The sequence below is a fragment of the Gramella jeungdoensis genome, from assembly GCF_023805255.1.
GTDB lineage: Bacteria > Bacteroidota > Bacteroidia > Flavobacteriales > Flavobacteriaceae > Christiangramia > Christiangramia jeungdoensis.
The window spans coordinates 172,367-403,052 of the sequence record NZ_JAMSCK010000002.1; the positions used below are offsets into that span (position 1 = coordinate 172,367).

Sequence of the window (230,686 nt, forward strand, 5' to 3'; positions counted from 1 at the left end):
TTCATGGTATGACGAAAACCAGGTGTCGTTCCAGGACGGAACTTATCTTATTGATGAGAACAGGGATAATACTGTAGATTATACAATTAACAATCCCGATTTCGCTTTTGTTCAATTCCGGTCTAACCTGGTGGCTCGCTGGGAATATATCCCAGGGAGTGAGATCTTTTTTGTATGGTCTCAGGGTATTAATGGCTTCGGCGATGTAAATGATGATTTCAGCGGAATCGTGGATAATCAACTTTTAAGTCAAAAACCGCAAAACACCTTTCTTATTAAAGCTACCTACAGGTTTATTTTATAATTGAAAAAAATAGAGATGTCTGCTTTCAAACTCCCATTAATTACAGGGAGTTTTTATTAAATCCATATTTGGTAGAAGGACTTTCTTATCCTAGAAGTTTGAATCAGTGTATTTCAAAATCAATTTTTTTTTAAATAAAAAAACAGTAAAAAATTGAATGTCAATTTGTTAGGTGTTATTTTTAAGGTGATAACATGGAGGAGATGAGTAGGTGTTTTGTTTTTACGTTAATAGGTTTCTTGATTATTTTCTCTTATGCCTGCGATGAACAACAGGCGTATTCTTTAAGTGATGATGATTGGGAAACTATCATACATACTAGAATTAATCCCTCAGATTTATATGGTAGCTGGGAACTCACGGCTATCTACACTGAAGATGTTATAGATATTAATGGTGATGGGACTCATACTAATGACCTGTTACTGGAAACTAATTGTTTTGATGGAATGAGTATCGAATTAAAAGATGATGGAGGTTTTTTCGCAGTAAATGCTCAAATGGATTTCTCAGCAAGGCCAGGCGATTTAGAATATGAATGCGTTAGTAAACCGGGTGAAACAGGCACCTGGGAGATCAACAACAATGCACTCGTTTTAAATTTAGTTGTGGGCAATATTCTTATTAGCGATGCAAAAAAAATTAGTCTTTACGCAAATAGCTTTTCTTTAAGTGTTAATGAAAACCAGTCGAAAGACTATGTAGATCATCCACAAAATGACCGAATCCAGGTTATTGAACTCGAATTTTCCAGACTGAATTAATCCTGTTTTGCAGAATGGTATTTAGTTTTTCTGCTTAGTATAAATAGATAATTTTAATGCGCTTCCAGCCAGTTTTCACCAAGGCCAAGATCTACATCTAAAGGAACTTCCAGTTTATAGGCATTTTCCATTTCAGATTTGATCATGGACTTAACCTTATCCAGTTCGTCTTTATGGGCATCGAACACAAGTTCATCATGCACCTGGAGCAGCATTTTGGTCTTGTAATTCTCTTCCTTGAGCTTCTTGTGAATATTGATCATTGCTAGTTTAATGATGTCGGCCGCGCTTCCCTGGATAGGTGCATTCACCGCGTTCCTTTCTGCAGCTCCTCTCACCACGGCATTTCTTGAATTGATGTCTTTCAGATATCTTCTTCGCCCGAGTACGGTGGAAACGTAGCCATGTTCCCTTGCAAATTCCACCTGATCACCAATAAAATTGCTCAGTTTTGGATAGGTCTTGTAATAAGTGTCTATCAGTTCTTTTGCCTCACTTCTTGAAAGGCTTGTCTGGTTACTCAATCCGAAAGCAGACACTCCGTAAATTATACCAAAATTGACGGTTTTTGCATTACTTCGTTGCTCTCTTGTGACCTCTTCGATGGGTACATTGAATACTTTTGCGGCTGTTGAAGCATGAATATCTTCACCTTCCTGGAAGGCTCTGATCATATTTTCTTCCTTGCTCAATGCAGCAATGATCCTTAATTCTATCTGGGAATAATCTGCTGCAAGCAACACATAATTCTCATCTCTTGGAACAAAAGCTTTTCTAACCTGTCTTCCACGTTCTGTTCGAATAGGAATATTCTGAAGGTTTGGATTGTTTGAGCTTAATCTTCCTGTTGCAGCAATAGTCTGTACATAATCTGTATGCACTCTGCCGGTAGTCTTTTCAACCTGGCCGGGAAGGGCATCTACATAAGTGTTCTGAAGTTTTACAAGTCCGCGGTAGTCCAATACGTTCTGAATAATAGGATTATCCTTGGCGTGTGCCGAAAGCACGTCCTCGCTGGTAGAATATTGCCCGGTCTTCGTCTTCTTCGGCTTTTTCGCGATAGCCATCTTTTCGAAGAGTATTACTCCAAGCTGCTTAGGAGAGCTTATCAGGAATTCTTCACCTGCAGCTTCATAGATCTTGGCTTCAAGCTCTTTAATATCTGTGGAAAGAGCTTCGGAAAGAGATTTTAAATATTCTTCATCGAGCTTTATTCCCTCGATTTCCATATCGGCAAGCACTTCAACTAACGGAATTTCTATCTCATCGAATAACTTGCGGGTTCGAGCCTCCTCCAGCTCTTTTTCAAAAAAGTTCTTCAGCTGAAAGGTGATATCGGCATCTTCTGCCGCGTACTCAGTTTGTTTGGCAAGGGGAACGTCCCGCATATTTCCCTGGTTCTTACCTTTTTTACCGATTAATTCTGAAATAGGTTGCGGAGTATAATTGAGATAGGTCTCGGCCAGCACATCCATATTATGACGCATGTCCGGATTTATAAGATAGTGGGCAATCATGGTGTCAAATAACGGGCCTTTGATCTCCACCCTGTATTTGTGTAGCACCTCAATATCATATTTGAGGTTCTGACCTATCTTTTCAATTTTATCATTTTCAAAGAATTCACGTAATTCTTCTATAAGGTCCTGAGCCTTTTCTCTTTCCTCGGGAAATGGAAGATAAAATCCTTTTCCGGCTTCCCATGAAAAAGCGATCCCGACTAATTCAGCTTCCAGGGGATTGAGGCTTGTGGTTTCGGTATCAAAACAAACACTTTTTTGTTTTAGCAATTTCTCCAAAAAGATCTCACAGGCCATATTAGTGTTCAGTGACTGATACATATGGGCCGTATCCTTCAGGCTTTTTCTCGAAGAAGTGCGTTCTATGGCTTCACCCTCGTCTCCAAATAAAGAGAACTGGCCGGCGCCAGCTACCTGGGCATTCTTCTTTGCTGAAGGTGAATTGGTCACCTGCGTTTGAGGTGTGTCTTCTTCGCCGCTGAACAATTTAATGAACTGATCCTTCAGCCTTCTGAATTCCAGTTCGTCAAAGATGTTCTGAACCTTCTCAGCATCTGGCATGGAAAGCTCGTAGTCTTCAGCATGGAACTGAACATCACAGTCGGTAAAGATTCTCGCTAATTTTTTTGAAAGCCTACCTAGTTCCGCATTCTCTATCACCTTCTCCTTCATCTTGCCTTTAAGCTGATCGGTGTTTTCCAGGAGGCCTTCCATGCTGCCAAACTGCTTGATGAATTTCTTTGCAGTTTTTTCTCCAACTCCCGGCAAACCTGGAATATTATCTGCCGAGTCTCCCATCATTCCGAGAAAATCAACAACCTGCTCCGGCCGTTCCACTTCAAATTTCTTCTGAACTTCCGGGATTCCCCATATCTCTATTCCATTCCCCATTCTTGCCGGCCTGTACATAAAGATATTATCGGAAACCAACTGGGCGAAATCCTTGTCAGGAGTCACCATATAAACCTTGTAGCCTTCTTTTTCTGCCTGTTTGGCAAGGGTTCCTATAATGTCATCGGCCTCCATTCCGGAGCATTCCACAACCGGTATGTGCATGGCTCTTAAAATGTCCTGGATAATAGGAATGGCATCACGTATGGGTTCCGGAGTTTCATCCCTATGAGCCTTGTAATCTTCGAACATTTCGGTCCTGGCCTCACTTCCATCCTTATCAAAACATACGGCCAGGTGATCTGGTTTTTCCCTTCGAATTACATCAAATAGCGAATTAGTGAAACCCATGATCGCCGAGGTGTTGAAACCTTTAGAGTTGATCCTTGGGTTCTTTATAAAAGCGTAATATCCACGAAAAATAAGGGCGTATGCGTCAAGTAAAAAAAGGCGTTTTTGCTCGGCCATGTGTATTGTTTAAAAATGAATTTGAGAATATTTCAAAACTACAAAGATAAAATCACTCTTCCTTGTTAATCGAATTAATTAAGACTGAAATCCTGGTGGTGGAAAAGTTACTCAATCATATAAGAAGGGCTGGTGTTATTTGAGCTTTCTCCTTCTTGATATTTAGCATAAGTAAATCCTTTATGAATACAATAGGAGCCAATTTCTCCAGCCTTGTTCAGCGCAACAAATGCAACCTGGAATTCCTTATGATTTTTATTCTGTTTTACAATTCGGTTAATTGCTTCTTCGCAGGCTTCCTGGGGCGAATTTCCCTGCCTCATAAGCTCCACGATCAAAAAACTTCCCACGCTTTTCATCACAGCTTCGCCCATTCCAGTGGCTACGGCTCCACCAACTTCATTGTCCAGATACAATCCAGCACCGATTATTGGGGAGTCACCAACCCTGCCGTTCATTTTATAAGCCAGGCCTGAAGTGGTGCAGGCTCCGGCAATATCACCTTTCTCATCGATACACAGCATCCCAATGGTGTCGTGGTTTTCAATATTAATAATAGGCCTGTATTCTTTTTCTTTAAGCCATTCTTTCCAGGCTTTTTCAGAGTTTTCGGTAAGCAGGTTCTTTCTTTTGAATCCCTGCTGAATCGCAAATTGAAGGGCGCCTTCCCCGGCGAGCATCACATGAGGAGTTTCTTCCATGACCTTGCGAGCCACTGAGACCGGATGTTCAATTTCTTTTAGGTATACTACAGATCCGGCGTTGCCATCAGGAGACATGATACAGGCATCCAGGGTGACATTCCCATCGCGATCGGGTGCGCCTCCGTTTCCAACCGTGGTGTTCTTTAGGTTTCCTTCTTCAACCATCACCCCTTTTTCAACGGCATCCAGTGCACTTGCGCCTTCATACAGCATGCTTCCGGCCATCTTTGTCGCGTTTTGGAAGTTCCAGGTCGCGACAGCAATTGGGGAGGGCTTTGCCATTTTTATATCGTTTAATGCAGACTGGGAAAAGACAGATGGGGCCGTACTTAGTGCCATTCCGGCCATTCCGGCATTCTTGAGGAAGTTTCTTCGTTTCATTTCTGGAAAAAAATTTCTTAAAGATAGGATTTTGGAAAATGAAAGACCAAATCTTTATACACTATCAAAATTGTTTGAAAACCTATCAGATTAAATTATCGTTAAGGCGTATATAATGGGGTGTATTAAACTTATATTCGTGAAAAAATATTGCTAATGCGTTGGATTATCTTACTGGTCTTTTACTTTGGGGTTGATTTATACGGGTACCAGGTAGTACGCAGTTTTTCGAAGAATATCTGGATAGGTGTAATCTATTTTCTTGTTTCGGCTATAGTAATAGGAAACCTCATATTTCAATTCAACCAGCCAAACCCGGGAGGTACATTTTCCGGTAGTCGCGGTTATGCGATCGGGATCTTTTTAGCCTTTGTTGTTGCAAAAATAGTACTGGCTTTAATCATGCTGGGAGAGGATGTTGTAAGGGTTCCTGTTGCTGTGGTCCAGAGACTATTCGGCGATTCTGAAAATCTTTCTATCCCCTCAAGAAGAAAGTTCCTGAGCACCATTGCTCTGGGGCTTGCTGCAATTCCCTTTGCTTCCTTGTTGTACGGGATGTATAAAGGCAGGTATGATTTCAGGGTGCTGAAGTACACGCTGTATTTTGAAGATCTTCCCGATGCATTCGATGGATACAGGATAAGCCAGATAAGTGATATCCATTGCGGAAGCTTCGATAATAAGAACAAGATAGAGTACGGGGTAGAACTTCTGAAAGAACAGGATAGCGACCTTGTGGTTTTTACCGGTGATCTGGTGAATAATATGGCGTCTGAAATGGAAGATTGGAAGGATCTGTTTTCCCGTGTAAATGCACGTGATGGAGTTTATTCGATCCTTGGGAACCACGATTATGGAGATTACCATAACTGGGAAAGCGCAGAGGCAAAAAAGCAGAATCTTGAAAGGCTGAAGCAAACTCATTCTGAAATGGGATGGGATCTTATGCTAAACGAGAACCGGTTCATTGAAAAAAATGGTGAAAGGATAGCTTTGGTAGGAGTGGAGAACTGGGGTGCTGGTGGATTCAAAAAAGCCGGTGACCTTAGAAAGGCAGAAGAGGGAGTAGATGAAGGTGATTTCAAGATTTTACTAAGTCATGATCCTTCACACTGGGAACAGGAAGTAAAAACCCATGAAAAACACTATCATTTAACGCTGAGCGGACATACTCACGGAATGCAGTTTGGAATCGAAATACCGGGCTGGTTCAGGTGGAGTCCTGTGCAGTATCGTTATAAACATTGGGCAGGTATATATGAAGAAGCCGGGCGTTATATCAACGTGAACCGTGGATTCGGATTTCTGGCTTATCCTGGCCGGGTTGGTATATGGCCTGAAATTAGTGTAATTGAACTGAAAAAAGGCTCGAAACCCGCTTAATTAGAAGAATTTGCTATATTTGATTTAAGCTGGCATTATTGTGGCTGCCACTGGCTGAAATTAAATCCTGAATTATGTCAAAATTTGGTGAATTAGTAGATTTGAAAGTCCCTGTTTTGTTGGATTTCTATACCGAATGGAATGAGGCTTCCGTTGCCATGCATCCGGTTTTAAGAGATGTCGCTGCAGCGATGGGAGACAAGGCTAAGGTGATTAAGATAGATGTGGATAAAAATTCGCAATTAGCCGAGGCATTAAGGGTAAAAGGGCTTCCTACACTAATGATCTACAAATCTGGAGAGATGAAATGGCGGCACAGCGGTGAGCAGGACGCTAATACTCTCATTGGCCTGCTGAAGGAATATCTTTAAGGCTCCTGAATTCAAATCCTTTTTCTTTATAATTATTTAATAATCTGGGTAGAACAACCTCAAGATTACCAAAAGCCTTTTTGCTGTCGTGAAGTACAATCGTGCTTCCGTCTCCTGCATTTTCAATAATATTCCTGTAGCATTTTTCTGGAGAAAATTCCTTTTCGTAATCCCCGCTTATTACATCCCACATTATTATCCTGTAACCAGCTTTACTTAGTTTTCTGGCCTGTGAGTTTTTAATTTTTCCATATGGGGGTCTAAAAAGGGGGGTGGTCTTTCGTTCTATATTCTCTTTTCTCTTTTCTTTTATTACACCTGAATTATTATGCAATTGAGCTGAAAATATCTTTTCTGCAATCTCTATATTTTCCAGGTAATCTGATGTGGAAGTTTTCCACCCGTTAAGATGATTATGGGTATGATTCCCCACAGCATGTCCTTCCTGGAGGATCCTTTTAAAAATATCCGGATGTTTTTCGACATTTTCTCCAATACAAAAAAAAGTGGCTTTTGCATGAAATTCCTGAAGCTTATCAAGCACCCACGGGGTAACTTCAGGAACCGGCCCATCGTCGAAAGTGAGGTAAATAGAGCCGGGTGTGTCAATTCTGGTAATCCTTTCAGGATAGAGCAATTTCAGCAATGCCGGATATTTTGGCCAGAAGAATTTCATGACGGCTTAATGTTGATATTAGTCATTCCGAGCCGAAGGCGAAGGAATCTCTAGTGTTTTATAAAGATCTCTTTGCTTAGTTCATATGATCTGTTTTCCTTTAATCCTCAACTGAATCCAAAGCCATGGAATCGATATTGCTTGGCGCCGGCGAGGCACCATCTATCCCTTCCCCTTCATCCAGGACTTCCTGCTGGGGAGACTGTACTTCAGTATCGAGTTCTTCATCTTCCCTGTAGAAGTGTTTGAATAACCTTAAGTAGCTGTTGAATTCCTCGGCTTTCTCTCGTACTGTGTCCCTGTCTTCATAGACTGACAGCAGATCAACAAGACCGCGGTAACGTTCCATATCGGTTATGATCTCATCGGCATACATATATTGGCGGTCCACATCCCAGTTACTGTAAAAAGTAAGGTTCTCCTGATATTTTTCTGCAACTTTCTCCCACAGCTTTCTGGCTTTTTCAGGCCTGTTCACTTCGTAATACCCACTGATAAAGGGTTCAAGAAGCGTGTAATAGTCGTAATATTCAACCGGCATATGCTCCATGCCCAGATCCAGTACCTCTTCCGCATGAATAGTGTCTCCTTCATTCAGGAGGTTTTCAGTTAGTCTTGCAAGGTTACTTCGATACGTGATACTGTTCTTCCTAGTTTCAGGGTCATGGTAAATATCCGATGAGCCCATATTACCCCAGTCCCAGTTCTTGACGATGTTGTACATCTTTTCAGTATTCACCCTTCCCATATCGAAAGGATTTCTTGGATCTAGTGGGGTTCTTATAGGAACCAGTTTATAGGTCACTCCTTCAAGCTGAAGGTAATCCTTCATCCAAAGGTAATCATCATCTCCAAAGCTTCCTCCTGTAAAATAAATTGGTCTTTCCCAGTTATTGTTAGCCAGGATATCCAGCATCAATAATCGGTTCTTGTAAAGGATTTGGCTGTCTATCGTGATGTCTATATGATCAACGATCTGATCGGCTTCAGATTCATCTACAATTCCATTTTCAAGAACGGTTTGCTTGTCTACTGGTATTCTCACATATCTTGAAGGGAATGTATTGATCATGGATCCGCTTTGAAGCTCCGCTTTTGTACGTGGATCTTCATTTTCAATGTAATTCATCCATGTACCGATTGGCACTGTGTCCTGAGTTACTTCCCTTAAGAATATAGCATCGTTCTTCCCGTTATAGAAATCATTTTCCAGCTGGGAAGGAACAGGATCGCTTTCAAAAGCTTTTCTCTTCATCTGGTCAATATACCAGTCGGTGGCGAGGAGGCTGGTGTTCACAATACGCACATCTGTTCTGTATTTTTCAACCTGTTGAACATACCAGAGCGCAAAGGTATCGTTGTCACCAATGGTAAATAATATTCCATTTTCATCAACCGAGTCGAGATACATTTTCGCCATGGTGAATGCGGTATCCCTGCCTGAACGATCGTGATCGTCCCAGTTCTCTGATGCCAGCAGTCCAGGAACGCAAAGTAAGCTTACCACTATCACTGCAGGGGCCACTATTTTTGGGCTGATTGATCTTTTGAGTTTGTCAAATAGGGCATAGACTCCAAAGCCTATCCAGATGGCGAAAACATAAAATGAACCAACCAGGGCGTAATCCCTTTCCCTTGGTTCGAAGGGTCTTTCATTAAGATATATTTTCAGGGCTATACCGGTAAAAAGGAAAAATACCATGAGTACCCAGAAGTTCTTTTTATCACGTTTTAGCTGAAATACAAAACCTATGAGTCCAAGGATCAGTGGAAGGAAATAATAGGTATTCCTGGCTTTATTGTTTTTAACGTCTGAAGGCAGGTCTTCCTGGGAACCGATATGCCATTCATCAATGAATTTTATTCCGCTCAGCCAGTTGCCATGGAGGTCATTATATTTTCCCTGGATATCATCCTGGCGACCGGTAAAGTTCCACATAAAGTAACGCCAGTACATGTAACCAATCTGGTACTCCAGTAAATAAGCTATATTTTCAGCAAATGTGGGTTTTTGAACGTCAAGATAATCGCTAAACTGACTAAGGAACTTATGGTAATCTTCCATATCCCTTTCTCCCCGTGAATACTGGTTCTTGAATTCATTTACAGCAGAGATCAATCTTTCTTCACCCTGGTATTCCGGTTTGACCTTAAAGTCGAGTGGACCGGTAAATTCCATATAGTTCACGGCATGTTCTGTACTCCACATCCTGGGAAGAATCGCTTTGTGGTCATCGTCCAGGTTCTGTTTGGCATTCTTGTAATCGTTAACGATCACATATTTGCCAAGTTCTTCATCCTTTTCATATTTAGGTTTCGCATCCTCGTAAGGATTTTCAGCATCCAGCCCCGAATACATTTCAGACCATTGCGGGCCATAGAAGAGGTGGGTTTCTCCATATTGTTCACGGTTATAGTAAGCCAGCAATTCCCTGGCATTATCGGGACTATTTTCATTGATCACCGTAGGGGCGTTACTTCTAATTGGAAGCATTACCCAGCTGGAAAATCCTATAAGAACGAAAAGAATACAAAGAAGCAACGTGTTGTATTTATAAAGATTCTTTTTTCGGGTATAGTTAATACCGAAATAGAAAACTCCTACGATCACCAGTAATGCTACTATCGTTCCGGTATTAAACGGAAGGCCCAGGCTATTGGTGAAGAACAATTCTGAAGCTGAGAAGAAAGTAAGAGTATAGGGTAACAGAAGTTTGAAAATGAACATAAGTACCGCAACCACTACAATATTTGCGATAATGAAATTCTTAACCGTTACCTCCTTATAATTCTTGAAAAAATAAAGGAAGCCTATTGCCGGCAGTGTAAGAAGTCCCATAAAGTGAACTCCAAATGACAGGCCTATAACAAGGGATATTAAGATGATCCACCGGTTTCCTCTTGGTGTGAACATATCTCTTTCCCATAATAGTCCAAGATAGAACATAACCGACATAAAGCAGGCGGCCATTGCATAAACTTCAGCTTCAACAGCATTGAACCAGAAACTATCGGTAAAAGTGAAGGCAAGAGAGCCCACAAGGGAACTCCCAAGTATGGCCATTTTTCTTGAAGGGCTGAGTTCCTTGACCGGCCCCGCAACTTTCAGTACCAGGATAGTGATAGACCAGAACATGAACATGATGGCCACGGCACTGGCGAAACCCGACATAAAATTGATCATGAGGGCTACAGATCCATTATCTGGAGCAAAGGTGGCAAAAAAGGCACCCATCATCTGGTAGAAAGGGGCTCCGGGAGGGTGTCCCACTTCAAGGTTTGCAGAGGTTGCAATATATTCACCGGCATCCCAGAAACTTGCCGTTGGTTCCAGCGTAAGCGTATATGTGGTCAAAGCGATAACAAAAACCAGCCATCCCAGAATTTTGTTCCACTTACCAAAGTTAAAATCAGTCATAAATAGTAGTGTAGTTGTACTAAAGTGGCGAATTTAATAATAAAATGCTGAATGCTTTCAAAACGAAGGATAAAAGCGTTTATTTTGGAAAAAGCTGAAAATGAAGCAGCCAGGAAAAAAGCCGGTCTCAAGGCATATTTTTTGAGTAAAATTCTTAGAAAAAGTTTGTGTAAAATAAACTTTGTTTTAAATTTGCATCCGCATTTAAGCATTGGCCTATGGTGTAACTGGCAACACGTCTGGTTTTGGTCCAGAAGAGTCTAGGTTCGAGCCCTAGTAGGCCAACAAAGTGCTAAAACCCGATCTGAAAAGATCGGGTTTTTTTATTGTGAATTATTCAAGGGCGAGAAGTTTATCCCGATTCGAGCGATAGCGAAATATCGGGGAGCCCTAGTAGGCCAACAAAAAGCCCAAACTGAAAAGTTTGGGCTTTTTTAGTTAGTAGTTAGTAGTTGATAGTTAGCCAATTCTGCATTCAGAATTCAAAATTCAGCATTCAAAATAGTCCTGACTCTCACTCGGCAGGCTTCGGACAGGCTGCTCGGGCTGACTTGTAGATAAAAAAAAGATCACCTCTCCAAAAAAATCACCGCAATGAATTTATGAAGAGGCAATCAGGAAATTTAGCTTTGATCTTATTTTAAATATGTGCAGCTAAATTGAATTTACTACGATTAATATCGTACTTACGGCTAGGCTAATTATCAAACTATTAAAGACAATTTTCGTTTTTAACTGGGCTATCACAGATGCGTTGAATCCCATACATACTGCAACCACCAGGAACAGCTGGATCATATTCGATATTCCGTGGCCATTCATAAGGATAAACATTGCTGCTATAGATCCCCAGCAACTGGATGCTATTATCGCCAGGGCTGCATAACCCAGATACATTTCTTCAAAATCCTGGTATAATCTGGCGTATAATTTCATAACTACTGGTTCTTTAATTACACTGTAAAAATAGTTACAGGTGTTTTTATAAAATATGACCAATCTCAGGTTTAGTGTGCTTTCCGGGAAATTTTGTTTATGAATTGAGGCGTTCAAAAGCCTGCTTTGAAAGTTCTTCTCTATGATCCGGATGAGCGATCGAAATCAGTGCTTTTGCTCTTTGTTTGAGGTTCTTTCCAAACAGGTCTACAACTCCATATTCTGTGGCAATATAATGCACATGGGCCCGGGTTGTGGTTACGCCTGCTCCTTCCTTAAGGTATGGGACGATCTTTGAAATTCCTTTATTAGTAACCGACGGCATTGCAATGATGGCTTTTCCTCCTTCAGATAGGGCTGCACCTCTTATAAAATCCATCTGTCCGCCAACACCAGAATACTGGTATTTTCCAATGGTGTCTGCACATACCTGTCCGGTAAGGTCAATTTCGATTGCTGAATTAATAGCTGTTACCTTAGGGTTCTGCCTGATTATCGCGGTATCGTTGGTATAGGCGGCTTCCTTGAAATGCACCAGGGGGTTATCATCAATAAAGTCATATAGTTTAGGTGAACCTATGGCAAAACAGGTTACCAGTTTTCCGGTTTTGATCTTTTTCTCTTCTCCGGTGATCACTCCTTTTTCTATCAGGGGAAGCACGCCGTCTGAAAACATTTCGGTGTGTACCCCGAGTCTTTTGTGGTTGGTAAGGTTGTTAAGGACAACATTTGGAATTCCGCCAATTCCCATCTGTAAAGTGGCGCCATCTTCAATTAACTCAGCGATATGCTTCCCAATGAGTTTCTCAACTTTAGTAGGTTCTGTAAGATGTGTGGAGTGAATAGGATTTTCTACTTCAATTACTGAATGGATTTGGTCTATATGTATAATTCCGTCGCCATGGGTTCTAGGGACATTGGGATTGATTTGCGCGATCACTGTTTTTGCATTCTGAATAGCCGGTAATGCGACATCTACAGATACACCAAGAGAGCAATAGCCATGTTTATCGGGAGGAGACACCTGGATAAAGGCAAAATCCAGCGGAAGAATATTCCGTCTGAAAAGCACATGGATCTCACTTAAAAATATCGGGATATACGCTCCGAAATTTGAATTCACCGCCTTTCTCGTATTTGAGCCCGCAAAGCAACTATTCGTCCAGAAAGATTCATTATATGGTGGTTCGGTGTAAAGAGCCTTTCCTTCGGTATGTATCTGGATAAGTTCTACGTTTTTAAGTTCACTGTATCTTTCGCAAAGAGCATCTACGAGGATATTAGGAGTCATGGCAGCACCTTGTATAAAGATTCTCTGATTGGACTTAACCTCTTTTACAGCCTCCTGTGCCGATACTATTTTCAGGTTTTTCATGAAGAATATTTTAAAAATTAGATGCTCAAGGAATTGAATACCTCAAGAAAATTTAAGAAAAATAACGGGAAGGTGTGATCTTATCTCTGGATCAAAAGATTGAACTGAACCTCGATCTCTTCATCTACCTCGATAAGTCCAAGAGCTTTTGTTGGTGGTTCAAGTCCGAAATCTCGAATATTCATTCTGAATTTTCCCTTAAACCTGTCATTCTCAATTTGAACCGGTAGGTTGTAGATGTTTTCCTTACCGGCGAGCCTTACTGTAATAAAGGCTTTAACGTACTGCTTTGAAATGAGCTGCACCTGATTAATATTGATCTTTATTTCAGGGTACTGATCAGATTTCAGAAGATCCTGAAAATCTTCATTCATCCTTTTGTTGCCACAATCAAAGCCATTCGTGGTTAATTTGAGGTTAAGATCCGGGAATCTAAGGCAGCTTTCCTCGATGGAATATTTTATGGTTCTGATGTCGGTGATCAGGCCTATATCAAATCGGCAGTCAAACTTATTTACATTGGTACTTCCGGCTATTATCAGCTCACTTTGTGGAAGTATTCTCATGGTTTCCTTTTCAAAATCTTTCTGTGCCATAAGGCTGGCGCAGAAAAGCAAACCACATATGCACATTAAAAGATTTTTCATGGTAACGAATTTAAGTTTTTCCTGATAAGATTTCGGGCGGAGTCTAAATAAGTTGGGGGATCTTATTTCAACTCTGCCCGAAAATCATCAATCAGATTTTAATATTTAGAAACTAATCGCAGCTTCCAGAGTGAATCCTTTGAAGTTACCTTCGTAGTGGAGGTCACTGGCTGGGTAGTCGTTATAGTCTTGGTTAACATATTCAGCTTTCATCAGGATGTTTTTGGTCATGAACCATCCTGCTCCAAGCTGGAATCTGTTCACTGTAATTTCATTAGAATCTGTAAGATCTCCTTTTACGGTATTATAACGAGTTCCTATATAAAGATCTTCATTTGCTCCGAATCTGTAGATAAGTTCTCCAGAAAGTTGGGTGTAATTTCTGTCTGAAGACTCTCCTTTGTCTTTGCCACTTGAAGTTTCGTAGATTCCGAAGAACTCAAGTCCGCCATACTTCAGAAATGGGTTGATCATGAAAGATGTTACCTCATTTTTGAAAGAAGGGATAATTCGTCCTGCTCTAAATTTATCACCAATTTCATCTCCGTCAGGATTGCGTCCAGTCATAACATTGTAGTAGCGTGATCCTGCACGGTCACCTTGATAAAGGTAATTTCCTCTTCCATAGTTTTCTCCACTGTGGAATAGAGATCCTGTTAATCTGAATCTAAGTCCTTCAGTGGCCTGGTTGTCATATCCAAATTTGGCAAGTAGTGAAGGTTTGGTTTCACCATTTCCTTTTGTAGTCTGGTTAAGTTTACCATTAGTGAATCCAAGCATACCTAACCATGGACCGTCGAAATAGTATACTTCAGCACCAACTTCAGTGGTAAAGCTATCCATCAGGTAGTTTCCAACAAATGGGTTGTAAGTTGCCATCGCGTTGTCAGTTCTTCTGAAGTGAGCGTCACCATAGTTGTTTTCCATGTGACCTATCTTGATCCTTAAGTGATCCATAAGACCCTCTGCAAAACCTTCGCTCACGAAGTCAAGTTTGTCTATCTGGATGTATCCACCTTTTACATAAGATTCAGTGTGGTGCTGAGAAGAGAGATAGGTTCTCAAGTGCATTCTTACACCATCGTAAAGAGCCACATCCAGATCAAGGTTGGCAGTCGCGAGGTTGAAATTTCCTTCAAGGTCATAAACAGAAATATCTGAATAAGAGCTCTCTTGAGAAAGATCCTGGAACTGGATGGTAGAAGCTCCACCAACTCTTACGTGTAATCCGTCGAATGTTGTAGTTGTATCCTTAGGAGCTTCGAACATGTTAATTCCTCTTTGATCGGGATAACGGTAATTATCCAGATCTCTTTGCGTTTGGGCCATTGCTGGCATCGCTAACAGTGCAATAAGCACTAAACTTAAATATTGGATAGTAGTTTTCATCTTGTTAAATGTTTAGATTGAAGTTTATTTATTAAAGTGTGTTTCAAATTTGATTGTTACGGTTTCGCCGGTAGTGATAGTACCGAACATTGCAGTTGGGGGTTCTACGCCATAGTCTGTCATGTTTAAGTTATGTTCTCCTTTTAATATGATATTGCTGGGGTTTATTGATAAATTGAAATTTAATGCGATATCTTTTTTAACACCTGCTATCTCAAGGCTTCCGGTGGTTTTGACTTTATAGTTTCCGTTAGATCCTGCAGAGATATCTTTTACACTCTTTAGCTGATAAGTGATCTTTTTGTGTTTATCGGTGTTTAGCGCCTTATAAGTGTTTTTGTCCATTCCGCTTTTTCCGCTCTTAAGAGCTTCAGCTTCTACCGTAAAGCGAAGAGCATTAATTTCTTCCAGTTTTCCTTCATCCAGTTCAACTGAAATGGTTCCGCTGGTACTTTCAGCTTCCAGGGTCCAGTCATGGATATTGGAAGTTCCATCTACTACCAGGCTGGAAGATTTATTATTAAGATTATACGATTGGGCGTTAAGGTTAATGTTCATCCCGAAGCTTACAACAAGGGCTGCGATCAAAACTTTAAGTGTGCAGTAACTTTTCATGATAATTGCGTTTTAAAATCAATACAAAGTTGCGGCAGGAGTGTTTCGTAAAATATGACAAGGGTCAGGTTTTGGATTAGTTTTCCGAATAGCCCATAAAAACTGACATTTATCAGGTTTCTTGGTGGTGGGGAGTTCGGAGTTCGTAGTTCGGGGTTGTGAGTTGTTTGTTTTGTGTTGTGGGTTGTAAGTTGTGTGCTTAAGTCATTTCGACCGTAGGGAGAAATCTTTTAGTTGGTTTGTAGTTCGTGGTTCGTAGTTCGGGGTTGTCAGTTGTATATTGTGGGCGTACGTCATTCCGAGCGAAGCGAAGGAAACTTTGTAGTTCGGAGTTGTGAGTTGTGTGTTGTGGGTTGTGTGTTTAAGTCATTCCGAGTGAAGCGAAGGAATCTTTTGTTGGTTTGTGGTCTTTAGTTTGAAGTCGTGGGCAAATCTAATCTCTCTTTTCTGTTTTAGATCAGTCCAAAATTCAACATTCGAAATTTATCTTTTAAAAAAGAGCTTAAAACTTACTGCTTATAGCTATAAGCTATTTCAAAATTCAACATTTATTACTCAATACTGAATTGCCCATTGTCAATAAAAATATTAGTTTTGCGACCGAAATTTCTCCACTCATTGAGATACCCTACTGCGAGAAATTGAAAGATTAACTATAATAAAATAGAGATCGCAGTATGCCCTGGTATGTAGTACGCACCAAGCCACAACATGAGATAAAATCATCCCAGATCCTTGAAGATCTTGGGGTGGAGGTCTATTGTCCGGTAGTAACTGAAATCAGGCAGTGGAGTGACCGGAAAAAAAAGGTGACCGTCCCGCTTTTTAAATCTTATTTGTTTGTAAATCTGGAAACTAGTAGTCGAAACCGTGTCTTTGAGGCCCCGGGGGTTGTTAATTTTGTACACTGGCTTAAAAAACCGGCAGTAGCACGACCTGAGGAAATAGAAGCAATCAAATCATGGATGAACAATGATTCTTTGGATGATTTTGAAGTAGGCAGTCTCCAGCCTGGGGATGAGGTGGAGATTAAAACCGGAAAGTTCGCGAATAAAAAGGCGGTAATTAAGGAGGTTGGGAATAAAAAACTCAAACTTATTTTACCGGGGATAGGCTGGACCTTGAGTGCTCGTATTAAGGATGTTGTGTAATTTATTATGATAACATTAACTGAATATTCTCAGTTTATTATATTAAAATCTGGATTTTCTACACCCAATTAATGAAATATATCCACTCTAGTTAATAATTCATAATTTAAAGTTAAAATTTTAACACTTGTTGGTTGACTAGGTGGTTTAATAATCATAATTTTGCTGCCTGAAAAAGCAACCTGATCCTTAACCCTACTTATGCATGATCTTGACCAACCCCGGTTAAGATCTTTTCCATCAGGTTTATCAAAATTTTTTACGGGAATTCCTCTCTGGGACTCACGGCGGCGAAGCCTTGTTTTCAATTTAAAATTATGTCTGAAATTATACATGTTCTACTTACCGGTGGAGTAGGTAGCAGGCTCTGGCCTTTATCAAGAAAATCAAGGCCTAAGCAGTATATAGATTTATTTGGCGGCTATTCCCTTTTTGAATTGTCGGTTAAAAGAAACTCTTCTATTTCTACAAAATTAAATGTGGTAGGGAATGTTGATAATAATGAATTGTCTCAAAAGTCCCTTTCGAAGTTAGGAAAGGTTGATTATATGAATATCGTGGAGGCTACTCCAAGGAATACAGCCCCGGCTATTGCATTTTCAGCATTTGCTGCACATCCGGAAGATATTTTACTGGTAACCCCTGCTGACCATATCATTAAAGAAGGTACGGAATATACAGAATCTGTGAAGAGAGCTATCGAACTGGCCGGTGAAGGTTATATCGCAACTTTCGGTATTAAACCGGAAAAGCCAGAAACCGGCTATGGTTATATAGAGCAAAAAGGAGAAGATGTTGTCGCATTCAGGGAGAAGCCTAACCTGGAAACAGCCAAGCAATTCCTGGCTGCAGGCAATTTCCTTTGGAACAGCGGAATGTTCTGTTTTAAAGCCGGGGTGTTCTTAGAAGAATTAAAGAAATATGAACCTGAGGTCTTTGCCAGATCCATGGAGGGCTGGTTCAACAATAAAGAAGGAAAATTGGATCTTGAAGATTCTTTAAAGATCCCTTCCATAAGTGTGGATTATGCGGTTATGGAGCGGAGCGATAAAATGAAGGTGGTGGCTTCTGAATTCGAATGGAGTGACATGGGTAGTTTTGAAGCGATCTATGAGTATCTATACTCTCAGGGACATCCTATAGATGATAACGGGAATATGGTTATCGGCTCAGAGAATTATACAGCTTTTGTTGGGTTTAAGAATTCAATTCTTGTTTGTACTCCCGATGCCAATCTTGTTCTTTCAAGAGAGCAGTCGCAGGAGGTGAAGAAGGTTTATTCGAATCTTGAATCTTCTAATTCAGTACTCGTTTAAAAAATATCAATAAAATAGCTTATCGCTTACAGCTTTAAGCTTAAAGCTAATAATAATGAAAGTAGCATTAATTACCGGGGTGACCGGACAGGACGGTGCTTATCTAAGTGAGTTCCTTTTAAAGAAGGGGTATATAGTTCATGGATTAAAAAGACGGTCTTCTCAGTTTAATACGGACAGGATAGACCATCTTTACCAGGATCCGCATGAAGAGAACAGGAATTTCATTCTTCATTACGGGGACATGACAGATAGTACGAACCTTATCCGTCTTATTCAGGAAATTCAGCCGGATGAGATTTATAACCTGGCTGCAATGAGTCATGTCCATGTTTCTTTTGAAACTCCTGAATATACCGGTAATGCTGATGGGCTTGGGACATTGCGAATTCTTGATGCAGTTCGTCTTTTAGGACTTGAAAAGAAAACAAGAATATATCAAGCATCTACTTCAGAACTTTATGGAAAAGTTCAGGAAGTTCCTCAATCTGAAACTACTCCTTTCTATCCTCGTTCACCTTATGCAGTGGCAAAAATGTATGCTTACTGGATCACGGTAAATTATCGCGAGGCTTACGGGATGTATGCCTGCAACGGGATACTTTTTAATCATGAGTCTCCGCTAAGAGGAGAAACTTTTGTTACCAGGAAGATTACTCGTGCAGCCGCAAGGATCGCTCTTGGACTGCAGGATAAGTTCTATTTAGGTAACCTGGATGCCCAAAGAGACTGGGGACACGCCAAGGATTATGTTCGCATGATGTGGATGATCCTCCAGGCCGAAGAGGCGGAGGACTGGGTAATTGCTACAGGCAAAACCACTCCGGTTCGAGAATTCGTTCGTATGGCCTTTGCTGAAGTTGGAATTGAATTGGAATTCAAAGGCACAGGGGTAAATGAGAAAGCTTATGTGTCTTTCTGCTCTAATCCAGATTTCCAGTTAGAAATTGGTAAAGAAGTTCTGGCTGTTGATCCTAAATACTTCCGTCCTACAGAAGTAGATCTTCTTATCGGTGATGCTAGCAAGGCGAAGAACAAGCTTGGTTGGGTACCCGAATATGATCTTCAAGACCTGGTAAAGGATATGATGCAGAGTGATGTTGAATTGATGCGAAAAGATCAGCATTTAAAGGAAGGCGGTTACCAGGTCCTAAACTATTTTGAGTAACCGACAACCGACAACCGACAACCGACAACCGACAACCGACAACCGAGAACTGACAACTGATTTCATGAATAAACAAACAAAAATATATATAGCCGGCCACCGCGGTATGGTAGGCTCGGCCATCTGGCGAAAACTGGAAGCTGAAGGCTATGCCAACCTTATTGGTAAAACCTCTAAGGAATTAGACTTGCGTGATCAAAAAGCTGTAACCGAATTTTTTGAATCAGAAAAACCAGAAGTGGTTATCGATGCAGCAGCACGAGTAGGAGGTATCTTAGCTAATAATGATTATCCGTACCAGTTCCTGATGGAGAACCTGCAGATCCAGAACAACCTAATAGACCTTTCTCATATAAATGATGTGGAGAAATTCATCTTTTTAGGTAGCTCTTGTATCTATCCAAAACATGCTCCTCAACCGTTAAAGGAAGAATATTTATTGACGGATAGCCTGGAGCCGACTAATGAATGGTATGCAATTGCCAAGATCGCCGGGGTAAAGGCCTGTGAAGCGATCAGAAAGCAATTTGGTAAAGATTATATAAGCTTAATGCCTACCAATCTTTATGGTACACATGATAATTTTGACCTAAAAACTTCTCATGTTCTTCCAGCAATGATCAGAAAATTCCATGAAGCTAAAATTAAAATGGAAAAAACCGGCCACAAGGAGCCTGTTGAACTCTGGGGGAGTGGATCTCCTATGAGAGAATTCCTTTTTGTAGATGATCTGGCAGATGCGGCTTATTTTGCTTTGCAAAATAAACTACCTGAAAACCTTTATAATATAGGAACTGGCAAAGACCTTACCATTAAAGAGCTGGCAGAACTGATTCAAAAAATTGTAGGTCATGAAGGAGAAATTATCTGGGATAGTTCTAAACCGGATGGTACTCCGAGAAAGTTGATGGATGTGGATAAGATGAAGAATGCCGGTTGGGAAGCTAATACATATCTCAAAGAAGGAATTAAAAAAACTTATCAATGGTTTTCAGAGAATCAGGATAAGTTCAAAGAAGTTAAACTCTAACTAAATCTGCTTAGAGCTTAATGCTTTAAGCGTAATGCTATTTAATGAAGATTAAAAATATTTGTTGTATTGGTGCCGGTTATGTGGGAGGACCCACCATGGCAGTGATCGCTCAAAAGTGTCCGGAAATAAATGTAACAGTTGTCGATATAAACGAAAAAAGAATTGCAGCCTGGAATGATAAGGATGTGGAAAATATCCCGATTTATGAACCAGGATTGTCGAAAGTTGTTGATGAGGCCAGAGGTCGAAACCTTTTCTTTTCTGCTGATGTTGATAAAGCTATCGATCAGGCTGAGATGATTTTTATATCTGTAAATACACCTACCAAGGCTTATGGAATGGGTAAGGGTATGGCGGCAGATTTGAAGTTTATCGAGTTGTGTGCCCGTCAAATAGCAAGAGTATCCACTTCAGATAAAATAGTTATTGAAAAATCCACTCTGCCAGTTCGTACGGCAGAAGCATTAAAGAATATCCTCGAAAATACAGGAAATGGGGTGAACTATCAGATTTTATCCAATCCTGAATTTCTTGCAGAGGGGACAGCTGTTGAAGATCTAATGGATCCAGATCGGGTTTTGATCGGTGGAGATATTGATACAGAAAAAGGAAAAGAAGCAGTAGAAGCTCTTGTCAATGTTTACGCACATTGGGTTCCAAAGGAACGAATCCTTACCACTAATGTCTGGTCTTCAGAACTTTCCAAATTAACAGCAAATGCGTTTCTAGCACAACGGGTATCCAGTATCAATGCCATGAGTGAACTATGTGAGAAGACTGGCGCAGACGTCAATGAAGTTGCCAAAGCGGTTGGAATGGACTCCCGCATAGGATCAAAATTTCTGAAATCTTCAGTCGGTTTTGGAGGTAGTTGTTTCCAAAAGGATATCCTAAACCTTGTTTATATAGCTAAATCTTTTGGACTGAATGAAGTTGCCGACTACTGGGAACAGGTGATCATAATGAATGATCACCAGAAACGCAGGTTTGCAGCAAATATAGTACGAACCCTTTTCAATACGGTAGCAGGTAAGAAAATAGGATTTCTTGGATGGGCATTTAAAAAAGATACTAATGATACGAGGGAGTCAGCTGCAATTTATGTTGCCGATTATCTGTTGAATGAACAGGCTGAGATCGTGGTCTATGATCCAAAAGTTAAAGAAGAACAGATCAATGCAGATTTGGATTATCTAAATACGCGATCAGAAAAAGAAAACAGACAAAGGATAAAGGCTGTTAATGACCCTTACCAGGTTTCAAAAGAAGCTCATGCAGTAGCAATTCTTACCGAATGGGATGAATTCAAGGAGTTGGACAGGAAAAGGATCTATGATGAAATGTTGAAACCGGCATTTCTGTTTGATGGCAGGAATATACTTCACCAATCTTCTCAAAAAGCAATTGGATTTAAAACATATATAATTGGCGAAAACTGTGATTTATTGTAGACGTTTTTTAATCCGTGGAATTTAACCAAATCAAAAATTATATAGCAAAGAATGTTTATAGTGGCGTAGTTAAGACAGCTATTTCATTTATACTTTCTTTAGTAGTTGTTCCGATCACCATAAAGAATATTGGTTTGGAAACTTATGGCTTAATTTCCATTGTGACAGTTTTTTCAAGTTTTACAGGAGTTTTAGATCTAGGTTTGTCTAAAGCCCTTATTACTTTCCAAGGAGAGAAGCGCGATACGACTAAAGAATTATCAAGTATTTATTTAATTAATTTAATCATCTTTTTACTGATAACCTTTTTGGCATTGATAATTTTCTTTGCTAATATCAATTTATTAGGGTCCAAAATTGAATTAGGTTCGGAAACATTAAGTTATGCAAATTTCATCTCCATTTTTCTCCTTGCTTTAGGGGTTTTAAATAATTTATTAAGGGCTTCATTAGAAGCTAATTTTAAATTGCAAATAGTGAATTGGGGATTCTTAATACAATCAATAATTATAAATATAGGGTTTCTTATTCTATCGTTTACCGATTTAAGTTTGATGTATTTTTTTCTAGTCCCGTTAATTACTTCTGTAACTGCTATCATTTATCACTTATCTTTTTTGCCACCCATATACTCAACAATTAGTATCCCTAGTAAAAACCATTTAATAAATGTGTTCAAAATAACTTCAGATTTTTTTAAAATTGGGGCTTTAAACTCCATACATCTCCCTTTGATAAAATATGCTATAATATTTCTGATTGGCGATGGAAGTGCTATAGGAATATTTGAATTGTCAACGAAATTATCAGTCCTTGCAAACAATTTACTTGCCTATGTATCTAATCCTTTTTTTAGCTTATCAGCCAAATTCAAGGACACTAATCTAAAAAATTTATGGACGATCATTAGGAAGGTGTCTTTAGGTTTAATAACCATAACTATATTAGGTTATTTTATATTCTATGTTCTAGAAAAATTTATCATAAATTATTTTTTCGGGGAATACTCAAATGAAATTTTCTTAGTACTAAACTTTACATTGATTGGATATCTTTTTATTGCTGCTAGTGAAAGTATTCAAAAGTTCTTTTTAGGAATAGGAGAAATTTCTAGGGTTACAAAAATCAAATTCTGTGGAATGATACTTAATGGTTTATTGTTACTCGGTATCTATTATTCTAAAAATATCTCCGTGTTAAGCTTGAGTGTGTCTTTCGCTATAAGTTTAATTTTTATAGGATCATATTGGTTGTTTATGGCTTTGAGTAATAACTTACAAGTATTGAAAGAGAAATAATGTTACTTGGAATTATTTTTTTACTGATACAGACTTTTTTTGCAATTACAAAGCCTAAGTATTTTGTATTTCTCTATTTTTTATTTCTAACCTCTTTTTTTGGTTTTCTGTCAAAAGAAATATTGATCGCAGGAAACGAAATAGGATTTTTCTACCAACATATGTTAATGTTGATATCTTGGTTAAAAATTAAGAATAGAAATACTTACCCAAGTCATGTAAAATTTTTTCTAAACGTAACTTCACTACTTTATTTATTTGGGATAATCTATCCGGTTATAGGTGGAAGCTCTTCCATAATTCAAAGTATTATTGCCTCAAAAGAGTTTTCAGGAATCTTTTTGGCACATTATTTATTTTCTTATCAATTTAAATTTTCACTAGAATTCTTGAAAAAGTTGCTGAATTTTGTTGGATATGGGCTTTCTATAATTTTAGCTCTGGTAATATTATGGAACTTTATACCGCCAGAATATGTAAAAGCAGGCTCATATATCGAATATGACTATCCTACTATACTTTCACTATTTTTATTTGTAAAGGTGAATAACTCTTTCACGTTTAAACAAAAGCTTTTATCTGCACTTTTAATAATAGTATGGGTATTGGGGATGATGAGAGAGGGGCATAGTGCCATAATGTTAACTACATTATTAGGATTAACGGTTCTATTATTCAATATACCGCTAGTGAGATTAGCCGGTAAATTTAAATGGATAATCTTATCCATTATATGCGCTCTGTTTACACTGTTATTTTTTTCGGTTGATAGCCAGTTGAATGAGATACTTGAAACTCCCTCATTTAAAGCAAGGAGTGTTTATAATATTGAAAGGTTGGAGTTGATTAAAGAGCAACCTGTTCAGGGCTACGGATTTCTTCATAAAAGTGCGTTGGATTTGGAAGGCGATAATCCCTATATGGAATCTTTAGCCTTTATTGATAGTGGGTATATTGACCTGCTTGGTAAATTTGGGTTCTTGGGAATGCTTATTTATTTTACAGCGATACTTTTACCTATTTATAAGGGATACAATGACTATAAGGTGATAGGATTGAAGTTATTTATTTTGCAGTATTTTATAGTTAGTATTACCTGGTCCGTCTTTACATTCTCTATAGGAATAATCGCTATTGCCTTAGCAATTTTTCTTGACTATCAATATAAGAACGAACTCGAAAACAAGGATCCACAGGGTATCAAATAATATGAATTTAGAACCAAAAATTCTCTATATAATGTCTTCCTACAATTTGTATGGAGGAACTCCTAAAAAAACATTGGATTTAATGAAATACTTCAAAGGTAATTCATCTATATATGTGTATGAAGACGCTTTTCCAGAGTTTAAATCAAAATTTGAAGCTACCGGAGGATCGGTATATGAAGGATTTTATGGAAGGAACCTTTTTGCACATCTAAAAAGACTCTTAGTAATAGTTGATAAGGAAGGGATTAATGTTATTCAGACTCAATTTAGCATGGGAGAAATTCTTGGCTCTCTAGTCAAACTATTCAGGCCTAATGTTAAATTATTGATCGCTTTTGTGGGGCCATTTAAGCCAGGGTGGTTTAAAACCATTCTGGCATCTATTTATTATAAATGGACTGATTCTTTCATTTATATCACAGAATACGTAAAAGGAGAAAAATTCAGCCAATTTCCAGAATTGAAAAAAAGAAGAGGAAACGTGATTTTCAATGGTTCGGATAGAAGAATTAGTGAGGATGATAATATGGTTAAATTAAAAGCTAACTCTTTATTCGATATTGCTGGATTAACTGAATGGAAGAATATTCAGATATTAATTGAGGCCATTAACATTTTAGTGAATGAGAGAAATTTGAAAGAAGTTTTTTTGTATGTGGCAGGTGATGGAGATATGAAAGCAACTCTTAATCAGCTTACAAAAAAATATCAATTAGAGGATCATATATTCCTATTAGGATATCAGTCAAACGTTGGACAGTACTTGGACAGTTGTGATATCTTTGTCCATCCAGCCTATGCTGAAGGCTTTGGAATAGTTATTCCTGAAGCAATGTTCGCTAAAAGACCTATAATAGTTTCTAATGCCGGGGCACTTCCTGAGTTGATAGAAAATGATGTTACCGGTCTTGTTGTGGATCCTCATGATAAAATCGCCTGGGCCGATGCCATCCAGAATTTGATCAGCGATAAAGATAAGCGAATATGTTTAGCAGAAAATGCTCATGCATTTGCCATTAAAAATTTTACGGTAGAGAGATTTATTAAAGATTACGAGGAAACTTATCACTCAATATTAGATGAAAAATAAGGTAGTTTGGTTTCAACCGCCTATGTATCCAGTAAATCACTATTTCTTCAATTCTCTTTCAATTTACATAGATTTAGTGGTTTATCAAATTGGAGATCATCCCAATTTCCATATTGAAAATATAATTTTCAGTGACAGGCATTATGAATTAAGGGTTTTAAACGATTTCACATATCATAATCGGAAAAATTATTCTTTAAACTTTTTAAAATACTTAAAGAAAGATAATCCTGATATAGTAGTAAGTGTCGCTTTCTGGGTGCCTAGTTTTTACCTCTCATTAGCCAAATGCTTTTTAAAATTTAAGTTGGTGATAACTACCGATGCAACAAATTTCACAGAGACGAACCTGGGAACATTTAGAAAGTATTTTAGAAGATTTATTTCAAAAAGGACTGATCATTTTATTGGTGCTTCCCAGTTAACAAAATTCTATCTAAGTCAATTTAAAGAAGAAGAGTATATCAGTATTTCTAGGCAAACAGTACATACTGCCAAGTGGATGGAGGAATCTATTAATAGTTCGTCCAAGGAAGTTTTAAGGGAGAATTTAGGTTTTCCTCAAAATAAAAAGATTATTCTTGGTGTAGGTAGATTTGAGAAGAGAAAAAACTGGGAACATGTTTTTAGGAACTTAGAATACCTCTCTGAAGAATATTATTTCATCCTTGTTGGAGAGGGGGGACTCAAGAACACCTACGAAGAAATGATCAATAATAAAGATCTCGCGAGCAAAGTTTCCTTATTGCCTTGGATAGATAATTCTCAAATGATTTCACTTTACCTGGCAGCAGATTTTTTTGTGTTTCCAACCCTTAGTGATCATTTCGGATTTGTGGTGCCGGAAGCTCTGAGCTGTGGTTTGCCAGTTATCTGTAGTTCGAATGCAGGAGCATCAGAGTTTATAATCGATGGATTTAACGGATATGTGATTCACCCAGATGAAGACTTTCAAGATTTAATCTATAAAATCAGTCAGAATTATGAATTCTTCACAGAGAATGCAAAAAAAATGGCTGCTGAAAACACTTTGGAAAAGAGGGCTGAGCAACACATGTCAATAATCGAGAAAATCCTAAGCCAGTGAAACGCATAGGTCATTTTATACCTCAATATGGTACAAATACCGGAACTGGAAAAGTAATTGAACAAACAGTTAAATTCTTAGACGGACTCGGGACATTTGAAGTGTTTATTTTTAAATGTGGTAATGAAAATAAATATTATAAATTAAATAATATAACCTTTATTGAATATAAAACTAGGTCTAAGCTATTTCCAATTCCTTTTCGAATATTAAAAGATTTATTTTTTAATAAATACAAGCTAAATAGCATTGGAATCCATCAGCCGTTCACAATGAATAATCTGTTGGTTTCACTTTTAGCGAGAATACCACTAGATTATTATCCTCACGGATGTTTTGCCCCTAAAACTCTGAATGCTCCGGGAAAAAAGTTCAAGAAAAAAGTTTATATAAAATTTATTGAAAAACACCTTATTACAAAAAGTAGAAAAGTGGTATGTGCTACGGAGAGTGAAGAAACTCACTTAAAAGAAATTTCTAAAGAGTTCAATACTACCTCGGTACATTACCCTTTTGATGTAGACTTTTTTTTCAATTCTGGAATTACTTATTCAGAGTTTAGAAAGGAAAACAATTTTAAGGAAGATGATATCATATTCTTATTTGTTGGTCGATGGGACATTTACACAAAAGGTTTAGATATATTGATTTCAGCTACAAAAGAAGCAAATAGGCAAAACGCAAAAATTAAAACGGCCCTTGTAGGGTATTCTAAGGATGAGAAGAAACTGAGGGGATTAATTGAAAGATCAGGAACCAAAAATTGTGTTTTTACACTAGGCCCAATGTTTGGAGAATCAAAATTAGCGGCTTTAAATTCTGTGGATTACTATGTACAGCCTTCAAGATATGAATCATTTGGGGTTTCTGTCATCGAAGCTTTATCGGTTGGGGTGCCTGCTATTCTATCAAAAGGATGCAATATATCAAGGGAAATCTTGGCGTCTAAAGGCTGTTATACTTTTAATTCTGACCCTATGGAATTAGCCGATCAGATGTTAGAAGTTACCTTAGATAAGAATGCAAAAAATATTGGAGCTAATGGGCGTAAATGGGTTCAAGCTAATTTGAATAAAACTAATCTAGAGTCTAAATGGACTAATATCTATAAGTAAGCATGCCAAATTATATTTTATCGAACTTTTTTTCAGAATTAAATAATCTAGGGATTTTATATTTGGTCTTAAGGAATTACAAAAAATTACCTGAGTCAACTAATGGTAGTGATTTGGATATTCTTATTCATGAAGACCACTTGATGAAATTTAGCGATTTCTTTTTAAGTTTTATTAGAACATATAACCTTGAATTGGTATCAACAATTCAAGATGGCAAATGTCCTAAGTTTTGTATTTCAAAAAATGACTGGGGTTTGCAAATCGACCTCTTTAAAGGATCGGTTAATTTTGGAAATAAAGAGATAATCCCAGCCAATGTATTATTTGAAAATACTAGAAGTCATGAAGAAGTTAACGTCCTTGATCCAAAAATTTCAGCGGTTTTATCTTTTTTAAAAGAATTACTTAATAATAAGGAATGTACAGAAAAGTATAAAAATTCCCTTTGCGAACAGTTTGAAAATGAAAGCATTCCTGCTGAGATTTTACAAAACTTTCCAACCGAATTTTTTATACTTCTAAATGAACGTTTAGAAAACTTGACCGAAGAGACTTGTCGCTCTCTTTATGAGATCGCTTCACAAAACTTTAAGCGATCTAGGTTTACAGGTTTGAGAAGTAAAATTTCTCGGTTATTAAATCATCCGGGATTTACGATTGCTTTTCTTGGAGTCGACGGTGCAGGCAAGAGCACCGTGATAAACAAAATTACTCCTGTGATAAATATGTCCTTTCACAATGCTGTGTATTACGAGCATATGAGACCAAATAAGTTTCCCAGTTTAGCAGAAGCTATGGGAAAAAGCATAAACTTTGAAGGACCAGTAACAAATCCTCACGCTAGTAAAAGTTCGGGCTTCTTAGGTTCTCTCATGAGATGGGGATACTATTTGTTAGATTATACTATGGGATATTATTTAAAGATCTGGCCAAAAAAAACTCTTAAATCGTGCGTGTGGATTTTCGATAGATATTACTACGACTATCTGGTTGATCCTAAAAGAAGCAGAATAGCTCTTCCAAAATCATTAATAAATTTTGGAAGATATCTTATAAAGTCACCCGATTTAATCGTTTGCCTGGGAACGGATGCTGAAATTATTTATAATCGTAAACCTGAGTTGTCTATCGATGAAATTAATAGACAACTTGGAATTCTGAAAGAATTCTGTGCTAATAATAACAAGGCTGTCTGGATTGATACAGGAAGCAGTATTGATATGTCGGCTCGCGAGACTTTAGATCATATACTTGAGGTGATGAGCAAGAGATTTAAAACATATAGGTTCGAATTATAATGAGGTACTCCTACATTCATCCATTTAAACCGCAATACTTTTTTCCTCAAGGCTTTCAGAAACATCCTTTCTTAAGCTCATTTTATCGACCTTACTCAAAACTAGGAAACCTTTCATGGTGGATGTTTAGAAAAATTGGTCTATTTAGATTGTTATTGGCTAAGGATAATATTGAAGCTTACATTCCTGATAAAAGAATCAGATCTGTGATTGGCAAGAATGTTCTTATTGCCTTTAACCGAGGAACAATTGGGCCTGAACGTAAGGTGACTGGACTTTGCATGGAGAAAAAGCGAAAGTTTTTCATAAAATATGCCGATTCAAAAATAGCAATCGACAATGTTAGGAATGAGCATTTCGTTCTTAAGCAACTTAATGATTTCCATTTTGTGCCGAAAGTTATTGCTTACGATGAAGGGGATGATTTCGCTTTGCTACAAACTACAGTTTTATCAGGTGAAAAGATCAATACATCAAGGCTCACAAAAGAGATTTTGAACAGGCTAATTGAAATAAATAATTTAAAGGTAATCACTTCTGATAAAACCAATAATAATAATGAATATTACTGTTTCGCTCATGGAGATTTTTGCCCATGGAACCTCATGATTAATGAAGGAGAAATCTTAATTTATGATTGGGAGTTGGCAGGTAACTATCCGGTTGGTTATGATTTTTTTACCTATTTGTTTCAAACCAATTTTTTATTAAACCCAAAAAAAGATATAGGGTCTATACTTAGTGAGGGCAGAGAGAATTTGGAATATTACTTTGATAAAATAAAAGTTGCTAATTGGAAAGATCAACTAATAGAATTTGCAGAAATCAAGATTGATAAAGAATCGAAAAAAGCTAATTCTTTACTAAAAAAGCATTTTGAAAATCTGCTGGATTATGCAAAAGAAGCTTAAAATTCTAGTGTCAGCGTACGCTTGCTCACCAGATAGAGGTTCCGAACCGGGTATGGGTTGGAATTTTGTATTGGGTTTAAGTAAATACCATGAAGTTCATGTCATTTCAGAAAAAAAGAAATGGAAAAAACCTGTAGAGGATTTTTTGTCGAAAAATCCTGAAATTTCGAAAAATCTGAATTTCTATTTTATCCACAAAAAAAGAAACAAGAAATTAAGAAAGATATGGCCGCCGTCTTACTATTGGTTTTATAGAGAATGGCAAAAAAGGGCATTTAAACTGGCACAAAACCTTGAAGAAGTAGAGAAATTTGATCTTATCCATCAATTGAATATGGTAGGATATAGAGAGCCAGGTTATCTCTGGAAAATAAATAAGCCCTTTGTTTGGGGACCTATAGGGGGTATGGAGAATTCGCCTTGGAATTTTTTGCCCTCTTTAGGTTTGAAAGGAATGTGTTTTTATGCAGGCAGGAATCTAATCAACCTATGGCAGCGTAATAATGCTATTAGGCCAAAAAAAGCTGCAAAGAGAGAATCTGTAAAACTTATAGCAGCAACCCAGTCCAATAAAACCTTAATCGGTAAAATTTGGAAAAAAAATTCTATTGTAATACCTGAAGTGGGTAAAATGGAAGATGATCTTTTTCAGCCACATTTTCGTTCAACTTCTGATGAAACATTAGAAATTGTGTGGAGTGGGCAACATACTGCTGGTAAAAATTTGCCACTCTTGCTTAATGCATTAAAAAACTCTTCATTGAATTATCGTTTACATGTTCTAGGGACCGGAGAGATGACAAAGAGGTGGAAGGTTTTGGCTGGTAATTTGAATATTAAAAGTAAGTGGTACGGTTGGTTAGAAAAAAGTAAAGCTATTGATATCATGAAAACTGGTCATGTATTTTGTATAACAAGTATCAGCGATTTGACATCGACAGTTACACTTGAAGCTTTATCGTACGCTTTGCCTGTTGTGGCATTAGATCACTGCGGATTTTCAAATATTATTGATGAAAGTTGCGGTATTAAAATTCCAGTTAAAAAACCACGGGAAAGTAGATTGTATTTAAAAGAGGCCTTGGAGACTCTTGGGAAAGATGAAAATTTAAGACAAAAATTGTCTTTGGGAGCTTCAAGGAGGGCCCAAGATTTTAAATGGGATAATAAAATTGAAAAGTTGAATTCTATTTATTCAGAACTAATTTAGAGTTTGAAAAAGAAAATACTATTTATTTTACATTATCCTCCTCCTGTTCATGGAGCAGCAATGGTTGGAGACTATATCCGGAAAAGTGATTTAATTAATGAAGGTTTCAATACCCGATATATTAATCTTGGGACATCCAGGGATATAAATGAAATCGGTGATGTGGGAATCTTGAAATGGTTGAGGTATTTTAAAATTCTTTTTAAAACTTTTTACCAGACGATTTTTTTTAGACCCGATCTCACATACTTTACTTTGAATTCTAATGGAGTTGGTTTTTATAAGGATGCTCTAGTGGCTATTGTCGCTAAACTGGGAGAAGGAAAATTGGTTTATCATTTTCATAATAAAGGAATTCAAAAAAGAGAAGCCAAGTCCTTTGATAACTTTCTATACAGAAAAGTTTTTAAGGATGCGGAAATAATTCTGCTTTCAGAGAATCTCTATCCGGATATTCAAAAATATGTTGATAGACGAAAGGTGCATATTTGTCCTAATGGAATACCGCAGTATGGTAAGAAAGTTTCATTAAATGGAATTGATAAGGAAATCAAAAAGGTTCAACTACTTTTCCTTTCAAATTTAATAGAATCTAAAGGTGTGTTTGTGCTATTGGAAGCCCTTAAAAAGTTGAAGGATCGCGGCATCCATTTTCACTGTTCATACATTGGCGGAGAAGGAGATGTTTCAGCTGAGTTTTTTAATAGTAAAATAAATGACTTTGGGTTAAAAAATTTCGTGTTTTATGAGGGTAAAAAGTATGGAAATGAGAAACTAGAGTATTTATTAAAATCTCACGTATTTGTACTTCCTACTTTAAATGATTGTTTTCCGTTAGTAATATTAGAAGCTCTTCAGTTTTCTTTACCAGTAGTTTCTACCATAGAAGGTGGAATTTCCGAGATGGTTGAGAATGAAAAAAATGGATTTTTAGTTCAAAAGAATGATGCTTTTGAAATTGCTGATAAATTAGAGATTCTAATTAAAGATAGAGAATTAAGGGAGAAAATGGGGGCATATGGGAATTTAAAATATACTGAGGAATTTACCCTCGAGGCTTTTGAATATAGACTTAATGAAATTTTAGAAAATTTGGTTTCATGGAATTATTAGGTTATACAATCAGCTCAAAATTACCTTTAATTAATTATGATAAACAGTTAATTGTGAATACCATAAATCCGCATTCATACTGTGTTGCAAAGTCTGATGCTACATTCCGTGAAGCTTTATTGGGAAGCGATTTTTTACTGCCAGATGGTATAGGAATCGTTCTTGCGGCAAGAATTTTAAAGAAAAAGAGAATTTTAAAAATAGCTGGGTATGATTTATTTGTCTCACTAATGAAACAATTGAATGAGTCTAGTGGAACAGCATTCTTTTTGGGTGCAGCACCAAATACTTTAAGTTTAATCAAGAACAGAGCATCAAAAGAATATCCAAATGTCAAGATAGAGTGCTATTCACCACCTTATAAATCATTTTTTAATCATATTGATAATTCCGAGATGTTTTCAGAGGTGAATAAGGTTTCTCCTGATGTGCTATTTGTAGGAATGACTGCGCCAAAACAAGAAAAGTGGGTTTTTGAAAACAGGGATAATCTTAATGCAAGAGTGATTTGCTCCATAGGTGCAGTATTTGATTTTTATGCAGGAACAGTTAAAAGGCCATCTAAATTTTGGATAGGATTAGGTCTGGAATGGTTACCACGATTTTTAAAGGAACCCAGGAGATTAGCAAAGAGGAATTTGATTTCTACTCCAAAATTTCTATTTGAACTTGTAAAAGCAAAATTTTTAAAAATATAATTATTGCCCTACCAATAGGTCTATTTCATATTAACCTAATCTATATCTTACAAATGAATATTCTTGATCACGAGGTAATCCTTGGATTATTTCGTACTAATTATCTGTTCTTTGTTTTTTGTGTTTTTACAATTGCCTTTAGTGCTACCTGGTACTTTATACCCAAAGTTCTTTGGGTTACCAAAAAAAAGGATCTAATGAAAACAATTAATGAAAGAAGCTCCCATGACAAGATGGTGCCTAATTTTGGAGGGGTAGCCTTTTTTATGGTTTTAGTGCTGATCATTTCAATCCTTCAAAGCGTGAAAACCACCTATACAGGAAACCATCTTATTGTAGCAGCCACTTTATTATTCATGGTGGGACTGAAGGACGATCTGGTCATTTCAACAGCTCGAGTCAAACTTTTCGGTCAGTTATGTGCGGCCTTCTTTCTGGTGTTTTCTCCTGAATTGCAGATCACCAGTCTACATGGTTTTCTCGGGATCTATGATATTCATGAGGCGTATGGATACTTTTTAAGTGCTTTTATAGTAGTAGCCGTTATAAATGCCTATAATCTTATAGATGGAATTGACGGGCTGGCTTCCATGGCGGGAATCGTTATTAGTCTGGCTTATGCAGCTGCATTTTATGCATCGGGGAATCCATATTTCGTATTGGTAAGCGTATGTGTCGCCGGAATTCTTTTTGCTTACCTTCGGTTCAATTTTTCCCGGGGTAGGAATAAGATCTTTATGGGAGATTCAGGATCTCTTATCATCGGCCTTGTAATAGCATGTCTTACACTTAAGATTCTCGCATTAGCATTTGATTCAAAAGTCCAGTATCTAAACAATGCAAGGCTGGTTTATGTTGCCTCAGTGCTTTTTCTACCTTTATTTGATACCTTGAGGGTGATGATTTTGAGGATCCTATCAGGGAAAAGTCCTTTCGTTGCAGATCGTAATCATATCCACCATATCTTACTTGACCTTGGTTTATCTCATTTTAAAGCCAGTTTTAGCCTGGCAATTTTAAATATCCTGGTAATTTTAAGTTTTATTTTATTGAGCAAATATTTGGGTCATGATATGCTGGTTCTGGCTATGATCGGCATAGGCGCTAGTATAGCTTTACTTTTCCAGATCCTTAAAAAGAGAGCCAGGGAGATAAAACGTATCAACTCATTTGCATAATTGAGTTCCACACCTTATAAAGATTTAATAATTCTATATTCGCAAAAATTTTATGGAAATGCAATCCCCTCAATTTTTTAGACCGGTGATCACTATGTTTCTGATCACTATACTTACTACTTCCTGTGTTTCCCGTAAGGAAATAGTATATTTCCAGGGACTGGAAAAAGCAGACGAAGTATTGGATGAAAATATTAATACCAGTCTTGAAATTAAACCAAATGACCTTCTAACAATAAGCGTTTCGGCTCCAGAGCAGGAAGCCGCATTACCTTTTAATCTTCCGGTGATCGGGGTGCCACAGGGAGGAATGCAGGGTGAACTTACTGTTGGTGGTAGACAGCAGATGCAAACTTATTTAGTGGATTCCGATGGCAATATTGAATTCCCTGTATTGGGAACAGTATCAGTGGAAGGACTGAGCCGACAAGAATTATCCGGTAAATTAAAGGAACAGATTAGTGAATATGTTCAGGATCCTATAGTGAATATAAGGATCGTGAACTTCCAGGTAAGTGTTTTAGGTGAGGTAAACCGTCCCGGTACCTTTGATGTCAAAGATGAATATCTCAGTTTGCCCAAAGCTCTTGGTCTGGCCGGTGATCTAAGTATATATGGAAGAAGGGATAATGTGCTTGTGATGCGGGAAGAGAATGACAAGAAGATCCATGCCTACCTAGATCTTACAGACCCAAGTGTAATAAACTCTCCTTTTTATTATTTACAGCAGAATGATGTGCTCTATGTAGAGCCTAATGGTGCTCAAATGCAGTCAGCCAGTTATAACCGTAATGCAGGAGTGTATATTTCCATAGCCTCTGTTCTAATCTCATTAGCAGTCTTAATTACCAATTAATATGTCACAGCAAAATCATAATTCCCGTCCACAGGAAGAAGAGATCGATCTTAGGGAAGAACTAGAGAAATATAGTAAGCACTGGCCATGGTTTGTTCTTGGTGTTCTAATTTGTGTATTCATTGCTTTTGCATACTTAAGAGTTACCACCCCAAGTTACCATACCATTGCGAGTATTATTATAAAAGATGAGGAGAGTAAATCTCCTTCTTCGGAAATGGCGGCCTTTGCCGATCTTGGCCTTTTAGGAGGAATGGGAACTAATTCCATTGAGAATGAAATTGGGATCCTCAAATCGAAACGAATGATGACCAGTGTGGTAAAGGCTTTAAACCTGAATATTACCTATTATGATGATGATGCTATAAAGAGTTCAGAGTTATACAGGGATTCCCCTTATTTCGTTCAGGTGTTAAAGCCTGATGAAAAGAAGCTCTCTGAATTTTCCAGTGAAGGAGCAAACCAGTTTCTTCTAACCAATGTTTCGGAAGAAGGCTTTGAACTGGTCAATAAAGAAACCGGGGAAGTTTTTAAGGGCAAATTTGGCCAGCCTCTGGAAATTCCTTTTGCCGATATAATTGTGGTAGAGAATAGCGATTTTATTCCTTTAGAAGAAGGAGTTCCCAATGTGGGACTTCGCTTTTCCAATATTGAACCAGTAGTATTAAAATACAGAGAAAAGCTTCAGTTGAATCTAACCGATAAAAATTCAAGTCTTATAGAGCTGGGAATGGATGATGAAGTTAAAGCGAAGGCTCAGGATATCCTTAACCAGTTGATCTTTGAATACAATCGTGAAGCTATTGAAGATAAAAATCTTGTTGCAAGAAATACCGCTGATTTCATTGATGAACGTCTGCAAATCATCAACCAGGAACTGGATTCGGTGGAGACCGGAAAAGAGAATTTCAAGGAAGCCAACCGCCTTACCGATATTGAAGCCGAAGCCGAGATGTTCATTGAAAATGCCAGCGATTATAATAAACGTGAACAGGAAATTGCTACTCAACTGGAACTGGCCAATACCATGATCGATTATCTGAAATCAGGCTCACAGTCTGATCTGCTTCCGGCTAACCTTGGAATTGAAGAACAGTCAGTAAACGCCAGTATAGAGGAATATAATAATCTGGTACTTGAACGTAACAGGATCCTTGCCGGTTCTACTGAAAAGAATCCTGTAGTGGTTAGACTTAACAGTCAGATCGACCAGATACGGGATAATGTATTGCATAGTTTTGAAAGGTTAAGGGCTAATCTAAGAGTTTCTCAACAGGAACTGGAAAGACAGGGCTCGGTTATAAATTCTAAAATTTCTGCTGTTCCGGCAAAGGAAAGACAGTACAGAGGGATCGAAAGGCAGCAGAATATAAAGGAATCCCTTTATCTATTTCTGCTTCAGAAAAGGGAGGAAAATTCCTTAAGCCTGGCAGTGACTGCGCCCAAAGCAAAGATCGTAGACAGGGCATACAGTTCGGTTGCACCGGTGTCTCCAAAACCGAAAATCATTTTACTTGCAGCGCTTATACTTGGATTGTTAATTCCATTCCTGGTGATCTATCTGAAGAATCTTCTCAGCAATACAGTTAAAAGCAGGGAGGATATGGAAAAAGTGACTAAAGAAATTCCAATTGTTGGGGAGATCCCTAGTGTGGCAAGAAAAGAAAATGAAATGATCCTGCATAATGACCGGAGTGTCCTGGCAGAAGCATTCAGGATACTACATACCAATTTGCAATATCTTATTGTGAACACTGCAGAAAAGGAAAGAGGCAATACTATTTTTGTCACTTCTACAGTAAAGGGAGAAGGTAAGACCCTGGTTTCTTTCAATCTGGCTCTTACCCTGGCAAATACGAATAAAAAAGTGCTCATCATTGGAGCAGATCTAAGGAATCCGCAGTTACAACGATTTGAGGAAGACGCAAGACTTTATAACGGAGTGAGCGATTACCTGGCAAATGATGATCTTAGGCTTGGTGATCTAATTCGTCAATCGAAACATCATAAAAATCTTAATTTGCTTCCGTCAGGAAACATTCCGCCTAACCCATCAGAACTTTGGAGGAGAACCAAGACGGGTGAGATGTTTAAGGAACTTGAAGCGATGTATGACTATATAATTGTTGATACTGCTCCCTCACTGGTAGTAACCGATACCTTCCTGATCAATAAATGGGCAGATATCACCCTTTACGTGGTGAGAGCTGGTTATACGGAGAAGAAGCTATTGAACTTTGCTGCAGATGCGAAGAATGATGGGAAGTTACATGATGTAAGTTTTGTACTTAATGATGTAAAATGGGCAAACTTTGGTTACGGTAATAAATATGGTTATGCTTATGGCGAGGAAAAGAAGTCCTTTTTGCAAAAATTAAGAAACAAAGCTGCTTTTTGGTAGGACTTCGACCCTTCGTCAGGCTCAGTGTTCAGTCCTTCCAATGATCAATTAACAATATCTATAACCAATTAGTTTGATGCCCTGAGCTTGTCGAAAGGCTCTTAATTATTGTAATAAAATAAATTTAAATTTTAAGACCAGCTTAAAGTACTAAATCGCTTTAAGCTTTTCTTTTTTATAAACGATTACAAGGTGAAAATAAGAATAAGCTTATTATATATCCTCTTAATGTCTGGTTTCCAGGTATTCTCTCAAGTCGATTTTTCAGGAAGTCTAAATCTTCAGGGATATTATTCGAATAAAGAAAAATTGCCATTCTGGTTCTATAGTAATCAGAGAGGCAGAATATCTGAAGAAACTACTATGGCAGGCTGGATAAGTGGGAAGATGGATTATACTATTTCTGAAAAATCCAGCTTGGAGATAGGTGGAGGACTTTTATACCAGGATGATTACCTGAACGATGATTTTATTGATGAACTATATATTGATTTTAAATATTCGAAGTTCAGTTTAATTGCCGGGAGGAAACATTACGAGGAGTTATACAATGGATTAAGTGCTGCCAATGAGAATTTTGCCTGGTCCTTGAACGCAAGTCCAATGCCGGGGATACAGATAAAAACTGATGAAACTATTTATTTTAATCAAAATGAAAAGCTGGGATTCGAATTTTCATGGGCGGAATATTTAATGGGGAACGATCGTTTTGTAAAGGGAACTAGATTACATTCCAAAAGTTTATACCTCGTCTATAATTTAAATCAAGACTGGATATTAAAAGGAGGGATCAGGCATTTTGCTCAGTGGGGAGGTAAATCTCCAGTCGGAGGTTCTCAACCTACTGGGCTTAAGGATTATTTTATGATCATTACTGGGAGAGAAGGAGGTGAAAATGCGTTAGTTCAAGATCAGCAAAATGTATTAGGTAGCCATTTAGGAACTTATGAACTTTATTTAAGTCGAGAATTAGGAAATCTTAGATTCAGGTTTATATATAATCATTATTTTGAAGACGGTACAGGCAGTCGTTATGCCAATTTTCCTGACGGAAGGTATGGATTCTATTTTGAGAATAAAGAGGAGAACAGTCTTTTCCAGAGCTGGATCTATGAATTCTACTATACCCGTAACCAGAGTATGAACAGTTCTGCACCCCATAAGTATGATTACTATTTTTGGAACGGAATTTATAGATCGGGTTGGACCTATCAGGATCAAATTATAGGAGTGCCATTTTTTGATTTTGATGAGGAGACTCCAATTATCACTGGCAATAAATTCCTCGCTCACCATATTGGTTTAGCAGGTAATTTCAATAATTATTTTTTGAGCTATCCATTTAAATTACTGGCCACTTATGTTCGTAAGGATGGAACCTTGTCTAAACGATACACGCCAAACCGGGATGAAATCTATCTGAGTTATGAAATGGGACTGCTTAAAGAACCTTTTAAGCTTTGCATAATGCTGGGAGCAGAATATTCCAATGTTGCCAAGCCTGTATACGGCGCCGGCCTTAGCCTTTCAAAGCAGTTTTGAGTATTCGGTAGTTTGTAGTTCGGGGTTGTGTGTTGTGCGTTCTCTTTTGTGAGTTGAGAGTTGTGTGTTGTATGTTGTGTGTTGTGGGTGTAAGTCATTTCGAGCAAAGCGAAGGAATCTCCTTATTAGTTGGTAGTCTTTAGTCTTTAGTCTTTAGTCGGGAGTAAGTCTATCCTCTATGTTATCTTCTCTATTTTCAATAATTCAACATTCAAAATTTATCTTTTAAAAAAGAGCTTAAAACTTACTGCTTAAAGCTATAAGCTATTCTATAAGAGTTTGCCACGGCTTCGCCTCGCAAAGACCTTAAGGTTTTTTAGTTGGTAGTCTCTAGTCGTCAGTCCGTAGTAAGTCTATACTCTATTTTCTCTTTTCAATAATTCAACATCCCAGAGAAAGGCACCGCTCCTTCGACAAGCTCAGGACGCTCAGCCTGACATTAGTCATTCGACATTTAAAACCTAACACATCTCTTCTCTATTCTCTACTCTCCGTTAACAACAATTCAAAATTCAACATTTAAAATTCCTTTATTTAACTTCTCAATACTCAATACTCAATACTCAATACTCCGAACTCCGAACTCCGAACTCAAAATTAATCTTCATATTTACAGCTAATTACCTATATTTGACAACCCTAAAATTTAAGCCCTAAACCAGCCTTTAACCTCGTTGAATGGCCCAAACCATTAAAAACCCTAACACCATCTCTAAAAGGAAGCCATTCCTTATAGGCTTGCTTGCATTCCTGTTTCTGCTGCTTATCGGTTTTTTCATGTTATGGCAGCGCTACCAGATCCTGGAGGAATCCCGTCAGAGTGAAATGGAGGGAATCATTGATGTGGTGGAGCAGAATATAGATCAGTCCCTTAAATACAGCTATTCGGCAGCTCTTTCACTTGCTCTGCAAATCGACAATGATGGTAAGATCGATAACTTTGACGAAGTAGCACCCCAACTGGTTGACAATAATCCTAATATAGACGCGATTGAAATAGTTCCCGATGGGATTATAACAAAAGTGTATCCTTACGAGGAGAATAAAGCCGCTATAAATTATAACATCCTACAGGATAGTACACGTAACGAGGAAGCTTTTAAGGCAATTGAAAGAAGACGGATGTTCTTTGGAGGGCCTTTTGAACTGAAGCAGGGTGGAGTGGCTATAGTGGGAAGACTTCCCGTATTTATAAAGAATGAATTCTGGGGATTTGTTGCTGTTCTTATAGATTTTGACAATCTGATCCATCAGTCGGGGATTAGGGAACTGTCGGGAGAAAGGTATAAGTTCCAGTTCTCCAAAGTGAATCCGGTAACAAACAAAGAGGAATTCTTCCTTAAAGGAGTTTCTGGAGTAGATGGATCCTATTCTGAACACATTACCCTGCCCGATGGGGACTGGAAGATTTATATTATTCCACTGGATCCATATCAGCCTCTGTATGCCGTAGTGCCCGTTGCCTTTCTGATTCTTATCCTTTCAGGTGCATTTGGCTGGATCATTTACAATGCGATGAAACAGCCTTTAATTCTTGAAGCGAGGGTAAAAGAGCAGGCGGGAGAGCTTGCTAAAAGTGAACTGCGCTTCCGAACTATTTTTAACCAGGCTGCTATTGGAATGGCGAGGGTGAATTCCAAAACAGGAATGATCCAGCAAACCAATAAACGTTTTCAGGAATTGCTGGGATATTCTGAAGAAGAATTGAAGACAATGGATTATAAGGATGTTTCCCATCCTGATGATCTTGTGGAGAATACTGAGCTCATGAGGAAACTCAGAAATAACAGTATTAGGGAGTACAGTCTTGAAAAACGTCTTGAAAGAAAAAATGGAACCAATGTATGGGTAAGACTCAATGTTTCTGCATTATGGGAAGAAGGTCAGCCAGCAACATCCCATATTGCTCTGGTAGAGGATATATCGGCAAGGGTAAAAGCCAAACAGGAATTAATAGAGAATGAAAAAAGATTTAGGTCCCTTGTAGAAAATTCTAATGAGGTCATTCTTATTATAAACAAAGAGGGAGAAGCGGTTTACTGCTCCCCTTCTCTGAAACGAATTACGGGTTACGATGAACTCCTGTGCTCCGGAAATGATATTTTTTCTTTGATACATGCCGAGGAACGTAACCTTTTACTTGAGAAACTCAAATGTGCTAATGCCAATCCGGGAAAAGCATATGCAGAAATTGTTATGAGGGTTAAAACAAGTAATTCTCACTGGATCTGGGTGAATGCAACACTTACAAATCTTCTGAATGAAAAGAACGTAGAAGGATATGTGGTGAATTTAAGAGATGTGACCGCAAAGAAGGAAGCCGAGCTCAACCTTGTGAAATCCTATGAGTTGGTGATGGAGCAAAACAAGAGGCTATTGAACTTTGCCTATATTGTTTCTCATAATTTGCGTTCCCATTCCAGTAACCTCGAATCTATCTTAGATCTTTATGATACTGAAGACTCTGAAGAGGAAAAGCAGAACTATATGAGACTTCTGAAAAATGTATCAGAGAATCTCAATCAGTCCCTTCATGATCTTAACGAAGTGGTTTCTATAAATACAAATTTAGATATTAGTCTTGAGCCGATCAGTGTTTCAGACTATGTGGATAAGACAATTGAACTTCTTGGGTTGCAGATTAAATCAAAAGAGGCAAAGGTTTGTAAGAAAGTTCCGGCTGAGATGGTTGTGTCATTTAATTCTGCTTACATGGAAAGCGTGCTTCTTAATTTTCTTACCAATGCGTTAAGATATAGTCATCCTGAAAGGCAGCCTTATATCAAAATAAGAGGATATAAAGAAGGATTTAACTGGATACTGGAGGTAGAAGATAATGGGATAGGCATAGACCTGGAAAAACATGGGGACAAGGTTTTTGGGCTGTATAAGACTTTTTCTGGCAGGCAGGATGCCCGTGGAGTAGGTTTGTTCATTACCAAAAATCAGGTAAATGCCATGGGTGGATCTGTTGAGGTGACTAGTGAGCCTGATGTTGGCACAACTTTTAAAGTGGTCTTCAAATGAAAAAGGATATTTGTGTCATAGACGATGATGAGATCTATCAGAAGATTATTAGAAAGTTAATCACCCGAGCCGGTGTATTTGAAAAGGCCTTCTTTTATATGAATGCTGTAGATGCGCTGGAAGATCTTAAAAATCCGGAAACCAGTTTGCCAAGCGTAATCTTGCTGGACATCAATATGCCGGCCATGGATGGGTGGCAGTTTATAGAACTACTTCAGGATTCATATCCTTCCCTGTTCAGTAAATGTGATATTTATATAGTGACTTCATCTATAGCATATTCCGATAAAGAAAAAATGGAAGACCTCCCGGGTTTGGCAGGTTTCTTATCAAAGCCAATAAATGTAGATAAGCTGGTCGAAATTGGAGAGGCTGTAAAATAAAAAAGCCCGGTGTAGGGACCGAAGCTTTATACTAATAATTATTGGGGCTGAATTGTAACTCTATGCAGCCGATATCACGTTGTAGTGTGTTAAAAGGCTTTGATAGAAGAAAAGACTTTTTTCGTCTTTCTTAAGACAGGATTTAAGGAATCTTTCAATATCCTGACATTCAAAAGTGATATTGGTATATCTTCTACCGCCTACAGGCAGTTGCATATCGATTGTTTGATTTTCATAATCGATATTTACATGCTTTGCCTCGAAGTACTTTTTGATGATGGCGCGATGCATAGTCTGGAAATTTGAATTTTCCAGGTTCCTATTATTAATACTGTAAGAAATGAGATTTTTGACTTCATCAATTATCTCGGGTGTAGTAAATGTGCTCATAGGTGTCGTTTTCATCATTTTCTTCTCGGCTAAAATACTACTACACAGGATAAAAGCTGTTAAAAAAAATGTAATACTTTCCTCGTTAATAAATTTTTAACTTCGCGAGAACCGAATTAAGAAAGTATTTACTTTAAAGATCCAGAACCACCGGAGAGTTCATGATTCTAAAGCGTTCATCGAGAATGGATAGATTAAAATATTGCGATTTTGATCGCTTTAGGCTACCTGATGAATGATGTATATGTCCAAACAAATGATATTTTGGTTGGACAACCTCTAAAGTTTGGCTTAATTCTTCACATCCTAAATTCAAACCACTTCCAATTTGGTCCAGAATTCCGTGTGGAGGCGTATGAGTAATTAGGATATCTGTGGTTTTAGGGATAAGGTCCCAGTGTTTTTTTATGTCTGCTCCTCTTTCACGATTAAAGGCCCAGGTGCCTATGCCCGGGGTAAAAGGTGACCCCCAGAAGTGCAATCCTTCAATTTCAACTCCTCGGTCAATTAGTAAGTGAATATCTTTTGGGAGGTTCTTTAAATTTTCTGGTTTTTGAAAATAAAAGTCGTGATTTCCCGGAACCAGGATTTTATGTTCGTGAGGCTGATTAGTTAACCATTCCAGGAAATCTGAAGTTTCATTTTTGGTCCCTCCATCGGTACAGTCACCAGCATGAATAAGAATATCACCTTCTGGTATAGCTATATCATGATGTTGGTTATGGGTATCGGCCAGGCAAATAAGCCTCATGTATTTTTGATTAAAATGAAATGTCAATGTAAATAAAAAAATCCGTCGTGTTCAACAACGGATCATATATCTCCTTTAATTTTCAATGAAATTAAATTTCTTCCTCTTTATCTAATTGAAAATTATCCCTGTTATTAGGTAGTACTTTGTTAAGTGTTTTAAGCATTCCGAAGGCTATGATCGCAGCGGTGACGGCAAAAAATATAAACTTTAGCAACAAACTGTCACTAATAAGCAGGCTGTAGAACCCAAGGAAGATCTCAGTAACTACAAACACTATTTTTATGCCGACTTTAAAAAACATTTTTTCTCTTTTTGAATCTGTCCAAATATAGCACCCAATTATCGTACCGGGAAAGGAAAGAATTAAGTTTGACGAAAATTTAACTTGGGGATCGCCTGTCTCACAATCTTTTAAGTTAAAAACTCTTAAACATTATCTCTAAATTACCGCGAATTGTAAATTGGTTCTAACAAATCAATACCCGTAATTGAAAAGATCTACAAAATTTGCAATCGGAATTCTGATAGGTATAGGCCTTTTGGCTTTGTCGTTATTATTTCTGAACACTTACCTTGAAAAGAATATCAAAACTGCTTTAGAGTCTAATCTGGAAAGGGTCAACGCAAAATTCAAAAAGGTTGACGTAAAACTTTTAGACAGGAAAGCTGAAGTAATTCAGCCGATTTTTAAAATAAAAGGTAAAACTCTTGAAGTAGATACTATTCTTCTCAATAATATAAAACTCTGGAAATATATTACCAGAAAAGATATTGTCGCGGGAGATCTCAATATTTCCAATCCTGTGGTAAGGGTCTATAATCTCCCTGAAAATAAAAAGGATACTACTTCAACTAAGAAGTCCCGGGATTTCAAACCTAAGATATTTCTTGAAAAGGTGAAGATAAGTGGCGGGACATTAAAGATATTTGAAAAGGATAGTTCTGAGCACAGATTTTATACAGGTTTTAGTAATATTAGCTTGAGGAATGTTCGTATTAATGAAAAAACACTAAAGGAGTCTGTTCCTTTTAATTATGATTTGCTTCTCCTTAAAGCCGATAGTATTTTCTATGATCTGGATGCTCAACATGAAATGTCTGCTCGTGACTTTGAGATCGATAATAATAAGGTGTTGGTAAAGGATTTCAGGATCATTCCAAAATATTCCAAATCTGGTCATCAAAAGACCATTTCGGTTGAAAAAGACCGTTATGATCTGAGGGTCGACTCCATCACCATGAATAATTTTAGCTGGTCTGTTGAAAAGGATTCTTTAAAAATCCGTAATTCTTTTACCGGTATATCAGGAGCTAACTTTAATATTTACAGGGATAAACTGCAGCCCGATGACACTACCTATAAGCCAATGTATAGTTCCATGATCCGGAAACTTCCTGTGAAACTTGATCTGGATAGTATAGAGGTGTATCGCACCTATATAAGATATGAAGAGAAGATGCATAAAGACAGGGAGCCTGGTGTTGTTGAGTTCTCCAATTTGTATGCAAATATTCAGAACCTTACTAATGCAGGTATGGGGATGGAAGACTTTCCAAAGACCAGCATAGATGTGAATGCTGATTTTATGAAGGTTGCTCCTTTAAAAGTGAACATACAATTTGATGTGAGTAATATTTATGACAGGTTCCAGGTCTCGGGTGAGATGGGCAGACTACCGGCTGAACCAATGAACAAGTTTCTGAAACCGGCTATGAATATACTTGCTGAGGGTGAAATTTTAAGCATGTATTTCAATTTTTCCGGAAACAATAACAAAGCTAACGGAGATATGAGATTGGAGTATAATGACTTTAAGGTAGAGGTATTGAGAAAAGATGGCGAACGGAAGAACAAGATCGTATCAGCTGTGGCCAATCTTTTTGTAAAGAACAATGCTCTTAATGAAAAAGCCGAATATAAAGACATAAGTTTTACCCGGGATAAGACCAGGTCATTCTGGAATTATTTCTGGAACCTTATAAAAAGAGGTGCTTTAAAGACCTTTCTCTAGATTTTGAAGGTGACAACAGGTCGGTTAGCATGATTTACAAGATCTTCACTAATACTTCCATTAAAGAAGTGTGCCAGTCCTTTGCGGCCATGTGTACTTATGCCTATGAGTCCGGCATTCATATTTTCGGCAAAGTGTAAAATCCCTTTTTCCACACTTATGTCATTATATATATGTATCTCGTAATTTTCGGGATTTGATTCGTTTATGAATTTAGCCATTCTTTCGCTGGCTTCTTCACTGGTCATAAAATTATTAGGAGTATTAACAAACAGTAAGTGAAGTTTGGCTCCAATGGTATTGGCAAATTTTATCGCTTTCCTTAAGGTATGCTTATGTTCAATATTTGCATCGGTGGCAAAAATGAAATTGTCAATTTCAAAATTCGGAATTTCGTTCTTAATAACCAGCACGGGAATCTCTGAATGTCTTACCACTTTTTCCGTATTGGAACCGATGAACATTTCCTGAAAACCGCTTGTGCCGTGGGAGCCCATAACAATAAGGTCGCATTTTTTTTCACGGCCAATTTCCATGATTCCATCGAAAGCCCTGTGAAACTCCACGGTCTCGTGTACTTTTATTCCTTCCAGATAAGGTTTTTTCATCAGGTTGGAGAAACGCTGGTGCGCCAGTTTCATGAAAAATATGGCTTCAGGTAAATTGTGGCTGCTTCCCTGTACCGGGTCTATTAACTGAAGCGGTAACTCCAGCATATGCAGTAAATAGATCTCTCCATCGAACTTTCTGGCAAGTTGTGCGGCTACTTTAAGCGCTCTTTCGGCCTGGTCGCTGAAGTCTGTCGGAACAAGGATGTTTTTCATGAGTTTGAGTAATAGCTTGTAAATGAATGTGTAATTAAAATTACAAAGAATATTTCATTTATTATCACGTTTTTATACTTGGAAATAATTGCTATATTTGCAGCGTTGAAACTAAAAAAAGTGCAGCGAGGGGACATAAGTCCCCTCTTTTTATAAACATATGCTGAAGGAGAAGGTAGAAAAGTTAGCACAGAAGGTCTTTGAAGAAAATAATTCCTTATTTTTAATAAGCCTTGAAGTGAACTCCGCGAACCATATAAAGGTTGTAATAGACGGGGATGAAGGAGTTTCAGTAAATGACTGTATAAAGGTAAGTCGTGCTATAGAGCATAACCTCGACAGGGATGAAGAAGACTTTTCCCTGGAGGTAACTTCGGCGGGAGTCTCAGAACCTCTTTTAATGCCGAGACAATACAAAAAAAACTTAGGCAGGAAGTTGAAGGTGAAAACCGCGGATGACAAGTTCGAAGGAGATCTTGTGGCTGCCGATGAAAACGAAATAAAGCTTTCCTGGAAGGCAAGAGAACCAAAACCGGTAGGTAAAGGAAAAGTTACAGTGCAGAAAGAGGTGGTTTTGCCTTATTCTGATATTGTGGAAGCAAAAGTTAAAATAACATTTTAATCACAAATTGATATGGAAAATATCGCGTTGATTGAGTCATTCTCAGAGTTTAAAGATGATAAGCTCATAGATCGTGTAACCTTAATGGCGATTTTGGAGGATGTTTTTAGAAATGCTTTAAAGAAAAAGTATGGAGAAGACGATAATTTTGATATTATTGTAAACCCTGATAAAGGGGATCTTGAAATTTGGAGAAACAGAGTGGTGGTAGCCGATGGTGAAGTAGAAGATCCTAACAGGGAGATATCTCTTACTCAGGCCAGAAAGATCGAGCCTGATTTTGAGGTTGGAGAGGATGTTTCTGAAGAAGTGAAGCTTGCCGATCTTGGACGAAGAGCGATTCTGGCGTTGCGTCAAAATCTGATCTCCAAGATCCATGAGCATGACAACACGAATATTTACAAGCAGTTCAAAGATCTTGAAGGAGAGATATATACTGCAGAAGTTCATCATATAAGGCACAGAGCCATTATTCTTCTTGATGATGAAGGAAATGAGATAGTGCTTCCTAAAGACCGCCAGATTCCATCAGATTTCTTCCGTAAGGGAGAGAATGTAAGAGGAATCATCGAAAGCGTGGAACTAAAAGGTAATAAGCCTACGATCATTATGTCCAGGACTGCTCCAGGTTTCCTTGAGAAATTATTTGAACAGGAAATCCCGGAAGTATTTGATGGATTGATCACGATTAAGAAAGTTGTACGTGTTCCTGGCGAAAAAGCCAAGGTAGCTGTTGATTCTTATGACGACAGGATAGATCCGGTTGGAGCATGTGTTGGTATGAAAGGTTCCAGGATTCACAGTATTGTACGTGAATTAGGGAATGAAAATATCGATGTGATAAACTTCACCAATAATGATCAGTTATTCATCACAAGGGCATTGAGTCCTGCTAAGATAACTTCCATCAAGATGGATGAAGAAAATAAAACCGCCGAGGTTATGCTGAAGCCTGAAGAGGTTTCAAAAGCGATTGGTCGTGGCGGCCACAATATTCGACTTGCAGGTCAGTTGACCGGTTATGAGATCGATGTGTATCGTGAAGGGGTAGAGGAAGATGTTGAATTGAAAGAGTTTACAGACGAAATTGAAGATTGGGTGATCGCCGAATTTTCAAAGATTGGTCTGGATACCGCTAAGGCAGTACTGGAGCAGGATGTTGATGATCTTGTTCGCCGTACAGACCTGGAGGAGGAAACCATCAAAGATGTGATGGCTGTTCTCCGTTCAGAATTTGAAGAATAATATTTTTTTATAACGAAGAATACATTAAAAGAGGTAATTTAGAGGGCAATTTATGGCAGAAGCGAAAACAATGCGATTAAATAAAGTTCTACGTGAGTTTAATATCTCGTTAGACAGGGCTGTGGAATATCTTAATTCCAAGGGCTACGAGATAGACGCACGTCCAACTACCAAAATCTCGGGAGAAATCTACGAGGTGCTTTCTGACGAGTTCCAAACCGACAAGAGTAAAAAGGTAGCTTCCAAAGAAGTAGGGGAAGAAAGGAAGAAAGAGAAGGAGGAGCTACGTAAGGAAATTGAGGAAAAGCGTAAGGCTGAAGAGGAGAAAAAAGAGAAGGATGAAGAAGTTGTTTCCAGCCGGGCTAAACTCGAAGGTCCTAAGACTGTGGGTAAAATAGACCTGGATAAAAAGCCGGGTGAAGAGCCTAAAAAAGAGGAAGAAGAAGCCCCTAAAGAGGAATCTAAAGCTCCAGCTGAAGAACCTGTCAAAGAAGCTGAAGCCCCTAAAGAGCCTGAAAAACCAGCTGCAAAAGCAGAGAAAGAAGAAGTAAAAGAAGAGAAGAAGTCTGAGCCTAAGAAGGAAGAAGCTAAAGAGGAGCCTAAAGAAGAGGAATCCAGTACGATTGAAACAAAGTACACTAAGCTTAGCGGTCCTAACTTCACTGGTAAAAAAATTGATCTTTCACAATTCAAGAAACCTGTTAAGAAGAAGGATGAGAAGAAGTCCTCTTCAGATGATGATAAGAAAGATAAGCGTAAAAAACGCCGTCGTCGCATCAGTAAAGATGTAAAAGGCGGAGGAGGTCAAGGACCTGGTAAAAGAGGTGGACGCAAAAGAGGTAAGCCGATCGCTAAAGAAGAGCCTACCGAAGAAGAAGTACAAAAGCAGGTTCGCGAGACTCTTGAAAAACTTCAGGGTAAATCAAGTAAAGGTAAAGGAGCTAAATACCGTAGAGAGAAAAGAGACCAGCACCGTCAGAAATCTGAGCAGGATCTTGCGCAGCAGGAATCTGAAGAAAAGGTATTGAAGGTAACCGAATTCGTTACCGTAAGTGAGGTGGCGACCATGATGGATGTTTCGGTAACCAAAGTTATATCCGCATGTATGTCACTTGGAATGATGGTGACCATGAATCAGCGTCTTGATGCTGAGACATTAAGTATAGTTGCTGAAGAATTTGGATACGAAGTAGAATTTACAACCGCCGATGTTGAAGAAACGGTTGAAGAGGTAGAAGAGGATCCGGAGGATCTTGAGCCAAGAGCTCCAATCGTAACTGTAATGGGTCACGTTGACCATGGTAAGACATCCTTGCTGGATTATATCCGTCAGGAAAATGTGATCGCCGGTGAAAGTGGTGGTATTACCCAGCACATCGGCGCTTACGGAGTTAAGCTTGAGAACGGACAAAAAATTACATTCCTGGATACGCCGGGTCACGAGGCCTTTACGGCGATGCGTGCTCGTGGTGCTCAGGTTACCGATATTGCGATCATTGTGATTGCGGCAGATGATGATGTGATGCCTCAAACAAAAGAGGCGATCTCTCACGCACAGGCTGCAGGTGTTCCTATCGTATTTGCGATCAATAAATCTGATCTTCCTACAGCAAATCCTGAAAAGATCAAGGAAAAACTGGCCAATATGAATTTACTGGTTGAAGATTGGGGTGGTAAGATACAGTCTCACGATATTTCGGCCAAGACAGGCCAGGGTGTGAAGGAATTGCTGGAGAAAGTTCTTCTGGAAGCAGAGATCCTTGAACTACAGGCTAATCCTGATAAACTTTCTAAAGGTACAGTAGTGGAGGCCTTCCTTGATAAGGGGCGTGGTTATGTAGCTACAATCCTTGTTCAGTCGGGTACTTTAAAAGTTGGGGACTATGTTCTTGCTGGTCGTCATAGTGGTAAGGTTAAAGCCATGCATGATGAACGCGGTAATGAAGTTAAAGAAGCTGGTCCTTCAACTCCTGTTTCGATACTTGGCCTTGATGGTGCACCACAGGCTGGTGATACTTTCAAAGTAATGGAAGATGAACGTGAAGCCAAGGAAATTGCTGCCAGACGTACTCAATTGCAACGTGAACAGAATGTAAGGACTCAGCGCCATATTACTCTTGATGAAATTGGTAGACGTATCGCCCTTGGAGACTTTAAAGAGTTGAACATTATTCTTAAAGGTGATGTGGATGGTTCTGTGGAGGCGCTTACCGATAGTTTCCAGAAACTTTCTACTGAAGAGATCCAGGTGAATATTATACACAAAGGTGTGGGTGCTATTACTGAAAGTGATGTGTTGCTTGCTTCAGCTTCCGATGCGATCATTATAGGATTTAATGTTCGTCCTGCGGGTAACGCAAGATCGGTAGCCGATAAAGAAGAGATAGATATCAGAACATACTCTATTATCTACGATGCTATTAATGATCTTAAAGATGCGATGGAAGGAATGCTTTCTCCGGAGCTTAAGGAAGAGATTACCGGTACTGCGGAGATCAGAGAGACATTCAAGATATCTAAGATTGGGACCATCGCTGGATGTATGGTAACTTCAGGAACAATTTATAGAAATGCTGGAGTTCGTTTGATTAGAGATGGTGTCGTAATATATACTGGAGAACTTGCTTCATTGAAACGTTTTAAAGATGATGTGAAAGAGGTGAAGAAAGGTTACGATTGCGGTATGCAGATCAAGAACTACAATGATATCAAAGAAGGAGATGTTATTGAAGCCTTTAGAGAGGTAGAGGTTAAAAAGACTCTTAAGTAATAGAGTTGAAAATATCATAAAAAAAAGCGGCTGGAATCAGCCGCTTTTTTGGTTTTTAGGCTAAACCTCACAGGTTTTCAAAACCTTTGAGGTTTTTTGTTTACTTGTGAGGTCTGTTTTATTTACGTTGAGGTTTTGGAATAAAGGCAGCAGGAAAATTGTCTTTTATTTTCAATAGTGCCCTGTCTGCTTCCAGGCGATTCCTGAAATTGCCCACCCATACCTTATAATTAGGGGCTTCATAGGTGATCTGAGAAGGGTAAGAATATAGGCTTCTGTACTTTTGTATCACTTCATTCGCTTCTCCATTATCACCATAAAATAACTGAATTACATAACGATCACCTATGCGGTTATTTTTATTGAGTTCTTTCTTGACTTCCATCAGCTTGTCTATTTTTTCACTTTGCTGTATGTTCACCGATGCCTGCTGGGCTTCTGATTCTGTAGTGAAAAAGAAAGCAATTGCTGTGAGTATAATTAGATGCGAAAATTTCAGGTTTCTCATGTGTTTCAGCTTTTTGACAAATGTAAAATTAAATAACTTAAACGTGTGCTAATTTATTATTTAGAACTAATATAAATTATGGATTAACACTTATGTAACATTCCTAAAATCCACCAGAAGTATTACTTTTGTGCACGAATTTAAAGGTACCTTTTTAGGTTTTTAGCCCTAAAATACTGAGTGTAAAAACCGTACCAAAGTTTAGACGTTAATCGAACTTACAATATGAAAAAGGTGATTTACCGCCATTCAACTTCGCGACAACTACTCTTTAGCGTAGCATTTTTATTTTCATTTACATTCTTTGGCTTTGCTCAGAATGATGCTTCTCAGGATACCACTGCTGCCGATCAGTCGGGAGTCGAGGCGTCTGCTGAACAGTCTTCTGCAGGTTCCGATTTAGGGGATCCTGCTGCTGGTAAGGAATTGTTTAATTCTTTGTGTGCGGCATGTCATAAGCCATACTCAGAATCTATCGGGCCGGCTTTGCACGGTGTGACAGATAGGCGGGATATGGAGTGGATCCAGTCCTGGATTTCTAATTCGGCTGCTATGATCTCCTCTGGTGATCAGGAGGCAGTAGCTATCTATGAAGAATATAATCAAACTGCGATGCCTGCATTTCCGCAGCTTAGCAATGAGGATATAGGAAATATTCTTGCCTATGTTGAGCAGCCTAAGCCTGAGCCAAAAGCTGCGGCTACTGGAGCTGCTGGTGATGCTGGTTCTCAAGGTGGAGGTGGAGGAATTTCAGTGAATGTGATTCTTGGAATTCTGCTTTTCGTGCTTGTGGTGTTGTTGATTGTATTGTTCCTTGTGAATAAGACACTGAGGAATTTTGCTGATGCTTCAGGAATAGTTATTCCTGAAAAACCAAAGAGAAAACCTATCTGGAAATCATTTGTAGAAAACCAATTCCTTTTGCTTGTTAGTTCTATTATAGTGCTGCTTGCTGTTGGTTACTTTGCCTATGGGTGGATGATGCAGGTTGGTGTAGATCAGGGGTATCAGCCAATCCAGCCAATCCATTATTCTCACAGGATACATGCGGGTGATAATCAGATAGAGTGTAAATACTGTCACTCTTCTGCCAGAACCTCCAAGCATTCGGGTATACCGTCGCTTAACGTTTGTATGAACTGTCATAAGGCTATTTCTGAAGTAGCTCCTGAAACAGCTACCGAAGAATACTCTAAAGAATTTTATGATAAGGAAATTGCCAAGCTGTATGATGCGGCTGGGTGGGATCCTGCTACCAGAACCTATTCAGGTGAAGAGAAACCTGTAAAGTGGGTTCGTATTCATAATCTTCCGGATCTTGCTTATTTTAATCACTCTCAGCACGTAAGTGTTGCGGGTATCCAGTGTCAGGAATGTCATGGGCCTATCCAGGAGATGGAGATAGTGTATCAAAATGCTCCGCTAACAATGGGTTGGTGTATTAACTGTCACCGTGAAACCAATATCAGGATCGAGGGTAATGAGTATTACGAGAAGATCCACGAAGAGTTGTCTAAAAAATATGGTGTAGAAGAGCTTACTGCCGCTCAGATGGGTGGAATTGAATGTGGTAAGTGTCACTACTAAAATCCTGAAATTCAGGTTTAATTTAAGAAGCTAATATCTAGATATAATATGTCATCAAACAAGAAATACTGGAAAAGTGTTGAAGAGCTAAAAGAAAACAGCTCTGTTGTTGAGACGCTCCAACAAAAGGAATTTACCGAGGAGATCCCGGTGGATGAGTTTCTTGGGGATAAATCTTCTCTTGAGTCTTCAAAGACTTCCAGAAGGGATTTTCTTAAGTATGTTGGATTCAGTACAGCAGCGGCATCACTGGCTGCCTGCGAAGGCCCCGTGACAAAGTCTATCCCTTACGTGGTACAGCCCGAGAGGATTGTTCCTGGAGTTGCTAACTTTTATGCATCTACAATTGCTGATGGATTTGACTTTGCAAGCGTTTTAGTAAAAACTCGTGAGGGTCGACCAATTAAAATTGAGAATAATGATCTTTCGAAGTTCAAGGGCGGTGTTAATGCACGTGTTCATGCTTCGGTTCTTTCATTATATGATACAAAAAGGGTGAAACGCCCAATGATTGAAGGAAGGAATGTTTCCTGGGAAGAATTCGATCGCGAGGTAAGAGCTGCTCTTGAGAATGCAAACGGAGAGATCGTTCTTCTTACTCAAACTTTCGCCAGTCCTTCAACTTCTAAACTTATTCAGGAGTTTTCTTCTAAATATGGCAATGTTCGTCACGTGGTATATGATTCAGTTTCTGAAGATGCCGCGCTAAATGCATTTCAGTCAAAATATGGCAGACGTGCATTACCAAACTACGATTTTTCAAAAGCCAAAACCATTGTTGGTGTAGGTGCTGATTTCCTTGCAGACTGGCAGGGAGGTGGATATGACTCTGCTTATGCAAAGACAAGGATTCCTGAGAATGGACAGATGTCTCGTCATATTCAGTTTGAATCTAATATGTCTCTTACTGGTGCGAACGCAGATAAGCGTGTTCCGGTTAAGCCTTCTCAGCAAAAAGCTGTTCTTGCGGCATTGAGAGGATATATTGTTGGAGGTTCTTCTACAAGTGATCTTCCTTCAAATATCGATGACGCGGTTGTGAAAGCTGCTAGTCAACTTAGAGAAGCTGGTAGTGGAGCTGTAGTTGCCTGCGGTATTCCTGATGACGAGGCTCAAACCTGGGCTCTTGAGATCAATGAGGCTCTTGGAAGTCAGGTAATGGATACTTCAAATGCGAGAGTGATTCGTCAGGGTAATTCTGGTGAGGTTGCTCAACTTGTTGAAGATATGAATAATGGAAGTGTTGGCGCTTTGTTGATCGCTGGTCTTAATCCTGTTCATACACTGCCAAACTCAAAAGATTTTGTAGAAGGTCTTAAGCAGGTTGAAACTGTGGTTGATTTCACTACAAGAACCGATGAGACTTCAAAATTAAGTAAATATGTAGCTGCTACTCCGCATTACCTGGAGAGCTGGGGGGATATTCAGTTTAGCGAGAAATCTTTCAGCTTAATGCAGCCAACGATAAGACCTTTGTTTGATACAAGACAATTCCAGGATACACTCCTGAAATGGTCTGATAACAGCAAATCTTATTATGAATATATCAAAGAGACCTGGTCAGGTGGATTAGGTGATAGAAACTGGAGTGAAGTTCTTCACGATGGTGTGTTTGAAGCTTCATCTCCTGTGGAGGTTGCTTCATCTTCAAGCTCTTCGTCTGTTTCATTTAATATGGATGAAATGGAAGGCGATGGCTTTGAACTTACTCTTTATACAAATACTGCTCTGGGTGATGGTCAGCAGGCCAATAACCCATGGCTTCAGGAATTACCTGATCCATTGACGAGAGCCAGTTGGGACAACTATATCACGGTTTCTAAGGCGGATGCCGAAGAGCTTGAACTGGAAAATGAGCACGTTGCCAATGGAGGGCTTAACGGTAGTTATGTGAATCTTACTGTTGGTGATGCTGTTGTTCAAAACGTACCTGTTTATATTATGCCGGGTCAGGCAAAAGGATCTGTTGGTCTTGCGCTTGGGTATGGTAGAAAAGCGGGCATCCAGGAAGAAATGCAAACAGGGGTGAATGCTTATCCTTTGTATAAGAACTTTAGTTCTGTGCAAAAGGTTAAGATTGAAAAAGCTCCAGGAATGCATGAGTTTGCATGTGTGCAGTTGCACAATACTTTAATGGGTAGGGGTGATATCATCAAGGAAACCACTCTGGAGATTTTTAATACTAAAGATGCTCATGTGTGGAATGAAACTCCTGAAGTTTCCCTTAACCATGTTGAGACTCCTGTGACTTCGCCAGAAGTTGATATTTGGGAGAGCTTTGACAGGTCTACAGGGCCTCACTTCAACCTGAGTATAGATCTTAATGCCTGTACTGGTTGTGGTGCCTGTGTGATCGCATGTCATTCTGAAAATAACGTTCCTGTTGTAGGTAGAGAAGAGGTGAGAAAGTCAAGAGATATGCACTGGTTGCGTATAGACCGTTATTTCTCTTCTGAAGATACCTTTACAGGAGACCTTGAGAAAAAAGAAAATATTGGTGGCCTTGGAAGTTCGCTTTCAGAATTTGGTGAGCTTGAGCAGCCAGCAGATAATCCTCAGGTTGTGTTTCAGCCTGTAATGTGTCAGCATTGTAACCATGCTCCTTGTGAGACTGTCTGTCCTGTTGCTGCAACTTCTCATGGTAGACAGGGTCAGAACCAAATGATCTATAACCGTTGTGTAGGTACAAGATATTGTGCTAACAACTGTCCTTATAAAGTTCGTCGTTTCAACTGGTTCACTTATGCCAGAAATGATGAATTCGATTACCATATGAACAATGACCTTGGTAGAATGGTACTTAATCCTGATGTTACGGTACGTGCGAGAGGGGTTATGGAGAAATGTTCAATGTGTATCCAGAAAACTCAGAAGACCATCCTTGATGCGAAGCGTGAAGGCAGGACAATTAAAGATGGAGAATTCCATACTGCATGTTCTGCGGCTTGTGATAAGGGAGCAATGGTATTTGGAGATGTGAACGATGAGGACGCAAAAATTGTAGAAAAGAAAAATGATGACAGGATGTATCATCTGCTTGAGTATGTAGGTACAAAACCTAATGTGATGTACCAGACAAAAGTTAGAAATACAACCGAAGCTTAAATAAACGAATAACTAAGAATCAATCAGATAAGGATATGTCTCATTACGAAGCACCTATACGAAAGCCTTTAGTTACCGGGAGCAAAAGCTATCACGATGTGACAGTTGATGTTGCTGCTCCGGTTGAGGGAAGGGCAAATAAATCATGGTGGATAGTCTTTGGTATCTCCCTTGTTGCCTTCCTTTGGGGTGTAGGATGTATAGTTTACACGATTTCTACAGGTATTGGTACCTGGGGATTAAATAAAACAGTAGGCTGGGCCTGGGATATCACCAACTTTGTGTGGTGGGTAGGTATTGGTCACGCCGGTACACTTATTTCGGCGGTATTATTGCTGTTCCGTCAAAAATGGAGAATGGCCATTAACAGGTCTGCAGAGGCGATGACGATCTTCTCGGTTATGCAGGCGGGTCTGTTCCCTTTAATTCACATGGGGCGTCCATGGTTGGCTTACTGGGTACTGCCTATTCCAAACCAGTTTGGATCACTTTGGGTGAACTTTAACTCACCACTTCTATGGGATGTATTTGCGATCTCTACTTATCTTTCGGTTTCACTGGTATTCTGGTGGACGGGGTTGCTTCCGGATTTCGCGATGATCCGTGACAGGGCGATTACACCTTTTACAAAAAGAGTTTATAGCATACTTTCATTTGGATGGAGTGGACGTGCCAAAGACTGGCAGCGTTTTGAAGAAGTTTCACTGGTATTGGCCGGTTTGGCGACACCACTGGTACTTTCTGTACACACCATCGTATCTTTTGACTTCGCAACTTCGGTAATTCCGGGATGGCATACTACCATTTTCCCTCCTTACTTCGTTGCGGGAGCTATCTTCTCTGGATTTGCAATGGTAAACACACTGCTTATCATTATGAGAAAGGTTTCAAATCTTGAAGATTATATCACTATTCAGCATATAGAATTGATGAACATCGTTATCATGATCACCGGTTCTATTGTTGGTACAGCATATATTACCGAGCTTGTTATCGCATGGTATTCTGGTGTTGAATACGAGCAGTACGCTTTCCTTAACAGGGCTACAGGGCCTTACTGGTGGGCATACTGGAGTATGATGACCTGTAATGTATTCTCTCCACAGTTCATGTGGTTCAAGAAACTGCGTACAAGTATCATGTTCTCTTTCTTTATTTCGATTGTTGTAAACATCGGGATGTGGTTTGAGCGTTTCGTAATTATCGTGACTTCTTTGCACCGTGATTACCTTCCGTCTTCTTGGACCATGTTCTCTCCAACTTTCGTGGATATAGGTATCTTTATTGGAACCATCGGATTCTTCTTTGTATTGTTCCTTTTATATGCCCGCTCTTTCCCGGTGATCGCTCAGGCAGAGGTTAAAACAATATTGAAGTCTTCTGGAGAGAAGTATAAGAAGCTTAGGGAGAAGCATGGTGATGAAGTAGTGTATCATGAGCACGAGACCTATGGTAAAAATCCTGCTAGAAATGTAGAGGAAGGTATCCATAATAAGATTGAAGACACCGAGCATGAGAAAACGGTAGAAGCCGATCATAAGCATGAAGATACAGTGAATGTGGATGGAGTCGTGATTTCTGAAGTTATGAAAGACCGTATAGATGAAATGCTTGAGCGAATTGGTACTTACGATCCTAAAACACAGGAAGCAGATGATCTTACCAAACTTAAGAACGTTGGGCCGTTGCTTCAGCAACACCTTCACCAGGTTGGAATTTATCTGTACGATCAGGTTAGCAAACTAAAAGAAGAGGATTTTGAATTGCTTGATGAAGTTATCGAGAACTTCCCTATCCAAGAGAACAGGGAAGGCTGGGTTGCGCAGGCAAACAAACTAAAAAATAAATAATCAGGATGGCATCTAAAGTTTTACACGCTATTTACAGAGATGACGATCTGCTTTTACAGGCTGTAAAGCAGATTCGTGAAGCACGCTATCATATTGGTGAGATCTATTGTCCATTCCCGGTTCATGGGCTGGATAAGGCCATGGGACTTGCGCCAACAAGAATTGCCATCACCTCCTTTCTGTACGGATTGGTTGGATTAGCTGTAGCGATTGCTATGATGAATTTTATCATGATTGAAGACTGGCCACAGGATATTGGTGGTAAGCCGAGTTTCAGTTTCTTTCAGAACATGCCGGCGTTTGTGCCAATTATGTTCGAATTAACCGTTTTCTTTGCGGCTCACCTTATGGTAATTACCTTCTATATGAGAAGTAAGCTTTGGCCTTTTAAAAAAGCTGAGAACCCTGATGTAAGAACTACAGACGATATGTTCCTTATGGAAGTGGATGCTGCCAATCATGATGTTGATGACCTTACAAAGTTCCTTTACGATACAGGTGCATCTGAAATTAAATTAATAGATAATAAATAGTGATAATGAGAAGTTTGTTCCATAAAACTATAGCATTGTTTCTTTTGGGATTTACCGTTTTGTCCTGTCAGGACAAGGATGATCCAAACTACCAGTATATGCCTGATATGTATGAACCTATAAGTTATGAGACGTATGGTGAATACAAGGTTTTCGAAAACGGGCAGGAAGCCAAACTTCCGGTAGAAGGAACAATTCCGAGAGGCTGGATGCCTTACGAGTATCAAAATAACGTAGAAAGTGCCGCCGATGCAAAGGCCAATCTCAAGAACCCTTTAGCATACACAGAAGATAACCTCGCCGAAGGAAAAGAACTTTACACTATTTATTGTGCGGTTTGTCACGGTGATAAAGGAGATGGTAAAGGAACACTGGTAGAACGAGAAAAGATACTGGGGGTACCATCATATGATGATGCAGGGAGAGCGATTACTGAAGGTAGTGTATATCACGTAATGTATTATGGTCTTAACAATATGGGGTCGTATGCTGCACAAACCTCCATTGAGGAGCGCTGGCAGATCACTCATTATGTGATGAGTCTGAAGGATGAATTGGAAGGAAAGCCTGCAAGAGAATTCGAGGATGCAGAGACAGCACCATCTAATAAATCAAGGTTGTTGCCTTCCAGAGCAGATGCTGATATCTATCAGGAAAACGATAACGATCAGGAAGAGGATACTCCTGAGACACAGAACCAAAACGAAACTCAAGAATAAAGATTTAGATCTATCGATATGTATACGTTATCCAGTAAATTAAAATTAACGGCGATCATTTTTATGATCGTTGGCGCTATAGGTCTCATTTACGGATTTATCGCTGCACCCGAAACCATAGAAGATGTCAAGGAGATGATGGCTTCTGAGCATCATGGGGAGGAGCATGCAGCAGTAGAACCTTCTGAAATTAATGTTGAACAGCTACCTGGTGAAGGAGTATCAAGGGAACATGCTCAGGAGATACAGGAAGAGCATGCGGCAGAAACCGCCCATGGCGAAGAAGCTTCTCATGAGGATGAGCATTACGAGCATGTTTTGCATCAGCTTCAAAATAAGCCATGGTCTGCTTTATATGTAGCCGCTTTCTTTTTCTTTATGATATCCCTTGGGGTACTTGCGTTCTACGCTATACAGTATGCTGCGCAGGCCGGATGGTCTCCTGTATTGTTCAGGGTAATGGAAGCGATTACCGCTTACCTGTTGCCTGGAGGTATTATAGTATTTGTTCTTTTAATGCTATCAGGATTCCATATTAATCATCTTTTTATATGGATGGATCCTGAGGTTGTTGCTCATGACGAGATAATTCAGGCAAAAACATCTTATCTAAATGTTCCTTTCTTCTTAATAAGAGCAGCTATCTATCTTGGAGGTTGGATCTTATTCAGGCACCTGCTTAGAAAGAACTCTCTAAAGATGGATGATGCTACCGATAATACTTACTTTAAAAAGAACTTTAAGCTTGCTGCGGGATTCCTGGTATTCTTTATTGTAACAGAATCCATGATGTCCTGGGACTGGATCATGAGTTTAGATCCGCACTGGTTCAGTACGCTGTTCGGATGGTTCGTTTTTGCCAGTCTTTTTGTTTCTGGAATTACTACTATAGCGATTATAAGCATATATCTTAAGTCACGGGGATACCTGGAATTCGTGAATGACAGTCACATACATGATCTGGCTAAGTTCATGTTCGGGATAAGCATTTTCTGGACATACCTTTGGTTCTCTCAGTTCATGCTTATCTGGTATTCTAATATTCCTGAAGAAGTTGTGTACTTTATTTCAAGAATGGAAGATTATCCGGTACTTTTCTGGGGTATGCTGGTTACCAATTTTATTTTCCCTGTTCTTCTTTTAATGAACAGCGATTATAAGCGTGTAAACTGGTTTGTGATCATGACAGGGATTGTGATTCTTTGTGGACATTATATAAATGTATTTGTACTTGTAATGCCGGCTACTGTTGGGGAATCATGGTTTATAGGTATTCCTGAGATCAGTGCCGTACTTTTGTTTGCAGGTTTGTTCTTATTCGTAGTTTTCAACGCCCTTACAAAGGCGCCTTTGCTGGTAAAAGGAAACCCTTTTATCAAAGAGAGCAAGCATTACCATTATTAATAAGATTGATTGTTTAAAGAAGATTTTATAAAATGACCGTATTTTTAGTAATAATAGTATTAGCACTTCTGGCCGTAACGGGCTGGCAGATCTCTAAGATCTTTGAATTGTCGAAGAGACCTGATGCTGATACCTCACAGGTAGCTAATGACAAGGATAACAAGTTGAATGGTATCCTCATGTTAGCCTTTGTTATTTTTATTTATGTGATCAGTATTTTCTGCTTCTGGGAATATGGTAGATTCTATCTACCTGAGGCAGCTTCTGAACATGGGTCTGAATATGACACTTTGATGTTCGTTTCTATTGCCCTAATTATGGTAGTTCAGGTGATCACTCAGGGACTTTTGCACTTCTTTGCCTATAAATACAAGGGAGAGAAAACCAAGAAAGCCCTTTTCTATGCCGATAATGATAAACTTGAATTTATCTGGACCATTATTCCTGTTATCGTTCTTGCCGGTCTTATCATCTATGGTCTTTTCACATGGAGTGATATCATGAATGTGAATACTGAAGAAGATCCTATGGTGGTTGAGGTTTATGCATACCAGTTCGCATGGAGAGCGAGATATGCCGGAGAGGATAACACTTTAGGAAAAGCGAATGTTCGTTTCATTGAAGGTGTTAACCAGTTAGGTGTAGATGAATCTGATTCTTACGGGAAAGATGATAAAATTGTGACAGAACTGCACTTGCCGGTAAATAAACCAGTCTTATTTAAGTTCCGTTCTCAGGATGTGCTTCACTCTGCTTATTTCCCATTCTTCAGGGCCCAGATGAACGTGGTGCCTGGAATGATAACTCAATTCAGCTTTACTCCAACCATTACTTCTGAGGAAATGCGTCAGAGTGAATATATGGTAGATAAAGTTAAGAGTGTAAATGAAGTTAGAAATGAAAGAAATCAAGAGCTAGCGGCTCAGGGAGAACCAACCCTGGATTCTTATGAATTCGATTATTTCCTTCTTTGTAATAAAATTTGTGGTCAGGCCCATTACAATATGCAGATGAAGATTGTTGTGGAATCTGAAGAAGACTTTAATGCATGGCTTGAAGAGCAACCTACCTTTGGTAGTGTAATGGCTGATCAGAATAAGGATGCCGGTCAGACTGAAGATAAAGGTGGAAGTGAAGACCCGGCTTCAAAAGAAGAAGGAGAAGATAGTACTAACGAGCAGTCACAGGAGAGTGAAGCGGTGGCTGTAGTAGAAAATAATAATTAAGATTAAGATAAAGAATTAGAGATATGTCAGCAATTGCAAACGCACCGGCACACGATCATCACGACGATCACGGACATCATCATAAAGAGACTTTCATAACGAAGTATATTTTTAGTCAGGATCATAAGATGATTGCCAAGCAATATCTTATTACCGGGCTTATTATGGGGATTATTGGTATCGCGATGTCGGTACTGTTCCGTATACAGCTTGCCTGGCCTGAACAGTCTTTCTGGATCTTTGAAGCCTTATTAGGAAAATGGGCGCCAGATGGTGTAATGACACCAAGTATTTATCTTGCACTTGTTACCATTCACGGTACCATTATGGTATTCTTTGTACTTACTGCAGGTTTAAGTGGTACGTTCAGTAACCTTCTTATTCCACTTCAGATCGGTGCACGTGATATGGCCTCAGGCTTCCTTAACATGGTGTCTTACTGGTTGTTCTTCCTTTCCAGTGTGATCATGTTAAGCTCATTATTTGTTGAAGCTGGTCCGGCATCTGCGGGATGGACAATTTATCCACCGCTTAGTGCATTACCACAGGCTATTGGAGGTTCTGGTACAGGGATGACACTTTGGTTGGTCTCTATGGCTATTTTCATTGCTTCGTCACTATTAGGTTCACTTAACTATATTGTTACTGTAATAAACCTTAGAACAAAGGGAATGTCTATGACGAGACTTCCTCTTACTATCTGGGCATTTTTTGTAACCGCGATTATAGGTGTTGTTTCTTTCCCGGTATTACTTTCTGCTGCGTTACTCCTAATAATGGATCGTAGCTTTGGAACTTCATTCTTCCTTAGTGATATTTTTATCCAGGGAGAGGTATTAAGTCATCAAGGAGGTTCACCGGTATTGTTTGAACACCTTTTCTGGTTCCTTGGTCACCCTGAGGTATATATCGTAATCTTACCTGCTTTGGGTATTACATCAGAGATTATTGCAACTAATTCACGTAAACCTATTTTTGGTTACCGTGCGATGGTAGCTTCGATACTTGCAATTGCGTTCCTTTCAACTATCGTTTGGGGTCACCATATGTTCGTTTCTGGTATGAACCCATTCCTTGGATCGGTATTTACCTTTACAACATTATTGATTGCGATACCTTCAGCAGTAAAAGCATTTAACTATATCACCACTTTGTGGAAGGGTAATCTCCAGATGAACCCGGGGATGTTGTTCTCTATAGGGCTGGTTTCGACTTTTATCACTGGTGGGTTAACGGGTATTATTCTTGGTGATTCAACGCTGGATATTAACGTTCACGATACTTATTTTGTGGTTGCTCACTTCCACCTTGTAATGGGTATCTCTGCACTTTATGGATTATTCGCAGGAGTTTATCACTGGTTCCCGAAAATGTTCGGTAGAATGATGAATAAGAACCTTGGTTATGTTCACTTCTGGGTTACTGCCGTAGGTGCTTACGGAGTTTTCTTCCCAATGCACTTTATCGGGATAGCGGGGCTTCCAAGACGTTATTATACTAATACAAATTTCCCATATTTTGATGATTATGCTGATGTAAATGTGATCATCACCGTGGCTGCAATCATTACCGCAGGCGTTCAGCTGGTTTTCCTATATAACTTCTTTAGCTCTATTTTCTACGGTAAAAAAGCTGTTCAGAATCCATGGAAATCAAATACTCTTGAGTGGACTACTCCTGTTGAACACATGCATGGAAACTGGCCTGGAGCGATTCCTTCAGTTTATCGTTGGGCTTATGATTACTCCAAAACCGATGAGAATGGGGATTATGTGATAAAAGGTCAGGATTTTGTTCCTCAAACCGTTCCTTTACAGGACAAGGAGGAAGAGCTAAATCATTAAGCAAGACCTTAAAATAACAGATATATCTAAAGCCTTTTCCAAACCGGAAGAGGCTTTTTTCATTCTATAAATAGAGCCAGTAATTAAGTTTTAAATTGATACTTCTGTAACGGGGGGCAAAGGAATTATTAGAAAAATAATTGTCATTATATACCAGATAAATATCTGATAATGGCGCAAATCTCCATTGCAGCCTCGAATTGATACCAAAATTGTTCTCTATGTTGCTATACTGTATCAGGGTCGCCCAGAATAGGCTTTTACTGAAGGTAATATCAAATTTGCTTCCTATTAACCAGATATCATTATCTGAATAAGGTTCCGGAAGGTCTACGTGATCATAACGAACTTCCATAGACATAAGGTAATTGGGTTGAAGTCTTAGGTTTAATCTTGCTTCCTGAGTGAATTTTTTACCATTATAGAATTCGCCATAATTGCTTTCCAGTTCATAAAAGAAAATCTTCCGACTATCGCTACCATATTCTAATTCGCCACTGGTATAATGATAATCGGTAGAGGCGGGTAAGGCTATGTCTCCTACTCTGGATGGATCAAATTCAGAAAACAGATAGGTGTATCTGTTAAATGCTCTCGCAGATAGTTTGCTTGTATTGGTAAATTCTGTATCCCAGGCCCCAATAAAATTATAGTCGGTCATCTTATAATCCAGATTTGGTTTCCATATTACCATCGGGATAAAACTAATATTATGCTGTACCATCTTTTCGTTCGTTGGAAAAATCAGGTGTTCTATTTTTGGGTCAATACGAAGAATTCCCTTTCTGGGAATAAAACCGAGATCAGAATTGAAATTTTCTCCTACATAGAATCCGCTCCCCCTAACTCGCCAATTGAAGGAATTGTAATTAAGCCTTAAACCGGTAGAAAAATCATCTTCGGTTAGTCCAGGGCTAAATGATTTATGAAGATACGCGTTCCCTGCCCAGGTATTATCAAGAGTCCCAAGATTATAATCCAGGCCAATAACGCGGTTATATTCATCTTCAGGATTCATTAGATCACTTGAGGTGTTCTGACGGTTAAGAAAGATGGCGCTAATGTTAGAACGTTCGAAAAGGCGATGTTGTAAGGCTATAACCGTATTATTGTTTGCCCCTATATTGAACTCCTCTTTTTCCTTGGTTTGAATATTGAGCAGACCAATCCTGAAATCATTGTTGAGTTTTCCACTTAACCTTGCACCAGCTACTATGTCTATTTGCCTGTTAATTCCAGAGGAATCTCTGGCTATTCCAATTCGCCTTGAAAAGAAAGGGTTAGCCTCTTCCGGATTGCCGAAATCACCAAATAAATCACTGTTTTCAATAAAAAACTGACGTCTTTCCGGTAGATTAACTTCAAAACGTGTAAGATTAGTAACAAGATTATCAGCTTCTACCTGTGAGAAATCAGGATTAAAGGTTAGATCAAGATTCAAACTATTGCCTATACTTAGCTTTGCATCTCCTCCGGCTTTAAAATCATCCAGATCCTTTTCCGTTTCAAAATCCCGACCCAGGGAGCCTGTAACATAAGGAATTAATGAAATAGGAGTTTTAGACCTGCTAAGTGGTTTTTCAAAGATCATATCTCCCATATAAGAGAGGTTGAAAATAAACTGGTTCCTGGGAATCCTGATCCAGGTATTTCTTTCATTACCCTGAGTGTCGAACTGGTAAGAATTGAATCTCCATTTCTTAGTTCCCTCTGTGAACTTAAAAGAACTCATAGGGATGGCCCATTCGCTTATGTAATACTCATCATAAACCTTTGTCTCAGCGGTCCATTTAACATCCCAGCTGGTTGTGAATCCACGTAAACTGGTGCCTCCACCAGATACCAAAGCCTCTCTTCTTACCCCGGCCGGATTTACACCAAAAAGAAACGCATTGGCTCCATCATTGAACGTATCGAACATTAAAGTGATATTGTCACTTCCACCAGCCCGAAAGTCCCTTCTCAGGGAAGGGATCACAAAATCCTGACCTTCGATATAAACCTTAATGCCCACGTATAAATAATTTTCATTATACAACATCTTTATTTCAGACTGGTTTTTAGCCTGCACACTATCTGAAGGGAAATATTGCCAGAAATCCTTAGCTGGTTGTGCTTCATCCCATCCGGGCTCATCCAGAATTCCATCTATTGAAACAGGAGACTTAACATATTTAACTTCAAATTCTTTGTGCTGGGAAAATAAATTCAGAGTGGTAAGAAAAAGGATGCTTGTAATTACAAATCGGTTCATTCGGGGGGTTATCTTATGTCTTAGGTTTTCTAAAAATACTAATTCCTTTTTTCAGTTAGAACATAATTGTTTTTGTTTAAAGCTTATTGGTCAATTTGTATATTTACGAAATGAACGAGAACCTAGATCCATCCGGAGAAAATTTTTCATCTGAGGAGTTTGATATTGAAAGAGCCTTGCGTCCGCTTAGTTTTGATGATTTTGCGGGGCAGGAACAGGTTTTGGAAAATCTACAGGTATTTGTTCAGGCAGCCAATCTAAGAGGAGATGCTCTTGATCATACGCTTTTTCATGGTCCTCCCGGACTGGGGAAGACGACTCTTGCTCATATCCTGGCTAATGAACTTAACGTTGGAATTAAAGTGACCTCCGGCCCTGTCCTGGACAAACCGGGAGATCTTGCAGGTTTGCTTACGAACCTTGAAGAAAGAGATATACTTTTTATTGATGAGATTCATCGCCTGAGTCCTATAGTGGAAGAATATCTTTACTCAGCGATGGAAGATTACCGGATCGATATTATGATCGAAACCGGCCCGAATGCCAGGACAGTTCAGATCAATCTGAATCCTTTTACCCTTATTGGAGCAACCACAAGATCAGGACTGCTTACTTCTCCTATGAGAGCCCGGTTTGGGATCTCCAGCCGCCTGCAGTATTATTCCACAGAGCTGCTTTCAGGCATTGTTGAACGAAGTGCAGATATCTTAAAAGTGCCAATTACCAACGAGGCGGCTATCGAAATTGCCGGGAGGAGTAGGGGAACTCCCAGAATTGCAAACGCTCTTCTAAGAAGGGTTAGGGATTTTGCTCAGATCAAGGGTAATGGAAAGATAGATATGGAAATCGCTAAATTCGGTTTGAAAGCTTTGAATGTTGATGCTCACGGTCTCGATGAAATGGACAATAAGATTCTGGCAACTATCATAGATAAGTTCAAAGGCGGACCCGTTGGGATAACTACCCTGGCTACTGCTGTTAGTGAAAGTGCAGAAACTATAGAAGAAGTATATGAGCCTTTTCTTATCCAACAGGGTTTTATCTATCGCACTCCCAGAGGAAGAGAGGTAACCGAACATGCATACAGACATCTGGGACGTATTAAAGGAAGTTCTCAGGGAGGCCTGTTTGATCAATAAAGTATAAAGACCTCACAGGTTTCTGAAACCTGTACGGTCTCCGTTGCATCAAATATTAAATATAATTGAACCAAGCTAGCCGAAATATACCTACAGTATCCTTACTCAAATTCCTGAGACATTCTACTAATATTGTAAAGAACCCGTTACCTTTTCACCATCGTAATTTTGAAGAAAAAGGGGATACTTTTCGGTTGAATATCGGAATTTCCAGGTCGGTTATTTTTTCGAGAGATGCCGGTATGCTTGAATATGTGCTTCAGAAAAATCAGAAGAATTATATAAAGTCTGAGATCCAGACCAAAGACCTGGCGAAATATGTTGGTAAAGGTCTACTCACCTCAGATGGGGAGCACTGGAGGAAACAGAGAAAGCTTATTCAGCCGGCATTTCATAAAAAGCAACTTGCGAATCTACTCGAAACGATCCGGCAGGCTATACTGACTGAATTTGATAGGATCCAAACCGGTAAGGAAATTGATGTTTTTCCTGTATTCAATGACCTGGCATTTCAAACAGTGGTTAAGTCTCTGTTCAGTAGTGCTGCGAATCAGGAGGAGATAAACCGGCTTCAGTTCATTACCGAGTCTGCGCAAAAAATGCTGGTAAGGGAACTGCGACAGCCTTATTTAAGATGGTGGTTCAGAGTGAGTGGGAAACTTGATAAGTATCTACGCCTGACGGCCGAGTCCAGAGAAATTCTGAAACGTATAGTCAATGAGCGGCGGACATCGCAAAAAAAATATGGAGACCTTTTAGATATGTTGCTGGAGGCTAAATATGATGATGGTAGTTTTATGGATGACGAGCAACTTATCGATGAAATTCTTATTCTTTTTGTAGCTGGTCATGAAACAACTTCCAATGCTCTTACTTTTACCTGTGAACTGCTTGCACTGCATCCGGAATGGCAGGAAAAGATATATAAGGAGGCTATTGAATTATCTGGGAGAGAACTGGGCCTTATGGAGATAGTAACTAATGCCTTTATAACCCAACAGGTCCTTGAAGAAGCCATGAGGCTTTATCCGCCCGCCTATTTCATAGACAGAGTGAATATTGAAGCAGATCAATTTGAAGGGAAGAGATTTGAACCAGGCTCAAGCCTTTTATTCTCCGTCTATGAAGTTCATCGGCATCCTAATCTGTGGGAAAAGCCCGACGAATTCAATCCTGATCGATTCCGGGACGGTGGTAAAAAATTTTCTTCCCAGTATTTTCCTTTTGGCGCTGGACCACGAAAATGCATTGGAAATAATTTTGCCATGTTTGAGATGGTCATAGCCCTCCAGGAACTAATTCTCCGTTACGAGATCCTTCCCATATCCTCCCAAATAGAAATTAAACCCCTGATTACCTTAAAACCTAAGAATGCCATTTTAAAATTAACTGAAAGAGGATAATATTTTTGAGAGGAGGTCTCTGTTATAAATCTGGTTATGATTAAACAAGTGTTAAGTTAATTCTGTAAGTGCTTAACAATCAAATTTTTATATAAATTAGGGTTTCCATGTATTCTTAAATGCAAGGATTTAAAACGGTTAATATGAAAGATCATATCGAACCACCAGGATTAGAAAACCTTAAAGTAACCTATGATTTTGGGCTTCATAAAGTCAACGATCACACTATTCCATATTGCCTTTTGGATATAAAATTTTCTGGCAAGGTCGTTACTCCATTCCCAAGGATAGGTCATCTTGTGGTGAATTTCTATTGTGGGGAGACCTATAAAAACAAATTTCTTAATTATTCAATGTCTCGGGCTGGCTCCAATAGATTGTATATTGCCGGTTTATTCACAGAAGGTTCGCTTCTTATAGAACAGGAAGGTGATTGTAAAGGATACGCCATTAGAATGCATCCTGTGATAGGTTATTATTTTCTCAGGATCCCCATGTGGGAGATTACAAACAGGCAGATAGAGATCACCGGTATTTTAAATGGTAGCATGTGTAGGGATCTTAGAAGTGCACAAAGAAATGAAAGGATCGACACTTTGGAGCATCAGATTCTCGATGAATTTCTAGGGCATTACCTTCCCGAAAAAAAGATGTATATGAATGACCCGATTTATCATGCAGTCAATAAAATAATTCAGTGTAATGGAATTGTTAAAATAAAAGATCTTGCCCGGGAGTATTGTATGAGCCACCGTAATTTCAACAGGAATTTCCTTTTAAAGGTCGGGATTTCAGCGCAAGCATACGCGAAGATATGGCAGATGGAAAATGCCATTAAGCTTATTATGCAAAACCCCGAAGCCAGTTTGACTGAAATAGCTTTTCGGGCCGGTTATTACGACGTTTCTCACCTGGCTCACGATTTTAAGGAGAAAACAGGAGCTTTGCCCACTTCTTTTAGAAGGAATGACAATTCGCTAATAGAAACCTATCTCACTGCCGAAAGTAAAAATCAATAATGGCGAATTCTTACAGGGATAGATTTTTAACATAATTGTAAATTAACCCTTCAATTTTTCGATAAGGCAAAAAACTTATTAAAGCTTATCAAAAAACGTTCGGTAATTAGTCATCAGTAGGGTGTGAATCTGTAATGAACGTCAGCAAGCACTTTAATTTTAAACTTTTATGATAACCTTAATGATCTATGGGTATCCGAGTGGAGGGATCGGATAGTCAGTCATTAAGGTTGTTATTTATTTAATTAAAGCGTCATTATTTTTCTAAGCTCTGTTTAGATGTGATTGATCCCTGTTTATAAGAAAAGCTATTCATTAGGATTTTAAAGAAATACCGGATTTCAGGTATTTTTTAATAATTAGATAATTAAGTAATTAAAACCTTTACTTTCCCATTTCTTCCGGGCTGATTTCTTATTGCTCTGGTAATTAATCAACCAAAATTTTATATTATGAAATCAAAAAAAATTAAGCCGTTTTCCCTTATGGGGATTTCTAGAAATGCCCTGAACTTTACCCTTTTTATTGTATTTCTCGCATCGGTTCTTATTTCCTGTTCAAAGGAAAATCTGGATACTTCGCTGCAGGATGTAGAATCGGCCGATTTGAAAATTGGTGTTGAACTAGAAACTACCCAGGAGCAACTTGACCGACTTACACAAAAAATGCGTCGTTTTCACAATATTCAGGTAGCCATGGCCCAGGGCTGGGATTTTGATCTTACAGGCAATATTCCCAATATGGGGCATCATTATGTCAATGAGGATCTACTCGATGGAACTTTTGAGCTTTTGAAACCTGAAGCACTTTTATACATTGAAGATGAAAATGACAACTGGATGTTTGTTGGTGTGGAGTATCTCGTTCTAATGGAGGAAATGGAAGATCCATCTACTCCTCCTGAAGGATTTATAGGGGACGAAGATGAATGGACCATCGTAGGACCATTCTGGACTTTACATGCCTGGGTTGGTGTTGAAAATCCGGATGGTGTTTTTAATCCGACCAATTCTAATGTTCCAGAATAAGTTTTGGAAAGGTTAAGCTTAGTGTTGAGGAAATCAATAGGTACTATATGAACCTGATAAAAGCCGAAGCTCCAAGTTTCGGCTTTTTAATACAAAATATTCCTGGGTAATTTCTAAACTGAAATTGTCTTAAAAAAACTGATTTACTTGTAAATGGTTGAATTTCAGATTTTTGTTTAAATTTAATCGTAATTAACCAACCAAAAATTTATTTATTATGAAAAGTTTACAAGCATTAATTCTGGTCCTGCTATTTTGCGTTCAGTTTGGAATGGCTCAGGAGAAAAAGTCAAAAGATCACGAAGGCGATAAGGCATTAACCACCTATGTAATTGAACGGGAGATTCCTGATATAGGAGAATCAACACCGGCTGACCTTACAGGGATTTCTCAGAAATCCTGTAGTGTCCTGAAAGAAATGGATGCAGATAAAATTCAATGGATTCACAGTTATGTTGCTGAAAATAAGATCTATTGTATTTATAAGGCAGAAAATGAAGATTTACTGAGAGAACATGCCAGTAAAGGAGGATTTCCAATAAATTCGATAAGCGTTGTTTCTGATGTAATAAGCCCTAAAACGGCTGAAGGTCAGAAATGATCAATATATTGATCGGTAGAGAGCCCTGTTTATCAGACAGGGCTTTTTTATTTCTCTGAAATTATCTCGAACATTAAATTTTATTAGTATCAGCTTTTATACTTTTACAATTCATCTGGGTAGAAGTGAAGCCCTAATGTAAGTCTAATTTTATGGATCTTAAGCGAAAGCATTCTGAACTTATAAAATCTGAGGCTAAACGCCTGGGCTTTCTTTCCTGTGGGATTTCCAAAGCTGAATTTATGGAGGAAGAGGCACCACGGCTGGAAAACTGGCTCGAGCAGAATATGCATGGAGAAATGCGTTATATGGAAAACTACTTCGATAAACGTCTCGATCCAACGAAACTAGTCCCGGGCTCCAGGAGTGTGATCTCTCTTTTGCTTAATTATTATCCTCGTGAATTCCAGAATAAGGATTCTTATAAGATCAGTAAGTACGCTTACGGCCGGGATTATCATTTTGTGATTAAAGACAAATTGAAGCAATTGCTGGCTTCTCTTCAGGAAGAAATCGGCGATTTTCATGGTCGTGCTTTTGTAGATTCTGCCCCGGTTCTCGATAAGGCCTGGGCGGCTAAAAGCGGATTGGGATGGATTGGCAAGCATTCAAATCTGCTTTCTAAGAAAACGGGCTCGTTTTATTTTATAGCGGAATTAATCGTGGATCTGGAACTTGAATACGATACCCCGGTTACCGATCACTGCGGTAGCTGTACTGCTTGCATCGATGCCTGCCCAACAAATGCTATTGTTGAGCCTTATAAGGTTGATGGGAGCAAATGCATCTCCTATTTTACGATAGAATTAAAGGATGAACTGCCTTTGTCTTACAAAGATCAGTTTGAGGACTGGATGTTTGGTTGTGATATTTGCCAGGATGTTTGTCCCTGGAATCGTTTTTCAAAGCCACACAATGAGCCTTTATTTGACCCGCATCCACATCTTTTAGATTATGAAAAAAAGGACTGGGAAGAGATCACCAGGGAAACTTTTAATGAAATATTCAGAAAATCTGCCGTTAAAAGAACCAAATTTGAAGGCCTGAAAAGAAATATCAGCTTTTTAAAGGAATAGATTTCTATTTAACTTCAGCCTTACTACCTTTGTTAGTCAGCCAAACAATTGAATTATGAGTAATACTTCCAGAAAGAGAAGAGAGGCTTTGGTTTACCACGCTAAACCGAAACCAGGAAAGATCCAGATAGTACCCACCAAGAAATATGCAACCCAAAGAGATCTCTCCCTGGCATATTCCCCAGGAGTGGCAGAACCATGTCTGGAGATCGAAAAGGATAAGGAGAATGCCTATAAATATACAACCAAGGGAAATCTTGTAGCGGTAATTTCCAATGGTACTGCGGTACTTGGATTAGGTGATATTGGACCCGAGGCTTCCAAGCCCGTAATGGAAGGGAAAGGTCTTTTGTTTAAAATATTCGCGGATATCGATGTTTTTGATATCGAGGTAGATACAAAGGATGTTGACAAATTCATAGAGACCGTTAAAAATATCGCACCGACCTTTGGAGGTATCAACCTTGAAGATATTAAAGCTCCCGAGGCTTTCGAGATCGAACAGCGATTAAAGGCTGAGCTGGATATTCCGGTGATGCATGACGACCAGCATGGTACAGCGATAATTTCTGCTGCTGCCTTACTTAATGCGCTGGAACTGGCAAAAAAGAAGATTGAAAAAGTGAAGATCGTGGTCAGTGGTGCAGGTGCAGCAGCTGTCTCCTGTACAAAGTTGTATAAGGCTTTTGGCGCGAAGGCTGAGAATATCGTGATGCTCGATAGTAAAGGAGTGATTCGTAAAGACAGGGATAATCTTTCAGAAGAAAAAGCTGAATTCGCCACGGCCCGAAAAATAGATACCCTGGAAGAGGCTATGAAGAATGCCGATGTCTTCGTGGGACTTTCTATTGCCAACATCGTTTCCCCAGAGATGCTGAAAAGCATGTCTAAAAGACCTATTGTTTTTGCCATGGCCAATCCAAACCCGGAGATAGATTATGACCTGGCTATGAAAACCAGGAAAGATATCATCATGGCTACGGGCCGAAGTGACCATCCTAACCAGGTGAATAATGTACTTGGTTTTCCGTTCATATTCCGCGGAGCTTTAGATGTACGCGCCACTAAGATAAATGAAGAGATGAAAATGGCTGCGGTAGAGGCTTTGGCAGAGCTTGCCAAAGAGGCCGTTCCGGAACAAGTGAATATAGCTTATGGCGAGACCCGCCTTAATTTTGGACCTGATTATATCATACCAAAACCTTTTGACCCAAGGCTAATAGCTAAAGTACCGCCGGCAGTGGCTAAAGCAGCTATGGAGAGTGGGGTGGCACGTCAGGATATTCAGGACTGGGATAAGTATGAAGAGGAGCTTCTCGAAAGAATGGGTAACGACAATAAGATCACCCGTTTGCTAATAAACCGTGCCAAGACCAATCCAAAAAGAATTGTATTTGCTGAAGCCGATCATCTGGATGTTCTTAAGGCAGCCCAGATCGTAAGGGATGAGGGGATAGGTATTCCTATCCTTCTGGGTAGAAGAGAAGTGATAAAGGAACTGATGGCCGAGATCGATTTTGAAGAAGATGGCATTTCAATCATAGATTCAAAATCTGATGAGGAAGAGGAACATCGAAAACTTTATGCTCATAAATACTGGCAAACCCGACACAGAAACGGGGTGACGAAATACGATGCCGAGAAACTGATGCGGGAGCGCAACTATTTCGCAGCTATGATGGTTAATGAAGGTGATGCCGATGCACTTCTTTCTGGCTACTCCAGGGCTTATCCTACGGTTGTGAAACCAATGCTGGAGCTTATCGGGATGGCAAAAGGCGTATCACGAGTAGCGGCTACCAACGTGATGAACACCTCACGTGGACCTTTATTTATTAGTGATACCTCGATAAATATTGATCCTCCGGCGAAGGATCTTGCAAAGATCGCTCAAATGACGGCCCGTACCGTTCAGCTATTCGGCATGGAGCCTGTGATCGCTATGATTTCCTATGCGAACTTCGGATCTTCAAAAGATCCGAAAGCCAAAAAAGTGAAGGAAGCCGTGGCGTATTTACATAGATTCCATCCGGAATTGAAGGTGGACGGGGAACTTCAGACAGATTTTGCATTGAACCGTGAGATGCTTCAAAGCAAATTTCCATTTTCAAAACTGGCTGGTAAAAAAGTGAACACCCTTATTTATCCAGATCTTGATTCGGCAAATAGCACCTACAAACTCATCAAGGAATTAAATAATGTAGATTCCATAGGACCTATTATGATGGGGATGAAAAGGCCCGTGCATATTTTACAGCTTGGAGCCAGTGTGGAAGAAATGGTGAATATGGCTGCTGTGGCTGTGGTGGATGCTCAGGAAAAGGAGAAAAGAATGAAAAAATAGGCCTGATGGCAGAATTAAAAGGCCGGGAGCTCATTTCGGCCTTTGGTTTATTTTACTACATTTGAATTGAACACAAGTTTTTTTCATGATTCATCATCTTAAGGGGCAATTAATTGAAAAAAATCCAACTTATGTTGTTATAGATTGCAATGGAGTTGGATACTTAGTAAATATTTCACTTCATACTTATTCGCTAATTCCAGATTCTGAAGCCATTAGTTTATATACTTATCTTCAGGTAAAGGAAGATGCACATACTTTATATGGTTTTGCTGAAAAGTCTGAAAGGGAAATATTCAAATTACTCATTTCCGTTTCTGGAGTTGGTACCAGCACAGCCCGCACCATGCTTTCTTCACTTCATCCGAAAGAGGTGTCTGAAGCTATCGCTACGGGAGATGTGCCTACCATTCAAAGCGTAAAAGGAATTGGAGCAAAAACTGCTCAGAGGGTGATTTTAGACCTCAAGGATAAAGTTCTGAAAGTGCTTGGAGACGATGAAGTTTTCGTGTCTCAAAACAATACTAACAAAGAAGAAGCGTTATCAGCTTTAGAGATCTTAGGTTATAACCGGCGCCAGGCAGGCAAGGTTGTAGACAAGATCCTTAAAGAGGATCCCGAATCTACCGTAGAATCTATTATAAAACTGGCTCTTAAAAAGCTGTAAGTAAATTGAGGAACAACTACCTTAAATTGTCTGTACCGGTACGCCTTACTTTCCTGATATTACTGGTATTTTCGCTGGATTCTGTGGCTCAGGAAACGCCGCAGGATACCACCGCGACTGGCTATGTACTGGGTGATATCAGCCTTCCAGATCCAGAAAGTATCGTTTCTAAATACGAGTACGACCCTATTCTTGACCGTTATTTCTATAAAGAAAGCCTTGGAGATATAAATCTGGGCCTGCCTCTTGTACTTACTCCTGAAGAATTCGAAGATCTTGTACTGGATGAGGAAATGCGTAACTACTTCAAACTTAAGAATGACGCGCTTACAGGTAGGAAAGAGGGATCGGAAGATATTCAACGCGATCTGTTGCCAGATTTTTATGTGAACAATAACTTTTTTGAGACCATTTTTGGCGGAACCGAAATTGATATAGTCCCCCAGGGTTCGGTGGAAATGGATCTTGGCTTGCTATTTACTAAACAGGATAATCCCGCATTTTCACCCAGAAACAGAAGAAACCTTTCCTTTGATTTTGATCAGCGTATAAGCCTGAGTCTTCTTGGACAAATTGGAGAGAGGCTGCAAGTGACCGCGAATTATGATACCGAGTCCACCTTTGATTTTCAGAATCAGTTGAAGCTGGAATATACGCCCAATGAAGATGATATTGTACAGAAGATCGAGGTTGGTAATGTAAACATGCCACTCAATAATGCCCTGATCCAGGGTGCCCAGAGCCTTTTTGGTTTCAAGACCGAACTTCAGTTCGGGAAGACCAGGATCACCGGTGTGTTTTCTGAACAAAAGTCTGAAAGAAGAACCGTGAACGTTGAAGGCGGCGCAACGGTGGAAGAATTCGAAAAGTTCGCTTTGGATTACGATCAGGACCGGCACTTTTTCCTTTCGCATTATTTCCGGGATAATTATGATGAGGCCTTAAGGAATTATCCCTTTATAAATTCCAATATTCAGATTAAAAGGATTCAGGTCTGGATAACCAACAGGACCAATAATATTCAGAACCTTACCGATACAAGGAATATTGTTGCCATTCAGGATCTTGGAGAAACGAATGTTCCGGGAAATATTGGTCTCGATAACCCACCAGGAGGATTCTTTAATCAGCCGACAGGGGCATTCCCGGATAACCGAAACAATGATTTTAACCCTTTCGGAATTACAGGTCCGCAGGAATCTGTGCTTACTCCTGCCATTCGAGATATAGCAACTGTTGAAAGCGGTTTTGGCGGAGTGACGGTTTCAGAAGGAACCGATTATGCAAAACTGGAAAATGCCCGCCAGCTTAAACCAAATGAATATACCGTAAACACTCAGTTAGGTTATATTTCACTTAACCAGAGGCTGAGTAATGATGAGGTGCTCGCGGTTGCATTTCAATATACCATTAACGGTGAGGTTTATCAGGTGGGTGAATTTGCGAATGACGGGGTGAATTCAACATCCAATAATCCTGAGCAGCAACCCGATACAGGTTCCAATCCAAGGGCAAATCAGAACCTTGTGGTAAAATTACTAAAAAGTACTATTACCAATGTGAATGAGCCTATCTGGGACCTGATGATGAAGAACATATACAGCCTCGGGGCATACCAGCTGGAAAGGGAAGATTTCAGGATGAATATTCTTTATACAGATCCACAACCTTTAAACTATATAAAACCGGCCGAAGGAACCACCCTGCCGCCAGATGTTGCCGAGACACCATTGCTTAGGGTTTTCAGATTAGACCAGTTAAATACTAATAATGATCCCATCAATGGGGGCGACGGTTTCTTTGATTATGTGCCACAGATAACCATAGATCCACAGAATGGTAATATCATATTTACCACGGTAGAACCATTCGGAAAACACCTGTTTGATAAACTGGACGAAACACCCAATACAGGAACTGAAGATTATACCATTCCCGAAACCTGGAATGAGAACCAGCAGAAATATGTGTTCCGTGCGATGTATCGCACTACAAAAACCCAGGCAGAGCAGGAGGAGGCCGATAAGAACAAATTCCAGTTAAAGGGTAGGTACAAATCGGCGGAGGTGGAAGGTATCCCTATTGGTTTCAATTTACCACCGGGATCTGTTACGGTTACTGCCGGTGGAAGAATACTTCAGGAAGGAGTGGATTATGTGGTGAACTATGAGCTGGGAAGGGTGCAGATACTTGACGAGGCCTTATTGGCTTCAGATATCCCCATCCAGGTGAATACTGAAAACAATGCCTTATTCGGTCAGCAGACCAAACGATTTACAGGGATAAACGTGGAGCACCAGTTCAATGAGAACTTTCTTATTGGCGGTACTTTTATCAATCTTAAAGAGCGACCGCTAACACAAAAGGCAAATTATAGTTACGAACCGATAAATAATACCATCCTCGGGCTGAATTTAAATTACAGTACCGAAGTTCCTTTTCTTACAAGACTGGTAAATAAATTACCGAATATCGATACCGATGTGAAATCGAACGTTTCTGTGCGGGGTGAATTTGCTTATTTGATCCCCGGGGCACCAGCAACCAACGATTTTGATGGTAAGGCTACGACCTATATTGATGATTTCGAAGCTTCACAAACCTCTATTGATATAAGCAATCCTTTGAGCTGGGAGCTTTCCAGTACTCCTATCGGTTACGGAGGTGAGCTTCCCAACGGTGATCTGGGAGTTGGATACAAAAGGGCAAAACTGGCCTGGTATACCATAGACCCTATCTTTTACAGCAATAGAAGGCCTTCCGGAATCAGTGATTCTGATATATCGACTTATGCTGCCAGAAGGGTGGCTTTAAACGAGATTTTCCCGAATACGGATGTGGTTCAGGGACAGCCACAGGTTGTTTATACAATGGATGTGGCATACAACCCAACAGAAAGGGGACCATACAACTATAATCCCGCTGCTGCAGGTACAAACAATCTTCCAAATCCGGGGAGTAATTTTGGTGGGATCATGCGGTCTATCAATACCACCAATTTTGAGCAGTCAAATGTTGAGTATATACAGTTCTGGGTGATGGATCCGTATATCTATCCTGAAAATTCAGGTAGCCAGGGAGGGAGCATTAATTTTAACCTCGGTAATATTTCGGAAGACGTCCTGAAGGATGGGCGTAAGCAATATGAGAATGGCTTGCCTGAAGGGGAAGGAGAAGCTAATATTATTAGTACGTCAGTTGCGGATGTTCCGGCCGATCAGTCACTGGTTTATGCATTTGATACCGAAGGTGATGCGAGAACCCGTCAGGATGCCGGTTACGATGGTATCCTTGATGCGGAAGAGGCTACAAGATTTAGTGATTTTGCAGGTCTTCCCGATCCGTCTGCGGATAACTATGAATATTTTCTCAATACAGAAGGGAATATCCTGGAGCGTTACCGAAACTATAATGGAACACAGGGCAACTCACCTACGCAGGTGACCGATACCAACCGTGGGAATACCACCCTGCCTACTACCGAAGATATCAACCGGGACAATACGATGAACACCATTAACAGCTATTTTGAGTATGAGGTGCCTTTCTTCCCGGGGATGAATATCGATAATAACCAGTATATAACTGATGTTAAGGAAATAACGACTACTCTTAGAAACGGACAGGAACTTCCCGTTAGATGGCTTCAGTTCAAGGTGCCGATCTTTGAACCAACGGAAGCTGTAGGTGGAATTGCCGACTTCAGATCTATTCGTTTTATAAGGATGTACCTTTCCGACTTTCAGGATCCCACCTTGTTGAGATTCGGAACCATGGATCTGGTGCGAGGAGATTACCGAAGATATACTCAGAGTCTTTTTGAGGACGAAGGCCGACCGGAAAACCCCAATACGCTTTTTGAAGTAAACGCGGTTAATATTGAAGAGAACGAAAATCGTCAGCCTATCCCTTATGTGCTTCCCCCGGGAGTTGTTCGGGAAGAGCTTTATGAGAACAATACCAATATCAGGCAGAATGAGCAGTCTCTTTCACTAAGAACCTGCGGCCTGGAGCCTCAGGATGCCAGGGCCGTTTATAAGAACTTTCAGGTGGATATGCGTCAGTATGAAAACCTGGAAATGTTCCTTCATGCTGAATCCCTTGTGAACAGGCAACCACTTAAGGATGGACAGCTGGTGGCTTTCATTAGAATGGGAACCGATTTTAGCGACAACTTCTACCAGATAGAAATTCCGTTATCTCCAACCTTATTCGGGGCTTCCACGCCTGAAGAGATCTGGCCTGAAGTGAACCGACTAAACCTCCAACTCGACTTGCTTCAACAGATTAAAACAGCGGTACTGGGAGATCCATCTCTTATTTCTACCGAGCTGAATTTCTTTACCGAAGATCTTGCCCAGATAGATGCCGAAGCTCCATATGATATGGGGCAGTTAAGACTCGGGGTAAAAGGGAATCCGAGTTTTGGAAATATCAGGCTGTTGATGCTAGGGGTTAAGAATGGTACCCGTGTAGATGGGGTTACCGATCTTTGCGGGGAAGTATGGTTCAATGAGTTAAGGCTTTCGGATCTCAAGAATGAAGGCGGCTGGGCTGGAGTTGTGAGCATGGATAGCAATCTTGCCGATTTTGCCAATATTTCGGCTACCGGAAGAAGAAGTACTGTTGGTTTCGGAAGTATTGAGCAGGGACCAAATCAGCGTAGCAGGGAAGACCTTCAGCAGTACGATATGGTCACCAATGTGAATATGGGGCAATTGCTTCCGAAGAAATGGGGGGTGAAGATCCCGGTGAACTACAGCAGGGGTGAAGAGCTTATCACTCCTAAATATGATCAGGAATTCCTTGATGTGGAACTGGATACGAGGCTGGAGAATATTTTTGATTCCGACGAAAGAGATGCGGTTAAAAAACAATCTCAGTCTTATACAAAAAGGGAAAGTATAAATGTAATAGGTCTTCGTAAGGAAAGAACAGGAGAGAAAAAACCTATGCCTTATGATGTTGAGAACTTTGCTTTTTCAACTTCCTATAATCAGATAAATCATCGTGATTTTGAGGTGGAGGAAAGCCTGGATCAGAGTATACGGGTTGGTGGAACTTATGAGTTCAATTTCCCGGAAAAATCTGTTGAGCCACTTAAGAAGATCACGGTGCTGGATAGCAGTGATTATTTTGCACTGCTAAGGGATTTTAATTTCAATTACCTGCCTTCAAATATCAATGCCAGTTCTAATATTTTCAGGCAGTATAATCAGCAAAAGTTCAGGTCGCTAGATCTTAGTGAAAATGATATTGGCATTCCTACCCTTTACCAGAGAAATTATTTGTTTGACTGGCAGTATGGGATCAATTATAATCTTACAAGGTCGCTGAGTTTTGCATTTAATGCCAGCAATAACAGGATCATTAGAAATTATATAGATGAAGAAGGCTTTGCCAACAACAGCATTGGCCTTTGGGACGATTTCTTCAATATAGGTGAGCCTAACCAGCATTACCAGACCTTGCAGGTGAATTATCAGGTGCCTTTTGATAAGATCCCGGTATTAAGGTTTATCAAGGCGACCTATTCCTATACGGGAGATTTCCAGTGGCAAAGGGGCTCGCAGATCTTTGATCAGCTGGAAGGTATTCCTGACCTGGGAAACAGTGTTCAAAACTCGAATACCCACCAGATTAATGCTAATCTCAATATGCAGGATTTGTACAATTATGTAGGGCTTGTGGAGAAAAAATCTCAAAGGGCTGGTAAGAGCATCAGGGAAAGAAGCCGGGGTGTGCCAACTCTGGGTCCACCGAATGAGGATGAAGAGCAGGAGGAAAATAAACCGCAGCCCAAGGCGAACAAAGGCTACAATACTTTTGTGAATATCGTTACGGGAATTAAGAGTTTACAGGTAAATTACCGGAACAGCCGCGGAATATTTCTTCCGGGCTATACTCAGAGTGTCGGATTTATGGGAACCTTCAGGCCTAGTGCTGCCTTTACTTTCGGATTCCAGGATGAGATACGCTATATGGCGGCAGAAAGAGGCTGGCTAACACTTTATCAGAATTTCAATCAGCAATACAGCTCTGTTGAGAACGAACAGCTGGATGCCCAGGCAACTCTTGATTTTCTACCCGATCTTACAATTGAACTATCCGGCAGAAAGAATTATGCGGAAAATTATTCCGAAAACTACAAAGTAGATCCGGTGACACTCGAATATAAAGCCTTGACTCCCTATACATACGGGAATTTCAATATTTCAACTATCCTTATAAAAACTGCATTCAGCCAGTCGACCGAAACCAGTTCAGAGGCGTTCCAGACCTTCAGGGAGAACAGGCTGGAGATTGCCCGCAGGCTGGCAGCAGCAAGAGGACTTGATCCTAACGATGTAGGTGAAGATGGTTACCCTAGAGGGATAGGAAGGTCTAATCAGGCAGTATTGCTTCCGGCTTTCATTTCGGCTTATTCAGGGAAAGACGCAGGTAAAGTTAAACTGGGGCCTTTCAGGGATACTCCGCTGCCTAACTGGACGGTAAAATATACCGGCTTGATGAGGCTTGGATGGTTTAGGGATAAATTCAGAAGATTCTCCATAAATCATGGATACAGGTCAGATTATACATTGAATCAGTTCCAGACCAATCTGGATTATGATTCTGAAAATCCTGAAGAACTGAATCAGGCTGGAGACTTTAAGAATCCGATCCTCTATTCTAATGTGGTGCTAACCGAACTCTTTACACCGCTCGCACGTATAGATTTTGAAACGAAAGGGAATATTCAGGTGCTTGCACAGCTTGAAAAAGACCGGTCCTTAGCCTTCAGTTTTGATAATAATCTTCTCACAGAATATAGTGGTAATGAGTATACACTTGGGCTTGGCTACAGGTTAAAAGATCTGAAGATTTCGACTGGCCTGGGTGGTAGAAACCGTATTTTGAGTAGTGATCTTAATTTTAAGGCTGATGTGTCCTATAGAAAGAATCGTACAATAGTGCGTTACCTTGATCTTGAGAATAATCAAACCATTTCGGGTCAGGATATCTGGGCTATAAACTTCACGGCAGATTATGGTCTTACCAGGAATCTTACTGCGAGGTTCTATTACGATCATAGTTTCTCAGAATATGCAGTTTCAACAGCATTTCCTCAAACAACCATCAGGTCTGGGATCACTTTGATATATAATTTCGGAAATTAACGGGGGCATATTTGAACAATTCCGCTAAAAAGCTAACTTTGCGGTCTTATAATACTAAACTATGAACATTCCACAAGAATTAAAGTACACAAAAGACCACGAGTGGGTTAAGATAGAAGGTGATACCGCAACCATCGGAGTTACAGATTTTGCCCAGGGAGAACTTGGGGATATCGTATATGTTGAGGTAGAAACCCTTGATGAAACTCTTGAGAAAGAGGAAGTTTTTGGAACGGTAGAAGCAGTTAAGACGGTATCTGATCTTTTTATGCCTGTCTCGGGAGAAATCATTGAATTTAATGATAGCCTTGAAGATGAGCCCGAAAAAGTAAATAGCGATCCTTACGGAGAAGGATGGATGATCAAAGTGAAACTTTCAGACGCCTCTGAAGTTGACGAACTTTTATCTGCTGAAGAATATAAAGAAGTAATTGGTAGCTAGAATACTCTTATTTGTTTCGCTGATCTACACGGGTGCCATTACTTATTTCTCGTTAATAGTAATGGACTTTAAGGTTAGTTTGGCGGGATTTGATCCTACAGACAAAATGCTCCATGCCGGAGCATATTTGTTTTTAGCTCTTTTGTGGAAGCTATTCTTTGTTTTTAAACACTCTGATTTTAAGCGATATACAACCAATCTTCTATGGGTTGCATTCGCTTGTTTTGTATTTGGTATGTTAATTGAGGTTTTGCAGGGAACCCTCACCAGTTACAGGACGCCCGATTGGTGGGATGTCCTGGCTAATTCTACTGGTGTTTTACTGGCTGTTTTGCTTTTTCTCGTCATGGCGCCGACGGTAAAAAGCCTTAAGCAGAAAGTTGACTAGCTATCTTATAACCTTAATTAACTAATCTTTCTATGAAATGAGCCATACTATCATTTGGCTTTATGCTGAATATTTAATGGTGAATTACATCTGACAGATTTATTAAAACACCAAAATCAGATGAAACCTAAAAAATACCCGAAGGCCGACCTTCGTCGGCGATGGTTCCTGTTTCTTCAGATCGGACTCATTTTAGTGCTTTTTTTGACCCTTCAGGCATTCCAATGGAAGACCTATGACCAGCAACAAATAGTAGATCCTGATATCACTTATAATGATATAGAGGAAGAAACACCGCCGGTCACAGTCCTTCCCGATGTTCCTCCGCCACTTCCACCACCAAAGACCATAGTTGATGTTATAAAGGAAGTTCCCGATGATAAGGATGTGGAAGAGGATAATGTAGCGCCTACCGAAATAGATCTTGACGATCTTGTAAAGCCTTCAGAAATTGAGGAGCCAGATGATGTTGAGGATCCCGTGCATGTTCCTTTTGATTTTATTGAAGATGTGCCGGTTTTTCCAGGGTGCGAAAGCCTTTCGGAAAATGAAGAAAGAAGGAAATGCATGGGTGATGAGATTAACCGGTTTGTAAGGAATGAATTCGATACCACATTGGGAGAGGAGCTAGGGTTAACTGGTATGAATCTTGTGGTTATTAGATTTGTAGTGAACAGGCAGGGGGAGGTCGATGAGATTAAAACCCGGGCCACTCATCCTGGACTTGAAAAGGAAGCTGAACGGGTGATTGGATTGTTGCCCAAAATGCAGCCTGGTAAGCAAAGAGGAAAACCTGTACCTGTTTCTTTTACTATCCCCATACGTTTCCAGGTTCTGGACTGAAAATGATGACTTTATAAAAATACTGAGTTTTTAATCGCTTATTATCTCAGATAAATTTAATTTTTTAGAAAAAATCTTTATTTTAGCAACCCTTAACAATATAACGCATTATGGAACCGAAGAAAAATCCTAAAGCTGATTTAAACAGGAACAGAGTTCTTTTCTTGCAGCTTGGTCTTGTCGTAGTTCTATTTCTAACTTGGCAGGCAATTGAGTGGAAAACTTATGACCCTGAAAAAATAGATATAGGGCAAGTAAACATGGACGCTCTTGATGAAGAGGATGTGCCAATTACTGAAATGCAGAATACTCCGCCACCACCACCGCCACCACCGCCGGCACCAGAAGTGATCGAGGTAGTGGAAGATGAAGAAGAAGTGGAAGAGGACGAAATTCAGTCTACCGAAACCAATCTGGACGAGATCGTTGAGGTGGAAGAGGTTGTTGAGGCTCCTGTAGAAGAGGAGGTAGAAGACGTTCCGTTTGCGGTTATCGAGGATGTGCCAATCTTTCCTGGTTGTGAGAACAAAAGAAACAACGAAGAGCGTAAGAAGTGTATGAGTGAAAAGATCAGTTCGTATGTGAACAAAGAGTTCGATACAGATCTTGGGGCTGAACTTGGATTGAGTGGTATAAACCGTGTGATTGTGCAGTTTAGAATTGACGAGAAAGGAAATATTGGTCAGGTTAGAGCACGTGCTCCACACCCAAGACTTGAGCAGGAAGCTGCCAGAGTTATCAATAGCCTGCCTAAAATGAAACCAGGTAAGCAGCGTGGTAAACCGGTAGGTGTAATGTATTCGCTTCCAATTGCCTTTAAGGTTCAGGATTAATATTACTCATAAAGATATTTTTAAATCCCGGCAAACGCCGGGATTTTTTATTTTATGTAAATTCGCTTTGAGGAAAAAATGTATCTTACAAGCATTAAATAATAGCCCCCTAAGCCTATGAAGTATATAATACTTCTCTCTTTTTTAATCTTAAGTTTTCAATTATCCGCTCAGGATGCTAACCTGTCTTCTGAAGTATATCCTGAATTTGAAGACTGCGAAAATGTTGATTATAAGGATCAGGCTTTCTGCTTTAATAAGACGCTTATAAATCATATTAAAAGTAATTTCCAATTACCAGAAATTGTTCAGGCAGAAAATTATACCGGACAGCTTACCATTATTTTCGAGGTGGATGAAGAGGGGAAATTCCAGGTCATTTACCTGGATGCGGCTTATGATGAGTTAAAGGATGAGGTAAGAAGGGTTTTTGAAGAACTTCCGGTTATTAAGCCGGCAACTTATAATGGGCGGCCTGTCCATATGCAGTTCAAACTGCCATTAAAGATTCCGCTTAGTAATAATGTAATTGTTCAACCGGTTGAGGAAGAAGACGAGATAGAATTGAAAGCTGAAGAAGAGGAGCAGGATGTAATTACGGAGAATCCTCTTACCGAGTATGAAAATATAAAATCTGATGAGTTTGCAAGCCCGAGGTATACCAGTCAGATAAATATTCCGCTTTCCCATGAGTTTTACAGCAGGTTTGATGCCGAATTCAATCAGATTGGTACCAATACTCATTCGGCCTCAAAACCATTGATGTTTAATGAGGTGAACAGGTATTACGATTTTGAAGCTAACCGGGATGCCATGCTGCAAAACAGGTCTTCCTGGGCTGGAAGAAAGCTATGGAACGAACATTTAGTTAGATTTCAAACTAATGATTATTGGTTTACCCTGGATCCGGGCTTGGATCTGCAGATAGGAAAGGATTTCGAACAGGAAGATCATGATTTCACCTATAATAATGGTCGCCAGTTTATAGTTCAGGGTGGCTTAGGAGAGAAGTTTAATTTCTACTCCGTTATCTACGAAAGCCAGGGGAGGTTCGCGGAATATTATAATCGGTATGCCGAATCTATAAGGCCCGCTGGGGGTGATCCGGCTATAGTCCCGGGACGTGGAATTGCTAAAACATTCATGGATGAGGGTTATGACTATCCGGTTGCCGAAGGTTATCTTTCATTTACTCCTGCAGATTTTGTGAACATACAGTTTGGTCATGGAAATAATTTTATTGGAGATGGTTACAGGTCTTTGCTTCTAAGTGATAACCCTAGCCCGTATCCATATCTGAAACTTAATACCACTTTCTGGAAAATTAAGTATACCAACACCTGGATGTCTTTAAGAGATGTGAGGCCTGCCGTGGTAAATAGCGGATCTTTCAGAACAAAATATATCGCTAATCATTACCTGAGCTGGAATGTTACCAAACGCCTTAATCTTGGGTTTTTTGAGTCGGTAATGTGGGAAAACGATAATGATCGTGGCTTCGATCTCAATTACTTAAATCCCGTTATCTTTTACCGGGCCATTGAATTTGCCACGGGTGCTGATGGCGGGAATGCCATAATAGGGCTTACTGGAAAATATAAATTATCAAACCAGGCTTATGCCTATGGCCAGTGGCTTATTGATGAATTCTCTTCGGGTGATGTTTTTGGCGGAGAAGGCAGCTGGAAAAACAAACTTGGTTTTCAGTTAGGTCTGAAATATTTTAATGCCTTTAATGTTGATAACCTTTATTTGCAGGCTGAATACAATCAGGTAAGACCTTATACTTATTCGCATAATTCGATAACCCTGAATTACGGACATAATAACCAGTCTATGGCTCATCTTTGGGGAGCTAACTTCAGGGAGTTTGTGGGTATTGCCAGATATAAGCGGGATCGCTGGTATGGTAGCGCCAAATTGATATATGGGAAGCGAGGGTTCGATTTTACCGATTTCGGATCTAAATCCAATTACGGTCAGGATATTTACAGAACCGAGGAAGACAGGCCTTTTGAAACCGGGGTGAAAATAGGACAGGGAAATACGACCAATTCTTTTTATAGTGAATTTGAGGCTGGTTATATAATTAACCCAACCACAAATCTTAAACTTTTTGCAAGCTTTATTTACCGTGATTTCAACCCTCAAATTAATACGCCGGCTAATTTTGAGAATTCAACAGCCTGGATCAACATTGGATTGAGAACAGATATCTTTAACTGGTATTTTGATTATTAATGATTTTTCCTGCTGAAAATTAACACATTGCCTTTCTTGTTAAAACCCAATTAAGGAGTATCTTTGCGCCAGTTAAAAAATAGCTTTTTTGAGCAACACTCGCGTACATAGTTCCAGCGCTTCAATCCTGTCAGATTTTAAGGAAATAACCAAGATGAGACTAGCAATCAGTGTGGTCTTCTCATCTGTAGCGGGATATTTTCTGGGTGCCGATAATATCGACTTTGTGGTAGTTACCTTGTTGGCTATTGGAGGGTATCTTATGGTTGGTGCTTCCAATGCCTATAATCAGATCATTGAGCGTAACCTGGATGCCTTGATGGACCGTACTAAGAACCGTCCGTTGCCGGCAGGAAGGATGTCTGTGCCTGTGGCTTTTACCATAGCCAGTATCTTCACGGTTTTAGGTCTTGTAGTACTTTATGTGATCAACCCTAAGACAGCGATGTTTGGGGCTATAAGCATTTTTCTTTATGTAAGTATCTATACTCCGCTTAAAACAAAGACGCCTTTATCGGTTTTTGTAGGAGCCTTTCCGGGAGCAATACCATTTATGTTAGGCTGGGTTGCAGCAACCGGAAGATTCAGTATTGAACCGGGAACGCTTTTCATGGTTCAGTTCTTCTGGCAGTTCCCTCATTTCTGGGCAATTGGCTGGTGGTTGTTCGATGATTATAAAAAGGGAGGTTTCTTTATGCTGCCTACCGGGAAACGTGATCGCGGGACGGCGATACAGATAATACTTTACACCTGTTGGACGATACTGGTCTCTCTAATTCCGGTTTTCGGAGTTACGGGAAAGTTGTTTTTGACTCCGGTTTCAGGAGTTATCATCTTCCTTCTGGGGCTTGGAATGCTTTATTACGCAATAAGACTCTTTAAGGAGAAAACGGCTGAAGCTGCCAAAAAGCTAATGTTTGCAAGCGTTTCTTATATAACATTGCTTCAAATTGTATATGTACTGGATAAATTTATCAGACAATGGATTTAACTCAAGGATCTAACGAAAAGAAACATGGCCGGGCCAAAAAAATGATGCTCTGGTTCGGGATTATTAGTATGGCAATGACCTTTGCCGGGCTTACCAGTGCCTATGTGGTAAGTAAAACCAGGCCCGACTGGTTAACCGATTTTGAACTGCCAATATCATTTTTGTGGAGTACCCTGGTGATCATAGCCAGTAGTGGTACTCTTGTTCTAAGCAAGCAAAGCATCGAGGCCGGGAATCGCAAGAATGCCACGGCATTCCTCATAGGTACTTTAATACTCGCTATCCTTTTCGTGGTATTTCAGTTTTACAGCTTTTCAGAGATCATACAACAGGGTTACTATTTTACGGGAAGTGAGAGTACCATCACCACCTCCTTTATCTATGTGCTCGTTCTGGCTCACCTTGCCCACCTTGCGATAGGAATAATCGTGCTTTTGGTGTTAATTTATAACCATTTTAAACAACGTTATAAACAGGGGCAAATGCTTGGATTTGAGCTAGGTGCGACTTTCTGGCACTTTGTGGACATTCTATGGCTGTACCTGATTTTCTTTTTATATTTCTTTAGATAATAAAATTGCGTATTTTTGCGCATCCTTTAACATTAAAACACTTCTATGGAGGCTACTGTTGTTAGAACAGGCACAGAAGGAAAAACCTGGGGTGGCGGAAATGATCCGCTAAAAGCAAGCTACGGAAAGATGATGATGTGGTTCTTCATCCTTTCAGATGCATTAACATTTTCAGGGTTCCTTGCCGCTTATGGTTTTTCAAGATTTAAATTTATCGATTCCTGGCCAATTGCCGATGAGGTCTTTACTCACTTCCCGTTTTTACATGGTGTAGAGGCGCCGATGTATTATGTGGCCTTGATGACCTTTATACTTATTTTTTCTTCTGTGACTATGGTATTGGCGGTAGATGCTGGTCACCATATGAAAAAAGGAAAGGTTACTCTTTATATGTTTCTTACCATCATAGGAGGACTGGTTTTCGTTGGTTCTCAGGCGTGGGAGTGGAGCACTTTCATTAAAGGTGATTATGGTGCAGTTACCACTAAAGGAGGAAATATATTGCAATTTGTGAATACTGAAGGAGAGAGAGTTGCTCTTTCTGAAATCGCAGTTCCAATTGAAGGTGCCAGGGTAGAACACGAAAGAAATAATGGGATTTGGTTTGATGCCGGGAAGGATCTTCCAGCTTATTCATTAGAAGAGATTAAAGCTGGATTTGTACAGAATGAAGATATTCTTGTAAGAACGCTAATGAATGATGAAGACGGTAATAAGATAATCCTTTCCAGGGAAGAATCCCTGATGAAACTGAATAACGAGGCGGTAGGTACTGTAGAGGGTGCGAACCTTATTCAAAATGAATATGGGCATCCGTTATTCGCAGATTTCTTTTTCTTCATTACAGGTTTTCATGGTTTCCACGTATTCTCAGGAGTAATTATCAATATAATTATTTTCTTCAATGTACTTATTGGAACCTACGAACGTCGTGGTAGTTATGAGATGGTGGAGAAAGTTGGGTTATACTGGCACTTTGTAGACCTTGTTTGGGTATTCGTATTCACATTCTTTTACCTGGTTTAATTCTGAAATAAAAAATTATGGCTCAAGATACTGCACAACATCACGATCACGGTTCAGCATCAAAAAGGATCTGGACTGTATTTGGAATCCTTTCGGTGGTAACAATAGTTGAGGTGGCGCTGGGAATTATAAAACCAACCTTCCTTACTCATACCTACCTTTTAGCAATGAAGTTGCTAAATTGGATCTTTATCATTCTTACTGTATATAAAGCATATTATATTGCCTGGGCATTCATGCACCTGGAGCATGAAACCAAGGGGCTTAGAAGAGCAGTGGTTTGGACCGGGATATTCCTTATTTGTTATCTGATCTTTATACTGCTTACCGAAGGAAACTATATTTACGAAGTATATAAGAATGGGCATGTTGCCTGGGATTTTTAACAAAAGTTAAAAGCATTTGAAAAGGCGGTTTTGTAAAACCGTCTTTTTATTTTTGTAGCCCCCTGTAAAAAGGGATCTTAGCTTAAGATTTGGACCTCCTAATTTGTTTCTGGGGAATAATATTTTTAGAGATATAAAAGAGGCCAATTAAAAGGCAAATACAAATAGATGAAAAAGTTTCTTGTTCTTGGAATTCTCTTCGCACTACCTATTACGGCATATCTGTTTTTTGCTTCAGGAAAGAACAATTTTGCCAGACTTCCCGTATTAACAGAGAAGGTGAAGGATATAAAAGATTTTAATACCAGTACAGATAGTATTATCAGTTTTGAGGATAGGATAAGCGTAGTGGCCTTCTTTGGCTCAGATTTGGATAATATCAAGGGAAATACCTTTAACCTTGATCAGAAGATTCTGGAGAAATATTATAGTTTCAATGATTTTCAATTTGTGATTATCCTTCCAAATTCAGCAAGGAATGAAACGCAAGCTTTTGTGGAAGATTTTAAAAAGATAAGTGAGTCTTCAAAATGGAAGATCGCCTATTCTTCTCCTGAAAAAATTCAGGAAGTTTTTGAAAGTTTTGAAACTCCTTATGAACTTGATGAAAATAATTACACTCCTTACGTGTTTATAGTGGATAAGGAGGCTAAACTTCGAGGAAGGGACGATGAAAAGGAAGGAAAGTTATATGGCTATGATTCGGGGGATGTTGCTGAACTTAGTAATAAGATGAATGATGATGTTAAGGTGATACTGGCTGAATATCGCCTTGCGCTAAAAAGGAATAAAAAAGATTAAGATGAAAAATTCTTATATAGGGATTTCACTTGTGATACTCGTTTTTGGGATCATTTTTATCCCAAAGATCATAGATCGTATAGGTAAGGATGAAGTGGTTTCCAGCGACAGGCTGAATGTGAAAAAGGAAAAATCTGTAGAGGTTTCTGGCGAAGAACTGGCTTATATAGTCCTGGATGGAGAAAAGAAAAAAGCCCCTCAATTTCAGTTTGTGAACCAGGATGGCGATACCATCTCTAATGAAGATTATAAAGGAAAGGTTTACCTGGTGGAGTTCTTCTTTACTACCTGTCCCACTATCTGTCCCATTATGAATAAGAACCTGGTGGAGGTTCAGGACGAATTTGAAGATGAAGAAGATTTTGGCATTGCCTCATTTACAATAGATCCTATGCATGATACTCCGGAAGTTTTAGCTGAGTATGCTGAAAACCATGGAATAGATTATCCAAACTGGAATCTTCTTACCGGGGAAAGGGAGAAGGTATATGAGCTGGCAAATCAGGGCTTCGGTATCTATGCTGGTGAGAGTGCTGAGGCTGCAGGCGGCTTTGCACATCAGGGCATGTTCGCTTTGATAGATAAGGAAGGTTATATTAGATCAAGAAGAGACGAGTTTGGTAACCCGGTTATTTATTACAGAGGCTCTGTTGAGCGAAATAAAAGTGTAGCTCGGGGAGATGAAGAGCCCCAGATTGATATGTTAATCGAGGATATAAAAAAATTGCTTTGAAAACGACTTTAAAAAAATCTGATCATATTGCCATACCGGTTATTATTGGTCTTTCTATTGCAGTTCCAATAATTGTTCTGGTTTTAATGTTGCTTCCCCAGCGCTACAATATTTTTGGAGCTGATACCTTAACCTTTCCTCTGTTCCATGCTATTCTCAATTTCGCTACGGCTGTTCTACTTATTATAGGATATTTCTTTATGAGCATTAAGAAATATGTTCAGCATAGAAATATAATGATTGCTGCCTTCGGACTTTCGGTTATATTCCTGGTAAGTTATGTTCTCTCTAAAATAAGTAACGAACCTGTGCCTTATGGAGGAGAAGGCGTTCTGAGATATGTTTATTTCTTTATCCTGATAAGCCATATTTTGCTTTCGGCTATAATAGTTCCTTTGGTATTGTTTACAATGTACAGGGGATTAAGCGGTCAGTATAACAAACATTCCAAAGTTGCCCGGTGGACTTTTCCTATCTGGCTGTATGTTGCTATAACAGGTGTCCTGGTCTTCTTGTTTATGATGCCTTATTATTAGTATTAGCGGTGATGTTTTATTAATTTTGAAAAGTTTAAGATACCTAGAGGATGAAGGAGAGAAACCTGACATACCCAATTTTTATCTTGCTAATCTTGCTGTTGATGCCGGATTTAGCTGAAGCTCAGTGTGCCATGTGCCGGGCGGTACTGGAAAGTGAAGCCGATCAAAGCGCGGCAGAAGGCATCAATGATGGCATCTTATATCTCATGATCTTTCCCTATTTGCTCATTGGGGGTGTTGGCTATTTCATCTATCGATCGCGGCGCAACAAGAGAAAAACTTCCTAGTTACTCCGGAAAGGGGAAAATTAACTTCCTGAATACATAGTTTTTACATGTAAACTGTAACATTTTATTTTTTCAGTAGTCTTATTAAGTAGGAGACCTGTTTTTCCTGTTTAATAACCATCAATCATGATTGAAATATCAAACCTTCACAAATCCTATAGGATGGGTGCAAATACACTGCACGTTCTAAAAGGTATCAATTTTAGTGTCGCCGATGGCGAGCTTGTTTCTATTATGGGGTCTTCGGGATCTGGAAAATCTACTTTGTTAAATATTCTGGGGATGTTGGATGAAGCCGATGAAGGTTCTTATGTGCTTGATGGGGTGACAATTAAAAATCTCAGTGAAAAGCAGGCCGCAAAATACCGCAATAAATTCCTCGGATTTATCTTTCAATCCTTCAATCTTATCGGTTATAAATCGGCTTTGGATAATGTTGCGCTTCCGCTTTACTACCAGGGGCATTCAAGATCTGAACGTATGGATCGCGCCATGAGCTACCTTGAAAAGGTTGGCCTGGCAGACTGGGCAGGTCATTTACCTAACGAACTTTCAGGAGGGCAAAAACAGAGGGTTGCAATAGCCAGAGCGCTGGCCAGTGATCCAAAGGTACTTCTTGCCGATGAACCAACAGGAGCGCTCGACACTAAAACTTCTTATGAAGTAATGGATCTTATCCAGGAGATCAATGATGAAGGTCGTACCATTCTGGTGGTAACGCACGAGCATGATATCGCCCAGATGACAAAGAGAATAGTCCATCTTAAAGATGGAGTAATAATAGAAGACACAAAAGTTTCACAGGTAAGAGCCTTCGAGAATGTTTGATCTGGACAGATGGAATGAGATTTTTGAAACCATACGTAAAAATAAATTACGCACGTTTCTAACCGGGCTTTCGGTAGCCTCGGGAATATTTATTCTTGTTGTGCTTCTTGGTATTGGCGAAGGGATGAGGAACGGGATTTCACGTGAATTTGAGCAGGATGCTTCTAACCTTATTTTTGTTTGGCCCGGTGTAACTTCAAAAGAATATAAAGGCCTGAATCCTGGCCGCCGAATTCAACTGAAAAATGACGATTATAACAGAATCCTCTTGGAGAATAGTGATAAACTGGATAAGACTTCTTCAACCTACCAGGTTTGGAGCAGTGTTGTTTCCTATGGGAAAGAATCAGGGAGCTACAGGATGGACGGTGTTTTTCCAGATTACCAGTATCTGGAAAATATGAGTCTAACAGCAGGAAGATTCATCAATAACAATGATGTTGAGCATGTAGAGAAATCTATTGTTATAGGTTATCAGGTTAAAAAAGACCTTTTCAGGGAAGAGGATCCGATAGGTAAATATGTAGAGCTTTCAGGGATCAATTTTAAAGTGGTAGGGGTCTTTACCGATCCTGGAGGAGAAAGAGAAGAGGCAAGAGTAGTGATCCCAATCACAACAGCACAAAAGGCTCTTGGAGGTTCCAATAATATTGGGCGTTTGTACCTTACCCTTAAACCGGAGGATAATTTTGAGGCTGCCGTGGCCGCTTCGACAGCATTTTCTGAAGATCTTGGTGAATTCCTGAGGGAAAGGCATACCATAGCGCCAGATGATAATCGCGCCATTAATATCAATAACACTCTTGAACATGCCAAAAGATTTTACGGTCTAATGGATATGATAAGACTTTTCTTCTGGGGAGTTGGTGTTTGTACCATCATTGCGGGTGTGGTAGGGGTGAGTAACATTATGCTGATCATCGTAAAAGAAAGAACAAGAGAAATTGGGATTAGGAAAGCACTTGGTGCCCAACCTCTTTCAATTGTAGGTATGATACTTCATGAATCGATTTTTGTAACTGCAATTGCCGGATTTATAGGATTGATATTCAGTCTTACCCTTCTTGAGTTTATTGGGCCTGCGATAGAGACTCAGTTTATTTATAATCCAACGGTCAATTTTACCGTGGCGCTTAACACTGTTTTTATTCTGGTTCTAGCCGGAGCTTTAGCAGGATTTTTCCCTGCCTGGAGAGCGGCCAGGATTAAACCGATAATCGCTTTAAGAGACGAATAGTATGTTTAGCAGAGACAGATGGAGTGAAATATTAGAAGCGCTTACCGCAAACTGGTTTAGAACGGTTCTGACGGCTTTTGGGGTGCTTTGGGGTATATTTATCCTGGTTATCTTGCTGGCTGCCGGGAAGGGTCTTGAAAATGGTGTCATGAGGGGATTTGGCGGAATTGCTACGAATACTATGTTCATGTGGACACAGGTGGCTTCTAAACCCTATAAAGGATTGCCGAAAGGCCGCCGATATAATTTTGAAGTTGAAGATGTGGCTGCCATCAGGGAGCAAGTGCCTGCTCTAAGATTCATATCTCCCAGGAACCAGCTAGGTGGTTTCGGTGGAGCGAATAATGTGGTAAGAGGACTTAATACAGGAGCATTTAATGTATATGGAGATTACCCAGAGATCATTCAGCAGGAACCCATGGATATCACTTCGGGAAGATTCATTAACTATTCAGACATCGATGATAAGCGAAAAGTGGCTGTTATAGGTGAGGGAGTAAAAGCGGTATTATATGACATGGGAGAAGATCCGCTGGGTACTTATATTAAGATCAATGGAGTGAATTTCATGGTCATCGGGACATACAAAAAGAAAAGCCAGGGTGGAGATGCCGAAGAAGGTCAGAAACAGATATACGTTCCGTTTACGGCTTTTTCACAGGCTTTCAATATGGGGAACAGGGTTGGCTGGATGGCAATAACGGCGAAAGATGAGGTGCCTATCTCAAACCTAAAAAACGATATAATAGATGTGGTCAAATCCCGACATACCATACATCCTGAAGATGACAGGGCTGTAGGGAATTTTGACCTTTATGAGGAGTATAGTAAGGTTAACGGACTTTTTGTAGCTCTCAAGGCGGTGGCTTATTTCGTAGGGGTACTGGTGCTGCTTTCGGGAATTATCGGGATAAGCAATATCATGCTCATAGTCGTAAAAGAAAGAACAAATGAGATAGGTGTACGTAGGGCGCTGGGAGCAACTCCATGGTCTATAAGAGGCCAGATACTTATGGAATCGGTATTCCTTACCATCATTTCAGGAATGGTCGGGATTATATTAGCAACAGGGGTGATCTGGTTGGTGAACTTTCAGATGGACCAGATGGATACTTCCGAGATGATGTTCGCCAATCCGTCAGTTAACCTTGGAGTAGTAATGGTCGCTTTAACAATATTAATAATATCCGGCTTACTGGCCGGCCTTATACCAGCACAGCATGCCATAAAGGTGAAACCAGTGGATGCCTTGCGAACCGAATAAAAACTGAACAGATAATACAATCAAAAGATGAAAAAATTTGTAACCATCGGAATTTTAGTGCTTATCGCTGTAACCTTCATTGGGGCATTGTACTACCTCTATCAAAAGAACCAGGAAGATCCTGTGGTATATGAAACAGAGGAGCCTACCGAGCAGACAATTATTAAAAAAACCGTGGCTACCGGAAAGATAGTACCTAAGGAAGAAGTGCTTATCAAACCAAATATCTCAGGGATAATTGATGAGATCTATATTGAAGCGGGAGATAATGTGAAATCTGGAGATCTTATCGCCAAAATTCGTGTGATCCCTAATGTGTCTTCTTTACAAAGTGCCAAGGATGCTGTGGCTACCGCGAAGATAAACCTGGATAATGAAAAAAAGGTTTACGAGAGACAGAAAGAACTTTATGACAAAGGCGTGATTTCGGCAAACGATTTTGACGCGGCTGAGGTTTCTTATAAAAGAGCGGAACAGAACTATAAATCGGCACAACAGAATTACGAGATCGTGCGTACAGGAACAACCAGTGGGATAGGTAGCGCGGCCAATACTCTTATTCGTTCTACCGTAGAAGGGATGGTTCTGGATGTTCCTGTGAAGACAGGGAACCAGGTTATTGAGAGCAACAATTTCAATGATGGAACTACCATCGCCACCCTGGCCGATGTGAACGAAATGATCTTTGAAGGAAAGGTTGACGAGAGCGAGGTTGGAAAGATAAAGGAAGACCTTCCTTTAGAGGTGACCGTTGGAGCCATAGAGAATAAGTCTTTTGATGCGGTTCTGGATTATATAGCCCCTAAAGGAGTGGAGGAAAATGGTGCTATCCAGTTCGAAATAAAAGGAACACTTAATAAGGCTGATACTACTTTTATTAGAGCCGGCCTTAGTGCAAATGCCTCTATTATCCTGGCCCGGGCCGATAGTGTTCTTGCTATCAAGGAAGCACTGGTTCAGTTCGACCCTGAAACCAAAGAGCCATTCGTTGAGATCATGACCGGGGAGCAGGAGTTCGAAAGACAGGATGTGGAGCTTGGTGTGAGCGACGGGATCAATGTTGAGGTGTTGAACGGAGTAAAGAAAGGAGATAAGATCAAGGTATGGAATCAGATAAAAACTCCAATGAACATAGCTCAGAACTAGAATAATTATTCCTTGTGTAACAACTTACACACTTTACAGACATATCTTACAGAACAACTATTATGAAGAACTTTAGCTTACTAGCCTTCCTATTGCTTTTTTCCAGCCTCGTAAATGCCCAGGATAAAAAGTGGACACTTGAAGAGTGTGTAAATTATGCTCTTGAAAATAATATTTCGGTAAAACAGGCTGAACTTGATGTAGAGTTTTCTGCTATCGATAAAAGCGATGCTATCGGTAATTTTATTCCCAGCATTAATGGCCAGGCGACAAATTCCTGGAACACCGGTCTAACTCAAAATGTGACCACAGGGATCCTGCAAAACCAAACAGTTAGAAACTTTTCAGCCGGAGTATCGGCCGGACTAACGCTTTTTGACGGATTGAGGAATTTCAAGGAACTTCAAAGAGCTCGCATTTCAAGACTGGCCAACGAGTATTCACTGGATAAGATGAAAGATGATATCGCGCTTTTTGTGGCCGATGCCTATCTGCAGGTTCTTTTCAATAAACAGAACCTGGAGGTTCTTAGAGCTCAGAATGATGTCACGAAAGAGCAGATAGAAAGAACCCTGGATCTTGTGGATGCAGGTGTTCTGCCGGAAGGAGATCTTTTGGAGATAAGAGCGACCATGGCCGATGAGCAGCAAAAGATGATACTTGCTGAAAATCAGATCCAGATATCTTTGATTAGTCTTGCTCAAACACTGGCTATTCAGGATTATCAAAATTTTGACATAGTAGAAAGGGATTATGATATTTTCGGAAACGAGATCCTTGAGAATTCGGTTTATGATATTATTGAAAGAGCTAAAGAAGAAAGATCGGAGATTAAGATAGCAGAAGCTAATAAAGAACTCGCAGAAAAGGATGTGGAGCTTGCCAAGGGAGCTTATTTGCCTACCTTAAATGCTTTTTTCAATTATAACACCCGTGCAACAGGACAGGACCAGGTTATAGATATCATTCCAGATCCGGATAATCCAACGCGGCAAATAGGTTTTGTAGAAGGGACCAATCAGGCTGTTTTAGCGCCTAACACGATACCGGTGCTGGGTTCACCACTGCCATTCTTCGATCAATTATCCCGAAATGACGGGTTCAGCTATGGACTTCAGCTTAATGTTCCAATCCTTAACGGATTTGCTACACGAAACCAGGTGAAAAGAAATGAAATTGGTGTTCTTCGTGCCGAATATCGCCTGGAGCAGGCAGAGCTTGATTTGGAAGCCAACGTGTACCAGGCCTTCACAGATGCTAAAGGCGCTTTTAAGGCCTACGAAGCAGCCTTGGTAGCAGTAGAAGCCCAGGAAAAAGCTTTTGAATATGCAACAGAAAGATATGATGTGGGACTCACCAATGCTTTCGATTTTAGCCAGGCTAAAGTGAGGTTTGAGAACGCTCAAAGAGAAGTTTTAAGGGCTAAATATGATTACATTTTTAAATTAAAAGTTGTAGAATTATACTTTGGAATTCCGGTGGGGGAATTAAAATTTTAAGTAATGAATAAAAAGAAACTTTTCATCATTCTAGCCATCATTGTAGTCCTGATAATCCTGCTGATCGTCGGTAAAAAAGCCGGTTGGTTTGGAAATTCAGCTAATGTCAAAGAAGTAGAGATCGCTAAGATAGAGCCTATAGATATTACAGAAACCGTCGCCGCGACAGGAAAAATACAGCCTGAAGTTGAGGTGAAGCTGTCTTCGGAAGTTTCAGGAGAAATAATTGAACTTCCAGTAGTTGAAGGACAACTGGTTGAAAAAGGAGATCTTTTAGTTCGTATTAATCCTGATATTTATCAATCAAGCGTTGAAAGGGCTCGTGCCAGTTATCAGAATTCCAGAGCCAATTATGCGCAGACCCAGGCTAACCTCAAACAGGCTGAAGCTGATTATAATAGAAATAAGACTCTCTTTGAAAAAGGAGTGATCTCTAAGGCCGAATGGGATGCCGTGGTATCGAAATTTGAAGTTGCTCAGGCGAACAAGGAATCGGCTTATTACAGTATGCAGAGTTCGGCAGCTACAGTTACAGAGGCCCAGGATAACCTTGGAAGAACTAATATCTATGCACCTATGACGGGAACCATTTCCAAATTGGATGCCGAGCTTGGGGAAAGGGTAGTAGGGACTCAACAGATGGCAGGAACCGAAATTCTCAGGGTTGCTAACCTTGACAATATGGAGGTAGAGGTAGATGTGAATGAGAACGACATCGTAAAGGTTTCAGTTGGCGATTCTACAATAGTTGAAGTGGATGCTTATCTGGGCAAGGAGTTTAAGGGAATAGTAACGGAAATTTCAAACACTGCAGATAATGAACTTACTACAGATCAGGTTACAAATTTTAAAGTAAAGGTCAGGATACTTAAAGAGTCTTATTCCGATCTCATAGAAGGAAAACCTGAAAATTACTCCCCTTTTAGACCAGGGATGACGGCCACTGTGGATATCATTACCAACAAACGCAAGGATGTACTGGGTGTGCCAATCAGTTCCATAGTTATAAAAACCGATACAGCGGCTACTAAAAAGTCATTCGTTAAAAAACCTGCAGATGAGGATGAAGAAAGATTCGAATGTGTGTTTGTGAAAGACGGAGATAAAGCTAAATTGCGCGTTGTAGAAACGGGGATTCAGGATGATTCTCATATAGAAATCACCAAAGGGCTTAAAGCCGGGGAAGTAGTGATAACTGGTCCATACAACACGGTTACAAAGAGTCTTGATACGGGTGATGAGATTGAGGTGAAAAAAGAAGAAGAGAAAGAAACCGAATAAAAATCAATCATTTTGGCTGTTATTTTATGTCTAGAAACGGCAACTACCAACTGCTCGGTTGGGATTGCTCAAAATGGCGAACTGCTGGCTTTAAAAGAAGATAATTCAAAGGGCTATTCTCATGCCGAAAAACTTCATGTTTTTATCAATGAAATTTTGAGAGAAACCAATCTTACTGTGGATGATCTGGATGCCGTTGCTGTAAGTAAAGGTCCGGGTTCATATACAGGATTAAGAATTGGCGTCTCAACAGCGAAAGGCCTGTGTTTTTCTCTTGATATTCCCCTTATTTCCGTTCCCACCTTAGATCTTCTGGCTAAACAACTGGAAGTAAAAGATAAAGCAGTAGTGGTGTCCATGCTTGATGCAAGGAGGATGGAAGTTTATTCGGCTATCTATGACGATGAACTCAAACAGCTTCGTGAGACTAAGGCAGAAGTACTTGATGAAAATTCTTTCCAGGAATATCTTAAAAAGTCAAAGGTTCATTTCATTGGTAATGGAGTGACCAAATTTGAGGATATCTGTAAACATTCCAATGCTGTTTTTCACAACCAGAAATTCCCTTCAGCGAAGGAAATGGTTCATATTGCAGAGAGCAAATACAAAAAAAGCGACACCGAAGATGTCGCCTATTTTGAACCTTATTATCTAAAGGATTTTATTGCAGGATAAATGCAGTTTTATTCTGCTTTTCCTTTTTTCTCAACTGTTCCATTCATTTTGGTTTGATCGTATAGATAAACATCTCTTTGAGGATACGGAATGGTCATTCCTGCCTCTTCGAGTCTTATCTTACCTTCCTCGATCATATACCAGTGAAGATCCCAGAAATTAGGTAATTCGGCGAAATATCTTACCGAGAAGTTTACCGAACTATCACCGAGTTCCGAAACAATAATTTGCGGTGCAGGATCTTTCAGTACATTTTCCTGTTCCATCACCATATTAGTAAGTACCTCTTTGGCTTTCTTGATGTCATCGTCGTAAGAAATACCAAAAGTAAGGTTCTCTTTTCTTGTTTCGTTGTAAGAGTAGTTGGTAATGTTGTCGTTGCTCAATTGTCCGTTAGGAATCATAACTCTCTGATTTCCGAACGTGTTTATTATGGTATAAAACAGACTGGTTTCAACTACAGTTCCGGAAACTCCCTGGGCCTCGATCCAGTCACCTATTTTAAAAGGTTTTAAAGCGATGATTAAAACTCCACCCGCCAGGTTAGCAAGAGAACCTTGCAGTGCCAGGCCAATTGCCAGTCCGGCAGCACCAATAGCGGCAACAAGAGAGGCGCTTTCCACGCCAAGCCTCATGATCACCATAACGAAAAGAAGAATTTTAAGCCCCCAACTTACCAGGCTTGTGATAAACGATTCCAGGGTTTCATCGTAATCCTTTTTATCGAAAAATCTCTTTACGTATTTAACAATGATTTTGATTACCCATAATCCGACGAGTAAAAGAAGGATTGCTGTGATTAAATTGGGTAAAAAGGCAATTAATTTTTCGCCATATTTTTCAAGAATGGCTTCCCAGTTATTAAAAATGTCCATAATGTTAATTTTTCAAAGACAATTCTAAAAAAAAATGATCCGAAAAGGCGTTTAACTAATGTTAAACTTGTGAAATCAATTGCATTGCCTCACTTTTTGAGCTTACCGGAAGTTGACAGGTTCCTTCCTCGCATATGTATATTAGATCTTTATCTTTTACAAAACGATCTTTAAGCAGGCTAAGATCTGAAGATGAATTTGTAGCTGCCAGCACCGTATTAGGCAAATATCTTTCCTGAAAATAATTGGTGATTTCCCTGTATTTTTCGCCGGTAACCGCGATCTCATAGAACGGATGGGTAAAATTCAGCATGAGGTCTAACCAGTTGGAATGGTATTGAGGATGTTCAGGTATCTTTTCTTTCAGAGTATGCAGCATTTCCTGGGACTTTTCAATATAATCCGGGTTTCCAATAAGTTTTCCCAGTTTAAGGAGGTTTTTGGCAATAACCGAATTGGAGGCAGGAATCACATTGTCGCTTATCTCGATGGTTTTTGTGATTAGTTTTCTGTCTTTATTAGATGTAAAGAAGAATAAACCCGATTCAGTATCCTGAAAATCCTCAAATACGATCTCCATTAATTTTTGACAGTTCTCCAGGAACCCGGTGTCAAAAGTCGCCTCATATAAATTTAAAAATGCCTCTATGGTAAAGGCGTAGTCTTCGAGGTATCCATTTATGCTGCTTCTTCCATTTTTATAGGTATGCAATAACCTTCCATTCTCCTGAAATTGGTTTTTGAGAATGAACTCTGCATTTCTTTTTGCAGCTTCCAGATGTTTTTTTTGATGAAAGGCTTTGAAAGATTCTGTATAACCACTTATCATCATGGCATTCCATGATGTGAGGGATTTGTCATCAAGTCCCGGTTTTTTTCTCTTTTTTCTTGCTGCAAGTAATTTTTTACGCCAGGTTTCTCTTTTCTTGTTCAAATCTTCTACAGAGCGGTTGTGCCGGTCCGCTATTTCTTCAAGCGTCCCGGTCCTGATGAGCACATACTTATTCGATTCCCATCTTCCATGGTTGTTGATGTTGTAGAAGTCGACGAATAATTCAAAATCTTCCGGTAGCATAGATTTTAATTCTTCCTTGGTCCATATATAATAAGCCCCTTCTTCATTTACTCCATTTTCGTTTTCACTGTCGGCATCCAATGCTGAATAGAAAGCACCTGAAGGATCGGTCATTTCTGATTCGATAAAATCCAATGTGATTTCCACTACTTCCCTGAACCATTCATCTTTAGTGATCTTATAGGCTTTTGAATAAAGCTGAACAAGCTGGGCGTTGTCGTAAAGCATTTTCTCAAAATGAGGTACATGCCATTTCTCATCTACCGAATAACGCGAAAAACCACCTTCAATTGGATCAAATACCCCGCCCCAGGAGATTTTATTAAGCGTATGAATGCAATGATCCATTATTTTGTCGTCGGAATTCTGAAACGCATATCTCAACAGAAACTCATAATTATTGGGCATCATGAATTTTGGAGCTCTCTTTGGCCCGCCGTTTTTAAGGTCAAAGGATCTTTGCCATTTTTCTAATAAGGGAATAAAGAAATCGCTGTGAAAATCGTCTTCATGGGATGCCGGCTCAATTATCTGGATCTGCTTTAGGCCTGTTTCAAGTTTTGTCGCATATTCCTCCAGCTTTTCTGGCTGGGTTTGATAAAGATGAGCGATCTGCTCCAGAGCATTTTTCCACTGTCCCTTTCTGAAATAGGTTCCACCCCAAACCGGTCGGCCATCTGGAAGGGCCACTACATTCATGGGCCAGCCACCCATTCCTGTCATAACCTGAACCGCATTCATATATACCTGGTCCACATCTGGCCTTTCTTCCCTGTCAACTTTAATGCAGATATAATTGGAATTCATCACGGCCGCTACCTCTTCATCTTCAAAGCTCTCGTGTTCCATCACATGACACCAGTGACATGCCGAGTAGCCAACACTAATGAGTAGTAATTGGCGTTCCTCCCGGGCCAGTTCAAGACTTTTATCGTTCCAGGCTTTCCAGTTTACAGGGTTATGCGCATGTTGTAGTAGATAAGGGCTGCTTTCTTTTATAAGCTCATTGGTGTATTTCGGCTTTTCCTTATTCATCATCTTAATTTTCTCACGGCCGTTTAAAATAGGCCCTATTAGGTGGATTTTATGGATATTTTAAATGTACTAATTATAGAACATGAAAAGGAATTCGTATTATTAATCTTTTAATAACTTTATGTTTTCAGCTCATTTATAGTAAAATAGCACATTTACAGGTTAAAATTTGATCCGCTTATGGAAGATATTTACATCGTAATGTTAGTGGCATTATTTGCCCTTGCGATTACAGATTTAGTGGTTGGAGTAAGTAATGATGCCATTAATTTCCTTAATTCAGCCATTGGTTCCAAAGCGGTATCAATGCGAACTATAATGATCGTTGCCAGTTTAGGTGTTGCCGTGGGAGCTATTTTCTCCAGTGGTTTAATGGAGGTTGCACGAAAAGGAATATTCATTCCGGGTGAATTCTATTTTGAAGAGATCATGATCATCTTTATGGCGGTAATGCTTACCGATGTATTGCTGCTTGATTTTTTTAATTCTCTTGGCTTACCTACCTCCACTACAGTATCCATAGTATTTGAGTTATTAGGGGCAGCCGTTTGTATGGCAGCAATAAAGATATATACCCAAACTGATGGTGATCTTTCTGCTTTAACAGGCTATATCAACACCGCGAAAGCTACCGAAATAATTGTTGGAATTCTTATGGCTGTAGTGATCGCCTTTATTGTTGGAGCGATTGTACAATATATTTCCAGGCTGGTATTCTCGTTCCAGTTTGAAAAGAAAATTAAATATGTTGGAGCGGTTTTTGGCGGACTTTCTCTTACGGCTATACTTTATTTTATTCTTATTAAAGGGATGAAGAGTGTGCCTTATATTTCTGATGCCATGATAGAATATGTTAATACCAATACATGGGTCATTGTACTTATAGGCTTTGTGATCTTCACCGGAATCTCTCAGTTCATCATGAGTGTGATGAAGTTCAATATTCTTAGAACCATCATAATCATAGGTACTTTTGCATTGGCCCTGGCTTTTGCGGGAAATGACCTTGTGAACTTCATTGGGGTTCCAATTGCCGCCTGGCAGTCTTTTGAGTTATGGCAAACTGCGAATGAAGCTAACGGCGCCATGCCTTCAGAATTTTTGATGAATGGCCTTGCCGGAAGTGTCCCCACTCCCGAAATTCTTCTGATAGGCGCAGGAGGCGTAATGGTGATCACGCTTTGGTTTTCAAGCAAGGCACGATCGGTTGTAGACACCGGGATCAACCTGGCCAGGCAAGGTGAGGGAGTTGAAAGATTTGAACCGAACTGGCTTTCAAGAGGGATTGTGAGGTACTCAATTATTTTCGGAAATGCCTTTACCACGATTCTGCCTCACAGAATTAAATCTAAGATTGAAACTAAATTCAATAAACCCTCTTCTCATTTACGGAGTAAAAGAATTGACGCACCTGCTTTTGATATGGTAAGGGCATCAGTAAACCTGGTGGTTGCCAGTATACTTATTTCCATTGGGACTAATATGAAACTGCCTCTTTCCACTACATATGTAACTTTTATGGTAGCGATGGGAACCTCACTGGCTGATAGGGCCTGGGACCGGGAAAGTGCAGTTTACCGTGTAGCCGGGGTGCTTAATGTAGTAGGAGGCTGGTTTGTAACGGCAATGGTGGCCTTTACTGCAGCGGCGATCTTTGCGGCGATCATCTTTTATGGAGGAACCATCGCCCTGGTGGTGCTTATTCTTTTAGCACTTACAGTAGTAGTAAGAAGCGGGATTCTTCACTCCAGAAAAACCCGGGAGGAAAAGAGAAAGAAAAGATTCAAGAAAAGTGATTTAATTACTATTAACGAGATCACTTCAGAGACTTCAGAGAATATCTCGAATGTTATAGGGGGTATCAATAAGATGTATTCAAAAACAGTTGATCATCTTGGGTATTATGACCTAGGAAAACTTAAAAAGAGTTATAAAAAGATCGAGAAACTGGAAGCTGAGGTCGATGAACTAAAGGATAATATCTTTTATTTCATCAAATCCCTGGATGAAAACTCGGTTGAAGCCAGTAAGTTCTATATTCTTACTCTTGACTATCTGCAGGATATGGTTCAGTCTATAGGTTTTATAACCAGGAACAGTTATAATCATGTTCATAATAATCATAAGAACTTAAAGTTTAACCAAATAAGGGATCTCAAAAAAGTAGATGATAAGATGCAGATACTCTTTGATGAGATTACAGAAACCTTTGATAAGCACGAGTTTGGGAATATAAATGATTTATTAAGCGAAAAACAGGAATTGCTGGATTATGTAAGTGAACTGATACAGAAACAGATCACGCGTATTCGTACCTCAGAATCCAGTCCTAAAAACACAAAGCTGTACTTCGGAATACTTCTGGAAACAAAAGATCTTATAGGATCTACAATGAACTTACTTCAGTTGTTTCAGGAGTTCTATAATGAAGCGAGAGCAACCACCTATTAATAAACCAGGCCTCCTAAAAAGTAGATCGACACGTCATTACGAGCGAAGTGAAGTAATCTGTCTTTGATTACAAATTATTTAAAGATTGCTTCGTTCCTCGCAATGACAGGTAAAGGACTTTTTAGGCAGTCTATTTTTTAACCGTTGATAGCTTCAACATATTCTACCTTATCCCTTAACATATCACGCAACATGGTTTCTATACCATTCTTCAGGGTTAGGGTAGACGAAGGGCAACCACTACAGGCTCCCTGTAATATTACTTTAACCGTTTTATTATCGGCATTATAGCTTTCAAACAAGATGTTTCCTCCATCGCTGGCAACAGCAGGTTTTATATATTCATCCAGTATCGCAACGATCTGTTGTGAGGTATCGTCAAGATGCTCAAAGTCGGGTTTGTTTTCCTGGTTAGCTTTTGCAGCTTCATTAGAATTAGAGGTTTTTACCGCTTCTTCGTTTAGAACTTCATTCCCTTCCTGCAGATAATTTCGTATAAATTCGCGAAGTTCAAGAGTGATCTCTTCCCATCCAGCCATGTCGTATTTCTGGATAGAGACATAATTCTCATCGATAAAGACTTCTTTTACAAAAGGGAAATGAAACAGTTTCTGGACTAATGGTGCGTTTTTAGCCTCATCTATATTTTTGAATTCTGCCGATTTTAAAACCAGTTTCTTGTTGGCTACGAACTTCATCACAGCCGGATTGGGTGTGCTTTCGGCATATACGGTAACAGGAACTTTTCCTGATTTGTTTTCAGATTCTGTGATCACAACTCCACCCTTGTTGAGGTAAGATTTTATCTGCTCAGCAACCTCTTCCTGCACTTCGGGCCAGTCTACAATATCATATTTTTCGATCGCTATAAAATTCTGAGCGATATAAACCGTTTTAACAAAAGGGAGATAGAATAACTGTTTCGCCAATGGCGATTTTGCCGCTTCGTCTATATTCTTAAATTCATAGTTCTCGTGGCGTGTAAGAAATTTGTTAGCTTCAAATTTTACAATCGCCGGCGTGGTGGTTGGGACAATATTTATATTAAAATCTTTCATCTCAAAATTTTAGGCAAAAATACTAAAGAAAATCTACGTATTATATATATTTACTGGCTTTATGGTAAGTAGGACCACTTTTAATGAATACCGAAACCGGTATTCAAGTTACAGAGGATTTCTTGGGGTTTTATTGTTAGTAATATTCTTTAATATTTCCACAATACAAGCCCAGGAGATTATACCTACCTATTCAGACTATCTTACAGACAATCTTTACCTGTTACACCCATCAATGGCAGGTGCTTCCAATTATGATCAGATAAGATTAACCGCAAGACGCCAGTGGTTCGACGTTGAGAAAGCTCCTAACTTACAAACGCTTGCTTACAATACAAGACTTGGAGAAAAAATAGGAGTGGGTGGCATATTCTTCAGAGATGAAAACGGAAATTTTTCCAAGCTTGGAGCTTATGGGACTTTTGCATATCACCTTATGTTTTCGAGGAGTACTGCAGATCTTAATCAGTTATCCTTTGGAATTAGTGCAGGGGTGATCCAGCACAGGCTTGACGAAAGTGGTTTCTCCAGGTTCGATCCTTTATTGGGAAATAATACAACCGATATTTTTGCTAATGTGGACCTTGGAATTTCCTATTATGTAAGGGACCTCTATTTCCATCTTGCCGCTAAAAACATTTTATCGGTAAGCCGGGAACTCTTTTATTCTGATGCGGTTCCAAGCAATATGAGAAAATATTTATTCTCGGCCGGTTATGTTTTTGAAGTTAATCGTAACGATCCCTGGAGCTTTGAGCCTTCTATCCTGTTTCAGGCAAGGGAAGCTACCGATGAGATGGCTATTGACGCTAATATGAAAGCCTATTATGAGTTGGAGTATGGAAACCTATGGGGAGGACTCTCATACAGGAATAGTTTTGAAGGAGCCGAATATACACTGGACGGGGAGGAAGTAAAAAGTCAGCACCTTCGATATATTACTCCATTCGTAGGTGTGGACTATAAGAAATTCATTTTTGGATATACCTTCAGCTATCAGTTAAATTCACTAGTGTTGAGTAACAGTGGTTTTCACCAGATCACCCTGGGCTATAATTTCGGTGAGAGTAGGGAACGATACGATTGTAACTGCCCGGCCATTAATAATTAGAAGTCAAGATAAGCTACTTCATATCCATTAGCCTCAGCCTGTATAATATCAGAAAGCACTTCAGGACTCACATTAGTATAGAACTTCGGAGTAATTTCTCGGTCCTTTTCAAGGTGCAGTAAATTGTTCCTTTCGAGTATGGATTTGGTTTGTCGGGCGACAGCTTCCCCTGAATCTATAATGGTGACACCTTCGGGAAGTATCTTCTTCAATAATGGAATAAGATAAGGGTAATGACTGCAACCCAGTACAAGATAATCTATTCTTTCCCTTATCATAGGTTCTAGTAACCTTTCAAGTAACTTTTGGATTTCCTGAGATTCCTTTTTTCCGCTTTCTATAAGTTCAACCAGCCCGTTTCCTTCAACTTCTATTACGTTTATATCCTGGGTATATAATTCTGATGTCTGAGCAAAGAGTTCACTGGTTAGAGTTCCTCTGGTGGCAAGGATCCCCACTGCTTTATTTGCGCTTTTAAGGGCGGCAGGTTTAATTGCAGGTTCTATCCCGATAAAAGGTACGTCATAGGAAGATCTTAATACCTTAATTGCATTTGTAGTGGCGGTATTGCATGCTACTACTATAAGTTTGCATCCCATTTCTAGAAGTATTTCTGTATTCTTAATAGAAAGACTTATGATCTCTTCCTGGGGCTTAATACCATAAGGTGCATTCCTGCTGTCAGAAAGATAGATCGTTTGTTCATGAGGCAATAACTGATGTATCTCCTTCCAGATGGAGGTGCCACCGACTCCTGAATCAAAAATGCCAATAGGTTTGGGATCGCTCATATATGCACAAAAATAAAAACTGCGTACAAGTGTACGCAGTTTTTTAAATTTTATTTATGAAGGTCTGTAATTACAGTCCTAGTTCTTTCTTTACATCTGGCATAAGATCATAACCATCAGCTAAAAGTACTCCTGTTCCAGTAGTAGAGTCCAATACGTAATCGTATCCTTTGTCTCTTGCTACTTTCTGGATAGCAGTACGCACTTTTTCAAGAATAGGTCTCAATAGGTCATTTTCTTTCTTCTGAAGATCCTGTCTTGCCTTCGCACTGTGTTCCTGAATTCTTCTTTGGGCTGCCTGAAGTTCGGTAGCTCTCTTCTGGTTCTCTTCTTCAGACTTAGTATTAGCTTCTGCTTCGTAACGCTGCATTGTACTCTGAGCCTCAGATAGCATGTCTTTTATTTCGGCGTCGTATGTTTTTTCAAGTTTTTGAAGTTGATCCATCGCGCTTTTATACTCAGGTAATGATTGTACTAAGTCCTGGGTGGCAATGTGTGCAACTTTAGACTGTGCATTAGTAAAAGCAGTAGCGCCAATCATTAAAGCTAAAGCTATAAAAAGTGTTCTGAATTGTTTCATTTTAATCGTCGTTAAGTTTAAGGTTTAAAAAATTAATTTATTGTATCATTCTTCTTTTCTCTCGCCTTTAAGATGGAATCTCTTTTCCTTTCTCTTTCAGCAAGAATCTTTTGTCTTCTTTCTTCAAATTCTTTCTGTCTGGCAGCTTTTATTGAATCTCTTTCTCTCTTTTTAGCTTCGATGAATGCCTCACGTTCATTCTTTCTTTGCTCTACCAGTTGTTCTCTTTCGGTGATCGCATCTTCCTGTTCAGGAGTTCGCTCTTCGGCTTTCTCCATTTCAGTGATTTCTTCTTTGCTTTCAAGCTGCTCACGGTTAGCCGTTCTTTTGATAGTTCTTAGAACCAGTTCGCTCACATCGTATTGTTTGTCAGCATATATCATTCCAATGTCTGAAGTGCGATCAAAAACAAAGTCCAGATTACGGTTTTCGGCTATTTGTTGAACTGCCGAAAATACCTGGTCCTGAATTGGTCTCACCAGCTGTTTCTTCTGGATCATGTAATCGCCATTTGGGCCAAATCTGTTTTGCTGATATTCGAGAGCCTGTTGCTCCATAAATGAAATTTCCTCTTCCTTTTCTTCAATAAGTTCTTTAGTGAGGAGGGCTCTTTCATTATCCAGCCTGGTTCTCATTTCCTCCACCTTTCTCATTTTGGTTTCGGCTTCAGTTTTCCATTCCTGCACCCGGTTTTCCAGTTGCTTAGTAGCTTCCTGGTATTCGGGGACATTTTCAAGAATATATTCCATATCTATATAACCCAGCCTGATACTTTTTTGGGCCACGGCCGAAGTAAGGCTGATGGCTAAAATTGCTACTATGGAAAATATTCTTTTTTTCATTTTAAACCGAATATAGAAAATATCATGCCAAATTAAAATTGTTGGCCAATGATAAAATGTGTTTCCCATCCATTTGGACCTTCTTGCCCTACTATAGGGTCGAATCCATATCCAAAATCAATTCCCAGTAATCCGAAGGTAGGCATAAAAATTCTTAATCCCACTCCGGCCGATCTACTCAATTGAAACGGATTGTAATCCCTGAAATTATCATATGAAGCTCCCGCCTCTAGAAATGAAAGTGCATAGATAGAAGCAGCTGGCTTTAAGGTTATAGGGAACCTTAATTCTAAGGAGTACTTGTTGTAAATTGTTGCTCCGTCATCTCTGGCATTTACAGGTCTGTCAATAGGTACAACCGATTGATTAGGGTAACCTCTTAACTGTATGGTCTCTCTGCCGTCTAGGCTGTAAGCTCCAAGTCCATCCCCTCCAACATAGAAACGCTCAAAAGGAGGTACGCCTCGTGCGCTGTTGTATGCTCCAAGGAAACCGTATTCGGCATGCGTTCTTAGAACAAGGTTACTACTTGGTCCAAAGCTGGCGAGGTTATTATACCAGGTTCCCGCAAATTTGATCTTATAGAACTCCAGCCAGTTGTATTTCTTTTGATCTACTTTTTGTGTATCTGGTACAGAATTCTCAGGACTCACCCTGTTGCCATTATTATCAATAAGATTTCCATTCTCATCTCTCAACTGGTATTCGTCCATGTTTTCAAGATTTCCATAATCCACACCATTCCACAGAGAATATGGTGGAGTAAGCTTTGCGGTAAATGAGAACTTCGAACCTTGGGTAGGGAAAATCGGGTTGAAAGCAGTGTTGTCTCTCGTAATACCTAATTGGTAATAAAGATTATTGGAGAACCCATCACCAAAGGTGAATAAGCCCGTATTATAATTGTTAAGATCATAACGCTGGAAACCTACCAGGTTAGATACGGTAACGTACTGATCTGGAGAAGTCAGTCTTTTTGCAAGGCCAACACTTACCCCAAGAATATCAAAGCTTCGGCTTTTATCAGCTTCCCTATTGATGTAATCAAAAAGGAATTGTCTTGTATAGCTAAAGGAGGTCGATAAGCTTACCGGTCTTTTTCCTCCCAGCCATGGTTCCCTGAAGGAAAGGCTATAGGTTTGATAGAAAGTACTCGCCTGAGCCCTTAAAGATAAGGTTTGTCCGTCTCCCATCGGGATAGGATCATATGCATCCTTGTCAAATAGCCCCTGTATAGAGAAGTTGTTGAAAGATAAACCTAAGGTACCTATGAAGCCTCCGCCTCCATAACCACCCTGGAGTTCTATCTGGCTTGAACCTGATTCCACTACCGGGTATTCAAGGCTAAGAGTACCAGCTTGAGGGTCCGGTTCAATGAATTTTGGTTCCAGTTGTTCTGCATCAAAGAAGCCTAACTGACCAAGTTCCCTTACCGTAGCGACTACAGCTTCCTGACTGTATTTCTGCCCGGGTTTTGTTCTCATTTCCCGGTAGATCACATGGTCTTTTGTTTTCTCGTTCCCGGTAACCCTTATTTCATCAAAATAAGCTTCTTTACCTTCAACTATCCTGACCTCAAAATCTATCGTATCATTATACACGTTGGTTTCAACCAGATCGATATTGGAGAACAGGTAACCATTGTTTTGATATAGGTTGGCTACCGATGTCTTATTGGGTTCTCTTCCCTGTACACGTTCTTCTATAAGAACACCGTTATATACATCTCCTTTTTTAAGACCAAGAACTCTGTCCAGGGTTTCATCGGTATAAGCTGAATTTCCAAGGAAATTTATGTCTCCGATATAATACCGATTTCCTTCTTCTACATTAATCCTCAGGGCTATTGTCTCTTCGTCTTTTTTCACTAGAGTATCTGAAATGATTCGGGCATCCCTGTAACCCTGTTCTTTGTATTTGTCAATTACGGCTTCTTTATCTTCCTGGTAATCTGCTCTTACAAACTTGGAACGTTTCCAGAAGCGGAATAGATTCTTCTGCTTCGTGTTCTTCATCTTCCGTCTAAGCTTGGCGTCAGATAATTTATCATTGCCGATGAATTCTATATCTGCGATCTTAACGCGATCACCCTTATTTACATCAACTACCATATTCACCTTATTTGAAGGGGTGTCTGTAGTATCTGTGGCCTCAGATGTTCTTATGGCTACTTTAGCGTTGAAATAACCCTCTTTTCTATATTTATTCTCGATATAGTTCTTGGTGGTAGTAAGAAGGTTTTCGGTTACTTTCACTCCCGGCTTTAGATTATTCTCATCGATAAGCTCATCGCGCTTACCTTTTTTCTTTAAACCTGTGAATTTTACCTGGTTTAATACCGGTACTTCTTTGATCTCAAGCTCGAGGTCGGCCACATTTCCTTCAACATTGGTGATATAGAAATTAATATCGCTAAAAAGGTCCAGTTCCCATAATTTCTTGATTACCGAACTTAGTTTGTCTCCGGGGATATATATTTCATCACCTTTTTTTAAGCCGGTATAGGCTATAACTGTACTTTCGTTATAGGTGGTGGTTCCTGTAACCTTTATGTCGCCTATGGTGTATTTTTTAGAGTCTCCAAGAGGTAGGTCCTGTGCTTTTGCGGCTATGCTGAATATGAAACAAATCGTAAAGAGTGTAATTATCTTTTTTGTCATGGATGCACTAACTGAGTTGCTCACTTGTTTTTCCAAATCTTCTTTCTCTGTTTTGATAGTTGTATATGGCTTCAAAAAGATCGTTCCTTCTAAATTCCGGCCATAGGATTTTCGTAAAATACAATTCGGCATAAGCAATCTGCCATAACAGAAAATTGCTAATGCGCTGTTCACCACTGGTGCGGATCAAAAGATCTACATCTGGTAAATTTCGGGTGTAAAGATGCTCATTTATAACCGATTCATCAACTGCATCAGGGTTTAATTCTTCACTTTTTACTTTGTTCGCAATTTGCCTTATGCAATTAGTTAGTTCTTCCCGGCTTCCATAACTAAGAGCAAGGGTTAAAACCATATGGGAATTACCTGAGGTCTTATCGATAACGTCCTGCAGTTCCCTTCGTGCTTTCTTTGGGAGGCTGGAGATATTTCCAATGGAATTAAGTCTAATATTATTGTCGGTCAGGGTCTTTATCTCCTTTTTTAGAGAAGAGACAAGAAGACGCATAAGGGTGTCTACTTCAAGTTTAGGCCTGTTCCAGTTTTCGGTAGAAAATGCGTAAAGTGTAAGATTTTTTACTCCAAGTTCGGCACATCCTTCAACAACATCTCTTACTGCCTTAGTGCCCTCTTCGTGGCCTGAAGCTCTTAGTAAACCTTTCTGTTTAGCCCACCGGCCATTGCCGTCCATGATGATCGCCACATGGGCCGGAAGTTTATCAAGGTTTATCTTGTCTTTGTAGTTCATTTAAAAGCAATAACAAGGCTTGCGCCCAAATGTAAATGTTAAGGTTAGACCGGTGAAAACATACCAGTCATTAGTGTTTCTGTTTCCGAATTCGGCATCTGGTTCCCGTCTATCTAAGTATTCTTCGGGCCAGCTACCATCCAGATTGTCTGTAAAGGTGTACCTGGCGCCTATTTCGAAAGCTGTAATAATATGTTCGGTAACTGCTTCTTTATAACCCATGGTCATCGGGATGGCAAAAGACCAGTTTGTCCCTTCGTTTACCAGATTTCCACCTCTTCCGTTCTTCAGCCATAGATGATCTGCTCTAAAATAAGTAACCCCTGTATATAAATAGGGTGTACTTTGTGGCAAAGCTTCAGAAAGGTCATAATCCCAGAAATTGAATTCTATTCCTAAAGAGGCCTCCGCTATGGTATTATCAAAAGAATAGCCACGCTGCTGCCTTCTCGTGTCATGAGACTTTGTATCATCGGCAGATATTTCTGCATACAATAATGTAAGTCTCAACGCGTGCCGGGTACTTCTGTTCCATTTTGCGATAACACCGCCTACCGGAGTGTTGGGTAGAATATAGTTGGTTCTCCCCACATCACCGATAAAATTCGCACCTCCGGCAAAAGCCCCTACTTCAACCTGTTGTGAGTATGTGCTTACTGTAAAAAATGCCATCACTACAAATGTGATTATGTACCTCATAGGTTTACAAAAGTTTGCAAATATAACAATTCTGTTTGCTCTGCAATAATTTGAGCAGATTTGTACATAGGTATAAACACTTTTTGGAAGCTTTTATTGCTTAGTTGCGCTTGTCTTCACCCCATAGCAGTTTTTTTCGAAGAGTGTTCAAAAAACTATCTTCCTGTAGTTCTACAAAATTTATGGTGTAGGGTGCTTTTTGTATGATGATTTCGGTATCGTTCTCCAAAGTGGCAATACGGGAGTCCATAGAGACCAGATGTTCCTTTTCCCTTCCCGAAACTTTTAATTTTATTGTGGTATGATCTTTTATAACCAGTGGTCTTGCGTTCAAATTGTGTGGTGCGATAGGGGTGATTACCAAAGAATCTGCATCTGGTGTGATCACGGGGCCACCACAACTTAGAGAATATCCGGTGGAACCTGTTGGGGTTGAAATGATAAGTCCGTCAGCCCAGTAAGAAGTGAGGTACTGATCGTCCAGCCAGGTGTCTACCGTGATCATTGAGGTAGTATTCTTTCTGCTTACGGCTATTTCGTTCAGGGCAATATGTGAGAATACCGGATCAAAACTTTTGGGATTGGTTTTGAGTGTTAGTACAGATCTTGGTGAGAGGCTAAATTTTTTCTCCAGGATTTCGTCAAGGGTTCCTTTGATCTGCTCTTTCTGAATAGTTGCCAGAAATCCTAGCCTTCCTGTATTTATGCCCACAATAGGGATATTAAGATTGCGGATATAGTTTATTGACTTGAGAATCGTTCCATCTCCGCCTATACAAAAGAAAAGGTCAAAAGAATTGTCCAGTTCTTCAAAGGCACTAAAATGCCTATAATCCTTATCTATTGTCTTATTGCTCTTTATAAGCTCAAGGAAATCCTCTTCTATGAGGACCTCTACGTTTTTCTGATTTAAAAGCTCGAGCAGTTGGCCTATATACTGGGCGGCGTTAGCGTGGTAAAACTGACCGTAGATGCCTATCTTCATAGATTAAATATTCAGATATTTATCCAGATATTTGGATCGATCTTTAAGGTTTTTATTAAAGGTGTCTTCCTGGTGTTCCGAGATTATAATATATCCATACCTTCTGAAAGACTGAATAATTTCATTCATTCCCGAAGGAGAGATTTTAAGGGTGATCTCGGCCATGTCATTTTCTATCTTGGATACAAATGAACCTAACAGATGTGCGTTGTGGGATTCCACTATCTGACTGATTTCGCCGAAAGTAAAATCCTTGAATGCCTTTTCTATTATGAGAATATTTCCAGGCTCATGAAGGAAGGGTGTCTCCTTAAAAAGAGAGATCATTTCATTCAGTTCAACATAGCCCAGGTATTTGTTGTCATCGTCCAGCACCGGAAGTATATTCGAGTTGTTCTGGGCGAAAGCCTCCAGGCTATCAAGCCAGTAATTGCTTTCTCGTACATAGAAACCTTCAAGGGCATAACGATAATCATCAATTGTTTTTTCGTTCTCAAAACACCTGATGTCGTTCTCAGAGATACAACCTACATAGACCCCTTCATTTTCAACTGGAAGATGTGTATAGGTTAACTGATTGAAAAGTTTCTGAATATCTCCTATCTTTTCTGAAAGGCTCAATATTTCAACGTCATTTAATATGTGTTCTTTCAAACTCATTTCTCAACTCCTTTTCTGCAAATTAATCAAAATAATATTCATTGAAGCAGACTCCTCTTTGTATTTTTGTTAATAAAAGGAAGTAAAAATGACCAAATTAAGTGTAAATATCAACAAAATTGCCACCTTGAGAAATGCAAGAGGAGGAGATGTTCCCAATGTACTTGAAGCTGCCAGGAATATTGAGGCTTTTGGGGCTGAAGGGATTACAGTGCATCCGCGGCCAGATGAAAGGCATATCAGGTATGCCGATGTGAGGGAGTTGAAACCAGTCCTTACTACTGAATTCAATATTGAGGGTAAGCCAATACAACAATTTATAGATCTCGTTCTGGAAGTGAAACCTGCACAGGTTACCCTTGTACCCGATGCTGAGGATGCAATAACATCTAACGCCGGCTGGGATACCATAAAGCACAGGCAGTATTTGCAGGAGGTCATTGCCGAGTTCAATTCAAATGGGATACGTACCTCCATATTTGTGGATCCCGATAAGAAAATGATTGAAGGTGCATCAAAAACCGGAACGAACCGAATCGAATTATATACCGAAAGTTTTGCTGTTGGTTATGCACAAGGAGATACGGGAGCGGTGAGACCTTATGCTGAGTGTGCGGAAATGGCGCATGAGCTTGGTTTAGAGGTAAACGCCGGTCATGATCTTTCATTAAAGAATCTTCGCGCCTTTAAGGAAAATGTTCCTCATCTGGCCGAAGTTTCTATTGGCCATGCCCTGATTTCTGAAGCTCTTTACCTGGGGCTTCAAAAAACCATTGAACAATACTTAAATCTTTTAAAATAAAATATGGAATTACACTCTGTGATCCTTGGAGAAGGAAAGCCTTTTCTTGTTCTGCATGGCTTTCTGGGGATGAGCGATAATTGGAAAACTTTAGGGAAGCAATTTGCCAAAGATGGTTTCGAGGTGCATCTGATAGATCAGCGAAATCATGGAAAAAGTCCGCATAGCGATGAATTTTCATATCAATTGATGGCTGAGGATATAAAACATTATTGTGACTCGCATAATTTGACAGACATCATTTTACTAGGACATTCTATGGGGGGGAAGACAGCGATGCTAACCGCCTGTGAGAATGAAGGTCTTGTTGAGAGGTTGATCGTGGTAGACATAGCTCCTAAATATTACGCTCCACACCATCAGCAGATCCTGAAAGGACTTACCGCATTAGATGAAGCTAAACTTACTTCAAGAGGTGATGCCGAAAACTTTCTGAAGGAATACATCCCGGAAACTGGTGTAAGGCTGTTTCTACTCAAAAATCTTTACTGGAAAACAAAAGAACAGCTTTCACTAAAGCTTAATTTAAATGCTTTGAAGGCGAATGTGGAGAATATAGGTGAAGCTTTACCCGAGGAGGCAAACTATGATGGTCCCACAATTTTTATTATGGGAGAAAATTCTGATTATATCACCGCTGAGGATCATTCAACAATAAAAGAACAGTTCCCCAATGCCGAAATCAGGGAAATAAAGAATGCAGGTCACTGGGTGCATGCTGAAAATATGAAGGACTTTTACGATACGGTAATCCGATTTGTTTAAAACCTTTCTAAATTTATTATGTATGCATAATAAACTCCGATGATTTGTTGCATAATCTCTATTTTATGCTATTTTTGGCGCAATTATTTTAAGACTTATAAAATATAATCCTATTTAAATTATGAAAAGACTATTTTTACTTGGCCTTTTTGTTATGGCTACGGCCATTACTTATGCCGGTGGTTACAGGGTGAGTTTGCAGGGGCAACGCTCGCTCGCTATGGGACATACCGGAGTTGCGATGGTGGATAATGCTGAACTGGCCTTTTTTAACCCTGCTGGACTTGTGTTTCTGGAAGATAAGATCAATGCTGCGGTTGGGGTGAGTGCGGTATTCTCTGATGTTGTATGGCAAAATGAAGAGTACGGTCAGATGGCAAGGACCGATAGTCCTGTAGGAACTCCATTTTACGCCTATTTTTCTTATAAATTAAGCGATAAGTTTAGTGTAGGCCTTGCTGCTTATACTCCATATGGTAGTTCGGTTGCCTGGGAAAAAGACTGGCCTGGATCTCATCTGGTGAATGATATTGAACTTGCTGCAATCTATATTCAGGCTCTTGGTTCTTATAAAATAAACGATAACCTCTCAGTGGGTGGTGGTCCTATTTATGTGAATGGGTCTGTTAATTTCAATAGAAACCTTAATAGAAGCCTTACCGATCTTGAGGGTAACAGAAGTAATGTTACGATAGATGCTTCCGGAGTTAGTGCCTGGGGGTGGTCTGCAGGTGCTATGTGGAGTCCTGTAGATAGCTTGCGAATTGGTGTGAATTACCGTTCTGAGATCATTATGGACGCTGAAAATGGAGATGCAGATTTCGAGAATATTCCAAATTCACCATTAACACCTTTTGAAGATACTACCTTTAATGCTGAATTACCGCTTCCGGCTGAATTGACCGTGGGTGTTTCGTATCAGATGAACGATCAGTGGACCTTTGCTTTTGATTATAACCGAACTTTCTGGGATGTTTATGAGTCACTTGATGTTGATTTTGCGAATCCAAATATTCCTGATTCTAGAAACCCAAGAAACTATGAGGATGCTTCGATCTATAGATTTGGTCTGCAGTATATCGCAAATGAGACCTTTACATTGAGAGCCGGATATTATTTTGATGAGTCACCTGTACAATCGGGATATTTTGCTCCGGAAACTCCAAGGAACGATTCCAATAACTTTACTGGAGGTCTTTCTATAAACGTAACCGATAAGGTGGCAATAGATGCTTCTTTCCTTTATAGCCGTTTTGAAGAGATAGATGAATCTTACGATTATTATCAGGAAAATGGAGAGAATGTGCCTTTTGAAGGTACTTATAAATCTAGTGCCTTTGTTCCTGGACTTGGTGTAACAATTAAAATTTAATCAGAGAAATGAAAAACTATTTTAAATATATAGCAATTCTTGCTTTGGGAATTGTGTCCTGTGAGCCTGAATTAGAGAATTCTATTGAAGATGAAGGTTTCTACAGTAATGGACAAGCCGACTTTTCTAACTATGTAGCCCTCGGAAATTCACTTACTGCCGGTTATGCCGATGGTGCACTTTATATTAGCGGGCAGGAAAATTCATATCCGAATATTCTTGCTAAAAAATTCGCCCAGACTCAGGAGACCAGTGGTTTTACTCAGCCTCTGATGAATGATAATGTTGGAGGACTTTTGCTGGGAGGTAACAAGATCGCTGAACCTCGATTTGTTCTTTCTGTGGGCGCTAATGGACCAAGACCAGGAAGGCTGAATGCAACACCAACCACCGAGGTTGGCAATAAGCTTGAAGGGCCATTCAATAATATGGGTGTTCCCGGAGCTAAAACTTATCATTTACTGGCACCTGGTTATGGAAATGTACAGGGCGTGGCCTCAGGAATGGCCAATCCTTATTACGCAAGATTTGCGACTTCCGATAATGCTACCGTTCTTGCTGATGCAATGACGCTGAACCCTACATTCTTTAGCCTTTGGATAGGTAATAATGATGTATTGGGATACGCTACTTCTGGAGGAACAGGAACTTTCCAGATCAATAATACCGATGTGGCTACTTATGGAGCTAATGATATTACAGATCCAAATGCATTTGCGTTTGTATACAGCCAGATCGTAGAGGAACTTACTGCTAATGCCGAGGGGGTTCTTCTTAATATTCCTAATGTTACGAATATCCCTTACTTTAATACTATTCCTAATAATGCACTTGCACTGGATGCTGCAACAGCAGCGAATCTAACAGGATTTTTTCAGGCTGTGGCAGGTGTGATGACGCAGGTGCTGATGCAACAGGGTGCCTCGGCTGAGCAGGCGCAGGCTATAGCTTCTCAGTATGCAATTCAGTTCAATGAGGGGGCAAATAGATTTCTTATCGATGTGCCGGTGAGCCAGACCAATCCTCTTGGCTTTAGGCAAATGACCGAAGAGGAGTTATTGTTGTTAACAATAGATCAGTCAGCCCTGGCTCAGGGTTATGGTTCTGTGGTGCTTACCCAGGGTGTAATGGAGGTTCTTGCCGTTTTACAGGCTGGAGGGCAGCCAACCCAGCAACAGGTACAAACACTTTTTGGAGCTGTTAGCGGAATAGACGATAAAGATGTTCTTGATAGTGAAGAAATTCAAAATATTGAAACAGCTACTCAGGCATATAATGGTGCGATTGCCGGGATAGCTCAGAATTTTGATCTTGCCATGGTTGATGTGAATGAAATATTCCGTCAGGCACTTGAAGGTGGGATAGAATTTGATGGTGGGCTTATTACTGCCGAGTTCGTTACAGGTGGAGCCTTTTCACTTGACGGTATTCATTTAACTCCAAGAGGAAATGCCGTTATAGCAAACGCAATCATTACCGCAATTAATGCTAAATACGGAGCTGAGGTGCCTAAAGCCAATCTCGGTGAGTATGGCACTGTTACTCTTGAGCAGAACGTGCAGTAGTATTAAAATTGACATAAATTTTGAAAAGGCCGGGATTTTCCCGGCCTTTTTTTTGCAATTTTACGATACCAACCAATTTTTTTGATAATTATGAATTTTATACTTCGACTTTTGCTTACCGCACTTGCTGTTGTAATTCTGGCCAAACTATTGCCGGGGGTAAGTGTTGATAGTTACTGGACAGCCATAATTGTGGCCATAGTGCTTGCTCTTCTGAACCTCATAGTTAAACCTATACTGGTACTGTTAACTTTACCCGTCACCATTCTTACTTTAGGGCTTTTCCTTCTGGTTATCAACGCTATCATAATTTTTATAGCTGATGGTTTTGTAAGTGGTTTTGATGTGGATGGCTGGCTTATTGCCATAATTTTTAGCTTGTTGCTGTCACTTGTACAGTCTTTGCTTTTCTCAATTCTTAAATCAGATTAGATTTAACTGAATTTCAACAAATTGAAACTTTGCAGGCTTTTGAAAAAAATGTAATTTTGCACTCCAATTTTTTATAACAGATCAAAATGAATATTACCAGAGAGAATATTGATGAATTAAATGCGGTAGTGAAAGTTGATATCGCGAAAGAAGATTATGCCGGTAAAGTAGATAAGATTTTAAAAGATTACCGTAAGAATGCCAATATTCCCGGTTTCAGAAAAGGTCATGTACCTATGGGAATGGTCAAAAAACAATATGGGAAGGCCGTATTGGTAGACGAGGTGAACAAATTGCTTCAGGATAGCCTTAATAAGTACTTAACCGAAGAAAAACTCGATGTTCTTGGTAATCCTATTCCAAAGGAACAGGAGAATTTTGACTGGGATAATGATAATTACACCTTTGAATTTGAATTAGGACTTGCTCCCGATTTTGAAGTGAATCTTGATCTTGATAAGCCTGTTACTAAATATAACATCGTTGCCGATGAGAAGATGGTGAACGATCAGATTGAGAATATTCAAAAGCAATACGGAAAGCTGAAAAGTAAGGATGTTGCCGAAGAAGGTGATTCTGTTACCGGAACTTTCAAGAATGAAGAGGAAGGGATCGAAAATGAATCGACCATTGAACTTGAGAACATCAAGGGAAAGCGTAACCTCAATAAATTTGTAGGCGCTAAACCAGGTGATACCATTACTTTAAAAACCAAAAATCTTTTTGAAGATGATCACGCATTGATCAATCACCTTAAGATAGATCACGATAAGGCTCACGATCTTGATATAGAAGTGGAATTCACCATTTCAGAGATCAACGAAAGAGAACTTGCAGATCTGGACCAGGAATTATTCGATAAACTTTTCGGAAAAGATAAGGTGAAGTCTGTGACCGAACTTAAGGAAAAGATCAAGGAAGATGCTGCAAAGCAATTTCAGCAGCAAAGCGATCAGCAGTTGATGAATGATATCACCGAAGCGCTGATTGAAGCTACAGATTTTGAATTGCCAAAAGAATTTCTTCAGAAATGGATCCAGACCGTTGGTGAAAAACCACTTACTGAAGAAGAGGCTAAAGAAGAATACGAGAAGAGCGAAAAAGGTCTTCGTTACCAGTTGATCGAAGGTAAGGTTGTTAACGATAATAATCTTAATGTGGATTTTGAGGATCTTAAAGCATTCACAACCGATAAGATCAAACAGCAGATGGCTCAGTTTGGTCAGACCGAGCCTTCTCAAAAGGAGCTTGATGATATCGCTGCCAGAATACTTTCAAATCAGGACGAGGTGAAGCGACTTTCTGAACAATTGATGAATGAAAAACTTCTGGACTTCTATAAGGAGAACATGAAGTTTGATGAAAAAGAAGTTACTTACGAAGAATTTGTGAAAGCTATTTATAAGTAAGCCTTTTTACGATATATTACCTATCTTTAAGGCGTTAACTCAATCGGGGTAACGCCTTTTTTTGGCTTATCCCGTATTATAATTAAGAAAAAAACATTAAAAAATTGATGGACTACGGAAAGGAATTTCGAAAGTATGCTGTCTCAGATCATAACATAAACAGCAATTATTACGATAAGATTATAAGTAGCATGGTGCCTGTAGGCATGACCCCAAATATCATTGAAGAACGCCAGATGAATGCGGTAGCAATGGATGTATTTTCAAGGCTGATGATGGACAGGATCATTTTCCTGGGAACGGGGATCAATGAACAGGTGGCTAATATTGTTCAGGCACAATTGTTATTTTTGGAAAGTACCGATGCTTCAAAGGATATCCAGATCTACATAAATTCACCTGGCGGTAGCGTTTATGCAGGTCTTGGGATTTACGATACCATGCAGTTCATAAAGCCTGATGTTGCTACTATCTGTACCGGTATGGCAGCTTCTATGGGAGCGGTTCTGCTTTGTGCCGGGGAAAATGGCAAAAGAAGCGGCTTGCCCCACTGCAGGGTGATGATTCATCAGCCTATGGGAGGAGCTCAGGGCCAGGCGAGTGATATAGAAATTACAGCCAGAGAAATTTTAACATTAAAAGAAGAGCTGTATAAGATCATCGCAAAACATACCGGCCAAACCTATGAAAAGGTGCATGAAGACAGTGATCGTGATTACTGGATGAAGGCTGAAAAAGCGAAAGAGTATGGTATGATCGATGAAATATTAAAGAGAGAAGGATAAAATTGTAAATTACTTTTTTTACATTAAGAGTAATTAGAGAAAAATTAGACAATGGCGAAAGAAGATTTAGAATGTTCCTTTTGTGGAAGAAAGAAGCCTGAAACCAATCTCCTTATTGCAGGGCTTGATGCTCATATCTGCGATAGATGTATAGAGCAGGCTCATGGCATTGTAGTAGAGGAATCAAGGCAGGGAGAGGCAAGAGAGCTTTCTTCAGATTTGATGCTGAGTAAGCCTAAATCTATAAAGTCTTTTCTTGATGAGTATATTATAGGACAGGAGGAAACCAAGAAGGTGATGTCAGTCGCGGTATATAATCATTACAAGAGACTGCTTCAGCCCGAAAGTGAAGATGATGTAGAGATTCAGAAAAGTAATATAGTGATGGTAGGGGAGACCGGAACCGGTAAGACCCTGATGGCCAGAACTATTGCTAAAATGCTGAATGTCCCTCTTGCCATCGTGGATGCTACGGTGCTTACCGAGGCTGGTTACGTGGGAGAGGATGTTGAAGGAATCCTTACCAGATTGCTTCAGGCAGCCGACTATAACACTGAAAAAGCTCAGCGCGGAATCGTTTTTATCGATGAGATAGATAAGATTGCCCGTAAAAGTGATAACCCATCCATTACACGTGATGTTTCGGGGGAAGGTGTTCAGCAGGCATTGTTGAAACTTCTTGAAGGTACTACGGTGAACGTTCCGCCTAAAGGTGGGCGTAAGCATCCCGATCAGAAATTCATTGAAGTGAATACAGAAAATATTTTGTTTATAGCCGGAGGTGCTTTTGATGGAATTGAAAGAATCATAAGTAAAAGGCTTAATATGCAGGCGGTAGGGTTTAGCGCTTCAAAAAGTGAGGATTCTATCGAACGTACCAATCTTCTGAAGTATATCATCCCTAAAGATCTTAAGGAATTTGGACTTATACCTGAGATCATTGGTAGATTGCCGGCTCTTACTTATATGAATCCATTGGATAGAGATACTTTAAGAGCCATTCTTACAGAGCCTAAAAATGCTATTATCAAACAGTACAAAAAACTCTTCGAGATGGACGATATCGAATTTGATATCACCGAAGAGGCTCTTGATTATATAGTTGACAAGGCGGTTGAATATAAACTAGGTGCCCGTGGATTGCGTTCTCTTTGTGAAGCTATCCTTACCGATGCCATGTTTGAATTGCCGGAAAGCGAGGAAGACGATTTTACCGTTACCCGCGAATATGCTGAAGACAAACTGAATAAATCGACTATGAGCAAGCTAAAGGCAGTATCATAAAAGCTTTAAGTCGTTATTGAAATAATTATAAAAAAATGTCCTCAAAATTTGAGGACATTTTTTTTATGTAACTTCCTAAAGTCTAAAGTCTAAAGTCTAAAGTCTAAAGTCTAAAGTCTAAAGTCTAAAAAATAGCCTTCGACTAGGCTCAGGCTGACAGAAAATGCTTAATTGTCCATTTTTAATCATCAATTGTTAATTGATTCTACCAGCTTCCTCCGGCGCCTCCGCCGCCAAATCCGCCGCCGCCGAAGCCTCCTCCAAAGCCTCCGCCGCCACCGAATCCGCCTCCGGAACTTCCGCCGCCAAAGCTGCCACGACCCAATGAACTCAGTATAATCGCATCCCAAAGTACGCTGCGTCCACGATCTCTTCCGCCACGACCACCACCTCTTTTGTTGAACATCGAGATAATGATCACAATAAAGATTATAAAGACTATGATAGAGCGTAACGGAAGGCCGCCACTTCCGGATTTTCTTCCGGGAGCACCTTCAAAGGTTCCGTTTAGAACTTTGAAAATGGCTGTGGTTCCCTTGTTCAGTCCTGCATAAATGTCACCATTCCTGAATTCTGGTAATATGATAAGCTCAATGATTTCCTTGGTTTTGGCGTCGGTCATATATTCTTCAAGCCCATAACCGGTAGTGATCCATATCTTTCTTTCTTTTTTAGCGACAAGGATCAATAATCCATTGTCTTTTTCACTCTGACCGATACCCCATTCGTGGGCCCAGTGGGCTGCATAGGTTCCTTCATACTCACCTTCCAGAGACTCGATAGTCACCACCACGATTTGGGTAGAAGTGGTATCGGCATAGTTGATGAGCTTTTGCTCCAGTCTTTTTTCATCAGAAGAAGACAGCATCTGTGCTTCATCATAAACGCTGGTCTGTTCTGAAGGTTTTTTCGGAATATCGCGCTGTGCCAGGGCGGTAAATCCGGTAAGAAGTGTTAAAAAGAGAATAAATCGTTTGATAAGCTTATGCTTTTGAAATTTGATCAGATAACTCATTGGTGTCGTCCTCGTCCCATGGAAAATGCTTTTGGAGTTGTTCGCCTGCTTTAAGTACTCCTTCAACCAGGCCTTCCTTAAAATGTCCTTTTTTGAAATGGGATACAATAAGATCTTTGGTGCTTTCCCAGAAATCATCGGGAACTACCTCATTGATCCCTTTATCCCCGTAGATTACAAAATTTCGATCCTCTACAGCCACATAAATAAGTACGCCATTGTCCTGCTTGGTATTGTCCATTTTCAGCATATGGAAAACTTCCATAGCTCTCTCAAAGATATCCTTGCCCTCGGCGCTTCGTTCCAGATGCACACGGATTTCACCCGAAGTCTTCAACTCGGCTTTACGTATAGCTTCTACTATTTCGCTCTCTTCCTTTTTAGATAGAAAACCCTGGTCTGCTTCTTTAGCCATTTTTTTAAAAATCGAATTCTACATCGGGGGCTTCTTCGGCTCCTGCATCGGCCTGGAAACGTTCCATTCGTTCAAAACCGAACATTCCTGCAAAAATATTGTTCGGGAAAACCCTAATATAGGTGTTGTAATCGGTCACTGCTTCATTAAAGCGATCCCGTGCAACATTTATCCTGTTTTCGGTTCCTTCCAGCTGTGATTGTAATTGCAAAAAGTTCTGATTCGCTTTCAGTTCAGGGTATCTCTCCACAGTTACAAGCAACCTCGAAAGCGCCGAGGTTACTCCCTGCTGAGCCTGCTGGAATTGCTGAATCTGGGCAGCACTCAAATTATCGGCATCAACATTTACTGAAGTAGCTTTAGCCCTGGCTTCCATGACATCGGTAAGGGTTCCTCGTTCAAAATCGGCAGCACCTTCAACCGTCTTTACAAGATTGCCAATAAGATCGTTTCTTCTTTGATAAGAACTTTCAACATTAGACCAGGCTAATTTTGCGTTCTCTTCTTTGGCTACAGCAGTATTATTGAAGCCGGCCGTGAATTTCCATATCACAACCACGCCTATTACGATAATTATTAATGGGATTAACCACTTTTTCATGTTACAATTGATTTTTAAGGTTGATCAGTTCTGCTTTTATAGTCTTCAACTTACGAATTATTTCAAAGTTGCTTAGTGTTTTTTGTTTTTCTTCCTTAAGGTGGATTTTGGCCCCTTCCAGGGTAAATCCCCTTTCTTTTACCAGGTGGTAAATCAATTCCAGGTTTCTGATGTCTTCCGGGGTGAATTTCCTGTTTCCTTTAGCATTTTTTTTCGGCTTGATTACATCGAATTCTTTTTCCCAGAACCTGATTAGTGAAGCATTCACCTTAAAGGCTCCCGCAACTTCGCCTATGCTGTAGTAACGTTTTTCAGGAAGGTTGATGTGCATTAATCAAGCGATTGGTTTTCTCGTTGAGCTCTCTCGAGTACTTTGCCAAATTCTTCAGGAGAAAGGTTTCCGTAATAGAAGTTTATAGGGTTGATTCTTTTATCATCCTTGAAGATCTCATAATGAAGATGGGGGGCTTCAGATCGTCCTGTGCTTCCCACAAATCCAATTACATCTCCTCTTTTTACTCTCTGGCCTCTGCGCACATTGTATTTGTATAAATGTGCATATAGACTGGTATAGCCATAACCATGATCTATTCTAATGTGGTTCCCGTACCCGGTAGATCGGCTGTCGGCTCTTATAACTCTTCCATCTCCGGTAGCATAAATCGGAGTTCCCCGGGGAGCTGTGAAGTCCATCCCGTAATGAAACTTTTTTACTTTAGTAAACGGATCGGTTCGCCAACCGTATCCCGAAGCAATTCTGCTAAGATCCTCATTGTTCACTGGTTGTATAGCGGGAATTGCTGAAAGTAATTCTCCTTTTTCCCTGGCGAGTTGTGCAACTTCATCCAGGGATTTTGACTGGACTACTAGACGTTTCGTAAGTACGTCCATTCTCTTGGTGGTCTCAATAATGAGCTTGCTGTTGTCAAAACCTTCAAGATCCTTGTAGCGGTTAATCCCGCCGAATCCGGCCTTTCTTTGCTCTTCGGGAATTGGGTTTGCCTCAAAATAAAGGCGGTAGATATTATTGTCACGGTCTTCGATATTGGCCATAACATCCTGGATCTGGTCCATTTTTTTATTGAGCAGGCCATACTGCAATTTCATGTTCTGCAGTTCGCGCTTAAGTGCTTTTTCTTTTGGGGTCTCTATCTCAGGTATATTCAGATAGATCATAAGCAGAATGAATCCACCTAAAAAACAGCCGGTGATACCAAGTAAGATTATACCAAAACGACGGCCTTTCTTTTGCTCGATCTTCTTATATGAAAGGGTATCGCTATCGTAATAATATTTAACCTTCGACATGAGTTAAATTTATGCTATTTTTGCGTCTCGAAACGGCTCAAATACCGTGCAAATTTATACGGTAAACGAACAAATATAGTAATTGTTTTGCCGTCTTCATAATTTAATGAATTTTGCAAGAAAATAACTGAATGAAGTCACAGGATATCCGCAAAGAGTTTCTAGAGTTTTTCAAATCGAAATCCCATACTATAGTTCCATCGGCCCCCATGGTGATCAAAGATGATCCAACGCTGATGTTTACCAATGCCGGGATGAACCAGTTCAAGGAGTATTTTCTGGGGAACTCCACTCCAAAAAGCAGTAGGGTGACCGATACTCAAAAGTGCCTGAGAGTTAGCGGTAAACATAACGATCTTGAGGAGGTGGGGCATGACACCTATCACCATACCATGTTCGAGATGCTTGGAAACTGGAGCTTTGGAGATTACTTTAAGAAAGAAGCTATTAACTGGGCCTGGGAACTGTTGACGGAAGTGTATAAGATATCTCCTGAAAATCTCTATGTGTCAGTATTTGAAGGAAGTGACGACCGCGACAATTTTGGTCTTGATACAGAAGCCCTGGAGCTCTGGAAAGAGATCGTGCCTGAAGAGAGAATCATTTTCGGTAATAAAAAAGATAATTTCTGGGAGATGGGCGATCAGGGGCCATGTGGGCCATGTTCCGAAATTCATATCGATATAAGATCAGAAGAAGAGAAGGCAAAGACGCCAGGGAGAGACCTTGTAAATATGGATCATCCTCAGGTGGTGGAGATCTGGAACCTGGTATTCATGCAGTATAACCGAAAAGCTAACGGAGATCTTGAAGAACTGCCTGCGAAACATATCGATACCGGGATGGGCTTTGAACGTCTATGTATGGTACTTCAGGGAAAGAAATCTAATTACGATACCGATGTCTTTACACCACTTATTTCAGAAATTGAAAAGATAACCGGTTCAGATTATGGCAAGGCTGAAGAGACCGATATTGCCATGAGGGTAATCGCCGACCACGTGAGGGCTGTGGCTTTTTCAATTGCCGATGGACAGCTGCCAAGTAATACCGGGGCAGGTTATGTGATAAGAAGAATCTTAAGAAGGGCCATTAGGTATGGGTTTACTTTTCTCGATACTAAACAGCCTTTCATTTATAAGCTGGTATCTGTATTAAGTAAACAGATGGGACCAGCTTTTCCTGAATTGGAATCACAAGAAAACCTAATGCACAATGTTATCCGCGAAGAGGAAGCTTCTTTCTTAAGAACTCTTGAGCAGGGCCTTGTGCTTTTGGAGAATCTCATGAAGGAGACTGCCGATAAAAAAATATCAGGTGAAAAAGCCTTTGAACTATATGACACTTATGGTTTCCCAATAGATCTCACTGCTCTTATCCTCCGGGAAAATGAATTTGAACTGGATGAGAAAGGTTTTGAAGAGGAGCTTAAAAAACAAAAAGATCGTTCCCGTAAGGCAACTCAGGTAAGTGCCGGGGACTGGACAGAGCTTACCGATGTCGAAGATGAGAGTTTTGTAGGCTATGATCAACTGGAAGCTGATGTGAAAATTGCCAGATATCGTAAGGTGGAATCTAAAAAGAAAGGAGAGATGTACCAGGTGGTGCTTAACCGAACTCCTTTTTATCCTGAAGGTGGTGGTCAGGTTGGAGATAAAGGAATTCTTATGTCTTCTGAAGGCGAAGTGATAGATATAGAGGATACTAAAAAAGAAAATAACCAGATAGTACATTTTGTAAAGAAGCTTCCCCGAAATCCTGAGGCCGATTTTGAAGCCATAGTGAATAAGACCGAAAGGGCGAGTACCGCGTGCAATCATACAGCAACTCATTTGCTTCACCAGGCTCTAAGGAGTATTCTGGGCTCTCATGTAGAACAAAAGGGTTCTATGGTTCAAAGCGATTATCTGCGATTCGACTTTTCACATTTTAGCAAGGTGACTGCAGAGGAGCTTAAGGAAGTGGAGGATTTTGTAAATGCCAGGATCAAAGATCAGATAGAGCTGGATGAAAAAAGAAATATTAGTTACCAGGAAGCTATTGATGAAGGTGCTATTGCCTTGTTTGGTGAGAAGTATGGAGATTCTGTAAGAGCCATTCGTTTTGGTGAATCCATGGAGCTTTGTGGTGGAACCCATGTAGAGAACACTTCAGATATCTGGTATTTCAAGATCACCGGTGAATCGGCCGTTGCTTCAGGAATACGAAGAATTGAGGCTATTACAGGTGAAGCAGCCATGAAATATTTCGAAAAGCAAACCAATATACTGGATGAGATTAAGAGCGCATTAAAGAATCCAAAAGAGCCTTTGAAGGCTATCAATAATATTCAGGAAGAGAATGCTGCACTTAAAAAGCAGGTAGAAAGCTTATTAAAGGATAAGGCTAAGAATTTGAAGTCTGATCTTAAAAATGAGATCAAGCTTGTGGATGGTATAAACTTCCTTTCCAAAAAAGTGGATCTCGATGCCGGGGGTATTAAGGATCTTGCTTTCCAGTTAGGAGATGAAATTGACAATTTGTTTTTATTGTTCGGTACCGAGCAGAACGGAAAGGCCTTGCTTTCCTGCTATATTTCCAAAGATCTGGTTAAAGAAAAGGAACTGAATGCAGGGCAGATCGTGAGAGAGCTTGGAAAATATATCCAGGGAGGAGGTGGAGGCCAGCCATTCTTCGCTACCGCGGGGGGGAAGAATCCTGATGGTCTGAATGAAGCACTTCAAAAAGCTGAAAGTTTTATAAAATAAAAATAAAATCCCGGATTTGTGACCGGGATTTTTTAATTTAAGGATATGGAATTCAGGACTAAAGTTCCCGTGCAGGAGGGGTTTCCCAAGGTGGAGCATGCCAGTGGGGTGTTTCTTATTGGCTCCTGTTTTGTCGAAAATATCGGGGCTAAGCTGGATTGGTTTAAATTTCAAAACATCCAGAATCCTACGGGAATTATTTTCCACCCTTCACCTATAAGAAGATTTTTTCAGCGACTCTCGAGTAATGATGATTACGGCGATAATGATGTGCTCCAGTTTAATGGTGGCTGGCAATCTCTGGAGGCGCATTCCGATATGCGACGGGAAATTAAAGAAGAGTGCCTGCAAGAGCTTAACATATCTTTACAAAGCAGTAGGGAGTTTCTGGCTAAGGCTTCTCATGTGATTATAAGCCTTGGGACTGCCTGGGGATACATTTATGAGGAGAGTGGAGATATTGTGGCTAATTGCCATAAGATCCCTCAAAAGAAATTTAGAAAAGAGCTCTCCTCTGTAGACGAAATAATTAATGATCTGGAGGTGATAAGTCATTCTATTTCACAGGTCACTGAAGATGCAAAGATCATTTTTACTGTTTCTCCGGTAAGACATTTAAAGGATGGGATGGTGGAAAACCAACAAAGCAAAGCTCATCTAATTACAGCCCTACATGAATTTTTGAAGAATAGTAATTCGGCTGTCTACTTTCCGTCCTATGAAATCATGATGGATGAGTTGAGGGATTATCGTTTTTATACTGATGATATGCTGCACCCGAGCAAGGTGGCTGTGAATTATATCTGGAAGCTTTTTTCCTACAACTGGATATCGGAAAAATCACTTGAAATAAATGCTGAAATAGAGAAGATTCAGAAGGCACTTTCTCATCGTTCCCGGGCAGAAAATTCTGTAAGTCATAAGAAATTTCTTACGAAATTACAAGCGAAAATCGAGGAAATTCAAAAAAAACACCCTGAAATAACCTTTCCTTAAGCCTTGCTATTATTGGGATTGTTAAATTTTTAATATAATGGCAACAAATTTTTCATGCTTTATATTAAAATATTCGTATTTTTACCAAGCAGATTTGATGTAAATCTAATTGATTACGAAAGGATGTACACCTCAAATAATCAGCATTTTACAGATAATTTGTTTTCTAAAATTTGTTGGGGTAGATTTTAGAATATACTAAAGGACGGGTGGGGCCGTCCTTTAGTTTTTTATGAACTTCATTTTAACTTTCTTTAGGATTTCATTTCTCCCGCTTCTGTCTCTTTTTTCCTAACTTTTCCTTCTCATAAATCTATGTCTATGAAGAACATTCTACTTGCTGTACTGTTTATTGCCCTGGTTATCCTTGGTTTCATGTACTGGGAAAGCAAAAATGATGAGAAAGAAGGCTTAAAGGAAGATACAGCACTTATCCAGGAACAGATAAGGAACGTAGGAAAGCTTGTAGTGACAGAAGGTAGTTTTTCCCAGGTGTTTACCTACAAGAACTCGAAAAGCTTCTATTTCGATATTCTGTCAGCCCGAAAAAAGGCTCTTATCGTCGTGAATGCTGAAGTGAGTGTGGCTTACGATCTAAGTAAACTTCAGATCGAGGTAGATGAAGAGAACAAGAAAGTGATCATAAAGGATATTCCGAAAGAAGAGATCAGCATCAACCCTAATATAAAATATTATGATGTTACACAGGATTATCTCAACCAGTTTGAAGCTGAAGATTATAATAAGATAAAAGAGCAAATAGAAGAATCTTTGGCTAAAAAGATCGAAAGCTCATCTCTTAAGTCCAATGCTAAAAACAGGCTTGTCAGCGAACTTCAGAAGATTTATATTCTTACAAATAGTATGGGCTGGACCTTGGAATATAATAACCAGCCCATAGAGAATTCGGAAACTCTGGAGGCTATTAAACTGTAGGAGCTGCCAGATTGCTTTCGGTCATCTCAATCCCATCTTCGATAAGATGTTTTACTTCCGGTCTGGATTTCTTAAGTTCCTGCAGGTGAGACTTTACCTCTGACGCTAATTTAGGATCATCTTCAGCAGCCAGCTCATAAATTTCTACCGATAATAACCAGTCTTTTGGATGGTGTTTTTTAACTATATCAAATGCGGCATCCAGTGAGAATTTAGTGTTCTCTCCATTTCTAATATTTCTTACCGACTCATAAAGAGATTCCAGTTCTTCTCTTTCTGGTGTTTTCTTACTCTTTATAGTGGTGGTAGATGGTGTATGAGTAATAAGGTCAAACGAATCATGGTCTGCAGGGCCCGCGAAGGCCGAGATAATTTCTTTCCCGACAGCCATATCATAAGGGCCCCATTCAGGTTTGAAAAGTAATTCATCATTGTAAGTTACCGTACAGTTCTTAAAGCTTATCAGAATTATTTTTCCCTGTAGATTTCTGGTTCCTGTGATGATCTCTCCTTCAACTTTTATTCCTCCCTCAAATTCAAGGCTTACGTTTTCACCTTCATATATCGCATAAGCCCGCAGGTCACGGGGACTCATATCTTCTATTGCCAGGTTGATGCCTTTTAGTTTTCCAACCGGTGAACCAAAACCCTCAGGGTGTGTGGAAACACCATGTCCCACCAGTTCTTTTTCCCGGTAGGCAAGTGCTGTTTTTCCTTTGGTTTGGAAATAGATAGGTTTTCCCTCATGTTCCTTAACATTGTCAAAATTACCGGAGATCTGGATGCCCGTACTCAACTCAATGCTTCCAATGGTTTTAGAATCTATAAGTTTTTGAACACCTTCAAGCCCTCCTTTTCTCAGGGCCATTTTATTGGCGAATTCTTCAAGCACAAGGCTTAAATGTGCAAAGTCTGGGATTACAAAAAGCTGTGGCTGAGGTTTGGTGATATCGAATTCCTGCTTTGCAGCTTCAATAGTATAAGAATATTTTTTTACTTCATCGGTAAGGCAGGATTTGCTTTCCCCAATAGAGGAGAGAAGACCTGCGCCATATATTTTAGGATGCTCCAAAGTTCCGATTAGGCCATATTCAACCGTCCACCAGTGAAGGTTCCTAATCTGAGCCATTTCACTTGGCTTAACTTCAGCATTCTGCAGCTCATCCACTTTTCTTTCAACTTCTTTTATCTTTTCTTTTGGAGTGTCCTCAGCCTCTTTTAGGATCGAAAGTTCTCTAATGGCTTCATAGATTTCATAATCGTGGGAGCTGGAAATCGCTTTACAGCCTATTTCTCCAAAACGTCGCAGGTATTCAGCGTATTCCGGATTTGCAATGATGGGGGCGTGGCCAGCACCTTCATGGATAATATCAGGTGCGGGAGTATATTCTATATGTTCAAGCTGACGGATGTCGCTAGCGATTACAAGTACATTATATGCCTGGAATTCCATAAAGGCGGCCGGGGGAATAAATCCATCTACCGCCACTGCGGCCCATCCAATTTCCTTTAGAATACGATTCATCCCGTACATATTAGGGATGCTGTCTATAGAAATTCCCGTTTGTTTTAAACCTTCCAGATAGGATTCATGGGCAACCTTGCTAAGGTAATCAACATTTTTGCGCATAACATATCGCCAAACCGCCTGATTAATAGGAGTATAATCTTCATAATTCTGCGGTTTGATATATTGCTTCAGATGGGCTGGCAGCCTATCCAGTATCTCATTCGATTGAATATTATCTAACATGATTCGGGTTTACTAAAACGTTTGCGTTAAAAGTACAAAATTTGAAACACAAAGGGAAGATTATTGCTTAACGACTGCGTATAAAAAAAGCCCCTTCCAAAGGGGCTTTCATTGTTTTATTATCTTTCCATTCCGGGAGGATATTTCTCCATTATTTTGGCTACGATCTCGTTGATGCGTTCCTGTTTTTTGTTCACTTCACGGGCAAGTGCTGCAGTTCCCATGCCTTGCCATACCAGTTCCTTGTCTTCTGAATCTATTAGGTCTATATAGAGGGTGCCTTCACTGGTACGGTTAACTGTATTGAATCCGCTACCCCAGTACCATGGATGCCATCCCCAGCCATAACCCCAGTAGGGATAGCCATGCTGGTAAATGTTGATATTCTCATTCGTTTTTGTGAATATACTTACCAGTAGATCAGGGTTTTCAGACTTGGAAAAGCCTTTCTTTTGCATTTCGGTTTCTATAGCCCTGAGAATACGCTTTTTATCAAGGTCTGATATTTCGGCTTTATCTATACCCGGCTTAAAAAATGCGTAAGTGCCGTACTCACTGAAATTAGCTTCGCGATCATAATCTGATGCGACCCTCACGCTTTCACAGGAGGTAAAAAGAACTGCAAACAAAAGCAGTACAGGTGTAAATTTTAGAAATTTCATAGGTTCGATTTTAAATTTGTACAAACTTTAATCGAAAAGCGTTGGATCAACCATGTTCGGGATGGTAAGCTTAAGTTGCGGATTCATCTCCATTGCGCGTTTGGCGGTGAAAACAGCTTCCTTGTTCCTAGCCCAGGATCTGCGGGCAATTCCGTTGTTAACATCCCAGAACAACATAGATTTCAAACGATCTTCAGATGCTTTATCACCCTCAAGAATCATGCCGAAGCCTCCGTTAATAACCTCTCCCCAGCCAACACCACCACCATTGTGGATGCTCACCCAGGTAGCTCCTCTAAAGCTATCTCCTATCACATTTTGTATGGCCATATCGGCTGTAAAGCGTGATCCATCATATATATTTGAGGTTTCTCTATAAGGAGAATCGGTTCCTGAGACGTCATGATGATCACGACCTAACACCACAGGGCCAATCTCCCCCCGGCCAATGGCATCGTTAAAGGCTTTTGCGATTTCTATTCTCCCTTCAGCATCGGCGTAAAGTATCCTGGCTTTTGAGCCAACCACGAGTTTGTTCTGCTGCGCTCCTTTGATCCATTTGATATTATCCTGCATTTGCTGCTGAATTTCAGAAGGAGACTTTTCTTTTAATTTATTAAGAACTTCAGTTGCGATCTCATCGGTTTTTTGAAGGTCTTCCTCTTTACCCGAAGCGCAAACCCATCGGAAGGGACCGAAGCCATAATCAAAACACATCGGGCCCATGATGTCCTGAACATAACTTGGATATTTGAAAGTTTTACCATCTTCACTTAAAATATCGGCGCCGGCTCTGGAGGCTTCCAATAAAAAGGCGTTTCCGTAATCGAAGAAATAGGTGCCTTTTGATGTGTGTTTATTAATAGCCGTGGCCTGTCTTCTCAGACTTTCCTGAACTTTTTCTTTAAATTCGTCAGGGTTTGAAGCCATCATTTCGTTGGCTTCCTTAAAACTTAGTTCAACCGGATAGTAACCCCCAGCCCATGGATTATGAAGAGAGGTCTGATCACTTCCCAGGTCGATGTAGATATCGTTTTCGGCAAAATATTCCCATACTTCCACCACGTTCCCCTGGAAGGCAATAGAGACCACTTCTTTATTTGCTTTTGCTTTTATGACCCTCTCAGCTAATTCCTGCACATTGTCTATAACTTCATCAACCCATCCCTGTTTATGCCTGGTTTGGGTAGCTTTTGGGTTTACCTCTGCGCAAACAGTTATACAACCCGCAATATTTCCTGCTTTTGGCTGAGCTCCACTCATGCCTCCAAGCCCCGAAGTCACGAACAATTTTCCGCTGAGATCCTCGCCTTGTTTGGCGATCTTTCTACCGGCATTGAGAACAGTAATGGTGGTTCCATGAACAATTCCCTGCGGACCTATATACATATAGCTTCCGGCAGTCATTTGTCCGTACTGGGTGACTCCAAGCGCGTTGAATTTTTCCCAGTCATCAGGTTTAGAATAATTAGGGATCATCATTCCGTTAGTGACAACTACTCGCGGAGCATTTGGATGAGACGGGAAAAGTCCCATAGGATGACCCGAATACATCACCAGGGTCTGATTGTCGTCCATCTCGGCAAGATATTTCATTGTGAGCCTATATTGGGCCCAGTTCTGAAACACAGCTCCGTTTCCTCCATAGGTGATCAGCTCTTCAGGATGCTGTGCGACCTCAGGATCCAGGTTATTCTGGATCATGAGCATAATTCCTTTTGCCTGTACACTTTTCCCGGGATATTCATCTATGGGTCTGGCATAAAAATCATAATCGGGCTTAAAACGGTACATATAGATACGTCCGTATTTTTCAAGTTCTTCCCTGAATTCGGGAAGCAGTGTCGCATGATGTTTTTTGTCAAAATATCTCAATGCATTTTCAAGCGCCAGTTTCTTCTCGTCATCATCAAGAATCTTCTTACGCCTTGGAGCATGGTTTAAAGATTCGTCATAGGCCTTTGGCTCCGGTAAATTATCCGGAATTCCTTCCAGTATCTGATCCTTAAAATTCATTCGTTATGTTTCTTGTCGGTTTGTTTTTTTGTTGTATCCGTAGGGACAATGGCGACAACCGCTTTCACAGCAATAACCTCTTTTTAAATGATATTGCTCGGTAAAACAGCGATAGCCTTCAGGGGTAATATAATAATCGCCCTCCTCTAACGGTATTCTTTTCTTCTGAAAACTCATGGGGCTAAAATACAATTTCTTATCTTGAAAGCATGATTTTGATCGTGAACAAAAGGCTGCTTTCGGGCAGATTCAAGGGCCTTAGTTTATGGCCCTTTGTTTTCCTTGAGAGCAAAAAGCTAAAAAAGGATAAATACTTCTTAAATCACGAACGAATTCACCTTAGACAACAGCTGGAATTGCTGGTTATTTTCTTCTATGTATGGTATGCCATTGAATTTTTTGTAAGGTATCTTTACTGCCGTGAGGGAATGCTGGCTTACCGGAACATTAGTTTTGAAAGGGAAGCCTATCGCCGCGAGAACGATCTCAATTATTTGAAAAATCGACCTTTCTGGGCTTTTAGAAAATATCTTTAGAGTTAGATATCCCATATATTCGTCAAGCTGAACTTGTTTAACTTTGTTGAATCTTCGATTTCAGCTTCTAATAGATCCTGATACAATTACGATAGTTATCTGAACAGGATAACGATTTTTATTTTCATTATTTATTCTGAATGAGTTGAAGTAGTTTTGCAACATGCAGGACTTTTTTGATAGCCAGTTTTCACAAAATATTCCGAACGAATTTATTAAAGAATTCCCGGGAGGTATTGAACTTTGGATCAAAAGAGAAGACCTGCTACATTCCGAAGTGTCCGGGAATAAATTCAGGAAACTCAAATATAACCTTATTGCCGCCAGGGATCAGAATTATAATACTCTACTGACTTTTGGAGGTGCTCATTCCAATCATATTGCGGCTGCAGCGGCAGCCGGTAAGAAATTTGGCTTTAAGAGCATTGGCGTAATTCGTGGTGATGAGCTGGAGAAAAATCAGGAAATATGGAGTCCTACACTTAAATATGCGAGTTCCTGCTCAATGAAATTCCATTTTGTGAGTAGGGAGGAATATCGGCAAAAAGATTCAGCCGATTTTATTAATACACTTCGGGACAGCTTTGGTGAATTTTATTTATTGCCGGAAGGAGGTACAAACAATCTGGCTATCAAAGGCTGTGAGGAGATACTAACTGAAAATGATAAAGAATTCGATTTTATATGTTCATCGGTTGGCACTGGGGGCACTTTGGCCGGACTTATCAATTCTTCGGAAGCCCATCAAAGAGTATTAGGTTTTTCATCCCTGAATTCTGATCATCTGCAAGATGAGGTTAAAGAACTGGTGACTAAAAGCAACTGGGAAATTATACTAAACTATCATTTTGGAGGTTATGCTAGAGTGAATGCAGCTCTTATAGAGTTTATGAATGAATTCCATAAAAAATATAAGATCAAACTCGATCCCGTCTACACAGGGAAATTAGTTTTTGGTATTTTTGAACTCGTAAAGAAGGGCTATTTTCCTGAAAATTCTAAAATCCTGGCTATTCACACGGGAGGTTTGCAGGGAATTGAAGGAATGAATAGTTTTCTGAAAAAGAAAGATCTGCCGCAAATAATTTATTGATATGAGATTCAGCCGAATTTTGTCCTTACTATTGATTAGCGTTTTTGTAGTTTCCTGTGGTAGCAGGAAGAAGGTGGTAACCACTAAAAAGGAAGAATCCCATAGTGAATCCAGGGAAAAAAGGGTTGAAGTTTCTTCTTCTGAAAATAATAGAGAAGCAGCACCGGTGAGAAATTCATACAATTACACGGTAGAAAGTTATATAGCAGAGTTTGCTCCCATAGCCCAGGAAGAAATGAAATTATATCGTATTCCTGCGAGTATCACCCTGGCTCAGGGAATCCTTGAGTCTGGAGCCGGTCGGGGGGATCTTACCAGAAGGGCTAATAATCACTTCGGAATAAAATGTCATGACTGGGAAGGAGAAAGGGTTTATCATGATGATGATCTTCGTGGAGAATGTTTCAGAAAGTATAAAAAAGCTAAATATTCTTACCGGGACCATTCGCTTTTTCTGGCGAATAGGGGCAGGTATGCATCATTGTTCGAGCTGGATCCTGATGATTATCGCGGTTGGGCAAAAGGATTGAGAAAGGCCGGATATGCTACTGATAGGAGATATCCTGATAAACTTATAGATCTTATTGAAAGATATGAATTGTATCGTTATGATTCAGAAATCCTTGGGAAAGCTTCCCGGGTTTATACTTCGATACCCCAAGAGAATTCCGATAGCTACGTTGTGAGAAAAGGGGATACTTTATATTCTATTGCAAAGCGATATAATACCACAGTAGAAGAGATAAAACGAAATAACGACCTGGTGAGTAATAATATTTCCATAGGTCAGGTTTTAAATATAAAATAAACGTCATTCTGAACTTGTTTCAGAATCTTACTTTAAAAAGACCCTGAACCAAGTTCAGGGTGACGGAAAAAAGTAAAAGATATTTATGATTTATAAAAGAAGCAGTCAGTTATTTTCAGAGGCAAAAAAAGTAATTCCGGGAGGAGTAAATTCGCCGGTAAGAGCCTTTAAGGCGGTTGGTGGAGAGCCAATTTTTGTAGAGAGAGCCGAAGGAGCTTATATGTATGATGAGGATGGAAATAAACTGATAGACTACATTAATTCCTGGGGGCCGCTTATTCTGGGACATGCCCATAAACCCGTTTTAGATGCGGTGATCGAAAAAGCGAAGAAAGGAACTTCATTTGGAACACCTACAGAGCTTGAAACAAAGATCGCCGAACTGGCCGTGAAAATGGTTCCGAATATAGATAAGATACGAATGGTGAATTCAGGGACCGAAGCCTGTATGAGCGCGGTTCGTCTCGCTCGCGGATTTACCGGCAAGGAAAAGATCATCAAATTTGCCGGCTGTTATCATGGGCACAGCGATTCGTTCCTGATCCAGGCTGGAAGTGGAGCCATTACTTTTGGTACCCCTAATAGCCCGGGAGTTACACAGGGAACTGCTAAAGATACTTTACTGGCTAAATACAACGATCTTGAGAATGTAAAAGAACTGGTGGAAGCCAATAGGGATGAGATTGCCTGTATTATCCTTGAACCTGTAGCGGGAAATATGGGGTGTATCCCACCTGCGGAAGGTTTTCTTAAAGGCCTGAGAAAGATCTGTAATGAAACCGGAATTCTGCTTGTTTTTGATGAGGTAATGACTGGCTTCAGGCTTGCGGCTGGTGGTGTTCAGGAAAGATTAGGAGTGAATGCCGATATAGTTTGTTTTGGTAAAGTGATAGGAGGCGGGCTGCCGGTTGGTGCTTTCGCTGCACGAAATGAGATCATGGATCATCTGGCTCCAGTGGGACCTGTTTACCAGGCTGGGACGCTAAGTGGAAATCCGCTGGCGATGGCAGCAGGTTTGGCAATGCTTACAGAACTTGATGAAAACCGCAATATTTTTGAAAGTATAGATAAGAAGACTGAATATCTTCATAAAGGAATGGATAAGGTTCTTAAAGAAGCCGGAGTCGATTTTAGCATTAACCGTATGGGCTCCATGATCTCGGTACATTTCGGAAGTGAGCCGGTGACTGACTTTGATTCTTCTGCAAAGTCAGCCTATACAGGCAAATTCAATAAATTCTTCCATGGGCTTCTAGAAGAGGGAATCTATATCGCCCCCAGCGCATTTGAGACCTGGTTTATCAGTGAGGCTCTTTCTTATGAGGATCTTGATAAGACGATTGAGGCAGTGGGGAAAGTCGCTAAGACACTTTAATTTTTATCAGGTAAAAGAATATTTAAACCTCACAGGTTTCAAAAACCTGTGAGGTTTTTTATGTCAATATTTTAAGGTAACTCAAGATACTGGATAAAGAAATCTCTTTCATTATCCAGTAATATGAGAAATAAAAATTAATCTTTTTTTAAGAAAAATAAGCTCCTTTATCAATTATAATTATTTGTGAGTAAAAACCTTCATAAGTTTTATAATTAGACTCTTGTGGGAGGTTTTTATTTTTTTAATCGTTTTTTTAGTTGTTTGGTGAGTTAAAAAAAACTTAAATTCGCGGCCCCTACTCAAATATTAATCATTAATTTTTTAACAAATGTTAATACCATAATTGTGGTATTGTTCAATATTTAACAATCGCCGAAACTTGCAATCCAATATTAACCTAAATATGCCTTAATGAAACAAAATTACTTTTTAAAATTTCTAACATTGCTTATTCTTGGATCTTTATCCAGCTTAAGTTTTGGACAATCTCCTATTTTTAGTCCAGGAATGAATATATCTCCTTATGGGAGTATAGATTCTCCTGTTAACGAGGACTATTCTAAAATTATTGACGGAAATATTTACACTAAATTTTTGGACCTTAATTATTCCGATGGTATGGGTTTTACTGTCTATATGGGCGGGGATGCATATGTCGCGACTCAAATTGAAATAACTACCGCAAACGATTTTCCAAATAGGGATCCAAGGAATTTTCAGATTCTGGGGTCTAATAATGGTTCAAGCTTTTCTACTGTAGCTACAGGTAATATACCCTGTGTCAGTTCCAGATATTCGAAAAGAACATTTTCTTTTTCCAATACGAATGCATATACATATTACAGGATAAATTTCACTGATCAATGTGGGATTGACAACAGTTTGCAATTAGCAGAAGTTCAATTAATAGGTAATAAGATTCAGACTAATACTCCCCCAAAAGCCATTTGCCAGAATTTCACTGCTCAGCTTGGTACAGATGGTACGGTAACTATCACACCTGCAGATGTAGATGGCGGATCCACGGATGATAAAGCCGGATTTACTTTGGCTATAGACAATAACACTTTTGATTGTTCAAATATTGGAGATAATCAAGTAGAATTGACAGTGACAGATAGTGACGGGGTTACCGACAAATGTATAGCGACGGTAACTGTAGAAGATAAAGAAGCTCCAAATGCACAGGTAGTAGGAAATATTGTGGTGGAATTGGATGCTGGGGGGAGTGCGACTATTACTCCTGCAATGATTAACAATGGTTCTTCAGATAATTGTACAACCGTAGAAGATTTGACCTTAAGTATAGATAATACAATTTTTGGTTGTGAAAATATTGGAGATAAAGGAGAGACTATAAACGCATCTGCTCTTAATTTTGATGGAAATGATTTTGTTTCTATTCCTGACGCACCTTCTCTTAGATTAACAGGAGATATGACAATTGAGGCCTGGTTTAAGGCCGATGGCTTTAATGCAGATTGGGTGCGTATTGCAGGAAAGGGGGCAGATGGCCCTAGAAATTACGGACTATGGTATCACCCGGATGGAGCCTTTTTATTTCAACAGTATGGAGATGGGGTTGAAGTAGGCTTCCATCAAACCATCAATACAGGAGAGTGGTATCATATCGCAGGGGTTAAAAGCGGAAATGTTGGAAAGTTATATATCAACGGGGAATTGGTTGCCACAAATACTGGAGGTACAAACCCTGCGACCAGTACCGACCCATTGACCATTGGCTACGCTGGTTTCCATACCTATCACATTGGTCAGATTGATGAGGTAAGACTATGGAGTAAGGCAAGGACCGATCAGGAAATTCTCAATGATCATAACAGGACGTTAGACCCAGGAACAGACGGTCTATTGGCTTATTATAATATGGAAGAAGCTGCCGGTACAGATCTTATTGATCTTACTGGGAATGGATATGATGGAAGTCTTCAGGAATTCTCCCAAAGTACGGTGTGGACCCAATCCACGGAGACTTTAGGTCCGGATAATTTAGTTACCCTTACCGTTCGGGATAAAAGTGGTAATGAATCTACGGCAAAAGCTAGTGTAACAGTTCTTGATAATACTCCTCCTGTAGTCGAAACTAAAGACATAACAGTAGCATTGGATGAAACAGGAAATGTATCGATCACTTCAGAGATGGTGACGGTTAATTCTTCAGATAATTGTACTGCTTCCAGTGATTTGATCATGAGTTTGGATAAAACCGTATTCAGCTGTGAAAATGTTGGTGAAAATAATCTTACTTTAAGGAGTGAGGATAGTTATGGTAACATTTCCGAAACTTCTGTAATTGTAACCGTAGAAGATACTACGGCTCCAACAGTACTTGCTCAGGATGTAACAGTTTACCTGGATGAGAATGGGCAGGCAGTTGTAACTGCGAACCAGATTGATGCGGGCTCAACCGATAATTGTGGGGTCGATAAAGTTGAGTTGGGACACCTCCTGTACGCTGAAGTTCCGGAATTTCAGAATCTTACCATAAATCTGCCTGCCGGAAAGGTGGTGGAATCTGTAGAGTTTGCCAGTTATGGATTGCCTACAGGCTCTGATGGAAACTATAGCATAGGAGACTGTCATGCATCTGATTCCAAATCTATTGTAGAAGCTTATGCATTGGGAAAAAATTCCTTTACAATCCCTGCTGATAATTCAGTGTTCGGTGATCCATGTCATAATATCGTAAAACGTCTCTATGTAGCCGTGCGTTATTTTGATTCCGGGAAGACCTTTACCTGTGATAATATAGGAGAGAATCCGGTTGTTCTAAAAGTAACAGATAAATACGGAAACACTTCTACCAAAACAGCAACCGTTACCGTGGAAGACAATGAAGCTCCGGTACTTACTCCAGAAGCAGATCAGGATGTTGTGCTTGATGCAGATTGTAGTATCACTGTCCCGAACCTTGTTGATGGTTCAGTTGCTAATGATAATTGTACCTTTACGATCACTCAGTCTCCGGTTGCAGGAACAGTAATTTCCTCTGAGCATAACGGCACTGTAGATGTAATAGTTACGGCTGCCGATCCTGCGGGGAATAAAGATGAGTCTACCGTAGTACTAACTGCTAAAGATAATCAAGCACCTGTACTAACAGCGGAAGCCGATCAGGATGTTGTGATTGATGCAGATTGTAGCATCACTATACCAGACCTTGTTGATGGTTCAGTTGCAACCGATAATTGTACAGCTACGATCACGCAGTCTCCGGTTGCGGGCACTGTAATTTCTTCGGAACATAATGGAACTGTAGATATTGTAGTAACAGCTTCCGACGCCGCCGGCAATAGAGATGAGTCAACCGTGGTACTAACTGCTATTGACGATGAAGCACCTGTACTAACAGCGGAAGCCGATCAGGAAGTGGTGCTGGATACCGAATGTAGTATCAGCGTTCCAAACCTTGTTGATGGCTCAGTTGCTACGGATAACTGTACGGTAAGTATCACGCAGTCACCTGCAGAAGGAACAGTAATTTCTTCAGAGCATAACGGAACTGTAAATGTAGTTGTAACGGCCACCGATGCAGCCGGAAATACAGATGAGTCTACAGTAGTGCTTACTGCTATGGATACAGAAGCACCTGTACTAACAGCGGAAGCCGATCAGGAAGTGGTGCTGGATACCGAATGTAGTATCAGCGTTCCAAACCTTGTAGATGGCTCAGTTGCTACCGATAACTGTTCGGTAAGTATCACGCAGTCGCCAGCTGCGGGAACAGTAATTTACTCAGAACACAACGGAACTGTAGAGGTAGTAGTTACGGCTACCGATGCTGCAGGTAATACAGATGAAACAACCGTAGTGCTTACTGCTAAAGACAACGAATCACCGGTACTTACTGCCGAAGCCGATCAGGATGTAAACCTAGATGAGTTTTGTTCAATTACTGTTCCTGAGGTGATGGGAACCGCCACCGATAACTGTACAGTAACTATCACGCAGGCACCTGCTGCCGGAACTGTAGTTTCTTCAGAACATAACGGAACTGTAGATGTAGTGGTTACAGCCACCGATGCTGCAGGTAATACAGATGAGTCAACCGTAGTGCTTACTGCTAAAGACAATGAAGCACCTGTACTAACAGCGGAAGCAGATCAAGATGTGGATCTTGATGAGTTTTGTGCAATCACTGTTCCTAATGTGATGGGAACAGCCACCGATAATTGTACGGTAACTATCACGCAGTCGCCATCTGTGGGAACTGTAGTTTCCTCAGAACATAATGGAACTGTTGATGTAGTAGTTACAGCCACCGATGCTGCAGGTAATACAGATGAGTCAACTGTAGTGCTTACTGCTAAAGACAATGAAGCACCGGAACTTTCAGCGGAAGCAGATCAGGATGTGAATCTTGATGAGTTTTGTTCAATTACTGTTCCTAATGTTATGGGAGCAGCCACCGATAATTGTACGGTAACTATCACGCAGTCGCCATCTGCGGGAACAGTAGTTTCCTTAGAACATAATGGAACTGTTGATGTAGTAGTTACAGCAACTGATGCAGCAGGAAATATTGCTGAATCAACCGTAGTATTGACAGCTAAAGACAAAATCGCACCAGCCCCGGTAATGGAAAATTTAGCTCCGATTAGAGCCGAGTGTATAGTTGAAGCGGCCGATGTGGCAAAACCACTGGCAGTAGATAATTGTAATGAGTCCATTGAAGGAGTTGCCGATCTTTACTTCCCTGTGACCCGCAGTGGATCTACCATCATTACCTGGAAGTATGACGATGGGAACGGGAATGTAACTCACCAGCAACAGGAGATCATCATTGAAGATACCACTGCACCGGTGCCGGATGTGGTAGCTCTGGAAGACATTGTGGTAGAATGCGGGGTTTCAGATATTCCTGCACCAACAGCCACCGATAATTGCAGAGGAGCTATCACGGGAACCACTTCAGATGCGCTTACGTATATGGATCAGGGTGATTACACTATTACCTGGACCTATGATGATGAGAATGGGAATATCACCACCCAGCAGCAGAATGTGATAGTTCGCGATGTAACCGCTCCCGAGGTAAGCATCCGTGATATTACGGTGTACCTGGATCCTGAGACCAATGTGAGCATTACTCCTGAAGATATAGATAATGGCAGCTTTGATAACTGTAGCGAGGTAAGACTAAGCTTGGATCAAACCTACTTTGATGAAGTTGGTACTTATGAAGTGACCTTAAGTGTTACCGATGAGGCTGGCAATACCGGTGAGGCTACTTCGATGGTTACCGTGGAGATCGATGGTGTGGATGCCAAAGCCGTACATGTAGTGCCGACGATCTTAAAACAGAGCTCCATGGCCAAGGTAGTAGTGCCTTTCAGATCGAAGATCATGCAGGTGGAAGTACTGGAGACAGAGACCAATAAGTATAAGGTGTTTGAAGGTAATGAGTCCTTTGAAATGATGATTAATATTGCGCCATTCAAAGGAACTTTATTAGTAAGAGTGATGGATGAAGACGGCACGGTACATCTTAAAAAATTAATTGCATTGTAATGAAAACAAATATGACAACTAAGAATATATTTTTCGGTCTGGTCACCTTATTTTCAGGCCTTATAGCAACGAGTCAGGAACTGGTGCGCCCCGTGATCACGGGGGCTCCTTTCCTTCAGATAGTCCCGGACGCCAGGGCAGGCGGGATGGGAGAGAGCGGAGTAGCTACCTTACCCGATGCCTACTCCCAGTTCCATAACCCTGCAAAATTCCTGTATGCCGGAGAAAGTTCCAGGGGGATAGGTTTATCTTATATTCCTCAGTTCGTAGGTTATGCCAATGATATGTTCCATGCCAATGCGGCCTATTACCAGATGCTTAATGAGCGTTCGGCTTTAAGCGGATCATTGACCTACTTCAGTTTTGGCGAGGTGCAGGTGGAAGAAGAAATGGGTAATAGCATTATCAGCCAGGGAAGCTACAGGCCGAATGAAATGGCGGTAGACCTTTCATACAGCCTTAAATTGAACGAGAATTTCGGGATGTCGGTTACGGGTCGTTATATACGATCGGATATTGCCACGAACCAGGGCAATGATGATGTGCAACTAAAAACGGGTAATGCTGTGGCGGCCGATGTATCGGGTTACTATACCTCGGCTCCTTTAGATCAGCATGACAATAAATGGACCCTAGGTTTTAATTTAAAGAACCTTGGTTCCAAGCTTAAGTATGCCGATGAGGAAGGTTTTGATTATCCGCTTCCAACTTCTCTGAAAGTAGGAGGAGGGTATCATATCGCAATGGGAAGGAATGATATGCTTTCTTTTTATGGCGAGGCACTGAAGTTTTTAGTTCCTGCTACCGATGATCAGCGCAATCTTCCGGACAATAGCGCGGCCGGAGGCTGGTTCTCATCTTTTGGAGATGCGCCCGATGGCTTTTCGGAAGAGATGAAAGAAGTAATCTTCTCCCTGGGATCTGAGCTCAATTTCAACGATACTTTCACTTTCCGTACCGGTTATATTACCCAGAGCAGGGAGAAAGGATTTAAGAATCATATGAGCCTTGGGGCCGGATTAAGATACGATCGATTTATGTTTGACTTCGCTTACCAGCTTCCTGTGACCAGCAATATCATGAGTAGTCAGGATAAGGTTATAAAGTTCTCCTTAAGCTTTAATCTAGATGCTCCCGGAAGAAATACACAAACTAATACGGTAAGCTCTTTATAAAAAAACTAAGCCATTCATTAATAAAAATGCCCTTCCTTGAAGGGCGTTTTTGTTAATGGAAAATATTTTAAAAATTTCCAAAACCTGTGAGGTTTTTTATAAAGACAAGAGAGTGCTTAAGATACTCTAAGCGAATTCAATTCAAATAATTCTTCCAGATAATCCCTGGAGTTTGAAAGACGAGGAACTTTATGCTGTCCGCCTACTTTATTGTGTTTTTTAAGCCAGTCATAAAAAAGATTTTTACGAGCCTGGTGTACCGTAGGCATCCGTAAGGTCATATTATTATATCGCTTCGCCTCATAATCGCTGTTAACTTCCTGAAGTGCACGATCCAGTTGATACTTGAAATTTTCGAAATCTTTTGGAGGGGTCTTGAACTCTATCATCCATTCATGAGCTCCTTTATCCCTGCCTTCCATGAAAACCGGGGCAACCGTATAATCCACAATTTCGCAATTGGTCACCAGCGATACTTTTTTTAAGGCAGATTCGGCGTTTTCAATGATGAGCTCTTCCCCAAAGACATTGATGTGATGTTTTGTACGACCTGAGACCTTGATTCGGTATGGATTGATATCTGTAAACCTCACCGTATCACCAATTTTATAACGCCACAATCCTGCATTAGTAGTAATGACAACTGCATAGTTCTTACCTATCTCGACTTCGCTTAATGGAATTGCCATTTCATGTTCGGTTCCGTATTCATCCATCGGAATGAATTCATAGAAAATTCCATAGTCCAGCATTAAAAGCAGATCCTTGGAATCGTTATGATCCTGGCAGGCAAAGAAACCTTCTGAAGCATTGTAGATCTCATAATACCTGAAATCTTCCTTGGGAAGGATCTTTTGATATTGGGAAGCATATGGCTGAAAGCTTACACCGCCATGAAAATATACTTCCAGGTTAGGCCATACCTCGAACAGTTCTTCCTTTCCTGTAGTTTCCAGAACATTGTTCAACAGCACAAGCATCCAGCTGGGTACTCCTGCAAGGCTGCTAACCTTTTCCTTTATGGTCTCATTAACTATCGCCTGCATTTTATACTCCCAGTCATGCATTAAAGAAACCTCATTGCTGGGAGTACTGCTGAATTCTGCCCAGAAAGGCATGTTGTCTATAAGTATAGCGGATAGGTCTCCATAAGAAGTTCCGTTTTCTCTGTAAATTTCCTTACTGCCACCAAGTCGAAGGCTTTTTCCTGTAAACAGTTGGGATTGAGGATTGTTGTTAAGGTAGATGCATAAAAGATCTTTTCCTGCAGCATAATGACAATCTTCGAGGGAATCCTGACTTACCGGAATGAATTTGCTTTTGGCATTTGTAGTTCCGCTGGATTTAGCGAACCATTTAATAGGCGTTGGCCAGTAAATATTCGTTTCGCCTCTTCGGCTGCGTTCTATAACGCCTTCGTAATCCTCATATTTTTGAATAGGGACCCTTTCTCTGAAAGTTTCATAGGAGTCTATTTCCTCAAATTGAAAGCGTTTGCCAAATTCGGTGTTTTTAGCCTGAGAAAGCAGGTTTCTAAGCAATTCTTTCTGAACATCATGAGGGTATTTGATGAATAATTCCATCTGATGAATGCGCTTCTTCAGGAACCATGAAGCTATTGAGTTTACTAATGGAATTGGCATTATTCTTCTTATCTTTAACGCTTATATTCTGAAGGCGTACGTTATTTGGTTAAAAATAAACGAAACTTTGAAGCCTGCAAAAAAATCAGTAAGCCTTAAAATAAAAAATTAAATGAGATACGAGGGTGTTCTAACCAAAATGAGAACTGAAATAACAGATGTTGTTCAGTATTACCTTGTTTGGGAAAATGATTTTATAAACCTGAACCAGGCGCTTGGAAAAAAAATAAGTATCAACTTCCTTCGATATCAATGCCTTAGCTGTGGACTTGAGAAAAAGATCTTTCGCCAGGGCTTTTGTTATGATTGTTTTAGTTCCATACCTCAGGCAGGGGACTGGGTGATCAATCCAGAACTAAGCAGGGCTCATCTTGGGGAGGAAGACAGGGATCTCGAATTTGAAAAGAAGGCACAGTTACAGCCACATGTTGTATATCTGGCTAATTCCAGTGATGTAAAGGTGGGAGTGACTAGAAAAAACCAGATCCCTACCCGTTGGATAGATCAGGGCGCTCATGAGGCCATTGAGATCGTTGAGGTGCCAAATCGTTACCTGGCAGGAATTACCGAGGTGGCTCTAAAAGAGCACATCTCAGATAAGACCAACTGGCGTAAAATGCTTACCAATGAAGTGGTAGACCTTGACCTTGCCGAGGTGAGGGAGGACCTTAAGCAATATATTCCGGAAGAAGCCCGGGAATATTACCTGGCCAGCAATAAAGAGACCGAGATTAAATTTCCGGTAAAAGAATTTCCGAAAAAGATAAAGACGCTAAACCTTGGGAAATCGCCTTTTTATGAAGGTGTTTTAAATGGAATTAAGGGACAGTATCTCTTATTTGAAGACGGAACGGTCTTTAATGTAAGGGGACATGAGGGATTTGTAGTTGAGTTGAAAATTTTGGTCTGACTGTCACTGCGAACGAAGTGAAGCAGTCTCTTCTTTAGATGAGATTCCTTCGCTGCGCTCGGAATGACAAACTCTGACCTTTCGACTAAAGCCTGTACTGAGCGAAGTCGAAGTACTCGAGGTGACCATTCATGGTGACGCACTGAACCTGTCTAAGTGCGTTCGGTTAATTATTCTTTGTAGTATCTGTCTTCTTTTTAGTATTCTTCAGGATCCCACCTAAAATATCTTTCGCAGCATTCTTCACCTGTTCCTGCTGAGACCTGCTTATCGAGTCTCTTTTAGTTGGAACCTGCGTGCCTGTTGAGTCGGTCGTCTTATTATCTCCCGAAGTTGAATCTTTAACGAAAGGTTTATTAGGATCCCTTTTTCCTTTGAGAATATCATTGATGGCATCAACGGCCTTGTCTTCAAGGTTCCTTTTTTGCTGTTCCATCACTTTTTGAGTGAGATTGTTCACTGCCTGCTGCATGTTCAGTTTTACATTTGGGCTCTGAAAACTACCGGTTATTCCAATTGGTAGTGCTACCGTCATATTCTGAATATCCTCTCCACTCAATTTACCCAGGGTTCCTCCAACTTCCGATCCCAGGTAACGCGCAGGGACATCCAGCACCAGGTCATAATCCATAGACATGTCAAAACCATGACTTCCGGAAACCTGGAAGTTGATATCCTTAATATTAAAATCGAAAGGCTCTATCTCTACCATTCCATCTCTAAAGGTAAGATGAGTCTTAAGTTTGCTCAGGTCTAGTTTGCTGAAATCAAGAAAGCCCAGTTGCCCGTCAAGCTGAGACAGTAAAGCCGCTTTTTCCGGATTCAGTTCCGCGGTAAGGATCTGCGCAAGGGCATCTCCAGCTACACTCGCCAGCTGTGGTGTGAGGTCCTCATTCAGATTACCTTTTAGACTTAGGGAAGACTGTAGTTTTCCTTCCAATGCCCTGGCAAGAGGTGCAAGATTCTGCATTAATTCCATCCCATTAAAAGATGAAGCAATGTCCAATGAGTTAAGGTTAAGATTCATTTCGAACACAGGGGTCGGATTCTTGGTAGAGACCATTCCATCAAGACCAATACTTCCGTTAAAGATATTGGTCGTGATATTCTCCAGTTTAGCGGTTTCGTCCCTTAAAACAAGCACTCCTTTGGCATTCTTCAGTTCCAGATTATCATAAATAACCGTGTTGGCATCGAACTTCAGTTCCACATCAAGGAATGAAGGGATCTTCACCGCTTCCTTACCTGTAGTTTTAGCTACGGTCTTTTCGGTACCATCTTCATTTTTGGTCGTTAGTTCTTCGGTTTCAGCAACCTTGAAATCGTTAACCGAGAAAGTGTTGGATTTTACATCGAAATTTCCTTTCAATTGCTGGTCGGTAAACAGAAAACCAATCAGGTTTTCCAAAGAACCGGAGGCGGTAAGATCGCTTTGCCCGGTGGTAAGTCTGAGTTCAGGAATACGCACGTTTCCCTGATTGAAGCTCATATCGGCATTGGCGATCTTTACTTCATTAGGAATTTCGGGCGATACATAACTGAAATTTCTGATAGAAGCCGTTCCGCTACTTTTTACGTTCTGATATTGTTCCTTTTCGATGGAATTCATATCAAAACTTGTATTGACATCAGCCGTAAGAATTCCGTTGAGATCCTGCTCCAGTTCAAGCGGATAGGCCTTGCTGATATTTGCAAGGTTAATGGTACCATCTACGTCAAGGTTTACCAGCATATTCTCTGTGATATTGCTGATCTTTCCTTTGGTAGTAAACCTGTCCTGATCTATACGGAAGGTGGCATTATTGATATTGATATAGGTTTCTTCTGCGAGCCCACTATCGTTGAGCACTTCCAGATCAAGACTTATATCCTGTACACTTTTTGGAAGATCGGGATATTTAAAGGAAGCATCGGCTGAAGTTACCTTTATATCCATTTTTGGAATGAAGGTATCGTCTGCTTTTCCGAAGATCCTTCCGTTTACCACAAAATTCCCGTTGGTTTCCACATTTTCGATATTCTTCGCGTAGGTTTCAGGAATTACGGCAAGGAAATTCTTAAAATCTGAGGAAGGAGTTTTAAAACTCAGGTCCATCTCAGTATCTTCTTCATTCACCTGAACATATCCGTCAAAAGTTAGCGGTAGCTGATTTATCCTGGCTTCATTTTCCTTAAAAGTATATTTCAGTGTTTCCAGGTTCATCAGGAATACTGCATCCAGGCTTACATTATGCCGGTTCAGGTAATTCACTCCATCATAATCCAGGGAAACCAGTGCTTCAGAATAGGTGTCAAGTTCCGATTCATCAAGGGAGAAATCACCGGTGCCTTCATGGTTAAGATCCTCAATATCCAGGGTGATCTTCCCTTTTTCATCCAGGTATTTTACACGGGTATTTGTGATCTCATAATGTTTCAGGTCAAGGCTGAAAGGCTTACCGTTTGAAGAAGCAGTCGTGGTATCTTCTATCGCAATATCGTAGTTGTTGTTTCCGAGCGAATCCACTTTAATGTTGACAAACGCATTATCCATTTTCAGTTCATCAACACGCTTGGATTCTTCGCTGCTTTTGAACAATTCCCAGACCGACATTTCCATGGTGACCTCCTCGGCCAACGCCAGGGTATCTCCTTTAAAAGGTTCATTATTTATAATGCTGAGGTCCTCAATTACAAGAGTGGCTTGCGGAAAACTGCGAAACATGCTCAGGTCTATATCCTGGAAGTCCACCTGTGCATTGAGGTTCTCGTTCATGGTTTTTTTAACCAGGTCTTTCAATTGAGATTCAAAAACAAAAGGAGTCACTAACAATAGGATAATGATAGTGAGCAATATAAATCCGATAATTTTTAATGCTTTCTTCATTGGTTTATAACATTTGTTTCTAACTTCAATTCTTCAGCAGGTTTCAGATCAAAGAGTTTTCTAAGTCCGTATACCGCGGCATACAAAAAGGGCGTGTCCATAGCAGCGACCAGTACTTTGAATAGAAATCCGCTAAGTAACAGGCCTCCAAACAGCTCCCAGTCTATCTTTCCAAAAGAACAGAGCAAAAACAGGACCGAAAAGGTATCCACGAACTGCGACAGGAAGGTTGAAAAGTTATTCCTGAGCCATAAATGTCTGCCTTTGGTCAGTCTTTTCCAGAAGTGAAAAAGCTGTATGTCTATATACTGTGCCAATAAATAGGCTACCATAGAAGCGAACACGGCAATTGCTGTGGCCCCAAAAACCTTACGGAACAGGGAATTGTCTATTGGTGACCAGGCGGTTGCCGGCGTGGCCTCTGCAAGGTATACGATCAGTAAGGAAAAGAACGATGCAAAGATCCCGGAGGTAACCACCAGGTTTGCTTTTTTCTTTCCATAGACTTCGCTGATTATATCGGTAATGAGGAAGGTTACCGGGTATGGCAGGATTCCCACTGAAATCTCAAAAGTGTATAATCCGAAAAAGTCCCAGTAAAAAAACTTTTGAAAGATCAGGTTCGATGCAACCAGGGAAGCTATAAATAAGGCGCTTAAGACCATATATATTTGCTGAGCCTTAAGCTTGTCTTTCAGGTAAAATTTGGCCAAATTTTTTTATTAAAGTCTATTAACAAAATTAAGGGTATGTGCTTTTGTTTTGCTTAATTTGCTGTGAAATTATTTGGATCTACCTATTAAAATTTTCTTAATTCGCTTTGAAATCCCCTAAAACAGTAATATTAGCGCTGGGAAGCAACCTTGGTGACCGCCCGGGATATATGCAGAAAGCCCTGCAAATGATCCATGAGAATATCGGCTGGATCCTGGATATCTCTAAAATCTATGAAACCCCAGCCTGGGGATTTGAGGGGAATTCTTTTCTGAATGCCTGTGTTTCGGTTTCTACACGTTTAAAGCCACAGGAAATACTTCGGCAGCTTCTGAAGATCGAAACCGAGCTGGGGAGACAGCGGTCTGATGCTAAAAATTACCAGAACAGGACCATAGACCTGGATATTCTTTTATTTGAAGATGAAGTTCTGGATACACCTCATCTAAAGATCCCACATCCGGGAATTCCCGAAAGGGTTTTTGTTTTAAGGCCTTTGAACGATATAGCCTCTTCAGAAAAACATCCTGTTCTTAACAGGAAAATAGCCCAGTTGCTTAAAGAAACGAGAGATGATTCACCAATTTCAGTTGCCGGGGTAAAACTGGAAAAACCGCAGAAAACCTATGATTTTCCCGGTTGTAATTATATCGCTGTTGAAGGTAATATCGGGGCAGGTAAAACAAGTTTTTCCACGATGATCTCTCAGGACTTCAATGCAAAGCTGGTGCTGGAGCGCTTTAAGGATAATCCATTTCTTCCCAAGTTCTATGAAAATAAAGACAGGTATGCGTTTCCGCTGGAGATGTCGTTCCTGGCAGACCGTTATCAGCAGCTTTCAGACGATCTTGCTCAATATGATCTTTTTAAGGATTTTGTGATTTCAGATTATGACGTTTTTAAATCGCTGATCTTCGCTCGAATCACACTTCATGAAGATGAATATTCCTTGTATCACAAGCTTTTTCATTTGATGTATAAGGAGCTGGTGAAACCAGAATTATATATCTATCTGTATCAGAATACCGAAAGATTGCTCGAGAATATCAAAAAAAGAGGACGCGATTACGAACAGAATATTCAGCCCGATTATCTGGTAGAGATCAATAAGAGTTATCTGAACTTCATCAAATCACAAAGCAATATGAAGGTGCAGGTGATAGATATTTCAGGACTGGACTTTGTAGCGAATCGAAAGGATTATCTTTATTTACTTGAAGAAATAGATAAAGCGGTGCGTTAATCTGGCTGGCTTTTCATTTTTGAGAAAAGGTCCCATAACACCACACCCGTGCTAACCGAAATATTCAGAGAATGTTTGCTACCTAGCTGAGGAATCTCAATAACACCATCACTGGCTGAAACCACCTTTTGCTGTACGCCCTTCACTTCATTTCCAAAGATCACGGCGCATACCTCTTCTGACTTAGGCTGGAAATCGTTGAGCATGATGGCGCCTTCGGCCTGTTCTATAGCGTAAACCTTAGTTCCTTCACCTTTCAGCTTTTCTATAAGGTCCAGCGTGTTTTCAACATATTCCCAGTTAACCGTTTCAGTGGCTCCAAGAGCGGTCTTTTGAATGTCTTTATGGGGTGGCTGGGCAGTGATCCCACAGAGGTAGATCTTTTTAATAAGGAACGCGTCGGCCGTTCGGAAGACTGAGCCTATATTGTTCAGGCTGCGCACATTATCCAGAACAACAATTATCGGGGTCTTTTTAGCCTGCTTGAATTCCTCTACACTTTTGCGGTCGAGTTCGGCATTTTTCAATTTTCGTCTGCTCATGCGGCAAAAATAGGAAATTGAGGGATTAAAAGAATTTTATCAATATTCTGAAATTCAAAAAATTATATTTTTTTCACTAAATTAGAACTCCTTAAATCCCCCTATTTTCTTCGAAACTTCCTGCGCTATGGTTTAGAATAGTATTATTAACTAAACCAATCTTTATTATGAGAACGATTAGAACAATCCTCGGGCTCCTATTTTTATTTTGCAGTATTCACCTGGTAACGGCCCAGGAAATGACCGCTAAGAAATATGAAAATCCTAACTGGGTACAAATGGTATATATCAAATTCAAACCCATGAAAAAGGATGCGGCGATGGGTATTATACAGGAGTATTTCGCAAAGGCCGACAAAAATGCCGGAATAGAGGAGCCCACGGTATATCATTTTGCAACCGGAGATCATGATATGCTTGTAGTATGGGAGATGGAAGAAGGTATAGAAACATTGAATTATGAGATGACTCCCAATGACGCAAAATGGATGAATGAAATGGCAAAATTGGCCGGTGGACCTGATAAAGCCATGGCCAAGATGGATGAATTCTTTACTTACGTTGATCTCTGGGAGAGCAGCATTGCCAGGAAGGAATAATCAATATGGCTATTATTACTCCAAGCCGGCTAAGGCCGGTTTTTTTATAACTTAACCTCAGATTTTTAAGAAAATTTTGTGAACTGCATTCTATTTAAACTACTGAAAGTTAAATAAATACAAAAATTTAACTAAATTGTATCATTCATTTTCAATTTAATAAACGGTCTTTTTCCAAATCGGGACCATTGTGTTTGAATATTTCTGGCTTTTGCCGGTGTATTAATAATAACTAATCTAAAACCAACCGATTATGAAAACAAAATCGAAAAATCACCTTGGGCTCCTGCTTCTTGTGGGAATGCTATTTCTTATTTGGGGTGTCATGGGGCTTATGGACTCCAAGAATTACACCTATTCAGGTTATCAAACAGATGGTAATAATAAGATCGTCCAGGTAGAAGATGCCAGTCCTGCCGCGGTGGCGGGATTGCAGATTGGCGATGTGATACAGAGCACCGGCGGCATTCCGGTTACCGATACCAAAGCCCTGGTTGAAAGAGGCAGGCCTGAAATTGGAGAATCCCGCGAATTCGTTGTAGATAGAAATGGAGAAGAAGTAACCGCTTCGCTTACTTATGCCGAATTATCTCAAAAGGATAGTATGCTAAATAACCTGGCTTTCGTGATGGGTATACTTTTCATCGTAATGGGAATTTTTACACACTACCGCAAGAAGACAGTTCTCAGTTATACCTTCGCTATTTTCATGCTTTGTTTTGGTTTCATCTTTTTTAATGGGCCATATATAGAACCCGGTTTTACTGAAAGGCTACTTTCAGCCTTGAGTATCACCATTGTGCTGTTTTCCTTTGCCGCACTGGCTAATTATATGTTATACTATCCGCCAAAAAGCAGATACAACTTGAAATTACTTTATGCCCCGGCAATATTGGCGGCATTGGTTTTCTGGGGGCTGGAAATGACCCTTCCTGATAGTACCAGCACATTGAACCTCGGCATCAGGATCATGATAGGAGCGGTGATCATCTTTTATTTCGCCTTATCGCTTTATGTTCTCATCAGGAAATATGTCAGGGCTACTCCTGAAGAGAGAAAGGTCTCAGGTTTGAACCTGATGCTGATTGGAGCACTTATTGGCTTATTACCCATATTAGTATATTTTACAATAAATACTATTTCTCCTGGTACCATCCTGCCGGGTAATGATTATGTTTTTCTAACTTTTATCGCCATTCCGGTATTCTTTACCCTTGCGCTGCTTCAAAAAAGTACTGCCAGGGTTAGTGTGGAATAATAATTTAATGACCAACCAATATCAGGGATGGGATCTTTAGGGATCCCATCTTTGTCTTAAAAAAGTGTTTCTATGAACAAAAATCTCCAGCTTCTGGTATTTATTCTCTTAGGCACCTGTCTGCAGGCCCAGGAAAAATCTGAACTTCAATTACTCGATATCTTCGATTATGAATATGTTTCCGATCCTCAAATATCTCCCGATGGTAAAAAAATCATTTACGTACGAAATTTTAAGGATGTAATGACAGATAAGAACCTGTCTAATCTCTGGATAGTCAATCCCGATGGTTCTCAAAACCGGCCGCTAACTTCAGGGAATCAGAATGATTTTTCTCCACGCTGGAGCCCCGATGGCAAAAAGCTTGTCTTCAGGTCGAATATGCAGGACGATAAGATGAAACTCTACCTTATGTGGATGGACACACGCGAGGTTTTTCCGCTTACCAATACTCCGCAGAGTCCGGGGAATATCAGCTGGTCTAATGATGGGAATTATCTTGCTTTCACTATGTTTGTTCCTGAAAAATCTGATCCGTTTATAAAACTTCCTTCCAAGCCCGAAGGCGCGAAATGGAACGATCCACCAAAATACATTGATGAGATGAACTACCGTGGTGATGGTCAGGGATATTTAAAGAGCGGGTACGACCAGATCTTTATTCTGTCAACCGATGGAGGTACCCCAAAGCAACTAACTTTTTCAGAATATGATCACGGTAACCCGGTATGGTCTGCTGATGATAAAAAACTCTATTTTTCAGCGAATCTTAGAGAAAATGCCGATTTTGAACCTTTAAATTCAGAGATCTATGAACTTACTTTAAGTTCAGGAGATGTTAAGCCCCTAACAAAAAGGGAGGGACCCGATTTTAGTCCGGTGGTTTCGCCCAACGACAATACCATAGCCTACCTGGGCTTTGATGATGAATTACAGGGCTACCAGATAAGCGATATCTATATCATGGATGCAGCAGGAGGTGAGCCCAGGAATATTTCGGCTGAATTTGACAGGGATATTCAGAATATTCAGTGGGATGGAAAAGGTAAGGGACTGTTCTTTCAGTATGACGATCACGGAGATACTAAAATTGGCCATATAGATCTTAATGGAAAAACGGAGGTGGTTGCCGAGAACCTGGGTGGACTCTCACTTGGAAGACCTTATAACGCTGCGGCTTTTTCGGTTTCTGAAGGCGGAGACCTTGCATTAACCTATGGAACTGCATTGAATCCGGCAGATCTTGCTTATCATGATGGTCGTAAGATGAAGCGTATCACTAACCTCAATGAAGATCTTTTTTCGTTTAGAAACCTGGGAGAGGTAGAAGAGATCACCTGGAAATCGTCTTATGACGATCGGGAGATCCAGGGTTGGCTGGTGACGCCTCCCAATTTTGATCCTGATAAGAAATATCCCTTTATCCTGGAAATCCATGGAGGACCTTTTGCCAGTTATGGTTCGGTTTATTCTGCCGAGATACAGGCCTACGCCGCCGCGGGCTATGTGGTGCTTTACTCAAATCCGCGTGGCAGCTCAGGTTACGGCAGGGAATTCGGGAATCTTATACATCACGATTATCCCAATCATGATTATGAAGACCTTATGAGTGGTGTTGATGCCGTGATAGAAAAAGGCTTTGTGGATGAACAGAATCTTTTTGTTACAGGAGGCAGTGGTGGCGGAGTGTTAACCGCCTGGATAGTTGGGAAGACTGACAGGTTCAGGGCTGCTGTAGTCGCGAAGCCTGTGATCAACTGGTACAGTTTTGTGTTGTATGCAGACGGTCCCGGCTTCTTCAGCAAATACTGGTTTCCGAATAAGCCCTGGGAAGATCCCGAGCCGTATCTGAAAAGATCTCCCATATCCTACGTAGGAAATGTTACCACACCTACCATGTTACTTACGGGTGAAGAAGATTATCGTACTCCCATCGCTGAATCGGAACAATTCTATTCGGCCCTGAAACTTGAAGGAGTTGAAACCGCGATGGTAAGGATTCCGGGTGCTTCTCATGGCATTGCAAATAAGCCGAGCAATCTTATTGCTAAAATTGCTGCGGTTCTGGCCTGGTTTGATAAGTATAAACAAGATTAGGCTATAAGTGATTGAGTAAAGGCAATTGGTAGTAACAGTCAAAAAATATTAATCATGAATGCGGAAAAGGAGCCTTGGACCAAAATAGAACTGCAGATATACATTCTGCTGCTTTGTGCTAATGCCGATTCTGTTGAAACACCTAAAGAGCTCAGAGTAATAAGCACTCACGTAGATGAGAAGAGCTTTGATAAGATCTACAATGAATTTTCGAAGGATTCCGAAAAGGAAAGACTTGAAAAAATTCAGGATGCGATCGCTGTTAATAACTTTTCGCGTAAGGAACTAATGGATTTAAAAAGGAAGATGCATAAGATCTTTTTTTCAGACAGGCACTTTAGTAGCATGGAAGGTCATATTGACAAGATCCTGGATAATATTATCTATTGATAAAATATCACATCTGCTTCTTCCGGCTATGACCGGAAGAATGCATATGCTTCAGGCTGATAAATTTTTCGGGTATTATTTTAAAAAAACAGTAAATTAAACCTGGAATACCTAAACTAACATTTCTCCAATGAAACGACTTTCACTTCTCGCATTAGTAACTTTTATTTTCATTTTTACAACGAATGCTCAGAACCAGGGAATAAATACAGAAGACACCCGCTTGCTTTGGCAGCCTGCCATCAGCGATTCAAAAATAGCCTTTATTTATGCGGAAGACCTCTGGGTGGCTAACAGAGACGGTTCCAATCCTAAAAGACTCACCGTTGATGAAGGGATAGAACGCGACCCGGTTTTTTCACCTGATGGAAAAACCATCGCTTTTAGTGCCGAATATGACGGGAATACTGACGTTTTTGTGGTTCCCACCGAAGGCGGTATTCCAAAGCGACTCACCTGGCACCCATATCCCGATATTGTTCGGGATTTTACACCAGACGGTAAGAAGGTGCTTTTCCTATCTCAAAGAGACGTTTTTACCAATAGGTACGCAAAACTCTATAATGTGGATATAGAAAAGGGGAATGTGGAACCTTTAAAGATCCCGCATGCTAACTGGGCAGATTATAATTCTGATGGAAGCTTTATTGCCTACACTCCTTTAGGAGACAGATTTAACCAGTGGAAAAATTACAGGGGAGGAACGGCCACCAGGATCTGGATCTATGATCCTGAAACCTACGAGATTTCGGAAATTCCGAAACCTGAAGGAGGAAGTAATGACTCCAAACCCCAGTGGTTAAATGAAAAAGTCTATTTCAGAAGTGACCGTGATGGTGAATTCAATATCTATAGTTATGATCCGGCCTCCAAGCAAGTGACAAAACATACAAATTTTGAAGATTTCCCGGTAACTAATCTATCTGCCGGAAAAGACCAGATCATCTTTTCCCAGGCGGGATATCTGCATACGCTGGACCCTGCCACGGGTAATACCAGCCGCATTAAAATAGGCATCGCAACAGACCTTCTGGAATTAAGACCCCGCTTCGTAAAGGGTGACCAGTATGTAAGAAGTCATGGATTGTCTCCCACCGCCGCCAGGGTGGTAATGGATTACAGGGGTGATATTCTTACATTTCCTGCAGAAAAGGGTGATCCCATGAATATTACGGCCACGCCCGGAGTACATGAAAAATACCCTGCCTGGTCACCCGATGGCAAGACCATAGCTTATTTTTCGGATGAATCGGGAGAGTATGCCCTTCATTTATATGATCAGAATGAGAGTAAGCCGGTTAAGAAAGTTGAGCTTGATGGAGCTGGCTTTTATGCCTATCCGGAATGGGCTCCAGATAGTAAGAAAATCGCATTTGTAGATAACAGTCGAAGCCTTTATATCTATGACCTGGATAAGAATAACACCACAAAGGTGGCTTCAGATGTGCTATACACACCCGGTGTTTTCAGGGAAATGTTTGGTGACTGGTCCCATGACTCCAAATGGATCACTTATACCATTATTACCGACACTAATTTTGAACAGGCTTTTGTCTATTCTCTGGATGAGAATAAATCGTATCCTGTTTCAGATGGTTATTCCAACGTAATGGACCCGGAATTTGATCCCAGCGGTAAATATCTTTATATGCTTGCTTCTACCGATGCAGGGCCGGTGGTGAACTGGTTTGACCAGTCTAACCAGGATATGGAAATGAGCAGTTCTCTTTACCTGGTAACACTACAGAAGGATGTAGTTTCACCGTTCTTCAAAGAGAACGATGTAGAAGTTATTCAAAAAGAAGAAGAGGAAGAGAAAAAAAAGAAAAGAGCAGAGGAAGAAGATAAAGAACCGGATACTCCGCCATTAAAAATAGATTTTGAGGATCTTGAGTACAGGATAGTTGATATTCCGGTTTCTGCGGGAGTATATCGCGGGCTGGAAGCGCCTAAGGAAGGTCAGTTGTATTATCTGAAATTTTCACATCATGCGAACGGGCCCGGCGAACTCAGGAAATATGATCTTAAGGAAAAGAAGGACACCCTTATTATGCCGGCTTCCGGTTATGAAATATCAGCTAACGGTGAAAAGGTTCTATATGAAGTTCAGGGTAAGACAGGAATTGCCATTCTTGGACAAAAGCCCGATAAACCTGCACTGAACCTGGGAAGTGTTGAAATCAAGATAGATCCAAAAGCCGAATGGCAGAATATTTTCCATGAGGCCTGGAGAGTGAACAGGGATTATTTCTATGATCCCGGGATGCATGGAGCCGACTGGGACCGGATGAAAGAAAAGTATAGCCAGTTCTTACCACATGTGACTACTAGAAGTGATCTCTATGAAGTGATGGAATGGATGTTCAGCGAGCTGGGTGTAGGACATCATAGATTTTCCAGCAGGGGAGATGAGTTTGAAACTTCCGAAAATATTAAAGGAGGCCTACTGGGCGCCGATTTTGAAGTAGATAAGGGGCGCTACAAAATAAAAAAGATATACGGCGGGCTTAACTGGAATCCTGAAATGCGTTCACCGCTTACCGAACCCGGGGTGAATGTGAATGAAGGGGATTATATCCTGGCGGTAGACGGGAAAGAAGTTACTGCAAGCGACAATCTTTATATGTTCTTTGAGAATACAGCGAATAAGATCGTGACCATTACGGTGAGCTCAAGCCCCAATATGAATAATTCCAGAAAGGAAAAGGTAATTCCGGTAGAATCGGAAAGAGATCTTAGAAACCGTGACTGGATAGAAGGAAATATCAAAAAGGTTAATGAAGCTACTAACGGTCAGGTAGCCTATGTGTATGTTCCGAATACGGCTAATGCAGGTCATGAATATTTCAAGAGATACTTCTTTCCGCAGGCTGATAGAAAAGCGATAATAATTGATGAGCGTTTTAACGGCGGGGGACAGCTGGCTGATTACTATATAGATATGCTGAAGAAACCACAGCAGGCATACTGGAATTTCAGGTACGGGAAAGATTTGAAGTCTCCAAGTGCCTCCATACAGGGTCCAAAAGTGATGCTGATAGATGAGACCGCTGGCTCAGGTGGAGATTACCTGCCATGGATGTTCAGAAAGTTTAACCTGGGAACTATCATAGGAAAAAGAACCTGGGGCGGACTCGTAGGTGTGCTTGGATATCCTGAATTTATAGATGGCGGAATAGTAACCGCGCCTAATGTCGCATTCTATACCGAAGAAGGCTTCAGGGTGGAAAATGAAGGCGTACCACCAGACATTGAAGTGGAGCAGCTTCCAAAAGAAGTGATTAAAGGCAACGACCCACAATTGCAAAAAGCGATAGAAGTAGTTATGGAACAGCTTAAAGAAAATCCGCCTAAGGAGGTGGAAACACCACCTTATCCAATAAGAGGTAATAACTAGGAACTATGAAAAGAATAATTGTAATCCTGCTATTAGTAACAATGCCCCAGTTTTCTCACTCCCAGGATGAGAGTGCTAAGAAAGAACTGACTCAATTGCTAAATGATTTCCTGGAAGGTGCAGGAAAGAACGATGTGGAGATGCATGACCGTTTCTGGGCAGAGGATCTTATCTATACCAGTTCTTCCGGAGAAAGATTCGGGAAAAAGGAGCTGATGGATGGTTTAAGGAGTTCGGAAGAAGATTCCGGGCCTCCCATTAGCTGGTCTTCTGAAGATGTCCGGGTAAAGGTTTATGGAAATATGGCCGTAGTTGCTTTCCGGCTGGTTGGTACGCCAGAAGATGGCGGTGAAAAGAATACATATTTGAATTCGGGCACCTTTTTAAAACGTAACGAAGAATGGAAAGTGGTTAACTGGCAGGCAACCAGGGAAAAGGCTGAATAGCAGGAGTCAATCTTCACAGATTGACATGTTAGGTGCAGCCCTAGGACTTCTCCCACACGATATTTAGTCATTCCTGCGAAGGCAGGAATCCACAAAATATTCGATATGCCATATAAATATGTTCACCAATATTACCTGTATATACTTTCCAATAAGTATCATGGTACTCTGTACATCGGCATAACCAATGATTTGGAAAGGAGAATGTTCGAGCATAAGAATCAGGTTAATGAAGGTTTCACCAAAAGATATGGCCTTAAGCTATTGGTCTATTTCGAGACATTTCAATATGTAAATGATGCTATCAAAAGAGAGAAAAATATGAAAAAATGGAAACGTCAATGGAAAATAAACCTGATTGAGGAAGAAAACCCATACTGGAATGATTTAGCAAAGGAATGGACGAATGACTATTTGGAATTATAGAAACCCGAAAATGGATTCCTGCCTGCGCAGGAATGGCAAGATACATTAATCATGATCAAATTCTTTAGAAATATCCGTCACCGTCTGTTGCGTGAAAACAGAATCTCGAGATATCTAATATATGCTATTGGAGAGATCATCCTGGTGGTGATTGGGATACTGATTGCCTTGCAGATTAACGGCTGGAATGAGGCCAGGTTAAATGAGAAGAAAGAACGAGCATTTTTACTTGAAATTAAGGAAAATCTTAACGAAGACAGGCAAACTATTGAAAACATCCAGAGCAGGAATGCTATAAAGCTTAAGACAATAGATTCTGCATTTTATTATTTATCCATAGAAAATGGGAAGAATTTTTCAAATTTATTGCCCATAATTACTAATTATGATATGTTCACTCCTACTAGCGTAGCTTTTGACAACATGGTTTCTTCAGGCAATATTAATCTCTTGTCTTCAGATGAATTGCGTAAAACAATAAGTCACTATTATTCCAGCGAAGCTTTCAATGGTATTCAGGATCAAATAAAGATCACAACTCAGGACTTTCTTCGCGATGTAGCCCCAAAAATGGTAAATTTAGAAATGATGAAGTTTGTGACAAAACTCGATTTTGATGTAAGATCGGCTAAGGAAATTACGGTCTATAAAGACACTTATGTACTTTCACATTTGTTCGTAATGAAAAATAAAACTATTGAGCACAATAATGCTTTGAAAAAAAATGCAATAAATGCCCAAAAACTAATGAGTAATATAGAGGAGTATTTAGTTGAGAATTGAAAACCTACGTCCGTAGTAATCTCTATATTCTTATTGACTACTAATCGAAAACAATAATGATAAAGCTCTTTAGAAATATCCGCCGAAGATTGCTTCGTGAAAATAAATTCACCAGGTATATCTTTTATTCGATAGACAAAATTTAAGTTGGAATAAAAAAACATAAAAAATAAAGCCTTCAACTCTCGTTGAAGGCTTATTAATTAAAGTTTATTTCCGGTTTTAACTGGCCTTATTTTTATCTAATTTCTGGTTTACTTCATCTCGTATTAAAGCAAATTCAATAGAGTTAAATCTTTCTTCTGCGATTTCTTCATATAAGGCCATAGCCTCCTCAGTATTTCCAGCCTTCTCATGAATTTTGGCTTTCCAGTATTTATCGTGAATATAATCTTCATCGGTTTGGTCAATATGTTCCACTGCCTTTTCTGTATTACCCATATTATAATGGATAATCGCGAGGGCCCTGTGATAAGGATTTAATTTATCAGGATTATTAAGGGAATCTACAGCTTTTTTGATTGTTTCGGCCTTATTCATGGCCTCCTTGTAGTTTTTCTGGGTCACTAATAACATGGTATCCCAATAGTTCATAAACGCATTTTGATTGGCTGTTACAGTAGGACTATTGGCATCACTGGTTAATTTCTTTGAAATTGACTTCAAATTATTTACGATCTGCTCCAGGCGTTTAGCGTCTCCATCATGCATGGCTATATGAGCAGCGGTAATAGCAGCCTGAAATTTTCCAATATTTCTATTGCTTTCGGGAACATCTAATGTGTCTAAAGATTTTGTTCCCTCATCGAGAAATTTCAGTGCTTCGCCCGATTTACCTTCATAAACATATGTATTGGCTTCAGCACTGAGGTTTGTTCCAAATTCACTTACTTCCCTCGCATCTTTAAAATTCTGACGGGCTTCCTCGTAATTACCTAAAATTGAATTTGCGTGGCCAGATTTTGCTAAAGCTCCCTCGTCTTCGGGATCCAGTGACGCGGCTTTTTCATAGCTTGCGAGGGCCTTCTCCAGTTGATCCTGATCGCGATAATAATCGCCCATTAAAATGTGAGAACGCGGACTGTTGGGTGCCTTTTTTACGAGCATATCAAAATATTTTTTGGCCTGCCCCTTATCCTCCGGAGAATCGAATAAATAAGAAGTTCCTAAACTCGCCATAGCCGGTACATATTCGGGATTTAATTCGAGTGCTTTCTTCCAGTGTTCCCTGGCCTTTTCCTCCTCGTCGTTATTATCATAAAAAATAGCAAGGTTATCCATGGCCCTAGCAGATTTTGGATATTTTTCTACCATTTTTTTACTGATTTCTAATTCCCGGTCCAAATCACTCTTCATGCCGGCTTCGGTAATGTCTATCATCATAACTTCGGCGTCATTCGCCTTATCGCGCAGTGCCATGAACTTGTCACGATTGGTCGCCCAGTCTTTAGCCGAATTTGCGGTATAGCTTCTGTACATTTGAGCCGATACGAAATCGGGATCATGTTTCAATGCCTCGTCAAATTTGGCCCGAGCCTTCCTGGAACTTCCTTTGTCAAAATATTCCAGACCCTCCTTAAAAGCTTCCATGGCCTCTTCGGAATCGGTATTAACGGGTAATTCATTTCCCGCATAATCGGTTTCAACTTCTGTTTCTTTTCCCTTTTCAGAATCTTTACAGGAAGCTGCAAACAGCATAGCAACCAGCGTAAAGTAAATTGGCAATCTTTTGATCTTAAACATAGTTTTAATTATTTGGTTGGATAATAGTTATTTTAACTAAGTTAGTGATTTTCAGTATATAACGTATTTTTATTTAGAGCTTGATTAAGACCATTGGATTTGGTTTAGATATCTGAATAAGATAATACTGTTCTAATTTTATTAAATAATGATCCGGTTTTTCAGAGATATCTGCCGAAGATTGCTTCGTGAAAACAGAATTATGTGGTACTGCTTTATGCCATAGGTGAAATTAATGTCGTGATGAACCCTGACTTATCCTTTGACTCCTTCCACAAGATTATTTGTCATTCCTGGGAATGCAGTAATCCAAAAATTTGAAATGAGATATAAAAATGTTCACCAATATTACCATGGCTGCGCAGGAATGACGAGATAATAAGAATGATCAAATTCTTCTTATAAGCGAAGCTTAAAGTATTTGTGGAAAGGGCCGTGCTCTTTATAACAGATTTTCAGGTAGTTCATCCTGAATATTTCCATAAGACATACATTTTCAATAAATTAATCCTTTCTGAAACCTGTCCCATCAGAAGTTCCCAATCTCTTTTTGAATTATAAGCTCTGCCCGTTAGAGGGTTTGCTTAACTAATCTCCTTTGCTATTTCTCACCGGCCCCGGGTGACCGATTATGAAATATTAATGATCAAATATTAACTAAAAACCAACTAATTATGAAAAGACTGATCGTTTTATTACTGATAATGCCATTCCTGGGGTTCTCTCAGGAAGAGGATAGCCGTATCATGCATATGTGGGAACTAACCATTAAACCTAACCAGGGGCAGAAATTCCAGGAAGGAATGAAAAAATGGAAAGACTGTTACCTTGAAAACGAAGGGGTTGATTCCTGGAACGTATGGAATCGGGTTCAGGGCGTTGGAAACGTGGTAGCCGTAACCCTTTATATGGATAAGTGGGCTGAAATGGACGAAGATAATGATGAAGCCGGGCAGGCCTGTAGCTCCATATTCCAGACAGATGTTTTTCCCTATGTGGAAAGAATGGAACATCATATCGCAAGAACGATGCCCGAGTTTAGTCGTAGCCAGGGAGACAGACCCAACCTTGTTAATGTAGTTTACTTTAAGGTCAACAATTCTTCCGAGTTCGAATCTGTGGTAAAGGACGTAAGCTCTACTTTCATGGCATCCAGTGAGAACGCCGGTGGTTTCTGGTATGATTTAGTTGGGGGCGGGCCTGACTCTCCACATTATATGGTCGCAGCGCCTTTAAATAAATTTGCAGATTTAGATGAGAATCGGGATGGACCATGGCAGGCCTATGAGAAAAAGCATGGGAAGGCTAAAATGGAATCTACGCGTAATAAATTCCGTGAATCTGTAGATGAAATATGGTCTTATATGTACAGGCTGAATACAGAGCTAAGTCGTGATGCGGAGTAAACCCGTTTCAGAAATAATATTAAAAATGGTGTCTTTTTGGATGCCATTTTTTATTTTCAGACAGTTTATATATAAGATTTGGAGTGTTTGTGTTAGGTTTATTTTGCTTAAATTCAGTAGGTTAAATTAAAAAGCGTTCCGATGAAAAATTTCTCAAAAAGTCTCTTCCTTCTGGTGTCATTTATTTTTTTCAGTTCAGTTTATTCACAGGAAATTGATCTGAAATCATATTTATCCTATGATGATCCACAGCTTAAACTCACAGGTGGAGTGAAAATGGTTCCCGTGGAGACCCCAATAGGAATTTTCAATGTCTTTACACAGCAGGTTGGCAATAATCCGAAAGTACGGGTATTGCTTCTTCATGGAGGTCCGGGGGCGACACATGAGTTATATGAGCCTTTTATGAGCTATTTTCCAAAGGAGGGAATCGAATTTATATATTATGATCAGCTGGGATCCTATTACAGTGATCAGCCCGATGATAAAAGCCTTTGGACGATAGAGCGTTTTGTAGATGAGGTGGAACAGGTGAGGAAGGCTCTGGGTTTAAATAAAGACAATTTTTATCTGTTTGGTCAGTCATGGGGTGGCGTGCTGGCTATGGAATATGCGCTGAAATATCAGGATAATCTCAAAGGCCTTATCATTTCTAATATGGTAGCGAGTGCTCCTGAATATAACAAGTATGCGAAAGAGGTTTTGGGTCCGCAGCTGGATCCCGAAGTGCTGGCCGAGATCCAGGAACTTGAAAAGAATAAGGATTTTGAAAATCCGAGGTATATGGAATTGCTAATCCCGAATCACTATACCAAACATATTCTAAGGATGCCTGTTGAAAAATGGCCAAATTCGATCGATCGTACTTTTGAACATCTTAACCCCGAGATATATGTCTACATGCAGGGGCCCAGTGAATTTGGGATTACACCGGAAGCCACTCTCGCCAACTGGGATATTTCAGATAAACTGAAAACCATCAAAGTTCCTAGCCTGGTGATAGGAGCAAAATACGATACTATGGATCCTGAATATATGGAGTGGATGTCCCGGGAAGTTAAGAATGGCAGGTTTTTACTATGTCCGGAGGGAAGTCATCTTTCGCAATATGATGATCCCGAACATTTTTTTCCCGGCCTCATAGGCTTTATAAAGGATGTGAATAACGGAGATTTTCAAAAGAATTAGGTGGTGTTTTTCTTTGATGAATGGTGGATAAATGCCAGCTTTTAAATTTTCTTTAAAAAGCTGGAATCCCTACATTAGCGGCTAATAATTTTCAAAAAGTTGGCAGCGAAAAAATCCCCGAAGGTTACCCCGTTAATGAAGCAGTATAACAGCATCAAGCTGAAGTATCCTGATGCCTTATTGCTATTCAGAGTAGGAGACTTTTATGAGACCTTTGGTGAAGACGCTGTTAAGGCTGCTCGCATCCTGAATATCGTTCTTACCAACCGGAATAACGGAAGCGAGCGTACCGAGCTCGCCGGATTTCCTCATCATTCCCTGAACACTTATTTGCCAAAACTGGTAAAGGCAGGAGAGAGGGTCGCGATCTGTGATCAGCTGGAAGATCCTAAGATGACGAAGACCATCGTAAAACGTGGTGTGACCGAGTTGGTGACACCCGGCGTGGCGATGAACGATGATATCCTGCACAGCAAATCCAACAATTTTCTTTGTGCCGTTCACTTCGGAAAGAAGAACCTTGGGGTTTCCTTTCTGGATGTTTCCACGGGAGAATTTCTTTGCGCCCAGGGGAACCGGGAATATATAGACAAGCTACTTCAGAATTTTGGGCCAAGTGAGATACTTGTTCAGAAGAAATATAAAAAGGATTTTTCTGAAAAGTTCGGGAAAGAACTTCACTGTTTTTACCTGGACGACTGGGTCTTTAAAAGCGATTATGCCGAAGAGACACTTAATGGACATTTTCAAACGAAATCCTTAAAAGGTTTCGGGATAGATCACCTGGAAGACGGGATCATCGCTTCAGGCGCGGTGCTTTACTATCTCGCGGAAACTCGACATCACAGGCTTCAGCATATCACTTCCATCAACCGTATAGCCGAAGAGGAATATGTGTGGATGGACAGGTTTACCATCCGCAACCTTGAACTTTATCATTCAACGGCTGCCAATGCGGTGACCCTGCTTGATGTAATAGATAAGACCATCTCACCCATGGGAGGCCGTTTGTTAAAACGATGGCTGGCCCTGCCGCTTAAGAATGCCGAACTTATAGAAAAAAGGCTTGAGGTGGTGGATTACCTGATAAAACACCCCGAAACTCATAGTGATATCCAGGACCAGATAAGGGAGATCAGTGACCTGGAGAGGCTTATTTCAAAGGTTGCTACTCAGAGAATAAGTCCGCGTGAAGTGAACCAGCTTAAGAATTCACTGAATGCTATTATTCCGGTAAAGGAACTGGCCACAAAATGTGAGAACGAAGCATTAAAGGTGATTGGCGATAAACTGCATTCCTGCGACCTGCTGCGTAAGAAAATCGAGGAGAGCATCAGTGAAGATGCGCCGGTGAATGTTCAGAAGGGCAATGTGATCGCGAAGGGCTTTTCAAAGGAGCTGGACGATCTCAGGGATATTGCTTTTTCAGGCAAGGATTATCTTGATGAGATGATAAAGCGTGAGACAGAAGCGACTGGGATCACCTCGCTTAAGATCGGAAACAACAATGTGTATGGTTATTATATCGAGGTAAGGAATACGCATAAAGATAAGGTGCCCGAGGGCTGGACGCGTAAGCAAACGCTGGTGAATGCTGAAAGGTATATCACCGAAGAACTCAAGGAATACGAATCCAAGATCCTGGGAGCCGAAGAGAAGATACTTCAGCTGGAACAGGAGCTCTTCGGAAAGCTCATCGCATGGATGGGAGATTATATAGATCCTGTTCAGCAGAATGCCAGACTGATTGCCAGGCTTGATTGTCTATGTTCGTTCGCGCAACAGGCACAGGCCGAAAATTACTGCCGACCTCAAATTACTGATACTCATGCCCTGGATATTGAGGAGGGAAGACACCCGGTCATAGAAAAGCAACTTCCTCCGGGCGAGGTCTATGTGACCAATAATCTTCACCTGGACAGGGAAGAACAGCAGATCATCATGATCACCGGGCCTAATATGAGTGGTAAGTCGGCCATTTTAAGACAAACTGCCCTTATTGTGCTTATGGCCCAGATGGGAAGTTTTGTTCCGGCAAACTCGGCCGAGATAGGTCTTGTCGACAAAATCTTTACCAGGGTTGGGGCCAGCGATAATATCTCTATGGGCGAATCTACTTTCATGGTAGAGATGAACGAAACGGCCAGTATTCTGAATAATATTTCAGATCGCAGCCTGGTGCTGCTTGATGAGATCGGGCGGGGTACCAGTACTTATGACGGTATCTCCATCGCCTGGGCCATCAGCGAATACCTGCATGAGCATCCGGCGCGACCCAAGACCCTTTTCGCTACCCATTACCACGAATTGAACGAGATGTGTGATACTTTTGATCGCATCAAAAATTTCAATGTTTCGGTAAAGGAATTAAAGGATAATGTCCTGTTCCTTCGAAAGCTGGTGCCCGGTGGCAGCGAGCACAGTTTCGGGATACATGTGGCCAAGATGGCGGGAATGCCGCAAATGGTATTGCACCGCGCCAATAAGATACTTCAGAAACTGGAGGCCTCTCACTCCATGGAAGATTCGGGAGAGATCCTTAAAAAATCAGCCGAAGACGAGATGCAGCTTAGTTTCTTCAATCTTGACGATCCGCTGCTGGAAGATCTTAAGCAGGAACTTATCGGGATAGATATTGATACCCTAACTCCCGTGGAAGCTTTGATGAAGCTTAACGAGATCAAACGCATGCTGGGGAACGGCAAGCAGTAGTTAGTTAGCAGTACGCAGTCGCAGTTGACAGTTTTTCTAAGCTCTTAGTATTAAGAGCAAACCCAACGCTTTAAACATTTTCTCGTAGAGTCACTGCGAACGAAGTGAAGCAGTCTGTTGTTAGTGGGTAGTCTGTAGTTAGTAGTTTTTAGTTTATGGCAGTCTTTGGGACAGAATAGGATATATACTTCTAGCTAGAAGCCTTTACCAATCAAAAAACGTACATTGTTTATGATTCTACTGATAATACGAACCGGCCTCTCGAAATTTGAACGCAGAATTTGAAGCGAAGGCTTCGTGAAAATTTCAGGCTGTTTGAGCCGGAAAGGCGAGTTCCTGAAATTTAGAAGACAAGCGAAAAATTCAGGGCAAATTTCGGAAGCCTTGATTTTTTTGGTTCGTTTTTTCATCAAGGAAAAAATGAACATATGCAGATATTCTATTGAGCATGGAAGCCTGAAGCAATAAGCGTAAAGCTTTCAGCTTACAGCTTAATACTTATAGCTATTATCTTCATTCCAAGACAGAAAGCTTCAGGCTTATCGCTTATCGCTTAAAGCTAATGGGCGGAAGCCATTTTTTCTCCAAAAAATTCTTTGCTATTATGAGATTTGTATTAAATTTGCCTCCGCAATAATCGCTATGAGAGCATAGCGGAAGTTCTTAAAAAAAACGCGAAAATAGCTCAGTTGGTAGAGCGCCACCTTGCCAAGGTGGAGGTCGCGGGTTCGAATCCCGTTTTTCGCTCTTGAAATATTAAAAATGAACCCCGGTTTGTCGGGGTTTTGTTTTTCGCTCGGATGGTGGAATTGGTAGACACGTTGGACTTAAAATCCAATGACCAGCAACGGTCGTGCGGGTTCAAGTCCCGCTCCGAGTACTTTTGAAACCTGTCTTTGCTAGTGTTTATAAGCAAAGACAGGTTTTTTTATTTATAAATTCCAAACATCTTCCAAACTTTTCTTTAAATTACCATTATTCGAGATTTTTTAAACCCCTTTTTTTCATTTCTTTCTCCAGATGGGGAATTAATTCCGTGAAGCCTCTTTCTCGAGATTTTCGTAAAATGTTTTTTAGCATGTTATCTGGCCAACATTCAATTATTGTTGTCTGAAGTTTATCTGGATTTTCTTTATAATAATCCCAGTTAACAATATTACTATTACATTTAACCCAGTCAATCATATAGAAATTTTATAATATTTTGAGTACTGCTAAAAATATTTAGGAAGGAATAATTCTTTAAAGTCATTTTACCTTACCAGTCCGAGTCTTTTTTATAATTGGAAACATACTCTTTAAGAGAGGTGGCAAAACTGTTTAATTTCTCTTTTGCCTTATCATATAGCATAGTTTGCATATCAACAAACTCCTGTATATCAGAATCTATTTCACCTTTTTCATCCTTTTTATTATAGGTTTTCTCCATTCCCTTGTTTATATACATTTGCTTCATTTCCTCTTTAGCCTTCCCTTTGTCAAAATTCATTTCAGGGGCTAATGGAAATTTACCGTTCCATGATATCGGATCCATAAGAATTCTATATCGGCCTGGTTTAAATTCCGTATTCAAAACAACTTCTAATTTATTTGGTCCAATAACATTTATATTGCCTTTAGAAAGTATTTTATCATCTTCATTTATTTTAATGGTATAATTCGAATTTCCTGAATTAGTGGCTAAAAATTGCTCAATGGCATCATGTACTTCAGAGATTGATTTTTTGGTTTCTACAACCTCTTCGTAATATACGGATCCGTTTTCATTAACTTTTAATTGAGCATTTATAATACCCGTCATTAGTATAATTAACAGAAATGCAATTTTTCTCATAAAATTGATAATTAGTTGGTTAGAGAATTAATTTATGAATAATTAAAATTAGAATCACTCTAAATTGTAAAATAGGGGAAAAATCCCCTCCTGAATGTTAGGTTTTGTTAGGTCCATTAAATCACTTTTTCGCACGCGTTATGAACTCTAAAAATTCTTTACTATTAGCGGTCTCTCGCACGTGCGTAATGACTTTAGAAAAATCTTGGTCGTGTGCGCGTTGTGACCTGTAAAAAATCTTCAATTTTCACCCTCACGTTATGGACTCAAAAAAACTTCCTTTTTTATCGGGTTGGAAAACACTTCATCCCTCGCGCGCGTGCGCGTATTGCTTGGATTTTACTCTTAGGCTGTTCTTAGGGTCTTTGGGGACTGAAAACAATACTATTTATCCTTGACGCAATCTTGACGTTTATAGGCATAATTAAATATATTCCTTGCGCGCGTAATGACTATCAAAAAACCTTACTCGATTCTTTTTATTATGGTAGTAAACTCTTTTCTTAATGTCAGGTTTTGTCAGGTTCAAGTACTTAGTTTGATTTTAGGTTTTCTCAGGTTTATTTGACCGTTAAAAAATCTTTCTGCATGTCCGTTAACTAACGGTAGAACCCTTACCGTAATCTTACCGTGAAAGGTTTTTGAGCCCTTAGTGCAATCTTAGTGTCTTTTAATAGTTACAATGTCCAGTAAATTCGTTTGATGGGTAGGATATAGATTGGACTGTTTTATTCTTTGGTTGTTTGCCTTATTTCTGATATTATGGGCAATCTCTTTAATTTGTTTTTTGTGATCTGCTTCACTCCAAAGGGTTGAAAGGAATTTCCTTTTTACTTCTTTAAAAATCTTTTTATCGGTTTTGTAATAATATTTTAGACCAGTATGACTGAGCAAAATACTTTCTTCTTTCTGCATAGATATATTTAATCCGGTTACCTGGCAAAACCTTCTATTTGGATCGTTATTCTCTGAGGTGCTAACTACCGTTTTTAACCGTATATATAAAGGGTTAATTTCGGTAGTTTCGGTATTTAGAAATTCTGCTTTTGACTTTATTAATTTTGCTATTTGGAATTTGATATTTTCCGGGTGTGCCTTTATAATATTGTTGAGGTTCTTGCGGTGGTACTTAAAATTCTCATAATTTAAGTTTTCCCAATAATTAGGGTTGCTGTATGTCTGTTCGTATTGAGTGCCAGGCAAGGCTTTAAAATCATAAAAAATAACCTTGTGCCATTGCTTTATAAGTTCCGGGGTAAAGTTGTATAAACTATACTTAAGAAGATCAGCAATAGTCATAATTCCTTTACTTTTAAGATAGGGCATTTTGGTATATTTTATTTCAATTCTCAAAACCTCATCTTCAATATTGAAACCTCTGTTTTTGTAGTGCTGCTTTTTGTCGTATATCTTCAATATATACTGTTGGTATTTCGCCTGTATGTAATTACCTTCATCATGTGTAAAGATCCACTTTAAACGGTCTGTTTTGTGTATAAGGCAATGTTTTAAAATGGTTTTAGTCTTTTCAGGTGGTTTTATATTAACTCCTATTTCTAACTGTTTTAAAATGCAGTTTTCAGGCTTTATTAAAAATTTCTTTTGAAGATCGGAAATGACTTCTTTAACCTCAACTATTCCGAAGTCGTTAAAATTGTGTGCGCCCTTATTCCAATACTTATGTAAACTTCCTTCAACGGTTATTCTCCTAATTGGATTTGCTGAGGTTGGTTCAAATATTTTAAACTCGAGACCTCTATAATAGGCATTTATAAAAGTACCTAATTCCCCTGTTTTGGTATTGACTTTACTGTGAAAATCTAAATAACGGCTTCCTTCCAGTGTGTCAGGATTTACATTATTTAATTCATATTTAATAAAATCAATCAAGAGAAATTCTTATATTTGACAATAGGGTAAGCGTTGCCACGTTGCCTTACATTTGAACAATATTAGAGGGGTTATGCACCCCTCTTTTTGTTGGCCTAAATGCCGTAAGCCTTAAGCAATCTAAAGGTCATTTTGTCTTTTGATTTTACCGAGAATATATAAGCATACTCACTTCGGTTGTCTTCGTTGGTGAATTCCCAAAGGCCGTAATAGTTGTTAATTCTACGCCCGTCAATCAGGGTAGTATCGAGTAATTTGTTCCAAAGTTCCTTGTCGAAATGTTTTTCCGCATCGATCCATTCCGGCTCAAATAAAGGCTTGTTTAGATCGGCTATCGGTACATCGGCATTTTCTTTTACATAGCCTTCGCCGGCCTTCTTTGTTTTTAACTCGCTGTTTCCTTTGGCGTTCAGGAATTGAATGTTTTTGTCCTGTAACTTAACAATCCCGTTGTTAAACCACCACGAATGCCGTTGTCTGTTTCGCGCCGGGGTTAGGTTGTAATTAAAGCCGGTATCAGGGGCATAGGTTCCGGTGGGTTGTTCTTCAAAATCGTCTTGCCATTTTCTTACTTCAAAGAGTTTGTTTCTTCTTTGGCGTTGGGTGTCTTTGACATCGATTAGGAAATTATCTCTATCGTAAGGTGTATCTTCATCGGGGTAATCTGCATATTGCATTCTTCTGGCATCTTCCAAGCCGTATGCGTCCGTTCTTGCCGTTCCCAGTGCCTCATATTCATTATCTGTAATGGTTAGAGGGGTTCGGCTTGTCATTTGGGTGTTATACTCGTCAAGTCCTAAAGGCTTTTCGTATTCGCCTCCTTTGAGATAACCAAATTTTAATGACTGGTAGCAAAATTCAGAGGCCGTTTGCCTTTTTATATTGCTGAGTTTTCCTAGATGACCTACAATGGTGCGTTGAAAGAAAAAGCGTAAATCTTCAAAGAGTATTTTTTGTTTGTTCCCTTCAATACCGATACCATAACCCACGGGTAAAACGGCGTGAATTGCTTTATAAGCATCTTTAAAAGACAACTCTAAAGGCCATTCTAACAAATTGTCGTTGTCGTCTTTCTTTTTAAGGTTACGAACCCAGCCGCCGGGGGTAAAGATTAAATTATGCAGGCTATCGGTTAGGAGTGTAGTATCCCGTCCGTCTAACAAATAACTCTCAAAACTATTAACGTTTCCGGTGTAGATTTCTGAAAGCCGGTTAAAAGCATCCCATGCAGTCATGCAAGGGGATTTAGTGCTCCCAAAAAACGAATCTTCCCTAAACTCCTGGTTAAACGTATAGTTATCGAAAAATACTTCTATATATCCATCCCCGGCTACACCGCCTCCATACGCTCCGTCTATCCAAAAGAAAAGGCCGTAACTCTCGTCTTTTTTAATATCGAGTTCTACCGTTCCGTTATAGGAAAAGGTTTCCTGATCGTGGTCGCGCGGATCTCCTACATTGATTAAAATTTGCTCGTCCTGATAAACAAGGGTATTATCTACATCTGTTTTTAAGTAGCGTCTTAGTGTTACTTTGAATTGTGCAACACTAACTAAATGCTGAGAAATACCATTGATGCGAAAAGAAAGGTTAATCGGTACTTTTACTTTTCCATGATCTCTATCCGCTATCAAATAGAACATCTGGTTTATACTTATATCACTCCTTCTTTGAGCAAACGTAACATTTTGCGGTTGCGATATATTCTCAGGATCGGCATTTGATACTAATACGCAAGGGGCTGGTCTAAATCCTTCACGGTTTGCCCCTGAAGAATTCCATTCCCCGGAATGCAGACTAAAATCGGTTGTTTCCTGATTTTCCCAACGGGATAACAAAAAGATTTCACGCCCTTCAAAAAGAACATCATCTCTTTTTAAAGTAGTTATCGGATTCCCTTCAATATCCGTTGTCCTGTTTAATTCGAATTTCTCCCGTAATTGTGAGGTTAATATTTCACGTAAACCGCCTTCAACAAATTTTAAGGTTAATTTACCGTTCTCGATTTCCCGTGTGGAAAAGTCCAAGAATCCTTCTGAATGTAACTCCCAGTCGTCCGTTGTCGGGTGCTGTTCTTTGCGAATCATTCGGCACTTGGCATGAACGCCATATAAAGCATAGAGGTTTTCTAAATACTGTTTGGCTTCTCCTATGAATTCAAGGTTGTTTTCTACTTTCAGGAAAATGCCAAAAGTGGCTTCACTTCGCTTTAAATCGAGTTCGCTGTTTTTATATCCCGGAGGATCTTTGTATAGGGTTTTTGGCCCTAAAACAGAATATAGTGTTATTTCGGTGCGATTATTAAACATGTCCCAGTTCTTTAAATCGTATATCCCTGTCAATCTGCGTAACAATATCTGCGTGATTTAGGGTGAAATAATTCTGAAAATAGTAGATAGACACTTGGCCACTTTGGTTCGGAATATGAACTATGATGAGGTGTTTTTTATATTGACTATCCCCATGAAATAAATTAGGTCTATCGGTATCAAATAGGCCTGTAATGGGTCTACTCCATTTTTTACCTTTTCGGATTTTTAACCAATACTTAGGGAATGATTTAGCAAATTGTCTGTCTTTCTGAAGGTTTATCCTATCCGATAGAACGGATTTTCCGTTCTTAACGGTTTTCAGTTCGAAATGTCTTACACTTCTATATTTTCCTTTATTGATCTCGGTGTAAGTATGGATAATTGGGGCGGGTATATCGTGCATTGCTAAAAGATTTAAAGTTGAACAATTGCACGTTCTACCTCAGAACGTTTATAATAAACACGGTTTCCGATCCCGTGCCGTTGAAGTTTTCCGGCCTTACTCCAATTATGCACTGTGGAAATATCCACTTTAAGCATTTTGGCGACCTCAGCGCGACTTAGATACTCTTCGGGCTCTCGCGGTTGGTATTCTTTCTTAAGTTCGTCTAATTGGCTCTTTACGCCTTTTAGGATTGATTCCTGAAGTTGTTCAGGAGTTGTGTTGTGAAGTTGAGTTACATTGTTCATTGCCGAAACTTTTTTTGTTTCAACAAATTTCAATGCATTTCATTTCCGATAAATGGCAGTTTATTCCGAAAAATCGGAAAACTGTTGAGGTTATATTTTGAAGATGTTATTAAAATTATTTTCCCTATGAACGGCACCGCATTTATCAAGAGAATAAAAATTTCCTTTTTCTACAAATACATCAAATGTTTTCTCACTTATATAATTGTTATCCTTCAGAAATTTCATGAAGTCCATATGTCGTAAATGCTGAATTAATTTTTCCTTTTTTAACCGTTGGAAAAGATAACTGTGATCTAAGTAAGGATCTATAATATGCTGTTGGTATTCCTGAAACTGTTGAAAAGAGGTTTCATTAACAAAAGGGAAAAAGGCCTTTTCAGTTTGTCCGATAGGATCTTTGTAACCTAATTCCCGCCTTTGATCTTTGAAGTAATTGAACAAAATGTAATTGATGAGGTGCCAAATAAATTCCCCTTTCAGTTCAACAAATTTTCGCACATATTCCTCAGCATTATAAATCGGTTCTAAAGTGAAATAGGAGGGGTTAAAATCATCGGATGCTAAATCTTCAGTAAATAAAGATATTTCCTCTTCTGCTTTTCCTGAAGGAACTTCATAAGACAGATTAATAACCGTTTCCCTATCTATTATTAATTTTCCTTTTTCGGCATTTAAATGATAGTCAAAAGGCTGCGCTGTAAATAATTCCGAAGGAAAATCCTTCCTTAGCACCTCTAATTGAGTTGTGAGAAAATCATATTTTTCCTTTTTGGAAATTAAAAGATTCATTTCCTGTTCTGCCTTTTGGATCCGCTCAAGGGTGTTGAGTTTTACTAAATATTCAATCTCATTTAGTAAATCTGTAATGTGATAAGATTTACCGGCGTAATATGCTTTTGGTTGCATTGACTAAGGTATTTACTGCGTTGCCGTTACTAATCTAAAGAAAATTTAGAAAGTATTTTGATTGTTGTCAAGTTTGCTGAATTCCTTTTGAAACTGATCTAATAATCTTAAATTTTCTTCTTTGGAATAATTTTCTATATTTTGCTTATAGATTTGGTATTTATCCCACAATTTCATTATATCCGAGGATTAGTGCTTCATCCATTTGAACAATATTTTAATACCTAAGCCCCGGGTCTATTAGGGAAGATAGTTTTTTAAAGTATTGTTTTTTAAAATATTCTAAATATTCGTCCCGTTGTTGATCTGAAAACTGATCCTTATTTTCTAAATAAGTTAAATAATCTTTGTTAACGCTCATTATTAGATGTTTTTATATTTCCCTATTCCTAATTTCAGTTTTGAAATATTCTAAAATTTCTTTTTTCTCTTCTATGGAATACTCATCCCGGTATTTTACATAGGTTAAAAATTCATCGTGAATCTTATGAATGTTTGATTTAGTTCTCATTTGAGGCGTTTTTAATTAGTTTCAGTTCCGGCTTTTTGGTTTTATGTATCTCCTCATAGAACTTCATAAATAAATTGGCGTTTTCATCCTTGTCCTCTCTTCGGTTAATATATTCTAGAAATAGACTTTCTTTAGAGTGCCCGGTAATATTTATTAGAATTGGAGTAGGTATTTTTTTATAATAATTAGTAGCAAAGGATCTTCTAAAACAGTGTGAAGTAATTAAATCGCATTTGCGGTATTTCTTTAATTTTTTACGTCCGCTTTCCTTGTCATATTTTTTACCTTCTATCTTTTCAGTGATTTCAGCCTTTTCACAGACTTTTTTAATATGCTTATTGAGTTTTTGAGAACTTACAGGATAGGGAAAGCCATTTTCAATTATTTCTATTACGTGCGGTGCTATTACGCCTATAGTAACATTTTTACCTGTTTTCTTTTGCTCAATATCTATGTAATAACTCCCTTTGGAATATCGTATATCTTCTTTAGTCAACCTCAGCAAATCGCTGGCTCTTTGACCAATTTCGCATCCAATTAATAACCACTTTCGGGCATTTATTAAGGCTTCATTTTCTAAATCTGCCTTTCTGATTTTTTCTAACTCTTCAAAGGAAAGAGTAACTATATAGCGGTCTTGATTTCGTTCTCTAAAACTTTCTATTTTATTTACATACGGGTTGCAATCAATGTCCATCGATTTTGCATCTAAGGCAACGGTTTTGAGATTGTCTACAATTTTACCCGCGTAGTTCGTTGCGTAATTCCGGGTATTGAGTAACCAATTAGTGAACTTATTTACGAAAGGTTTATTAATGTCCAGAAAGTGAATCTTCTTTTTAATTACCTTCTCGTAATCCTGGATCACTTTAAGAAAAGATTTATAACCTAAAACTCTTCTTTCCGATAATCCTATTTTGTCACTTCCTTTTATCTTTCGGGTATTGGCATTATCAATAATAAATTGGATATGATTTGTGAGCAAAGTGTTATCGGTCTTTTTAACCCTTTTAAAGCATTCATTTATTTTTTGTCGTAACCAATAAGCATCTATTAGAACCCCTTTAGAATTAGCATCGTTCACCTCATCATAAATAAACTTTTCTAATTTATTCAGATCACTAAATGTCTTTCGGTTCTCTTCTGAATTTTGTTTGGGTTTGTTTGTGGTTTTGCTCCAATCTTTTGAATTAACAGTGAAGCCCGAAGCAACCTCAACGAAATTGCCGCGCCCTGTAGATAGATAAATATAAATTGAAGTGTTTTGCTTGGATTTGCCTCGTATCCTGTATTTAACCGTTGCCATAATATGAAGTTGAACATTTGAACATTACTAAATTAATCTTTTAATATTTAGTTTCCAAACGTCTTCCAAACATAATTACGATTTTATTCTATTTTATTCTATTTATTTAAATGAAAATAAACCTTGTTTAATAAACTGTCATAATTGAGTTTAACTAATATTTTATCAATTTTATTAGGCTGTGGTGAATTCGTTAATTTTAGGGTTTCTTCTCCCGCTCCGAGTACCAAAGACCCTCTTAATCTGTTGATTTTGAGGGTTTTTTTGTTTTTAAGGTTTAATATTGTACGCTAGATTGTACGCAGCTATATTTTAGAGGCCCACTTTCTTCTGAGTGGATGAAAAAATAGATAATATTGATTCAAGATCAGTCTCCTTTGTAAGAATTCGTTTCCTAAGGATAGGAATGGTAATTTCTTAGCAGAAATTCCAATAGAATTTTAAACAGGATTTACCTTAATTTAGAGTCAAACGTAATTTTCTATTCTGTTGTTCCCGATCTTAGGACAATTAAGTTAAAAAAGATTGAATATCCCTTCCGTTATTGACTTCTCCTAAATCGCAGTATCTAAATCACGCAAAAAAATAATTCATTATATAAGTTAAACGATTGCTTTAAAAACATATATTTAAATAAAATATTGTGCTTATTATTGCTTAATTAGTAAATGGATGAACTTTGTGAAAATATTTGATTTTTGTTGCCATGCTATAGAGTCATCAAAATCTCCTTGAACTGACTGTTTTCAGGGTAGAATCATAACCATTAGTTAAAAAATGGAGGCTTGTAACCATTTAAAAAACGGGGAGTAACCGAAAAGCCAAAAGAGTAGGACAATCTTAATTTAAATAACCAATAATTATGGCAGAAGAAAACGAAATGGCTCCAGAGGTAGTTGATGAGAATTTGTCACTTGAAGAAATTTCTGAACGGAAAAGATGGCAAAAAGTAATTGAACTTCGTGAAGGCAAGTATGTGCAGACTGGGGAAGTAAGAAAATGCAGAAAAATATATTTCAATATTGAATATGGGAAGATTCGATTTGAGATTACAGGTCAAAAAAACCTTACTGGTTCTAAAGAGGCCCCATTCAGTGGTGGACCTTATGGCGCAGGGGGAGGAGCATACGATTGGGGAAACATAACAAACCTTAAAATTATTGCTGAAACTCCTGCAAAATTCTATGTGCATGTGGAATGGACCGTGTACGGGCCCTTTGATGTTACATTCGGTGGTTAACTGTAGGGATATTAAAATGGGTTAACAATTGTAACTGAGTTAAAAGCCAATTTGCTTAGGTTTAAACTACCCTTAACCCATCACTTTTTGAACAGTACAATTTGACTTTTTGGACGGGGTCTTATTCAACCCCGTCCTTTAACTTTTTCTCTTTGATTAACAATAGGTATTGTGTTCGGTTTAAATGTAATTCTGCGGTTGAGAAGAGTGAGTTCTATAAGATTGGCGATTTGTTTTGCTTCCAAATAAGTTAATTCTTAAGATGAATTGCACCACATGAATCTGTACAGAAAAATTGGTTTACAAAAAGTTGAAAAGTATATACCGTAAATTTTGCTTGCCCACCCCCTCCCCCTAAAAAAGGTTTCATTTTCTTTTTACGGCATAGACCCTAAAACACCCCGGGTACCCTTATGTCTCGAATAGACCGAATAATTTTAAACTCCTATTACAATTTCTCTTGGTGTTCTTATTCTTTCGGGGATATCAAATTCAATTTTATAGATAGGGACTTGTTTGATTGGAAGGTTATTTTCATTAGCGTTAACTGTACATATAGATGTACTTGGTTCTGAAATTTCTATTTTACATTGAATCACTTGAGAAGCAAAGTATTGTTGAGCTTCATCTTGACCTCCAAAACTACCGCAATCATAATCCCGGTTACCAGGAGGCATTGATTGAAGATCATATTTGTATAATTCTTGAAAGGTGTTCTTATCCATTGCAACATTATTATTGATATGAGTGCTTCTTAAAACGGCAACCTCTGCTAAAGCCTCTTCTAACCATTTTTTAGTTTTGGAAGTCCCATCATAAACTTTCTTGCGATACTTTTTATAATTCACGGTTTGAGTTAATATTTCATGTTTTGTTGAGAACCTTTCCACTTGATGATGAAATAAAAGGTGGCGGAAAATTGCGTAGCTATAGGCGTATTTAATATCTTCTAGATTTACTTTTAGTTTTTTTCCGATTTCATTATGCAATTGCTGAGATCTTCCTAATATAAATTGAGGGAAAAGGTAGATGCCCCAGGGATAACGTTTGTTCTCAAAATGAGAATGCATTGGGAGATATGAACCAAATGCTTTTCTTCCTAAATCTTCAATTAGTTTATCGATAAGATTGGGGTCAGCTATATTATCATTGTTGAAGTCAGAAAATAAATGCTTATATAAATCTTGAAATTTTTCAGCTTTAACATTTAAACTTGTAGCAGAGGGTTTTGAATATTCGGTCAAGTCTGCTTCAATATATTTCTCTTCCGAGTTTGCTCTTAGGTAGTCATTAATAGAATGAAATAATTCATCGGAATGTAATTTGTTAAAAGTGTCTATTTCTGGTTTTATTAAAGCCTTAGGAAGGTGTTTTTTAAGAAATTGATATTCATCCAAAAATGTATTGGTGCTCATTCAAAATTGCGTTTAAGGTTGATTTACTCAAATTTCTAAAAAAAGATGAACATTCGATATCTATTTTTATGGCAAACCGTGTGAATTATTAACAAGTGTTGCCAGAAAAACATAAAATTTTCTAAATTGTTGCTCTATTAACCTACCCTACCAGGTTTATTATCTACTAACCTTATCTAACCTACAATGGGCAAAGTCTCAGAACAAATCAATCAGTTTACCGAAACCTATTCTACTATTGTTTTAGGAATGCATAATGACATAAATCGATATCGCAAAGAGGTAAAAGAATTGCAAGAAAATAATTCGTACGACAAAGAAGCGGTAATGGGAGTTCTTACAACCGCGAAAAAGTTAGAAGAGGGTAATCATAAGATCTTGGGTAAGATAGATGATCGAAAGTCCGAGATTGAAAGATTTTACCGTGAAATTGCAGGATCTTCCAGGAGGATCAAGGCGAATTCTGAAGAAATAGATTCAATTAAAAATAAGATTGAAAATGACAAGCACAGAATCTATAAATTAGAAGAAGATGGCAAAAGGCTTAATGCTGGTTTAATTGAGCAAAAGGAAAAGAATTTAAAATTGGGGGAAGAAATAACCAAGCTTCAAAAAGATTTAAATGGCGTAAATGAAATTATAAGAGAATTAAGAAAAGAAGATCTGAATTTGAAAGAGACAATAGAAATTCAAGCCAATCAAATTTATACTCATAAGCTTTTAATTATTGGAGGTGGGGTATTGATTGCTTTTATTCTTTTATTAACCATCCTTCTGTAAAATGAATCCCAGAATTACATTTTTAAAATCTAGCTATGAATCTTTCCGAGGTCGTGATGTTAATGATTTGTATAAGCATTATGTTCAGAAAAGAGAAAAGGCTTTGTTAGATTCAATAGCCGCTGCTACAGCTATCAACGGGATTTTCTTTTCAGATTATATTGATTATGATAAAATAACTCCAGAAATAGCTGAGGCTTTCCAAACTAGTTTTCCTAATCTGGAATTAAGCGATCTCAGTAAAATGTCTGAGGATCAACTTGCGGGAATTATTAGTAACTGGAAAGGAAAGTTATTCGAGTTTAATGTACGCGATAACTTAAATGTAGGTGAGATGGTTGGCGATATACAATTAGAGGAAGGGCAATATGCGGTTGTTGCTGATTCACTTACGCAGCCAGGATGGGATCTTCAAATTCTGAATGCAGATGGTACTGTTGCTCGAGAACTACAGGCGAAGGCGACTGATTCTCTTAGCTATATAAATGAAGCCTTTGAGAAATATCCTGATATTGATATTATTTCCACTAGTGAAGTGGCAGGCTTAAATGATAATCTTTTAAACAGCGATATTTCCAATGAGGATATTACTAATTCGCTAGTCGATCCTATGAAATCTCTTTTTGATTCTCCTGTTGAGAATTTTCTAGAAGATATTTTTCCAATGTTACCTGTTCTTATTATTACTACCACCGAGGGACGAAAATGCATTATGGGTAAGCAAACTGCTATGGAGGGACTGCAAAGTGGTATTAAAAGAGGTACGCGATCTGCTGCTTCTATGGGGCTAGGTGCTTTACTTGCTTGGATGGATTTTGGGGTGTTTTCTATTGGGGGAACCTTTGCTTTGAATTATTTCTGGAGCCGACACGAAGATAGCAATGAAGCACTAAAGATATTAGAAAAAAAGGAGAGAGAATTAAGGTTATTAGCTGCTAAATATTAATTCTTAATCTAACGGATATTTAATTTATGTTAGAATATTTTGAATTTTCTTTTGACAAAAGCATGGTGTTCATTATATTTGAGTGTTCATTGTCACTGAACACGCTAAAAAAATGAACATTAAATCATGTATCGAAATAATGATTTTATATACGAAGCTGTAACAAATCTGGAAGATTTAACTGGTATTGAAGTAGAAATCGAGACTTCAAGAGCTAAGTATGACGCGCTTTTACGAATCAAAAACACACAATTTATTGTGGAGGCTAAATCGGCAATGAGGACGTCTAATCTTGGCTTGATGTTAAACCGAATAGAGGAATTGAGCGAGATCAGTGATAAGCCAATAATCTTTATTGGAGAGTATATTTCAAAAGACGCAACTAGGCTGTTAAAGGAAAGGAATTTTAATTATATCGACACTGCAGGGAATGCCTTTATTAATGAGGGAGATTTGACAATTTATATAGAAGGCAAAACAAGAAAGACAAAAGATAAAAATAACCAATCCAGAGCCTTTCAAGAAGCTGGATTAAAAATAATATTTTATCTGCTTAGTGAACCTGAAAATCTTCAACACTCATACAGGAAAATCGCTCAAAATGTGGAAGTTTCTTTGGGATCTGTCAGCAATGTAATGGCGGAATTAGAAGAGCTGAACTATTTGATGAAATCAAAAAATAAAAGAGTTCTTAAAAATAAAGAGGATCTTTTAGAGCGCTGGCTGATAGAATACAATGAAGTACTTAAGCCTCGAATTACAAGGACTAAAATGAAAATTATAGATCCAGATTGGGCTAAAAATTGGAAAAAATTATCGGGTCTTGGAAATGCGATAACTTGGGGAGGTGAGCCTGCCGGAGCATTGATTACTGGAAACTTGAAGCCTGAGGAGTTTATTATATATAGTAATCTAGAAATACCTGAATTAGCAAAAAAAATGAGACTGGTGCCAGATAAAGACGGGAGAGTTGAAGTACGTCAAAAATTCTGGAGGAATGATGACTTACATATAGCCCCACCTTTATTAGTATATACCGATCTTATGAATAGCGGATTAGGGAGGAATGTTGAAATAGCTAACCAAATTTTTGAGAATGAGTTACAGCATATCCAGTAAAAAATTCAATCATCCGTTATTAAAACCGATTCTGGAGGAATTAACCGAATATTTTAAAGAATCGGAGATTTCTTTTTTCGTGATAGGTGCAACCGCTAGAGATATCATAATGGAACTCCACAATGAGAAATCCGGGCGTTTAACCCACGATTTGGATATTGCTATCACGATCAATGATTGGAGTCAATATCAAAAAGTAGAAGACGAAATCACCAAACTTCCTAATTTCACAAAGGACCCAAATCAAAAACAGCGATTTAAATATCTTGAAAAATTTGATCTTGATATTGTGCCGTTTGGTAATATCATGAAAGAAAATGATAAGATCTTCTGGCCTCCTGATGAAGAATTTGCGATGTCAGTCTTGGGCTTTTCGGCTGTAAATGAAGCTGCGATGAAAGTTAAAATTGACGAAAGTCTTGAAATTTATATTGCATCATTAGCAGGAATTGGGTTACTTAAAATAGTAGCTTGGAAAGATAGAAGCCAAAAGACAAATAAGGATGCAGATGATTTAGCATTCATCCTCCAAAACTATCTGGAAATTCATCGTGAGGAATCTTTAGAAAATTACGAAGAAATTTATACTGAAGATCACACCATCTTTAAAGGTGGGGCAACTTTATTGGGAATACATTTCAATAATATATTAGAAGACCATCCTCAGGCTAAAAATAGCATCAAAGAGATTTTGTCAGTTGAGGTTGAAAAACAAGTAGAAAGTGTTCTCATAAATCAGATAATCGAAACAAATAAAACCTTGGGCTATGATGAGGTTTTAGAAAGTTTAGAAAATATAATTACACAATTAACCTAAATAAAATATCAGTCAAAATATATGGCAACAGCAATTAAGGAGAAAAAGGACAGTACAGTTTTAGAAGATAACCAATTACTCTGCGTACTGACCAACCAGCCTAAAAAAATAAGTGCAAAAGAAAACAATCTTCAATCGGTTATTTTAATGCTTAATGAGGAGTATGGTTTCGATCTAGAAGATATGGAGCGTGATTTTACCATAATTTATACCGATCCAGAAACCGATAAACAAAAAAAGCAAAAGTTAGAATTAGTCGTATTTGAGAAGGGAAAGGATCATTTACAAGAAAATATCATCCGTATGGTCGTAGTGCAGGATGATAAAGTAAAAGTTACTGACAAGAAAAAAGGACTTACAGCAACCCTTGAAAACGCCATGGGTGCCGCGGATAATTGTGAATTTGGTCTATGGGCAAATGGTTCAAGCTATCATTTTCTTCAAAAGGAAGAAGATGCAATTGGGTTAGATTTTGAGTTTACAGATCTATCAGACTTTCCAGGAGAGGGAGAATCTTTAGAAGATCTAGACCGTAACGATCGCTCTTATAGTAGAAAACCAGCTAATGATTCCTTAATTAAAGTGTTTAAACGTTCTCATGATTATATCTATGGGAATGAGGGGAGAAAGAAAGATGCTTTCTGGCAGTTGCTAAATCTAATTTTCTGTAAACTCTATGATGAAAAACGGCGTTTTTCGGCCAATGATGATGGCTCTACTTACCGTCGTAAATTTTGGGTAGGTGTTAAAGAGCAGAATACAGAAGAAGGACGAGAAGCTGTAGCGAAACGAATTAAAGGCTTATTCAATAATCTCAAAAAAGATGAGGTATTTTCAGAAGTGTTTTCTGGAAACGAATCTATCGATTTAACAAACAAAGGTTTGGCCTTTATAGCTGGTGAACTGGCAAAATATTCCTTTTTGGATGCATCTGTAGATGTTAAAGGAATGGCTTATGAAACCATTGTAAGCAATACTTTAAAGCAGGAAGCAGGTCAATTTTTCACTCCACGGAACATTATTAAAGCAATGGTAGAAATGCTGGATCCAAAGGAAAATCATAGAGTGTTGGATCCTGCTTGCGGCTCAGGAGGTTTCCTGGTGATGGTATTAGATCACGTCCGTAAACAAATGACCCAAGCCATGTATCCTGATCTATCTGGACCTTTATTAGAAGCGAAATTTAATAGTCCAGAGATCAATGAAATGGTAAAGCAGTATGCTGAAAATAACATATTTGGTTTTGATTTCGATCCAGATTTAAAAAAGGCTGCTAGAATGAATATGGTAATGGCTGGAGATGGTCATGCTAATATTTTTCATGTTAATTCTTTAGCCTATCCTAACTGGGAGCATCCTGCTGAAATAGAAAAAATCGAACAGAGTATTGAAAGAAGTTTATTAGCTATGGATGAGGATAGCAATACTTATGGTTTTGATGCTCGCGAAAAGTTTGATATGGTCTTCACAAACCCTCCATTTGGGGCAAAAGTTAAAGTAGATGAAAGTATCATATATAAAGAAGATGGTTCGTTAAGGTACGAGCTTGGAGCCCACAGTAATGCACCAGAAATCCTATTTATAGAAGCCTGCTATAATTTCTTAAAACCTTGCGGAAAAATGGCCATTGTATTACCAGATGGTATATTAGGCAATCCAAATACTTTACCCGTTAGAGAATGGATACTTGACAAATTTAAAGTTTTAGCTTCGGTAGATCTAGCAGTAGAAGCATTTTTACCACAAGTTGGTGTACAAGCCTCACTATTATTTTTGGAAAAGAAAACTGAATTAGAACGCCAACTTGCTCAGGATAGAGAGGAAAATTATGAGGTGTTTATGGCAATTGCAGAAAAGCTTGGAAAGGATAGAAGAGGTAATCCCATCTATTTAAGGGATGATGATGGAGCGGAAATAATATTTAAAGTAGAAAAGGAATATTTAGTACAAAAAAGGGATGGAAGTGAATCGCAGGTAAAAACGAGGCAGGAAAAAATTAAAAAACTTGATGACGATTTACCAATAATTTCAGAAGCTTATAATAATTTTTTAAATAAAATATTATAATGAAAACCATAGAAGTTAAAAGTGATTGGCTTTCGGAATCCGGTTTACGTTTAGATGCCTCTTTTCATTTAAGTGATGGGCCTTTAACTAAACTCAAATTAAGGCAATCCCCATATAAAGTTTCCAAGCTGTCATTGGAAACCAAAGATATTTTTAAAGGGAATATTTTTAAAAGGGTATATGTTACAAGTGAAGAATATGGTCTTCCGTATTTAACCGCTTCTGACATGATGAAAACTGATATTGCAAGTGGCAAATTCATTTCAAGAAAGTATACAGATAAGGCTAATTTAATGCTTGAGAAGAATTGGATACTAGTATCAAGGTCGGGAACTATAGGAAATACAATATATACAAATGAAGAGTTTGAAAATGTAATTGGTACGGATGATTTAATTCGTATAATACCTAATAACAAAAGTATTAAAAGCGGGTTTTTATATGCTTACCTGTCATCAAATTATGGATATGGATTATTAACTCAGTCAGGATATGGTGGAGTAGTTAAGCACATTGAGCCACATCATTTAAATGAATTACCCATTCCCATTCTTCCCAATTCCTTACAAACAAAAATCCATGATCTAATTGTTGAAGCAGCTGATTTACGTTCTAATGCTAATAAATTACTAAGGGAGGCTAAGGAGGAGTTTTATTCGAATTGTCAGATCAGTAAGGAGGAAGTAAATAGTCTTAATTTTCCATTGGAAAGGGATATTAGTCTTTCTCACCAAGTGAACATTAAAGATATTTCGAAGCATACATTTCGAGGTAGAAATTATAGTATTAGAAAGAAAAAAATAATTTCACTTCTATCAAGAATTAAACACGATACCCTCCGAGATGTGATTGAAAAACCTTTAGAAAGAGGTGGTCGTTTTAAAAGAGTAAAAGTTTCCGAAAAATCCATTAATGCTGTTAATTTATTGAACCAAGGGGATATTTTTGATTTGAATCCAAAAGGTAAATTAATATCTAAAAAGGCAATAAAGAATTGGGCAGATGAGAAAACTAAAAAGAATTTAATTCTTATACCGGCTTTAGGGACTTTAGGTGAGAATGAAATATTTAGTCGAGTTCAATTTTGTTACGGATATTTAGAAAACCAAACTGTTGCAGAAGGTCTAATGAGAATCGTTCCAGACGAAAAATTAATTGACCCCGGTTATCTTTTTACAGTCCTTTCATCAGATCTATGGTTTAGAATGTTAAGAAATAGTGTGCATGGTACAAATTTATTGGGTTATATATATCCTATGTTACACGGTTATCCAATTCCAAGGATTGGAAAACATGAAGAGGAAATAATTGGTGCAAAAGTCCGACAAGCCTATACGAATTTTACCAGAGCTTTAAGTTTAGAATCTAAGTCTATTAATATGATGGAAAACGAAATAGAATCATGGCAAAAATCATAAAACCACCCTATTTTGAGAAGGTTGTTAACGCAGGAGAGCAGCGGTTAATGGATTTTCTGGAAGTAAATCTGCCAGAAAACTATACGCTTATTCCAAATATTGAATTAGCAGCTACCAATCCACGCAACCATCAGACTCAATATTGGGAATACGATCTAATTGTGGTTACACCACATGCTGTTTATAACATAGAAAACAAAGATTGGAAAGGTCGTATTGAAGGTGATGATAATTATTGGTATGTGAATGACCGCCAAAGGCCAAATCCTTTAAAAACAGGACGTATTAAAACCGCTATTTTAGCTTCTAAATTAAAAGAGGAAGATGGTGAGTTGGGGAAAGCCTGGATTCAGAATATGGTGACTTTATCCTATCCTAATAGCATAAAGCCATCAATATGGAAAGAAGCTGGAAAGGTAAGCTTTCAATTAGATAAGCGATTGATCAATTACATTACCGATCCTGAGAGCGCGGGTAAATGGGAAAATGCCATAGCGGATATACAGGATCAAATTATTGATTTCCTAGTAGGTAAGTTCAGCGAAAAGAAAAATGAAGATAAAAAAGAGCTCTATGGTCATGAGATTCTAGAAATTGTTGATCAAGAAAATTATTTCACAGAATACCTGGCCAAACCGAAAGGGGTTACTTCATCTATACGAAAACGAATTAAGGAATATACGCTTCAGGTAAATGGGTTTTCACCAGAAGAGCTCAAGCAACGTGAGTTAAAAATTAAGAATGGATTTAAGGCTTTAGAGCATATTAAAAGTAATCCATTTATAACCAATGTTCAATATGAATTAGATGAAGAAAATCATCTGTTTTATGAAATAACAGATTTTCTGGAGGAAGATTCGCTTCGGAATATTGCGAAAAGTCGGGAATTTACTTTTTCAGAGAAAATAGATATTCTAAAGAATATTATGGCTGCACTGAAAGCAGCTCATGAGCAAAATGTTTTCCACCGCGATATTAATCCTGATAATATCTATTATCGTGGAGGCTATGCAATGTTAGGTAATTTTGGAAAAGCCTATTTCACTTATCACAATGAAGAAGGCTATACCGTTCAAGCTACCATAAACGAACAGAATGCCACACCCTATCATGCTTTGGAGTTGACCGTAGGCGAGGCTAGTAGAGCCTCAGATTTATATTCCTTTGGTGTCTTGGCGTATTGGCTTTTTGTGGGAGAAGAGCCTATTAACTCACCTTATGAATTGAATAATTTAAAAGGGCGTTTACCTGAAGCCAAATGGCCTTCGAAAGTAAAACCATCCTTACCCACCTGGATTGATGAATTATGTAATAAAACTATTTTAATAGATGAATTTCAGCGGATCGACAATGTAGAGGAACTGGAAGAATTTATCAGAAAAGTTACTAAGCAAGAAGATACGGAAACCAGAGATCAAACTTCCGATTCGGATTCGGAGGATGTTTCCGAAAAAGATTTAGAAGAAATAAGCGAAGGTGATCGTATTGGGGATTATACAATTTATAACGAATTAGGTAAAGGGGGATATTCAAAGGTATTCAGAGTCAAGCATTCAATTCAGGGTACTGAATATGCTATGAAACTGTTTAACAAGAGTGTAAATGATTCTTCTGTTAAAGATGAATATAAGGCCTTAGTAAAGCTTAATCATCCGAATATCGTTAAGTTTATTTGGAATGGAACTACACCATCAGGACAATTTTATACCCTAACGGAACTGTTAGATGGTGAAAATTTAGGTACCTATGTCCGTACGGATGCTCGATTACCCATTCATAGAATCTATAAATTAGCAACGGATGTTTTGTCTGCATTGGTAGTAATGCAATCGCAAAATCCACCAATGTACCATAGGGACATCAAACCTCAGAATATTATTTGGGATGACCAAGAGCGATTTGTATTAATCGATTTTAATGTAGCTTCCTTTGCTGAAGATAATACCGACTTTGTTGGGACTAATCCTTATCTAGCTCCAGATCTAATTACAGATAGTAATAATGTAAACTGGGATAGGTCAGCCGATGTATTTTCCTTAGGTATTACTCTTTATGAATTGGTATGTAAAAAGTATCCCTGGGCACCTCATAAAATGCCTGTTAGGCCTAAAAAACCTAATGATCCTAAGAAACTTAATGATGCTATTTCATCAGACTTTGCAGCCTTTCTTCTTAAAGCCATAAGTACTGAGAAAGAAGAAAGATTTAGTTCAGCTCAGGAAATGTTAGATGCTTTAGAAGAAATAGGTTTAGACAATTTACTCGCTGAAAAACAAGAGGCAAGTACTGAATTGCCGAATACAGAGCGTTTATACCATACCGAAATTACCATATATCAACCAGGCTGCAATATTAAACTAGCTGACAATATGCAGCGCTTTGTGACCTTGAATGATACCATAGATGAAGCATTAGGTAAGTTTAAAGACAATCTCAAAAAGTATAAAAATTCAATAAAATTAAATGAAAAGATAAAAGTTAACATCAAGGTAGATAGCGAATCTATAGTAAGTGAAATATTTTGGAACGGAGATGCGAAATCTTTTACGGAGGGGAACATAGATCGGGTGTATAATAGCCTTGTTGAAACTGTTGAGAGAAATAAAGAGAAAATAAAACGCTTTAAAGTAGATGTTGAGGGTTTAAATATTGTAGAATATATTAATTCCTTATACAGTCAATCTAAACAAGGTAACTTTGGTACTCGTGCTAGTCAAACTATGAACGAGTTCGATAAGCTCACCTATTCTCCCTCCCTATTAGATCAAAAGCTAATACCAGATATTTTAGACGACAGGTATAAATTATTAATTATTACTGGTAATGCTGGAGACGGAAAAACGGCTTTTATAAAGGAAATTGAGCAAAATCATGGTGTAAAAAACTTAGAAAATTTCAAGCATAATAATGGGGCTCGTTTTGAGATTAAGGGGACTCCATATGAAAGCAATTATGATGGATCTCAGGATCAAGAAGAAAATGCAAATAATGAGGTTCTTGATAAATTTTTTGAGCCATTTGAAAATATTAAAGATTTCAATCGGGCCAAGGAGGGTAGAATCATAGCAATTAATGAAGGGCGTTTAGTTGATTTTTTAATGACATCTTCCAAACATAAAGACCTGTACAATTTAATAGATCAATATTTCTATAACGAGGGCCATTATAAACTACCAGAAGGGGTAATGATCATTAATCTTAACCTACGTTCAGTGGTAGCTGATAGTGAGCATGGAGGAAGCCTTTTTAGAAAGCAGGTTAAAAAATTGACTAATAAAGCTTTATGGTCAAAATGTGAAGGATGTTCTTTAGCTAATCAATGTTTCATTAAGTATAATGTAGATAGTTTTAATGATCCAGCGTCTGGAGATGAGGTTATTAGTAGGATGGAATGGCTGCTAAGAACAGTAAGTCTAAAAAGAGAATTGCATATTACTATGCGTGATTTGCGCTCTTTTATTGCGTTTACTTTGACCCGAGACTATGAATGCCCAGATATTGATAAATTATTTAATGAAGCTGCTGGTGCTCCAGAGAAGTATTGGCAATACTATTATTTTAATATCACCAGCCCAAATATAGATGATTCAGCTAATCAAGATCGTTTGATAAAGTTGTTAAGAGAAACCGATATTGGTGAAGTACCTATACCGGATATTGATAGAAATCTATTTTTCGATAAGCATAGATTTAAAGAGTTTATAGAATTTTCTGAAAGAGAAATCAACCTTATTGAGCAATTTAATAAGGTGAAAAGCGATGAACTTCATTTACCGGTCCACGAAAAAACTCCTGAAATATTAGAGCGAATTAGAAAAATTCAGAAGACCTATATAAGGCATCACTATTATGAGGCAAAATCTAGCTTGATAAAGAACAATGATTCAAAAGAAAAAGGTATGCCTTCATTTATGTTAAGGTTACCTTATCAGTCAGTTTTCAAATTTGTCCAATTATTACATGATGAAAGTAGCAGTCAAGAAACGATAAAGAGTATATCTAGGGCAATTGCGTTAAATGAGGGGTGTGATAACGTTAATATCGATCAAAAAAGCCTTGTGCTAGCGGCCACTGAGGTAAATGATCGTTATAGTAGTTCATATAGATTATTCAGTTTATCGGATTTTGAGCTGAAAGTAAATAATACCGAGCATCTGGTTAAGTACCTCGAATATGAACCGGATAGTTTTATGTTTAGGCATAAAGGGCAACATCATATTAAACTGACCATTTCGCTTGACTTATACGAAATGCTTTATTTCATCCAGCAAGGTTTTAGTCCTTCCTTAAATGATATTAGAGGAAAGTTTGTAGAGTTAATTATTTTCAAGAATCTTCTAAAGAACTTGAATTATAATGAGGTTGTGGTTACCAATGGTGATTCAGATTATTATAAAATTAAAAAGGATTACCAGAATAAAATATTGATCGAACCTATAAATTTTTAAGTATGGCGATTAAAATGAATAAAGATGAGAGTGTCTTTCGAAATGAGCTTATTTATACAGTAGACGCTAAATCTATTAATATAGACTATACCTTAATAAATTTATTTATGTTGCTAAGGTATAATGGTCAAAAACCAAGGCAATTAGCTAGAGGAAGAGGTAAATCAATTGTCGAAATCAGCCATCTTAAGAATGCCATTCAGGTTCTAGAAAGTGAAAATATAGTTTCTGGCTATTCAGAGAATAGTGAGGCTGTAGAACCTTGGATTCGAAATAACTTTTTAAATATGGCATTTCGAGGTAAAGTTGATAAGGAAAAATTAGCATCCTTAAGACCTATACATTTAGAAAGTTATAGGATTAGAAATGCAAATGTAGCAAGAGATTATTATTCAGCTGATCAGGTTTATTTAATGCTGAGTGCAAATCATAAGGTTAAGAATGATCTTAAAATGTTCTTGATGAAAGGCTGGGACCCTGCAACCGATAAACTAAACAATTTAAGTGATCTGGATATAGATAGTTTAGGAATGTTAAATATTATTCCTAAGGTTTCACCTCGCTTCGTATTAGATACATCAACCTCCTTAAATAGAATAGAACCTTTATTAAAACAACAAGCTGAATTATTTTGCGATGATATTAGAAGATTATTAGCTTATCAGGATGAGATTCCTAGAAGTGTTCTGGTGGATTATTTAAAAACCATAATTTCCTTCCATATGTCTTTATATACACAGAAACTGGTACATTTTCTCCCCCTTATGGTGGAAAATGGAACTTCTAATGTGGAGGATAACTGGAATATTATTATAGACGCTACTGATGACTTTGAAAGCAAGGTGTCTAATTTTGCAATAGAAGATGCTGATAGACTATACAATTCAATTTACAATTATATAGTAGCCACCTTTAAAATTAATATGACCCTTGAGTATCTTGGATTAGATAAAGATAACTCAACTAATTTGCACAGAGCGCTAGATGAATTGAAGAAATCAACAGCGGAGAAAGAAAGCTATTTCAAGGCAAAATATAACATCTTATATAAGGATTTGGATGAGGATGATAGGCTTTTGGTTGATGATATTGTGAAGTATGAAGAAACCTATTTCGATAAATATTTAGCAATAATATTGAATAGTAAGGCTAAAAGGCAATTCGTAGAATATAAAAGGTTATTGGCCAATCTAAGTCAGAACAATTCAGATAGGGGCTTTATGGCTCAGGGTAGAAGTAAGAAACATCCCAGACGATTTGTAATAGGAACTAGATTATTAGAGACATTAGTTCAAATTTTGGTATTGAAAGGAGAAGATGATCATTTCATAACAAGGAGTTTATCCATTGAAGAGCTTATGAAAATTATTAGAAAAAGGTATGGCCTAATAATTAATGGAATTGCAGAGGAAAGATTCCTGAATGCAAATGTGAATACACATTTAGCGTTTAAGGAGAATGTAGAGTCATTTAAGCAAAAATTACGGCAGATAGGTTTTTATGATGATTTAAGTGATGCCTACATTCTTCAAAAAGTAAGACCTCGATACCAACTAAAACAGCAATAATACTAGGGATGAGTATAAATAAGTATTACCAGGAAATAATCGAGTTGATTTTAGATCTACATCATAATGAACTCAAATCAGCTAAGCCAGGACATTGCATGAAGATTTCTGGGCTAGCATTTAAAGAATTAAACGCTCTTAGCGAAAAAATAGGATCTCAATTTCCACAAATTGATACCTATATAATTTCGGAAATTAATCATAATGAGAAGTGTATTAGTGCTACGAAATTAATCGAATTAAGAAATAGTCAGGCGAAACCGTTATTGATACTTATTCCCTCTAATAGTAGAACTGCTGCAGAAGATTCCTACGGGAATGCGACCTTCAAGGAATTAAGTTTAGAAGGAGTTGAAACTAAGCTCATAGACAAATTAATTGATGAGATTCCTCCCCAATTTAAAAATCTAATTATTGAGGATATTATCAAATTCATCGGATTTGGAAATCTCAGTAATTCAGATATTATAAACTTTCTGATCGATCTCAAAGAGCATGGTTATACCCAGCAAAGTATAGGTGATTTTATATATAACCTAAATTTAATTCCCGATTCAAAATTATTAGAGGATACTAATAAAATAAGATCTCGTATTAAATTTAATAGCGACTGTATAGGGATTTTATCAACTTTTGATAAACCTGTTGCAGACCGTATTTCAGATATACCTATTGAATCAAATACTCTACAAAGTGAAATTGTTAACTTCATAAAAAAGGAGGAATATTTAAGTACTAAAAAAGAAATAGCTGAGGCAATTTTTGAGAATTATGCTTGTCTTAATTTTTCTCAGTGGAAAATATCAGAGCTTGAAGTCGATCATAACGACATCAAACTTACTATTGATAAAATAAAATCCAGTGATTTTCAAGTAGAAAATGATAAAAAGACCTTATATGCCAACCCTAATAGTCCTTCTAAGATAAAAGTCAGATTCTCTACCAAACCAAATCCTAGTCAAATTTCCGACCTAAAATATTTTAGAATAGTGCTAATGGCAGTTGATGGAGGAAGAGGAGAAGAAATTACAGTTTTACGAAAACTAAAAAATTCAAGTTCAAGTAGAGCTTACCGCGATGCTGAGGTAGAACTACATCCTAACATAATAGACGATGGGGCGTATTTTATTAAGGTATTAGCTGAAAATGAGTTCGGTGACTTACTAAATACAAATGATGATTTTAAGGACCTTAAAATCCAAAAAGCTTGGGAAGAAGAAAGGAATGAAAATCCCGAGGCGTCTAAGTTAGATTTTCCTTACAAGTTGACCTGTGATTCAGAAGATTTTGATTTTGTAGTCGACGACACTATAGAAAGGGAGGATAACCAAAGAAAGGATAAATTAAAAAGTGTTCTACAAGCTTACATAAATCACAGAATTTATGATATCAAACAGGATAATGAACCATCCATACCAGAACCAAAAGAACCTTCAAACACTTGGTTAGATGATAATAAAATGGGGCATACCTCTCATTTTCATATCAACTATTCAAAAAATCATAATTACCAGATTCATTTATCCACTAAGTTACGGTCGATTGAAAACAAAATTTTAGAAAACTCAGATTCCCTAGGCTTTGTTAAAGTGAGATTAAACCATAATGCTGCATATACAAATCTTTCTGATTGTAAGTTTATTGAAAGCGAATTGACCTTAAACGCACCGGAACCAGTTTTAAGGTTAAGGACGAAAATTTTCAAACGAATTAAAAATTCAAATGAAGATAAAAATGGAGTTTTCGAAACTGCAGATATCTTCAATTTTAAGGATGATATAGAGGAATATATTTCTGCATATACCTCTTGGACTACTGAGCTAAAAAGGCAAATATCAAGTAATGAGATTTCGGAGGACGATAGAGCTAATTTGGTTGAACTGGTTAGCGAATTACAATTTTTAGATGTTATTAAACTTGATACTAAACTACCTGATGGTAAAAAAATTGAGGCGATATTATTATCACCGCTACATCCTTTAAGATTAACCTGGGCCATTCAATTATTGGATGTTTTTTCAAAATGGGAAAATGAAACGCTTGGATTTAATAAATATAAGGAATCATGGGCTAATAATTTAGAGTCATTATTTAATAATGACTTTAGCTATGCTAATAATCCGCTTGTTATTGTAGGGAAAAAAGCCTTAAAACATTATTATTATTCGGGGGAATTGTCTTTTGGATGGGGGCTCTATTTGGAAGGTTCGGAATCTATCGATAATAAGGCACTTACTTCGGTTTCTAGACAATTACTACATTATTTTCGCACGCTCTTTAATGTTACCAAGGAGAATTATGTAGATACTGATATTAGTAAAAAGCTTGTAATTGCTCATATAAAAGATTATCTAAGACAACATCCATACGTTGATAAACTGATCTTAAATTTAATTAACGCTGGTGATGCGAATGTTTTTTCTGATGCTTTAATTGAGTTGGAAAAAGAAGCAGAATATTGTGCAATCAAATATGAGATAAGGTTATTTAAAGATACCAATAAGATCATTGAGCATGGTGAGGCTTTAAAAAGCTTGCTGAACCCAGATTCTTCAATTTCAGAAGAAGCTGAGGCTTTTTCACAACCTTCAAAAAATAGATTGTTCCCGAAATTACGGTTTTCTATTAATGAGATTTCAGATTATTTAAAAAACCCATTAAAATATAACGCTCACATAAGCTTCTTAATAAGTCCATTTCCTATTAAAATCGAACTAGTGAAGCCGTATGGAGATACTAGAAACTTTTTCGTTAATGGAATATTGACTGAATACTCCGTTCGTGTTGAAAATGAGGAAAACAAATTTAGATGGAATAGATTTATTAGAGCTAATGATCTTCCAATTGAGTATGCTAATTCTGGTAAAATGGGCATTGAATTATTTGAGAATATTCAATCCTTTACAAGTTGTGCACTCAAGTTGGAATACACACAGGCCATTCCATCCACACAGATGGTCCTAAATGAAAGAGACAAAGTTTTAATTACTCATTTACATGATTATTCAGATTGGGTAGTGACTTTCGATAAAAATATGGGTCCAGAAGTCTATGACCAACCTTCTAATGGAGAAGATATTCCTTTTCTATTAGACTATGTTCCTGGTGAAGAAATCTCTGGTATTTCTTCTTATTTAACTACAAGGCCGACTTCAGAAGTACTGGGGTTAATAGGGCCTCACTTCAAAGAATTTGGTTTAAATATCCATGATGAGGATCATAAAATCAAAATAAAATCATTGTTGGAGGATCTTAGAGCATTGAGTAGTTCTTTGGTATTACAACTTAATTCTTCAAAAAATAAAGCTTTTGAAGTAATTGGATCTGCCTTTACAAAGCGAGTTTTGGAAAAGAAAGGTTTTTTGGAGAACGGAGTTTTAATTCCTATCGACTTACATCAAAATCTATTCAATGATAAAAAGTTTGAAAGTAAGAGTAGAGCCGACAGCTTATTGATAGCCCTAGATCCCGAAAATAAGGAAATAATTATCACTGTTATCGAAATTAAATGTAGAAAGCATTTAAATGATACAGAACGAGAGGATTTAAAATTAAAAATAAAAGAACAAATTGAAAATACGATTGAGGTTCTAAGGTATCATTTTGATCCTCAATACAATCTTTCTTATGATAGATTAGATAGAGAAATAAAAACTAAGGAGTTAAGAAATTTACTAGGCTTTTATATAAATAGAGCGAATAGATACACTTATTTAAGCGATTTGGTGTATGATAATTATAATGAGTTTCTTTTAAAACTTGATTATGGTTATAGTTTGAAATTTAAGAAAGTAGGAATTATTTATGATTTTTCTACCAATAAAAAACATCATAAAGAATTATTTGATGGCGATATCACCATGTTCACAATGGGACATGACTTAATTGAAGATATTCTTGACCCAGATTCAGATTTAAATACTATCAGACTTGAAACTGACGATTTAGATAATGACTTAAAGGAGGCTTTAGGGATCGATAATAGGATGAAGAAATTCTTGCAAAAACTCAATAAAAAAGCTGGTCCTACGGAGGTAGAAAATCAAAATGATGAAATGCCCAATTCGGCAACCGAAGAAAAGGGTGAAACAAACTTAAATGAAACCTCTACTATTAAGTCAGAAATAGTCCGAGATGAGGTGGAAAAAACAAATTTTGAGACAGAGCTATCAGAGGTTTCCAAACCTATTTCGGTTAAGCCTTATTCAGAGCCAGAGTTTGATTTATTTGTAGGAAATTCTAAACCTTCTTCTCAATTCGGTTTGCTTGGTGAGACTTCCCATCAGAATAAAAAAATCGCTATTGACCTAAGTGGTGTTAATACGATAAGTCTTTTCGGTGTTCAGGGAGGAGGAAAAAGTTATTCTATAGGAACTCTAACCGAAATGGTTTTGAAACAATTTAGTAATGTAAACAAACTTCCTTCTCCTTTAGCCGGTGTGATTTTTCATTATAGCGAAAGCATGGATTATGAACCTGAGTTTACCTCTATGACTCAAGGAAATGATCAGCCAAACGAATTAAAAATTTTGAAGGAAGTTTATAATGTCGATCCAGATAGTATTGACGATATAATTATTCTTTGTCCTGAACGAAAAGTTGATGAACGCAAAAATCAATTTCCATCTGTTGAAGTAGCGCCACTTCTATTTAACCCAAACGAACTATCAATTAAAGATTGGCAGTTTTTAATGAATGCAGTTGGAAACACATCAGATTATATTAATGAAATTAATTTTATTCTAGAAGAATTATTCGATAGTAATAATTTGAATGTTTCCACATTGAATCAAGCTATTAGTGAAAGCGAATTATTATCCAAAAGAGATAAAACTTTAGCTACCAGAAGGATTAGGTTTGCCTCAAAATATGTGAAGGATGTAAATTATTTATCTAATTATTTGAATCCCTCTAAGCTTATCATTATTGATATGAGGGACGAATTCATTCATAAAGATCAAGCTTTAGGACTATTTGTGACCGCCTTGGACATTTTTTCTGCAACGAATAGTTCAGAAAATCAGTTTAATAAATTCATTGTATTTGATGAAGCACATAAATACATGGATAATAAAGATCTTACAGGGAATATCGTTACTGCAATAAGAGAAATGCGTCACAAAGGGGTTAGCATATTAATTGCCAGTCAAGATCCGCCAAGTTTACCGAATGAAATAATTGAATTAAGTTCGGTGGTAATACTACATAAATTTAATAGCCCACAATGGTTAAAGCATATCCAGAAATCTATTACTCAGTTATCATCATTAACTCCTTCAGATATGAGTGTGCTAAAGCCAGGAGAAGGTTTTTTATGGGCCTCAAAGGCTACTGAAAAAAGAGTAACAAATCAACCTATTAAGATTTCTACAAGGCCTCGAGTAACTAAACATGGAGGATCAACAATCAATGCAGTTAAGAAAGATGAATAATTGGTTTATTACAAATAAGGGGAAACGAAAATCGAATCAAGATGTAGTTTTAATTGAAAAATTAAATGAGAATATCGATTTGTTTCTTTTGGCTGATGGAATGGGTGGTTATAAACATGGAGAATATGCCGCGAAGTTTGTAGTCTCAAACACTTTTAAGCTTCTAAAAAATCAAAATAAAATAAATAGGGAAAGCATTCAGTCCATTATCAATAAGGTCACAGAAGCTTTAGCTCTTGAAAATAAAAAGCTTGAATCAAAAATGGGTGCTACATTGGCTGGAGTAATTCGGTGTAATGAAGTATTTCATTGTTTTTGGGTGGGAGATGTTAAAATATGGCACCTACAAAATGATAAAATCAAATTTGAATCAACCGAACATAATTTAAAAAATGAGCTAATTGATAATAAGGTATTTGTTGAATCTAAGAATGCCAAGAAATATGATCATGTTGTAACGAGGTCTATTCATGGGAATATTGAAAAAGCTAAAATTGATTATTTTAAAATTACAGATTTCAAGAATGATGATTTTATAATGATTTCATCCGATGGTGCAAATGATATTTTAGATACTCATTATCTGAAGACAAGCTCATTTCTAAAATCTGATATTGATTGGAAGCTAAATGAATTAGATTGTAAATTCAAGGACCAGGCAAAGGATAATAGTTCGGTCTTATTAATCCAATGACCAATGTGTTTTAAACAAAAATCTAAATCCTTTTTAATGCCTTATCTCCTAATAAATTCACGTAGTGTTAAGGTTTTAATTTTTAGACCTTTTGCTTTTATTTGGAGCCCGTGATCTGATGTTATTAAAATTGGATTTTGAGTTTTAAATTTTAAAGCAACAGTTAATATGAGATTGTCTGGTGACCTTTTATTAAAATCAATTGGCAAGAGTGACAAATCTGCCATCTCCATCCTCAAATCTCTTTTATCGAAACTCTTGTTAATGGACTTTAAGGCCTTCTGAACTTTTCGCTTACCATTTTGATCTAATGTTGATTTAAGTTTGTCAAGTTCATCTAGTACTTTGGCAGAGAGTATAACTGGATATTCCTCTTTTATTTTTGAAATTATTTCTGGATAATCAACAAAAACATTTGTATCAATTATATAAAGGTTTTCCTTATGCTTTTCTATCTCCTTTTTCGGCTTTTCAAACTTTGTAACATCAATTTTGCCCACCACTTTTAGACCAATACCATTGCTCGATTTATTAGAATTGGTTAGGCTGCCATTTGTAATGCCATTTTCCCCTTTTTGTTTTTGATTATTTGAATCTGGTTTCTCATTACTAGTATTTAGTTTATAATCATTTTGCCCGCTTTTAGCGATTTCACCCGATACTGGATGTACTGCAAATGCAAATTCATTTTGAAGTTTGGACAGATAATAGCCAACCTCACTAGGGAGATTTACGAAACGGTCAAAATCCTGCTCCACTAAAATAAGTGTGCTTTTTTTTGAGCGACTTGTGGCTACATTAAATCTGTTTAGATTAAATGAAAAAGAACTTGATTTGGGAACTACATAAAAACAATAATCCACATCCAGTCCCTGTACCCTGTCTACGGATTCTATTTGGTAATTTCTTGAATTAGTCTTTGATTTTAAGTTTTGTTGCAAATGAGTTAATGTATCAATGTATGGTGTTAAAACGGCTATCTCATTACCTTTTAATTTCGTTAACTCGTTTAAGCCAATTACCAAAAAATCTATCATTTGATTTAAAACATCTCCATCCTTTTTAGAAAATTCGACTAAGGTGGGTCCACCATTGGGATGTGTCAATGAAGAAAGCTTATCGAAGCTGTTAATATCATTATCAATATTTTTATATAAAGATTTTGATTGAATGGTGTTATTATAGAAGCTATTGGTATAATTTGTAGAACGATCAGTAAGTCTGCGTGTTTCTGTCTTACGGTTAAACGAAAAATCTTCAATTTGACTCAGCGTATTCATACCGTTTATTAAGGATTCAATATTGGGATATACTCTGTAATTTTTGTTAGTGACAATTGGAACAATTTGCTTTGGATCACCTACAACAATTACCTTTTTACCCACCTTACAGGCTGCTGCAATGGTAGTTAAATAGGCTTGAGAAGCCTCTTCGACAATTACGTAGTCATAGGATTGTGTTTGTTCTTCCCAAATTCTTGAAAACTGATAAAACGTTGTCAAGGTAAGGTGTCCTTTAGTTGGAAGCAGATCTTTGGCATTTAATAGTTTCGGAAATTTTTTTCCTTCGTCTATAGAAATCGGTAGTTTTGAAACACGCTGTTCATCAAAGAGTTTATCAAAGAATGACTTTTCACAAACTTCAACTGCTGCTTTATTAGTTAAAGCAGTAATTAGAACAGATTTATTCGATAATACTAATCGTGATACTAGATCTGCTACTTGATGAGTTTTACCTGTTCCAGGAGGCCCTTGAAAAATATAGATTATAGATTTTTCAACATCTGTAATTATTTGGTCTGCAATATCTAGATCTTCCTTAAGCAATTTGGGGCTGGCCTCAGTTATCAATTTATATTTAAAGCCTAAAATTTTCTCCCAAAGCTCAGTGCCATTTTCATCAAATGCTTCGCTAAACTTTCTTAGGTTTTCTAGATATTCAAAAGGAGGAATAGTTGGGCCAAAAGCCAAGATTTGATTGTATTGAAGGCTTTCAATAAACTCAGCATCCATTTCTCGAATAAGCATAGTAATCCAGCCTTCACGTTTTGACGGAATGTAGTCTACAATTTTAGTTTCTGTGCAGTTTCTGCCTTTTATTAAATCTGAATACGTAAGGTTTCCCCAAGACTTTGGAAGTTCAAAACCTGGCTTTGGCCTGAAACAATTGAGTTTTTGGTCTAACCTTGGGGCATATTTACCTTTACCAGTAGGGATGTCAACAAAAACATTACCTCTTTTTTCATCTAAACCACGATATTGCCCGACATATACATTTCCGCTTTGAAATAGGGAAACCCCTGTCGCATTCCAAGTTTTCTTTACAGAGAACTCTAGTTCTTTAAGTTCTTCTGCATAAAATTTCACTTGATCTTCTTTTGTAACCATTATTCTATTACAATATTTTCGTCCATTACATTAGCCTCTTCATTTTTATTAAAAGTACCTTTTTTACCTACCTTCTCAAAAAGACTCTCTTTCATATGTTTGCTTGTCACAAGAATAAGATGAGAATCTGATTCTGTTTTATCAAACACATCATCTATCTCTCGTTCACTCTTTTTGTTCGGCATTCTAAACAATACTTTCTCTTGTAATTCATCACTAAGAAGTTCCATTTTGTCCCTAAAGATTCTCATTTCAAACTTAGGATAGATTGCAATTAATTGGGTTTGGCTTGAATCTAACATTTCCCAATGACTTTTATTTATAAATAACAAACCTCCTCTCGCACTTTTTACTATAAAATCTATTCTTTTCCCTTCTGAGTCTTTGATTCCATATAGAGCAGCAAAATTGTTCTTACTATGACCTTCGTTTACCTCATATCCATTTTCCTTTAAATAATATAGGACTTGCCTTTTAGCATTACTATTTTCGTCATTCTGCCTGTCTTCCGAAATACCGTATCGGTCTTGAATCATTCGGTCAAAAGTTTCATTATAGTTTTCCTCTAATGGATTTTTTTCAAATTCATCAGGATTTTCCTTGAAATAAATATAGAAGTCTTTTAAACTTTGGAACTTTTCTTCAGGCAAGATTGTTGGCTTTTGATTTAGAATAGAACTCTTTAATATTTTTGAAAAATAAAAGGCACCTTCGTATTCCTCCATTAAGCTCCCTGCTAATGTGGTAATCGTAATGTTGTTATAGGATTTTTTATGGGGTATTTCGTTACCATCATAAATATAAATTTGACAATTCTCATAATGTTTCCAATTCTTATAGTAGTCCGCATCCCAAAGTTTAGATTTTTCTTGAAGTACTTGTTCATCTATAGACTCGGTTAACGCAATGTTTTCTATTGGAAAATGATTAACCATTTTACCGCAAATACTATCCACAAAAGCCACATCCTTATTTTCTGACTTGACTTTTTCAAAAATAACATCATCGTATTCTTGATCCTCTTCAATAAAGTAAAGTTTTGAAGAAAATTCTATTTTTTCTAACTTATAAAGTCTTTCTTTTTTATTATTAATCACCTGAATTACAGGGATTACCATACCTTTAGTGCCATCTATATTAAGAGTTAAAGAATCATTTATCCTCCTGATGATTTCTTTATTTTTGGTAATTATTTCTGGACTATATTGAGATAACCATTTAATTGTATTCCAAGTAATTTGTGAATTTGATTTAGCATCTGTATAGAAGCTTATAATTTCATCTTTATCACTATTAACATCTATCATTGATTTTCTGAGGTTAACAATAGTACTATCAGTACCATTATACCCTAACTTTGATAAAAATTGTAATCTATTTTCTTTGTCAATTTCTATCCATTGATTTAACCAATTAGGAATATATTCAGATTCGATAGCAAAGTTCTTATCAACACAAATAGACAGAGTTAAACCGTGAAAAATAAAATTTGATAGGTCGGTAAAATCAATTTTGATTAAAAGATCTAAAAACTTTTGATACGAACTATGAAGTTGTTCTTCTGTACCCCTTTCTTTGTAGTGATCATCAAAGTGTGATTTGTTCCATTTTCGATTATTTCCAAACGATTCATCAAGCAATTGAAAAACAACTTGTTCAATAGAATAGAAGGTTGAATTTTCTTTTTCTATTTCATAATGAATCTCTTGAGTCTCTAAAATTCTCGTTTTAAAAATGTGTTTTCTTAGCTTTCTTTTATTTGTAATCTGGGTAAAAGATTCAATTATTTCTTCAAGTACATTTGTCTCTCCATCATACTTATTTAACACATCTGAAATGTGTAACTCTTTTATTATTTTCCCTTTACCAAAGGAAATTGCATTACTAATATCGAAATGTTTTAAAGGCTGTTCATTAATCAGAGTTTTTGCTTTTAAAACCTTAATAACCTCAGATATTTCTTCAGAAACCACTTCACTTTCATCAATCTTATTTAAAATATTATGTACAATGATATGCTCAGCAGTATCGCCTCCATAGTCAGAAGAGGTAAATAGTTTAAACTCTTTTATATTGGTTATAAAAGGCTGTAATAATTCAATTGCAATGTTAGTAGGAAGGTGTACTGCTAAATTTTGATCGTATTTCTCAGATTCAATAATTGCCTTAATTAATCTATCCCCTTGAAGTAAACCAATCATTGAGCGATTTTCACTGCATAAATTCTTGTCTAGTTCATTAAATATTAAAGAAAGCTCTGTATTTGATTGAATATAAGTTTTTAAGTCTTTATCTGAACCATCAAAAATTTGTATAGCTTCAATTTCTTCAATCTTATAATTACCCTTGAATTTTTCAACAATTGTATAGTTTTTAAAGAAGTCTCCAAATCCACCATCATCTTCCATCCAATCTAATAGTGTATTTGCTACCATCATTTCAAGTTCTTCAACCTCTGACCAATCTATATCTGAGCTGTCATCAGTTTTTATCTGGAATGCTTTTATTAATGCCCCACATTCTTGAATAGGAAGTATCTTTAGCTCAGCCGTTTGAAAGACCGTCTTTATTATTTCAAATTTATCAGCTTTTAAATTCTTAAAAGCTTTTGACCAATACACCTTATCAGACGTTTCAAATCTAGCCTCATCATCTATATATAGCCAAGGAATGGAAGCCCATTGAGCACTAGAGATGTCGTCTGGATTATCAATCCAGCTGTAAATGGCTTTTAAATCACTTACATAATTGTTGATGTTTTTTGTATCAAACTGTTGCGACCATTCATCAAACAAATCTTCATCTAGAATAAAGGATGTAAATATTGCATCTTTTGCTATTAACTGTTTCTGTAAATCATCTGTAAGACCGTTAAACTCTGTCTCCTTTATTCTAAATTTATTGATACTATTTACCTCTAAAGCCTCTTTACGACTTATTAAATGCCTTACTGGACGAGGGATATTGTTTTCATCCGTAAACAATTTTAACTTGCCAGAATATTTATCTGGACCAATACCTTCCATAAACGTGCTGTTTTGAAAGAAGTCAATCAGTTTTAGTTTTGATGCAACAGGCAACTTATGAGTGTTGGCATTTGAAGCTATTCTCTCGTAAGCAAGCGTTTTATCGTTAATATAGCCACTAAGTCTAAGCAAGAAATCTTTAATATTGGAATATTTGTCTAGATTTAGTTGGATTGTGTGATACCCTAATTCCCCAAGAAGAGTTTCATATTGTGAAGTATGCACATTTATTAACCAAGCATCATCCTCATCAATTAATTGCTCTAAGGAGAAAGGTGAATTGTTATGTTGAATAAAAGGAATTTTACCAAAATCATCGGGGATGTATTTTACCAGCTTATTTAGCCATTTTAAAAGTTCTGGTTTTTCATATAATGTTTTTTGAGCAATGATACTACCTAAGCTTTCACAAAGTTCTGGCGTAATTTTTTCTGCTATTTCTTTTAAATCTATGACCTCAACCTCTAAGTAATCATAGTCTTTTAAATATTTGGCATCAAGATTAGAATTTGGAAGTCTTTTTTCGGTATCAACTATATCATAGAATATTTTGTTCCCAAATAATTCTATTAATCCTGAATCATCGATTATAGTCTCGGACAACAATTGTATTTGATCTTTGTCATTGATAACAATTGCTGTTTTCTTAAGTTGTTCTAGGTAGGTTGCATTATAGCTTTCAATAATTTGTTGGGCCATATCATCTTCAGACAAAGGACTTTTCAAGAGTAGGGATAAATACGAACTGTTGGTATCTTGATCTTTAAGAAACCCCTGAGCAAAATGTGCTAATATAGCTACGTGTTTTTCAGCCACCTTAATCATTATGTATTGGTTCCAGGGATTACTATATTGTAAATTTTCTCTTCTTGAATCTGGAACGAAATCAGCATTAACTAAAAAAGGTAATAGTAGTCTTTTGTCTTCCATAGGCAGATAGGTAAATAAACTAGAATAGTTTTGCGAGTTATTTAAATATCCTTCTTCTGCGTGAATTTTTTGATTCTCTATTTTTATTGCAAACGATATTTCTGTTTGATTAACAGAAGCTAATTTGGGAGGGATTTCATCTAATCTATTTTCGTCCAAATCGACAAAATAATTGTTTATAGTGTTCGTATTTTCATTAAAATCTGATTTCTTCTTTAAGCCTATCCCTGATTGCTCAAACGCTTCGTTAGATATCTCTATCTTATTGAAAACCTGTTTAGTATAATGATGCGTTTCATTTTCTTCCCCTTTCAACTTTAAAATCTCAATAATATTTTTATGGTCCTTTCTCAATATCATTACTCCATTTTTTCGAGAATTGAACTTTGAGGTATTTCTTAAAAAGAGTAAAAATTGTGGACGTTTTGAAATGTTATCAATTGCAAGTTTATAATTCTCTATATTGTTTCTACCTAGCTTAAGAGCTATTTGAACAGGATTATTGAATCTGTCAAAATTCGCCTCATCAAAATCTTGAGGTAGTTGTTCTTGCCAAATAGGCATAAGCTGCCATGGAACATGTAAGGTAGAATCAAAACCTTCTTCTTGTTCTAGAAATCTTTCCTTTTCAACTTTGAGACCTTCTTCAGTAAATTGTGCTCGCCTTTCATCCGGGAAATAAAGAGAATCAAAATCTTTAAACAATTCACTATGCTTAAGAAATGCAAATTGATATCCTCCTGACTTTATCCATACTTCTGAACTGTTTGTAAATACAGATTTAAATCCAATACCTTTATAACCAGTCTTATTTTTAGACTTTTCCTTCGTGCTCTCACCTGCACTAGTGATTGCTTTTACATCTTTTTTGTTAAAAGGTGCACCATCATGCATTATAAAGAAATAATCTCCGTTGATATCAATGTGAAATTCTACTTTATCTTTACCTGGGCTATCATCAGCATTTTGTAGTAGCTCATAAATCATTCGTTCTTTCGAAGAGTACATCCCAATACCTATTTCGCGCATTGTTTTTGCATTAGCTTTATTAGAGGCTGGATTATTGTGAAGCTTAAACCTTTCTTCAATTAGTTCTCTGTAAGGATTATGTTTAGGTTGGATTGTATTAATTATCGCACTTGGAAGTTTTCCTTCATTTTCAATAAAGGAGAATTGATAGTAACCACCTTGTTTTAACTCAAGATTAGGTGATACATATACTTTTTGTGATTCTCCTTGAAACATCAAAATTTCACCAGTTTCAGAAAACATAACATTTTCAAAGCAGGCAAAAGCTTCAGAGACTTTATGATACTCCCCAATATATTTTACAATATTGTCAACATCTGAATTTTTCTTTGAAAGCAGTTTTTCTACTTTATCTTGATTTAATTCTGTAACAGTTTTAATCTTCAAGGAGAATGGGTTATTCTTTCCTTTTGGATTATTGGTATGCTCTAGTTCTACTTTATAATATGCACCATCGGATAAATTTGGATTGTTACCGTAATAAAATGAAACTCGTTTATCTAAAACTTCTACACCATCAAAATCTGGGTAAAAAAGTTTCATTTTATTTGTAGGATTCGTGAAATGATTAAAAAAGCCAGCGTTCTTATTAATTCTTTTAAATGTGGCTATAAATGCAAGATCTTTTGATTTCCAATATTTTTTCAGTCGGTTAGTATAGTTAGTCATGAAGTTAAGAACAATTAAAAATTATTTTTCAAAGAGAATCGTCATGAATATTCTCATGTTGCTTAAATATAATAAAGGATAGGTGGGTAGGGCACTAATCTTAATTGTGGAAGATATCAAAAAAACTGTTATCTCAATAATTGCATCTGAAGGTTCTTACCTTGCCCCGGTAAGAAAAGAAATAACGGTTAGGTTGATGACTTTGATTATAGAGGTATCTTAAAATAGGCTTGTAAATTAAAATACCGCCTGAATGATTGCTATTGCTTTTAAAAGAAGGTATGACCTTATAATCGGAAAATTTAATACTACTGAATTGGGAAGTTTCAAATAAGAATTGAACTGTCTTTATTTTTCAATTTTCTAAGTGCCAGTTAATAATTCAAAAATAAGGATATTGTTATCGAGGGGCTTTTTAGTTCTGTCGGATTTTCTTATCTAACTATGAAACCCTCTGAAGTGTTAGTGCTGTAAATCATTTTCCTGATAGAATCTGGATACTTAAAATACCTGGGTAAGTTGTTCTTTATAATTGCAAATTATAGTTTTTCATTTCTGTTGTTGATTTTCCATCTTGCCTTTATCAAAAGCCATAACTTTACTTCCTGCGATATAAATTCCTTACTGTCTGTTTAATATTAGTTCATTTCACATATTCTTCTAGTAGATTTTTAGTTTGAAGGTTAAAGAGTTCCATAGTTTTTACCGATTCTTTCCCATGCTCGGCGACTAATTTTGTGGGGTATCTTACTTCTATTTATTTCGTGTGATTCAATTTCACCAGTTTTTAGATATTTAGTGATTCTCCTTTTTACCGCTGCCTTACCTATATCACCCCAAATATTGGAATCAGCTATCTCCTTATAAGTAAGCCATTTTCTGCGTAAACACTGCTCCTTCAATCTTTCGGCTTCAGCTTTACCTTTAGGAACAATTACAAGATCATTCATCCGCAGATATTCTGCTATATAATTCATTACTTCTGAGAACTTCAATTGAGTAGACTGTATATCTTTCATCCTTATAATTTTTAAACTTCGACAAAACTATACCATCGTAGAAGGGATGTCAATAGGTTTGAGTCAATTTTTTATTGATTTGTTTCATTTTAATGATTAATGATATTGACAGTTTTTCTGAAAATGCTATAAAGTTAGACTGGTAAAGGGGTGCGATCAAATTTTTGAAACAACTATTGAAAATTAAATTGGCAAATTAATATGCAATGATTACATATACTTCATAACATACCTTAACCTGCGCCGATTGAGATAATTTACCAAGCCTCTCTCTTAAGTTTAACAGGGAATTCTAAATAGTTTTTCAACATTTCCTGCATTATACATTGCAGGTGTTTTGAATGCTTCTCTGTAGTAGAAAGACTATCATGTCTTGATATAAGTAATAATTTAGGATTCTGCTTGTGAATCCTTTTTGAGCATATGTCCAATATAAACTTAGCCTCCATTCTTTGTAGATAAATAGGGAAATCAGTGCTTTGTTTGCCCTTAATGGCATCTATTATGGTGAAGAGGCTAGGGAACTCTTTTTTAAGGTCATTTATGGCTTTTAGGCCTTTTGTGTTTGGAGGGCTATATAGGGCATTTAACATTACTGTTTTAACACATTTCCTAGGTGTGGAAAAGCTATTCTCTTCTTGTATACCTTTCCCTTTATTATACAGTTTTGTGAAGTATTGCTCATCCTTTTTCCAAACTGCATTACTTTCCAATAATACCTTCTCTATATGCTCGTAAATAACACCTTCAATCACTAATTTTTTAAACAGTAAAACATCAGTAAAATCAAGGGTTTCGAGGCTTTTTGACAAGATAGTAGATATATTATTAGATAACCTATTAGTATCTATCTTATACTTACTAATATTATAATAGCTATCTTTATTACTGTTATTGATATAGCTACTTAGTGTATGCTTGATTCTCTTTTTCAATTCTTTGAAAGAGAGGCTTGATTGAATATGGTCTTGGTGGATTGATCTAATCTCCTCAAGTAGCAAGACTAGAAATAGAGGTTGCGAATTGGTGATATCAACCTCAACTATTTTTTTATCACCGAATCGCACGAACTGTTTCAAATCTGAGGGCATTCTAGTAAATATGGAGTGGAATCTATCATCATCACCTTCTCTAGAGTACTTAATCAAATAATTTTCAAAATTCAGTATAAAATCCAATCTCTTATGATAAGACTTTGAGTTATCCTTATAACTACCATCAAGATAACCTAATGCCGCTTCCTTATTCATAAGAAAATCATTCTGCTTTAACCATTTTGAAAGATGCTCAGTTCGGTGCTGAGCAACCAGTCTCCTTTCTTGGTCTTTTTTAGCGATTTTTTTTAATAAACCTGGTTCTGTTAGGGTGTAATTCATAATTAAGAGTCTTTTAAAAAGTTTTCAGAGATTTTATATCCACGACATTTTCCTTTGTTGTCTGGCATGTTCGAATACTCGCTCATTGTTAGAAACCCGGAGCGTCTTAAAAATTTGAGATGGTCTTGACATTTATATGGTCGGTAATCGAGCTTTCTAAGAAGGGTAGAGCATAGATTGATATAATTATCCTCCCTTTCCATGTTCTTATATGGATGAAGAATAAGGTGCAATAGGTAAACAGCCAGATCCATACTGATATCTGGCCGTTTACTTACTTCATCCTTTAAGCAATCGTAAAGTTGATCTGGAAGGCTTACAAAGGCCTTTTTTTGAGGATGAGTGACCCACATAATTATGGATGCAGGTCTTCAATTAAATCTTCTAGCGGTGCGTATGAGGCAGACTGTATTCTACCCTCTGCTACATAGCTTGTCATCAGTAGTTCTTCCGAATCTAATGGATCTTTCCCAAACCCATCTGAATTGTGCTGATTGTTCCTGTTAAGATGATCTTCAGTTGCAGACGCTAATTTTCTCAAAAGCCTTCTTAATTTAGGAAGAGATACTACCTTAAGGTCTTTTGATTGTTCTGGATTAATACCAGTAATTTTAAAAGTTTTCATGATATAATTTTTAAATGTTATATCACAAATATGAAGTGCGAAGTATCTTATTTAAACAACAAGCCTGTAGTAAAAATGATATACTTATTCTTGATTGAAGTAGACTTCTTCGATTAGATCATAAGTTTTATTGAACTTAGCTTTTTTATTCCTAGTGTCACTAAGTAATCTGTAGTACTCCACTTCAAAATTCTCATTAAGGAAAACAGCAAAATATTTCTTTGAAATATTCTCCCGGATTCGTTTATCTTTTTGCATTCGGTATAAAATACAGCTATAATCTGCTTGGGGCGTTTCGATATTTTCCTGTAGTCTTTGAAAAAAGCCAAAAGCATCGGGGTTTTGAAAAATTTGAGGATAATATTTATTTAATGTATGTTCGGCCTTAGGATCCTCTTCTGTATGTAAATCATAATCATTAATTGCTTCGAAGAATTTATATGGAGGATAATAAGTCATTATTCTTATATACTTATCAATCATTTCATGATTTGCCCTAATAAAACCGTTTAAAGCAGGAAATCTCTCTATTACAATATCTTCGAGTTCCTCAAGTTTAAAATTTTGAGGATAGTCTGGGAAAAATTCTAAGATTTGATCTATTTCGTATTCTATCCTATTTATATATTGTTCTATATTATCTAAGGACGGTATTTCCTTAAGATTTTGTAATAATTCATCTGATGGGCCTTCCAAAAAATTATTTCTCGCTTCACTTTCTTTCCAATCTTTTTTTATTTTCCTAGGGTTAAAATCATCAATTAAATGTCGAACCACTCCTTTATCAACGGCATCCATAAAAATTTCAAAAGTTGTATATCCGCTTTTATTATAATCGCTTAACATTCTTAAATTATTCAGGTGAATTGCTAAATCGTATGTTACCATAAATAGGTTTTAGATTATTATTGAATTATTTAATTTTAGGGCATAAAAATAAACCTATCGCTAGGGCGCTGTCAATAGGTTTTCTAATATTTTTTTGATTATAGTTAGGATTATTGCATTATTGCTGCCTTGATAACTAAACAAGGCTTTCTAGTTTAGACCTTCAAGCACAGCGCTCAGTAGTTCATAATAATCTCAATCAGGAGGATAAGTTATGTTCTGAATACAAGGAGATCAGATAGGGAAAGAATAACATAATCAAATCAGTCAATTCTATAAATGGGGTAATCGGGATATATAAAAACCTCTTATTTTTAAAATTGACTCCCATGGATATCCCTTATTAAAGCTTTATGAGAGCCCCTTCAATTTCGCTTAGTTTGTAATATTTCCTATTCCCAATACCGTACGACTGAAGCTTACCTTGATTGGTCCAATTATGAAGAGTGCTCAGGTCGATGCTGAAAAAGTTGGCGGTTTCTTGGCGAGTTAATAATCCTGAGGTTTCTTTTTCCGTTTTTTCGGAAAGTACCTCTTGTAGGTAATCCTTTACTCCTTGTAAAATTTCTTCTTTTAAGTCTTCTGGTTTAATTCCGTTAAGTAGAATAGCATCCATTTGCATTGTATATTAATTTTAATAATGCAAAATTCGATGTGGTGGTATCTTATTGAAACTACTTTTCCGTCATATAAATAAGACATGACATGAAGTAAAGTGAAAAATAGTAACATTTTATGCTTCTATAAGCTTTCTAGCTTAGCATGTAAATCAGCAAATTGTTGAGCATAATCCATAGCTGATTTCCCAATGTAACCAAGAAACATTTTTTCTGTACTGTGTGCTGTTATTTGCATAAGTAGAGGTGTAGGTATTATACCATATTGATTGGTTGCAAAGGTTCTACGGCAGACATGAGAGGTTATCAAATCATATTTAGGGTAAACTCCTGTAATTTTTCTTTTATAACCCTTCTCCTTATACTTTCCTTTTTCATCCTTTTCGATAATTTCACCTTTGGCATTTAGCATAGCTATTTTAGCTCCTTTAGTCGGTGAATCAATACCTACAACCTTACAGAGGATTTTAAGTTCATTATTGAAATTCTGAATAGCTATTTTGTAAGGCAATCCCTGCTGAAAAATTTCTTTAGTTTTAGGTAATACAGGGATGGTAACATTCTTGCCAGTTTTTTGCTGTTTCAATTCTATAACTTCGTAACCATTGCGAGTAATGAAGTTTTCTTCTGTCAGCTTTAAAAGGTCGCCTCCTCTTTGACCAATCGAACAACCTAGCAGAAGCCATTTCCTGACATTCCTCAGAGATTCAGACTTTAGTTCCGTTTTCTCGATTTTATTTAGTTCCTCGGGTGTTAGGTATATGATATAATCATTTTTGGTCTTTCCTCCCTTAACTTTTTTTAGTTGGCGGCTAACCTCTACATCGTTGATCTCAGCCTCTGCGCAAACCGTTTTTAGATCATCAATTCTTTTTTTAGCATATCCTTCTGAATAGTGCTGTGAATTAATTAACCAGTACAGAAATTTTTTTCCAAACTTGATATCCACATCCTTAACTTTATATTTTTTACGACCTTGGTATTGTTTAAAGATGTTCATAAGAGTCTGGTAGGACTTGATCCTGCTCTTAGATATTCCAAGACTTCCTGTTGCATTCTCTCGGGTATTAGCATTGTCTATAATGTTTTGAATCCAATCTGTTATTAGATCGCTTGTAATAGCTTCTTCAGTCTCTGGATTGTAATACTCTTCCAAGATTCGTTTAAGCCAATCCTTTTGATGAGGTTCAGGCTTTTGGGTCTTATAATTGGTTAGAAGATAGTTCTCTAATTTCGAAAGTTCAGTATTAACCTCAGCTATTTTACTTTTGTCCACTGCATCTACATTACGCTTCTTATGTCTGGTTGTGTTCCAGTATCGCTTGGATACTTCAAGTTCCGTTTTAGCCTGAAACTGAAATTTTTTGTTGTTACTATCGTGATCTTGTAAGCGTACAGTTAAGGGAGCTTGTTCACGGGAAGAGCGATAAAGGAAGTAAATGGTGGCCATACTTTAAGTTTTAAGAATGACAAACATATAGTATGTAAAACATGTACGCAAATTGTACGCAATAAATCTATCTAGATCAATTTAATTCAATTCTATTCAACTACCTTTGGTACACTTAAGCTGCGTTATGTGTTGAAAATACAGGTTGTCAGCCTTGGCTTATTGAGTTCAGTCCAGCTCTAATATTTTTGGGTTCAAGTCCCGCTCCGAGTACTTAAAAAAGCCCTGATCTTCAGGGCTTTTTTTTGTTTAAGGCATGTGAGCGTTCATCCCGATAGCTAGCGGGACACGCTCCGAATACAGAAACCCTCTTAATCATTTGATTTTGAGGTTTTTTTTCTAAGATGGGATTACATTGAAGTTGTTTATTTTCATTTCTCTACATTAACCGGTGCTTTCCCCAGTTCTTTCTTAAAGAATTTAATCATATCCTGCTCCCACTTCGGGTTTCTCATTATGATATGGTCCATACCCTCAAACTCTTTAAACTCAAAATTTTTATAATTCCTTTCTTTTAAAGCTTTTACAAGTTGATACGAATCAGTTATAGGCACATCGTCATCTGCTGAGCCGTGGTGGATTAAAAGTGGGGCTTTTAGGCTTCCTAATTTTGGAGTAAGGGCCGATCTTTCATAGGCTTCAGGACAATCGGCGGGTAGACATCCCATATAAGGTTCTATGGCTATCCTGAATCTGGCAGGATCTATGGCCGCTGCACTAAGATGTGCCGCTTTGTAAAAATCGGGGTGCTCCAGTACCGCACGTAAGGCATAATGCCCACCCCAGCTATGCCCAGATATACCCAGTTGTTCGAGATTCATATAGGGATGTTTCGATGCGAGTTGCTGTAGGGCATATACATGATCCTTAATTTCTAACTGTCCAAATTTACCATAGCTGAAATTTCTAAATTTCGCTCCCCGACCGGGTGTGCCCCGGCCATCAATGATCACCACGATAAAACCCGAGTTAGCCAGATTCTGTAACTGAATGTTAATGGGATGTAGGGCAGTCCTGTGAATGGCATTGGTATGTGCCGCACCATATATCCATTCCACCACCGGGTATTTTTTATGTGAGTCAAAATCTTTGGGTTTTAAGATCATGGTCTCGATAAAAGTCTCAGCATCGGTGGCAGGAAGTTGCTCGAATTCCGGTGCGAAACCTAGCCCGGTAAGGGCGGACATATCGGCTGACCAGTGTGAAGAAAGTTTTTCTCCCGCAGGATCATAGATTTCAAGTTTGGAATACTTTTCCATGTCATTACGCCATACCCACAGGCTGTCTTTTGCTTCAGAGAAGAAAATCTCCGTAAAGTAAGGTCCATCCACTATCTTTTGAATGGAAGTTGAATTTAGCGAAGTTCTATACAACTGCTCTGCGTATGGCTCCTTTGTATCACCCTGAGCAATAAAATAAACCCAGCCAGTATCATGGTTTACCTCCACCAGATGACTCACCAGTCCATTCTCTTTGTAATTAGTTAAGGGCCTTAAAAGGTCGCCATCTTCATTATAAAGATATAACTGGTAATACCCTGAACGCTCACTCTCGTAGATAAACTGCTCCCGGTCGTCCAGAAAGTAAAAGAAATTTGCCTTTTGAAGTCTGCCGGTATACCCCTGCAATAAATCCAGGCCTATCAGGTAATTTTCTGTACTGTCTTTAAACCAGGTCTCCGCCATCCCGGTACGGGGATCTACCCGAAGGAGTTCCAGCGTTTTCATAAGACGGTCAGCTCGAAGGATGCGGATTTCCTTTCCGTCTTTACTCCAGGAAAGTGGATGTATATAAGGTTTAGTAAGGCCATGGTCAACAGGCGTAACAGTCTTGGTAGCCGGTGTTATTACATAATACTGGAATTTTGGAAGCGGTTCTCCCGCCCGGCTGTAGGGTCGGTAAATTAAGGTGTCAGCTTGGGTAAGCTGGATTCGGGGCACCTCCTGGTCGTTCACCTGCCTTACCAATAGTTGTTTTCCCCTAGGAGACCATAAGGCATCAGCTATATCCCAGCGCCATCCCGGCTCTGGCTGTGCAATAATTTTTATTTCGTCTTCTCCTTCATTTCGCAGGTAAAGCTCACCTTCAGGGGTGTGGCCGGCGAAGGTTGTTGAGCCTGAATGGTAGGCTTCTCTAACCGGGCGAATATGATTAAACAAGCCGGGACCCAATACCCTGCCTTTTGGTTCTTCCGGAATGAGATGTTCCGGGAAAGGGGGTATCAATTGCTGGATAAATTTTCCTGGGTTTTGGGCTGTAGCTGAAGAAATTGCAAGCACAAGCATACCCGTCCATACAAGAAGATGAATACTTTTCATTTATCTGGTTTTTAGTGTTTTAAATTTAATCCTTTCTTATGTGAATTGTACCTAAGGCTTAAAGAAATAGCGGAATTAGTTGGTTTTGATTTTCAATCCCGGAAGCTCGGGAAATGATTTCGGTCCCGATACTTACCTGGACTATAGGGCTACCGGGACCTGCTCCGAGTGCCTAAACCGAACAGTATGAGGAAATTAATTTTTAGCAAGAAAATAGTATGCCTTCATTCTTTTCGTTAACTTGTTAATCCCTTGAATCACAAAAACTTATACCTTATGAAAAATGTTATCCTGCTTGCCTTTATGCTATGCATAGGCTACACCGGTCTGGCTCAGATAAAGAAGCCATCCAAAATTAAGACGACCCAGCTGAAAAATCTTAAACTCAGCGAAGCTCAGCTAAAGAACATGAATGCGAAGGAAATTGCCAATTTACCTATCACGAAGGTTGATCGCGGTAAACTGGTGATGCTAAAACCCAATGAATCCTGGAACCTGGATGCTCCAAAATTAAGCGACAAAGACCTGCATGTAAAATCCTTATTTGGATTTTACAGATCGGATGGTTCCTATGAGATACATCCCATTTTTGTTCATGATAACCGTAATGGTTTTTCGAACCTTGAGTACATGAAACTACAATTCCGGCCGGAAACGAACCAGAGATACAGGTTGCAGATCCAACTGGAACCCGGCGATTACCCCAACCACCATGTGATGTTCAATACAGGTGGGTATAACAGGGCATTTGTGGTGAACGACCAGTATGATGAGATCCTGCTTGATTTTAGAGCAGACAGCAACGGGTTTGCTATAAGTAACCTGGTAAAGCGAAATGAACCGAATATGCTGAAGATACACCAGCCCTTAAAGATCAGGTCGATTAAACTGGATAAGGTGGAATAGGGAAAATGCTTTAAATGAAAAACCCTCTTTATCTTCCGGATGCAGAGGTTTTTTTGATTTCTAATTTGATTTTTTCCCTGCGGTCGAAATGAAAGGAAACTTCAGAATTTATTTAGTTAATATTTGAAAGTCATCTCGAACGTCCTGAGCCTGACGAAGGGGCGAGAGATCTTCCTCTGTTCCATTCCTTTTCTTTTTCCCATCGCCGGATCCCTCGACTTCGGTCGGGAGAAACAAAAAGGTCTAGGCTTACGAAAATTTAAATGAATTTTTCGCTCAGCAGCTAAATTTTAGGAACTCATCCGCTTTGGGCGGACTCAAACAGCCTAAAATTTTATGCTGCTTTCACTTTAAATTCTGGTTTAAATTTTCGATATGCCCTATTTTAAAGGAAAGTGAAGCTCTGATTTTTTCAGTTCCATTAAGATCAGCTCAAAAGTCATTTTACTTCAAAACCTGGTTAATCAACCTATCTTTTTTGCAAGTGTAGTGCTTCTCCGGCGTTAAGAATTTTTGAAGCCCTGGAAAAAATTTAGCCGGGGAAGAACGGTTCCGATTTTGCAGGGGCAAAATTGGAAACACCTACAAAAAAGTGTCCTTTTTTTGGTTCGTTTTTTTGGACAGGCAAAAAAATGAACTATCCTAAAACCTCTTTATCTCGATAGAGTGTATTCAAAACCTGGTGAGTATATCTCTGTTCCATTCCTTTTCTTTTTCCCATCGCCGGAAAAAGAAAGAGATAAAACATTTTATTTAAGCATCCCTAACAGTTTTTCTGCAGCCAGGCCTGAAGACGCCGGGTTCTGTCCCGTTACCAGGTTCCCGTCTACCAGCACATGTTCTTCCCAGTCACCGGCTTTGGAATAGATTCCGCCGTTTTCCTTTAGCATATCCTCCACAAGGAAAGGCACAACCTCGGTCAACTGTACGGCTTCTTCTTCGCTATTGGTAAAACCGGTCACTTTTTTGCCTTTTACCAGAGGCTCTCCATTGCTGGTTTTTACATTTTTTAATGCTGCCGGAGCATGGCACACAAAGCCAATAGGTTTATTCGCCGCATTAAAACTTTCAATCAGGCTGATGGAATCCCTGTCCTGGGAAAGATCCCAAAGCGGACCGTGACCTCCGGGGTAGAACACCGCGTCAAAATCTTCAGCCTTCATATCAGACAGTACTTTAGTGTTATTGATCACTTTTTGCGTAGCCTCATCCTTATGAAAGCGCCTGGTAGCCTCGGTCTGGTTATCTTCGGTATCAGAGTTTGGATCTATAGGTGCTTTTCCTCCCTTGGGAGTCGCCACCGTGATATCCACGCCTTTATCCAGTAATTTATAATACGGACTGGCGAATTCTTCTATCCAGAATCCTGTTTTGTTTCCTGTATCTCCCAGTTTGTCATGGGAAGTAAGCACAAATAATACTTTCATAGCTTTTGTTTTTTTAGGTTTATGATCCCGAAATCTTCATTATCTCACGGGATCTCATTAACAGCAAGCTAGGTATTTCCCTCTTATTTTGGTGTTATAAAAAAACTAAGATTTAGTAAAGAAAGCTACTTTATGTTTTTGTTTAGAGCTGTTGAGGTCTTGTCCCGACTTATAGGTTTTCAGCCGAAAAAAAACGTCCTCAGTTTCGACTTCGGGACCCACAGGCTATAAATCCGTTAAAAATGAATTGCTGTTTGAAAGTCATCTCGAGCGTCCTGAGCCTGGCGAAGGGGCGAGAGATCTATTTCCATACTCCTTCTTTTCTGGCAATAATTTTAATCTAGATTTCTCCCTACGGTCGAAATGACCAGGAACTATAATTTTATTTCTTTTTCATCAATGGAAAAAGAAAGGGATAAAAGCTTTATGTTTTATAGCCTTCTACGAATAATCCTAATCCAGATTTCTCCCCCGAATCCTCGGAGTCGAAATGACCAGGAACTTCAATTTATTGCTCTTTAAAAAGTCATCTCGAGCGTCCTGAGCCTGACGAAGGGGCGAGAGATCTATTTCCATCGTCCTTCTTTTCTGGCAATAATTTTAATCTAGATTTCTCCCTGCGGTCGAAATGACCGGAAACTATAATTTTATTTCTTTTTCATCAATGGAAAAAGAAAGGGATAAAAGCTTTATGTTTTATAGCCTTCTACGAATAATCCTAATCCAGATTTCTCCCCCGAATCCTCGGAGTCGAAATGACCAGGAACTTCAATTTATTGCTCTTTAAAAAGTCATCTCGAACGCCCTGAGCCTGACGAAGGGGCGAGAGATCTTCCTCTGTTCCATTCCTTTTCTTTTTCCCATCGCCGGATCCCTCGACTTCGCTCGGGAGAAACAAAAACGTCTAGGCTTACGAAAATTTAACTGAATTTTTCGCTCAGCAGCTAAATTTTAGGAACTCGTCTGCTTTGGGCGGACGCAAACAGCCTAAAATTTTACGCTGCTTTCACTTTAAATTCTGGTTTAAATTTTCGGTATGCCCTATTTTAAAGGAAAGTGAAGCTCTGATTTTTTCAGTTCCATTAAGATTAGCTCAAAAGCCATTTTACTTCAAAACCTGGTTAATCAACCTATCTTTTTTGCAAGTGTAGTGCTTCCCCGGCGTTAAGAATTTTTGAAGCCCTGGAAAAAATTTAGCCGGGGAAGTACGGTTCTAATTTTGCGGTGGCAAAATTGGAAACACCTACAAAAAAGTGTCCTTTTTTTGGTTCGTTTTTTTGGACAAGCAAAAAAATGAACAAATAAGAACATCTCAATCAAGTATTATCTATAGAATGTTTTCAAAGAGATGGAAGAATATGCCTATTTCATTCTATTTCTTTTTCTATCAATGAAAAAGAAAGGGAGCAAGTTCCTATTGATAAATTTCATTAAAAAAATACTTAACTTTAAGTATGAACAGCCAGTATAACATCATCATCGCCGGTGCCGGGGGGATCGCCCGGGCCGCCGGACTCATGCTCGCGGAATTAAGCGGCGTGGTGCCGAATCTTTTTATCCTTAACCGAAGCCTGGATAACGCCCAGAAGATGGCCCACTGGATCCAGAAAGGATCTTCCAGGGGAATCCAGGTGGAGTGTTTTGAGTTGCCCGAAGATGAGATCCCGGTTAGAGTTAGGGAAGCCCTGGAGAGTGCAGATATCCTGCTTGACTGTCTTCCCGGAAGTCAGGCTCCCAGGATGGCTCAGCTGGCAAAAGATTTCCATTTGCATTATGCCAATCTCACCGAGTATGTCTCCGAAACCGAAACCATAAAGAACCTGGCTGCAGATGCCGGTACGGGTTTCTTATTACAAACCGGCCTTGCACCCGGTTATATAGATGTGCTGGGGAATCACCTTTTCCAGACCTTCTGTAAAAGATTTAATGTGGAGAAAGCAGATTCCATCGCGCTTAAGGTAGGAGCGCTAACCAGGCATGCCGTGGCCCCGTATTATTATGGATTTACCTGGAGCCCGGTGGGGGTAGCTACCGAATACCTGAAAGAGGCTGCGGTGATACGTGACTATAAGGAGCGGACTTTGCCTTCGCTTTCCGAAAGAAACCGCATCATCATAGACGGGATGACCTATGAAGAAGATCTCACCTCGGGTGGCGCGGCCGACCTGCCCCAGAGCCTGAGCCATAAAGTGAGGAAGCTTGACTATAAGACGCTGAGGTTCCCCGGGCACTATGCCTGGGTGGATGAGCAGCTTTCACTCATAGGGCACAGCCTGCATATAATAGATGAATTACAGCAAAAGATGGAAGAGATGATCCCTCATATAGAGGAAGACCAGATCATTTTGTATGCCTCGGTAGAGGGAAAGGATGATAAGGGCACCATGCGTAAACTGGAAGTGTCTAAAAAGATCCTGCCCCAGCAGATAGGCAATCACAGCCTGCGTGCCATTCAAACCACCACCGCGGCTCCCTTGTTGCAGTCTGCTATGTTGTTACTCGAAAGCTCCGCCAAAGGAGTGGTCCTTCAAGGTGAGATCGAAACCGCTAACTTTTTAAACGGGCATTTTATTAAGCCGGTTTATGGAGAGATAAGTTCAGAATTGTAAATTGGGATAGGTTAAATTTTGTTTCAGAGTTGAATACAAAACCCTCTTATTTAGAATTAAGGGGTTAGTAATTTATTGTTTTTAGGATATGGTCCGATAATTAGTTAACTTCCATTAATCCTAGTTGAACTATAATTTCTTCTGGCCATAATATAAATTTTCCAAACTTTCCCTCTTTCTGCAGAGCCCCAAATCGATTACCTTTTGGGGTGGCGTACCAATCATTTCCTTCCTTTTCCATAAGATTTTTATTTACCAGAATTGAATTAATTTCTCTACTACTAATAGATGTTATTTCAGATAATTCTTTGGTTGACTTATAGACTGAATTGGAATAGTCCATAATTGTTTTAGGGTCTTTTTCATTTAAAATATATTCTGTCTTTTCTAGAAGTATGTATTGGTTAAACCAGTTTTTATTTAATAGAACGGCGACTATTTGATTTTTTCTGGGGAGCTCTTGTTTTGTGTCATACCATCTTGTGTAATCTTCACCGATAACCTTCATTTTTACTTGATCATAACTGAATTGTCCATTCTGATATCTGGTATCTAAAATCTCTCCATATGTAAAGTCCAAAGCAAGATTCATCTGATCAAAAATAGGTGCAGCTAGCTGATCTACTTTTTTCTGATTTCTAAGAATATTTCTAAGTTGATTTTCAGAAAGATGTTCGCTTTTTACGATTTCTAAAATTTGCTGATCTGATAAAATGTTTTCGGATTTCTCTTTAATCTTGAGAGAAAATTCCTTTCGGAAATATTCCAGTAAAAACTTTTGGGTTTGTTGTGGATATGTTAATTGGGGAGTTTTCTGAATTTCTGATGTAGAATTTGGATTAGCGACTTTTATATCCTCCTTTTCTTCAAGTTCACCAATTTTTTTTCTATCTCCATTGATCTTTAAATCTGCAATATCTTCCATCATACTTTCATATGCATCTTTATCTTTTTCTCTGTCTATAAGAAACCCCATTTCAATATTTGATGTTTGACTATAATCATAGAGATTCATAGAGGAAATGATGGCTTTATTTTCATTGATATAGCATTTAGCATGCAAGTTTTTCTTTTGGAAAACTCTCAGGTCATCAATCTCTTCCATCCATTCTAGCTCCTTTTCCTTTAATTTTGTATTTCCATAAATAATGGTGATCTCGGAAAGAGTTCCTAATTTACTTTTGGTTTTTAATCTTTCTTGAATCTGATTATTCACTTGAAGTGAATATGTAACTAAGATGATTTTTTCTTTAGCCTCTTTTAATAATTGCATTAATTCACTAGAAATCTGGGAGGTATCCAAATATTTAGCCATCTGTAATAATTGATTTATAGGTTAAAAATTTTATTAATTAAATTGAGTATAACCCTTCACAAAAACTAATAATATGGAGGAAACAGGGAGTAGGGATGCCTGATTTATACGATTGGTAAAGCTAAAAATATTATTAAATTCTTTGAAGGAATAAACCGGTAAATTCGACTGGATATTCAAAAAGGCAAACTTTTATTTTGATTTAGATTATCAAGTTGCTAAGTATCTCCGTATTTCCAATATTTCAAATCCAGGTCCAAAATTAATTGTGTCATGAAGTTTTTTACCAAGAAGTAATTGGGACATCTTACTTTCTGCACTAATTGATTGAGCAGTTTCAGCTTCTACACCAATTGCAAACCATTTCTCAGGTTTGCCAGGAGATTTTAGTAATACTAAATTCCCTATTTGAATTTTTTCGGGAGTTTGAATTTCCGATCCAATTTTATTTAAAGTAAAGCGACAAATTTTATATCCACTTTTACCCGTAACGATTTCCGCATGGGTAACATAAAATAGACCATCAAATTTATAACCTTCTTTTGGTGAAAATTTTGAGTTATGTTTCCAGCCTCTTATAACTCTAATTGGATATTGAGCTTTCATACTCTTAAGTAGTCCAGCATTACCCGGCGAATTCCATGATTGATGAGCCACTTGTTTCCCACTGGAGGGATCATTTCCTCCTTCACCAGTATAGAGTATTTCCTCACCTAAATCATAGTCATCTTCATAGCCACCTGACATTACTATTGCAGCAGCACCATCAGAAGCATTCCCATCTATACCTCTCACAGTAGATCGATGTAAACCGGCTTCGATAAGTTCATAGCGATTATTATAAATCGTGCCTTCTTTTATGTCATATGGATTGCCAAAAATTATCTTACTCATCTAAAGTTGGTTGTTTTACAATTAGAAATTTATAGAAAAATTAATCTTTTTTAAATAGGCGTAACCGTTTTATTTTAATTGTGACTTAAAGTCCGTTGACTTATAGTCTTCGTTAATGCAAATTTGTTTAATGACTGCTCAGTTAAAGGTTGGTAAACGAATTCTTCACCTAAGAAACGATTTAGGGCTTTCTCAAGAGAAGCTTGCTCTAAAAGCCGATATTGATAGAACTTACTTGACAGGTGTAGAGAATGGTAAAAGGAATATTTCGATTAAGAATATTGAGAAAATTTGTAAGGCATTGGAAATTAGCCTGAAAGATTTCTTTAATGATAACCTTTTTGATTTGAATTAATTTCAGGTTGACCCCTTCGGTTACCTTAAAAACTATATATGATACCAACCAATATTTCCAAAGAAAATATTTTGGAAGCATTTTCTTTTATTGACGAAGAAGGCATTAAAAACGGTGCACAATCTTCCACTTATGATGTTATTTTTAATGATAAGCGTTATCCACCAAAGTTGGTTATAAGCTTAGCTAATAAATTTGCTAATGGCTATGAGTTGGATAGATCATCATTCAAGGGTGGTGAAAAGACAAAAGCATTTGAAATTTTAAGGAATCATGGATTCTTAATTGAAAGAAAACCATTTATTAAAGATTTAGTTTATCAGTTTTTAGAACAAGCTAAAACTGATTCACTTACAACTAGTCAATATCCAAATTCTTACAGAGGTTTAAAAATTAAAGTTAGTTTCGGTGTAGGTAATCAGGCCAAAATACCCTGGATAGCATTTTTGAAGCCTCCAAATAAGGTTATGGATGGAATATACCCAGGCGTACTTTATTATAAAGAAGAAAATCTCTTAATTCTTACTTATGGAAGAAGTGAGACCAATAGTTCTAGTTTTAGATGGGGAGTGGAGGATGCCGAGACTATAAATGAATATTTTCAAAAGAATTTAAATAAAAAACCTAGGCGATATGGTGAATCATTAATGAAGTCTGCGTTTGATCTAGATCATAGTTTGGATATTGAAAAATTCGAATCAGATTTAGATGAATTAATTGATACATATAAGAACCTTTCATTTGAAAATTTGGTTAATGAGCCCGAAGAAAAATACAATTCCACAAACTATTGGATATTTCAATGTAATCCAGCAATATTTGATTTAGAAAGTGCTTTAAAGGCAGATGCAGTTCATTCTTGGAAAGTTGCAGCTCATAAAGATAAAATCCAACCGGGCGATAAAGCTATTATATGGGTTACGGGATCAGACGCAAAATGTCTGGCCTTAGGAGAGATTCGTTCCGAGCCGTCTTTAATGTATGAAAATAATGAAGAAAGAAAATACTACTATAGAGATGACAAACCTTCCCAGGAGACTAGAGTGAGAATAGTAATTACTGATAACTTTTTGGAGAACCCTATTTACTGGTCGGATATCAAGTTGTTACCAGAATTTAAAGATTTTAAGGCAGGGAACCAGGGAACAAACTTTTCGGCTGATAAAGAAGAGTTCGATGCACTAAAAGAATTTGGGAATGCAGGTCAGGTTGGTATATATGAACAAATTAAAAGAAAACTCGATTCTATAAAAGTTGAAAAGTACCTTAAAATCCTGAAAGAGTTTAAATATAAAAATCAGCTCGATCAAAATGATGAAAGAATCAGTTTTAATGTAAGGCCGGAGAGAAATCGCTTAGTTTTTATCATTGGCAATAGGTATTCGTTTTTAATCCATAAAGAAAATGGAGAAACTCAATTTGAATTTATATCCAATAAAAAATTAAATGATAATTCTGGTTCATTCTATAATTACCATGGAGAGGAAAGGATGTTTTTTAATAAAGTAAAGGATATAAATGGTTTTGAAAATGATATTTTATTGGGGTTGCAAACTGAACTGGATAAGAATAGGAAAACTCCCTATCGCAAATTTTTAAATCAAGATTTTATGAAGGATGTTTTTGAAACCAAAAGCCATTCGCTCAATGAAAGAAAGGATGTAGCCCTTCCTTTAAATTCTATTTTGTATGGCCCTCCAGGAACAGGCAAAACTTTTAAACTTCAAAATGAGTATTTCGATGATTTTACAGTTCGCGAATCTTCTCTCACTAGAACTCAATATCTGGAAAATCTTGTTTCCGAGTTAACCTGGTGGCAGGTGATCGCTATTGTATTATTGGATATAAAGAAGTCAAAGGTTAATGATATTCATTCTCATGAGTTATTAATTATTAAAGAAAAGCTTTCCAATAGTAAACGAGTCAGACCGATTATTTGGGGGAATTTGCAACATTTCACCGATCCTGAATGTGAATATGTAAATGTAGCAGAAAGAAGTCCTAATCCCATTTTCTTTAAAGATAAAGAGTCATTTTGGGAGGTAAAAGAAGATTTATTGGAACAATTTTACCCTGAAGCTTTTTCGATATTAGAGGAAGTGAAAAATTATCATCCTAATCCGGATAAATTAATTAAGAATTATGAGTTTGTCACTTTTCATCAATCTTTTAGTTATGAAGATTTTATTGAAGGTATTAAGCCAAAACTTGAAGATCAGGAAAATGAAGTTTCTTATGAAATTCAGGATGGTATATTTAAAAAGCTATGCCTAAAGGCAGATGCCGATAGAGGTAATGATTATGCCATTTTTATTGATGAGATTAATAGAGGTAATGTATCTGCCATTTTTGGCGAACTTATTACGCTAATCGAAAAAGATAAAAGATTAGGAGAGGAGAATGAATTAAGAGCAAAACTACCTTATTCAAAAAATGAACTGGGCGTTCCTCCAAACCTATATATTTTTGGCACCATGAACACTGCAGACCGTAGCGTTGAAGCTTTGGATACGGCATTGAGAAGAAGGTTTGTATTTGAAGAAGTGATGCCAATACCCGATCTATTAAAAAATATAGAATTTGATGGATTTAATTTGAGCCAGGTATTAATCACAATAAATGAGCGGATAGAAGCTTTGTTAGATAGGGACCATGCGATTGGACATTCATATTTCATAAAAATTAATTCTGGCGATACAGAGGCTTTAAAACTTGCTTTTGAAAATAAAATAATCCCTCTTCTTCAGGAGTACTTTTATCATGATTACGAAAAAATTGCTCTTATACTGGGGGAAGGTTTTATAGAACAGGATGATGCCAGGGTGAAATTTGCAAGATTTAATAATGTGGAAGAACCAGAACTTACTTCATCTTTTAAACTCAAGCCCGTAGAAGATATCGAAGCTGCAATTAATGCTCTTCTAAATAATGTTGATGAAGAAAACTAATCGCATACAGGTTTTTGAACATCAGTTTCTTCCAATAGGAGGGGCTTTTAAAAAACATCATTTAAAAGCTTTTTCCAACTTAAATGCCATTCATGATGATTGTTATTTTGATCTTCGCTACAATGGTTTAAAGTTTAAAAATTATGTAGGCGTAGTCCAGGTAGATGGTTTAACAATCGAGATTCTGCCCAAAATAGATTCTCATGAAGAGAATAAGGATTTATGGCAGGGTGTCTTAATCGACATGTTAAAAGCCACAAAAAAATTAAAGGTTCAAAAAATAGGACAGGCTAATGTTTCAAAACAAAATATCCATTTGCTGGATATCTATTTTGAATGGTATTTGAGAGAAGTAGAGCTTCTTATTCGGCAAGGCCTAATTAAACAATATTACAAACAAACCGGCAATGTGAAAGCCTTGAAAGGTAAACTGGAATTTTCAGGGCATATCCAAAAAAATCTAATTCATAAAGAACGATTTTATACAACCCATCAGGTGTATGAGAAAGATCATTTAATTCATCAGATCCTCTCTTTTGCTCTGGAAATAATAGAACATTTCTCTAAAGGCACCTATTTATATTCGAAATGTAAATCTGTTCAATTAGATTTCCCTGATGTCAGCAAATGCTATATTGATAGATCTACTTTTTCAAGGTTAAAAAATAACAGGAAAACAGCGCCTTATAATACAGCTCTTGAAATTGCT

Annotated in this window: 177 protein-coding genes and 3 tRNA genes (2 of these 180 cut by a window edge); 117 read left to right on the plus strand and 63 right to left on the minus strand. The window is 38.6% G+C overall.

Annotated features, from left to right (window positions below):
• Both NE848_RS05040 and NE848_RS05045 read left to right on the plus strand, forming a co-directional pair.
• A protein-coding gene (locus NE848_RS05040) for a DUF5916 domain-containing protein (protein WP_252111133.1) crosses the window boundary here: on the plus strand, positions 1-304 show its end. It extends 2,345 nt beyond the left edge of the window; 304 of the gene's 2,649 nt are visible here — the last part of the coding sequence; its start codon lies beyond the left edge, outside the window; the stop codon is at positions 302-304.
• Between the two features lie 203 nt (positions 305-507).
• The gene (locus tag NE848_RS05045) at positions 508-1,068 is read left to right on the plus strand and encodes a lipocalin-like domain-containing protein (protein ID WP_252111134.1); all 561 of its coding nucleotides are present in this window, start codon (positions 508-510) and stop codon (positions 1,066-1,068) included.
• Positions 1,069-1,121: 53 nt separating this feature from the next.
• Here the strand turns inward: NE848_RS05045 and polA are convergent, their stop codons facing one another.
• Entirely contained in the window at positions 1,122-3,947 is a 2,826-nt protein-coding gene (polA, locus tag NE848_RS05050) for a DNA polymerase I (protein ID WP_252111135.1), read from the minus strand.
• A gap of 107 nt (positions 3,948-4,054) precedes the next feature.
• Complete coding sequence (locus NE848_RS05055; protein WP_252111136.1) at positions 4,055-5,032, minus strand: glycosylasparaginase; 978 nt, start codon at positions 5,030-5,032, stop codon at positions 4,055-4,057.
• A 156-nt stretch (positions 5,033-5,188) separates the two neighbouring features.
• Between NE848_RS05055 and NE848_RS05060 the strand changes: the two genes are divergently transcribed.
• On the plus strand, positions 5,189-6,415 hold the full coding sequence (locus NE848_RS05060; protein WP_252111137.1) for a metallophosphoesterase: 1,227 nt from the start codon (positions 5,189-5,191) through the stop codon (positions 6,413-6,415).
• Positions 6,416-6,489: 74 nt separating this feature from the next.
• The gene (locus tag NE848_RS05065) at positions 6,490-6,786 is read left to right on the plus strand and encodes a thioredoxin family protein (protein ID WP_252111138.1); all 297 of its coding nucleotides are present in this window, start codon (positions 6,490-6,492) and stop codon (positions 6,784-6,786) included.
• On the opposite strand, the gene NE848_RS05070 is transcribed toward NE848_RS05065, so the two are convergent.
• Complete coding sequence (locus NE848_RS05070) at positions 6,758-7,462, minus strand: polysaccharide deacetylase family protein (RefSeq protein ID WP_252111139.1); 705 nt, start codon at positions 7,460-7,462, stop codon at positions 6,758-6,760. The two genes, NE848_RS05065 and NE848_RS05070, sit on opposite strands and share 29 nt — an antisense overlap.
• 100 nt (positions 7,463-7,562) lie before the next feature.
• Positions 7,563-10,880: a DUF2723 domain-containing protein gene (locus NE848_RS05075; RefSeq protein ID WP_252111140.1), complete on the minus strand. Its 3,318-nt coding sequence runs from the start codon at positions 10,878-10,880 to the stop codon at positions 7,563-7,565.
• Between the two features lie 212 nt (positions 10,881-11,092).
• Between NE848_RS05075 and NE848_RS05080 the strand changes: the two genes are divergently transcribed.
• Positions 11,093-11,165 (plus strand) — tRNA-Gln (locus NE848_RS05080).
• A gap of 369 nt (positions 11,166-11,534) precedes the next feature.
• Here NE848_RS05080 and NE848_RS05085 read toward each other — a convergent pair.
• The 5 genes from NE848_RS05085 to NE848_RS05105 form a co-directional block, all read right to left on the minus strand.
• On the minus strand, positions 11,535-11,816 hold the full coding sequence (locus tag NE848_RS05085; protein WP_252111141.1) for a hypothetical protein: 282 nt from the start codon (positions 11,814-11,816) through the stop codon (positions 11,535-11,537).
• Between the two features lie 97 nt (positions 11,817-11,913).
• Positions 11,914-13,191: an acetyl-CoA hydrolase/transferase family protein gene (locus NE848_RS05090; RefSeq protein WP_252111142.1), complete on the minus strand. Its 1,278-nt coding sequence runs from the start codon at positions 13,189-13,191 to the stop codon at positions 11,914-11,916.
• An 80-nt stretch (positions 13,192-13,271) separates the two neighbouring features.
• On the minus strand, positions 13,272-13,838 hold the full coding sequence (locus tag NE848_RS05095) for a YceI family protein (protein WP_252111143.1): 567 nt from the start codon (positions 13,836-13,838) through the stop codon (positions 13,272-13,274).
• A gap of 105 nt (positions 13,839-13,943) precedes the next feature.
• On the minus strand, positions 13,944-15,227 hold the full coding sequence (locus tag NE848_RS05100; protein ID WP_252111144.1) for a hypothetical protein: 1,284 nt from the start codon (positions 15,225-15,227) through the stop codon (positions 13,944-13,946).
• A 24-nt stretch (positions 15,228-15,251) separates the two neighbouring features.
• Positions 15,252-15,842 (minus strand): YceI family protein, encoded by a 591-nt coding sequence (locus NE848_RS05105; protein WP_252111145.1) that lies wholly within the window; start codon positions 15,840-15,842, stop codon positions 15,252-15,254.
• 677 nt (positions 15,843-16,519) lie between these two features.
• Between NE848_RS05105 and NE848_RS05110 the strand changes: the two genes are divergently transcribed.
• From NE848_RS05110 to NE848_RS05210, 21 genes are all read left to right on the plus strand, one after another.
• The gene (locus NE848_RS05110) at positions 16,520-16,993 is read left to right on the plus strand and encodes a UpxY family transcription antiterminator (protein ID WP_252111146.1); all 474 of its coding nucleotides are present in this window, start codon (positions 16,520-16,522) and stop codon (positions 16,991-16,993) included.
• Positions 16,994-17,310: 317 nt separating this feature from the next.
• Entirely contained in the window at positions 17,311-18,309 is a 999-nt protein-coding gene (locus tag NE848_RS05115) for a mannose-1-phosphate guanylyltransferase (RefSeq protein ID WP_252111147.1), read from the plus strand.
• A 55-nt stretch (positions 18,310-18,364) separates the two neighbouring features.
• The gene (gmd, locus tag NE848_RS05120) at positions 18,365-19,477 is read left to right on the plus strand and encodes a GDP-mannose 4,6-dehydratase (protein WP_252111148.1); all 1,113 of its coding nucleotides are present in this window, start codon (positions 18,365-18,367) and stop codon (positions 19,475-19,477) included.
• A gap of 64 nt (positions 19,478-19,541) precedes the next feature.
• Positions 19,542-20,507 (plus strand): GDP-L-fucose synthase family protein, encoded by a 966-nt coding sequence (locus NE848_RS05125; RefSeq protein WP_252111149.1) that lies wholly within the window; start codon positions 19,542-19,544, stop codon positions 20,505-20,507.
• Positions 20,508-20,551: 44 nt separating this feature from the next.
• Positions 20,552-21,961 carry a nucleotide sugar dehydrogenase gene (locus tag NE848_RS05130; protein WP_252111150.1) on the plus strand — a complete coding sequence of 470 codons (1,410 nt, stop codon included), beginning with the start codon at positions 20,552-20,554 and terminating at the stop codon, positions 21,959-21,961.
• A gap of 14 nt (positions 21,962-21,975) precedes the next feature.
• Positions 21,976-23,259, plus strand: coding sequence for an oligosaccharide flippase family protein (locus NE848_RS05135; protein ID WP_252111151.1), 1,284 nt, complete (start codon positions 21,976-21,978; stop codon positions 23,257-23,259).
• Entirely contained in the window at positions 23,259-24,467 is a 1,209-nt protein-coding gene (locus tag NE848_RS05140; RefSeq protein ID WP_252111152.1) for a hypothetical protein, read from the plus strand. The genes NE848_RS05135 and NE848_RS05140 overlap by 1 nt, the downstream gene beginning before the upstream one ends.
• A 1-nt stretch (position 24,468) precedes the next feature.
• The gene (locus NE848_RS05145) at positions 24,469-25,560 is read left to right on the plus strand and encodes a glycosyltransferase family 4 protein (RefSeq protein WP_252111153.1); all 1,092 of its coding nucleotides are present in this window, start codon (positions 24,469-24,471) and stop codon (positions 25,558-25,560) included.
• Positions 25,550-26,647, plus strand: a complete 1,098-nt coding sequence (locus NE848_RS05150) for a glycosyltransferase family 4 protein (RefSeq protein ID WP_252111154.1) — start codon at positions 25,550-25,552, stop codon at positions 26,645-26,647. The genes NE848_RS05145 and NE848_RS05150 overlap by 11 nt, the downstream gene beginning before the upstream one ends.
• Positions 26,644-27,762, plus strand: a complete 1,119-nt coding sequence (locus NE848_RS05155) for a glycosyltransferase (protein WP_252111155.1) — start codon at positions 26,644-26,646, stop codon at positions 27,760-27,762. The genes NE848_RS05150 and NE848_RS05155 overlap by 4 nt, the downstream gene beginning before the upstream one ends.
• 2 nt (positions 27,763-27,764) lie before the next feature.
• Entirely contained in the window at positions 27,765-29,063 is a 1,299-nt protein-coding gene (locus NE848_RS05160; protein ID WP_252111156.1) for a nucleoside/nucleotide kinase family protein, read from the plus strand.
• Between the two features lie 122 nt (positions 29,064-29,185).
• Positions 29,186-29,974, plus strand: coding sequence for a phosphotransferase (locus NE848_RS05165; protein ID WP_252111157.1), 789 nt, complete (start codon positions 29,186-29,188; stop codon positions 29,972-29,974).
• A complete protein-coding gene (locus tag NE848_RS05170) occupies positions 29,958-31,184 on the plus strand; it encodes a glycosyltransferase family 4 protein (protein WP_252111158.1) in 1,227 nt (408 codons plus the stop codon). Before NE848_RS05165 ends, NE848_RS05170 begins: the two co-directional genes overlap by 17 nt.
• A 3-nt stretch (positions 31,185-31,187) precedes the next feature.
• Complete coding sequence (locus NE848_RS05175) at positions 31,188-32,297, plus strand: glycosyltransferase family 4 protein (protein WP_252111159.1); 1,110 nt, start codon at positions 31,188-31,190, stop codon at positions 32,295-32,297.
• Positions 32,285-32,995: a WecB/TagA/CpsF family glycosyltransferase gene (locus NE848_RS05180; RefSeq protein WP_252111160.1), complete on the plus strand. Its 711-nt coding sequence runs from the start codon at positions 32,285-32,287 to the stop codon at positions 32,993-32,995. The genes NE848_RS05175 and NE848_RS05180 overlap by 13 nt, the downstream gene beginning before the upstream one ends.
• 197 nt (positions 32,996-33,192) lie before the next feature.
• Positions 33,193-34,173, plus strand: a complete 981-nt coding sequence (locus NE848_RS05185) for an MraY family glycosyltransferase (RefSeq protein ID WP_252111161.1) — start codon at positions 33,193-33,195, stop codon at positions 34,171-34,173.
• Positions 34,174-34,231: 58 nt separating this feature from the next.
• Complete coding sequence (locus NE848_RS05190) at positions 34,232-35,029, plus strand: polysaccharide biosynthesis/export family protein (RefSeq protein WP_252111162.1); 798 nt, start codon at positions 34,232-34,234, stop codon at positions 35,027-35,029.
• Between the two features lies 1 nt (position 35,030).
• Complete coding sequence (locus NE848_RS05195) at positions 35,031-37,430, plus strand: GumC family protein (protein WP_252111163.1); 2,400 nt, start codon at positions 35,031-35,033, stop codon at positions 37,428-37,430.
• 192 nt (positions 37,431-37,622) lie between these two features.
• Complete coding sequence (locus tag NE848_RS05200; RefSeq protein WP_252111164.1) at positions 37,623-38,972, plus strand: capsule assembly Wzi family protein; 1,350 nt, start codon at positions 37,623-37,625, stop codon at positions 38,970-38,972.
• 678 nt (positions 38,973-39,650) lie between these two features.
• Positions 39,651-41,999 (plus strand): sensor histidine kinase, encoded by a 2,349-nt coding sequence (locus NE848_RS05205; RefSeq protein WP_252111165.1) that lies wholly within the window; start codon positions 39,651-39,653, stop codon positions 41,997-41,999.
• Positions 41,996-42,382 (plus strand): response regulator, encoded by a 387-nt coding sequence (locus NE848_RS05210; protein WP_252111166.1) that lies wholly within the window; start codon positions 41,996-41,998, stop codon positions 42,380-42,382. Before NE848_RS05205 ends, NE848_RS05210 begins: the two co-directional genes overlap by 4 nt.
• A gap of 60 nt (positions 42,383-42,442) precedes the next feature.
• Here NE848_RS05210 and NE848_RS05215 read toward each other — a convergent pair whose 3' ends face one another.
• From NE848_RS05215 to NE848_RS05225, 3 genes are all read right to left on the minus strand, one after another.
• Complete coding sequence (locus NE848_RS05215; RefSeq protein WP_252111167.1) at positions 42,443-42,772, minus strand: hypothetical protein; 330 nt, start codon at positions 42,770-42,772, stop codon at positions 42,443-42,445.
• Between the two features lie 133 nt (positions 42,773-42,905).
• A complete protein-coding gene (locus tag NE848_RS05220) occupies positions 42,906-43,523 on the minus strand; it encodes a metallophosphatase domain-containing protein (RefSeq protein ID WP_252111168.1) in 618 nt (205 codons plus the stop codon).
• Between the two features lie 91 nt (positions 43,524-43,614).
• Positions 43,615-43,827, minus strand: a complete 213-nt coding sequence (locus NE848_RS05225; protein ID WP_252111169.1) for a hypothetical protein — start codon at positions 43,825-43,827, stop codon at positions 43,615-43,617.
• A gap of 187 nt (positions 43,828-44,014) precedes the next feature.
• Here NE848_RS05225 and NE848_RS05230 point away from each other — a divergent pair, with 187 nt between their 5' ends.
• Positions 44,015-45,538: a hypothetical protein gene (locus NE848_RS05230; RefSeq protein ID WP_252111170.1), complete on the plus strand. Its 1,524-nt coding sequence runs from the start codon at positions 44,015-44,017 to the stop codon at positions 45,536-45,538.
• On the opposite strand, the gene NE848_RS05235 is transcribed toward NE848_RS05230, so the two are convergent.
• On the minus strand, positions 45,535-46,362 hold the full coding sequence (locus tag NE848_RS05235; protein ID WP_252111171.1) for a universal stress protein: 828 nt from the start codon (positions 46,360-46,362) through the stop codon (positions 45,535-45,537). The two genes, NE848_RS05230 and NE848_RS05235, sit on opposite strands and share 4 nt — an antisense overlap.
• A gap of 160 nt (positions 46,363-46,522) precedes the next feature.
• Here NE848_RS05235 and rimP point away from each other — a divergent pair, with 160 nt between their 5' ends.
• From rimP to infB, 3 genes are read left to right on the plus strand one after another with little or no spacing between them, the layout of a single operon-like run.
• A complete protein-coding gene (gene rimP / locus NE848_RS05240; protein ID WP_252111172.1) occupies positions 46,523-46,984 on the plus strand; it encodes a ribosome assembly cofactor RimP in 462 nt (153 codons plus the stop codon).
• 12 nt (positions 46,985-46,996) lie between these two features.
• Positions 46,997-48,229, plus strand: a complete 1,233-nt coding sequence (gene nusA, locus NE848_RS05245; RefSeq protein ID WP_252111173.1) for a transcription termination factor NusA — start codon at positions 46,997-46,999, stop codon at positions 48,227-48,229.
• A gap of 52 nt (positions 48,230-48,281) precedes the next feature.
• Positions 48,282-50,999, plus strand: coding sequence for a translation initiation factor IF-2 (gene infB, locus NE848_RS05250; protein ID WP_252111174.1), 2,718 nt, complete (start codon positions 48,282-48,284; stop codon positions 50,997-50,999).
• Between the two features lie 118 nt (positions 51,000-51,117).
• Here the strand turns inward: infB and NE848_RS05255 are convergent, their stop codons facing one another.
• A complete protein-coding gene (locus NE848_RS05255) occupies positions 51,118-51,507 on the minus strand; it encodes an SPOR domain-containing protein (protein ID WP_252111175.1) in 390 nt (129 codons plus the stop codon).
• 225 nt (positions 51,508-51,732) lie between these two features.
• Between NE848_RS05255 and NE848_RS05260 the strand changes: the two genes are divergently transcribed.
• From NE848_RS05260 to NE848_RS05295, 8 genes are read left to right on the plus strand one after another with little or no spacing between them, the layout of a single operon-like run.
• Complete coding sequence (locus NE848_RS05260) at positions 51,733-53,094, plus strand: c-type cytochrome (RefSeq protein ID WP_252111176.1); 1,362 nt, start codon at positions 51,733-51,735, stop codon at positions 53,092-53,094.
• 48 nt (positions 53,095-53,142) lie between these two features.
• On the plus strand, positions 53,143-56,199 hold the full coding sequence (locus NE848_RS05265; protein ID WP_252111177.1) for a TAT-variant-translocated molybdopterin oxidoreductase: 3,057 nt from the start codon (positions 53,143-53,145) through the stop codon (positions 56,197-56,199).
• A gap of 35 nt (positions 56,200-56,234) precedes the next feature.
• The gene (gene nrfD, locus NE848_RS05270; RefSeq protein WP_252111178.1) at positions 56,235-58,049 is read left to right on the plus strand and encodes an NrfD/PsrC family molybdoenzyme membrane anchor subunit; all 1,815 of its coding nucleotides are present in this window, start codon (positions 56,235-56,237) and stop codon (positions 58,047-58,049) included.
• A 5-nt stretch (positions 58,050-58,054) separates the two neighbouring features.
• The gene (locus NE848_RS05275; protein ID WP_252111179.1) at positions 58,055-58,582 is read left to right on the plus strand and encodes a DUF3341 domain-containing protein; all 528 of its coding nucleotides are present in this window, start codon (positions 58,055-58,057) and stop codon (positions 58,580-58,582) included.
• 5 nt (positions 58,583-58,587) lie between these two features.
• A complete protein-coding gene (locus NE848_RS05280) occupies positions 58,588-59,301 on the plus strand; it encodes a c-type cytochrome (protein WP_252111180.1) in 714 nt (237 codons plus the stop codon).
• Positions 59,302-59,319: 18 nt separating this feature from the next.
• Entirely contained in the window at positions 59,320-60,705 is a 1,386-nt protein-coding gene (locus tag NE848_RS05285) for a quinol:cytochrome C oxidoreductase (RefSeq protein WP_252111181.1), read from the plus strand.
• A gap of 32 nt (positions 60,706-60,737) precedes the next feature.
• Positions 60,738-61,931, plus strand: a complete 1,194-nt coding sequence (locus NE848_RS05290; protein WP_252111182.1) for a cytochrome c oxidase subunit II — start codon at positions 60,738-60,740, stop codon at positions 61,929-61,931.
• 23 nt (positions 61,932-61,954) lie between these two features.
• On the plus strand, positions 61,955-63,775 hold the full coding sequence (locus tag NE848_RS05295; RefSeq protein WP_252111183.1) for a cytochrome c oxidase subunit I: 1,821 nt from the start codon (positions 61,955-61,957) through the stop codon (positions 63,773-63,775).
• Between the two features lie 64 nt (positions 63,776-63,839).
• On the opposite strand, the gene NE848_RS05300 is transcribed toward NE848_RS05295, so the two are convergent.
• The gene (locus tag NE848_RS05300) at positions 63,840-66,029 is read right to left on the minus strand and encodes a DUF5916 domain-containing protein (RefSeq protein WP_252111184.1); all 2,190 of its coding nucleotides are present in this window, start codon (positions 66,027-66,029) and stop codon (positions 63,840-63,842) included.
• Between the two features lie 110 nt (positions 66,030-66,139).
• Between NE848_RS05300 and ruvB the strand changes: the two genes are divergently transcribed.
• The 29 genes from ruvB (at position 66,140) to tsaB (ending at position 100,478) form a co-directional block, all read left to right on the plus strand.
• Positions 66,140-67,168 (plus strand): Holliday junction branch migration DNA helicase RuvB, encoded by a 1,029-nt coding sequence (gene ruvB / locus NE848_RS05305; protein WP_252111185.1) that lies wholly within the window; start codon positions 66,140-66,142, stop codon positions 67,166-67,168.
• A 65-nt stretch (positions 67,169-67,233) separates the two neighbouring features.
• Positions 67,234-68,571, plus strand: a complete 1,338-nt coding sequence (locus NE848_RS05310) for a cytochrome P450 (protein WP_252111186.1) — start codon at positions 67,234-67,236, stop codon at positions 68,569-68,571.
• A 143-nt stretch (positions 68,572-68,714) separates the two neighbouring features.
• A complete protein-coding gene (locus NE848_RS05315; RefSeq protein WP_252111187.1) occupies positions 68,715-69,590 on the plus strand; it encodes an AraC family transcriptional regulator in 876 nt (291 codons plus the stop codon).
• A gap of 452 nt (positions 69,591-70,042) precedes the next feature.
• Entirely contained in the window at positions 70,043-70,618 is a 576-nt protein-coding gene (locus NE848_RS05320) for a hypothetical protein (protein ID WP_252111188.1), read from the plus strand.
• A gap of 217 nt (positions 70,619-70,835) precedes the next feature.
• Complete coding sequence (locus NE848_RS05325; protein ID WP_252111189.1) at positions 70,836-71,219, plus strand: DUF4242 domain-containing protein; 384 nt, start codon at positions 70,836-70,838, stop codon at positions 71,217-71,219.
• 152 nt (positions 71,220-71,371) lie between these two features.
• Entirely contained in the window at positions 71,372-72,295 is a 924-nt protein-coding gene (gene queG / locus NE848_RS05330) for a tRNA epoxyqueuosine(34) reductase QueG (RefSeq protein ID WP_252111190.1), read from the plus strand.
• Positions 72,296-72,350: 55 nt separating this feature from the next.
• Positions 72,351-74,639 (plus strand): NADP-dependent malic enzyme, encoded by a 2,289-nt coding sequence (locus NE848_RS05335; RefSeq protein ID WP_252111191.1) that lies wholly within the window; start codon positions 72,351-72,353, stop codon positions 74,637-74,639.
• 85 nt (positions 74,640-74,724) lie between these two features.
• Positions 74,725-75,306: a Holliday junction branch migration protein RuvA gene (ruvA, locus tag NE848_RS05340; RefSeq protein WP_252111192.1), complete on the plus strand. Its 582-nt coding sequence runs from the start codon at positions 74,725-74,727 to the stop codon at positions 75,304-75,306.
• Positions 75,307-75,332: 26 nt separating this feature from the next.
• Positions 75,333-82,466 carry a T9SS outer membrane translocon Sov/SprA gene (gene sov, locus NE848_RS05345; protein ID WP_252111193.1) on the plus strand — a complete coding sequence of 2,378 codons (7,134 nt, stop codon included), beginning with the start codon at positions 75,333-75,335 and terminating at the stop codon, positions 82,464-82,466.
• Between the two features lie 61 nt (positions 82,467-82,527).
• On the plus strand, positions 82,528-82,908 hold the full coding sequence (gcvH, locus tag NE848_RS05350; RefSeq protein WP_252111194.1) for a glycine cleavage system protein GcvH: 381 nt from the start codon (positions 82,528-82,530) through the stop codon (positions 82,906-82,908).
• Positions 82,898-83,296 (plus strand): VanZ family protein, encoded by a 399-nt coding sequence (locus tag NE848_RS05355; protein WP_252111195.1) that lies wholly within the window; start codon positions 82,898-82,900, stop codon positions 83,294-83,296. Before gcvH ends, NE848_RS05355 begins: the two co-directional genes overlap by 11 nt.
• 120 nt (positions 83,297-83,416) lie before the next feature.
• Positions 83,417-84,139 carry an energy transducer TonB gene (locus NE848_RS05360; protein WP_252111196.1) on the plus strand — a complete coding sequence of 241 codons (723 nt, stop codon included), beginning with the start codon at positions 83,417-83,419 and terminating at the stop codon, positions 84,137-84,139.
• A gap of 110 nt (positions 84,140-84,249) precedes the next feature.
• On the plus strand, positions 84,250-84,972 hold the full coding sequence (locus NE848_RS05365) for an energy transducer TonB (RefSeq protein WP_252111198.1): 723 nt from the start codon (positions 84,250-84,252) through the stop codon (positions 84,970-84,972).
• 117 nt (positions 84,973-85,089) lie between these two features.
• Entirely contained in the window at positions 85,090-87,213 is a 2,124-nt protein-coding gene (locus NE848_RS05370; RefSeq protein WP_252111200.1) for a gliding motility protein RemB, read from the plus strand.
• A gap of 88 nt (positions 87,214-87,301) precedes the next feature.
• Positions 87,302-88,204 carry a heme o synthase gene (gene cyoE / locus NE848_RS05375; RefSeq protein WP_252111202.1) on the plus strand — a complete coding sequence of 301 codons (903 nt, stop codon included), beginning with the start codon at positions 87,302-87,304 and terminating at the stop codon, positions 88,202-88,204.
• Entirely contained in the window at positions 88,195-88,776 is a 582-nt protein-coding gene (locus NE848_RS05380) for a cytochrome c oxidase subunit 3 (RefSeq protein WP_252111204.1), read from the plus strand. Before cyoE ends, NE848_RS05380 begins: the two co-directional genes overlap by 10 nt.
• A gap of 45 nt (positions 88,777-88,821) precedes the next feature.
• Positions 88,822-89,802, plus strand: coding sequence for a cytochrome c oxidase subunit 3 (locus NE848_RS05385; RefSeq protein WP_252111206.1), 981 nt, complete (start codon positions 88,822-88,824; stop codon positions 89,800-89,802).
• A 17-nt stretch (positions 89,803-89,819) separates the two neighbouring features.
• Positions 89,820-90,188, plus strand: a complete 369-nt coding sequence (locus tag NE848_RS05390) for a cytochrome C oxidase subunit IV family protein (RefSeq protein ID WP_252111208.1) — start codon at positions 89,820-89,822, stop codon at positions 90,186-90,188.
• 168 nt (positions 90,189-90,356) lie between these two features.
• Positions 90,357-90,989 (plus strand): thioredoxin domain-containing protein, encoded by a 633-nt coding sequence (locus NE848_RS05395; RefSeq protein ID WP_252111210.1) that lies wholly within the window; start codon positions 90,357-90,359, stop codon positions 90,987-90,989.
• A gap of 1 nt (position 90,990) precedes the next feature.
• Positions 90,991-91,722, plus strand: coding sequence for an SCO family protein (locus tag NE848_RS05400; protein ID WP_252111212.1), 732 nt, complete (start codon positions 90,991-90,993; stop codon positions 91,720-91,722).
• Positions 91,719-92,258, plus strand: a complete 540-nt coding sequence (locus tag NE848_RS05405) for a DUF420 domain-containing protein (RefSeq protein ID WP_252111214.1) — start codon at positions 91,719-91,721, stop codon at positions 92,256-92,258. The genes NE848_RS05400 and NE848_RS05405 overlap by 4 nt, the downstream gene beginning before the upstream one ends.
• A gap of 50 nt (positions 92,259-92,308) precedes the next feature.
• A complete protein-coding gene (locus tag NE848_RS05410) occupies positions 92,309-92,548 on the plus strand; it encodes a hypothetical protein (RefSeq protein WP_252111216.1) in 240 nt (79 codons plus the stop codon).
• Positions 92,549-92,674: 126 nt separating this feature from the next.
• The gene (locus NE848_RS05415; protein WP_252111218.1) at positions 92,675-93,376 is read left to right on the plus strand and encodes an ABC transporter ATP-binding protein; all 702 of its coding nucleotides are present in this window, start codon (positions 92,675-92,677) and stop codon (positions 93,374-93,376) included.
• Positions 93,369-94,613, plus strand: a complete 1,245-nt coding sequence (locus tag NE848_RS05420; protein ID WP_252111221.1) for an ABC transporter permease — start codon at positions 93,369-93,371, stop codon at positions 94,611-94,613. The genes NE848_RS05415 and NE848_RS05420 overlap by 8 nt, the downstream gene beginning before the upstream one ends.
• Position 94,614: 1 nt before the next feature.
• Positions 94,615-95,877: an ABC transporter permease gene (locus NE848_RS05425; protein WP_252111223.1), complete on the plus strand. Its 1,263-nt coding sequence runs from the start codon at positions 94,615-94,617 to the stop codon at positions 95,875-95,877.
• Positions 95,878-95,904: 27 nt separating this feature from the next.
• Complete coding sequence (locus NE848_RS05430) at positions 95,905-97,023, plus strand: efflux RND transporter periplasmic adaptor subunit (RefSeq protein WP_252111225.1); 1,119 nt, start codon at positions 95,905-95,907, stop codon at positions 97,021-97,023.
• Positions 97,024-97,085: 62 nt separating this feature from the next.
• A complete protein-coding gene (locus NE848_RS05435; protein ID WP_252111227.1) occupies positions 97,086-98,522 on the plus strand; it encodes a TolC family protein in 1,437 nt (478 codons plus the stop codon).
• 3 nt (positions 98,523-98,525) lie between these two features.
• Positions 98,526-99,803 (plus strand): efflux RND transporter periplasmic adaptor subunit, encoded by a 1,278-nt coding sequence (locus NE848_RS05440; RefSeq protein ID WP_252111229.1) that lies wholly within the window; start codon positions 98,526-98,528, stop codon positions 99,801-99,803.
• A 12-nt stretch (positions 99,804-99,815) separates the two neighbouring features.
• Positions 99,816-100,478, plus strand: coding sequence for a tRNA (adenosine(37)-N6)-threonylcarbamoyltransferase complex dimerization subunit type 1 TsaB (gene tsaB, locus NE848_RS05445; protein ID WP_252111231.1), 663 nt, complete (start codon positions 99,816-99,818; stop codon positions 100,476-100,478).
• An 8-nt stretch (positions 100,479-100,486) separates the two neighbouring features.
• Here the strand turns inward: tsaB and NE848_RS05450 are convergent, their stop codons facing one another.
• A complete protein-coding gene (locus NE848_RS05450; RefSeq protein WP_252111233.1) occupies positions 100,487-101,353 on the minus strand; it encodes a mechanosensitive ion channel family protein in 867 nt (288 codons plus the stop codon).
• A 61-nt stretch (positions 101,354-101,414) separates the two neighbouring features.
• Positions 101,415-103,463, minus strand: a complete 2,049-nt coding sequence (locus NE848_RS05455; RefSeq protein ID WP_252111236.1) for a thioredoxin domain-containing protein — start codon at positions 103,461-103,463, stop codon at positions 101,415-101,417.
• 180 nt (positions 103,464-103,643) lie between these two features.
• Between NE848_RS05455 and NE848_RS05460 the strand changes: the two genes are divergently transcribed.
• Positions 103,644-105,914 (plus strand): inorganic phosphate transporter, encoded by a 2,271-nt coding sequence (locus NE848_RS05460; RefSeq protein WP_252111238.1) that lies wholly within the window; start codon positions 103,644-103,646, stop codon positions 105,912-105,914.
• 137 nt (positions 105,915-106,051) lie between these two features.
• On the opposite strand, the gene NE848_RS05465 is transcribed toward NE848_RS05460, so the two are convergent.
• Positions 106,052-106,972 carry a NifU family protein gene (locus NE848_RS05465; RefSeq protein ID WP_252111240.1) on the minus strand — a complete coding sequence of 307 codons (921 nt, stop codon included), beginning with the start codon at positions 106,970-106,972 and terminating at the stop codon, positions 106,052-106,054.
• Between the two features lie 61 nt (positions 106,973-107,033).
• On the opposite strand from NE848_RS05465, the gene NE848_RS05470 reads away from it, so the two are divergent.
• The gene (locus NE848_RS05470) at positions 107,034-108,083 is read left to right on the plus strand and encodes a PorP/SprF family type IX secretion system membrane protein (RefSeq protein ID WP_252111242.1); all 1,050 of its coding nucleotides are present in this window, start codon (positions 107,034-107,036) and stop codon (positions 108,081-108,083) included.
• Here NE848_RS05470 and murI read toward each other — a convergent pair.
• From murI to NE848_RS05510, 8 genes are all read right to left on the minus strand, one after another.
• Entirely contained in the window at positions 108,080-108,874 is a 795-nt protein-coding gene (gene murI / locus NE848_RS05475) for a glutamate racemase (RefSeq protein WP_252111244.1), read from the minus strand. The genes NE848_RS05470 and murI overlap by 4 nt on opposite strands.
• Before the next feature lie 70 nt (positions 108,875-108,944).
• Positions 108,945-109,454, minus strand: a complete 510-nt coding sequence (locus tag NE848_RS05480) for an OmpH/Skp family outer membrane protein (protein WP_252111246.1) — start codon at positions 109,452-109,454, stop codon at positions 108,945-108,947.
• Positions 109,455-109,486: 32 nt separating this feature from the next.
• The gene (locus NE848_RS05485; protein ID WP_252111248.1) at positions 109,487-110,296 is read right to left on the minus strand and encodes an OmpH/Skp family outer membrane protein; all 810 of its coding nucleotides are present in this window, start codon (positions 110,294-110,296) and stop codon (positions 109,487-109,489) included.
• Positions 110,297-110,328: 32 nt separating this feature from the next.
• Complete coding sequence (bamA, locus tag NE848_RS05490; protein ID WP_252111250.1) at positions 110,329-112,956, minus strand: outer membrane protein assembly factor BamA; 2,628 nt, start codon at positions 112,954-112,956, stop codon at positions 110,329-110,331.
• Between the two features lie 7 nt (positions 112,957-112,963).
• The gene (locus NE848_RS05495; protein WP_252111252.1) at positions 112,964-113,704 is read right to left on the minus strand and encodes an isoprenyl transferase; all 741 of its coding nucleotides are present in this window, start codon (positions 113,702-113,704) and stop codon (positions 112,964-112,966) included.
• On the minus strand, positions 113,705-114,403 hold the full coding sequence (porG, locus tag NE848_RS05500; protein ID WP_252111255.1) for a type IX secretion system protein PorG: 699 nt from the start codon (positions 114,401-114,403) through the stop codon (positions 113,705-113,707).
• Between the two features lie 100 nt (positions 114,404-114,503).
• Positions 114,504-115,388 carry an NAD kinase gene (locus NE848_RS05505; protein ID WP_252111257.1) on the minus strand — a complete coding sequence of 295 codons (885 nt, stop codon included), beginning with the start codon at positions 115,386-115,388 and terminating at the stop codon, positions 114,504-114,506.
• A 3-nt stretch (positions 115,389-115,391) separates the two neighbouring features.
• Complete coding sequence (locus NE848_RS05510; protein ID WP_252111259.1) at positions 115,392-116,048, minus strand: CBS domain-containing protein; 657 nt, start codon at positions 116,046-116,048, stop codon at positions 115,392-115,394.
• A gap of 88 nt (positions 116,049-116,136) precedes the next feature.
• On the opposite strand from NE848_RS05510, the gene NE848_RS05515 reads away from it, so the two are divergent.
• From NE848_RS05515 to clpX, 8 genes are all read left to right on the plus strand, one after another.
• On the plus strand, positions 116,137-116,850 hold the full coding sequence (locus NE848_RS05515) for a pyridoxine 5'-phosphate synthase (protein WP_252111261.1): 714 nt from the start codon (positions 116,137-116,139) through the stop codon (positions 116,848-116,850).
• Between the two features lie 3 nt (positions 116,851-116,853).
• Positions 116,854-117,615, plus strand: a complete 762-nt coding sequence (locus NE848_RS05520; protein ID WP_252111263.1) for an alpha/beta fold hydrolase — start codon at positions 116,854-116,856, stop codon at positions 117,613-117,615.
• Positions 117,616-117,736: 121 nt separating this feature from the next.
• On the plus strand, positions 117,737-118,987 hold the full coding sequence (locus tag NE848_RS05525) for an OmpP1/FadL family transporter (protein ID WP_252111265.1): 1,251 nt from the start codon (positions 117,737-117,739) through the stop codon (positions 118,985-118,987).
• An 8-nt stretch (positions 118,988-118,995) separates the two neighbouring features.
• Positions 118,996-120,552 carry an SGNH/GDSL hydrolase family protein gene (locus NE848_RS05530; protein ID WP_252111267.1) on the plus strand — a complete coding sequence of 519 codons (1,557 nt, stop codon included), beginning with the start codon at positions 118,996-118,998 and terminating at the stop codon, positions 120,550-120,552.
• A gap of 90 nt (positions 120,553-120,642) precedes the next feature.
• Positions 120,643-120,984, plus strand: a complete 342-nt coding sequence (locus NE848_RS05535) for a phage holin family protein (protein ID WP_252111269.1) — start codon at positions 120,643-120,645, stop codon at positions 120,982-120,984.
• Between the two features lie 86 nt (positions 120,985-121,070).
• Positions 121,071-122,393 (plus strand): trigger factor, encoded by a 1,323-nt coding sequence (gene tig, locus NE848_RS05540; protein ID WP_252111271.1) that lies wholly within the window; start codon positions 121,071-121,073, stop codon positions 122,391-122,393.
• Positions 122,394-122,500: 107 nt separating this feature from the next.
• Positions 122,501-123,178 (plus strand): ATP-dependent Clp endopeptidase proteolytic subunit ClpP, encoded by a 678-nt coding sequence (gene clpP / locus NE848_RS05545; protein ID WP_252111274.1) that lies wholly within the window; start codon positions 122,501-122,503, stop codon positions 123,176-123,178.
• Positions 123,179-123,229: 51 nt separating this feature from the next.
• Positions 123,230-124,462 (plus strand): ATP-dependent Clp protease ATP-binding subunit ClpX, encoded by a 1,233-nt coding sequence (gene clpX / locus NE848_RS05550; RefSeq protein ID WP_252111276.1) that lies wholly within the window; start codon positions 123,230-123,232, stop codon positions 124,460-124,462.
• 205 nt (positions 124,463-124,667) lie between these two features.
• Here clpX and NE848_RS05555 read toward each other — a convergent pair whose 3' ends face one another.
• From NE848_RS05555 to NE848_RS05575, 5 genes are read right to left on the minus strand one after another with little or no spacing between them, the layout of a single operon-like run.
• On the minus strand, positions 124,668-125,477 hold the full coding sequence (locus NE848_RS05555; RefSeq protein WP_252111278.1) for a TPM domain-containing protein: 810 nt from the start codon (positions 125,475-125,477) through the stop codon (positions 124,668-124,670).
• The gene (locus NE848_RS05560; RefSeq protein WP_252111280.1) at positions 125,446-125,892 is read right to left on the minus strand and encodes a TPM domain-containing protein; all 447 of its coding nucleotides are present in this window, start codon (positions 125,890-125,892) and stop codon (positions 125,446-125,448) included. The genes NE848_RS05555 and NE848_RS05560 overlap by 32 nt, the downstream gene beginning before the upstream one ends.
• Positions 125,893-125,896: 4 nt before the next feature.
• Entirely contained in the window at positions 125,897-126,493 is a 597-nt protein-coding gene (locus tag NE848_RS05565) for a LemA family protein (protein WP_252111282.1), read from the minus strand.
• 1 nt (position 126,494) lies between these two features.
• Complete coding sequence (locus NE848_RS05570; RefSeq protein ID WP_252111284.1) at positions 126,495-126,824, minus strand: MerR family transcriptional regulator; 330 nt, start codon at positions 126,822-126,824, stop codon at positions 126,495-126,497.
• Entirely contained in the window at positions 126,824-127,801 is a 978-nt protein-coding gene (locus tag NE848_RS05575) for a M23 family metallopeptidase (RefSeq protein WP_252111286.1), read from the minus strand. Before NE848_RS05575 ends, NE848_RS05570 begins: the two co-directional genes overlap by 1 nt.
• A gap of 131 nt (positions 127,802-127,932) precedes the next feature.
• On the opposite strand from NE848_RS05575, the gene alaS reads away from it, so the two are divergent.
• From alaS to NE848_RS05590, 3 genes are all read left to right on the plus strand, one after another.
• Positions 127,933-130,548 (plus strand): alanine--tRNA ligase, encoded by a 2,616-nt coding sequence (alaS, locus tag NE848_RS05580; RefSeq protein ID WP_252111288.1) that lies wholly within the window; start codon positions 127,933-127,935, stop codon positions 130,546-130,548.
• Between the two features lie 45 nt (positions 130,549-130,593).
• A complete protein-coding gene (locus NE848_RS05585; protein ID WP_252111290.1) occupies positions 130,594-131,544 on the plus strand; it encodes a GSCFA domain-containing protein in 951 nt (316 codons plus the stop codon).
• A 321-nt stretch (positions 131,545-131,865) separates the two neighbouring features.
• A complete protein-coding gene (locus NE848_RS05590) occupies positions 131,866-132,480 on the plus strand; it encodes a DUF4230 domain-containing protein (protein WP_252111292.1) in 615 nt (204 codons plus the stop codon).
• Here the strand turns inward: NE848_RS05590 and NE848_RS05595 are convergent.
• The 4 genes from NE848_RS05595 to NE848_RS05610 form a co-directional block, all read right to left on the minus strand.
• Positions 132,470-134,233 (minus strand): aromatic amino acid hydroxylase, encoded by a 1,764-nt coding sequence (locus tag NE848_RS05595; RefSeq protein WP_252111294.1) that lies wholly within the window; start codon positions 134,231-134,233, stop codon positions 132,470-132,472. The two genes, NE848_RS05590 and NE848_RS05595, sit on opposite strands and share 11 nt — an antisense overlap.
• A gap of 119 nt (positions 134,234-134,352) precedes the next feature.
• Entirely contained in the window at positions 134,353-134,895 is a 543-nt protein-coding gene (locus NE848_RS05600) for a DUF4136 domain-containing protein (protein ID WP_252111295.1), read from the minus strand.
• Positions 134,896-134,922: 27 nt separating this feature from the next.
• Positions 134,923-136,911 carry a urocanate hydratase gene (locus NE848_RS05605; protein ID WP_252111297.1) on the minus strand — a complete coding sequence of 663 codons (1,989 nt, stop codon included), beginning with the start codon at positions 136,909-136,911 and terminating at the stop codon, positions 134,923-134,925.
• 3 nt (positions 136,912-136,914) lie between these two features.
• Entirely contained in the window at positions 136,915-137,088 is a 174-nt protein-coding gene (locus NE848_RS05610) for a C1orf53 family protein (protein WP_165499015.1), read from the minus strand.
• Between the two features lie 32 nt (positions 137,089-137,120).
• Between NE848_RS05610 and NE848_RS05615 the strand changes: the two genes are divergently transcribed.
• The 6 genes from NE848_RS05615 (at position 137,121) to porV (ending at position 147,430) form a co-directional block, all read left to right on the plus strand.
• Entirely contained in the window at positions 137,121-137,447 is a 327-nt protein-coding gene (locus NE848_RS05615; RefSeq protein WP_252111299.1) for a hypothetical protein, read from the plus strand.
• A 163-nt stretch (positions 137,448-137,610) separates the two neighbouring features.
• Positions 137,611-138,540 (plus strand): 1-aminocyclopropane-1-carboxylate deaminase/D-cysteine desulfhydrase, encoded by a 930-nt coding sequence (locus tag NE848_RS05620; protein WP_252111301.1) that lies wholly within the window; start codon positions 137,611-137,613, stop codon positions 138,538-138,540.
• A 1-nt stretch (position 138,541) separates the two neighbouring features.
• Positions 138,542-139,348, plus strand: coding sequence for a glucosaminidase domain-containing protein (locus tag NE848_RS05625; RefSeq protein WP_252111303.1), 807 nt, complete (start codon positions 138,542-138,544; stop codon positions 139,346-139,348).
• 85 nt (positions 139,349-139,433) lie between these two features.
• Entirely contained in the window at positions 139,434-140,723 is a 1,290-nt protein-coding gene (hemL, locus tag NE848_RS05630) for a glutamate-1-semialdehyde 2,1-aminomutase (RefSeq protein WP_252111305.1), read from the plus strand.
• Between the two features lie 414 nt (positions 140,724-141,137).
• On the plus strand, positions 141,138-146,255 hold the full coding sequence (locus tag NE848_RS05635; protein WP_252111307.1) for a LamG-like jellyroll fold domain-containing protein: 5,118 nt from the start codon (positions 141,138-141,140) through the stop codon (positions 146,253-146,255).
• Positions 146,255-147,430: a type IX secretion system outer membrane channel protein PorV gene (gene porV / locus NE848_RS05640; RefSeq protein ID WP_252111309.1), complete on the plus strand. Its 1,176-nt coding sequence runs from the start codon at positions 146,255-146,257 to the stop codon at positions 147,428-147,430. Before NE848_RS05635 ends, porV begins: the two co-directional genes overlap by 1 nt.
• A gap of 116 nt (positions 147,431-147,546) precedes the next feature.
• Here porV and NE848_RS05645 read toward each other — a convergent pair whose 3' ends face one another.
• The gene (locus NE848_RS05645) at positions 147,547-149,073 is read right to left on the minus strand and encodes a GH3 auxin-responsive promoter family protein (RefSeq protein WP_252111311.1); all 1,527 of its coding nucleotides are present in this window, start codon (positions 149,071-149,073) and stop codon (positions 147,547-147,549) included.
• Between the two features lie 112 nt (positions 149,074-149,185).
• Between NE848_RS05645 and NE848_RS05650 the strand changes: the two genes are divergently transcribed.
• Positions 149,186-149,983, plus strand: a complete 798-nt coding sequence (locus tag NE848_RS05650; RefSeq protein ID WP_252111313.1) for a DUF2797 domain-containing protein — start codon at positions 149,186-149,188, stop codon at positions 149,981-149,983.
• A gap of 166 nt (positions 149,984-150,149) precedes the next feature.
• Here NE848_RS05650 and NE848_RS05655 read toward each other — a convergent pair whose 3' ends face one another.
• Together NE848_RS05655 and NE848_RS05660 are read right to left on the minus strand one after the other, a co-directional pair.
• Positions 150,150-152,849, minus strand: a complete 2,700-nt coding sequence (locus NE848_RS05655; RefSeq protein ID WP_252111315.1) for an AsmA-like C-terminal region-containing protein — start codon at positions 152,847-152,849, stop codon at positions 150,150-150,152.
• Positions 152,846-153,514: a queuosine precursor transporter gene (locus NE848_RS05660; RefSeq protein ID WP_252112109.1), complete on the minus strand. Its 669-nt coding sequence runs from the start codon at positions 153,512-153,514 to the stop codon at positions 152,846-152,848. Before NE848_RS05660 ends, NE848_RS05655 begins: the two co-directional genes overlap by 4 nt.
• A gap of 155 nt (positions 153,515-153,669) precedes the next feature.
• Between NE848_RS05660 and folK the strand changes: the two genes are divergently transcribed.
• On the plus strand, positions 153,670-154,806 hold the full coding sequence (gene folK / locus NE848_RS05665; protein ID WP_252111317.1) for a 2-amino-4-hydroxy-6-hydroxymethyldihydropteridine diphosphokinase: 1,137 nt from the start codon (positions 153,670-153,672) through the stop codon (positions 154,804-154,806).
• Here folK and NE848_RS05670 read toward each other — a convergent pair.
• Positions 154,803-155,348 (minus strand): RNA methyltransferase, encoded by a 546-nt coding sequence (locus NE848_RS05670; protein ID WP_252111319.1) that lies wholly within the window; start codon positions 155,346-155,348, stop codon positions 154,803-154,805. The two genes, folK and NE848_RS05670, sit on opposite strands and share 4 nt — an antisense overlap.
• A gap of 167 nt (positions 155,349-155,515) precedes the next feature.
• Between NE848_RS05670 and NE848_RS05675 the strand changes: the two genes are divergently transcribed.
• The 8 genes from NE848_RS05675 (at position 155,516) to NE848_RS05710 (ending at position 164,744) form a co-directional block, all read left to right on the plus strand.
• Complete coding sequence (locus NE848_RS05675; protein ID WP_252111321.1) at positions 155,516-155,947, plus strand: hypothetical protein; 432 nt, start codon at positions 155,516-155,518, stop codon at positions 155,945-155,947.
• Between the two features lie 253 nt (positions 155,948-156,200).
• The gene (locus NE848_RS05680) at positions 156,201-157,205 is read left to right on the plus strand and encodes a PDZ domain-containing protein (RefSeq protein ID WP_252111323.1); all 1,005 of its coding nucleotides are present in this window, start codon (positions 156,201-156,203) and stop codon (positions 157,203-157,205) included.
• Between the two features lie 72 nt (positions 157,206-157,277).
• Complete coding sequence (locus NE848_RS05685; protein ID WP_252111325.1) at positions 157,278-159,302, plus strand: S9 family peptidase; 2,025 nt, start codon at positions 157,278-157,280, stop codon at positions 159,300-159,302.
• A gap of 54 nt (positions 159,303-159,356) precedes the next feature.
• Entirely contained in the window at positions 159,357-159,692 is a 336-nt protein-coding gene (locus tag NE848_RS05690) for a hypothetical protein (RefSeq protein WP_252111327.1), read from the plus strand.
• A gap of 130 nt (positions 159,693-159,822) precedes the next feature.
• Entirely contained in the window at positions 159,823-163,089 is a 3,267-nt protein-coding gene (locus NE848_RS17330) for a S41 family peptidase (protein ID WP_252111329.1), read from the plus strand.
• A 5-nt stretch (positions 163,090-163,094) separates the two neighbouring features.
• The gene (locus NE848_RS05700) at positions 163,095-163,535 is read left to right on the plus strand and encodes a nuclear transport factor 2 family protein (protein WP_252111331.1); all 441 of its coding nucleotides are present in this window, start codon (positions 163,095-163,097) and stop codon (positions 163,533-163,535) included.
• A 105-nt stretch (positions 163,536-163,640) separates the two neighbouring features.
• Positions 163,641-163,961: a GIY-YIG nuclease family protein gene (locus tag NE848_RS05705; RefSeq protein ID WP_252111333.1), complete on the plus strand. Its 321-nt coding sequence runs from the start codon at positions 163,641-163,643 to the stop codon at positions 163,959-163,961.
• 51 nt (positions 163,962-164,012) lie between these two features.
• On the plus strand, positions 164,013-164,744 hold the full coding sequence (locus NE848_RS05710) for a DUF6090 family protein (protein ID WP_252111335.1): 732 nt from the start codon (positions 164,013-164,015) through the stop codon (positions 164,742-164,744).
• Between the two features lie 222 nt (positions 164,745-164,966).
• Here NE848_RS05710 and NE848_RS05715 read toward each other — a convergent pair whose 3' ends face one another.
• A complete protein-coding gene (locus NE848_RS05715) occupies positions 164,967-166,487 on the minus strand; it encodes a tetratricopeptide repeat protein (RefSeq protein ID WP_252111337.1) in 1,521 nt (506 codons plus the stop codon).
• Between the two features lie 674 nt (positions 166,488-167,161).
• Here NE848_RS05715 and NE848_RS05720 point away from each other — a divergent pair.
• The 5 genes from NE848_RS05720 to NE848_RS05740 all read left to right on the plus strand — a co-directional run bounded on the left by NE848_RS05720 (position 167,162) and on the right by NE848_RS05740 (position 172,673).
• Positions 167,162-167,893 carry a hypothetical protein gene (locus NE848_RS05720; protein ID WP_252111339.1) on the plus strand — a complete coding sequence of 244 codons (732 nt, stop codon included), beginning with the start codon at positions 167,162-167,164 and terminating at the stop codon, positions 167,891-167,893.
• A gap of 141 nt (positions 167,894-168,034) precedes the next feature.
• Positions 168,035-169,081, plus strand: coding sequence for a proline iminopeptidase-family hydrolase (locus NE848_RS05725; RefSeq protein WP_252111341.1), 1,047 nt, complete (start codon positions 168,035-168,037; stop codon positions 169,079-169,081).
• Between the two features lie 99 nt (positions 169,082-169,180).
• Positions 169,181-171,793 (plus strand): DNA mismatch repair protein MutS, encoded by a 2,613-nt coding sequence (gene mutS / locus NE848_RS05730; protein ID WP_252111344.1) that lies wholly within the window; start codon positions 169,181-169,183, stop codon positions 171,791-171,793.
• A 674-nt stretch (positions 171,794-172,467) separates the two neighbouring features.
• Positions 172,468-172,540 (plus strand) — tRNA-Gly (locus NE848_RS05735).
• Positions 172,541-172,587: 47 nt separating this feature from the next.
• Positions 172,588-172,673, plus strand: a tRNA-Leu gene (locus NE848_RS05740).
• A 95-nt stretch (positions 172,674-172,768) separates the two neighbouring features.
• On the opposite strand, the gene NE848_RS05745 is transcribed toward NE848_RS05740, so the two are convergent.
• From NE848_RS05745 to NE848_RS05785, 9 genes are all read right to left on the minus strand, one after another.
• Positions 172,769-172,978: a hypothetical protein gene (locus NE848_RS05745; protein ID WP_252111346.1), complete on the minus strand. Its 210-nt coding sequence runs from the start codon at positions 172,976-172,978 to the stop codon at positions 172,769-172,771.
• A 73-nt stretch (positions 172,979-173,051) separates the two neighbouring features.
• Positions 173,052-173,627 (minus strand): hypothetical protein, encoded by a 576-nt coding sequence (locus NE848_RS05750; RefSeq protein ID WP_252111349.1) that lies wholly within the window; start codon positions 173,625-173,627, stop codon positions 173,052-173,054.
• Between the two features lie 660 nt (positions 173,628-174,287).
• A complete protein-coding gene (locus tag NE848_RS05755) occupies positions 174,288-175,517 on the minus strand; it encodes a hypothetical protein (RefSeq protein ID WP_252111351.1) in 1,230 nt (409 codons plus the stop codon).
• A gap of 95 nt (positions 175,518-175,612) precedes the next feature.
• Entirely contained in the window at positions 175,613-177,826 is a 2,214-nt protein-coding gene (locus tag NE848_RS05760) for a hypothetical protein (RefSeq protein WP_252111353.1), read from the minus strand.
• Positions 177,819-178,232 (minus strand): hypothetical protein, encoded by a 414-nt coding sequence (locus NE848_RS05765; protein ID WP_252111356.1) that lies wholly within the window; start codon positions 178,230-178,232, stop codon positions 177,819-177,821. The genes NE848_RS05760 and NE848_RS05765 overlap by 8 nt, the downstream gene beginning before the upstream one ends.
• Before the next feature lie 11 nt (positions 178,233-178,243).
• Positions 178,244-178,519 carry a helix-turn-helix domain-containing protein gene (locus NE848_RS05770; RefSeq protein ID WP_252111358.1) on the minus strand — a complete coding sequence of 92 codons (276 nt, stop codon included), beginning with the start codon at positions 178,517-178,519 and terminating at the stop codon, positions 178,244-178,246.
• Between the two features lie 90 nt (positions 178,520-178,609).
• A complete protein-coding gene (locus NE848_RS05775; protein ID WP_252111360.1) occupies positions 178,610-179,428 on the minus strand; it encodes a hypothetical protein in 819 nt (272 codons plus the stop codon).
• Positions 179,429-179,801: 373 nt separating this feature from the next.
• The gene (locus NE848_RS05780; RefSeq protein WP_252111362.1) at positions 179,802-179,939 is read right to left on the minus strand and encodes a hypothetical protein; all 138 of its coding nucleotides are present in this window, start codon (positions 179,937-179,939) and stop codon (positions 179,802-179,804) included.
• The gene (locus NE848_RS05785) at positions 179,929-181,245 is read right to left on the minus strand and encodes a tyrosine-type recombinase/integrase (protein WP_252111364.1); all 1,317 of its coding nucleotides are present in this window, start codon (positions 181,243-181,245) and stop codon (positions 179,929-179,931) included. Before NE848_RS05785 ends, NE848_RS05780 begins: the two co-directional genes overlap by 11 nt.
• A gap of 862 nt (positions 181,246-182,107) precedes the next feature.
• On the opposite strand from NE848_RS05785, the gene NE848_RS05790 reads away from it, so the two are divergent.
• Positions 182,108-182,485: a hypothetical protein gene (locus NE848_RS05790; protein ID WP_252111366.1), complete on the plus strand. Its 378-nt coding sequence runs from the start codon at positions 182,108-182,110 to the stop codon at positions 182,483-182,485.
• 437 nt (positions 182,486-182,922) lie between these two features.
• Here NE848_RS05790 and NE848_RS05795 read toward each other — a convergent pair whose 3' ends face one another.
• On the minus strand, positions 182,923-183,900 hold the full coding sequence (locus NE848_RS05795; RefSeq protein WP_252111368.1) for a hypothetical protein: 978 nt from the start codon (positions 183,898-183,900) through the stop codon (positions 182,923-182,925).
• Positions 183,901-184,191: 291 nt separating this feature from the next.
• On the opposite strand from NE848_RS05795, the gene NE848_RS05800 reads away from it, so the two are divergent.
• From NE848_RS05800 to NE848_RS05845, 10 genes are all read left to right on the plus strand, one after another.
• Complete coding sequence (locus NE848_RS05800) at positions 184,192-184,680, plus strand: hypothetical protein (RefSeq protein WP_252111370.1); 489 nt, start codon at positions 184,192-184,194, stop codon at positions 184,678-184,680.
• A 1-nt stretch (position 184,681) separates the two neighbouring features.
• Positions 184,682-185,626, plus strand: coding sequence for a hypothetical protein (locus NE848_RS05805; RefSeq protein WP_252111372.1), 945 nt, complete (start codon positions 184,682-184,684; stop codon positions 185,624-185,626).
• A 126-nt stretch (positions 185,627-185,752) separates the two neighbouring features.
• Positions 185,753-186,745, plus strand: a complete 993-nt coding sequence (locus NE848_RS05810) for a type IV toxin-antitoxin system AbiEi family antitoxin (protein WP_252111374.1) — start codon at positions 185,753-185,755, stop codon at positions 186,743-186,745.
• Entirely contained in the window at positions 186,723-187,562 is an 840-nt protein-coding gene (locus NE848_RS05815; RefSeq protein WP_252111376.1) for a nucleotidyl transferase AbiEii/AbiGii toxin family protein, read from the plus strand. Before NE848_RS05810 ends, NE848_RS05815 begins: the two co-directional genes overlap by 23 nt.
• A gap of 21 nt (positions 187,563-187,583) precedes the next feature.
• On the plus strand, positions 187,584-189,629 hold the full coding sequence (mads2, locus tag NE848_RS05820) for a methylation-associated defense system DNA methyltransferase MAD2 (RefSeq protein ID WP_252111378.1): 2,046 nt from the start codon (positions 187,584-187,586) through the stop codon (positions 189,627-189,629).
• Positions 189,629-191,047 (plus strand): methylation-associated defense system restriction endonuclease subunit S MAD5, encoded by a 1,419-nt coding sequence (gene mads5, locus NE848_RS05825; protein ID WP_252111380.1) that lies wholly within the window; start codon positions 189,629-189,631, stop codon positions 191,045-191,047. The genes mads2 and mads5 overlap by 1 nt, the downstream gene beginning before the upstream one ends.
• On the plus strand, positions 191,032-195,495 hold the full coding sequence (gene mads6, locus NE848_RS05830) for a methylation-associated defense system protein kinase MAD6 (RefSeq protein ID WP_252111382.1): 4,464 nt from the start codon (positions 191,032-191,034) through the stop codon (positions 195,493-195,495). Before mads5 ends, mads6 begins: the two co-directional genes overlap by 16 nt.
• A gap of 2 nt (positions 195,496-195,497) precedes the next feature.
• Positions 195,498-197,063, plus strand: a complete 1,566-nt coding sequence (mads7, locus tag NE848_RS05835) for a methylation-associated defense system protein MAD7 (RefSeq protein WP_252111384.1) — start codon at positions 195,498-195,500, stop codon at positions 197,061-197,063.
• 8 nt (positions 197,064-197,071) lie between these two features.
• Positions 197,072-202,495, plus strand: a complete 5,424-nt coding sequence (gene mads8 / locus NE848_RS05840; RefSeq protein ID WP_252111386.1) for a methylation-associated defense system ATP-binding protein MAD8 — start codon at positions 197,072-197,074, stop codon at positions 202,493-202,495.
• Positions 202,455-203,189 carry a PP2C family protein-serine/threonine phosphatase gene (locus NE848_RS05845; protein WP_252111388.1) on the plus strand — a complete coding sequence of 245 codons (735 nt, stop codon included), beginning with the start codon at positions 202,455-202,457 and terminating at the stop codon, positions 203,187-203,189. Before mads8 ends, NE848_RS05845 begins: the two co-directional genes overlap by 41 nt.
• 41 nt (positions 203,190-203,230) lie before the next feature.
• On the opposite strand, the gene NE848_RS05850 is transcribed toward NE848_RS05845, so the two are convergent.
• From NE848_RS05850 to NE848_RS05895, 10 genes are all read right to left on the minus strand, one after another.
• The gene (locus NE848_RS05850; protein ID WP_252111390.1) at positions 203,231-205,576 is read right to left on the minus strand and encodes a PIN domain-containing protein; all 2,346 of its coding nucleotides are present in this window, start codon (positions 205,574-205,576) and stop codon (positions 203,231-203,233) included.
• Positions 205,576-211,230, minus strand: coding sequence for a sacsin N-terminal ATP-binding-like domain-containing protein (locus NE848_RS05855; RefSeq protein ID WP_252111391.1), 5,655 nt, complete (start codon positions 211,228-211,230; stop codon positions 205,576-205,578). Before NE848_RS05855 ends, NE848_RS05850 begins: the two co-directional genes overlap by 1 nt.
• 683 nt (positions 211,231-211,913) lie before the next feature.
• Positions 211,914-212,249, minus strand: a complete 336-nt coding sequence (locus tag NE848_RS05860) for a hypothetical protein (protein ID WP_252111393.1) — start codon at positions 212,247-212,249, stop codon at positions 211,914-211,916.
• A gap of 257 nt (positions 212,250-212,506) precedes the next feature.
• Positions 212,507-213,625 (minus strand): hypothetical protein, encoded by a 1,119-nt coding sequence (locus NE848_RS05865; RefSeq protein WP_252111394.1) that lies wholly within the window; start codon positions 213,623-213,625, stop codon positions 212,507-212,509.
• Between the two features lie 2 nt (positions 213,626-213,627).
• Positions 213,628-213,978: a hypothetical protein gene (locus tag NE848_RS05870; protein ID WP_252111395.1), complete on the minus strand. Its 351-nt coding sequence runs from the start codon at positions 213,976-213,978 to the stop codon at positions 213,628-213,630.
• Positions 213,979-213,980: 2 nt separating this feature from the next.
• Entirely contained in the window at positions 213,981-214,250 is a 270-nt protein-coding gene (locus tag NE848_RS05875; protein WP_252111397.1) for a hypothetical protein, read from the minus strand.
• Positions 214,251-214,334: 84 nt separating this feature from the next.
• Entirely contained in the window at positions 214,335-215,138 is an 804-nt protein-coding gene (locus NE848_RS05880; RefSeq protein WP_252111399.1) for a hypothetical protein, read from the minus strand.
• A 343-nt stretch (positions 215,139-215,481) separates the two neighbouring features.
• On the minus strand, positions 215,482-215,754 hold the full coding sequence (locus NE848_RS05885; protein WP_252111401.1) for a helix-turn-helix domain-containing protein: 273 nt from the start codon (positions 215,752-215,754) through the stop codon (positions 215,482-215,484).
• A gap of 125 nt (positions 215,755-215,879) precedes the next feature.
• Positions 215,880-217,205: a phage integrase SAM-like domain-containing protein gene (locus NE848_RS05890; protein WP_252111403.1), complete on the minus strand. Its 1,326-nt coding sequence runs from the start codon at positions 217,203-217,205 to the stop codon at positions 215,880-215,882.
• Positions 217,206-217,576: 371 nt separating this feature from the next.
• Positions 217,577-219,523, minus strand: a complete 1,947-nt coding sequence (locus tag NE848_RS05895; protein WP_252111406.1) for a S9 family peptidase — start codon at positions 219,521-219,523, stop codon at positions 217,577-217,579.
• Between the two features lie 276 nt (positions 219,524-219,799).
• Between NE848_RS05895 and NE848_RS05900 the strand changes: the two genes are divergently transcribed.
• On the plus strand, positions 219,800-220,429 hold the full coding sequence (locus NE848_RS05900) for a hypothetical protein (RefSeq protein WP_252111408.1): 630 nt from the start codon (positions 219,800-219,802) through the stop codon (positions 220,427-220,429).
• Positions 220,430-221,178: 749 nt separating this feature from the next.
• Here the strand turns inward: NE848_RS05900 and NE848_RS05905 are convergent.
• On the minus strand, positions 221,179-221,856 hold the full coding sequence (locus NE848_RS05905; RefSeq protein WP_252111410.1) for a type 1 glutamine amidotransferase domain-containing protein: 678 nt from the start codon (positions 221,854-221,856) through the stop codon (positions 221,179-221,181).
• Positions 221,857-223,310: 1,454 nt separating this feature from the next.
• Here NE848_RS05905 and NE848_RS05910 point away from each other — a divergent pair.
• Positions 223,311-224,465, plus strand: coding sequence for a saccharopine dehydrogenase family protein (locus NE848_RS05910; RefSeq protein ID WP_252111412.1), 1,155 nt, complete (start codon positions 223,311-223,313; stop codon positions 224,463-224,465).
• Between the two features lie 100 nt (positions 224,466-224,565).
• Here NE848_RS05910 and NE848_RS05915 read toward each other — a convergent pair whose 3' ends face one another.
• Together NE848_RS05915 and NE848_RS05920 are read right to left on the minus strand one after the other, a co-directional pair.
• Positions 224,566-225,780 (minus strand): phospholipase D-like domain-containing protein, encoded by a 1,215-nt coding sequence (locus tag NE848_RS05915; RefSeq protein ID WP_252111414.1) that lies wholly within the window; start codon positions 225,778-225,780, stop codon positions 224,566-224,568.
• 210 nt (positions 225,781-225,990) lie between these two features.
• Positions 225,991-226,674 carry a YDG/SRA domain-containing protein gene (locus NE848_RS05920; protein ID WP_252111416.1) on the minus strand — a complete coding sequence of 228 codons (684 nt, stop codon included), beginning with the start codon at positions 226,672-226,674 and terminating at the stop codon, positions 225,991-225,993.
• 130 nt (positions 226,675-226,804) lie between these two features.
• Here NE848_RS05920 and NE848_RS05925 point away from each other — a divergent pair, with 130 nt between their 5' ends.
• The 3 genes in view from NE848_RS05925 to NE848_RS05935 are tightly spaced (at most 38 nt apart) and all read left to right on the plus strand, a layout consistent with a single transcriptional unit that may run on beyond the window.
• On the plus strand, positions 226,805-227,029 hold the full coding sequence (locus NE848_RS05925; protein WP_252111418.1) for a helix-turn-helix domain-containing protein: 225 nt from the start codon (positions 226,805-226,807) through the stop codon (positions 227,027-227,029).
• 38 nt (positions 227,030-227,067) lie between these two features.
• Positions 227,068-229,977 carry an MrcB family domain-containing protein gene (locus NE848_RS05930; protein WP_252111420.1) on the plus strand — a complete coding sequence of 970 codons (2,910 nt, stop codon included), beginning with the start codon at positions 227,068-227,070 and terminating at the stop codon, positions 229,975-229,977.
• Positions 229,964-230,686 carry the 5' portion of an McrC family protein gene (locus NE848_RS05935; protein WP_252111422.1) on the plus strand. 528 nt of this gene lie beyond the right edge of the window, so the window shows 723 of its 1,251 coding nt (coding positions 1-723); the start codon lies at positions 229,964-229,966; the stop codon falls past the right edge of the window. The genes NE848_RS05930 and NE848_RS05935 overlap by 14 nt, the downstream gene beginning before the upstream one ends.

Coding starts and splice junctions, on each gene's coding strand:
- NE848_RS05595 (WP_252111294.1), bottom strand. CDS start 134,233: ATGTTAGATAATATTCAATCGAATGAGATACTGGATAGGCTGCCAGCC.
- NE848_RS05510 (WP_252111259.1), bottom strand. CDS start 116,048: ATGAGTTTGAAAGAACACATATTAAATGACGTTGAAATATTGAGCCTT.
- NE848_RS05495 (WP_252111252.1), bottom strand. CDS start 113,704: ATGAACTACAAAGACAAGATAAACCTTGATAAACTTCCGGCCCATGTG.
- NE848_RS05685 (WP_252111325.1), top strand. CDS start 157,278: ATGAACAAAAATCTCCAGCTTCTGGTATTTATTCTCTTAGGCACCTGT.
- NE848_RS05380 (WP_252111204.1), top strand. CDS start 88,195: ATGGATTTAACTCAAGGATCTAACGAAAAGAAACATGGCCGGGCCAAA.
- NE848_RS05560 (WP_252111280.1), bottom strand. CDS start 125,892: ATGGCTAAAGAAGCAGACCAGGGTTTTCTATCTAAAAAGGAAGAGAGC.
- NE848_RS05060 (WP_252111137.1), top strand. CDS start 5,189: ATGCGTTGGATTATCTTACTGGTCTTTTACTTTGGGGTTGATTTATAC.
- NE848_RS05530 (WP_252111267.1), top strand. CDS start 118,996: ATGAAAAACTATTTTAAATATATAGCAATTCTTGCTTTGGGAATTGTG.
- infB (WP_252111174.1), top strand. CDS start 48,282: ATGGCAGAAGCGAAAACAATGCGATTAAATAAAGTTCTACGTGAGTTT.
- NE848_RS05760 (WP_252111353.1), bottom strand. CDS start 177,826: ATGTTTAATAATCGCACCGAAATAACACTATATTCTGTTTTAGGGCCA.
- NE848_RS05920 (WP_252111416.1), bottom strand. CDS start 226,674: ATGAGTAAGATAATTTTTGGCAATCCATATGACATAAAAGAAGGCACG.
- NE848_RS05260 (WP_252111176.1), top strand. CDS start 51,733: ATGAAAAAGGTGATTTACCGCCATTCAACTTCGCGACAACTACTCTTT.
- NE848_RS05190 (WP_252111162.1), top strand. CDS start 34,232: ATGCAATCCCCTCAATTTTTTAGACCGGTGATCACTATGTTTCTGATC.
- NE848_RS05770 (WP_252111358.1), bottom strand. CDS start 178,519: ATGAACAATGTAACTCAACTTCACAACACAACTCCTGAACAACTTCAG.
- NE848_RS05785 (WP_252111364.1), bottom strand. CDS start 181,245: ATGGCAACGGTTAAATACAGGATACGAGGCAAATCCAAGCAAAACACT.
- murI (WP_252111244.1), bottom strand. CDS start 108,874: ATGAGCGATCCCAAACCTATTGGCATTTTTGATTCAGGAGTCGGTGGC.
- NE848_RS05275 (WP_252111179.1), top strand. CDS start 58,055: ATGGCATCTAAAGTTTTACACGCTATTTACAGAGATGACGATCTGCTT.
- NE848_RS05265 (WP_252111177.1), top strand. CDS start 53,143: ATGTCATCAAACAAGAAATACTGGAAAAGTGTTGAAGAGCTAAAAGAA.
- porG (WP_252111255.1), bottom strand. CDS start 114,403: ATGAGGTACATAATCACATTTGTAGTGATGGCATTTTTTACAGTAAGC.
- NE848_RS05845 (WP_252111388.1), top strand. CDS start 202,455: ATGGAGGATCAACAATCAATGCAGTTAAGAAAGATGAATAATTGGTTT.
- NE848_RS05855 (WP_252111391.1), bottom strand. CDS start 211,230: ATGACTAACTATACTAACCGACTGAAAAAATATTGGAAATCAAAAGAT.
- NE848_RS05525 (WP_252111265.1), top strand. CDS start 117,737: ATGAAAAGACTATTTTTACTTGGCCTTTTTGTTATGGCTACGGCCATT.
- NE848_RS05300 (WP_252111184.1), bottom strand. CDS start 66,029: ATGAACCGATTTGTAATTACAAGCATCCTTTTTCTTACCACTCTGAAT.
- NE848_RS05485 (WP_252111248.1), bottom strand. CDS start 110,296: ATGAAAAAAAGAATATTTTCCATAGTAGCAATTTTAGCCATCAGCCTT.
- NE848_RS05090 (WP_252111142.1), bottom strand. CDS start 13,191: ATGAAAAACCTGAAAATAGTATCGGCACAGGAGGCTGTAAAAGAGGTT.
- NE848_RS05125 (WP_252111149.1), top strand. CDS start 19,542: ATGAATAAACAAACAAAAATATATATAGCCGGCCACCGCGGTATGGTA.
- bamA (WP_252111250.1), bottom strand. CDS start 112,956: ATGACAAAAAAGATAATTACACTCTTTACGATTTGTTTCATATTCAGC.
- gmd (WP_252111148.1), top strand. CDS start 18,365: ATGAAAGTAGCATTAATTACCGGGGTGACCGGACAGGACGGTGCTTAT.
- mads6 (WP_252111382.1), top strand. CDS start 191,032: ATGGCAAAAATCATAAAACCACCCTATTTTGAGAAGGTTGTTAACGCA.
- NE848_RS05925 (WP_252111418.1), top strand. CDS start 226,805: ATGACTGCTCAGTTAAAGGTTGGTAAACGAATTCTTCACCTAAGAAAC.
- NE848_RS05215 (WP_252111167.1), bottom strand. CDS start 42,772: ATGAGCACATTTACTACACCCGAGATAATTGATGAAGTCAAAAATCTC.
- NE848_RS05860 (WP_252111393.1), bottom strand. CDS start 212,249: ATGAAAGATATACAGTCTACTCAATTGAAGTTCTCAGAAGTAATGAAT.
- NE848_RS05095 (WP_252111143.1), bottom strand. CDS start 13,838: ATGAAAAATCTTTTAATGTGCATATGTGGTTTGCTTTTCTGCGCCAGC.
- NE848_RS05620 (WP_252111301.1), top strand. CDS start 137,611: ATGCAGGACTTTTTTGATAGCCAGTTTTCACAAAATATTCCGAACGAA.
- nusA (WP_252111173.1), top strand. CDS start 46,997: ATGGAAAATATCGCGTTGATTGAGTCATTCTCAGAGTTTAAAGATGAT.
- mads2 (WP_252111378.1), top strand. CDS start 187,584: ATGGCAACAGCAATTAAGGAGAAAAAGGACAGTACAGTTTTAGAAGAT.
- NE848_RS05145 (WP_252111153.1), top strand. CDS start 24,469: ATGAATTTAGAACCAAAAATTCTCTATATAATGTCTTCCTACAATTTG.
- NE848_RS05900 (WP_252111408.1), top strand. CDS start 219,800: ATGAAAAATGTTATCCTGCTTGCCTTTATGCTATGCATAGGCTACACC.
- NE848_RS05100 (WP_252111144.1), bottom strand. CDS start 15,227: ATGAAAACTACTATCCAATATTTAAGTTTAGTGCTTATTGCACTGTTA.
- NE848_RS05815 (WP_252111376.1), top strand. CDS start 186,723: ATGAGTTACAGCATATCCAGTAAAAAATTCAATCATCCGTTATTAAAA.
- NE848_RS05140 (WP_252111152.1), top strand. CDS start 23,259: ATGTTACTTGGAATTATTTTTTTACTGATACAGACTTTTTTTGCAATT.
- NE848_RS05680 (WP_252111323.1), top strand. CDS start 156,201: ATGAAAACAAAATCGAAAAATCACCTTGGGCTCCTGCTTCTTGTGGGA.
- NE848_RS05655 (WP_252111315.1), bottom strand. CDS start 152,849: ATGAAGAAAGCATTAAAAATTATCGGATTTATATTGCTCACTATCATT.
- NE848_RS05110 (WP_252111146.1), top strand. CDS start 16,520: ATGCCCTGGTATGTAGTACGCACCAAGCCACAACATGAGATAAAATCA.
- NE848_RS05610 (WP_165499015.1), bottom strand. CDS start 137,088: ATGAGTTTTCAGAAGAAAAGAATACCGTTAGAGGAGGGCGATTATTAT.
- NE848_RS05865 (WP_252111394.1), bottom strand. CDS start 213,625: ATGAATTACACCCTAACAGAACCAGGTTTATTAAAAAAAATCGCTAAA.
- NE848_RS05520 (WP_252111263.1), top strand. CDS start 116,854: ATGGAATTACACTCTGTGATCCTTGGAGAAGGAAAGCCTTTTCTTGTT.
- NE848_RS05710 (WP_252111335.1), top strand. CDS start 164,013: ATGATCAAATTCTTTAGAAATATCCGTCACCGTCTGTTGCGTGAAAAC.
- NE848_RS05455 (WP_252111236.1), bottom strand. CDS start 103,463: ATGAATAAGGAAAAGCCGAAATACACCAATGAGCTTATAAAAGAAAGC.
- NE848_RS05675 (WP_252111321.1), top strand. CDS start 155,516: ATGAGAACGATTAGAACAATCCTCGGGCTCCTATTTTTATTTTGCAGT.
- mads5 (WP_252111380.1), top strand. CDS start 189,629: ATGAAAACCATAGAAGTTAAAAGTGATTGGCTTTCGGAATCCGGTTTA.
- NE848_RS05315 (WP_252111187.1), top strand. CDS start 68,715: ATGAAAGATCATATCGAACCACCAGGATTAGAAAACCTTAAAGTAACC.
- NE848_RS05065 (WP_252111138.1), top strand. CDS start 6,490: ATGTCAAAATTTGGTGAATTAGTAGATTTGAAAGTCCCTGTTTTGTTG.
- NE848_RS05165 (WP_252111157.1), top strand. CDS start 29,186: ATGTTTAGAAAAATTGGTCTATTTAGATTGTTATTGGCTAAGGATAAT.
- NE848_RS05420 (WP_252111221.1), top strand. CDS start 93,369: ATGTTTGATCTGGACAGATGGAATGAGATTTTTGAAACCATACGTAAA.
- NE848_RS05535 (WP_252111269.1), top strand. CDS start 120,643: ATGAATTTTATACTTCGACTTTTGCTTACCGCACTTGCTGTTGTAATT.
- NE848_RS05170 (WP_252111158.1), top strand. CDS start 29,958: ATGCAAAAGAAGCTTAAAATTCTAGTGTCAGCGTACGCTTGCTCACCA.
- NE848_RS05360 (WP_252111196.1), top strand. CDS start 83,417: ATGAAACCTAAAAAATACCCGAAGGCCGACCTTCGTCGGCGATGGTTC.
- rimP (WP_252111172.1), top strand. CDS start 46,523: ATGCTGAAGGAGAAGGTAGAAAAGTTAGCACAGAAGGTCTTTGAAGAA.
- NE848_RS05645 (WP_252111311.1), bottom strand. CDS start 149,073: ATGCCAATTCCATTAGTAAACTCAATAGCTTCATGGTTCCTGAAGAAG.
- NE848_RS05180 (WP_252111160.1), top strand. CDS start 32,285: ATGGAATTATTAGGTTATACAATCAGCTCAAAATTACCTTTAATTAAT.
- NE848_RS05400 (WP_252111212.1), top strand. CDS start 90,991: ATGAAAAATTCTTATATAGGGATTTCACTTGTGATACTCGTTTTTGGG.
- NE848_RS05210 (WP_252111166.1), top strand. CDS start 41,996: ATGAAAAAGGATATTTGTGTCATAGACGATGATGAGATCTATCAGAAG.
- NE848_RS05425 (WP_252111223.1), top strand. CDS start 94,615: ATGTTTAGCAGAGACAGATGGAGTGAAATATTAGAAGCGCTTACCGCA.
- clpX (WP_252111276.1), top strand. CDS start 123,230: ATGGCGAAAGAAGATTTAGAATGTTCCTTTTGTGGAAGAAAGAAGCCT.
- NE848_RS05615 (WP_252111299.1), top strand. CDS start 137,121: ATGATTTTGATCGTGAACAAAAGGCTGCTTTCGGGCAGATTCAAGGGC.
- NE848_RS05725 (WP_252111341.1), top strand. CDS start 168,035: ATGAAAAATTTCTCAAAAAGTCTCTTCCTTCTGGTGTCATTTATTTTT.
- NE848_RS05395 (WP_252111210.1), top strand. CDS start 90,357: ATGAAAAAGTTTCTTGTTCTTGGAATTCTCTTCGCACTACCTATTACG.
- NE848_RS05555 (WP_252111278.1), bottom strand. CDS start 125,477: ATGAGTTATCTGATCAAATTTCAAAAGCATAAGCTTATCAAACGATTT.
- NE848_RS05365 (WP_252111198.1), top strand. CDS start 84,250: ATGGAACCGAAGAAAAATCCTAAAGCTGATTTAAACAGGAACAGAGTT.
- NE848_RS05575 (WP_252111286.1), bottom strand. CDS start 127,801: ATGTCGAAGGTTAAATATTATTACGATAGCGATACCCTTTCATATAAG.
- NE848_RS05720 (WP_252111339.1), top strand. CDS start 167,162: ATGAAAAGACTGATCGTTTTATTACTGATAATGCCATTCCTGGGGTTC.
- NE848_RS05590 (WP_252111292.1), top strand. CDS start 131,866: ATGAAGAACATTCTACTTGCTGTACTGTTTATTGCCCTGGTTATCCTT.
- NE848_RS05160 (WP_252111156.1), top strand. CDS start 27,765: ATGCCAAATTATATTTTATCGAACTTTTTTTCAGAATTAAATAATCTA.
- NE848_RS05225 (WP_252111169.1), bottom strand. CDS start 43,827: ATGTTTTTTAAAGTCGGCATAAAAATAGTGTTTGTAGTTACTGAGATC.
- NE848_RS05565 (WP_252111282.1), bottom strand. CDS start 126,493: ATGAAAAAGTGGTTAATCCCATTAATAATTATCGTAATAGGCGTGGTT.
- NE848_RS05880 (WP_252111399.1), bottom strand. CDS start 215,138: ATGGTAACATACGATTTAGCAATTCACCTGAATAATTTAAGAATGTTA.
- NE848_RS05435 (WP_252111227.1), top strand. CDS start 97,086: ATGAAGAACTTTAGCTTACTAGCCTTCCTATTGCTTTTTTCCAGCCTC.
- NE848_RS05715 (WP_252111337.1), bottom strand. CDS start 166,487: ATGTTTAAGATCAAAAGATTGCCAATTTACTTTACGCTGGTTGCTATG.
- NE848_RS05915 (WP_252111414.1), bottom strand. CDS start 225,780: ATGGCTAAATATTTGGATACCTCCCAGATTTCTAGTGAATTAATGCAA.
- NE848_RS17330 (WP_252111329.1), top strand. CDS start 159,823: ATGAAACGACTTTCACTTCTCGCATTAGTAACTTTTATTTTCATTTTT.
- NE848_RS05185 (WP_252111161.1), top strand. CDS start 33,193: ATGAAAACAATTAATGAAAGAAGCTCCCATGACAAGATGGTGCCTAAT.
- mads7 (WP_252111384.1), top strand. CDS start 195,498: ATGGCGATTAAAATGAATAAAGATGAGAGTGTCTTTCGAAATGAGCTT.
- NE848_RS05370 (WP_252111200.1), top strand. CDS start 85,090: ATGAAGTATATAATACTTCTCTCTTTTTTAATCTTAAGTTTTCAATTA.
- NE848_RS05885 (WP_252111401.1), bottom strand. CDS start 215,754: ATGGATGCTATTCTACTTAACGGAATTAAACCAGAAGACTTAAAAGAA.
- NE848_RS05045 (WP_252111134.1), top strand. CDS start 508: ATGAGTAGGTGTTTTGTTTTTACGTTAATAGGTTTCTTGATTATTTTC.
- NE848_RS05115 (WP_252111147.1), top strand. CDS start 17,311: ATGTCTGAAATTATACATGTTCTACTTACCGGTGGAGTAGGTAGCAGG.
- NE848_RS05390 (WP_252111208.1), top strand. CDS start 89,820: ATGGCTCAAGATACTGCACAACATCACGATCACGGTTCAGCATCAAAA.
- mads8 (WP_252111386.1), top strand. CDS start 197,072: ATGAGTATAAATAAGTATTACCAGGAAATAATCGAGTTGATTTTAGAT.
- NE848_RS05470 (WP_252111242.1), top strand. CDS start 107,034: ATGGTAAGTAGGACCACTTTTAATGAATACCGAAACCGGTATTCAAGT.
- NE848_RS05670 (WP_252111319.1), bottom strand. CDS start 155,348: ATGAGCAGACGAAAATTGAAAAATGCCGAACTCGACCGCAAAAGTGTA.
- NE848_RS05700 (WP_252111331.1), top strand. CDS start 163,095: ATGAAAAGAATAATTGTAATCCTGCTATTAGTAACAATGCCCCAGTTT.
- NE848_RS05635 (WP_252111307.1), top strand. CDS start 141,138: ATGAAACAAAATTACTTTTTAAAATTTCTAACATTGCTTATTCTTGGA.
- ruvA (WP_252111192.1), top strand. CDS start 74,725: ATGATTCATCATCTTAAGGGGCAATTAATTGAAAAAAATCCAACTTAT.
- NE848_RS05385 (WP_252111206.1), top strand. CDS start 88,822: ATGGAGGCTACTGTTGTTAGAACAGGCACAGAAGGAAAAACCTGGGGT.
- ruvB (WP_252111185.1), top strand. CDS start 66,140: ATGAACGAGAACCTAGATCCATCCGGAGAAAATTTTTCATCTGAGGAG.
- NE848_RS05910 (WP_252111412.1), top strand. CDS start 223,311: ATGAACAGCCAGTATAACATCATCATCGCCGGTGCCGGGGGGATCGCC.
- NE848_RS05440 (WP_252111229.1), top strand. CDS start 98,526: ATGAATAAAAAGAAACTTTTCATCATTCTAGCCATCATTGTAGTCCTG.
- NE848_RS05605 (WP_252111297.1), bottom strand. CDS start 136,911: ATGAATTTTAAGGATCAGATACTGGAAGGAATTCCGGATAATTTACCG.
- NE848_RS05745 (WP_252111346.1), bottom strand. CDS start 172,978: ATGATTGACTGGGTTAAATGTAATAGTAATATTGTTAACTGGGATTAT.
- queG (WP_252111190.1), top strand. CDS start 71,372: ATGGATCTTAAGCGAAAGCATTCTGAACTTATAAAATCTGAGGCTAAA.
- NE848_RS05255 (WP_252111175.1), bottom strand. CDS start 51,507: ATGAGAAACCTGAAATTTTCGCATCTAATTATACTCACAGCAATTGCT.
- NE848_RS05515 (WP_252111261.1), top strand. CDS start 116,137: ATGACCAAATTAAGTGTAAATATCAACAAAATTGCCACCTTGAGAAAT.
- NE848_RS05130 (WP_252111150.1), top strand. CDS start 20,552: ATGAAGATTAAAAATATTTGTTGTATTGGTGCCGGTTATGTGGGAGGA.
- NE848_RS05320 (WP_252111188.1), top strand. CDS start 70,043: ATGAAATCAAAAAAAATTAAGCCGTTTTCCCTTATGGGGATTTCTAGA.
- NE848_RS05625 (WP_252111303.1), top strand. CDS start 138,542: ATGAGATTCAGCCGAATTTTGTCCTTACTATTGATTAGCGTTTTTGTA.
- NE848_RS05285 (WP_252111181.1), top strand. CDS start 59,320: ATGTATACGTTATCCAGTAAATTAAAATTAACGGCGATCATTTTTATG.
- NE848_RS05150 (WP_252111154.1), top strand. CDS start 25,550: ATGAAAAATAAGGTAGTTTGGTTTCAACCGCCTATGTATCCAGTAAAT.
- NE848_RS05795 (WP_252111368.1), bottom strand. CDS start 183,900: ATGAGCACCAATACATTTTTGGATGAATATCAATTTCTTAAAAAACAC.
- NE848_RS05805 (WP_252111372.1), top strand. CDS start 184,682: ATGAATCCCAGAATTACATTTTTAAAATCTAGCTATGAATCTTTCCGA.
- NE848_RS05600 (WP_252111295.1), bottom strand. CDS start 134,895: ATGAAATTTCTAAAATTTACACCTGTACTGCTTTTGTTTGCAGTTCTT.
- NE848_RS05430 (WP_252111225.1), top strand. CDS start 95,905: ATGAAAAAATTTGTAACCATCGGAATTTTAGTGCTTATCGCTGTAACC.
- NE848_RS05235 (WP_252111171.1), bottom strand. CDS start 46,362: ATGAAAAACATCCTTGTTCCGACAGACTTCAGCGACCAGGCCGAAAGA.
- NE848_RS05335 (WP_252111191.1), top strand. CDS start 72,351: ATGAGTAATACTTCCAGAAAGAGAAGAGAGGCTTTGGTTTACCACGCT.
- NE848_RS05705 (WP_252111333.1), top strand. CDS start 163,641: ATGCCATATAAATATGTTCACCAATATTACCTGTATATACTTTCCAAT.
- tig (WP_252111271.1), top strand. CDS start 121,071: ATGAATATTACCAGAGAGAATATTGATGAATTAAATGCGGTAGTGAAA.
- NE848_RS05480 (WP_252111246.1), bottom strand. CDS start 109,454: ATGAAACAATTCAGAACACTTTTTATAGCTTTAGCTTTAATGATTGGC.
- NE848_RS05415 (WP_252111218.1), top strand. CDS start 92,675: ATGATTGAAATATCAAACCTTCACAAATCCTATAGGATGGGTGCAAAT.
- NE848_RS05660 (WP_252112109.1), bottom strand. CDS start 153,514: ATGGTCTTAAGCGCCTTATTTATAGCTTCCCTGGTTGCATCGAACCTG.
- NE848_RS05780 (WP_252111362.1), bottom strand. CDS start 179,939: ATGAGAACTAAATCAAACATTCATAAGATTCACGATGAATTTTTAACC.
- gcvH (WP_252111194.1), top strand. CDS start 82,528: ATGAACATTCCACAAGAATTAAAGTACACAAAAGACCACGAGTGGGTT.
- NE848_RS05085 (WP_252111141.1), bottom strand. CDS start 11,816: ATGAAATTATACGCCAGATTATACCAGGATTTTGAAGAAATGTATCTG.
- NE848_RS05870 (WP_252111395.1), bottom strand. CDS start 213,978: ATGTGGGTCACTCATCCTCAAAAAAAGGCCTTTGTAAGCCTTCCAGAT.
- nrfD (WP_252111178.1), top strand. CDS start 56,235: ATGTCTCATTACGAAGCACCTATACGAAAGCCTTTAGTTACCGGGAGC.
- NE848_RS05765 (WP_252111356.1), bottom strand. CDS start 178,232: ATGCACGATATACCCGCCCCAATTATCCATACTTACACCGAGATCAAT.
- NE848_RS05450 (WP_252111233.1), bottom strand. CDS start 101,353: ATGGACATTTTTAATAACTGGGAAGCCATTCTTGAAAAATATGGCGAA.
- NE848_RS05055 (WP_252111136.1), bottom strand. CDS start 5,032: ATGAAACGAAGAAACTTCCTCAAGAATGCCGGAATGGCCGGAATGGCA.
- NE848_RS05070 (WP_252111139.1), bottom strand. CDS start 7,462: ATGAAATTCTTCTGGCCAAAATATCCGGCATTGCTGAAATTGCTCTAT.
- NE848_RS05750 (WP_252111349.1), bottom strand. CDS start 173,627: ATGAGAAAAATTGCATTTCTGTTAATTATACTAATGACGGGTATTATA.
- NE848_RS05650 (WP_252111313.1), top strand. CDS start 149,186: ATGAGATACGAGGGTGTTCTAACCAAAATGAGAACTGAAATAACAGAT.
- NE848_RS05850 (WP_252111390.1), bottom strand. CDS start 205,576: ATGGTTACAAAAGAAGATCAAGTGAAATTTTATGCAGAAGAACTTAAA.
- NE848_RS05790 (WP_252111366.1), top strand. CDS start 182,108: ATGGCAGAAGAAAACGAAATGGCTCCAGAGGTAGTTGATGAGAATTTG.
- NE848_RS05585 (WP_252111290.1), top strand. CDS start 130,594: ATGGAATTCAGGACTAAAGTTCCCGTGCAGGAGGGGTTTCCCAAGGTG.
- NE848_RS05465 (WP_252111240.1), bottom strand. CDS start 106,972: ATGAAAGATTTTAATATAAATATTGTCCCAACCACCACGCCGGCGATT.
- NE848_RS05875 (WP_252111397.1), bottom strand. CDS start 214,250: ATGAAAACTTTTAAAATTACTGGTATTAATCCAGAACAATCAAAAGAC.
- NE848_RS05905 (WP_252111410.1), bottom strand. CDS start 221,856: ATGAAAGTATTATTTGTGCTTACTTCCCATGACAAACTGGGAGATACA.
- NE848_RS05775 (WP_252111360.1), bottom strand. CDS start 179,428: ATGCAACCAAAAGCATATTACGCCGGTAAATCTTATCACATTACAGAT.
- alaS (WP_252111288.1), top strand. CDS start 127,933: ATGAAGTCACAGGATATCCGCAAAGAGTTTCTAGAGTTTTTCAAATCG.
- NE848_RS05205 (WP_252111165.1), top strand. CDS start 39,651: ATGGCCCAAACCATTAAAAACCCTAACACCATCTCTAAAAGGAAGCCA.
- NE848_RS05690 (WP_252111327.1), top strand. CDS start 159,357: ATGAATGCGGAAAAGGAGCCTTGGACCAAAATAGAACTGCAGATATAC.
- NE848_RS05810 (WP_252111374.1), top strand. CDS start 185,753: ATGTATCGAAATAATGATTTTATATACGAAGCTGTAACAAATCTGGAA.
- NE848_RS05890 (WP_252111403.1), bottom strand. CDS start 217,205: ATGGCCACCATTTACTTCCTTTATCGCTCTTCCCGTGAACAAGCTCCC.
- porV (WP_252111309.1), top strand. CDS start 146,255: ATGAAAACAAATATGACAACTAAGAATATATTTTTCGGTCTGGTCACC.
- NE848_RS05105 (WP_252111145.1), bottom strand. CDS start 15,842: ATGAAAAGTTACTGCACACTTAAAGTTTTGATCGCAGCCCTTGTTGTA.
- polA (WP_252111135.1), bottom strand. CDS start 3,947: ATGGCCGAGCAAAAACGCCTTTTTTTACTTGACGCATACGCCCTTATT.
- NE848_RS05075 (WP_252111140.1), bottom strand. CDS start 10,880: ATGACTGATTTTAACTTTGGTAAGTGGAACAAAATTCTGGGATGGCTG.
- NE848_RS05410 (WP_252111216.1), top strand. CDS start 92,309: ATGAAGGAGAGAAACCTGACATACCCAATTTTTATCTTGCTAATCTTG.
- clpP (WP_252111274.1), top strand. CDS start 122,501: ATGGACTACGGAAAGGAATTTCGAAAGTATGCTGTCTCAGATCATAAC.
- NE848_RS05895 (WP_252111406.1), bottom strand. CDS start 219,523: ATGAAAAGTATTCATCTTCTTGTATGGACGGGTATGCTTGTGCTTGCA.
- NE848_RS05570 (WP_252111284.1), bottom strand. CDS start 126,824: ATGCACATCAACCTTCCTGAAAAACGTTACTACAGCATAGGCGAAGTT.
- hemL (WP_252111305.1), top strand. CDS start 139,434: ATGATTTATAAAAGAAGCAGTCAGTTATTTTCAGAGGCAAAAAAAGTA.
- NE848_RS05290 (WP_252111182.1), top strand. CDS start 60,738: ATGACCGTATTTTTAGTAATAATAGTATTAGCACTTCTGGCCGTAACG.
- NE848_RS05195 (WP_252111163.1), top strand. CDS start 35,031: ATGTCACAGCAAAATCATAATTCCCGTCCACAGGAAGAAGAGATCGAT.
- NE848_RS05460 (WP_252111238.1), top strand. CDS start 103,644: ATGGAAGATATTTACATCGTAATGTTAGTGGCATTATTTGCCCTTGCG.
- NE848_RS05930 (WP_252111420.1), top strand. CDS start 227,068: ATGATACCAACCAATATTTCCAAAGAAAATATTTTGGAAGCATTTTCT.
- NE848_RS05325 (WP_252111189.1), top strand. CDS start 70,836: ATGAAAAGTTTACAAGCATTAATTCTGGTCCTGCTATTTTGCGTTCAG.
- NE848_RS05505 (WP_252111257.1), bottom strand. CDS start 115,388: ATGAAGATAGGCATCTACGGTCAGTTTTACCACGCTAACGCCGCCCAG.
- NE848_RS05280 (WP_252111180.1), top strand. CDS start 58,588: ATGAGAAGTTTGTTCCATAAAACTATAGCATTGTTTCTTTTGGGATTT.
- NE848_RS05220 (WP_252111168.1), bottom strand. CDS start 43,523: ATGAGGCTTATTTGCCTGGCCGATACCCATAACCAACATCATGATATA.
- NE848_RS05295 (WP_252111183.1), top strand. CDS start 61,955: ATGTCAGCAATTGCAAACGCACCGGCACACGATCATCACGACGATCAC.